General features: G+C 55.1%; 226 protein-coding genes, 3 tRNA genes, 1 rRNA gene, 1 pseudogene and 1 riboswitch (1 of these 232 cut by a window edge). Of the genes and pseudogenes, 54 read left to right on the top strand and 177 right to left on the bottom strand.

Going from position 1 to position 230686, the window contains the following annotated elements; all coding sequences use genetic code 11:
- The 4 genes in view from JJB07_RS18810 to carA are tightly spaced (at most 14 nt apart) and all read left to right on the top strand, a layout consistent with a single transcriptional unit that may run on beyond the window.
- Positions 1–4515 carry the 3' portion of a non-ribosomal peptide synthetase gene (locus JJB07_RS18810; RefSeq protein WP_201637615.1) on the top strand. It extends 1170 nt beyond the left edge of the window, so only the last 4515 of its 5685 coding nucleotides appear in the window; its start codon lies off the left edge, out of view; its stop codon occupies positions 4513–4515.
- Between the two features lie 14 nt (positions 4516–4529).
- The gene (locus JJB07_RS18805) at positions 4530–5561 is read left to right on the top strand and encodes an LLM class flavin-dependent oxidoreductase (protein WP_201637614.1); all 1032 of its coding nucleotides are present in this window, start codon (positions 4530–4532) and stop codon (positions 5559–5561) included.
- A 1-nt stretch (position 5562) separates the two neighbouring features.
- Positions 5563–6528 (top strand): ornithine carbamoyltransferase, encoded by a 966-nt coding sequence (gene argF / locus JJB07_RS18800; protein WP_201637613.1) that lies wholly within the window; start codon positions 5563–5565, stop codon positions 6526–6528.
- 4 nt (positions 6529–6532) lie between these two features.
- Positions 6533–7645 (top strand): glutamine-hydrolyzing carbamoyl-phosphate synthase small subunit, encoded by a 1113-nt coding sequence (carA, locus tag JJB07_RS18795; protein ID WP_201637612.1) that lies wholly within the window; start codon positions 6533–6535, stop codon positions 7643–7645.
- 43 nt (positions 7646–7688) lie between these two features.
- Here carA and JJB07_RS18790 read toward each other — a convergent pair whose 3' ends face one another.
- Positions 7689–7838, bottom strand: a complete 150-nt coding sequence (locus JJB07_RS18790; protein ID WP_201637611.1) for a hypothetical protein — start codon at positions 7836–7838, stop codon at positions 7689–7691.
- Between the two features lie 12 nt (positions 7839–7850).
- Positions 7851–7979 carry a hypothetical protein gene (locus JJB07_RS24310; protein WP_283809161.1) on the bottom strand — a complete coding sequence of 43 codons (129 nt, stop codon included), beginning with the start codon at positions 7977–7979 and terminating at the stop codon, positions 7851–7853.
- Positions 7980–8168: 189 nt separating this feature from the next.
- On the opposite strand from JJB07_RS24310, the gene aceB reads away from it, so the two are divergent.
- Together aceB and aceA are read left to right on the top strand one after the other, a co-directional pair.
- Complete coding sequence (gene aceB, locus JJB07_RS18785; RefSeq protein WP_201637610.1) at positions 8169–9737, top strand: malate synthase A; 1569 nt, start codon at positions 8169–8171, stop codon at positions 9735–9737.
- A 26-nt stretch (positions 9738–9763) separates the two neighbouring features.
- On the top strand, positions 9764–11047 hold the full coding sequence (gene aceA / locus JJB07_RS18780; RefSeq protein ID WP_201637609.1) for an isocitrate lyase: 1284 nt from the start codon (positions 9764–9766) through the stop codon (positions 11045–11047).
- A gap of 98 nt (positions 11048–11145) precedes the next feature.
- On the opposite strand, the gene JJB07_RS18775 is transcribed toward aceA, so the two are convergent.
- From JJB07_RS18775 to JJB07_RS18745, 7 genes are all read right to left on the bottom strand, one after another.
- A complete protein-coding gene (locus JJB07_RS18775; protein WP_201637608.1) occupies positions 11146–11694 on the bottom strand; it encodes a hypothetical protein in 549 nt (182 codons plus the stop codon).
- Between the two features lie 157 nt (positions 11695–11851).
- A complete protein-coding gene (locus tag JJB07_RS18770; RefSeq protein ID WP_236588223.1) occupies positions 11852–13219 on the bottom strand; it encodes a lanthionine synthetase C family protein in 1368 nt (455 codons plus the stop codon).
- A gap of 2 nt (positions 13220–13221) precedes the next feature.
- Positions 13222–16356 (bottom strand): thiopeptide-type bacteriocin biosynthesis protein, encoded by a 3135-nt coding sequence (locus JJB07_RS18765; protein WP_201637606.1) that lies wholly within the window; start codon positions 16354–16356, stop codon positions 13222–13224.
- 225 nt (positions 16357–16581) lie between these two features.
- Entirely contained in the window at positions 16582–16707 is a 126-nt protein-coding gene (locus JJB07_RS18760; RefSeq protein WP_201637605.1) for an FDLD family class I lanthipeptide, read from the bottom strand.
- Between the two features lie 89 nt (positions 16708–16796).
- Positions 16797–16916 (bottom strand): FDLD family class I lanthipeptide, encoded by a 120-nt coding sequence (locus tag JJB07_RS24540; RefSeq protein WP_201637604.1) that lies wholly within the window; start codon positions 16914–16916, stop codon positions 16797–16799.
- Between the two features lie 68 nt (positions 16917–16984).
- Positions 16985–17122 (bottom strand): FDLD family class I lanthipeptide, encoded by a 138-nt coding sequence (locus tag JJB07_RS18750; protein WP_201637603.1) that lies wholly within the window; start codon positions 17120–17122, stop codon positions 16985–16987.
- A 98-nt stretch (positions 17123–17220) separates the two neighbouring features.
- Positions 17221–17352: an FDLD family class I lanthipeptide gene (locus JJB07_RS18745; protein ID WP_201637602.1), complete on the bottom strand. Its 132-nt coding sequence runs from the start codon at positions 17350–17352 to the stop codon at positions 17221–17223.
- 558 nt (positions 17353–17910) lie between these two features.
- Between JJB07_RS18745 and JJB07_RS18740 the strand changes: the two genes are divergently transcribed.
- Both JJB07_RS18740 and JJB07_RS18735 read left to right on the top strand, forming a co-directional pair.
- On the top strand, positions 17911–18405 hold the full coding sequence (locus JJB07_RS18740; protein ID WP_201637601.1) for an RNA polymerase sigma factor: 495 nt from the start codon (positions 17911–17913) through the stop codon (positions 18403–18405).
- Positions 18402–19196, top strand: coding sequence for a DUF4309 domain-containing protein (locus JJB07_RS18735; RefSeq protein ID WP_201637600.1), 795 nt, complete (start codon positions 18402–18404; stop codon positions 19194–19196). The genes JJB07_RS18740 and JJB07_RS18735 overlap by 4 nt, the downstream gene beginning before the upstream one ends.
- Before the next feature lie 59 nt (positions 19197–19255).
- Here the strand turns inward: JJB07_RS18735 and JJB07_RS18730 are convergent, their stop codons facing one another.
- On the bottom strand, positions 19256–19396 hold the full coding sequence (locus JJB07_RS18730; protein ID WP_201637599.1) for an FDLD family class I lanthipeptide: 141 nt from the start codon (positions 19394–19396) through the stop codon (positions 19256–19258).
- Positions 19397–19697: 301 nt separating this feature from the next.
- On the opposite strand from JJB07_RS18730, the gene JJB07_RS18725 reads away from it, so the two are divergent.
- The gene (locus JJB07_RS18725; RefSeq protein ID WP_201637598.1) at positions 19698–19904 is read left to right on the top strand and encodes a DUF4309 domain-containing protein; all 207 of its coding nucleotides are present in this window, start codon (positions 19698–19700) and stop codon (positions 19902–19904) included.
- Positions 19905–19966: 62 nt separating this feature from the next.
- Here JJB07_RS18725 and JJB07_RS18720 read toward each other — a convergent pair whose 3' ends face one another.
- Entirely contained in the window at positions 19967–20107 is a 141-nt protein-coding gene (locus JJB07_RS18720; RefSeq protein ID WP_201637597.1) for an FDLD family class I lanthipeptide, read from the bottom strand.
- Between the two features lie 307 nt (positions 20108–20414).
- Between JJB07_RS18720 and JJB07_RS18715 the strand changes: the two genes are divergently transcribed.
- Genes JJB07_RS18715 through JJB07_RS18705 form a run of 3 tightly spaced genes read left to right on the top strand, consistent with a single transcriptional unit; the run spans position 20415 to position 24095 of the window.
- Complete coding sequence (locus tag JJB07_RS18715; RefSeq protein ID WP_201637596.1) at positions 20415–22016, top strand: CotS family spore coat protein; 1602 nt, start codon at positions 20415–20417, stop codon at positions 22014–22016.
- Between the two features lies 1 nt (position 22017).
- Positions 22018–23145, top strand: a complete 1128-nt coding sequence (locus JJB07_RS18710; RefSeq protein ID WP_201637595.1) for a glycosyltransferase family 4 protein — start codon at positions 22018–22020, stop codon at positions 23143–23145.
- Positions 23142–24095, top strand: coding sequence for an NAD-dependent epimerase/dehydratase family protein (locus JJB07_RS18705; RefSeq protein WP_201637594.1), 954 nt, complete (start codon positions 23142–23144; stop codon positions 24093–24095). Before JJB07_RS18710 ends, JJB07_RS18705 begins: the two co-directional genes overlap by 4 nt.
- Before the next feature lie 46 nt (positions 24096–24141).
- On the opposite strand, the gene JJB07_RS18700 is transcribed toward JJB07_RS18705, so the two are convergent.
- The 5 genes from JJB07_RS18700 to JJB07_RS18680 form a co-directional block, all read right to left on the bottom strand.
- Complete coding sequence (locus JJB07_RS18700) at positions 24142–25458, bottom strand: UDP-glucose dehydrogenase family protein (protein ID WP_201637593.1); 1317 nt, start codon at positions 25456–25458, stop codon at positions 24142–24144.
- Positions 25455–26462, bottom strand: coding sequence for a sugar phosphate nucleotidyltransferase (locus JJB07_RS18695; RefSeq protein WP_201637592.1), 1008 nt, complete (start codon positions 26460–26462; stop codon positions 25455–25457). The genes JJB07_RS18700 and JJB07_RS18695 overlap by 4 nt, the downstream gene beginning before the upstream one ends.
- 119 nt (positions 26463–26581) lie before the next feature.
- Positions 26582–27829 (bottom strand): MFS transporter, encoded by a 1248-nt coding sequence (locus JJB07_RS18690; protein ID WP_347338371.1) that lies wholly within the window; start codon positions 27827–27829, stop codon positions 26582–26584.
- Between the two features lie 156 nt (positions 27830–27985).
- A complete protein-coding gene (locus JJB07_RS18685) occupies positions 27986–28744 on the bottom strand; it encodes an SDR family NAD(P)-dependent oxidoreductase (RefSeq protein WP_201637591.1) in 759 nt (252 codons plus the stop codon).
- 31 nt (positions 28745–28775) lie between these two features.
- The gene (locus tag JJB07_RS18680) at positions 28776–29309 is read right to left on the bottom strand and encodes a hypothetical protein (RefSeq protein WP_201637590.1); all 534 of its coding nucleotides are present in this window, start codon (positions 29307–29309) and stop codon (positions 28776–28778) included.
- A 304-nt stretch (positions 29310–29613) separates the two neighbouring features.
- Between JJB07_RS18680 and JJB07_RS18675 the strand changes: the two genes are divergently transcribed.
- The 6 genes from JJB07_RS18675 to JJB07_RS18650 all read left to right on the top strand — a co-directional run bounded on the left by JJB07_RS18675 (position 29614) and on the right by JJB07_RS18650 (position 35604).
- Positions 29614–30966, top strand: a complete 1353-nt coding sequence (locus JJB07_RS18675) for an Nramp family divalent metal transporter (RefSeq protein ID WP_201637589.1) — start codon at positions 29614–29616, stop codon at positions 30964–30966.
- Positions 30967–31141: 175 nt separating this feature from the next.
- On the top strand, positions 31142–31654 hold the full coding sequence (locus JJB07_RS18670) for a DUF456 domain-containing protein (RefSeq protein WP_201637588.1): 513 nt from the start codon (positions 31142–31144) through the stop codon (positions 31652–31654).
- A 69-nt stretch (positions 31655–31723) separates the two neighbouring features.
- Positions 31724–31981, top strand: coding sequence for a hypothetical protein (locus tag JJB07_RS18665; protein ID WP_201637587.1), 258 nt, complete (start codon positions 31724–31726; stop codon positions 31979–31981).
- Positions 31982–32043: 62 nt separating this feature from the next.
- Entirely contained in the window at positions 32044–33414 is a 1371-nt protein-coding gene (gene murC / locus JJB07_RS18660) for a UDP-N-acetylmuramate--L-alanine ligase (protein WP_201637586.1), read from the top strand.
- A gap of 422 nt (positions 33415–33836) precedes the next feature.
- Entirely contained in the window at positions 33837–34799 is a 963-nt protein-coding gene (locus JJB07_RS18655; RefSeq protein WP_201637585.1) for a tyrosine-type recombinase/integrase, read from the top strand.
- A 55-nt stretch (positions 34800–34854) separates the two neighbouring features.
- Positions 34855–35604 (top strand): YqjF family protein, encoded by a 750-nt coding sequence (locus tag JJB07_RS18650; RefSeq protein WP_201637584.1) that lies wholly within the window; start codon positions 34855–34857, stop codon positions 35602–35604.
- 57 nt (positions 35605–35661) lie between these two features.
- Here the strand turns inward: JJB07_RS18650 and JJB07_RS18645 are convergent, their stop codons facing one another.
- Both JJB07_RS18645 and JJB07_RS18640 read right to left on the bottom strand, forming a co-directional pair.
- Positions 35662–36912 (bottom strand): glycosyl hydrolase family 18 protein, encoded by a 1251-nt coding sequence (locus JJB07_RS18645; RefSeq protein WP_201637583.1) that lies wholly within the window; start codon positions 36910–36912, stop codon positions 35662–35664.
- Between the two features lie 32 nt (positions 36913–36944).
- Entirely contained in the window at positions 36945–38120 is a 1176-nt protein-coding gene (locus JJB07_RS18640) for a LysM peptidoglycan-binding domain-containing protein (RefSeq protein ID WP_201637582.1), read from the bottom strand.
- A gap of 251 nt (positions 38121–38371) precedes the next feature.
- Here JJB07_RS18640 and lexA point away from each other — a divergent pair, with 251 nt between their 5' ends.
- Positions 38372–38998, top strand: coding sequence for a transcriptional repressor LexA (gene lexA, locus JJB07_RS18635; protein WP_201637581.1), 627 nt, complete (start codon positions 38372–38374; stop codon positions 38996–38998).
- Positions 38999–39131: 133 nt separating this feature from the next.
- On the opposite strand, the gene nagA is transcribed toward lexA, so the two are convergent.
- From nagA to JJB07_RS18545, 18 genes are all read right to left on the bottom strand, one after another.
- Positions 39132–40274: an N-acetylglucosamine-6-phosphate deacetylase gene (gene nagA, locus JJB07_RS18630; protein ID WP_201637580.1), complete on the bottom strand. Its 1143-nt coding sequence runs from the start codon at positions 40272–40274 to the stop codon at positions 39132–39134.
- On the bottom strand, positions 40274–41341 hold the full coding sequence (locus tag JJB07_RS18625; RefSeq protein WP_201637579.1) for a serine hydrolase domain-containing protein: 1068 nt from the start codon (positions 41339–41341) through the stop codon (positions 40274–40276). The genes nagA and JJB07_RS18625 overlap by 1 nt, the downstream gene beginning before the upstream one ends.
- On the bottom strand, positions 41338–42213 hold the full coding sequence (locus tag JJB07_RS18620; protein ID WP_201637578.1) for a carbohydrate ABC transporter permease: 876 nt from the start codon (positions 42211–42213) through the stop codon (positions 41338–41340). The genes JJB07_RS18625 and JJB07_RS18620 overlap by 4 nt, the downstream gene beginning before the upstream one ends.
- 13 nt (positions 42214–42226) lie before the next feature.
- On the bottom strand, positions 42227–43183 hold the full coding sequence (locus tag JJB07_RS18615; RefSeq protein ID WP_347338370.1) for a carbohydrate ABC transporter permease: 957 nt from the start codon (positions 43181–43183) through the stop codon (positions 42227–42229).
- A 12-nt stretch (positions 43184–43195) separates the two neighbouring features.
- Positions 43196–44524 carry a sugar ABC transporter substrate-binding protein gene (locus JJB07_RS18610; protein ID WP_201637577.1) on the bottom strand — a complete coding sequence of 443 codons (1329 nt, stop codon included), beginning with the start codon at positions 44522–44524 and terminating at the stop codon, positions 43196–43198.
- 26 nt (positions 44525–44550) lie between these two features.
- Entirely contained in the window at positions 44551–45711 is a 1161-nt protein-coding gene (locus JJB07_RS18605; RefSeq protein ID WP_201637576.1) for an anhydro-N-acetylmuramic acid kinase, read from the bottom strand.
- On the bottom strand, positions 45708–47345 hold the full coding sequence (gene nagZ, locus JJB07_RS18600) for a beta-N-acetylhexosaminidase (RefSeq protein WP_201637575.1): 1638 nt from the start codon (positions 47343–47345) through the stop codon (positions 45708–45710). Before nagZ ends, JJB07_RS18605 begins: the two co-directional genes overlap by 4 nt.
- The gene (murQ, locus tag JJB07_RS18595; RefSeq protein ID WP_201637574.1) at positions 47335–48246 is read right to left on the bottom strand and encodes an N-acetylmuramic acid 6-phosphate etherase; all 912 of its coding nucleotides are present in this window, start codon (positions 48244–48246) and stop codon (positions 47335–47337) included. The genes nagZ and murQ overlap by 11 nt, the downstream gene beginning before the upstream one ends.
- Before the next feature lie 23 nt (positions 48247–48269).
- Positions 48270–49184, bottom strand: coding sequence for an N-acetylglucosamine kinase (locus JJB07_RS18590; protein WP_201637573.1), 915 nt, complete (start codon positions 49182–49184; stop codon positions 48270–48272).
- Positions 49185–49196: 12 nt separating this feature from the next.
- The gene (locus JJB07_RS18585; RefSeq protein ID WP_201637572.1) at positions 49197–49931 is read right to left on the bottom strand and encodes a GntR family transcriptional regulator; all 735 of its coding nucleotides are present in this window, start codon (positions 49929–49931) and stop codon (positions 49197–49199) included.
- A 74-nt stretch (positions 49932–50005) separates the two neighbouring features.
- Complete coding sequence (locus tag JJB07_RS18580) at positions 50006–51475, bottom strand: protein O-GlcNAcase (protein WP_201637571.1); 1470 nt, start codon at positions 51473–51475, stop codon at positions 50006–50008.
- 70 nt (positions 51476–51545) lie between these two features.
- A complete protein-coding gene (locus JJB07_RS18575; protein ID WP_201637570.1) occupies positions 51546–53501 on the bottom strand; it encodes a SpoIID/LytB domain-containing protein in 1956 nt (651 codons plus the stop codon).
- 153 nt (positions 53502–53654) lie between these two features.
- The gene (gene glnA, locus JJB07_RS18570; RefSeq protein ID WP_201637569.1) at positions 53655–54995 is read right to left on the bottom strand and encodes a type I glutamate--ammonia ligase; all 1341 of its coding nucleotides are present in this window, start codon (positions 54993–54995) and stop codon (positions 53655–53657) included.
- A 68-nt stretch (positions 54996–55063) separates the two neighbouring features.
- Complete coding sequence (locus tag JJB07_RS18565) at positions 55064–55492, bottom strand: MerR family transcriptional regulator (RefSeq protein ID WP_201637568.1); 429 nt, start codon at positions 55490–55492, stop codon at positions 55064–55066.
- Between the two features lie 163 nt (positions 55493–55655).
- Positions 55656–56888 carry a methionine gamma-lyase family protein gene (locus tag JJB07_RS18560; protein ID WP_201637709.1) on the bottom strand — a complete coding sequence of 411 codons (1233 nt, stop codon included), beginning with the start codon at positions 56886–56888 and terminating at the stop codon, positions 55656–55658.
- Positions 56889–56936: 48 nt separating this feature from the next.
- The gene (locus JJB07_RS18555) at positions 56937–57746 is read right to left on the bottom strand and encodes a DUF817 domain-containing protein (protein WP_201637708.1); all 810 of its coding nucleotides are present in this window, start codon (positions 57744–57746) and stop codon (positions 56937–56939) included.
- 1 nt (position 57747) lies between these two features.
- The gene (gene hflX / locus JJB07_RS18550; RefSeq protein WP_201637707.1) at positions 57748–59127 is read right to left on the bottom strand and encodes a GTPase HflX; all 1380 of its coding nucleotides are present in this window, start codon (positions 59125–59127) and stop codon (positions 57748–57750) included.
- Between the two features lie 94 nt (positions 59128–59221).
- On the bottom strand, positions 59222–59365 hold the full coding sequence (locus tag JJB07_RS18545) for a hypothetical protein (RefSeq protein ID WP_201637567.1): 144 nt from the start codon (positions 59363–59365) through the stop codon (positions 59222–59224).
- Positions 59366–59598: 233 nt separating this feature from the next.
- Here JJB07_RS18545 and JJB07_RS18540 point away from each other — a divergent pair, with 233 nt between their 5' ends.
- The gene (locus JJB07_RS18540; RefSeq protein WP_201637566.1) at positions 59599–60369 is read left to right on the top strand and encodes a TatD family hydrolase; all 771 of its coding nucleotides are present in this window, start codon (positions 59599–59601) and stop codon (positions 60367–60369) included.
- Between the two features lie 56 nt (positions 60370–60425).
- Here JJB07_RS18540 and JJB07_RS18535 read toward each other — a convergent pair whose 3' ends face one another.
- On the bottom strand, positions 60426–60761 hold the full coding sequence (locus JJB07_RS18535; protein WP_236588194.1) for an Mpo1-like protein: 336 nt from the start codon (positions 60759–60761) through the stop codon (positions 60426–60428).
- Between the two features lie 29 nt (positions 60762–60790).
- Complete coding sequence (locus JJB07_RS18530) at positions 60791–61558, bottom strand: alpha/beta fold hydrolase (protein ID WP_201637564.1); 768 nt, start codon at positions 61556–61558, stop codon at positions 60791–60793.
- 162 nt (positions 61559–61720) lie between these two features.
- Here JJB07_RS18530 and JJB07_RS18525 point away from each other — a divergent pair, with 162 nt between their 5' ends.
- On the top strand, positions 61721–61858 hold the full coding sequence (locus JJB07_RS18525) for a hypothetical protein (protein ID WP_201637563.1): 138 nt from the start codon (positions 61721–61723) through the stop codon (positions 61856–61858).
- Positions 61859–61920: 62 nt separating this feature from the next.
- Here the strand turns inward: JJB07_RS18525 and JJB07_RS18520 are convergent, their stop codons facing one another.
- Together JJB07_RS18520 and JJB07_RS18515 are read right to left on the bottom strand one after the other, a co-directional pair.
- Complete coding sequence (locus tag JJB07_RS18520; RefSeq protein WP_236588193.1) at positions 61921–62838, bottom strand: ATP-dependent DNA ligase; 918 nt, start codon at positions 62836–62838, stop codon at positions 61921–61923.
- Positions 62839–63015: 177 nt separating this feature from the next.
- Positions 63016–63105: riboswitch (cyclic di-GMP riboswitch) on the top strand.
- A 227-nt stretch (positions 63106–63332) separates the two neighbouring features.
- A complete protein-coding gene (locus JJB07_RS18515; protein WP_201637562.1) occupies positions 63333–65564 on the bottom strand; it encodes an ATP-binding protein in 2232 nt (743 codons plus the stop codon).
- 328 nt (positions 65565–65892) lie between these two features.
- Between JJB07_RS18515 and JJB07_RS18510 the strand changes: the two genes are divergently transcribed.
- Positions 65893–67548: a peptide ABC transporter substrate-binding protein gene (locus JJB07_RS18510; RefSeq protein WP_201637561.1), complete on the top strand. Its 1656-nt coding sequence runs from the start codon at positions 65893–65895 to the stop codon at positions 67546–67548.
- 77 nt (positions 67549–67625) lie between these two features.
- Here the strand turns inward: JJB07_RS18510 and JJB07_RS18505 are convergent, their stop codons facing one another.
- The 4 genes from JJB07_RS18505 to JJB07_RS18490 form a co-directional block, all read right to left on the bottom strand.
- Positions 67626–68654 (bottom strand): stalk domain-containing protein, encoded by a 1029-nt coding sequence (locus tag JJB07_RS18505; protein ID WP_201637560.1) that lies wholly within the window; start codon positions 68652–68654, stop codon positions 67626–67628.
- A 138-nt stretch (positions 68655–68792) separates the two neighbouring features.
- Entirely contained in the window at positions 68793–70115 is a 1323-nt protein-coding gene (locus JJB07_RS18500; protein WP_201637559.1) for a stalk domain-containing protein, read from the bottom strand.
- A gap of 70 nt (positions 70116–70185) precedes the next feature.
- Complete coding sequence (locus tag JJB07_RS18495; RefSeq protein ID WP_201637558.1) at positions 70186–70374, bottom strand: hypothetical protein; 189 nt, start codon at positions 70372–70374, stop codon at positions 70186–70188.
- Between the two features lie 212 nt (positions 70375–70586).
- Positions 70587–70928: a hypothetical protein gene (locus JJB07_RS18490; RefSeq protein WP_201637557.1), complete on the bottom strand. Its 342-nt coding sequence runs from the start codon at positions 70926–70928 to the stop codon at positions 70587–70589.
- 156 nt (positions 70929–71084) lie between these two features.
- On the opposite strand from JJB07_RS18490, the gene JJB07_RS18485 reads away from it, so the two are divergent.
- Entirely contained in the window at positions 71085–71312 is a 228-nt protein-coding gene (locus tag JJB07_RS18485) for a hypothetical protein (RefSeq protein WP_201637556.1), read from the top strand.
- 52 nt (positions 71313–71364) lie between these two features.
- Here the strand turns inward: JJB07_RS18485 and JJB07_RS18480 are convergent, their stop codons facing one another.
- The 6 genes from JJB07_RS18480 to JJB07_RS18455 all read right to left on the bottom strand — a co-directional run bounded on the left by JJB07_RS18480 (position 71365) and on the right by JJB07_RS18455 (position 77621).
- Positions 71365–72126, bottom strand: a complete 762-nt coding sequence (locus JJB07_RS18480; protein ID WP_201637555.1) for a DnaD domain-containing protein — start codon at positions 72124–72126, stop codon at positions 71365–71367.
- 62 nt (positions 72127–72188) lie between these two features.
- Entirely contained in the window at positions 72189–72782 is a 594-nt protein-coding gene (locus JJB07_RS18475) for a hypothetical protein (protein WP_201637554.1), read from the bottom strand.
- Positions 72783–74114 carry a hypothetical protein gene (locus JJB07_RS18470; protein ID WP_201637553.1) on the bottom strand — a complete coding sequence of 444 codons (1332 nt, stop codon included), beginning with the start codon at positions 74112–74114 and terminating at the stop codon, positions 72783–72785. It abuts the gene before it with no gap.
- A gap of 68 nt (positions 74115–74182) precedes the next feature.
- Positions 74183–75481 carry an asparagine--tRNA ligase gene (gene asnS, locus JJB07_RS18465; RefSeq protein WP_201637552.1) on the bottom strand — a complete coding sequence of 433 codons (1299 nt, stop codon included), beginning with the start codon at positions 75479–75481 and terminating at the stop codon, positions 74183–74185.
- A gap of 47 nt (positions 75482–75528) precedes the next feature.
- On the bottom strand, positions 75529–76755 hold the full coding sequence (locus JJB07_RS18460; protein ID WP_201637551.1) for an acetate/propionate family kinase: 1227 nt from the start codon (positions 76753–76755) through the stop codon (positions 75529–75531).
- Entirely contained in the window at positions 76752–77621 is an 870-nt protein-coding gene (locus JJB07_RS18455; RefSeq protein WP_201637550.1) for a 3-hydroxyacyl-CoA dehydrogenase family protein, read from the bottom strand. The genes JJB07_RS18460 and JJB07_RS18455 overlap by 4 nt, the downstream gene beginning before the upstream one ends.
- A gap of 153 nt (positions 77622–77774) precedes the next feature.
- Here JJB07_RS18455 and JJB07_RS18450 point away from each other — a divergent pair, with 153 nt between their 5' ends.
- Positions 77775–78185 carry a hypothetical protein gene (locus JJB07_RS18450; protein ID WP_201637549.1) on the top strand — a complete coding sequence of 137 codons (411 nt, stop codon included), beginning with the start codon at positions 77775–77777 and terminating at the stop codon, positions 78183–78185.
- A gap of 44 nt (positions 78186–78229) precedes the next feature.
- Here the strand turns inward: JJB07_RS18450 and JJB07_RS18445 are convergent, their stop codons facing one another.
- The 6 genes from JJB07_RS18445 to surE all read right to left on the bottom strand — a co-directional run bounded on the left by JJB07_RS18445 (position 78230) and on the right by surE (position 82241).
- Positions 78230–78379 carry a hypothetical protein gene (locus JJB07_RS18445; protein ID WP_201637548.1) on the bottom strand — a complete coding sequence of 50 codons (150 nt, stop codon included), beginning with the start codon at positions 78377–78379 and terminating at the stop codon, positions 78230–78232.
- Positions 78380–78511: 132 nt separating this feature from the next.
- A complete protein-coding gene (locus JJB07_RS18440) occupies positions 78512–80020 on the bottom strand; it encodes an AAA family ATPase (RefSeq protein ID WP_347338369.1) in 1509 nt (502 codons plus the stop codon).
- Entirely contained in the window at positions 80017–80559 is a 543-nt protein-coding gene (locus tag JJB07_RS18435; protein ID WP_201637547.1) for a hypothetical protein, read from the bottom strand. The genes JJB07_RS18440 and JJB07_RS18435 overlap by 4 nt, the downstream gene beginning before the upstream one ends.
- Positions 80560–80698: 139 nt before the next feature.
- Positions 80699–81259 (bottom strand): hypothetical protein, encoded by a 561-nt coding sequence (locus JJB07_RS18430; protein ID WP_201637546.1) that lies wholly within the window; start codon positions 81257–81259, stop codon positions 80699–80701.
- Between the two features lie 17 nt (positions 81260–81276).
- Positions 81277–81456 (bottom strand): DUF4264 family protein, encoded by a 180-nt coding sequence (locus JJB07_RS18425; protein WP_201637545.1) that lies wholly within the window; start codon positions 81454–81456, stop codon positions 81277–81279.
- Positions 81457–81482: 26 nt separating this feature from the next.
- Positions 81483–82241 carry a 5'/3'-nucleotidase SurE gene (gene surE, locus JJB07_RS18420; protein WP_201637544.1) on the bottom strand — a complete coding sequence of 253 codons (759 nt, stop codon included), beginning with the start codon at positions 82239–82241 and terminating at the stop codon, positions 81483–81485.
- A 142-nt stretch (positions 82242–82383) separates the two neighbouring features.
- On the opposite strand from surE, the gene JJB07_RS18415 reads away from it, so the two are divergent.
- A complete protein-coding gene (locus JJB07_RS18415) occupies positions 82384–82593 on the top strand; it encodes a hypothetical protein (protein WP_201637543.1) in 210 nt (69 codons plus the stop codon).
- Positions 82594–82703: 110 nt separating this feature from the next.
- Here JJB07_RS18415 and JJB07_RS18410 read toward each other — a convergent pair whose 3' ends face one another.
- From JJB07_RS18410 to JJB07_RS18340, 15 genes are all read right to left on the bottom strand, one after another.
- Entirely contained in the window at positions 82704–84386 is a 1683-nt protein-coding gene (locus JJB07_RS18410) for an S-layer homology domain-containing protein (protein ID WP_201637542.1), read from the bottom strand.
- Positions 84387–84500: 114 nt separating this feature from the next.
- On the bottom strand, positions 84501–86228 hold the full coding sequence (locus JJB07_RS18405; RefSeq protein ID WP_201637541.1) for an alpha-amylase domain-containing protein: 1728 nt from the start codon (positions 86226–86228) through the stop codon (positions 84501–84503).
- Positions 86229–86399: 171 nt separating this feature from the next.
- Entirely contained in the window at positions 86400–87704 is a 1305-nt protein-coding gene (locus JJB07_RS18400) for an amidohydrolase (protein ID WP_201637540.1), read from the bottom strand.
- 3 nt (positions 87705–87707) lie between these two features.
- On the bottom strand, positions 87708–88373 hold the full coding sequence (locus tag JJB07_RS18395) for a class II aldolase/adducin family protein (RefSeq protein ID WP_201637539.1): 666 nt from the start codon (positions 88371–88373) through the stop codon (positions 87708–87710).
- Positions 88374–88391: 18 nt separating this feature from the next.
- A complete protein-coding gene (gene mtnA, locus JJB07_RS18390) occupies positions 88392–89426 on the bottom strand; it encodes an S-methyl-5-thioribose-1-phosphate isomerase (protein WP_201637538.1) in 1035 nt (344 codons plus the stop codon).
- A 31-nt stretch (positions 89427–89457) separates the two neighbouring features.
- Complete coding sequence (mtnP, locus tag JJB07_RS18385) at positions 89458–90249, bottom strand: S-methyl-5'-thioadenosine phosphorylase (protein ID WP_201637537.1); 792 nt, start codon at positions 90247–90249, stop codon at positions 89458–89460.
- A gap of 112 nt (positions 90250–90361) precedes the next feature.
- Positions 90362–91294: a non-homologous end-joining DNA ligase gene (ligD, locus tag JJB07_RS18380; protein ID WP_201637536.1), complete on the bottom strand. Its 933-nt coding sequence runs from the start codon at positions 91292–91294 to the stop codon at positions 90362–90364.
- A 14-nt stretch (positions 91295–91308) separates the two neighbouring features.
- The gene (locus JJB07_RS18375) at positions 91309–92256 is read right to left on the bottom strand and encodes an ATP-dependent DNA ligase (protein WP_201637535.1); all 948 of its coding nucleotides are present in this window, start codon (positions 92254–92256) and stop codon (positions 91309–91311) included.
- Entirely contained in the window at positions 92253–93209 is a 957-nt protein-coding gene (gene ku, locus JJB07_RS18370; RefSeq protein WP_201637534.1) for a non-homologous end joining protein Ku, read from the bottom strand. The genes JJB07_RS18375 and ku overlap by 4 nt, the downstream gene beginning before the upstream one ends.
- A gap of 93 nt (positions 93210–93302) precedes the next feature.
- Positions 93303–93923, bottom strand: coding sequence for a redox-sensing transcriptional repressor Rex (locus JJB07_RS18365; protein ID WP_201637533.1), 621 nt, complete (start codon positions 93921–93923; stop codon positions 93303–93305).
- A gap of 43 nt (positions 93924–93966) precedes the next feature.
- Positions 93967–94659, bottom strand: a complete 693-nt coding sequence (gene sigH, locus JJB07_RS18360; RefSeq protein ID WP_347338368.1) for an RNA polymerase sporulation sigma factor SigH — start codon at positions 94657–94659, stop codon at positions 93967–93969.
- 223 nt (positions 94660–94882) lie between these two features.
- Positions 94883–97765: an ATP-dependent DNA helicase DinG gene (gene dinG, locus JJB07_RS18355; protein WP_201637532.1), complete on the bottom strand. Its 2883-nt coding sequence runs from the start codon at positions 97763–97765 to the stop codon at positions 94883–94885.
- 229 nt (positions 97766–97994) lie between these two features.
- Positions 97995–98402, bottom strand: a complete 408-nt coding sequence (locus tag JJB07_RS18350; protein WP_201637531.1) for a hypothetical protein — start codon at positions 98400–98402, stop codon at positions 97995–97997.
- 167 nt (positions 98403–98569) lie between these two features.
- On the bottom strand, positions 98570–99112 hold the full coding sequence (locus JJB07_RS18345; protein ID WP_201637530.1) for a GNAT family N-acetyltransferase: 543 nt from the start codon (positions 99110–99112) through the stop codon (positions 98570–98572).
- 104 nt (positions 99113–99216) lie between these two features.
- Entirely contained in the window at positions 99217–100395 is a 1179-nt protein-coding gene (locus JJB07_RS18340) for a copper amine oxidase N-terminal domain-containing protein (protein ID WP_201637529.1), read from the bottom strand.
- A 438-nt stretch (positions 100396–100833) separates the two neighbouring features.
- On the opposite strand from JJB07_RS18340, the gene JJB07_RS18335 reads away from it, so the two are divergent.
- The 6 genes from JJB07_RS18335 to JJB07_RS18310 all read left to right on the top strand — a co-directional run bounded on the left by JJB07_RS18335 (position 100834) and on the right by JJB07_RS18310 (position 106729).
- Positions 100834–101487, top strand: coding sequence for a YHYH domain-containing protein (locus tag JJB07_RS18335; protein ID WP_236588192.1), 654 nt, complete (start codon positions 100834–100836; stop codon positions 101485–101487).
- An 849-nt stretch (positions 101488–102336) separates the two neighbouring features.
- The gene (locus JJB07_RS18330) at positions 102337–103143 is read left to right on the top strand and encodes a HipA family kinase (protein ID WP_201637528.1); all 807 of its coding nucleotides are present in this window, start codon (positions 102337–102339) and stop codon (positions 103141–103143) included.
- Positions 103140–104003: a DUF3037 domain-containing protein gene (locus JJB07_RS18325; RefSeq protein ID WP_201637527.1), complete on the top strand. Its 864-nt coding sequence runs from the start codon at positions 103140–103142 to the stop codon at positions 104001–104003. The genes JJB07_RS18330 and JJB07_RS18325 overlap by 4 nt, the downstream gene beginning before the upstream one ends.
- A gap of 1009 nt (positions 104004–105012) precedes the next feature.
- A complete protein-coding gene (locus tag JJB07_RS18320) occupies positions 105013–105360 on the top strand; it encodes a hypothetical protein (RefSeq protein WP_201637526.1) in 348 nt (115 codons plus the stop codon).
- A gap of 115 nt (positions 105361–105475) precedes the next feature.
- Positions 105476–106186, top strand: a complete 711-nt coding sequence (locus JJB07_RS18315; protein ID WP_201637525.1) for a hypothetical protein — start codon at positions 105476–105478, stop codon at positions 106184–106186.
- Positions 106187–106207: 21 nt separating this feature from the next.
- A complete protein-coding gene (locus JJB07_RS18310) occupies positions 106208–106729 on the top strand; it encodes a hypothetical protein (RefSeq protein ID WP_201637524.1) in 522 nt (173 codons plus the stop codon).
- Between the two features lie 180 nt (positions 106730–106909).
- Here JJB07_RS18310 and JJB07_RS18305 read toward each other — a convergent pair whose 3' ends face one another.
- The 11 genes from JJB07_RS18305 to JJB07_RS18255 all read right to left on the bottom strand — a co-directional run bounded on the left by JJB07_RS18305 (position 106910) and on the right by JJB07_RS18255 (position 117212).
- Positions 106910–107092, bottom strand: coding sequence for a hypothetical protein (locus tag JJB07_RS18305; RefSeq protein WP_201637523.1), 183 nt, complete (start codon positions 107090–107092; stop codon positions 106910–106912).
- Positions 107093–107189: 97 nt separating this feature from the next.
- On the bottom strand, positions 107190–108098 hold the full coding sequence (locus JJB07_RS18300) for a C1 family peptidase (protein ID WP_201637522.1): 909 nt from the start codon (positions 108096–108098) through the stop codon (positions 107190–107192).
- A gap of 218 nt (positions 108099–108316) precedes the next feature.
- A complete protein-coding gene (locus JJB07_RS18295) occupies positions 108317–109225 on the bottom strand; it encodes a C1 family peptidase (RefSeq protein ID WP_201637521.1) in 909 nt (302 codons plus the stop codon).
- 213 nt (positions 109226–109438) lie between these two features.
- Entirely contained in the window at positions 109439–110365 is a 927-nt protein-coding gene (locus JJB07_RS18290; RefSeq protein ID WP_201637520.1) for a protease complex subunit PrcB family protein, read from the bottom strand.
- A 100-nt stretch (positions 110366–110465) separates the two neighbouring features.
- A complete protein-coding gene (locus JJB07_RS18285; protein WP_201637519.1) occupies positions 110466–112034 on the bottom strand; it encodes an S-layer homology domain-containing protein in 1569 nt (522 codons plus the stop codon).
- Positions 112035–112151: 117 nt separating this feature from the next.
- The gene (locus JJB07_RS18280; protein WP_201637518.1) at positions 112152–113711 is read right to left on the bottom strand and encodes a tetratricopeptide repeat protein; all 1560 of its coding nucleotides are present in this window, start codon (positions 113709–113711) and stop codon (positions 112152–112154) included.
- Between the two features lie 83 nt (positions 113712–113794).
- Entirely contained in the window at positions 113795–114019 is a 225-nt protein-coding gene (locus JJB07_RS18275; protein ID WP_201637517.1) for a hypothetical protein, read from the bottom strand.
- A 75-nt stretch (positions 114020–114094) separates the two neighbouring features.
- Positions 114095–114475 (bottom strand): aspartate 1-decarboxylase, encoded by a 381-nt coding sequence (gene panD, locus JJB07_RS18270; RefSeq protein ID WP_201637516.1) that lies wholly within the window; start codon positions 114473–114475, stop codon positions 114095–114097.
- 45 nt (positions 114476–114520) lie between these two features.
- Complete coding sequence (gene panC / locus JJB07_RS18265; RefSeq protein ID WP_201637515.1) at positions 114521–115381, bottom strand: pantoate--beta-alanine ligase; 861 nt, start codon at positions 115379–115381, stop codon at positions 114521–114523.
- Positions 115378–116232 carry a 3-methyl-2-oxobutanoate hydroxymethyltransferase gene (gene panB, locus JJB07_RS18260; protein ID WP_201637514.1) on the bottom strand — a complete coding sequence of 285 codons (855 nt, stop codon included), beginning with the start codon at positions 116230–116232 and terminating at the stop codon, positions 115378–115380. The genes panC and panB overlap by 4 nt, the downstream gene beginning before the upstream one ends.
- 263 nt (positions 116233–116495) lie before the next feature.
- Positions 116496–117212: a polysaccharide deacetylase family protein gene (locus tag JJB07_RS18255; protein WP_201637513.1), complete on the bottom strand. Its 717-nt coding sequence runs from the start codon at positions 117210–117212 to the stop codon at positions 116496–116498.
- Between the two features lie 103 nt (positions 117213–117315).
- Here JJB07_RS18255 and JJB07_RS18250 point away from each other — a divergent pair, with 103 nt between their 5' ends.
- A complete protein-coding gene (locus JJB07_RS18250) occupies positions 117316–118038 on the top strand; it encodes a glycosyltransferase family 2 protein (protein ID WP_201637512.1) in 723 nt (240 codons plus the stop codon).
- A 49-nt stretch (positions 118039–118087) separates the two neighbouring features.
- On the opposite strand, the gene JJB07_RS18245 is transcribed toward JJB07_RS18250, so the two are convergent.
- The 9 genes from JJB07_RS18245 to JJB07_RS18205 form a co-directional block, all read right to left on the bottom strand.
- Entirely contained in the window at positions 118088–119062 is a 975-nt protein-coding gene (locus JJB07_RS18245; protein WP_201637511.1) for a biotin--[acetyl-CoA-carboxylase] ligase, read from the bottom strand.
- A gap of 92 nt (positions 119063–119154) precedes the next feature.
- Positions 119155–120465: a cation:dicarboxylate symporter family transporter gene (locus tag JJB07_RS18240; protein ID WP_201637510.1), complete on the bottom strand. Its 1311-nt coding sequence runs from the start codon at positions 120463–120465 to the stop codon at positions 119155–119157.
- A 181-nt stretch (positions 120466–120646) separates the two neighbouring features.
- Positions 120647–120919, bottom strand: coding sequence for a hypothetical protein (locus JJB07_RS18235; RefSeq protein ID WP_201637509.1), 273 nt, complete (start codon positions 120917–120919; stop codon positions 120647–120649).
- Between the two features lie 93 nt (positions 120920–121012).
- Positions 121013–122251 (bottom strand): CCA tRNA nucleotidyltransferase, encoded by a 1239-nt coding sequence (locus JJB07_RS18230; RefSeq protein ID WP_201637508.1) that lies wholly within the window; start codon positions 122249–122251, stop codon positions 121013–121015.
- Between the two features lie 28 nt (positions 122252–122279).
- Positions 122280–122681, bottom strand: a complete 402-nt coding sequence (mgsA, locus tag JJB07_RS18225) for a methylglyoxal synthase (RefSeq protein ID WP_201637507.1) — start codon at positions 122679–122681, stop codon at positions 122280–122282.
- Between the two features lie 36 nt (positions 122682–122717).
- Positions 122718–123524 carry a 4-hydroxy-tetrahydrodipicolinate reductase gene (gene dapB / locus JJB07_RS18220; RefSeq protein ID WP_201637506.1) on the bottom strand — a complete coding sequence of 269 codons (807 nt, stop codon included), beginning with the start codon at positions 123522–123524 and terminating at the stop codon, positions 122718–122720.
- Positions 123525–123561: 37 nt separating this feature from the next.
- Entirely contained in the window at positions 123562–123903 is a 342-nt protein-coding gene (locus JJB07_RS18215) for a nucleotide pyrophosphohydrolase (protein ID WP_201637505.1), read from the bottom strand.
- 104 nt (positions 123904–124007) lie between these two features.
- On the bottom strand, positions 124008–124961 hold the full coding sequence (locus tag JJB07_RS18210) for an aldo/keto reductase family protein (protein ID WP_201637702.1): 954 nt from the start codon (positions 124959–124961) through the stop codon (positions 124008–124010).
- Positions 124962–124971: 10 nt separating this feature from the next.
- A complete protein-coding gene (locus JJB07_RS18205) occupies positions 124972–125433 on the bottom strand; it encodes a hypothetical protein (RefSeq protein ID WP_201637504.1) in 462 nt (153 codons plus the stop codon).
- A 209-nt stretch (positions 125434–125642) separates the two neighbouring features.
- Between JJB07_RS18205 and JJB07_RS18200 the strand changes: the two genes are divergently transcribed.
- The 3 genes from JJB07_RS18200 (at position 125643) to JJB07_RS18190 (ending at position 127808) form a co-directional block, all read left to right on the top strand.
- Complete coding sequence (locus tag JJB07_RS18200) at positions 125643–126113, top strand: hypothetical protein (RefSeq protein ID WP_201637503.1); 471 nt, start codon at positions 125643–125645, stop codon at positions 126111–126113.
- A 103-nt stretch (positions 126114–126216) separates the two neighbouring features.
- Positions 126217–127203: an aromatic ring-hydroxylating dioxygenase subunit alpha gene (locus JJB07_RS18195; RefSeq protein ID WP_201637502.1), complete on the top strand. Its 987-nt coding sequence runs from the start codon at positions 126217–126219 to the stop codon at positions 127201–127203.
- Entirely contained in the window at positions 127200–127808 is a 609-nt protein-coding gene (locus JJB07_RS18190) for an O-methyltransferase (protein ID WP_201637501.1), read from the top strand. Before JJB07_RS18195 ends, JJB07_RS18190 begins: the two co-directional genes overlap by 4 nt.
- 43 nt (positions 127809–127851) lie before the next feature.
- On the opposite strand, the gene JJB07_RS18185 is transcribed toward JJB07_RS18190, so the two are convergent.
- Together JJB07_RS18185 and JJB07_RS18180 are read right to left on the bottom strand one after the other, a co-directional pair.
- Entirely contained in the window at positions 127852–129087 is a 1236-nt protein-coding gene (locus tag JJB07_RS18185; RefSeq protein WP_201637500.1) for an MFS transporter, read from the bottom strand.
- A gap of 19 nt (positions 129088–129106) precedes the next feature.
- Complete coding sequence (locus JJB07_RS18180; protein ID WP_201637499.1) at positions 129107–129580, bottom strand: ArsR/SmtB family transcription factor; 474 nt, start codon at positions 129578–129580, stop codon at positions 129107–129109.
- Positions 129581–129805: 225 nt separating this feature from the next.
- On the opposite strand from JJB07_RS18180, the gene JJB07_RS18175 reads away from it, so the two are divergent.
- Positions 129806–130030, top strand: coding sequence for a hypothetical protein (locus JJB07_RS18175; RefSeq protein WP_201637498.1), 225 nt, complete (start codon positions 129806–129808; stop codon positions 130028–130030).
- 126 nt (positions 130031–130156) lie between these two features.
- Positions 130157–131419, top strand: coding sequence for a sporulation integral membrane protein YlbJ (gene ylbJ / locus JJB07_RS18170; protein ID WP_236588211.1), 1263 nt, complete (start codon positions 130157–130159; stop codon positions 131417–131419).
- Between the two features lie 19 nt (positions 131420–131438).
- Here ylbJ and JJB07_RS18165 read toward each other — a convergent pair whose 3' ends face one another.
- Both JJB07_RS18165 and JJB07_RS18160 read right to left on the bottom strand, forming a co-directional pair.
- Positions 131439–131873 carry an SRPBCC family protein gene (locus tag JJB07_RS18165; RefSeq protein ID WP_236588191.1) on the bottom strand — a complete coding sequence of 145 codons (435 nt, stop codon included), beginning with the start codon at positions 131871–131873 and terminating at the stop codon, positions 131439–131441.
- Between the two features lie 50 nt (positions 131874–131923).
- Complete coding sequence (locus JJB07_RS18160; RefSeq protein WP_201637496.1) at positions 131924–132721, bottom strand: undecaprenyl-diphosphate phosphatase; 798 nt, start codon at positions 132719–132721, stop codon at positions 131924–131926.
- 129 nt (positions 132722–132850) lie between these two features.
- Here JJB07_RS18160 and JJB07_RS18155 point away from each other — a divergent pair, with 129 nt between their 5' ends.
- A complete protein-coding gene (locus JJB07_RS18155) occupies positions 132851–133900 on the top strand; it encodes a YkvI family membrane protein (RefSeq protein ID WP_201637495.1) in 1050 nt (349 codons plus the stop codon).
- Positions 133901–133959: 59 nt separating this feature from the next.
- Complete coding sequence (locus tag JJB07_RS18150; RefSeq protein WP_201637494.1) at positions 133960–134574, top strand: DedA family protein; 615 nt, start codon at positions 133960–133962, stop codon at positions 134572–134574.
- A 51-nt stretch (positions 134575–134625) separates the two neighbouring features.
- On the opposite strand, the gene JJB07_RS18145 is transcribed toward JJB07_RS18150, so the two are convergent.
- Entirely contained in the window at positions 134626–135588 is a 963-nt protein-coding gene (locus JJB07_RS18145; protein WP_201637493.1) for a CPBP family intramembrane glutamic endopeptidase, read from the bottom strand.
- Between the two features lie 83 nt (positions 135589–135671).
- Here JJB07_RS18145 and JJB07_RS18140 point away from each other — a divergent pair, with 83 nt between their 5' ends.
- On the top strand, positions 135672–136574 hold the full coding sequence (locus JJB07_RS18140; protein WP_201637492.1) for a YitT family protein: 903 nt from the start codon (positions 135672–135674) through the stop codon (positions 136572–136574).
- 16 nt (positions 136575–136590) lie between these two features.
- Here JJB07_RS18140 and JJB07_RS18135 read toward each other — a convergent pair whose 3' ends face one another.
- The 10 genes from JJB07_RS18135 to JJB07_RS18095 all read right to left on the bottom strand — a co-directional run bounded on the left by JJB07_RS18135 (position 136591) and on the right by JJB07_RS18095 (position 145638).
- The gene (locus JJB07_RS18135) at positions 136591–137391 is read right to left on the bottom strand and encodes a sporulation protein YpjB (protein ID WP_201637491.1); all 801 of its coding nucleotides are present in this window, start codon (positions 137389–137391) and stop codon (positions 136591–136593) included.
- Between the two features lie 53 nt (positions 137392–137444).
- A complete protein-coding gene (locus JJB07_RS18130) occupies positions 137445–138029 on the bottom strand; it encodes a DUF1405 domain-containing protein (protein WP_236588190.1) in 585 nt (194 codons plus the stop codon).
- 66 nt (positions 138030–138095) lie between these two features.
- Entirely contained in the window at positions 138096–138857 is a 762-nt protein-coding gene (locus JJB07_RS18125) for a menaquinol-cytochrome c reductase cytochrome b/c subunit (RefSeq protein WP_201637490.1), read from the bottom strand.
- 61 nt (positions 138858–138918) lie between these two features.
- Positions 138919–139590, bottom strand: a complete 672-nt coding sequence (gene qcrB, locus JJB07_RS18120; protein WP_201637489.1) for a menaquinol-cytochrome c reductase cytochrome b subunit — start codon at positions 139588–139590, stop codon at positions 138919–138921.
- 23 nt (positions 139591–139613) lie between these two features.
- Positions 139614–140153 carry a ubiquinol-cytochrome c reductase iron-sulfur subunit gene (locus JJB07_RS18115; protein WP_201637488.1) on the bottom strand — a complete coding sequence of 180 codons (540 nt, stop codon included), beginning with the start codon at positions 140151–140153 and terminating at the stop codon, positions 139614–139616.
- A 214-nt stretch (positions 140154–140367) separates the two neighbouring features.
- On the bottom strand, positions 140368–141081 hold the full coding sequence (locus tag JJB07_RS18110; protein WP_201637487.1) for a creatininase family protein: 714 nt from the start codon (positions 141079–141081) through the stop codon (positions 140368–140370).
- A gap of 204 nt (positions 141082–141285) precedes the next feature.
- Complete coding sequence (locus tag JJB07_RS24305) at positions 141286–141411, bottom strand: hypothetical protein (protein ID WP_283809157.1); 126 nt, start codon at positions 141409–141411, stop codon at positions 141286–141288.
- Positions 141412–141550: 139 nt separating this feature from the next.
- Positions 141551–142102: a ReoY family proteolytic degradation factor gene (locus tag JJB07_RS18105; RefSeq protein WP_201637486.1), complete on the bottom strand. Its 552-nt coding sequence runs from the start codon at positions 142100–142102 to the stop codon at positions 141551–141553.
- Between the two features lie 282 nt (positions 142103–142384).
- Positions 142385–143971 (bottom strand): helicase-associated domain-containing protein, encoded by a 1587-nt coding sequence (locus tag JJB07_RS18100; protein WP_201637485.1) that lies wholly within the window; start codon positions 143969–143971, stop codon positions 142385–142387.
- The gene (locus JJB07_RS18095; RefSeq protein WP_201637484.1) at positions 143968–145638 is read right to left on the bottom strand and encodes a DNA repair helicase XPB; all 1671 of its coding nucleotides are present in this window, start codon (positions 145636–145638) and stop codon (positions 143968–143970) included. The genes JJB07_RS18100 and JJB07_RS18095 overlap by 4 nt, the downstream gene beginning before the upstream one ends.
- A 114-nt stretch (positions 145639–145752) precedes the next feature.
- Between JJB07_RS18095 and JJB07_RS18090 the strand changes: the two genes are divergently transcribed.
- The 3 genes from JJB07_RS18090 (at position 145753) to JJB07_RS18080 (ending at position 149522) form a co-directional block, all read left to right on the top strand.
- Complete coding sequence (locus JJB07_RS18090; RefSeq protein WP_201637483.1) at positions 145753–146346, top strand: C39 family peptidase; 594 nt, start codon at positions 145753–145755, stop codon at positions 146344–146346.
- Positions 146347–146450: 104 nt separating this feature from the next.
- On the top strand, positions 146451–148964 hold the full coding sequence (locus tag JJB07_RS18085; protein WP_201637481.1) for a hypothetical protein: 2514 nt from the start codon (positions 146451–146453) through the stop codon (positions 148962–148964).
- Between the two features lie 12 nt (positions 148965–148976).
- Positions 148977–149522 (top strand): hypothetical protein, encoded by a 546-nt coding sequence (locus JJB07_RS18080; RefSeq protein ID WP_201637479.1) that lies wholly within the window; start codon positions 148977–148979, stop codon positions 149520–149522.
- A 59-nt stretch (positions 149523–149581) separates the two neighbouring features.
- Here the strand turns inward: JJB07_RS18080 and JJB07_RS18075 are convergent, their stop codons facing one another.
- Positions 149582–150142 (bottom strand): phospholipase D-like domain-containing protein, encoded by a 561-nt coding sequence (locus JJB07_RS18075; protein WP_236588189.1) that lies wholly within the window; start codon positions 150140–150142, stop codon positions 149582–149584.
- A 75-nt stretch (positions 150143–150217) separates the two neighbouring features.
- Between JJB07_RS18075 and JJB07_RS18070 the strand changes: the two genes are divergently transcribed.
- On the top strand, positions 150218–150367 hold the full coding sequence (locus tag JJB07_RS18070; RefSeq protein WP_201637478.1) for a hypothetical protein: 150 nt from the start codon (positions 150218–150220) through the stop codon (positions 150365–150367).
- On the opposite strand, the gene JJB07_RS18065 is transcribed toward JJB07_RS18070, so the two are convergent.
- The 7 genes from JJB07_RS18065 to JJB07_RS18035 form a co-directional block, all read right to left on the bottom strand.
- Positions 150364–150873: a GNAT family N-acetyltransferase gene (locus JJB07_RS18065; protein ID WP_201637476.1), complete on the bottom strand. Its 510-nt coding sequence runs from the start codon at positions 150871–150873 to the stop codon at positions 150364–150366. The genes JJB07_RS18070 and JJB07_RS18065 overlap by 4 nt on opposite strands.
- Positions 150830–151249, bottom strand: coding sequence for a DUF2243 domain-containing protein (locus JJB07_RS24075; protein WP_201637474.1), 420 nt, complete (start codon positions 151247–151249; stop codon positions 150830–150832). The genes JJB07_RS18065 and JJB07_RS24075 overlap by 44 nt, the downstream gene beginning before the upstream one ends.
- A gap of 656 nt (positions 151250–151905) precedes the next feature.
- The gene (locus JJB07_RS18055) at positions 151906–152577 is read right to left on the bottom strand and encodes a serine/threonine protein kinase (RefSeq protein ID WP_201637472.1); all 672 of its coding nucleotides are present in this window, start codon (positions 152575–152577) and stop codon (positions 151906–151908) included.
- 47 nt (positions 152578–152624) lie between these two features.
- The gene (locus tag JJB07_RS18050; RefSeq protein ID WP_201637718.1) at positions 152625–152834 is read right to left on the bottom strand and encodes a hypothetical protein; all 210 of its coding nucleotides are present in this window, start codon (positions 152832–152834) and stop codon (positions 152625–152627) included.
- A gap of 46 nt (positions 152835–152880) precedes the next feature.
- On the bottom strand, positions 152881–153255 hold the full coding sequence (locus tag JJB07_RS18045) for a hypothetical protein (protein ID WP_201637470.1): 375 nt from the start codon (positions 153253–153255) through the stop codon (positions 152881–152883).
- 151 nt (positions 153256–153406) lie between these two features.
- On the bottom strand, positions 153407–154249 hold the full coding sequence (asd, locus tag JJB07_RS18040; protein WP_201637468.1) for an archaetidylserine decarboxylase: 843 nt from the start codon (positions 154247–154249) through the stop codon (positions 153407–153409).
- A 96-nt stretch (positions 154250–154345) separates the two neighbouring features.
- The gene (locus tag JJB07_RS18035) at positions 154346–155254 is read right to left on the bottom strand and encodes a PhzF family phenazine biosynthesis protein (protein ID WP_201637466.1); all 909 of its coding nucleotides are present in this window, start codon (positions 155252–155254) and stop codon (positions 154346–154348) included.
- Between the two features lie 166 nt (positions 155255–155420).
- On the opposite strand from JJB07_RS18035, the gene JJB07_RS18030 reads away from it, so the two are divergent.
- Complete coding sequence (locus JJB07_RS18030; RefSeq protein WP_201637464.1) at positions 155421–155819, top strand: PilZ domain-containing protein; 399 nt, start codon at positions 155421–155423, stop codon at positions 155817–155819.
- A gap of 22 nt (positions 155820–155841) precedes the next feature.
- Here the strand turns inward: JJB07_RS18030 and JJB07_RS18025 are convergent, their stop codons facing one another.
- The 7 genes from JJB07_RS18025 to cotE all read right to left on the bottom strand — a co-directional run bounded on the left by JJB07_RS18025 (position 155842) and on the right by cotE (position 163745).
- On the bottom strand, positions 155842–156969 hold the full coding sequence (locus JJB07_RS18025; protein ID WP_201637462.1) for a YheC/YheD family endospore coat-associated protein: 1128 nt from the start codon (positions 156967–156969) through the stop codon (positions 155842–155844).
- Positions 156966–158333, bottom strand: a complete 1368-nt coding sequence (locus JJB07_RS24430) for a YheC/YheD family protein (RefSeq protein WP_201637460.1) — start codon at positions 158331–158333, stop codon at positions 156966–156968. The genes JJB07_RS18025 and JJB07_RS24430 overlap by 4 nt, the downstream gene beginning before the upstream one ends.
- Complete coding sequence (locus JJB07_RS18015; protein WP_201637458.1) at positions 158330–159868, bottom strand: putative amidoligase domain-containing protein; 1539 nt, start codon at positions 159866–159868, stop codon at positions 158330–158332. The genes JJB07_RS24430 and JJB07_RS18015 overlap by 4 nt, the downstream gene beginning before the upstream one ends.
- Before the next feature lie 26 nt (positions 159869–159894).
- A complete protein-coding gene (locus tag JJB07_RS18010; protein WP_201637456.1) occupies positions 159895–161286 on the bottom strand; it encodes a YheC/YheD family endospore coat-associated protein in 1392 nt (463 codons plus the stop codon).
- Positions 161287–161316: 30 nt separating this feature from the next.
- A complete protein-coding gene (locus JJB07_RS18005; protein WP_201637454.1) occupies positions 161317–162774 on the bottom strand; it encodes a YheC/YheD family protein in 1458 nt (485 codons plus the stop codon).
- 47 nt (positions 162775–162821) lie between these two features.
- Positions 162822–163112 carry a hypothetical protein gene (locus tag JJB07_RS18000; RefSeq protein WP_201637452.1) on the bottom strand — a complete coding sequence of 97 codons (291 nt, stop codon included), beginning with the start codon at positions 163110–163112 and terminating at the stop codon, positions 162822–162824.
- 99 nt (positions 163113–163211) lie between these two features.
- Positions 163212–163745, bottom strand: a complete 534-nt coding sequence (gene cotE / locus JJB07_RS17995; protein WP_201637450.1) for an outer spore coat protein CotE — start codon at positions 163743–163745, stop codon at positions 163212–163214.
- 359 nt (positions 163746–164104) lie between these two features.
- Here cotE and JJB07_RS17990 point away from each other — a divergent pair, with 359 nt between their 5' ends.
- The gene (locus JJB07_RS17990; protein WP_201637448.1) at positions 164105–164494 is read left to right on the top strand and encodes a copper amine oxidase N-terminal domain-containing protein; all 390 of its coding nucleotides are present in this window, start codon (positions 164105–164107) and stop codon (positions 164492–164494) included.
- Positions 164495–164713: 219 nt separating this feature from the next.
- Here the strand turns inward: JJB07_RS17990 and JJB07_RS17985 are convergent, their stop codons facing one another.
- The 5 genes from JJB07_RS17985 to JJB07_RS17965 form a co-directional block, all read right to left on the bottom strand.
- Complete coding sequence (locus JJB07_RS17985; protein WP_201637446.1) at positions 164714–165694, bottom strand: CBASS cGAMP-activated phospholipase; 981 nt, start codon at positions 165692–165694, stop codon at positions 164714–164716.
- A complete protein-coding gene (locus JJB07_RS17980; protein WP_201637444.1) occupies positions 165687–166133 on the bottom strand; it encodes a type II CBASS E2 protein in 447 nt (148 codons plus the stop codon). The genes JJB07_RS17985 and JJB07_RS17980 overlap by 8 nt, the downstream gene beginning before the upstream one ends.
- Positions 166120–167238 carry a nucleotidyltransferase domain-containing protein gene (locus tag JJB07_RS17975; RefSeq protein ID WP_201637442.1) on the bottom strand — a complete coding sequence of 373 codons (1119 nt, stop codon included), beginning with the start codon at positions 167236–167238 and terminating at the stop codon, positions 166120–166122. Before JJB07_RS17975 ends, JJB07_RS17980 begins: the two co-directional genes overlap by 14 nt.
- A 362-nt stretch (positions 167239–167600) precedes the next feature.
- Complete coding sequence (locus JJB07_RS17970; protein ID WP_201637440.1) at positions 167601–169094, bottom strand: hypothetical protein; 1494 nt, start codon at positions 169092–169094, stop codon at positions 167601–167603.
- A complete protein-coding gene (locus JJB07_RS17965) occupies positions 169094–170161 on the bottom strand; it encodes a nucleoid-associated protein (protein WP_201637438.1) in 1068 nt (355 codons plus the stop codon). The genes JJB07_RS17970 and JJB07_RS17965 overlap by 1 nt, the downstream gene beginning before the upstream one ends.
- Positions 170162–171094: 933 nt before the next feature.
- Between JJB07_RS17965 and JJB07_RS17960 the strand changes: the two genes are divergently transcribed.
- Positions 171095–172141 (top strand): CobW family GTP-binding protein, encoded by a 1047-nt coding sequence (locus JJB07_RS17960; protein ID WP_201637437.1) that lies wholly within the window; start codon positions 171095–171097, stop codon positions 172139–172141.
- 46 nt (positions 172142–172187) lie between these two features.
- Here JJB07_RS17960 and JJB07_RS17955 read toward each other — a convergent pair whose 3' ends face one another.
- The 7 genes from JJB07_RS17955 to JJB07_RS17925 form a co-directional block, all read right to left on the bottom strand.
- Positions 172188–172592, bottom strand: coding sequence for a sporulation protein (locus JJB07_RS17955; RefSeq protein WP_201637436.1), 405 nt, complete (start codon positions 172590–172592; stop codon positions 172188–172190).
- A gap of 125 nt (positions 172593–172717) precedes the next feature.
- Positions 172718–173341: an NUDIX hydrolase gene (locus JJB07_RS17950; RefSeq protein ID WP_201637435.1), complete on the bottom strand. Its 624-nt coding sequence runs from the start codon at positions 173339–173341 to the stop codon at positions 172718–172720.
- A gap of 101 nt (positions 173342–173442) precedes the next feature.
- Positions 173443–174669: an MFS transporter gene (locus JJB07_RS17945; protein WP_347338367.1), complete on the bottom strand. Its 1227-nt coding sequence runs from the start codon at positions 174667–174669 to the stop codon at positions 173443–173445.
- Positions 174670–174698: 29 nt separating this feature from the next.
- On the bottom strand, positions 174699–176699 hold the full coding sequence (locus tag JJB07_RS17940) for an IucA/IucC family protein (protein ID WP_201637434.1): 2001 nt from the start codon (positions 176697–176699) through the stop codon (positions 174699–174701).
- 48 nt (positions 176700–176747) lie between these two features.
- Positions 176748–178694 (bottom strand): IucA/IucC family protein, encoded by a 1947-nt coding sequence (locus JJB07_RS17935; protein ID WP_201637433.1) that lies wholly within the window; start codon positions 178692–178694, stop codon positions 176748–176750.
- A gap of 206 nt (positions 178695–178900) precedes the next feature.
- Positions 178901–179857, bottom strand: coding sequence for an ABC transporter substrate-binding protein (locus JJB07_RS17930; RefSeq protein ID WP_201637432.1), 957 nt, complete (start codon positions 179855–179857; stop codon positions 178901–178903).
- A gap of 132 nt (positions 179858–179989) precedes the next feature.
- Positions 179990–180847, bottom strand: a complete 858-nt coding sequence (locus tag JJB07_RS17925; protein WP_201637430.1) for a GNAT family N-acetyltransferase — start codon at positions 180845–180847, stop codon at positions 179990–179992.
- A 126-nt stretch (positions 180848–180973) separates the two neighbouring features.
- On the opposite strand from JJB07_RS17925, the gene JJB07_RS17920 reads away from it, so the two are divergent.
- A complete protein-coding gene (locus JJB07_RS17920; protein WP_201637428.1) occupies positions 180974–181162 on the top strand; it encodes a hypothetical protein in 189 nt (62 codons plus the stop codon).
- A 58-nt stretch (positions 181163–181220) separates the two neighbouring features.
- On the opposite strand, the gene JJB07_RS17915 is transcribed toward JJB07_RS17920, so the two are convergent.
- From JJB07_RS17915 to JJB07_RS17830, 18 genes and pseudogenes are all read right to left on the bottom strand, one after another.
- Entirely contained in the window at positions 181221–181964 is a 744-nt protein-coding gene (locus tag JJB07_RS17915; protein WP_201637426.1) for an MBL fold metallo-hydrolase, read from the bottom strand.
- Positions 181961–183040 (bottom strand): tRNA 2-selenouridine(34) synthase MnmH, encoded by a 1080-nt coding sequence (gene mnmH / locus JJB07_RS17910; RefSeq protein ID WP_201637424.1) that lies wholly within the window; start codon positions 183038–183040, stop codon positions 181961–181963. The genes JJB07_RS17915 and mnmH overlap by 4 nt, the downstream gene beginning before the upstream one ends.
- Before the next feature lie 117 nt (positions 183041–183157).
- Positions 183158–183718: pseudogene (pduL, locus tag JJB07_RS17905) on the bottom strand (phosphate propanoyltransferase); the annotation flags it as partial.
- Positions 183719–183822: 104 nt separating this feature from the next.
- Positions 183823–184671 carry a PHP domain-containing protein gene (locus JJB07_RS17900; RefSeq protein ID WP_201637420.1) on the bottom strand — a complete coding sequence of 283 codons (849 nt, stop codon included), beginning with the start codon at positions 184669–184671 and terminating at the stop codon, positions 183823–183825.
- A 6-nt stretch (positions 184672–184677) separates the two neighbouring features.
- A complete protein-coding gene (locus JJB07_RS17895; protein ID WP_201637418.1) occupies positions 184678–185619 on the bottom strand; it encodes a dipeptidase in 942 nt (313 codons plus the stop codon).
- Positions 185620–185734: 115 nt separating this feature from the next.
- A complete protein-coding gene (gene spoVS, locus JJB07_RS17890) occupies positions 185735–185995 on the bottom strand; it encodes a stage V sporulation protein SpoVS (RefSeq protein WP_015758542.1) in 261 nt (86 codons plus the stop codon).
- 148 nt (positions 185996–186143) lie between these two features.
- Positions 186144–186959: a TIGR00282 family metallophosphoesterase gene (locus tag JJB07_RS17885; protein ID WP_201637416.1), complete on the bottom strand. Its 816-nt coding sequence runs from the start codon at positions 186957–186959 to the stop codon at positions 186144–186146.
- An 18-nt stretch (positions 186960–186977) separates the two neighbouring features.
- A complete protein-coding gene (locus JJB07_RS17880; protein ID WP_201637414.1) occupies positions 186978–187484 on the bottom strand; it encodes a hypothetical protein in 507 nt (168 codons plus the stop codon).
- Positions 187485–187605: 121 nt separating this feature from the next.
- Positions 187606–189147 (bottom strand): ribonuclease Y, encoded by a 1542-nt coding sequence (rny, locus tag JJB07_RS17875; protein ID WP_201637412.1) that lies wholly within the window; start codon positions 189145–189147, stop codon positions 187606–187608.
- A 129-nt stretch (positions 189148–189276) separates the two neighbouring features.
- Entirely contained in the window at positions 189277–190098 is an 822-nt protein-coding gene (locus tag JJB07_RS17870) for a regulatory protein RecX (protein ID WP_201637410.1), read from the bottom strand.
- A gap of 31 nt (positions 190099–190129) precedes the next feature.
- Positions 190130–191200, bottom strand: coding sequence for a recombinase RecA (recA, locus tag JJB07_RS17865; protein ID WP_283809156.1), 1071 nt, complete (start codon positions 191198–191200; stop codon positions 190130–190132).
- Between the two features lie 162 nt (positions 191201–191362).
- On the bottom strand, positions 191363–192379 hold the full coding sequence (locus tag JJB07_RS17860) for a hypothetical protein (protein ID WP_201637408.1): 1017 nt from the start codon (positions 192377–192379) through the stop codon (positions 191363–191365).
- A 52-nt stretch (positions 192380–192431) separates the two neighbouring features.
- Positions 192432–193154, bottom strand: coding sequence for a metallophosphoesterase family protein (locus JJB07_RS17855; RefSeq protein ID WP_201637406.1), 723 nt, complete (start codon positions 193152–193154; stop codon positions 192432–192434).
- A gap of 98 nt (positions 193155–193252) precedes the next feature.
- Positions 193253–194836: a DEAD/DEAH box helicase gene (locus JJB07_RS17850; RefSeq protein ID WP_201637404.1), complete on the bottom strand. Its 1584-nt coding sequence runs from the start codon at positions 194834–194836 to the stop codon at positions 193253–193255.
- A gap of 10 nt (positions 194837–194846) precedes the next feature.
- Positions 194847–196100, bottom strand: a complete 1254-nt coding sequence (locus tag JJB07_RS17845; protein ID WP_236588188.1) for a competence/damage-inducible protein A — start codon at positions 196098–196100, stop codon at positions 194847–194849.
- Between the two features lie 67 nt (positions 196101–196167).
- Positions 196168–196749 carry a CDP-diacylglycerol--glycerol-3-phosphate 3-phosphatidyltransferase gene (pgsA, locus tag JJB07_RS17840; RefSeq protein WP_201637402.1) on the bottom strand — a complete coding sequence of 194 codons (582 nt, stop codon included), beginning with the start codon at positions 196747–196749 and terminating at the stop codon, positions 196168–196170.
- A gap of 1 nt (position 196750) precedes the next feature.
- On the bottom strand, positions 196751–198097 hold the full coding sequence (gene rimO, locus JJB07_RS17835) for a 30S ribosomal protein S12 methylthiotransferase RimO (RefSeq protein WP_201637400.1): 1347 nt from the start codon (positions 198095–198097) through the stop codon (positions 196751–196753).
- Between the two features lie 132 nt (positions 198098–198229).
- Entirely contained in the window at positions 198230–198721 is a 492-nt protein-coding gene (locus JJB07_RS17830) for a YajQ family cyclic di-GMP-binding protein (RefSeq protein WP_201637398.1), read from the bottom strand.
- Positions 198722–198911: 190 nt separating this feature from the next.
- Here JJB07_RS17830 and JJB07_RS17825 point away from each other — a divergent pair, with 190 nt between their 5' ends.
- A complete protein-coding gene (locus tag JJB07_RS17825; protein ID WP_201637396.1) occupies positions 198912–199268 on the top strand; it encodes a YhjD family protein in 357 nt (118 codons plus the stop codon).
- Positions 199265–199618, top strand: coding sequence for a hypothetical protein (locus JJB07_RS17820; protein WP_201637394.1), 354 nt, complete (start codon positions 199265–199267; stop codon positions 199616–199618). Before JJB07_RS17825 ends, JJB07_RS17820 begins: the two co-directional genes overlap by 4 nt.
- 53 nt (positions 199619–199671) lie before the next feature.
- Here the strand turns inward: JJB07_RS17820 and JJB07_RS17815 are convergent, their stop codons facing one another.
- The 3 genes from JJB07_RS17815 to JJB07_RS24065 are packed head-to-tail and all read right to left on the bottom strand — an operon-like array spanning position 199672 to position 202347.
- Positions 199672–200511, bottom strand: a complete 840-nt coding sequence (locus tag JJB07_RS17815; protein WP_201637392.1) for a RodZ domain-containing protein — start codon at positions 200509–200511, stop codon at positions 199672–199674.
- A gap of 37 nt (positions 200512–200548) precedes the next feature.
- The gene (locus JJB07_RS17810; RefSeq protein WP_236588187.1) at positions 200549–201322 is read right to left on the bottom strand and encodes a DUF3388 domain-containing protein; all 774 of its coding nucleotides are present in this window, start codon (positions 201320–201322) and stop codon (positions 200549–200551) included.
- A 23-nt stretch (positions 201323–201345) separates the two neighbouring features.
- Positions 201346–202347, bottom strand: coding sequence for a type 1 periplasmic-binding domain-containing protein (locus JJB07_RS24065; RefSeq protein WP_236588186.1), 1002 nt, complete (start codon positions 202345–202347; stop codon positions 201346–201348).
- A gap of 164 nt (positions 202348–202511) precedes the next feature.
- On the opposite strand from JJB07_RS24065, the gene JJB07_RS17805 reads away from it, so the two are divergent.
- Together JJB07_RS17805 and JJB07_RS17800 are read left to right on the top strand one after the other, a co-directional pair.
- A complete protein-coding gene (locus JJB07_RS17805) occupies positions 202512–203747 on the top strand; it encodes an MFS transporter (RefSeq protein ID WP_201637388.1) in 1236 nt (411 codons plus the stop codon).
- A 250-nt stretch (positions 203748–203997) separates the two neighbouring features.
- Positions 203998–204975, top strand: a complete 978-nt coding sequence (locus JJB07_RS17800) for a peptidylprolyl isomerase (protein ID WP_201637386.1) — start codon at positions 203998–204000, stop codon at positions 204973–204975.
- Between the two features lie 51 nt (positions 204976–205026).
- On the opposite strand, the gene JJB07_RS17795 is transcribed toward JJB07_RS17800, so the two are convergent.
- On the bottom strand, positions 205027–207228 hold the full coding sequence (locus tag JJB07_RS17795) for a protease pro-enzyme activation domain-containing protein (protein WP_201637384.1): 2202 nt from the start codon (positions 207226–207228) through the stop codon (positions 205027–205029).
- 498 nt (positions 207229–207726) lie between these two features.
- Between JJB07_RS17795 and JJB07_RS17790 the strand changes: the two genes are divergently transcribed.
- Positions 207727–208077, top strand: coding sequence for a hypothetical protein (locus JJB07_RS17790; protein ID WP_201637382.1), 351 nt, complete (start codon positions 207727–207729; stop codon positions 208075–208077).
- Between the two features lie 198 nt (positions 208078–208275).
- Here JJB07_RS17790 and JJB07_RS17785 read toward each other — a convergent pair whose 3' ends face one another.
- The 18 genes from JJB07_RS17785 to JJB07_RS17700 form a co-directional block, all read right to left on the bottom strand.
- On the bottom strand, positions 208276–208461 hold the full coding sequence (locus JJB07_RS17785) for a hypothetical protein (RefSeq protein WP_201637380.1): 186 nt from the start codon (positions 208459–208461) through the stop codon (positions 208276–208278).
- 80 nt (positions 208462–208541) lie between these two features.
- Positions 208542–208745, bottom strand: a complete 204-nt coding sequence (locus JJB07_RS17780) for a helix-turn-helix domain-containing protein (protein WP_201637378.1) — start codon at positions 208743–208745, stop codon at positions 208542–208544.
- A 63-nt stretch (positions 208746–208808) separates the two neighbouring features.
- Complete coding sequence (locus JJB07_RS17775) at positions 208809–209897, bottom strand: HD-GYP domain-containing protein (protein WP_201637376.1); 1089 nt, start codon at positions 209895–209897, stop codon at positions 208809–208811.
- A gap of 160 nt (positions 209898–210057) precedes the next feature.
- A complete protein-coding gene (locus tag JJB07_RS17770; RefSeq protein WP_201637374.1) occupies positions 210058–211026 on the bottom strand; it encodes an ABC transporter permease in 969 nt (322 codons plus the stop codon).
- A complete protein-coding gene (locus JJB07_RS17765; protein WP_201637695.1) occupies positions 211023–212081 on the bottom strand; it encodes an ABC transporter permease in 1059 nt (352 codons plus the stop codon). The genes JJB07_RS17770 and JJB07_RS17765 overlap by 4 nt, the downstream gene beginning before the upstream one ends.
- A 14-nt stretch (positions 212082–212095) precedes the next feature.
- Complete coding sequence (locus JJB07_RS17760) at positions 212096–213613, bottom strand: ATP-binding cassette domain-containing protein (protein ID WP_201637372.1); 1518 nt, start codon at positions 213611–213613, stop codon at positions 212096–212098.
- A gap of 80 nt (positions 213614–213693) precedes the next feature.
- Positions 213694–214752: a BMP family lipoprotein gene (locus JJB07_RS17755; protein WP_201637370.1), complete on the bottom strand. Its 1059-nt coding sequence runs from the start codon at positions 214750–214752 to the stop codon at positions 213694–213696.
- A gap of 83 nt (positions 214753–214835) precedes the next feature.
- On the bottom strand, positions 214836–215558 hold the full coding sequence (locus tag JJB07_RS17750) for a UTRA domain-containing protein (RefSeq protein ID WP_201637368.1): 723 nt from the start codon (positions 215556–215558) through the stop codon (positions 214836–214838).
- 157 nt (positions 215559–215715) lie between these two features.
- Complete coding sequence (locus JJB07_RS17745; protein ID WP_201637366.1) at positions 215716–218331, bottom strand: FtsK/SpoIIIE family DNA translocase; 2616 nt, start codon at positions 218329–218331, stop codon at positions 215716–215718.
- Between the two features lie 124 nt (positions 218332–218455).
- A complete protein-coding gene (locus tag JJB07_RS17740; protein ID WP_201637364.1) occupies positions 218456–218671 on the bottom strand; it encodes a hypothetical protein in 216 nt (71 codons plus the stop codon).
- Between the two features lie 29 nt (positions 218672–218700).
- Positions 218701–218919, bottom strand: a complete 219-nt coding sequence (locus tag JJB07_RS17735) for a YlzJ-like family protein (RefSeq protein ID WP_201637362.1) — start codon at positions 218917–218919, stop codon at positions 218701–218703.
- Positions 218919–219704, bottom strand: a complete 786-nt coding sequence (locus JJB07_RS17730) for a ClpP family protease (protein WP_430727235.1) — start codon at positions 219702–219704, stop codon at positions 218919–218921. The genes JJB07_RS17735 and JJB07_RS17730 overlap by 1 nt, the downstream gene beginning before the upstream one ends.
- Positions 219705–219822: 118 nt before the next feature.
- A complete protein-coding gene (locus JJB07_RS17725; protein ID WP_201637360.1) occupies positions 219823–221490 on the bottom strand; it encodes a ribonuclease J in 1668 nt (555 codons plus the stop codon).
- 129 nt (positions 221491–221619) lie between these two features.
- Positions 221620–223026, bottom strand: coding sequence for an amino acid permease (locus JJB07_RS17720; RefSeq protein ID WP_201637358.1), 1407 nt, complete (start codon positions 223024–223026; stop codon positions 221620–221622).
- 125 nt (positions 223027–223151) lie between these two features.
- On the bottom strand, positions 223152–225557 hold the full coding sequence (locus JJB07_RS17715; RefSeq protein WP_201637356.1) for a M4 family metallopeptidase: 2406 nt from the start codon (positions 225555–225557) through the stop codon (positions 223152–223154).
- 170 nt (positions 225558–225727) lie between these two features.
- The gene (locus JJB07_RS17710) at positions 225728–226780 is read right to left on the bottom strand and encodes an NAD(P)H-dependent flavin oxidoreductase (protein ID WP_201637354.1); all 1053 of its coding nucleotides are present in this window, start codon (positions 226778–226780) and stop codon (positions 225728–225730) included.
- Between the two features lie 21 nt (positions 226781–226801).
- A complete protein-coding gene (locus JJB07_RS17705) occupies positions 226802–227728 on the bottom strand; it encodes an ABC transporter permease subunit (protein WP_201637352.1) in 927 nt (308 codons plus the stop codon).
- Entirely contained in the window at positions 227725–229869 is a 2145-nt protein-coding gene (locus JJB07_RS17700; protein ID WP_201637351.1) for a YceI family protein, read from the bottom strand. The genes JJB07_RS17705 and JJB07_RS17700 overlap by 4 nt, the downstream gene beginning before the upstream one ends.
- Before the next feature lie 113 nt (positions 229870–229982).
- Between JJB07_RS17700 and JJB07_RS17695 the strand changes: the two genes are divergently transcribed.
- Positions 229983–230219 (top strand): hypothetical protein, encoded by a 237-nt coding sequence (locus tag JJB07_RS17695; protein WP_201637349.1) that lies wholly within the window; start codon positions 229983–229985, stop codon positions 230217–230219.
- A gap of 46 nt (positions 230220–230265) precedes the next feature.
- Here JJB07_RS17695 and JJB07_RS17690 read toward each other — a convergent pair.
- From JJB07_RS17690 to JJB07_RS17675, 4 genes are all read right to left on the bottom strand, one after another.
- Positions 230266–230342: transfer RNA gene (locus JJB07_RS17690), tRNA-Pro, on the bottom strand.
- Between the two features lie 9 nt (positions 230343–230351).
- A tRNA-Leu gene (locus tag JJB07_RS17685) sits at positions 230352–230433 on the bottom strand.
- 37 nt (positions 230434–230470) lie between these two features.
- A tRNA-Thr gene (locus tag JJB07_RS17680) sits at positions 230471–230546 on the bottom strand.
- A 45-nt stretch (positions 230547–230591) separates the two neighbouring features.
- A 23S ribosomal RNA gene (locus JJB07_RS17675) occupies positions 230592–230686 on the bottom strand; the annotation flags it as partial.

Here is a 230686-nt window from a genome sequence, read left to right as displayed (position 1 = left end):
ATCGACGATCCGACCTCCCTCGCGTACGTCATCTTCACATCGGGCTCGACGGGGAAACCGAAAGGCACGATGATCGAACACCGAAGCGTCGTGAACTTCATCTGGGGCATTTCGAAGGAAGTGTTCGGTCGATACGTTGCGCCGTCCCGCGTCGGCCTCGTCTCGCCGTTTGAGTTTGACGCACACGTGCAGAACATGCTCGGAGCGCTGTTGAATGGGCATTCCTTGTACGTCGTACCGGAGGAGGCCCGTGTGGATGGAGCGAAACTGCGCGACTTTTTCCGACGCCACCAGGTACAGATCTCCGACGGCACCCCGACACATCTGCGCTTGCTTGCAGAACATCTGGATGAGAACGCAGGAGTCGTGCTTCAACACGTGGTCATCGCGGGGGAAGCGTTGCCGCCGTTGCTTGCCAAGCATTTTCTAAGCCGGTTCGGTTCGCAACGTCCGATTCTGACGAACGCCTACGGCCCGACCGAGACGACAGTGGACTCCTCGTTGTATCACGTACACTATGACGAACTGGACAACCTCCCAAGCTTGCCGATCGGCCCTCCGCTAATGAACCAAAAAGCGTATATCGTCGGCCCGCGCAACCAATTACAACCGATTGGCGTGCCGGGAGAGCTCTGCCTCACAGGAGATGGACTCGCCCGCGGCTATTTAAACAGACCTGAACTGAACGCAGAGAAATTCCCGCCCAATCCGTTTGCCGAAGAAAACACGGGCATGAACGAACAGCGCATGTACCGAACAGGGGACCTCGCCAGATGGTTGCCGGACGGAAATTTGGACTACCTCGGTCGTCTCGATGACCAAGTCAAAATTCGCGGTCTGCGCATCGAACTGGGCGAGATCGAAAGCCGTCTGCTGTCATCTCCGAACATACGCGAAGCCGTTGTGCTTGCTCGGCGTGCCGGAGAGGGCGGAGATCCGTACTTGTGCGCGTACCTCGTTCCGGAGACCTCGTTAGACCTCGTGGAAGTGCGTCGTGCATTGGCTCAAGACCTTCCGGACTACATGGTTCCTGCTTATCTGATTGAAATCGAGCGCTTGCCGATCACACCCAATGGCAAGATTGACCGCAAAGCGCTGCCCGAACCGCTCTGGCAACAAGCGACCGCCGCGTATGTCGCTCCGAACACCTCGACCGAACGCGCGTTGGTTGACATCTGGAGCAACCTCCTGGGCGTGGAGAAGATCGGGGTCAACGACAGCTTCTTCGAATTGGGAGGCAACTCGTTGCAAATGACTTCCGTTGTGGCGCAGATTCAACGGGTGCTTGGCGTGGACGTTCCCTTGCGCGAACTGTTCCAAAAACCGACCATCGCCGAACTCGCGCCACTCCTCCAAGGACAAGAAGAGCGCACCTACCACAGCATCCCGAATCTGGCCCGTCAAGATCACTATCCTGTTTCCTCTGCACAGAAACGTCTGTACATTCTGAACCGCTTCGAAGGGCTCGGCACCACCTACAACATTCCGGGTGTCTTGCTTGTAGACGGCCCGCTCGATGTGGATCGTTTGGAAAAAGCAGTTCGGCAATTGGTGGAACGCCATGAAGCTCTGCGCACTTCCTTCCAGTTCATTGACTGCCAGCCGGTGCAGATCGTACACGAAGAGGTTGAATTGGCGGTGAAACACCTGCACGCTGCAAGCGACGTGGACGTGCAGCCCTTGATCCAATCGTTCATCCGTCCCTTCGACTTGAAACAGGCACCGTTGATGCGAATCGGTCTGATCTCGCTTCACGGGGATGCGACGCGACATTGGCTGTTGTTCGACTTGCACCACATCATCGCGGACGGCGTGTCACTGGCTCTGCTGGAACGTGAATGGATCGCACTCTACCAAGGGGAGGAACTTCGCCCGTTGTCCTTGCAGTACAAGGACTATGCCGCGTGGCAACGCAACCGTTCGAAGAGTGGCGAGATGCAGGAACAGGGGCAGTTTTGGCAGGAATACCTCAGTGGGGAACTTCCGATTCTGCAACTTCCCACGGACCGCCCGCGCCCGCTGAACCAAAGTTTTGCAGGGGACCGCTTCCAGATGAAGTTGCCGGCACACCTGTCCCAACGCCTCCAACTCTTCGCGGATGGGCAGGGTGTCACCCCTTATATGGTGTTGCTTGCAACCTACAACGTGCTTTTGCACCGCTACACACAGCAGGAAGACATCATCGTGGGCACCCCGATCGCCGGGCGCGTACACAGCGATCTCGATCCGATGATCGGCATGTTCGTGAACACGCTGGCGATGCGCAACCGACCGCAGGCGCATCGCACGTTCACCGACTTCCTCGCAGAAGTCAAGAGCAGTTCAATCAACGCGTTCCAGAACCAAGAGGTTCCGTTTGAAGAGGTGGTTGATCAGCTTCACTTGCAGCGTGACACCAGTCGCAACGCACTTTTCGACACGATGCTCGTCATGCAAAATAATACCCGGACGACGGTCGCTGCGGACGAACTGACCTTCACTCCGTACCCGTTTGCCCACCAAGCTTCCAAGGTGGACCTCACCCTCGAGTTCCACCAAGAAGAGAAGGGTTTGCTGATGGCAGTGGAATACGCGACCCAACTGTTTGAAAAAGCGACGATGCAACGATTCGCCGCTCACTTCCTAACCCTTCTGGAAAGCGCGATGGCGAATCCCAACCAAGAGTTGAAGGACATCGCATTGCTCCCTGACGAGGAGCGAAACACCGTGCTTCGGACGTTCAACGACACCCAAACGAACCTGTTGCACAAAGGGCTGTTGCATGAACTTCTCGAAACACAATCCGCCCAAACCCCGGACCGTATCGCCGTGATTGCGGAGGGAGTCGGATACACCTACGCAGAGATCAACGCACGAGCCAACCAAATCGCCCGCCGATTGCGCGAACTTGGCATTGGACGAGGCGAGAGAGTCGGCCTCCTGTTGACCCGTTCTGTGGAACTGGTCGTGGCGGTCTATGCAGTGTTGAAAGCCGGCGGGGCGTACGTGCCCATCGATCCGGAGTACCCGGAAGATCGCGTGGGCTATCTGTTGAAAGACAGCGCGGCTCTCGTGCTGTTGACAGAGACTGCCTATTTGGAAAAAACGACATTTGCCGGAGCGGTCGTGGATCTGAAACAACCCGAACTCTACCAAGGGGACTCGGTTGACCTCGACCTCCTGACCACTCCAAACGATCTGGCGTACATCCTGTATACCTCCGGCTCAACCGGCAAGCCGAAGGGTGTCATGGTTCAGCATGCAAGCATCGTGAATTACTTGTATGCGATGCAAGCGCAGTATCCGATGACGGCAGAGGACGCGTTCTTGCTCAAGACCCCGTACACCTTTGACGTATCGGTCAACGAATTGTACGGCTGGACGCTGACGGGTGGTCGCCTCGTCGTGCTGGAAGAGGGGGGACACCGCAGTCCGAAAGCAATCTTGCGCGCCGTCATCGACCATCAGATTCGTCTGCTGAACTTCGTTCCCTCCATGTTCAAAGTGTTCTTGAATGCAGTCGGGGACGAGGTGTCCGTGCTGAACATTCTGCGCTATCTGCTTCTCGCAGGGGAAGCTCTGCCCAAGGAATTGGTGGAACAGTTTGAGCGTTTGGGCTCGACCGCGCAGTTGCACAACTTGTACGGCCCGACGGAAGCGACCGTCATCACCACAACCTTCCCTTTGGAGCATCGCAAGGCGTATCACAACATCCCGATTGGAAAACCACTCCCCAATGTCCGTGTCTACATCCTGGACCCACACATGCACCCGACTCCAATCGGCGTCGTCGGCGAGCTGTACATTGCAGGGGCCGGCTTGGCGAGTGGCTATCTGAACAACGAATCGCTCACAGCGGAGAAATTCGTGGACGATCCGTTCGTCACCGGAGAGCGCATGTACCGCACGGGCGACCTCGTGCGATGGCTGTCTGACGGACACGTGGAATTCTTGGGTCGGATCGACCATCAAGTGAAGATTCGCGGCTATCGCATCGAACTTGGCGAGGTGGAAAGCATTTTGCTTGCACAACCTGCCATCAACGAAGCAGTCGTAGTCGATCGGGACGATGCCCTGGGCAACAAGCAGCTCGTCGCGTACTACGTCTCGAAGACAGACCTCGACCTTCACGAAATCAAAGCGCACCTTGGGCGCTTCCTGCCAAGCTTCATGGTGCCGTCGCTGTTCTGCCGTCTGGAAGCGATGCCTCTGACGACAAGCGGCAAGATTGACCGCAACGCGCTCCCCGTCGTCACACCGGCGGTTGAGGAAGAGCGGGTTGAACATGCAGGACCGCGCACCGATGTTGAACGAAAATTGGTCGACCTCTGGACGCAGTTGTTGGGAGTCAACGCAATCGGCATTGACGATGACTTTTTTGAGCTGGGAGGCAACTCTTTGCTGGCTGTCGAGCTCGACTTGGCGTTGGAGGAGGCAGACGTGCGCGCGGATGACCTCGTCGTGTACGAACACCGATCCATCCGCGCACTTGCCGCTCACATTGAAGAATTGCGCATCGCAACGGACGAAGCGTGAGGAGGAGACCTCGTATGGAATTTTGCTGGGGATTGCCCATTTACCCGACCTCGCAGCACCAAGAGTTGTTCAACGCCTACCTGGATCATTCGAAGAGAGCGGAAGCGAACTATTTTGATTCGGTTTTGCTCTCGGTCGCACCGACCGCTGTCGACCCGTTCGTGGCGGCGACGATGATCGGGATGAATACGAAACAGATCCGGGTGTTGATCGCGCAGAACACCAACCAAGTGATCCCGACACATACGGCCAAAGCGTTGAACACGCTGAATGCGCTGATCGGAGACCGCGCCGATATCAACATCGTCACGGGCAGTGCTTCCATGACGCTCGCCCGAGACGGCAAGCCAGAGAGTCATGACGTCCGCTATGCCCGCACACGGGAATACACCGATCTGTTGCAACGCTTACGCAAGGGTGTGACCACGTTCAAAGGCGAGTTCTTCTACGTCGAGAACTCGGACATCTACCCCAAGGAGAACCCCGAACATCGAGCGAGCTACTTTGTAGCGGGCTCCTCCGAATCGGCGATGGATGCTGCAGCTCGATATGGAGACGCGTACATTCTCTACGCATGCGATCGCCAAACGCTCGCCGCTCAGTATGAAAAAGTAAAGACGATGGCCAAAGCGCACGGGAGAGAGGGCCTGAAATACGCCGTCCTCGTGGACATCATCGCCCGTGAGACCACCGAAGAAGCGTGGAAAGCCGCCTACGAACTGCTTGAACGAACTCCGGCGGCGCTCAAGCGCATGACGAAGCTGTTTTTGAAAAATGCCGACTCCGTCGGATTAAGCCGCTACAAAGACTTGAGCGGTGGAGACGACTTCATGGTGGACAAACACCTCTGGGGCGGCTTGAGTCAAGTGAACCCGTCCAATTCCATCTCGATCGTAGGCAACTACGAGGAAGTCATCTCCACACTGCGAGACTTCCGCGATGCGGGGGCCGACTATTTTTTGATCACCGCTTTGGCGAGTGATGAACACGAAATCGAACGTATCGGCCAGCAGATCGTGCGGCCGTTAAAAGAGGAGGAAATTTAAAATGACCACCCAACACTTCCTGGATCTTCGAAACTTTAGCTCCCAGCAGCTGGAGCAACTTCTCACCTTGGCCGCCGATATGAAGAGCGGCAAAAATCGGGAGAAGTACCTGCAAGACAAGACCCTGGGGCTGTTGTTCAGCGTCGCTTCGACACGCACGCGCATCTCGTTCCAAGCGGCAGCCCGTCAACTCGGGGGTCATGCGGAGTTTTTGAGCGCGGCAGACCTGCAACTCTCCAATCACGAGAGTTTGCTTGACACCGCAAGCGTCATGGGGCGGTATCTCGATGCGATCATCATCCGGATGTATGACATGTCCCGCTATGGCGAAGGCCGCAAATCCTTGCAGTTGTTCGCAGAGCATGCCGGCGTGCCGATTGTCAACGCGCTTGATGATCAAGACCACCCCTGTCAAGTCATGGCAGACTTGTTGACGATGCAAGAAAAATTTGGCGCACAAGACTACAAGAAAAAGAAAGTCGTGTTCACCTGGGGCTTTTCGGAACGCCAGAAGTCGCTTGGGGTGCCGCATTCGCTGATGACGGCAGGCTCGTTGCTCGGCATGAACTTGACGTTCTGCTACCCGGAAGGTTGGGATCTCGATCCGCAGTATGTGGAGTTTGCCAAGGAGCAGATTGAAAAATCGGGCGGCACGCTCAACTTCTCGCACGATCTGATGGAAGCATCCCAAGGAGCGGATGTCATCTACATGAAGAATTGGAAGAGCCTGCGTTTCTCCAAGGACGAAGAACAGAAGATCAAGCAGGAAATTCGTGCAGATTGGTGCGTCTCCCCACGACATTTCGAAGTGGCGAACCCCGGTGCGGTCTACATGGACTGCTTGCCGACCGTGCGTGGGGAAGGGGTGGCGGCAGAAGTTCTCGATGGTCCGCAATCCATCGTCTATGACGAAGCAGAAAACCGTCTGCATGTTCAAAAAGCCATCCTCGCGACGCTGGTGAAATAACCCAATGCGTGCGCGTATGATTCTCCAAGATGGAAGTGTGTGGGAAGGTCTTGCGTTTGGTGCCGAGGGAGAAGCTTATGGCGATGTGGTGTTCAACACGGGGATGACCGGCTACCAAGAGATTCTGACCGACCCTTCCTATTGTGGGCAAATCGTCGCGATGACCTATCCCTTGATCGGCAACTATGGCATCAACGAGCAAGATCTTGAATCTCGACAGCCGCATTTGCGAGGTTTTATCGTGAAGGAATGGGCGGAGCACCCAAGCAACTGGCGCAGTGTGAGTAATCTTCATGCCTTTCTGTTGGAACGGGGCGTCGTCGGTCTGTCTGGAGCCGACACACGCTCTCTCGTTCGGCATTTGCGTGAGAGAGGGACGATGAAGGGCGTAATCACCACGTTGGAAATGCCCTTGTCCTACTATCTCGACCGCTTGCAGGAAGAGGACCTGCTGGCCCGCGATCTCGTGGCAGAGGTGACCACCGGCGAACCTTTTTCTGTCGGTGCCGGAACAAGACGTGTCGTCGCTCTCGACTGTGGGATCAAAGCGGGGATTCTCGACGAACTGACCGCACGAAGTTGTGAAGTTGTCGTAGTGGGTGCCCACACGTCGGCGGAGGAAATCTTCGCGTGGAAACCGGACGGCGTTTTTCTCTCCAACGGTCCGGGGGACCCGCAGGACGTACCGGAGATCGTAGAGACGGTGAAAGCGTTGATCGGGAAAGTTCCCCTGTTTGGCATCTGTCTCGGTCATCAATTGATTGCTCTCGCCTGCGGTGCCCGGATTGAGCGGATGAAGTACGGGCACCGGGGAACGAACCACCCGGTGAAAGAGCTGGCGACGGGACGATGTGCAATCACGTCACAAAACCACGGATTCGTCGTCAACGCCGCTTCGCTTGCCGATACAGAGTTGGAAATCACGCATCTCAACCTCAACGACGGGACAGTCGAAGGGCTGCGGCACCGAAACCACCCATGCTTCTCTGTGCAATTTCACCCAGAAGCACGACCCGGCCCGATCGATTCCAGAGGGCTGTTCGACTCCTTTGTTCAGTTGATCGACAAGCACAAGGAGGGACAACCCCTGCCTGAACTTCAACTTCGGTTCGATTGAAAAAAGCCAGACCCCGCACTTGCTGCGGGGTCTGGCTTTTTTTCTACGCGCGGGGGTCGTAGATGCGGTGGAGGTTCCACATCGTGTGCAGAGGGTCGTTAGGGTCGGAGAGCCAGAGATGGAGCGGGTAGTGTTTCACACGAGCGGGTTCTTGAGGTTGTGGTTGCGATTGAGGGATCGGTTTGTCGGTCATGCGCAAACCTCCTTATTCAGCGGATTGGTTCAGGCAGCGTTCGCATTCGTACACGGGATAGATTACGTGCAGATGCTCGCCGCACGTCATGCATTCGTGTACGGGCGCTTCTTGGTTGTTTTGTACTTGTAATTGTTCCATTCTCATCACCTCTTCGTTTTGTTGTATAACAAATTCTGTTTTCGAAATCTGTTGTATAACAATATGCGGAGTTTGACGTGTATGGTACTTTTTTTTGCGCAAAAAAGTCAGTGTCATTTTCTCGGGGCTCTGTTATAGAATAGTGGCAGGAAAAGAGTTCTGTTATATAGCAATGACGGGAGGTACAACATGGGACACAGAGCGGGCGTGCAAGGCTTGACGGTGGTCGGGCCCTTGGATGAGGGCTTTGACGAGGTGCTGACAGACGAGGCGTTGCAGTTTGTCGCGCTGTTGGTTCATGAGTTCGGCGGTCGACGTGAGGCGTTGTTGGCTCGGAGGCAGGAGCGGCAAGCGGCGTTCGACCGTGGAGAGAAGCCGGACTTTTTGCCGGAGACGGCGGGAATTCGTGCCGGGGACTGGAAGATTGCGCCGGTACCGAAGGACCTGCAAGACCGACGGGTGGAGATCACCGGCCCTGCCGGCGACCGCAAGATGGTGATCAACGCTCTGAATTCGGGGGCGCGAGTTTTTATGGCAGATTTGGAAGATGCGAACTCTCCGACGTGGGAGAATTCGATTCGCGGGCAGTTGAATTTGCGGGATGCGGTGTCGCGCACAATCTCGTTTGTGAATGAGAGCGGCAAGAGATACGCGTTGAAGGAACAGACCGCCACCCTGCTGGTTCGCCCGCGTGGGTGGCATATGGTCGAGAAGCATGTCCTGCTCGACGGCCGACCGATTTCGGCGTCGCTGTTCGATTTCGGGTTGTATCTGTTCCATAACAGAGCAGAATTGGCGCGACACGGGACGGGGCCGTACTTCTATCTCCCGAAGTTGGAGAGCCATCTGGAAGCACGGCTTTGGAACGATGTGTTCGTCCGTGCGCAAGAAGCGTTGGGGATGGAGCAGGGGACGATCAAGGCGACGGTGCTGATCGAGACGATTCTCGCGGCGTTTGAAACGGAAGAGATTCTCTATGAACTGCGCGACCATGCGGCGGGGTTGAATTGCGGGCGTTGGGATTACATTTTCAGCTATGTAAAAAAATTCCGCAACCAACCTGACGTGATCTTGCCAGATCGGGCGCAAGTGACGATGACGTCGCCGTTCATGCGTGCGTACTCGCTTTGGACAATTCACACCTGCCACAAGCGCGGGGCACATGCCATCGGCGGCATGGCCGCTCAGATTCCGGTGAAAGGTGATGCGGCGGCGAATGAAGCCGCTTTTGCCAACGTGCGGGGAGACAAGGAACGGGAAGCACGCGACGGTCATGATGGGACTTGGGTGGCGCATCCGGGGTTGGTGCCGGTGGCATTGGCGGTATTTAATGAAGCGATGCCGACGGCGAACCAAGTGCATCGGTTGCGCGAAGACGTCCAAGTGACGGCGGCCGATCTGTTGGAAGTGCCGAGCGGAACGATTACGGAAGAAGGCGTGCGCACAAATATTCGTGTGGGCGTGCAATATCTCACAGCTTGGCTTCAAGGCAGTGGCGCGGTGCCGCTGTATCATCTCATGGAAGACGCAGCGACCGCCGAGATTTCGCGTGCGCAGTTGTGGCAGTGGATTCGCCATCCGCAGGGTGTGTTGGACGATGGACGCCCCATTACGGCGGAGTGGGTGGAGCAATTGATCGGCGAGGAACTGGCAGAGCTGGACGGGGACTTCGAGGTGGCGGGGACTCTTTTTCGAGAGCTGGTGTTTCAAGAACAGTTCGAAGAGTTTCTGACCGGGCCGGGGTATGCAAAGCTGTAACACTTTCACATAGGGAGAGGATCGACATGGTACAAAACCAACAAAAACAAGAGCTGGAAACTCTTTGGAATGAAAAGCGTTTCGAAGGGATTGAGCGTCCGTATTCTGTGGACGATGTGTTGCGTCTGCGCGGTTCGGTGAAAATTGAGCATACGTTGGCGCAGTTGGGCGCAGAGCGTCTCTGGGAGCTGCTGAACACCGAGCATCATGTGCATGCATTGGGGGCACTGACGGGGAACCAAGCGATGCAACAGGTGAAGGCGGGGTTGAAAGCGATCTACCTAAGCGGCTGGCAGGTGGCGGCAGATGCCAACTTGGCGGGGCAGATGTATCCGGACCAGTCGTTGTACCCGGCGAACTCGGTGCCGCAGGTCGTGAAGCGAATCAACCAAGCGCTGCAACGGGCCGATCAGATTCAGACGGCGGAGGGCAAGGGGGATACGCATTGGTTTGCGCCGATCATCGCCGATGCGGAGGCCGGGTTTGGCGGGCCGTTGAACGTGTTCGAGCTGATGAAGTCGATGATCGAGGCCGGAGCGGCGGGTGTGCATTTTGAAGACCAACTCGCTTCGGAAAAAAAGTGTGGGCACATGGGCGGCAAAGTGCTGATCCCGACGCAGCAGGCAATTCGGAATTTGGTTGCGGCTCGCTTGGCGACGGATGTGATGGGGACGACGACGCTTGTGGTGGCGCGGACAGATGCGAATGGGGCGCATTTGATTACGAGTGATGTCGACCCGCGGGATCAGGAGTTTTTGACGGGGGAGCGGACGGCGGAAGGGTTTTTCCGGATGCGTGGGGGGCTGGATGCGGCGATTGCGCGGGGGCTTGCGTATGCGCCGTATGCAGACTTGATTTGGTGCGAGACGTCGGAGCCGTGCTTGGAGGAAGCGGAGCGTTTTGCGAAGGAAATTCACGCGAAGTATCCGGGGAAACTGTTGGCGTACAACTGTTCGCCTTCGTTTAACTGGAAGCGGAAGTTGGATGAGAAGACGATTGCCGAGTTCCAGCATCGTTTGGGCGAGATGGGGTATAAGTTCCAATTCGTGACGCTGGCGGGCTTCCATGCGCTCAATCACAGCATGTTCGAGTTGGCGCGTCAGTACCGCGATCTGGGGATGGCGGCGTACTCGGAGCTGCAACAGGCGGAGTTCGGCAGCGAGGAGCACGGGTACACGGCGACCCGTCACCAGCGAGAGGTGGGCACGGGGTACTTCGATGAAGTGTCGATGGTCATCTCGGGAGGGACATCGTCAACCACGGCGCTGAACGGGTCCACGGAGGAAGAGCAGTTCGAGGAAAAATTCTAATTGACATAATATTATTACGGGAAACTTGTGGTGCTGGCTCTTTTCATGGGTAATGTAAAAAAAGGCTCGTCGTGCGCGGAGGCGTTGACGGGCCTTTTTTATCGAATGTGATGCTTTTTGAAGGTATGGTACCTTTGAAAGCCCTTGGTCAGCCGGTGCAACTTCCGATTCAGGCTGTTCACCGAGTTTTGATCCAGGGGAGAAATGGCGTAGGCTGCACTGATGTACCGGTAGAGCAAGTCGTTCAGCCTGACGACGTAATACTGTCGGTCGGTCTGCACAAGTTCCTCCAAATCCTTGCTGAACAAGGCGGTTAAACGTCTCAAATCACGCGTTCCCAGCCAGTTTTCGATGTCCAGCTCGTGAGGTGTGGAGTCTTGGCGGTACGCTTTGCCGGGAACTTGTTCCCAAAACTCGTTCCAGTCGTACAACAGACCAGTCTCGTGAAAGATGAACAAGAGATATCCGCACAACCAAGAGGTACAACTCGTATTGCGAGACTGGCAACCAACGCCGTCGGCCAAGTGCTTGCAGCCGGAGCAGCACGAACCGCCATAGGAGATGCAAACGCTGCAGATCTCATCGGTGCCGATCTCGTTCATGAAGTGAAGACCCCAGTCCATGACTTCTTGACGTGTAGTTTTCATGGGGTAGATGATACGCCTGCTGTAAACCAATGTCAAATTCTATAGCGAAACTCTTCGTTGTTTTTAGTTAACATAATATATATTATCGGACGTTATAGAAAGACTGCCAATCCAGAGGTTTCCCTGTGATTGGCAGTCTTTCTTCACACTTCCACACTTAGGACAGCAAAAACACCGCATCCCATTCCGGAGCTTCCTCCGTGAGCAAACTGGTCAAGACGGTCAACGTCCCCGCCAAGCCTTCGAGCAAGCCCATGTCGCTCACCTTGGTCTTGGTGCCGTTGGGGTCATTCGGGTCTCGCGTGAGTTCAAAGACGTGGTACGGCAACTCTTCGTCAAACAGATCCAGCACCCGTTCCACGAGTCGATCCCGTGCCTCGGCAAATAATTCGTTGCCCGTCTCGGCGTACATGACTTGCGCCATATACGCGGTACCGGCGACGCCATGGCAGAAATTCGGGGAGCTCAGGCCCGTTTTTTCATTCCAGTTTTGCGTCCGTTTATAAGACGCGACAGCTACTTCCATGGCAAGTTCTTGCCAGGCAGTCTCCCCCAGCGCCATACCCGCAAACCACAGTTGGCGGGCGATGCTGGGACCCCCGTAGCACCAGGATTCATTCGGAGGAACCACTTTCCCCTCTTCCCATCCGTTCGAAACGACTTCCATCGGGATTCGGCCCGGCCAGTAGGGACCGTACTCATCTTCCAACTTCTGCTCCACCAACCACTCGGCGTAGCGGCGGATCGCCGTGTCCTGTCCCGTCGTCTCGACCCCGTGGAGCTTCGCCAAGGCGAGCACTCCCATCGGACCTGCGATGCCGTGGGAGAGACCTGCATTGCACATGCCTTGCTTGAAGAACTCGCGTTCGATGGCGAGGAATTGATTGTCGGAAGAGATGTGCCACATCGGAACCAATTGCCCCTCCACTTCTTTCTCGCCGCTTAACGCAATCAAATAGCGAATCACGCCCTCAAGCACCGGTTGCAATTGCGGCTCGTCCCGGAACGCGAGCAGGTATCTTCCCACCCCCGTCATCCCGCCCATCAAGTCATAGTCGGTCATCCGGAGATCATTTGCCAGGCGATCCGTCCGCGTCTCGATGAATTCCGGCAGTTGCTCCGTTGCAAATCGGTTCAAGGACTCCATCATTCCCGCATAGCGTGTGCCGCCTCGCGACAGAGATCGGACTCCCAACACGATACCGGCAAGCCCGCCCCAGAGGTCGAGTGAGGGAACGCCGTGCTCCTGGACAGCTTGTTGCACAGCGACCAACACCTGATGCCCCGCCATGTCCCATCCTGCTTCCGGCTCCAACCGATCCAGTTCGCCAAAGAGCAGACACAGGCCCGGGTAGCCGCTTCCCAGCGACAGTGGGGACCATCCCCGAATTTTGACGTCCCGCTCTAGTGCATGCTTTTTGATCGTTGATGGATCGCGCAGGAGTTCCACCGACGTTTTGATTCTTTCCTCGACAGCGTTTCGTAACTTTGCGTCGGCCAGCGGTTTCCAAGCGCGTTTTTTCATTTTCACAGCTCATCCCTCCTGAAGTGTTTCATGGCATTCAGGGCATGGCGGGTCAAGATCATGACTTTGTTCTCTTGGTTACGATCGACGCCGTACAGACGGTTCATGTGCAAGTGAATGACACTGAACACCAGATCGTCAAACGTGCCGTACAGTTCCCCGCGTTGCTCGGCGGCGCGCACCTCTTGCGCGTACTGTTTGATGAACGGGGCGCGCATGTTCAACATGCCGTGCAACAGGGCTCCGTTCGGATGTGCGCGCAGGCCGCTCCAATCCTCCCGCGGATTGGCAATGTCCAGAATCGTTTTGCGGTAGGTGCGGAACAAGTCGAGGTGTTCCTTGGTCTCATGAGATCGATCCATGATCTCGACCTGCTCGCGGAACGAGTAACCGAAGTGATTCAGATAGTCGAGAACGGACAACACGCCGACCAGATCGAACGGAAGTTGCAATTCACCGAAGCGGTGGGCTTTTACCCAATTCGCCACCACCAAAGAATCTGCATGGAAGAGTCTTTCCACGAGTTTCATCAACTCAGGACCCCCGTACCGCTCGATTTCCGGCTCGTACATGTCCAGCATGAACTTGGAAATCATCCCTTCTTGCACCAATTCGGATCCCCACTGATGAACCAGCGGCAGCACGCGGCTGGACAGCACGTCCGGTTGCCCGTGCAAACGCAAGCGAATATGTGGGTCCGGGTCTCTGTAGCGCATGAAATACGGCGTGTCTGCGACTCCTTGTTGCAAGACGGTCGACAGGAGTTCGATCACCTTCGTGGCGATCAGTTCCTCTTGCCTCGATTCTCCGTACAATTTCAAATACATCCATTCACTGCCCGGCAAATAGTTTCGCGGACCGTCGTACCCTGTGCGGATCGCTCTCCGCGACATCACGGGCGGACGCGCTTCGTTCTGCTCCCGTCTGACCAGCGAGAACACGAATTCGCTGGCATACGTGCCGTGGGGTCCCTGGACAATGCCGCGTTCTTCCAACCGTCCCGTTTCGACCAACGTAACAGTTCCGGTTTGCTTCAATTCCTTGCGAATCTCCTCCACATGTTGCAACTTGGTCAGATCGAGCAGCATGCGGTTGTCAAACTTCGTCAAGTAGACGAATTGCGGTGCTTTCCACGACTTGCGCCAGTCTTGCACCGCTTGGAAAAAAGCATCCTCCGACAGGGAGTCTGCGTACCACGCATCGCGTGTGCGCATCTTCCATTGAGCGGGCATCAATACCGTGCGGCCGAATCGGACGCGGGGATGATACGTTGCCGAATCAAGTCCTTCCCATCGGAACGGGGACCACTGGGAATGACGGGCGTTCCCGAGCTCACGCAGGAAGCGGTACACATTCGGTGACTTCATATAGTTAAGCATGTGAGTCGCGGTCGGGATGACTTCCCGATTCAAACGTCGTGATTTGAGATACAGATACCCGGATGTGGCGCCAACCACCAGATCTTCAAACGGAATCGTTTGCTCCGGTTCTGTCGCCGCATTGGTGCCCACGGGAATCTCGTAGGTTCGCGCATGGCGGGTCAACACGACGTTCGTCGATCGGCCGTAGCTCGGCAAAAAAGTAACCTCTGCCCAGATGGCTTCGGGTTCCAATGCTTCTTCGCGGGCTGCAGCCTCTTGCAACGGCCCCGCAAACCCGTCCTCAAACATGTCGACGAAACGGCCGAATGTTTTGTACGCACCCGATGATCCGGGATTTCCGCCGACATGCAACTCGAACTCTCCACGGTCCAAGTCGTCTTGCGAATCGGCGAGCACATGGAAGTACAATTCCAACGATGCGGGCGCTTCGTGCCAGCGCAGAGGTTCTTTGCCCTGCAACGCTTCAATATGTTTCGGGGTGAGCACCAGTTCCTCCCGACCCAGATGCAACGTCTCCGTGAACCATTCGGTCAGCAGATTTTGCCGATCCTGCTGCTTCGGCGAAGTGGACTGGTTCCGCTGGCGTCTGCTCGCGGGACTTTCGTAGCCGGCCGGTGCGCCCATTCCCAGATCTTCGTCCAGCAGTTCCAGCAAGGGAACTTCGCGATGGTAGCCGTATTTTTCGATGAACTCATCCCGGTACGTGTCCAGATGAGTAAGAGATCTTTGCGTTCTGGACATGCGCCAAAGCGTATCGGCCGCCTGCTCAACCTCTTGGCGAACCGATTCGGGCAACTGCACGATCTCGCTATGCAAACCCAAGTCGACCTGCAGCGGAGTTGACGCGTCGGCGAGCTCTTTCATCTCGGCGATCAGTTCGAGGAAAAGGGCCTCTCCCTCTCCGATCGGCAACGCATCGTACCCGGCCATTTTTTCACGAATGTGTTTCAGGCTCACGTACAGGTCGTCAACGCCTTGCAGCTTCGAAAGTTCGTCGAGGACACAGCCAAAGGGGTCTGTTGTGGTCGTCGGGGGGCGCAAGGTGGAGACGAGGAACTCTTGCTCGAACAGTTGCAGGAGGAATTTGCGCGCCATTTCTTCTGTCGCGCCGGGAAAAGCCGTGAGGATGTCTTGGATCAGTTGGTGGAACTGAATCGGCCTCTCTCTGGTTTGCAAACTGAACTCCACGACCGGCGAGTTTTTGATCGAGACGGTGTCATTGCCGCCGGCTCGTTGCCCGTAGCGGGTGACGTACGGCAGTTTCCAACGCGTTCCGTGGCGGAAGGCCAGCGGGTTGGTCGACACATGGAGTTGTTGGATGACATCGTGGTCCGATTCGAGGTGTTCGAGAATTTTGAGCAACCAATACATGTCGGGACGAGAGCGTTTGCGGTGCTTGGACAGTCCTGAAATTTGCAGAGCCGATGTGTCAGCGAAACGTCCGTGTGTGACACCGGAGAACAGGCCAAACGGAGTGGACCGCGTCGTCATGCGGATCATATAGCGAAGGAGTCCGTTGGCAGCCCCTTCCCGTTTGGACGGGGACGAGGAAGGATCCAGTTGGCGTAGCGATTCAAGAAGCGAGGTGCTGGCCACGGCAATCGCTTCGCGGACCATCGGATCTTGCGCATATATAGCAAGTCGGGAAGCCCCATCCTCGTGGCGCAGATCTTGATAGACCTGCAAAGGCAACACAGGGCTCCGCATCATATAAACGTCGAGAGCTTGGAACATAAGTTCTTGTTCAGGCAACACGAGGCTCACCCTCCATTATCAGTAAATAAAAGCCATCACCTATTCGAGACAGAACAGGTGATGGCAGGTTCTATCGGTTTATGTTCTAGCACACACAAGTGCCGCAGGTGATGGCGGTGTTCGGGCATTCAACGAGTTGGTCGGTAGCGTAACAGTGCTTCACGTGAACATCGAGATCGAACAGTTGTTCCATCGTTTTCCGCCTCCTCGCTTAGGATCAGACCGTTAAATGCTCGCGCAATTGATGGTGCCGCAGTTGCCGCAGGTAGCGACCGTCGGAATGATGGGCTCATCGCTTACCATATAGGAGCATTCCTTGATTTGAATATCGAGATCAAATTGTTGTTCCATCTTGTGTAACCACCTTTCAGGGAATCAGATACGCGATAGACGGATGGGTTTTCCAGCGGACCCATCCTCCATTGCGGGACTAGTCAAGGTTAGGGACACATGTACGTGCAAAAACACGATCCGGTATCCGCGACGAGATTCAAAGAATCCGTATCCTCGAGGTCGCTGCAGTACATGACTTGAACATCGAGATCAAACAGTTTTTCCATTGTGTTCAACCTCCTTATTCACCGTAGAGATACGTGCAAAAACACGATCCGGTTCGTGCGAAATGTACTTAGTACGTTCTCCAATCGCAACCGGAAATGGTGCAGAGACACGTGCAAGTGCCACCGCTACCGCTGCCGGTATCCTGCATCATCGTAGTGGGTTGGCTTTGCTTCACTTGAACGTCGAGTTCAAACATGTTTTCCATTTGGATCAACCTCCTACTTTTTTTAACAAAAGGATTAGGTCAGTTGTTAGGGACAGGCTGCCCAGGTCGACAAGCACAAGGCGGCCGTCAGTTCCAACTTACATGTCCTCTTGACGCGTGCAACTGGTGATCAGCGAGCAAAAACACGTGTACTCGGACCAACTTGCAGCGTCTACATTAGAGGCGACGGTGTGCTTGACTTGAACGTCGAGCTCGAACATTTTTTCCATTACGTTCCACCTCCTCCGTTTTTATCTGTTTTATTTGGTTTAGCAGCCGCTACACGACAATTGTCTCGAGAAGCAGCCCCATCCAGAGCACAAATCGGTTCCCGAGTCACCCGGGGATACATCTTCGACGTAAGACTTGTTGACGACGACGTCGAGTTCAAACATTTGCTCCATTCGAAACACCTCCTTTACATGAGAATCCTAGGATGTATGTCTCTGGAGTATTGTGAGTGACGTTTGATAAAGTCGTTTCAAATCTATCATTCACATCTTAATCATATCAAAATACAGCGTAAATTACAATGAGAAATGTAGCGCAATTGAAAATTATTAAAATGGATAGAAGCGGTTCCTCAGACGTGAAATGATCGGTTTGCGAAATACGAGACTTGAAAAAGAGACCTTGCCACTGTGGCAGGGTCTCTTTTTTTGGGTATTCCGTCGGCCAATCGCTACGTTTTGTTAGAATTGAGTAAGGACAATCCATTTTTAGTGTAACAAAAGGGCCGCCCCCTGCGTCCAATTCCCTACCTACTGCCCGAAGGATGATGATCCACCATGCAACAAACTACCGCCAAGGAGGGCATCCGTCTCCTCTTCGATGAGTTTGCCAACGAGATCTATCGGTACGCCCTCTTCACCCTGCATGATGACGCAGAGGCCAAGGACGTGGTGCAGGAAGTGTTTTTCCGGGCGTTTAAACAATGGGAGAGCTTTCGGCACGAATCCAGCTACAAAACCTGGCTCCTCAGCATCGCCCGCAACTACATGTACGACGTCCTGCGTCGGCGCAAGACCCGTGAGAAGTATCTTGACCAACTCCCCTCCCCTTCTGAGAATCTTCCCGGCGACTTCCAAGACGACATGATCGTCCTGCGCGAAAGCCTCGCTGCGTTGAAAGATTCCTATCGGCAGGTCATCGTGCTGCGGCACATCGAGGACTTGCCGGTCAACGAGGTGGCGGGAATTCTCGGTTGGACGGAGGGCAAGGTTCGCACCACCTTGCACCGCGCCTTGAAACGTCTGCGCGAATTCATGGAGGAGAGAGGGTGAAACGATTGACAAACCACAACGAACCATACGACGAAGAACTGCCGATCCCCGAACTGAGTCGCCTGCGCGAGATCCACTTGCGCGCGGAAGACCGCCACGAACTTTGGCAGTCTCTCGAATCCCGCATGAACCACGAAACCAAACAGCAACCTCGCCGCACTCGTCGTCGCTTCCTCTGGAGCGCCGCCACCGTCGCGGCCGCCGTGATCGGCTTGGTGGTCGCGTACGACTCCCTGCCTATTTTCCAAACTCACTCCCCCACTGCGCCGACCGCTGAGCAACCGGCGAAGCCGGCTCCGGTGGAGCAACAACCTTTGAGCGCTCAAGCCCAGCAAGACCTCGTGCGCGAAGTGATGAGTCTCGCGGGCCTTGGGAAGGTGCGGAATTGCCCGTTTGCCGCTGACCGGGACTTGATCGATTCAGTAAAACAAGCGTGGGGCGAGCCCGATCGCCAGGATGTCGTCGGCCACGGGCTGTATGCAACCTATGAGAAGCGCAACTACGCGTTTGGTTTCAACAAAGGCAACCAGATCTTCGACGTGCGGACGTACGCACCCGAGATCAAGCAGATCGAGCTTCAGTCGGTGACGAGCGTGCTTGGCAAGCCCGATCATATTAACACCTACAGCGACCCGACCACACCGGAGCAGGAGATCTACGTCTACCAAGCGGGCGAGTCGTTCGAGTTGCAGCTGGTGTTCCCAAAAGTGACCGAGCAACAACCGAACCCTCTTCTCGACCACATCTCCGTGTACTGCCCCAAGGACGCGCTCAACAACACGGCTCAATAGAACGCTACGAAAAAAAGAGACCCGCCTCTTCAGGCAGGGTCTCTTTTTCCGATAAGGCATTACATAGCGTCTTGCAAGGAGCAGCTGGCGATCGTGCAGAAGCACGAGCCGGAGCCGAAGGAAGTGCTGCTTTCCGCCATCATGGAAGTGGAAACTTGACTTTGGTTAACTTGTACGTCGAGATCGAACATTTGTTCCATTGTAATCATCCTCCTCAAGGTTTAGTTTGGGTACAAATCCTGGACGAAAAAGCAAAGGGTGCGAGTGTGATTCCTCAAGGGCGCTTGAGAACCTTTGCGATATTTTAATTATATCGAAATTCAACAGGATTTCAATGTGAATTATGTTATTTTCAATTATTTTATTGTAGATGAAAATAGTATTCAACCGGACAATGGGGGTCTGACTTTATTGGAACTGCGGGTCTACTCGTGTATTTGTCCGTTTCTGGAAAGGCTTTTTTACATATTGTACAGGAAATATCGCTGGGGCTTTCAGTCGGTGACGAGCGTGCTTAGCAAGCCCGATCATGTGAACACCTACAGCGACGCGACCACACCGGAGCAAGAGATCTACGTCTACCAAGCGGGGAAGTCGTTCGAGTTGCAGTTGGTGTTCCCAAAAGTGATCGTGGAACAACCGAATCCTCTTCTCGACCACCTCTCCCTGTGCTGCCCCAAGGACGCGCTCAACAACATGGCTCAATAGAACGCTATAAAAAAAAGAGACCCCGCCCTCTTCAGGCAGGGTCTCTTTTTTCCAATAAGGATTTAGCTCGCGTCTTGCACGGAGCAGCCGGAGATCGTACAGAAGCACGTGCCGGAGCCGAAGGAAGTGCTGATGTCTGCCATCATGGAAGTGGAAGCTTGACTTTGGTTAACTTGTACGTCGAGATCGAACATTTGTTCCATTTACATCATCCTCCTCAAAGTTTAGTTTGGGTACAAATTCTGAACGAAAAAGCAAAGGGTGCGAGTGTGATTCCTCAAGGGCACTTGAGAACCTTTGCGATACTTTAATTATATCGAAATTCAATATTATTTCAATATAAATTATTTTATCCTAAATTATTTTATTGAGTATAAATTTAGCATTCGACTGGACAATGGGGTCTGACTTTCTTGGAACTGCGGGTCTCCTAGTGAATTTGTCCGTTTCTGGAAAGGCTTTTTTCACATATAGTACAGGAAATATCGCTTGAGAAGGAAGTGTTGTCTCATGGAGGAGTTTGCGCTTATAGAGCCATGGGGCGAAGTAGAGGGTCCTGTGCCGGAAGTTCCGGCTTATCTGGACGACATCGCCCAACATGTCATGCGTCAATATGACATGCAAGTCAGCGAAATGCAACTCATCACAACCAAGCCTGACAAGGGCGGTGCCATCTGGCGCATCGTTACAGACAAAGGCCCGCGCAGCCTCAAGGTTCTCCACCGCACCCCGGCACGAAGTTTGTACAGCGTCGGCGCACAAGAATACCTCGTGAAGCAAGGGGCACGCGTCCCCGCTCTGATCCCCAACCTGCAGGGGCAACTTTACACAGAAACGGGTGGAAAACTCTGGATCGTCACAGATTGGATTGATTTGACCCCGGCATCCAAGGTCGATTTGGCAGGTGCGGAGGTGCTTTGCTATGGTCTGGGAGAGTTTCATCGCCACTCGATCGGCTATGTCCCGCCGCAGGGGGCCGAAACTGCATCCCGACTTTACAGCTACCCGAAACACTACCACAAGATCTGGAGCAAAATGACGTGGTTCCGCCATATCGCCGAAGCGTACCATGACATGCCGGCTGCCCCGCGGCTGCTCTCGATGATCGACCGGTACGAGAAACAAGCGCTCGCGGCGCTGTATCACCTCGAACACCATTCCCCGTATCGCGAATTGATTGCGCGTGGCGAGCCGGCTTGGGGGATTGTCCACCAAGACTACGGTTGGTCGAACGGTCAAGAAGGCCCCGGCGGGCTCTGGATCATCGACCTCGACGGCGTTTCGTATGACCTGCCGTTCCGCGATCTGCGCAAATTGATCTCGGGAACGATGGATGACATGGGCGTGTGGGATGTGACGTGGATCAGAGGCATGATCGACGCTTACCACCGGGCGAACCCCATTGAACCGGAACTCTACCAAATGATGCTGCTCGACTTTGCCGTACCCAACGAGTTCTACAAGAACGTCAAGGAAGTGGTCTTTGAGCCGCACATCTTCATGGATGAACAGTTCGACGCCCTTTTGCAGAAAATCGAACAGACGGAAGATTCGAAGTGGGCCGCGTTGCAAGAGCTCGGACTCGTGCTGCAAACGCCGCCTGCCGATTATGTCCCGAACCCCGTCTTTGTGGGAATGAACCGCCCGACGGCCCCGTTGCAACCGGGAATGGTCGCGGCGTTCAACTCGGCTTGGTACCAACCGCAAAGCCCCGTCACGCCTCCGGTTTCCACTGAACCCTCCTCCCCCGCTCCGAAGGTCGGGGAGATCGCGGACCGCAAACCCAAACAAAAGCCCGAGAAAAAGTCTGATAAAAAGCCCGACAAAAAATCGCAAAAAGAACCCTCCAAAAAACCCGATCCCAAGACCGCACCGTCGCCCGCTCCCAACGCGCTGCAAAAACTTGAGAAACTCAATTCCGAACAATTGTTCGCTTCGTTGAGTTCCCCGTCCAACTTGCTCTCCAAAGATGAAACCAAGCAAATTCTCGTCGACATGGGGATCATGCCGGAAACGGCGGAGCGTGCTCTGGCGAAGAAAAACTCGCTCGCCTCGACGATGATCAGTTTTTCCTTGCTCATGAAGGCGCTCAATGGAAAGGGGAAAAAGTAACATGAAAGTCCTGCTCATCGTCACGGAAAAACTCCCCGTACCGCCTGTGCGCGGCGGGGCGATTCAGACCTATATCGCAGGGGTCTCCCCGCAACTGGGACGCGCACATAACCTGACCATCCTCGGGCGCACCGACCCGCTTTTGCCCGACCATGAAATTCAGCACGGAATCCAATACGACCGTGTACCCGGCGGTCACTTCGAACTCTACCGTCAAGGCGTCGTCTCCTATCTCCAAGGCAAACACTTTGATCTGATCCACATCTTCAACCGCCCGCTGATGGTACACGCCGTCCGCCAAGCAGCCCCGAACGCCCGGATCGTCCTCAGCATGCACAACGACATGTTCCTGCCCAACAAGATCACACCGGAGGAAGCCACCCAAGCGATCCAAGACGTCGAGCGCATCGTGACGGTCAGCAACTATGTCGGCCGTGCGATTACAGACCTCTATCCGGAAGCCGCTCCCAAACTCAAAACGATCTACTCCGGCGTCGACCTTGCCCGCTACAGGGTCAACGCCCAAGCCCAACAAGCACGCAAAGAACTGCGCGAAGCTCACGGCCTGACCGGAAAAAAAGTCATCCTCTTCGTCGGACGACTCTCTCCGAAAAAAGGAGCGGACATTCTCCTCCGCTCCCTCCCCCACATCGCCGCCAAACATCCGGACGCCGCTCTCGTCATGGTCGGCAGCCGCTGGTACAGCGATGACAACATCTCCGACTATGTCGCCTACGTGCGTGCCCTCGCCGCTCGGTCTCCGATCCCTGTCGTCACAACCGGTTTCGTCTCTCCCGCAGAAGTTCACAAATGGTTCTGGGCCGGTGACGTGTTCGTCTGCCCTTCGCAATGGCAAGAGCCGCTCGCCCGCGTGCATTATGAAGCGATGGCGGCGGAATTGCCGATCGTCACGACGCTCCGAGGCGGCAACCCGGAAGTAATCGACGGTCGAAACGGGGTCGTCGTGGACCGTCCGGAAGACCCGGCCGCGTTTGCCACTGCGATTTCGTCTCTCTTGGCAGACCCTTCGAAACGCCAAGCGTTTGGCAAGCACGGCCGTTCACTCGCCGACCAGAACTATGGTTGGGAGCGCGTTGTGCGCGACATCTTGGGAGTCTGGTCAGGATGAGCACGAAGAGTGTCCTCGTCACCGGCTGTGCGGGATTCATCGGCTCGACCCTCTCGGAGCGTCTCTTGGCAGACGGATACGAGGTGATCGGAATCGACTGCTTCACCAACAACTACAGCCGTTGGATCAAGGAGCGCAACCTCCTGGGACTGCGGCTGCATCCCAGATTCACTTTTTTGGAACAACATCTGTTGCACACCGACAGGGACCTCCTGCTGGACAAGGTGAACTATGTCTTCCATCTCGCAGCACTTCCCGGCGTACGCACCTCCTGGGGCGCTCATTTTCAAGAATATGTGGACCACAACATTTTGGCGACGCAGGGCTTGCTTGAAGCCCTGCGTCGTCATACCCATGTGGAAAAAGTCGTCTACGCCTCCTCGTCTTCCGTCTACGGCGGCATGACCGGCCCTGCGGACGAATTCCGTGTCCCGACGCCGCTTTCCCCGTATGGCGTGACCAAACTTTCAGGCGAGCAGTTGTGTCTCCTGTACGGTCACCACTATGGCATCCCCATCGTCGCGATGCGCTACTTCACGGTGTTTGGCCCGAGGCAGCGGCCGGATATGGCGTTTCACATCTTCATCAAGCGCATCTTGGAAGGCCAGCCGCTCACAATCTTCGGAGACGGCGGGCAGACGCGGGACTTTACCTTCATTAAAGACTGTGTCGACGCGAACATCGCCGCCATGCTGTCTCCCGTTCAGGGTGAGGCGTTCAACATCGGCGGTGTCTCCCACCTGAGCGTCCTCGAAGTCGTGCGTCTGATCGAGAAAGCCACCGGGAAACAAGCGAACCTCCTCTGGTTGCCGGAAGTGCCGGGCGATCCGAAACACACGTTCGCCGATATCGGAAAAGCACAGGCTCTCTTGCACTACAATCCTCAGTTCGACGTTGAACATGGCCTGCGGTTGCAGATCGACGATGTGAAAAGGCTTTACAACCTCTGATGACAGCAAAAAAGACCTCAGGCTCCTGCGAGTCTGAGGTCTTTTTTTAGTGGCGGGCCACCCCGTAGTAGCTGTATCCCCATTGGTGCATGAGTTCGGCATTCAGCACGTTGCGCCCGTCGAATACGAACGGTTGGCGCAGCTCTTTGCAAGACGATGCCCAGTCATGGTCGACGACTTCCTTCCATTCGGTCAGCAACAACACAGCATCTGCATCACGCAGAGCTTCAGGCAGGTTTGACGCGTACAACACGCTCGGGAATCGCTGCTTCATCGCGGCCATGCCTTTGGGGTCATAGGCGGTGAGGTGCGCGCCTTGTTCCTCCAAATGCTTGAGGATCGGGATGGCCGGCGATTCGCGGATGTCGTCTGTTCCCGGCTTGAACGTCAGGCCGAGGACGGTGATCTGGAGTCCGTGGAGCGGTCCGAGGACGCTTTTGACTTTTTGCAGGAACCAACCCGGCTGGGAGCGGTTCACCGATTCGACCGCTTGCAAGATTTGCAGTGACAGTCCGGATTGCGAAGCCAACGCTTGGAGCGCTTGTACGTCCTTGGGGAAGCAAGACCCCCCGTAGCCGATGCCCGCTTGCAGGAAGTGCGGGTTGATGCGAGCATCCCAACCCATGCCGTGTGCAACTTGTTGGATGTTGGCTCCCACCCGCTCACAGAGACGGGCCAACTCGTTCATGAACGAGATTTTCGTCGCCAAAAACGCGTTGCTCGCGTACTTGATCATCTCGGCGTCTCGAATGGAGGTGACCAATTGCGGAGCACCGAGCGGGAGATAGACGCTTTCCATGAGCTGTGCCGCTCTTGGCGTGTCCGCTCCGATCACCACGCGGTCCGGGTGCAGAGCATCGTGCAGCGCGCGGCCTTCGCGCAGGAATTCCGGATTCGATGCCATTTCAAACGGGACGTGAACGCCGCGCAGAGTGAGTTCCTGCTGAATCCACCCCCGTACACGCGCACCCGTTCCGACGGGGACGGTGCTTTTGACGGCGACGATGGGTCCTGTTTGATTCGGATTTGGCTGGAAGAGTCGTCCGAGCTGTCGTGCAACGGCTTCCAGAGCGGTGAGATCGGCCGAACCGTCTGCGTCAGGCGGGGTGCCGACGGCAAGCAGGACGACGTCACTGTCGAGAATCACTTGCCCAAGGTCGCAGGTGAAAGTCAAGCGACCTCTTGCCAGTTCCTGACGCAACGCATCCTGCAACCCCTCCTCGAAGATCGGGAGGTGTCCGTTTTGTAACGCTTGAACTTTGACGGGGTCAACATCCACGCCGCAGACGGTGTGGCCCGACATGGCGAGGGCGACCGTGGTGGTGGTGCCGACATAACCGGTTCCGACGACGGTGATCTTCATCGCGGGTCACTCCCCTCTTGTCCCAGCACGAGCTTGGAGAAATCCCCGAGATAGCCGCGTGTGGCGGCGCTTTTTCCACCTGTACCGGAGATGTCGGCGTGGCGACCGAGGATGCTGTGGGTGAATTCCGCGTCGAGGAGGGTGACATGTTCGAGCAAGATGGAGTCGCGAACGGTGCATTTTTTGAGATGGGAGCCGTTTTGGATCGAGACGTTCGGGCCGATGACTGCGTCTTGGAGGACGCAATGGTCTCCGATCAACACGGGAGGCACGAGCGTGCAGCGATCCAGTTGAACGCCGTTGCCAAGTTGTACTTGTCCGGCGTTCTGTTGCAACAGATAGCGGTTGGCAGACAGCCACCGTTCAATCGTTCCGACGTCGAAGCACGGGTTGCCGGAGACGGCGTACCCGATGTCACGGCCTTGCTCGATCAACCATTGCATCGCGTCGGTGATCTCATATTCCCCGCGTGCGGAGGGTGAAATGGCCTGTACTGCTTGAAAAATCGAGGGATCGAACAAGTACGCCCCCACGACGGCGAGGTTCCCCTCCGGCACTCGCGGTTTCTCGACGAGTTTGACGAGACGACCGTTCACCAACTTGGCGATGCCGTAGTCTTGCGGGGTTTCCACTTCCTGGAGGAGCACAGCTCCGGACTTCCCATGAGCCGCTTGTACCAAGGAGTTCAGCGGTTCGAGGATCAGATTGTCACCGAGCAACAACACGAAGGAATCGGAGCCGACGAAGGTCGCGGCTTTTGAGACGGCGTTGGCGATGCCAAGCGGCTTTTCTTGGTACAGGATCTTCGCGTTCACATGCTCAAACTCAGCTTGTTGCGACGGGTTGATCACGATTGCGATCTCTTCGATGCCAATCGCTTGCAAGGCAATCATGGCATGCTCCAACAAGGGTCGATTGAGCACCGGCAACAGCGGCTTGGGAAGCGTAAGCGAAAAGGGGCGAATGCGCGATCCTGATCCTGCGCAGAGAATCACACCTTTCATAAGACTTCCACTCTCCATTAAACTGATCTATTTCTCTATGTATAATCAAATGCCGCCGTTTCTGGCAGGGCGGATCAAGGGGTCTTGCACACAAAATGTTAAAAAAAAGAAGAGACCCCTCAAACGGGTCTCTTCTTCGCGGTTTTCGTCGTGCGAATGGCGAGTGCCAAAAATGCCGCGAGCACCCCCGTGCCGCCGGCGACGAGGAACGCGACCACATAGTCGTTGAACAAGGTGTGCAACAGCCCCGCTCCGTACGCCGCCGTAGCAGCTCCGAGTTGGTGGGAAGCGGAAATCCAGCCGAAGACCATGCCGACGTTCTCTTTGCCGAAGATATCGGCAGTCAAGCGAACGGTGGGAGGAACGGTTGCGATCCAATCGAGGCCGTAGAACACCGAGAAGATCACCAGCGAAATTCCGTTGGCATCCAGCGCATACGGCAAGAACATCAGCGACAAGCCGCGCAGAGCGTAGTACCAGAACAACAACCAGCGATTGTCCCAGCGATCCGACAGCCAGCCGGAAAGCGTGGTGCCGACGAGGTCGAACACGCCCATGAACGCCAACATCCCGGCCGCTTGCACTTCGGGGATGCCGTGCTCAAGACAGGCAGAGATCATGTGCGTCCCAATCAACCCGTTCGTCGTGAACCCGCAAAAGAAAAACGTCCCGGCCAACAGCCAAAACGCCGGCCGTTTTGCCGCCGTCACCAGCACGCGAAGCGGAGCGAGCAGCAAATTGCCGGATGGACCGCCGGAAGCAGGAGTTGTAGCTACAGTGGACCCCTCCCCTTCAACGGACGCTCCATACGGGGTCAGACCGACATCGCGGGGATGATTGCGCATGAATAGCAAGACGATGGGAATCAACAGCAGAGCGCCGCATGCGACGGTCAGCACCGTAGAACGCCACCCGGCGGACACGGTGATATTTGCCAACAGGGGGAGGAACAACAATTGTCCGGTTGCGCCGCTGGCGGTCATCAACCCGACGACCAAGCCCCGACGTTCCACGAACCAACGATTTGCAACCATCGCGCCCAGAACGTTTGCCATCGAACCGGTGCCAAGACCGATCACGATCCCCCAGAGCAGGTTGAGCTGCCACGATTGTTGGATGAGGCTTGAGAGGGCCATCCCGGAAACCAAGAGGCACAGCGCGATCACCATGATGCGCCGAATGCCGTAGCGATCCATGATGGCGGCGACAAACGGACCTGTCAGTCCGTACAGAACCAAATTAATTGATAAGGCCACAGAGGTCGTCGTGCGATCCCAGCCAAACTCCGACTCCAACGGCATCAACAACACGCCGGGCGTCGAACGTACTCCGGCCGCGATCAACAGCGCCAAGAACGTAACCGCCACGACCACCCAGCCGTAATGAAGTTTTCGCAGAAAAAAAACCTCCTATTGCTACGATTATCGCGCATCGGGAGGGGTTCTGTCTGTAGTGGCTTTCACAAAATTGTCAAACAGGCACAAGGTTCCATAATATATGTTATGTAGATTTGCGGAAGTTGCCTAGTCTTCCAGATAGATCATCTTTCGCGTCATCCCGCCGTCCACGACCAAGTTGACGCCGGTGATGAAGTCATTGCGTTCATCGGTTAGGAACAGGCAGGCGCGCCCGATGTCTTCAGGTGTCCCGACACGTCCGGATGGGTGTTGGGTGTGGTCTTCGGGCCGCAATTGATCGTAGTCGGTGGTCTGAATCCAGCCCGGCGAGATGCAGTTGACGTGGATACGATCGGGGCCAAGTGAAACGGCCAATGCGTGCGTGAGCGCGAGCAGGCCGCCTTTTGACGCAGCGTACGCTTCGGTGTTCGGCTCCGATTGGAGAGCACGCGTCGAAGCCATGTTGATGATCTTGCCCCCGCTTCCCTGTTCCTTCATGAGACGGGCCGCTTCACGAGCGCAGAGAAACGAACTGCGCAAGTTGGTGTTCAGAACATCGTCCCACTCCTCCACTCTCAAGTCATAGGGCGACTTCCAGCGCGAAATCCCGGCGTTGTTGATCAACACATCGAGCCGTCCGTACCGTTCTCCGACCTGTTGAAAAAGGGCGGCGATCTCCTCCGGACGCCGCACATCGACTTGAGCAGCCATCGAGTTGGCGCCAACTTCGGGGTACGCCGCTTGAATTTCGGAAATTGTCTTCTCCGCCATCTCCCCCTCTACATCGACGACGACCACGGTGTACCCCGAGGCTGCGTAGGTATGTGCAACGCCGTGTCCGATCCCGCGTCCGGCTCCGGTGATGAGGGCTATTTTTGCTTGCATGAGAGGTTCGACCTTCTTTCTAGAGTAGACGTTAGACGTGTTCCCAGCGGTGTTGGACTTTCGTAAGTTTCGGATTCTCACCAACGCCGTAGCGCGGGTTGATCAACAGCCGTACTTTACGAATCAGTTCGTCAAACGACGCAAACCCGGCCATCGAATTGGCATAGGCGTCTGAAACGTACAGGAAAAACGGAGGACGGTACTTCTCTTCCAAGTAGCGCACGATCAGCTCCAAAGGGGTGTATTTCTTGCGCTTCTCTTCCCAGACGTCGATCCCGATCTTCACGGGCGTCGAAGGCAGGTCGTCTACGAGAGCATCCAGCGCTTTTACACGTTTATGAAAGGCGGGCACCTCGGGCCAGCCCATCGTTTTTAACGTTTTCTCATGGTGTGGGAACAGCACGATCTGCGCAAAACTGCGCACTTCCGCGAACTCCACGAGTTGGGTCAACTGCTCTTGCTTCCAGTCGGCAAAGGCATCGAGCACCACGATGGTTCCCTTACCCGGATCGGTCGCGATCTTCGGATCATATCCGAATTCGACGATGCGGTTGTCTTTCGCCATTCGCTCATCTCCTCCCCTCAAAACACCTACTTACTTCGGTTCTTTGGCAGGGCTTTCCTCTTAGTGTGCCACATCACTTGACGATTTTACCAAACTAAAGATATACTGTTTTCAGAAAGTTTCCTTCGGGCAAAAAACTTGTGTAGGGCTAAGAATGTGAGCGGGCAGAAAATATCTTCACCAAAACCAAAAGGCCGGCATACCCATGATAGCGAGCCAACGGTTTTTCTTTTTTGCCACAATGTTTCCCTAGGGCAAAAAAATTAGCTTGGGCTATCTTCTAAGAAAACGAGGTGTTTGTCTCATGAAAGACAGCGGCACTCCCGTCTCTCTCGTGACGGACTCCGGATGGCGCTCGGAGAAATCAAGCAACTCTTTGCAGGAAGTTCACCGTTCGATGCCGGTTCCCACGAAAGGCTCGTGGATTCGTAAGTTTATGGCGTTTCTCGGCCCCGGGTACTTGGTCGCGGTTGGGTATATGGACCCCGGAAACTGGGCGACCGACTTGGCGGGGGGATCGAAGTTCGGGTATACGCTTTTGTTTGTGATTATGATTTCCAATCTGATGGCGATTCTGCTGCAAGCGTTGGCCGGAAAGCTTGGCATCGTCACAGGTCGTGACTTGGCACAGGCGTGCCGGGATGCCTACTCCCGCCCCGTCTCGATGTGCCTCTGGTTTCTGTGCGAATTGGCGATTGCGGCTTGTGACCTCGCGGAGTTGATCGGTTCGGCGATTGCACTCAACTTGCTGTTCGGGTTGCCGCTGCTCTGGGGCATCGTGTTGACATCGGTTGACGTGCTGCTCGTCCTGCTGTTGCAGAACAAAGGCTTTCGCTACATTGAAGCGATGGTCATCGCGTTGATCGTGGTGATCGGAGGTTGCTTCGGAATTGAACTGTTCCTCTCCAAACCGGATCTGGGCGGTGTAGCCGCGGGCTTCCTGCCGACAGCGGAGATCGTCAGCAACCCGGCGATGCTCTACATTGCCATCGGAATCCTCGGGGCGACCGTTATGCCGCACAACCTCTACCTGCACTCGTCGATCGTGCAAACTCGCCGCTTTGAAGAGACGGCACTCGGCAAAAAAGAAGCGATCCGGTACAGCACATGGGACTCGACGATTGCCCTGCTGTTCGCCCTCTTCATCAACGCGGCGATTCTGATCCTCGCCGCCTCGAGCTTTCACACGACCGGCAACACCGACGTTGCGGAGATTCAGGACGCCTATCGCCTGCTCTCTCCATTGCTTGGCACGACGGCAGCCAGCATTTTGTTCGGTGTGGCGTTGCTTGCTTCCGGGCAGAACTCGACGTTGACGGGCACCCTGGCAGGCCAAATCGTCATGGAAGGTTTCTTGAACATACGGATCAAAGCTTGGTTGCGCCGCTTGATCACGCGAGTTGTCGCCATCGTCCCCGCGATCATCGTCACTGCGCTGTACGGGGAAAAAGGCACGGGCGAACTCCTGATCCTCAGTCAAGTGATCCTGTCGCTGCAACTCTCCTTCGCCGTCATTCCACTGGTGAAGTTCACAAGCGATCGGAAAAAAATGGGCGAGTTCGTCAACCCGCTCTGGTTGAAGATTCTCGCCTGGATCGTGGCCATCGTGATCGCCGGTCTCAATCTGTATCTCTTGTACGGAACCCTGTTTGGTTAACAGTTGATCGAAAAAGCGAGCGCTGTGCAAGAGTGCTCGCTTTTTCATATGTTTGGAAAACGGTTTCGATGACTGGCAGGCAGGACTTTCCAAGGACGGAAGCGAAAGAAAATGGGAACTTGTGAAACGGGGACTGGCTTTCTTCGTACTAAGTAGCAGAGAGGGGTGTTGGTTTTTGGATTACGCACTTTTTACCGGAGGACTTATCATTTCGTCGTTGTTGCTGTTTGCGGCGCTGTTCTTCACCGTGGTTCCGATCATTCCCGGGACCATTTTTACGATTCCGGCGTTTCTGATCTTCGGGTGGATGTCGGGATGGGATGACTTCTCCGTTGTGTTCTGGATCGGTCAGAGCGTGTTGATCGTCGTGAACTTCATTTCGGACAACGTGGCCCAGATCTTCGGGATCAAGAAGATGGGCGGCAGCAAGGCTGGGATGATCGGGGGGTCGCTTGGGATGTTTATCCTCCCGTTCGTGATCTCCCCGCTGGGGCCGCTGGCGGTGATCTTCGGGCCGTTGCTGGGTGCTGTCATCGGCGCGATGATCGGTGAGATGCTGATGCGCCGCAAGACCAATGAAGTGATGAAGGTAGGCTGGGGTTCGCTGTTGAGTTTCTTGGCCGGTACTGTCTTCAAGATTTTGCTCGTCGGCATTCAGATCGTCTGGTTCTACATTGCGATCTTCTAAAAAAAGTCTTCACCACGGTTGACCCTCCTGAGTATTGGGTATAGTACCAAGAAAAGGAGGGTTTTTGTTATGAACATGGACTTCTATCGCGATGCACTTGACCATCGCAACCTTTCCGAAGAACTCCATCGAACCCCGTGGTGGGATTCGTTGATGCATAACGACCGGTTCAAAAATGCCTTGGAGCGCAACTACCATGCGCGCCTGCAATTGGGCGAAACCTCCTATCTCAAAAAACTGCTGCGCTCGGAATCGGAACGGCAATCGTTTATCGAGCAGGTCTACCACCCTTCCCCCGACCAACTTGCAACTCCCGATGAGGACTGACACCATGATTGGGCGTGTTGCGTACACTGTTAACACCAATCCCATCTGAAAGGGTGCGAGCCATGAAGAAAATTCATTTTGTCGGGATCAAAGGGGCTGGAACGAGCGCGTTGGCGCAATTGTACGCTCGGATGGGGTACCAGGTATCCGGTTCGGATAGTCAGGAAGTGTTTTTCACCGACGAACTGCTCTCTCAAGCGGGCATCACATATATCGCATCACCCTCTCCGGAGAACGTTGAGAGCGTGGATCTCGTCTGTCATTCCCCTGCTTACAATGACCAGCACGTCGAGATCAAACGGGCCAAGGAACTGGGCATCCCCGTCTACAACTACCCGCAAATGCTCGGAAAATTGACGCAGGAACGTGCAAGCGTCTTGATCACCGGCACGCACGGCAAGACGACTACCACCTCGATGGTCGGCGCCCTGCTCACCTCCGCCGGACTGGATCCGATGGTGGTGATCGGCAGCAAAAACTACAACATCGGCAGCAACGCCCGCTATGGCGAAGGATTGTTGGTGGCCGAGGCTTGCGAATACAAACGGCACTTCCTGAACTACCAACCGCAACTGCTCGTCGTCAACAACATCGATTTCGATCACCCGGATTATTTCCAAGACATCGACGATGTGTTCCTTTGTTTCCAACAGCTCGTCGACAAGTTGCCGGAAGACGGCGTATTGGTCGCGTGTGGTGACGACCCTCGCTGCCGGCAATTAGAAACGGATGCAAAAATTGTGTATTTCGGTTTGGATTCCAGCAATGACCTCTACGCGACGAACATCAACGAATCGCGCGGGGTGTTGTGCTTCGACGTCTGGGAAGGCAGCACACCGCTTGGAAGCGTGCAGTTTCGCTCGCTCGGTCGCCACAACGTGCTGAACGCGCTGGCGACGATTGCGATCGCTCGCTACCTCAACTTGGATTTCCAAGATGTGCAGTCGTCGCTAAGTCAGTTCCAAGGCGTTTATCGCCGCTTTGATTACCTGGGGCGTCTCGGAGGCATGGAGGTGTATGACGATTACGCCCACCACCCGAGTGAAATCTCGACCACGCTCCGTGCTGTGAAAGCGTCGTTTCCGAATGACCCGCTGATCACCGTGTTCCAACCTCATACGGTCTCAAGGACACGGAAGTTTTTGACGGAGTTCGTGGATTCGCTCACGTTGTCGGATGAGGTGCTGTTGGTGAAGCTGTTCTCTTCGGCCCGGGAGCAGGAATCCGGCGATGCACTCACCGAACAGTTGGCCGATGCGATACGCCAGCGCGGGAAGTCGGTCACCTACGTGGATAATCTGGAAGAAGGAACTCGCTTTCTGCAACAGTATGCGACGACGAACCAAGGGATCGTATTGACCATGGGAGCCGGGAACGTGCGAGGGATCGGCGAAGACTCGCTGACGTTCTTGTTGGAGTCGAAATCGGAATAACGTACGGAATGCGGAACAGAAGCTACCCTCTTGCAGGGTGGCTTTTTTTAGGGCCCGATATTTCCGCAGAAATGAGAATAATCGGTGAGTTTCGCGCTTAAGCGTCGAAAGTGGTGGATATTTTGTCGCGAAAAGTAAGGTTATGCCTGTAGGGCTCTATAAGGCCCGTGGTGGAGAAGTTCTTGATAATGGTGTAATGGTATTCGAAGGAGAAGAGAAGGGCCTTAAAAGGGAATATAGAAGGTCGTTTTTCAGAAGGAAATGCAAGTTAGTTCACATAAAATGGCGACGAGGTGAGAGGTTGGGATCGCTTCCCTAACGACCGAAAATAATCGAAGGTCTTTCATGCAATACTATAGCGATAACTGGTTATTATCGCTATAATCATAGTATTGAGCTCTTTTGAAAGGAGTTTGGTAGTTATGACGATGGATTCCAACAATCAGCTCCCTATGACGATGGGAACAGGTGTTCCTTCTCTTGCAAATGAAATGGGGATCATGAATGATGAGCATTTGATTGCCCTCTTTCTGAATCGCCCGCGTCCGAAAAAGTGGTCCAAGATGACGGTCAAGGCCTATCATCGTGATCTCCAAACCTTTTTGAATTTCATCGACGGCACTCCACTCGCCAACGTTACATATGTACAGCTCGTGACCTACTTTAATACCTTGGAACATTATGCTCCTGCCACCCAGCAACGGATGATTATCATCATGAAGTCCCTATTCCTCTTCGCCCACCGTCTTGGGTATATCCATCGAAACCCGGCGATTCTCATTGCAGCTCCTCGAGTCCCGAATCGAGCTACTCATAAGCGGTCGCTCGCGGTAACCGAAGCGCAGAAGTTGCTGGAAGCGTCGAAAGGAAATGAACGCTCCTATGTAATCGTCGTCTTGCTGATGACAACCGGAGTTCGTGTTGAAGAACTTTGTCAGGCAAACTGGTGCGATCTCTATGAAGACATGCGGGGCAATATCGGGTGGATGGTCCGAGGCAAGGGGGACAAAGACCGCCCGGTGCTGATCCGTCCCGATGTGTGGGAGCTCTTGCAAAACTTCCGCCGCTCTTGCGGCAAGAACCCGAATCTCGATCCGGGCGATCGCACACCGTTGGTGATCACTCGTCGCTTCACACGCTATCGTCAGAACGGAGTTCGCGATATGATGTATCGCCTCTCGCGCTCGGCCGGTCTCTCTCGAATGATCTCACCGCACGTTCTGCGACATACCTGCGCAACGTTCGCACTGGAAGCGGAAGCCCCGTTGCTGCAGGTGCAACGTCAGATGGGCCATGAAAGTTTGCGCACGACAGAACGTTATCTCCATGACATTCGCGAACTCAGCGAGAGCGCCGGCGGGTACATCAACCAAGTCACGATCTAGGTTGTCTATAATAATGTTATGTCCCCTATCTGCTCCCTAAGGAGGGAACTCAGCGATGAAGATCACTCACCAAGTTGAGCATCGACCGTACCCAATCCCTACCAAACTATGGGTAATGACACAGACGTGGAACCGCCTGTTGTTCGCGCATTGGCCAATTCCGGTGTCCGCCATACGTGAACACATCCCGAAGGAACTAGAAGTCGATACCTACAATGGAGTGACGTACATAGGCGTTGTTCCCTTTGACATGAGTGACATCCGCGCTCGATTTTTCCCTCAGATTCCGTATACGAATAAGTTTCCGGAACTCAATGTTCGCGCCTACGTCACCCGTGACGGCAAGCCAGGTGTCTATTTTTTCAGCTTGGATGCCTCGAATCTCTTGGCGGTCTCTGTCGCTCGCGGAATGTTCTCTCTGCCTTATTTTCATGCTCAAATGTCCTCCATACAGAGACGAGACACCATTGAATATCAAAGTCAACGCATCCACAGCAACGCGCCTGCAGGGGAATTTGTCGCCGCGTATCGTCCGACCTCGGAGGTCTACTATGCGGAACCGGGCACGTTGGACCATTGGTTGACGGAGCGCTATTGCTTGTACACGATGCATGGAGGACACCTCTATCGCGGTGACATTCACCATGTTCCGTGGCCCCTGCGACAGGCAGGGGCAGAATTTGAGAAAAACACGATGCTGGACCGGCTGAACTTGCCGATTGACGATCCCCTCTCTCCTCCGATCCTCCACTACGTCGACTCCATCATGGCCCTGATCTGGCCGCTTGTGAAAGTAACTGGATAGACCTCGTCCACAACGTGACGGGAAAGCAAGCCATGCCGGAATCCTCGACATGGCTTTTTAGTTTCCATAATATATGTTACGGAAACGAGAACTCCCTTTCTTGATCTCTCCCCACCGATACCGCAGCAACGGCCATAAGCTGGGGTCCTCCATACCGAGCCGCCAAAGAGAAAGTCCCGCCAACCCATAGCGATTGAGGATCGTGACCTTCTGCGAAAGACTTGAGGTGTTCTCGAACCACACTTGATGGTCCACACCTTGGCTGTCTTGATAGACGTACATCGGCGTTTGACTAACCGGATCGAACTTCACGTGGACCCGATATTGGCGAGCGCGGTTCATCGCGCCCTCGAAGGAAAGGTATTCAGGGACTGTGCTGTTCTCCTTCCAATCGTAGGCGTATCCGGCGATGCCAAGCAAAATTTTATTCGCTGGAACGCCTGACGCCAACGCATGGCGCACCCCGGTCTCCGCCCAGGGAAGTGAACAGAGCGGCCCTGGCCCTGTCTGCAAGCGATGCTCTGTGTTCAGCAGCAACGCCACCAAGTCGGCCGCTCGCCCGATTCGCAACAAATCGTACGCTCCGGTATGGGGCACGCCGTGCGTTGTCGGCATCATCGGTACGTTGACGACCAATGTCCACCCGCGCAGCCGGCAGAGTCCGGCCAACTCCTCCACCCACTCCGCCAAGTGCTCCCGATCGCTCTCCTCCACGTCGACCCAATCGAGCCAGATGCCATCCAGCCCATATCGTGCATACGTGTACTCGACCGCTTCCAGCAAGTGTTTTCGATAGACGGTCATCGCTTGGTGAATGGTCTGTCGGGCATTGACATCGGAAGGATAGTAGAGGTTGGTCAGCGTCGCGATCACCTGCACCCCGCGCTCACGAGCTGTGCGCAACACCGATTCAATCTGTGCTTCTCCCGCGTAAGACTGCAACCGCCACGGTTCATCCGGCGCGACTTGGAACCAAAGTGGGAAGATTCCGCTCAAACCGTCTGCCCCGGTCTTGACCAAAGCCCGCTCACTTCCGGGATAGACACCCTCTGCCGCTGTATAGGCGGCAAACGCAAAGCGCGGGATGCGTGGCCGTTGAACTGGGGACGCTTTCACAGGCGGCTCGGCCACAGCTTTGGGCTTTGGCACTTGCAAGATTCGGCCGGGGGTCAGCACCGTGTCCAAGGACAGCTGATTCAGCCGGGCGATGGTCGCCGTCGTCGTTCGATAACGATTTGCGATAGATGACAGTGTGTCACCCTCCCGTACGATCACGTAGTGCAACTGCGTCGTGGATATGACCCCCACCTCCTCTTGATCTCCGTTCCACGTACGTGAATTTACTTTTGAATGGGAGACAACTTCGCGCGGATCGGACCCCATGACGCCGGGTCCTCCAATCCAAGTCGCCAGTGCAGGATACCGCCAAGGTGAAACCTGCGCACGAGGTCGAGCTTCAGCGACAGACTGCGAGCGTCCTCATACCAGACATGATGCAGTTCCCCACGCCCGTCTGTATAGTCGAAATGCGGCACGCGGTACGAGGGATGAAACTGAGCGGTCGCGTTGTGTTGACGGCGCAGACGTTGCACCGCTTCAAAAGACAGGGCCCGCGCGCCCGGACGATTGTCCGTCCAGTCATAGCCGTACGCCGCGATGCCTAACAAGATCTTGCGAGACGGGACACCCGTGTCGATCGCCAACCGCACCGTACGCTCCACCCAGGGAATCGATGCGACCGGGCCGGGTGTGCCTTGGTTGGCTTTGTGCTCGTCGTAGGTCATAATCCCGAGATAGTCGACGCTCGTCGCCAAACCCGGATAGTCGAAGTCCATCGAAAACGGCTGGTGATGCGCATCGCCCAACACACAGACGACGAGAAGTTTCCCCTGCTCATGCAGACGTGCCGCCAACTCGCGAACGAAGGACGTGTAATTCGCCGTATCCCCCGGTTTCAAACGTTCAAAGTCGAGGTTCACACCATCAAAACCATACTCTTCGACCGTGTGCAGGATGTTTCGGATCAAAATCGCCCGGTTGGCCGTGATGGCACTGTGCAAGACCTGCGTGCGCGACGCTCCGGGCCGCTTTTCGGTGTTGTGAAGGGACGCCAAGACCTTCACACCCCGCCCGTGTGCATCTCCGATCAACGTTCGGATCGTCGCCGGTGTCACGCGAGACTTGATTTGTCCGGCAGCGCCGAGGTTCAGATCAAACCAATACGGCGCAATCGCCGACAAGAGCCCGGCATGCTGATGAAACGAGTTCTGGCTGCCCGGTAAACTCACGCCCATCGGCCCTGCATGAAAGCCCAGCACAAACTGCTGACCGGCTTTCGGTTCTCGAGGGTCCCACGCTCTCGTCATGACTTTCACGACGTCGCCCTGCGCGAACCCTTGCATTCCGGGGTTGAGCCGGCGCAACTCCTCCGCCGTACATCCATAGCGCGCTGCAAGATCATCCAATGTCTCTCCTGCCTTGACGACGACAAAGGTGACCCGTGTTCCCTCCATCATCCGTACCCCCGTTCTTGGTGTTCTGTCGACACTATCCTATGCAGGCGATGGTCGATGTGAAAGCCGTCCAAGAACAAGAACATATGTTCTGTTTCTATCATAATGACGTCTATCTGTTCTTGTCAAGAAAAAACAAGAACTCATGTTTGTATCTAGTACCAGTGTGTGGTATAATTTCTGCTATAAACTAACATCGAACATATTTTCCCATTGATATACATCACGACTGGATATGAGGAGTTGTTCTGCCAATGCTGAAGCTGTCTAAGCGTCAACAGGAAATCATGGATTTCATCAAGAACGAAGTGCGGGCCAAGGGATATCCGCCGTCTGTCCGGGAGATCGGCGAAGCGGTCGGCTTGGCTTCGAGTTCTACTGTACACGGACATCTGGCTCGTCTGGAGCAGAAAGGCCTGATCCGCCGCGACCCCACCAAACCGCGCGCGATTGAAGTGCTCGATCTGGAAGCAGACACAGAGAGCGGCCGTTTCGAATACTCGACCGTCATGGCTCCGATCATCGGGAAAGTCACAGCGGGTCAGCCGATCACTGCGATTGAGAACGTTGAGGACTACTTCCCGCTGCCGACTTCGTTCGTCGGCGATTCGTCCGTGTTCCTGCTGAATGTCTCGGGAGATTCGATGATCGACGCCGGGATCTTCGACGGCGACCTCGTGATCGTCCGTCAACAGGCGACGGCAAACAACGGTGAAATCGTCGTCGCAATGACCGAAGACGATGAAGCGACCGTCAAACGCTTCTATAAGGAAGCCGATCACATCCGCCTCCAACCGGAGAACCCCTCGCTTCAACCGATGCGCTACAACAACGTCACCATCTTGGGCAAAGTCGTCGGCATCTTCCGCCACATCGACTAAGCACATCCTACGCCCGACTACCCTCTATACGTGAAAAAACGACCCTGTCGCCTTTGCCGACAGGGCCGTTCTTTTCCCGAGGTGCGTTCCTCTCCTCTACACCTCGTACAATCCCCTTTTCTGATGCTATTCTTTACGCCCGAAGTTCTCCTGCGATGTACGTCGCTCGAGCTTGCCGTGCCTCATCCAGCCACACAAAGTCCGCGTCGTATCCAACTGCGAGTGCCCCTTTGCGCCCTTGCAAACCAAGGACCGCCGCAGGCGTGGTGGAAGCCATCGCCACAGCTTTCTCCAGCGGAGCGTGCCCGAGTTCAACCATGTTGCGCACCGCACGATCGAGTGTCAACGTGCTGCCCGCCAATGTTCCGTCCACCAAGCGGGCTTCACCTCCGACCATGTACACATTCTGTCCGCCAAGGTCATATTCACCGTCCGCCATCCCGACGGCACGCATGCCGTCACTGACCAGCACGAGACGTTCTTGTCCTTTGACTTTGTAGAGAATGTTCATCACCGCCGGATGCACGTGTACCCCGTCCGCAATCAACTCTGTCGTCAAGTCATCATGGTACAGAGCGGCCCCGACCACGCCGGGCTCGCGATGATGCAAGCCGCGCATCGCATTGCAGCAGTGCGTCACATGTTGGAGTCCGTGTGCCATCGCACTTGTTACTTCATCGAACGTCGCATCGGAGTGTCCTACGGAGACCCGCACGCCTTGTTCGCTCAGGTACGCAATCACCTCAGCCGCCTCCGGATGTTCAGGCGCAAGAGTCACCAGTTTCAGCAACCCCTGCCCCGCTTCCACCAGCCGCTGTGCATCGCGCAACAACGGGCGAATGACATGCGATTCGTTTTGCGCGCCTTTGTAACGCAGGTTGATCCACGGCCCTTCCAAGTGAACCCCGAGCAAGGATGCCCCAACCGGTTCACGACGAGCAAATTCTGCACACGTGCGGAGCACGCTGAGGAGATGCTCCAAGTCCCCGGTCAAAGTCGTCGCGAGAAACCCGGTGACGCCATACGTCGCCAAGCCTCGCGAGATCGTCTCCAAAGCCTCCAAACTTCCATCCATCACGTCCGACCCATGCACCCCATGCACATGCAAGTCCAGATACCCCGGCACGAGAATCCCCGTCTCATACACGGCATCCGGCACGTCTCCGTCACGCAGCGGCCCGACATACGTGAATCGTCCGTCTTCGCAGACCAGCACTTGATCGTCGTGGAACTTCCCTTCGATCAGCGCTCGGCCTTGCAAGATGTGTTTCTTCATTAATAGTCCTCCTCAGAAAAAACGGCTGCATGCAGGTTCCGCCGCCAAACCGCGAGATCGGACGGAGTTGGATGCAAGCGATTGGTCAACGAGACAACCACCAGACCCGACACCGGATCTACCCAGACAGCCGTACCCGTAAACCCTGTATGACCGAAAACATGCGGCAAAAATGTCTCACCTGCCCAGACACCCATCTCCCAGCCAAGTCCTCTCGACAGCCCCAAACCTGCCGTGTGATTTGTCGTTGCCAACTGCACAAGCTCCGGCGTGAGGAACCCTCGCCCGCCTGCCGCCCACATTTGCGCGTAACGGGCCACGTCCGCCACCGTTGAGAACAACCCGGCGTGACCGCTGACTCCGCTCAGTCCATAGTGGCAATTGCCATCGTTCACCGCTCCGCAAATCGTCTGTGCCCGCCATGGGAACCGTTCGATCTCCGCGTCTGTCGCATAGTCTCGGCACATCGTCCGTTCGATGGCGTTCCCCACTTCAGTGGCAACGACATTTTTTCCCGCTGGATGATAGCCTGTGTCTACCATTCCCAGAACTCCAAACGCTTGTTCGCGAGCGATATCCTCGAGCGGTTTCTGCCAGATGTCCTCCAACACGAAGCCGAGCAAGATCATGCCGAGATCGGAGTAGAGGGCCCGAGTCCCTGGTTCGTACACCAAAGTCTCGGCCTCGATCCGCGTGCGATAGTCCGCTTTCCCCTGCCTCCATAAATAGAAGGGCTTCCATGCTGGAAGCCCCGAGGTGTGGGTGAGCAGATGATGTACAGATATTCCGTGCCCCGGCAACACCGGGCGGTCTACTTCCAACCGCCCCTCTTGCACGGAGCGCAACACGGCAGGAAGCGTCGCGATGACCTTGGTCAACGACGCGATGTCAAAAACGGCATCGACCGTCATCGGCCTCCGCCGTGGAGTGACCTCGGCATATCCGCGAGCCGCCTCCACGAGAACCTCGCAACCTTCTGAGGTTACGCGGCTGACATGTACGACGGCTCCTGCGAAGAGACTGTCTGCCAAGCCTTGCTCCACCACATCGAGAACGCGCGATCTCATTCCTTCACGCCGCCCAGTGTCAAGCCCTTGATGAAGTGACGTTGGAACGCGACGAACACGACGATCATCGGAACGGCCGCCACTGCCGCGCCGCTCATCAGCAGCTTGAAGATCGCCAGGTTCTGGTCTTGCAACGTCTTCAATCCGACCGGCAGCGTGTAGAGGTCCGCATCGTTGAGCACGATGATCGGCCAGAGGAACGAGTTCCAGACATTCATGAAGGTGAAGATGCCAAGCGTCGCCAGCGCCGGTTTGGCAAGCGGCACGACGATCGTCCAGAACGTTTTCCACTCCGAGGCGCCGTCGATCTTGGCGGCTTCGAGCAGATCAGACGGAATCGAGAGCATGTATTGGCGCATGAGGAACACGCCAAACACCATGCTGAGGTCGGGCAAGATCAGCGCCCAGTGCGTGTTCATCAGACCCAAGTTCTGAACCATGATAAACAGCGGAACCAGCGTGATCTGACCGGGAATCATCATCGTCCCGACGATCAACCAGAAAAACAGCTTGCGACCGGGGAATTCCTTTTTCGCCAGTGCATAACCAGCCATCGTGTCGAGCACGAGAATCCCCACCGTCACCACGACGGCGATGTACGCGGAGTTGAAGAACCACCGCCAGATGTTGGTGCTTTGGAACAATTGCTGGAACCCGGCAAACGTGTCATGGAGGATCAGACTGCGGTTCTCCGGATGCGTGAAAAACTCCACGATCCCCATCGGGATGAGCTTCGGTGGATCGGCTTCCACGTAGTTCGGCAATTGCAACGCCGTGGAGAACACCCAATACAGCGGAAGCAAGGAGATGATCGCCCAGACGAAGAGCACGAAGTACGTCAGCCATTTCATAGGTGAATGTTTGATCTGCATGTCGCTCCCCCTCCTAGTCTTCCGCTTTGCGGTACATCAGCCAGTATTGGGCGATGCCGAAGATCAACGTGATCACGAACAGCACAATCGCTTGTGCAGAAGCCAGTCCAAACTCCAGATCGCGGAACGCCGTCTTGTAAATCAACGACACCAACGTCTCTGTGGCATGTCCCGGGCCTCCGCCCGTCATGAGCAGAATCTGCGTGAACACTTGGAAGGAACCAATCAGGGACAACATGGTCAGATACAGCGTCGTCGGTTTGAGCAGCGGCACCGTAATTCGCCACCAGCGTTGTACTTCGCTTGCACCGTCGATCTTGGCCGCTTCATACAAGGAGTCCGGAATGGAGTCCATCGCCGCCAAGTACATGATGACGCCCACGCCCGGCGGGATCAGCACGCTCATGATGATCAGCGCCCAGAGTGCCGTGTTGGACTGGTTGAGCCAGTCTTGGGCAGGAACTCCGAGGAAGCCGAGCACATAGTTGAACAATCCATAGCGGTAGTTGTACACCCACCGCCAGACCATCGCGATAATAACCATCGAGGTGACCGTCGGCAGGTAGAACGCCCCGCGGAAAAAGCTCTGCGCCCGACGCCCGAGCGGGGAGATCAAGGTCGCCAACACCAAGGCGATCAACACTTGCAGCGGTACGGTGACCACCGTGTACTTCAAGGTGTTCCACAGTGCGGTTCGGAATGCCTCGCTGTCTGCGACAGACTTGAAGTTTTTGAACCCGACCCACTCGCTGCCGAACACGCCGTACTCTTGGAACGCAAGCACGAACGCCCAGATTACCGGGATGAGGACAAAGGCTGTGAACAAAATTCCTTTCGGTAACAGGAACAGATAAGCGGCTCGTTGTTTCCACATCTCGCGCAAAAGCGACTTCCGGCGGATGGCCGGAGGGGTCGCTTTTGCATCGAGTTGGGTCTTTGTTAACTCTTCAGTTGCTTGCGGGGAACTCACAGTTGTACCTCCCTATTTCGAGAGCAGTTCGTCGGCTGTCTTTTTCGCTTCCTTCATGGCATCCTCCGGAGATTTCTCCCCGTTGAGAACCAGTTGAAGCTGGGACTGGATCGCTTCGTCGATCTTCTTCCAATCAGCTTGTTTCGGCATCATCACCGCAGTTTCGGTGAGTTTTTGCGCTTGTTGCATTTGCGGGTTGTCGGCAAACGGGTTTTGGTCGGCCGCCGACTTGCGGGACGGGAAGACACTGTAGTTTTTCGCCGTAACGACTTGCTGTTCGGTCGAGGTCAGTTGCTTCATGAGGTCGGCGATGACTTTTTTCTTGCCTGCATCGTCTTGGTGGAACATCATCCAACCGCCGACGCCGCCGATCGTAACCGGCTTGCCGGAGCCCGTCGGGTACGCGGCCACCATGAAGTTTTTCATGTTGGCTTTTTGAGCCGCTTGGATCGCCCAAGTCGCCCACGGTTCAACTGCGACGTTTTTCTGTGCAGAGAACGCTTTCCAAGTTCCGCCGACGTCGCCGGAACCCATTTCCTTCGGTGCGACCGGGATGGTTTTCAGATCGGCGAGCTTTTTCATCGCGCCGGTTGCTTCTTTGGAATCGAAAGTGAACGTCTTCAAGTCGTCGGACACCGGGCGGCCGCCGTCCATGTAGAGGAACGGCCAAGATTCGTAGTATCCGTTTTTGACGTAGGTGGAGAGACCGTAGACATCCACTTTGCCGTCGCCGTCTTTGTCATAGGTAAGTTTCTTCATGTCGTCGACGAATTCATCCCATGTCCATTTGCCGTCTTTCGGCGGCTCGACGTTGCGTTCCTTGAAGATGTCGAGGTTCAGCAACATGCCGTGAACGGTCATCCCGCCCGGCAGACCGTAGAGCTTGCCGTCTTGGGTGTATGCATCGAGCGCGTTCGGGAGGAAGTCTTTTTTGTCATCGGCCGTTACGTACTCGTCGATCGGCTCCAACACTTTTTGCTTCAAGAACGCTGCGTTGACGCCGTTGCCGGAGATGTCGACCGGCGCGAGGTCCGGCCATGCTTTACCTGCGATAGAGACGCCGAGCTTGTCGTTCAATTCTGCCCACGGCACTTGTACGATCTCAACGGTGACACCCGGATGCGATGTTTCGAACGCTTTCTTCTGCGATTCGATCCACGCGTATTTGTTGCCGGCCTCTTCCCAACGCGGGCCGTCCCAGATCGTGATCTTGCCGGTCCAGTTGGCGGTTTCTTGCTTGGTGGTGCTTGCGGAGTCTTTGCTGCAACCGGTCACAGCGACGGTGAGCAGGGTTGCCGTAGCGAGCACTGCAAAAGCCTTGGAGTATTTCGTGTAGTTCATCTTCAAACTTCCTCCTCGATGTAAGTTCAGTCCCAAGTGATCTTGCCGAGCACGACCGGGCGCTTGGCACCGGTGGCTGACGGCAGATTGCCCGGTCTGCGATGGTAGGTTTCATAGCCGAGTACGGCAAAGGCGACCGCTTCTTTGGCATCGCTTGGGATGCCGGTCGCTTCGTTCTGGGTCAACACGTTCAACTGCGGCAGCTCTCGGCGAAGGCCGTCGAGCATCACCGGGTTGTAAGAGCCGCCCCCACCGACGATCAACTCGTCCATGACATGGTGCGGCAAGATAAACTCACGGATGGCACGAGCAAACGTCCGCACGGTGAAGGCGGTCGCCGTGGCGATTACGTCCTCTGCACGGAAGCCCCCCGCTTGGGCATCTCGCCACCAAGCGTCGACCATCTGCTCGCCGAAGAGTTCACGTCCGGTCGACTTCGGAGGTGCCTGTTGGAAAAAGGGCATCTGCAACCAAGGAGCCAAGAAGTCTTCCAACACTTGACCTCCCTGCGCCAGCCGTCCGTCCTCGTCATAGCGCTGACGGCCCTCGGTGAAGCGGTTGACCAAGCCATCGACAAGCATGTTGCCGGGTCCCGTATCGAACGCGACGGAATGTTCGGACGATGCACCGCGCGGCAAGACGGTCAGATTGGCAATCCCGCCGATGTTGGCGAGGATGCGCCCGCGATCAGGGGCTGCAAACAACAACGCATCCACAAACGGCACCAAGGGAGCTCCCTGCCCGCCCGCCGCCATGTCCCGCACGCGGAAATCGGCGACGACGGGTCGGCCCGTTTTTTCAGCGATCACAGAAGCCTCCCCGATCTGGAGCGTGGACGTCACCGCGTAGCCCGCGATCTCCTCGGCAACGGGGTGGTGATAGACGGTTTGACCATGCGACGCAATAAACATAATATTTGTTATGTCTACTCCGGCTCGTTCCACGACTTGCAGAACCGCGTCTGCAAACACATGACCGAGCAAAAAGTTCATCTGCGAGACTTCCGCTGCCGTTACACTCGGCTCAAACAATCGGAAGATCCGCGCACGAACTTCTGCGGAGAACGGCACCGTCTCGAAATGATCGAGTCGCACTTGCACATGCGGCGGTTCCCCTGAGATCGTGGTGATCGCGACATCCACACCGTCTACTGAGGTGCCCGACATCAGTCCAATGCATGTGATCATCGCGAGACCTCTAAGGAAATCGGCAGTCGTCCCATCAATTGGCGTTTGCCGAAAATCGCTTCGGCTGCCACGTCGATTCCCTCGGGCGTGAATTCGTAAACTGCGATGTGCGCATCAAACCCCTCGCAGACGGTACTGTCATACGGGGTCCGCATCGAGACGACCAAGCGAGGAATCGGCAAGTCGCGCAGATGGCGCAACAGCTCAACCTGACCTTCCGAGAGATGAGCGTTCAACGTTCCGACCACGACTGCCTGACAGGTGGACGCCGTCTTGACCGCCTCCGCGATCTCCTCCGCTGTCGGCGGGTTCGACAGTTCGATGCGTACGACATTCGAATGTTGACGCTCGATGGCCGTCGCCAGCGGGTTGATCAGATAACGGTCATCTTCAACGGGCGAGAGCGAAACGTTTCGCAAGTAGACTACCGCCACTCGGTCCTCCGCTTTCAATTGAAGCGGCAAAGCTCCGGGTCGAGTCGAGGTCAACGTCACCGCAGCTTCGTACACGTCGCGTGCCAGTTGGCGGTGCTCTGCACAACCGACGACAGAATCGGGAGTCAACTCCCCCTGCTCCAACTTCTCGAACAGCGGCAACCAATCATCCCAGCTCGTGTATTTCTCCTTCAAGGAGAGTACGCGCTGTACGGACGCTTCCAACCGCTCCTTTGTCAACTCGCCTTCTTCTACCCCGCGCAGGAAACGCTCGACAGCGCCTCTTTGCCAATCGTGGGTGTGCGAGATGAACGAGAGATCGACACCGGCGAGAAACGCACGGTACGTGCCTTCCACCGTGCCGATGGTCTTGGCGATGGCGTGCATCTCCATGCAATCGGTCGTAATGACGCCGTCAAAGCCCATTTCCTCCCGCAAAAGTCCTGTAATGACACGATGCGAAAGCGTTGCAGGCGTGTCGTCCGGCTCAAACTCAGGAAAGACCACATGCGCGATCATGATCGCATCCACTCCGGCTGAAATCGCTTTCAGGAACGGAGGCAGCTCCACGGCATGAAGTCGAGCCCGATCGTGTGGAATCAACGGCAAAGTCAAGTGCGAGTCAAGCGATGTGTCGCCATGTCCGGGGAAGTGTTTCCCGCAAGCAGCCAGCCCGGCCGCTTGGAGTCCCCGAATCGCCTCAACACCAAATTCCGACACTTGCCGGGGGTCTTCCCCATAAGCACGAACTCCGATGACCGGGTTGCGCGGGTTGTTGTTGACATCGAGCACCGGCGCGAGGTTGAAGTTGAACCCGAGCGCCCGCAGTTCACGTCCTGTGGCGTGCGCCACATCATGCGCCCAAGCCGAACGACCTGCCGCACCCAGCGCCATGTTGCCGGGAAAAAGCGTCGTGCCCGCCCCAAGGCGGCGCACGATGCCATTTTCCTGATCGACAGAGATGAGGAGCGGATGCGTGTGTCCGGCGTCGTAGGCTATTTTTTGCAAGGCGGTGTTCAAGCGCAGCACGTCTTGAGGACGACCGACGTTTCGAGCGAACAGGATGACGCCGCCGATGTGATGCTCACGAATCAAATGTTCGATCTCCGGCGACGGTTCGGAGCCGTGAAACCCGAACATCATCGTCTGGCCAACCTGTTGCGCAACGCTGAGTTGGGAGAGGTCAGAGTTACTCGGCATGAGTTCCCTCCTCGATAGCGAGTCGAGCGAACCCGTTCGCTACCTCCAACCGACGTTCTGCTTCTGCCACGTCACAGCCTGTTTTCAGCATCACCAACGCGACTTTCGCACGACGACCTGCCGATGTCAAAGCGGTTTCCGCTGTTGCGTGATCCACACCTGTCGCATTCATCAACATGCGACACGCGCGGTCCACCAACTTGATGTTGGTCGGCTTCACGTCGATCATCATGTTGCCATACGCTTTGCCAAGCCGTACCATAACGGCGGTCGAGATCATGTTCAGCACCATTTTCTGTGCGGTGCCGGCTTTCAGACGCGTGGAGCCCATCAGCACTTCAGGGCCGGTTGCCACTTCGATGGCGACATCAGCATTGCCACTGATCTCCGCTCCTTCGTTGCAGGACAAGGCTACCGTTCCGGCCCCCACGCTCTTGGCGAAGTTCAGCGCACCCGCCACATAAGGCGTGCGCCCGCTGGCACTGAGTCCGACGACGATGTCATGGGCGCCCAAGGCATGTTTGCGCAGGTCATAAGCCCCGGCATCTGCATCGTCTTCAGCCCCCTCCTGTGCTTCCACCAAAGCGTCAAGTCCGCCTGCGACGACACCGACGACCACGTCCGCTTCAATGCCAAACGTCGGCGGGCACTCCGATGCATCCAATACACCAAGACGTCCGCTGGTTCCCGCTCCTATGTAGAGCAAGCGTCCCCCGCGCCGAAGCCGTTCGACGATTCGATCTACCGCCTCTGCGATGCGCGGCAAAGCGGCACTCACAGAATCTGCGACCGTGCGGTCCTCGCGGTTCATCAACATCACGATCTCCAGCGCATTCATTTGATCCAAAGTGTCCGACTGCGCGTTGGTTTGTTCTGTAGCTAATTTTGCGATCGATTCCACGCTGTGAGACGCTCCTTTCGTTCCTAACGCCCCTCCTGTGCCAATCGAAGGGCACCAAATACGGGAGGCTGTCCCGGACGCACGTCCACCGTGTCGGGCAAGCGGGCTTCAAACAGCCCAATCAACGGACTGCCTGTTGAAAAAAGACCCCCCGCCAACACGACGGTCAAGCGTCGAGCCGTAACGTTCATTTTTTGCAAAAGCGCGACGACGAGCGCCGCAAGTTCATCTGCGGCTCCCTCCACCAGAGCTTGTGCCACAAGATCTCCGGCGGTTGCCGCGTCGAACACCAAACGAGCAGACTGTGCCACGTGCCCCCGCGAAGACGTTTCCCCGTAGACGAGGGGAAGCAAATCGGTTGGCTCCTGCACGCCATAGGCGTTCAGCACGAGCTCCGTCAGCGCCGTCTGCGGGTCGCGTCCGTCATAGGCGCGCAGAACGGAGGTGATCGCTCGGCGGCCGAGGTCGTAGCCACTGCCTTCATCGCCAAGCAAGTAACCCCATCCGCCGACGCGGGTCTCTTCTCCCGCCTCGTTGCGCCCGTACGCGACAGAGCCGGTACCGGCAATCAGTACGATGCCGACGCCCAGCTCTGCGTCCACAGGCAGTCCCGCTTCCAATGCGATGCGGGCATCATGGACGACACGCACGTTTGCAGTTGGCCAATGTGTCGCCGCCCACTCCTCCATTCGCACACGATCCGATTCGCGATCGATCCCGGCAAAACCGAGACAGAGCGAAGCGACTTGCGCGCCAAGAGGAACGTGCGTTCGCAAAAGGTTAAACAGTACAAAAAGCGACTCCTCCACCCCGGCCCAACCGTGATGATTCACGTTGGAGCCCGGCGTGGTCAGATCTGCGAGGATTGTACCCTGTTCCGTGACGGCGACTGACCGTGTCTTCGTTCCGCCGCCGTCGATGCCGATGTAGATGCGCATTCGCCTCACCTCCTAGCGATGCAATTCGGCGTAGAGCTTGTAGCGGTCGCCACGGTACACCGACTTCACGTACTCAATCGGCTCGTCGTCCGCGTCAAACGTGGTGCGTTCGATCTTGAGCACCGCCGAACCGGCCGGAATGCCGAGAATGTCAGACTCTGCCGGACGGGACAACCCGACTTCCATGGTTTGGCGGGCGTAGCGGATCACCAAGCCGTATTTCTCCTCCAAGAGGTTGTAGAGCGAAGTGGAGTGCAAAGACTCCTGCTCCAACTCCGGGAAGCGGTGCAACGGCAGATGTGAGATCTCGTACGCCATCGGCTTGTTGTCTGCGAGGCGCACACGCTCAAACACGATCACCTGCTGGTTGATGCCGACTGCCTCGAGACGAAGTTCAGCCGCTACGGCGGGAGTTGCGTCCTGCACGTAGATGGCGAGAATCTTCGAGTCGGGCTTCAAGCCACGGTTGCGCATGTCTTCGCTGAACGACGTCAGCTTGAGCAACCCTTGGTTGAACTTCGGCTCCGCGACAAATGTCCCCTTGCCCTGCTCGCGGACGAGCAGACCCTCTTTGACCATCTCCCCGAGCGCTTGGCGCACGGTCATGCGTGAGATGGAGTAATGGTCGGACAGTTCGCGCTCCGACGGCAACAAGGCCCCCGGCGGCAATTCACCCGACAGGATGGCTGCGGATAGTTTTTCTTTTAATTGATAGTAGAGCGGTATTGGGATGTGTTTGTTCAGCATCTGCTTCACCTAAGTTATAGAGGTCTATACCACTATATATTCTGACTATGCTTCTTATATCCTGCTGTGTAAGGTTATTTTTCGAGAGATTTCGCGAAGTCGATGATTTCGGGAGCGATTGTGTTCGGATCGTCTGCCAGCGTGCGGAGTTTGGTCGCCAGTTGTTGGCGCAGGTCGTTCCGCTGCGGGTCGGTCGGCGCTTTTTGGGCGAGGTCCAGCGCGAGCAGCCCGGCTTCTGCTTCTGAAGCAAGTTTTTTCAGCCATGGCTCGATTTCGGTGAGCAGTTCTTGATTGTTGACCGTCTCCGTTATTTTTTTCGGGAGATCGCGGAGATGATCCAATTCCGTACGCAACGGTAAGGAGTCGGCGTCATTCGCTTGATAGGCGGCGACTTTTTTTCCGAACTCGGGGTTGCTTGCGCTGTGTACGGGGCTTTTGCGGGCGTAGGAACTGAATGTCATCAACGGATCAGGGTCTGAAACACCCGGCAGTGCCTGGATCGCGGCAAGCCATGCTGTATCCGGATTGTAGGTCGTCGGGTGGTCGAGGTAATCGCCGAGGGTCGCGAGGGCGATCTTGGACGCTTCCGATTGCAGCATGGGGTTGGCGAGCCACCCCGCCGTATGTCGGTCGAGGTCGGTGTCACGGCCTTCGACGGGACCGAGGAAGAGCTGTGGTTTTTTCTGAATCGAGTAGGTGAAGTCGTTGACGGGGTAGTTGTCCCAGACCAACGGCTTGCGTCCCAACAAACGGGTGACCTCGTCCGCTTGTGACGAGGTGATGCGCGGCGAGAGAATTTTCTCCCCTGTCCAAATCACTTGAACTTGCTCGTGAAGGGCGGTGCGCAGGGTCTGCCAGTACGGATTGTCCTTCAGACCGTAGTAGGTGGTCGGAGCAAACCACAACTTGAACTGCGGGTCGCGCGCCTGTTCCGTTTGCAAAAGCCAATTCGCCAACTCCGCATGCGCTTTGGCGAGGTCCCCGTCGTATACGCTCAGGTCGGCGCTTTTCAACTTCTCCTGCACATCGTCGAACGACAGCATGATCGTATGGACGCCCAGCCCGCGCAATTGCTCAACTTTTGCCGCCAATTTCTCACGGTCGGCTTGTGACGAACAGGTGATGGCCGCTTGTTCCATCGCGGGTGTGGACATCTCCCCCGGCAGTGGAGCCGGTAAGCCAGGTGAAATCGAGTACACGAATTTGACGCCGCTGCTCTCCGCTTGTTTCGCGAGGGCTTTCATACGCGCCGCATCTTCTGCGGGATAGAGGTCTCCCCACTTCAGGCGTTGGTACGGATCGTCCTTCGGAGCGTAGACATAGGTGTTCATATGATGCTGCCCGAGAAACGACAGCATGTCGAGCCGCTGTTCTTGCGACCACGGCTTTCCATAAAAGCCCTCGATCACGCCGCGCACGGCGAACGAGGACGTACTTGGCGCAGGCGCGGTCTGCTTCTGCTCCGTCGAACTTGAACAGGCCGTACTCCCGACCACCCCTGCCAATACGAGGACTCCCAGCCCGAGTTTCGTCGTTTGCTTCAATGTGTTCCCCCCTGTGATGTTCCAGAAAAAAAACCACAGGTACGTGCCCCTGTGGTTTCTCTCTTCGAACTTACATCTCGTACACGTTCACCAATTCCATCCCGCTGTAGTACGCATTCAGAATTCGGTCGTACGACCAACCTTGCGCGCCGAGGCTCGAAGCCCCGTATTGGCTCATGCCGACGCCGTGTCCGTTGCCGCCGCCGTAGAACGTGACGGTGGTGAGGTTGCCGTCCGCATCGCGAGCAATGTCAAACGTAGCAAACGCCGACGGGAGAATCGTGTAGTTTTTCAAGACGAACGCCGGGTCGTACGCCGAAGAGCCGCCCTTGGCACGGGAGAGCAAGACGTCCGCGCCGCCGGTGTACGCTTTGTTCGGGCGAATCGTGAAGCGAATGTTGTACTCTTTCACGATTTTGTACGTGCCCGTGCTCCCTTCGATGACCAATTCCATCATGTTGCCGCCGGTGCCTCGCTTCGCAACGTAGAGGTTGTTCACGGTGCCGACGCCGCCCGCCGGAATCGGCTTGGAGACGTATTGACCGTTTGCGTCCAGCGTCAAGATCGCGTTCGGATCCGCTTTGTAACGGTCGGAGAGGTTGCTGTTGATCGTGTTTTGCAGTTCGGTTTTGGAGAAACCGACTTTCCAACGGAAGTAGTACGATTCGGAATCGTAACCGGTCAAGGACAAGTTCTTGTAGAACGAGTTGAGCGCCGCTTCATCCTGCGTGTTGAGGTTGAGCAGTTCACCCGGTTGAGCCGGATCGTACACGTAGCTTTTCGCATCCAGGTACGAAAGCGGCGTGCCCGGGAAGGAACCATTGCCGTCCGCCCAGACTTCGTGCTTCGCCGCGCCGTATCCACCGGACGTGGAGTAGTAACGAGCGTCGACCAGTGCGTCCCCGCTCTTCATGATCAAGCCCTTCGTTTCCTTGACCGCTTGCGAGGTCAGATCATTCTCGGCACTGTTGTTGTAGACTTGGCTCAGGGTCGAGTCGTCTACATGGAAGCCCTTCGTTGCATACCGGGTGCTCTCATAGTCGCCCAGTGCGTACGTACGTGCTGCCACGCTCTGTGCTTTGAGCGCTTCCAGACCGAACGAAGCCGGCATCTCGGACGGCACCACTTGGCGCAGGTAGTCTTCGATCTGCACTTCGTTGATCAGTTGCAACTTGCCTGCCGTCGTCGACGGCGTGATCTCGAAGTCGCCGTGGTACAGCGGATAGCCGTACGCACGCTTAAACGTCATGATCTGCACCGGAGTGCTCTCCACCGCCGGGTACACATAGAGACGGTTTGTTGAGACGTAGAGGTCTTGACCCGCAACCGATACGTGCGTGCCATCTGCGCCCGGCACCAGTGCGACGGCGGTGCTTGCCGCGATGTCGGTGGTCCAGTGGGATTTTTTGTCCTCCACTTTCAGCCCGCCCGCAGACGTGAAGTCCAGACGCGCATGGTCGAGCGAGGCAAATCCGTTGTTGTTGATGCCGACACGCATCGTGTTGACCGGAGTCTTGCCTTCGAGAAGCACGAGGTCGCCTTGACCTTGCTCATCATAGAAAACGCTTACATTCTCTGCCCCGACCGCGATGTCTTGAAAAGACTGCGGAATGACGTGCCCGTTCTCGACACGGAACACCGAATACGTATCCGCCAGTCTCAAAGCCCCGTGCAATTCCAAATCGAGCGTGTGTGTCGTCGTGGTTTTCGCCATGACTTTTTCATGGAAGTACGGTGCGGTTACCGCCGCTCCACGGAAGTCCACGATGCGGTCGTCCTTCGCTTTGAAAGACACATATTGCCCCGCTTGAGCCACAAAGGATTTGTTGTTCGTGTAGTACGACTTCGCTTGACCGTTTGCGATCACCGTGTAGTGATACTCCGATCCATCTGCGACGGCGCTCACGACAAACGCATGCTCGATGCTGTCCATGATCTTGTTGTCATCCCCTGCAAAGGCTCCGCTCGGGAACAAGAGTGTGGATACCATTGCTGCCATCGCCAGCATTCCCGTTCCTCTTGCCATTGTTTTCCCCTCCCCTGTTCGTTTGTTTGAAATCCAGCAGTGGTCTATACCACTACCCGACACTTTCTCCAACCTTTCTGAAAATTCCTGCCAACAGTCAAAAAAAAGAACCTCGCCCGCATGCGGACGAGGTTCTCTTTTTCCAAAAAAATCTTAGTAGGTGGTCAGGTATTGGTTGCGCTCCCACTCGTGGACGGTGGTGCGGAACATATCCCATTCGATTTGCTTCATTTCAACGAAGTGGGTAACAACGTGTTCGCCCAGTGCAGCAACGAGCAGTTCGTCAGCCATCAGTTCGTCGATCGCTTCTTTGAGGTTCGCCGGCAGCGAGAGGATGCCGTTCTCGAGGCGCTCTTCTTCGTTCATGACGTAGATGTTGCGGTTGACCGCATCTTGGAGCGGCAGTTCGCGGCGTACACCGTCAAGGCCGGATTGGAGCATCGCAGCCAGTGCGAGGTACGGGTTGCAAGCCGGGTCCGGGTTACGAACTTCGATGCGGGTACCCATGCCGCGGGAAGCCGGGATGCGGACGAGCGGGGAACGGTTTTTCGCAGACCATGCGATGTAGCACGGTGCTTCGTAGCCCGGTACCAGACGCTTGTAGGAGTTGACGGTCGGGTTGGTGATCGCTGCAAAGCCGCGAGCATGTGCGAGAATCCCTGCCAGGTAGTGCTTCGCGGTTTGGGACAGGCCGAGTTCGTCGGACTCATCGTAGAACGCGTTCTCGTTGCCTTTGAACAGAGATTGGTGGCAGTGCATGCCGGAGCCGTTGATGCCGAAGATCGGTTTCGGCATGAAAGTTGCGTGCAGGCCGTGCTTGCGAGCGATGGTCTTGACGACCAGTTTGAAAGTCATGATGCTGTCGGCCGAAGTGACGGCATCTTCGTATTTGAAGTCGATCTCATGCTGACCGACTGCAACTTCATGGTGAGAAGCTTCGATTTCAAAGCCCATTTCTTCGAGGGTCAGTACGATCTCACGGCGGCAGTTTTCGCCGAGGTCAACCGGTGCGAGGTCGAAGTATCCGCCTTGGTCGTTCACTTCGGTGGTCGGGTTGCCCTTCTCATCGAGTTTGAACAGGAAGAACTCCGGTTCCGGACCTACGTTGAAATCGGTGAAGCCCAGTGCGCGAGCGTCTTCCATTGCTTTTTTCAAGATGCCGCGCGGGTCGCCCGGGAACGGGGTGCCGTCCGGCATGTAGATGTCACAGATCAGACGAGCGACTTTCCAACCGTTTTCAGTTTCCCACGGGAAGACGAGCCACGTTGCGAGGTCCGGGTAGAGGTACATGTCGGATTCCTCGATGCGAACGAAACCGTCGATGGAGGAGCCGTCGAACATCATCTTGTTCTCAAGAGCTTTGTCGAGCTGAGAAACCGGAATTTCAACGTTCTTGATAACGCCCAGCAAGTCGGTGAACTGCAGGCGGATATAGCGTACGTTTTCTTCCTTCGCGAGACGTTTGATGTCTTCAGCTGTAAAATTGCGTTTCATGGTCTTCTGCTCCTCCTCGACCCCGTCCCTCTGTAGGTTTCATGGCAGGACGGTGGTTCTATGTGTGATTAGTGGAAAAACCGCGACAGGTCGCCGGCGTTGAACGTGTTGCTGTGGACACCGGTACGTCCTGGCTTGTGCAGAATTTCCTTTTTCAACAGATCGCGAAGTTCGCGGTCTGAGAGGTCCTTCTTGACCTCCTTGACCATCTTAGCCTGCTCCTTCTCGGTGAGTGGAAGCAGTTCGGACGACGTCTTCGCCGTCCCCAAGACCGTCTTGATCCCCGCGATGTTCAAACCCTGCTCGATGAGTCTCTTGATCTCCAGCAGCCGCTCTACATCGTTGAACGAGAACAGTCGTTGGTTCCCTTCCGTTCGCGCCGGGCACACGAGCATGTGCTGCTCATAGTACCGAATCTGGCGAGCGGTCAGGTCGGTCAGCTTCTGGACGATGCCGATTGGAAACAGGGCGAGGTTGCGGCGAATTTCATCATTCATGTTCACCAGCGCCTCTCTCTAAGATATCCCCATTATATGCATGTTAGAGATACCTGTCAACGCATGTGAGCTAATCTAACATGAGTTTTTTGAAAAAAAGACCAAGTGGCGAGTTCCCCCTTGGTCTTTTTCCCTGTGTCCTCCCACTCTATGCAGAATTCGCCTAGAGGTGCCCCGCCGCTTTCAAATTGGCGACGGCGGAGAGAACCGCGATCTTGGTATGTTGATACGTCAAGCCGCCTTGCATGTAGCCGATGAACGGTTCGCGAATCGGGCCGTCCGCCGAGAGCTCAATCGACGAGCCTTGGATGAACGCTCCGGCCGCCATGATCACTTCGTCCGCATAGCCCGGCATCGCCCACGGCTCCAAATTGACGTGCGAATCCACGGGTGCCGCCGATTGGATCGACTGGCAGAACCCGATCAGACGTTCACGAGTGCCCAGACGCACCGCTTGGATGATGTCGGTGCGCCTTTCATTCGCGGACGGATGAGTGACGAGACCGAGTTCTTCAAAAAGCGCGGAGGCAAACACCGCGCCTTTTAACGCTTCCCCAACGATGTGCGGCGCGAGGAAGAAACCTTGGAACAACGCTCGGTTGGTGCCGAGCATCGCGCCCTGCTCCGCCCCGATGCCGGGGGAGGTCAGACGGCAAGCGGCACGGTGTACGAGATCGGCACGGCCCACGACATAGCCGCCGGACGGCGCGAGGCCACCGCCGGGGTTTTTGATCAGAGAGCCGACGACGAGATCGGCACCGACTGCGGTAGGTTCCGTTTTTTCCGTAAATTCACCGTAGCAGTTGTCGACGAAGACGATGACGTCCGGCTTGATCTCCTTGACGAACTTCACCATTTCTCCAATCTCTTCGACGGGGAACGACGAACGCCACGAATATCCGGCCGAGCGTTGAATGCCGATCATCTTGGTGTTCGGTTTGATTTTGCGGGCGACTTCTTCGTAATTTACTTTGCCGCGCTCGGTGAGCGGTACGCAATCAAACGACACGCCGAACTCCCGCAGCGACCCCTCGCCCTCTTCCCCGCGCACGCCGATGACTTCCTCCAACGTGTCATAGGGCTTGCCCGTGATGTAGAGCAATTCGTCGCCCGGGCGCAAAACTCCATAGAGAGCCAGCGAGATCGCATGCGTGCCGGAGACGATGTGCGGGCGCACCAACGCTGCCTCGGCACCGAACGTTTTGGCGTAGACGACTTCCAACGTCTCCCGACCGGCGTCGTTGTGACCGTAGCCCGTCGAGGAAGCAAAGTGGAAGTCGGCGACTTTCTCCTCTTGGAACGCTTGCAGGACTTTGGCTTGGTTGTAGAGCGCAACCTCTTCGATATGGCGGAATTGGTCGGCGACGGTTCCTTCGATCTTGGCGGCAAGTGCCATCCAAACCGGATCGTTCAGTAGATTCAGTAATGACAAAGCAAGTCTCTCCTATTCCTTACTACTCTGTTTGACGAACTTGAGTTGCGCAACGAGGATGCCCTCGACGATGATCAGCATGAACCACGACGAGATCTTCTCCGGATGAACGAAGTGCCAGCCGTGCGCTTGGTCGGGGTACTGCCACGCGCCGTAAAAAGTTGCGATGTTCTCCGCGAAGTAAACGAACAGCCCCACGAGAAAGAATCCGAGCACGAGCGGCATCTTGCGCACACGCCCGCGCACGGTGTAGAGGATCTGCGTGCGCCAGAAGACGATCAGCACGAGCGCCAAAATCCACCATCTGTAGTCCCCAATATAATGATGGGTAAAAAAGTTCAAGTACCCCGCCGTCGCGACCGGCAGAGCCAGCCACCACTTGGGGTAATTTGCGAGATTCATGTCCAACCGTCGCCACGCTTGGCAGACATAGCTCGCGACACTTGCGTACATGAACCCGCTGTAAAGTGGTACGCCCGCGATCTTGGTGAGAGCCGGCTCCGGATACGCCCAAGAGCCCATGTGGACTTTGTAGAGTTCCAGCGCCAGTCCGAGCAAATGGAACACGCCGATGACTTTGACCTCGTCTCGGGTCTCCAGTCCTGTTTTGTACATGATGATCTGCATGACCAAACAGCCGAGCAGCAGGAAATCATAGCGGCCCAGTCCCGGGATGTGAACAGAGTGCGAGACAGCCAACAAGCCGAAGATGCAGACAGCGAACAGACAAGACATCGCCTCATGGTACGTGAAGTACGTCAAGTCCAGCAAGCCGTCCCGAAGCCGGGACGGCTTTTTCGGTTGAGCTGGAACTGCGTTCATGTTAGTGTACGACATCGTCCGACTCCGGCGTGGTGAAGTCGAAGTAGATTTTCTTGGTTTCTTTTTGCGGGACCACTTCTTCCGCTTCTTGCAGGAAGTACGCTTTCAACTCGTCCGCCAAGCGCTGCGGCACTTCGGCTTTGAGGTAGGTGCCGCCCTCGCGGTGCTCTTCTTCGAAGATGCGGCCTTCGCGGTGAACTTGCGATGTCAACGCCGCTTCCTTATAAGGAACTTCCACCGTCACCAACAGATGGCGAACGCCGGCGAGGTCGTTCGCTTTTTCCATCATCACGTCGAGCCCGTCGCCTAGCGTCGCCGACACGCGCACCGTCTCCGTGGAGTTCGGGTCGTTGCCAATCCAAGCGCCCGGCACGAGGTCGATTTTGTTAAAAACGGTGAGGATCGGGCGATCCAACACGTTCAGCTCTTGCAGCACGTCATACACCGTCGCCATCTGCACATCAAATCCCGGATGGCTGGCATCGACCACATGCACGATCAAGTCGGCCTCGGCCGTCTCTTCGAGCGTTGAGCGGAATGCGCGGATCAAGGAGTGCGGCAACTGCTGAATGAATCCAACCGTATCGGAAAAAATTGCCGTTTTCCCATCCGGCAATTGCACTTGGCGCGTCGTGGTGTCCAGCGTATCGAACAGACGGTTGCGCCCTTCCGCCACTTCGCGGTTGCCGGTGCCGTAGCGTTCGACGATCGCCTTCATCAACGTCGATTTCCCCGCGTTGGTGTAGCCGACGAATGCGATGACGGGAATTTCTTGCTTTTTGCGGCGTTTCTTGTGCAAATCGCGGTGTTTGCGAACCTCATCGAGTTGGCGCGAGAGTTCGAGGACGCGCCCGCGAATGTGTCGGCGGTCGGTCTCGAGCTTCGTCTCCCCCGGTCCCCGTGTCCCGATGCCGCCGCCCAGACGCGACATCGCAGCTCCTTGCCCGGCCAAGCGAGGCATGAGGTAGTGCAATTGGGCAAGTTCGACTTGCAGCTTGCCTTCGCGGGTTTTCGCCCGCATGGCGAAGATATCCAAGATCACCTGCGTGCGGTCCAAGACTCGGCACGGCAGAGCATTTTCCAAATTGCGAACGTGCTTCGGCGAGAGTTCCGAGTCGAACACGACCACGTCGATGTTCAGCTCCTCAATGACTGCGTTCAGTTCGGCGAGCTTCCCCTTGCCAATGTAGGTGGCGGGGTCCGGCTGGTCGCGGTTCTGCAGCAGTTCGGTGACGACTTCGGCTCCGGCGGTTTCCACGAGCCCTTTGAGCTCCGTGAACGCCATGGTCCAGATCTCGTCGTCATGGCGGGCGAGTTTGAGCCCGACCAGAACGGCGCGCTCGGTGCGCCCTTGGTTGTCATAAATGTCATGCATGTGCATCACCCTCAACTTTCCCCCCCATTCTACCACATCCGCCAGAACATGAAAAAAGGACGGCTTTTTTCCCGCCGTCCTCCCCCCTTGGTCCAGCCCCTTATCGTTTTGCGCGTCGGCGCATAAATGTCGGAATCGCGCCGACGATGGCTCCGATGATCGCAATCCAAACCAACGCCAACACCGAAAGCTTCAAGATCTTCCACAAAACCACCGCCACCAGCAGGCCGATGATGATGCCCATGCTCGCCACCTCCCTCAAGGATTGTGAGGGTAGTATTTCCAGCCTGCGTTTCGTCATGCATATCATTCCGAAATTCGTAAAACTATACTTTTGGCCAGTGTTCATTTTTTCTAGATTAGATAGAATCTAGATACGACCTTTTTTACCCTACACCTATTTATGTTGGCAGAGACAGTTCCATTGTCTCTGCTCTTTTTTTGTATACTGAAGGGAATGAGAGGAGGCGGGACGGAATGTTTGATGCGCACTTGCATCTGGAGATGTACCCGGATGAGGAGATCGGCAGACTCATCGACTTGTGGCGCGAAGGCGGTATCGAAGGCGTGGTGGCGGTGTCTACGGGGCTTGCGTCGGCGTATCGGACTTTGGACTTGCAGCAGAGATTCCCCGACTTCGTGCGGGCGGCGGTCGGAATTCACCCGGAGTATCCGGTGCCGCCTGAATCTGATGTGGCGGAACTGCTCGGGCTGATTCGACAGGAGCGGCACCGCCTCGTCGCAATCGGCGAAGTCGGGCTTCCTCATTATGAAGCGGCGAAACTCGGTACGGGTGCGTTGGAGGCTTGTCTGGAACTGCTGGGGGTCTTTGCAGAAACTTCGCGGGAACTTGATTTGCCGTTGGTGTTGCACGCTGTGCATGACAAAGCGCCGCTTGCCTACGAGACTTTGATGAGCCACGGAGTGAAGCGGGCTCACTTCCACTGGTTGAAAGCTGCGCCTGACGACCTGCAACGCATCGTCGAGGCCGGGTACTACGTCTCGCTCACACCGGACGTCTGCCACCGCGAGCGCGATCAACAACTGGCAAAGTCCGTTCCCCTCTCCCAACTCCTGCTCGAAACGGACGGACCGTGGGAGCATGAAGGCCCGATTTTCGGCGGTCGCCCGACGACGCCGCTTTTTCTGCGCGAGATGGTGGAGCCTGTCGCCCGTTTGAAAGGCGTGACACCGGAGGAATTGGTGCGACGGATTCGGGAGAATACGCAGACCTGCTATCGTTTGTAAAAAAAGAGCCACTCCCCGCGCGTGGGCGGAGATGGCTCTTTTTTCGTATTCCGGCACTAGTTTTGCCGAGCCAGCCAGGTCTCGGCTCGCTTGACTTCCCGTCCCATGCGACCTGTCAGCAAGAGTCTGTACATGCGAAAGTCTGCTCGCAACGACCAAAGCGGGTATGTGAACGTCGCCGGGCGGTTGCGCTCGATGAAGAAATGGCTGAACCACGCCGGGCCGTACCCGAAGATCGGAACCAACAACAGCCACCACCAAGCTTGTTGCCAGACGATCCCTACAAGCAGTACCAGAACGCCCGTCGTCCCGACTGCATGCCAGAATCGGGTGGAAGGCTTCAAATGTTCGCTGACATAATAGACCCAGAATTCCTCGTAGGTGCGATACATGAGCCGGCCTCCTCTTGCCTTTTTTCTACTTATCCAATCAATTTGCGCAAGGCTTCCACGATGGGCGGCCATGCTTCTGAAGTCGGGTCGATGACTTTGAAGTGTTCAACGCCCGACAATTCGATCAATTCAACCGAATCTCCCGCTGCTTGTGCTTTGGGGAGGTAGTCGGTGCTGAGCGCCACCGGGACGTGCTTGTCTTCCGTGCCGTGGACCAAAACTTGCGGGACCCCGAACGGCAAGAGCTGTGCCGGTGATGCTTGTGCATAGCGTTCCGGGAATTCAGCCGGCGTGCCGCCCAAGAGCGCGACGACCGGAGAATTCTCTTGACGAACTTCCCACATGTGGTGCAAGTCGTTTGCACCGGCGAGCGAGAGTACGCCTTTGAGGCGAAGCGGAGTCGTGACCGCCAGTTCACTGTCTACCGGAAGTTGATGGCGTCCTGCGAGCCAGAGCGCGAGATGACCGCCGGCCGAATGTCCGAGAGCAACGACGCGGGAGAGGTCGAGCGGATACGAGGCCGCTACTTCGTGGAGATGGTCTGCCGCAGCTCCGACATCGAGCAACGTGCCTGGATACGCCCCGCCCTCATGCCCGATGCGGCGGTATTCGATGTTCCAAGAAGCATAGCCCCGCGCCCGAAAGTCCTCCGCCATGATGTCCATCTGATCCAAACCGTACTGCGCGTACCAAAAACCGCCGTGAATGATCAAAACGACCGGATGCGGGCCTGCTCCCTCCGGCAGTCGCAGTTCTCCGAAATGCCATTCGTTGTCCCCGTATGCAATGCGTTTCACGCAAGTTCAACTCCCTTCAAGTACGTAAAGAATACCAGAAAAGGCGGGCAAGTAAAATAATTGTCGAGAAGAGTCGGTTCCCTCTTGCATTGTACTCATAATTTTTATATTATTCTGATAAAGGAACATACTCTACTTTCCACATCAGGAGGAGAAGAACAGATGCTCACTCATGACGATGTGCAACAGATTCTGCAAATGGTAGATAACTTGATCGCCTCAGAGACGGAAACAGAAGTGAATTCTTGGTACGAACAAGCCTTGCACGTCATGCAAACTCGTGGCGTAACAGCTATTTAACCTCACAAATACGCACTTGTAATGGACCGCAGCCCCGTGGCTTACGGTCCTTTTTACGTGGATCACGGGTTGTCGTGCCAGCGACAGTCCTCAGGACGCTTTTGAACAAGGAACCCGCGAAAGCTCGTCTGTCGCAGTTGGTGCATTTCGTTGATGTCCCGATATTCAACACGACAGCAGAGACGGGGTTCAACCCACTGCGTTTTCCCGTCGTTGCGGGTCTGGATGTCGCGAGCGATTTGGGTGAAGGCTGTTTGTTCTTCTATTGAAATCCCCTGATCAACAGTTCCGACCGGCTTGGCGGAAACCGTCGGGAAGTGCAGGCCCAGCACCAGGGCGAACGGCGGGCCGGGCCGATAGCCGAGGATCAGGCAGTCGATTTCGTGGGGAATTTTGATCTTGATCCAGTCCTTGGATCGTGAATCTGGGACATAGAGCGACCCTACCCGTTTGGCGACAATTCCTTCGAGTCCGCGTCGGACTGCCTCTGCGTAGAGAGTCTTTCCACTCCCCCGTACAAATGGAGACGAAATCAACTTCCCTGCTCCCGCCTCCCCGATCATGGCCTGCAATCGCTGTTTTCGCTCTTGCAAAGGAGTTTGAAACCATGCCCGCTCCCCGCTGACGAGCACATCGAGCGCGACGAAGGTCGCGGGGTGCGTGACCGCGGCCTGTTTTATCGAAACGGAGTTGGTGAGGCGCAAACGATGCAAGTACGAATCAAATCCCGGCCGACCGTCGCGAAGTACGATCCCCTCGCAATCGAGCACAGCCTTTTCTTCACGGATAGCCCCAGCCACGTCTTGCAACTCCGGAAACTGCTCGGTCACACAGCGCCCAAACCTCGTGTACGCCTCCACTCGACGTCCCTGCTTATGCACCAACAACCGCCGTCCCCATTTCACATCAAACAGAAACTCCTCGTCCTCGAACGCCTCGTTCCCAAAGCTTGCCAACATCGGCCGGATCGGTTGAAACAACCACTCCTCCACATCCTCACCTCTCTATTATTAATAGAAAACTCACACAATTGAAAGATTCACAGTTGTTATCTAATTTATTTAAAGTCACAAATCTCTCCATCCGAGAAAAATTAATAATACACTTAACAAACAATACGAGCATGTGTTATGATGTTATCAAGCAGTATGTTCCATCCACGATAAAGGCAAACCTGTACGAAAGTCAGGGACGCAAAGCCATGGGCCTATCGCGTGAGTTCACGCCACGGTTGCCAGGTTACCGAAAGGAGGATAAGTATGGACATGAGCTTTTTCCGAGGAGTTTTCTACGGGCTCATTCCCGCTGTGGCGATTTGGTTTTTGATCGCTGCCACCGTTGTTCGCGTCGTGACCCAATAGAGACCTCGTAGTCTATCGATTTCTTCCGCCTCTCTGACACCAGAGAGGCGATTTTCATGTTCGACACGTAAAAGAGACCGCACACGCCCTCGGCGTATGCGGTCTTTTTTCAATCAGGATGTATGCGTCGGCAGGTACACGTCCACCGTGGTCCCCTCGTTGACCCGGCTTCGCACGATCATCTTGCCTTTGTGCTCGCTGATAATCTTGTAGGAGATCATCAAGCCAAGACCTGTGCCTTTCTCCTTCGTGGTGTAGAACGGCTCGCCCAGTTTGGAGAGGCGTTCCTCCGGGATGCCCTGTCCCTCGTCGACGACGCGCACGCGCACTTGCCCGGTCGCCGCCAGATGGTCGACGGTGATGTGGATGACCCCTCCGCTCGGCATCGCTTCGATGGAGTTTTTGAGGATGTTGATGAAGACTTGCTTCAATTGGTTTTCTTCGCAATCGATCAACGGGATGTCCGACTCGGAAAGCAGCAGGACGATTTGGATGTTGTTCAGAATCGCTTGCGTCTCGACCAGCGCGATGATGCTCTGCAAGAGGGTCACGAGGTTTTTCTCTTGGAAATTCACCGCTTGCGGCTTGGCGAGGACGAGGAATTCATTGATGATCAATTCGATGCGGTCCAGCTCCGAGAGCATAATGTTGAAGTATTCCGGTTTGGCCCCTCGGGTGTCGCGAATCAATTGCACGAAGCCTTTGATCGCCGTCAGCGGATTGCGAATCTCATGGGCAACTCCCGCCGCAAGTTGACCGACGACGGAGAGTTTGTCCGATTTGCGCATCAGTTCCTCCGTGCGGCGGCTCTCGGTGATGTCCTTGCCGATGGAATAGATGCCGACCGTTTCGTCGGCGACCATGATCGGGAAGTGTCGGACGCCGAGTTCGAACACCTCGCCGTCCTGACGCACGAGGTGCATCTCGAAGCTCTGGAAGTGACCGTCCACCGATTGTTTGAAATGGTACTGCGCTTTCTCACGCTCCTCAGGCACCACGAGATCGCCAAACGGTCGGCCGCGCAGTTCCTCCGACGAGTAGCCGAGGATGGATTCGGCCACAGGATTGACGGAGAGCACTTCGCCCGCGAGGTTGAGGGAGAACAGCGCAGACGGGTTGTGTTCATACAACGAGCGCAATTGCTCCGTATAGACTTGCAAGTTCTTCGACATCGAGTTCACCCGATCTGCCAACTGCCCGAGCTCGTCCTTGGTCCGCAAGTGGATGCGCGCTTCGAAGTTGCCGCGCGCCATGTCGTTGACTTTGAGCAAGATCTTCTGGACCGGACGAACCGTAAGTCCTGCAATGACATACCCAAGCACGAACACCGCCGCCAGCGCCACCAGCGAAATCATCGCGTTGCGCCAAAGCTGTTGGTTCAAAACTTGCTGGATCACGTCATAGTCGGTGACGAGGCCCAGCACATACGGGTACTTGGCTTGCGAGATCGGGATGTAGTACTTGAGTACGATCTTGTCTCGCACGGTTGTTTGGTACGTGACGATCTTGCCGCTCGAATCGGCTTCCGCTACTTTTGCCGCATCTCGCGGGTCTTCATAAGAAGTACTGCCGAAAAACAACGGCCGGTTCTGCAATTGGATGTACTCGGCGTCGTTGATTTTCGTGAGAATCGGTTTCTTGCCAAACGCAAGCGGGTTAAAACCGGTCAACTCCAGCACCGAGGCGTTGTCTTGCAGCGTGCGGTCCACAATCGACTGCGCCCCGGTCAAGCTCTCGTACTGGCGGATGTAAGAGTCGCTCACGTACGGGTCGATGATGTAGTTGGTCGTTCCATCATAATAATAGCCCCATTTGTCGATCTGCGTGGGGTCGGCGGATGCGACGTCAATCGGGCCGGCCCAGTAGTGCGGGAGGGCTTGTCCCTCCGGGACGTGGACCTCCTCCCCGCGCAGCAGTTGCTCCATCGCGTCTTTGTAGACTCCCCAATCCATCGTGCTCAAGTTGATTTCCTTGGGATCGGATGACTTCAAGCCGACGATGTCGTCCCCCACTTTTTTAAAAAGCGTAATATGCGAGATGCCAAGTTGGCGACTCAAGTTCACCAATTGCTCATTGGTAACGTTGTCAATGTCAGGATCAAGCGACGCCTGGGCTGCGATGGCCGCAGAGCGCAACCGCTCGCCGAGCAAATCTTCTACATATTGAGAGCCCTGTTCGGAGTGCTCGATGGCAATTCCAATCTCACGGGAGAGACCCTCCATCTGCTGCCTCTGATCGTTGATCAACATCCCGCGCGTCGTATAGTAGAACAACGCGTTGTTGGCAATGAGGATCGATGACACGATCAGCGCGAAGAAGATCGCCAGTTTGCGTTTGATGGACAATCGAATATCCTCCTTTCCACAACTAGTTTCGACTCCATTCGACAGGTCGGGAATGCTCTCCTGTTTAAAGGGCAAAATAGTTTCATCCGTTACATTCAAGCCCGCTTCTTTATAAATCAGTCATCTCGACTCCCAAAAATCCCTCTTTGGTACGAACCGTTGCGAAAAAAAGAGTTTTTCTTCGAAAAAGCGAGACAACTCGCAATAGAAAAAAGAATCTCGAAAAGTGTAACGCTTCTCAATATTGAGTGTCTTATGGTATGCTACACCTCGTTGAACACAGAAAGATAAAGCGATGTAGTAACTCATACTTAGGGGGTATTCACAGATGCAAGCAAAGAAATGGTTTAGCATCGGCCTCGCAGTTACCATGCTCTCCAGCGTGGCACTCGTAGGCTGTGGCAGCAAAGACGACAGCAACACCGCCGATAACTCCGGCTCCACCAGCAAAGACGAGCAAGTGATCAACCTTGCCCTGTCCGATGAAATCCCGTCCCTTGACATTTCCAAAGCAACCGACAACATCGCGTTCCGCGTTCTCGGTCAAATCAACGAAGGTCTGACCCGCGTTGACAAAAACGGCAAAGCACAACCGGGCGTCGCAAAAGACTGGAAAGTCTCCGAAGACGGCCTTACCTACACCTTCAACCTCCGCGACGATGCAAAATGGTCCGACGGCACCCCGGTTACCGCTGGTGACTTCGAATACTCCTGGAAGCGCACCCTCGATCCAAAGACCGCTTCGCAATACGCGTTCATGGTCGCTTGGGTCAAAGGCGGCGAAGCATACAACTCCGGCAAAGGCACTGCTGACGAAGTCGGCGTAAAAGCGAAGGATGACAAGACTCTCGTCGTCACCCTCGACCACCCGGTTCCGTTCTTCGCAGAGCAAATGGCGTTCCCGCTCTTCTTCCCGCAGAAGAAAGACTTCGTCGAGAAGCAAGCGGACAAAAACGGCGCAGATGCAGACAAAGTTCTCACCGACGGTCCGTTCAAGATGACCGAATGGGTGCATGAGCAATCCGCAACCCTCGTCAAAAACGACAACTACTGGGACAAAGCGAACGTGAAACTGGAGAAAGTTAACTACCAAGTAGTTAAAGACTCCGGCGCACTCGAGAACCTGTACCAAGCAGGCCAACTCGACCGTATCGGCCTCGTTCGTGACCAAGTAGACCGTTACAAAGACACCCCGGAATACACCGTCATCCCGGAATTGACCAACGGTTACTTCCAATACAACGAGAAAAACAAACTCTTCACCAACGCAAAAGTCCGCAAAGCGCTGACCTATGCAGTGGACGGAGATCAATATGCTGACATCGTGTACCACAACGGTACCTCCGGTGCTACCGGCTTCGTTCCGACCGGTACCTCCAACGGTAACGGCGGCGACTTCCGCAAAGACCAAGGCGACCTGCTCAAGCGCAAGGAAAACGCTTCGAAAGCGAAAGACCTGCTCGCAGAAGGCCTGAAAGAACTGGGCATGTCCTCGTTCCCGGCAACCAAGTTGCTGTCTGACGATGGCGACGTCTCCAAAAAAGCGTCCGAGTTCATCAAAGAACAATGGCGTCAAAACCTCGGCATCGACGTCGAAGTCGAGAACGTTCCGTTCAAACTGCGCCTGAAGCGCACCACCGATCGTGACTACGATATCGTTGTTTCCCTGTGGGGCGCTGACTACAACGATCCGATGACCTTCCTCGACATGTGGATCACCGGCGGCGACTTCAACGAAAACGGCTACTCCAACCCGAAATACGATGACCTGATCCACTCTGCACAAAAAGAGCCGGATTCCAAGAAGCGTATGAGCTACCTGTACGACGCTGAGAAAATCCTCATGGAAGACATGCCGGTTGGCCCGATCTTCTTCCGCGCATCTTCCGGCGTTGCCCAGCAGTACATCAAAGGCTGGCAAAACAACATGTCCGCGCCGGACTACGACCTCAAAGGCGTGTACATCGAAGGCAAGAAAAAGTAAGTTCAAGCCTACAACGAAAAAAGACCCGGTCCTCGCGGACCGGGCCTTTTTTTTATGTACCCAAGGCGGAGGCCGGCTCACTGCCAGCGCTTGCCTTGGGCTTTCATCGTGTTGATCTTGTTGGCGACATCCTGGCGGAAGTCGTTCATCGTCTTGTGGAACTCGTTGAAATATTCGTCCGGATCGGTGTGGGTCGTGCCCCCGAACGTGTTGGTGATGTCATGGTGCGAGACGATGGTTTGCATCGGATCGCGATTCGCATCGAGGCACCACTTCGCCGCATAGGTCGTGGCCATCTCCCACTCCTTCGCGAAGTCGGATGCAGTCTTGACGTGGCAGAGTTCGATGTTGAAGGTGAACGCGTTGGCCGGCTTGCCGACCGACCACGCGATTTCATCCGGCGGCAGTGTCAGCAGCACTTCGTTCCAGTCGATGAACGCATGCGCGTTCGCATAGGCGGTCTGCGTGTTGAAGTAATTCAACTGAGCACGCGCAGTCGTCTTCGAAACCGTTTCGTGGATGACGAGGTAGCGCGTCTCCGTACGCTTCTCATAAGAGCGGTTCGCTTTGTTGGTGATGAGAGACGAGTTGATCGGATACGGAAACGGGATGAACTGCTGGGGTGTAGTCGGTTGACCGGGTTGTGGCGGATTGGGAGTCGCCGGATCAGGGGTACTCCCCTGCTCTTTCGTGGTGATCAGGACACGTTGGCTCTCCGAATCCCACACCACATCGACGCCGAGCGATTCGGCGACGAAGCGGACCGGGACCATCGTCCGGTCGTCGATCAGGCGCGGTTCGGCGTCCAGCGTATACGGTTGGCCGTTGCGATAGGCCGTGGTGGAATTGAGTTTCAGAGAGACGGTCGAACCGTCTCGAGTGGCTGTGACCGTCTCTGTAGTCCCGTCCCACAGGACTTTCGCTCCGAGCGTTTCAAAAATCCCGCGCATCGGCACAAAGGTGCGGTTCTGGTACAGCAGAGGGGGTCGGTCATATTGCTGAACTTGTCCGTCAATCACGACGGAAATGGGTGTTGACGCATGAGCATCAGCGCTCACTCCGATAAGAGCGAAAAGTGCGAAAACACCGGTTGCGAGTTTTTTCAAAGCTGTCTCCTCCGCATGCAGTTCTCTCTCATAAATGAGCACAGTAGACAAAATTCGCCCTCAATTGACAATCTCCTCCCTTTTTTCAAAAAAGAAATCTCCCTGTCATACAGGGAGATTGTAGAAGTTCAAATAAACCTACTTTTTGAGCGGCACGGTAAACTGGGCTTGCGGCACCCAGGTTTTTTTCGAGAAGTCGCGACCTCGCACGATCACTTTGTCCGAATGGACTTCAACGTACAGCCCTTCTGAACTGTCAGCGAGCACCGGTGCGCCACCCGCCGCTTCCGGTCCGATTTCGGCGGAGGAATTGAACATCGTGAAACTCTCGCGCACCATCGTTCGCGGCAAGTTCAACTGTGCATGCGTATGCCCGCTGAACAAGATGACTTCCGGATATCCCGCGAGAATCGATTTTAACGACTCCGCTTGCACCACCCCGCGGTCGGTTCCGTTCTGCCACCAGGAGCCCGATACGGTGTTCGTCAACGGTTGGTGCAAGAACACAAACACAGGCTTGTCCGACTGACGGTTCTCCGCCAATTTTTGTTTCAACCAATTCAGTTGCTCTTGCGACAGCCACGCATCGTCGCCGATGCTCATGTCCGACTGGCGGGACTTCTCCGCGCCGAGGAACAGGAAATGATAGCCCTTGATCCAGCGGTCATAATAGACCTTCGATTCCCCGGTCAGTTGCAGATAGCGGTTGATCGCCATGAATTCCGTCTCTCCGTTGGGGAACGTCTTGGGTGCGTATGTACCGTTGCGGTCGTACCATGCATTGTAGAATTCATGATTGCCGATGTTATACAGCAGAGTCGTCGGATGCGGGTTGCCCGCCAGAAGCGTCCGCAAGGTGTTGTAGTCCGCCTGTTTGCCGTTGCCCAAGTCTCCGTTGAGGACCAGCGCGTCGGCCGCAGGGTCGATGTCGTAGAGGTCTTGGAGCGTGGCTTTCAACTTGGTTTGCGAGCGAGGATCAGACGCCTGCACATGCACGTCGCTGATCACGGGAAAGCGCAACGTGCGGTCATCGGCCGCCGTGCGAATCTCAACGGTGTTGGTTGGCGGCACGAAACCGACGGACGCTTGAAACGTCTCTCCGATGAAGCGCACCGGAACGTAGGTGCGGTTGTTTTTTACATAAGCGGGAACCGGCAACGTGACTCGGCTGCCGTTGACGTAGGCAACGGGTGAATCGAAGGTGAGGCGGACGCGCTTGTCCCCTTTTTCCACGGTAAAAAAGTTCGTTCCTGAAAGCGAAACTTTGGCGCCCATCGACTCGGCGATGGCGCGGATCGGAACCATGGTTCGGTCGTTGACGATCTCCGGCTGTGCGTCGAATTGCACATGCTGCCCGTTGAAGACCACCTGCAACGGCAGTTCGGCATGAGCAGGCTCCGCATCGGGCGCGAACCACAAGAACGCGCCCGTGAGCACAATCGCCGCAGCGAATTTTTTCATCTCTTCCCGCTCTCCTCTCCGTTGGTCTTGGGATAGTATTCCTTGGATGAAGCTCCCTATGTGAACGCTGTTACGCCCGACGTCTTTTCGGACGCCAACGCACGATCCATCCGTCTTGCACCTCCTCCGGCTCGGCGCTTTCGTGCCCGAGGGCCCGGAGGATGCGTTTGTATTGCTTCGCTTGGTTCAACTTCGGAAGAGGCATGCTCACTTCCCACGCTTTGTCGTAGTTCAAAAGCTCTGCCGACTGACGGTTCATGTTGAATCCCTCCCCTTGTATTATAACGAGTCTGCGCCTCAACAGCTTGAAAATTTTGTATACGCTCTGTAAACTGCCGACGTTAGAGACTACGCAAACCAAGAGGGGGGTATGTAGGTGAGCAAGCCCAGAATCTTTCGCTATTTTTGCTAGGTTTTCGACAGGAGCAGATGACAAAAAAGCCGCCCGGACAGGTGCGGGCGGCTTTTTCATTAGACTCCTCTGTGCAGAAACAGCGTCACGATCGCCGCAACGGCGATCACCGGCGCCCAGATCTGCAACTTCAACCAGAAAAACGAATGATTGCGTTTGAAGTGGAACTGTTGGCCGGTCTCCGGGTCGATCAGCACCCGGCCCGGGTGCTTTTTGTCGAGATACTTCCCGATCGTCCAGAGCAATCCTGCCGCGACCCACAAGGCAAACGCCAGCGGCCACGCGTGTTCGTCAAAGTAGTGCGGACCGAGAATGCTGTCGACCAAGAGGTTCGTCAGCAAGGCCAGTCCAAACGGAAGCAACGGCACCAAAAAGCCGAAGCCGCTCCAGATGAGAATCATGTTGTACCACCCTTTTATCTAGATCATAAGTTCAATTTAAATCCTTTCGACATTTTGATTCGCATTTCCTTCTCAGCGTTGTCGAAAAATGGGCATAGGGCAAGCCGCGCAGGGCGTAAGGTAGATCATCCAAGGCTTCAGGAGGTGGTCTCATCTATGTCCCTCGTACTCATGGAAGACCTCAAACGCCCGCTTCCAAGGCGTCGGGTGACGGTGATCGCATCGTTTCGGATCTTCCGCCCCGTGTTGAAGATCGCCCGCTACACGTATCGCAGCAGTCGTTTCATCCTGCGCAAGACGATTTGGGTGTTCACGGGAGATCGTCAAGGGAAGCAAGCGCGACCGACGACCCCGGAAGTGGAAGTCCTCCCCGCTCAAGAGTGAAAAAAAGGCCCGAAGCCGCCATCGCGGACTCGGGCCTTTTTTGGTCTGGGGCTTACTCGCGTCCGTACATGCGGTAGAACGCGTCGTATTTGTTCTCCTGCCCGTCCGCTTCCGGAGCTTGGCCTTGAGGCTGGCGCTGCGGTTGCGGCGCGGTCTGCTGGCGGCTCGTTTGAGCTTGCCGTTGGCGGCTGCCGGGCATGCGGTTGCGGAACTGTTCTCGGTGAACGTTGAGTTCCTGCAGGGTGCGGATGTTGATTTTCTGCCATTCAAACAGAATGCGGTCAATGTATTTGAAGTTGAATTTGCCGGACAGGACGGCCTCGCGGAGAGCTTCGCGCACGAGGTCTTCGCGGTATCGGTCGTCGTCGACCCATTTGATAATCATCTCGCATTCGAGCGGAGACAGCGGGCGTCCAAACTCCTGCTCGAAGACGGAGAAGAGGTTCTGTTCTTTTTTCTCCAACAGGTCCAGAGAGGACGCTGCCGGTTTGGGTTTTGGCTGAATGAATTCCGCCAGTTTGCGGTACAGCGGGCGCAGGTCGATCTGCTCTTCGCCGATTTCAAGGAAACCTGCGCGTTGCAGGGTACCCAGCGTGGACAGGAGAAAGTCTCCGTGCAGCATCATGCGCTCCCCGATCTGATCCGGAGTCGGGAACTCCACACCCTCTTGTCGGAATTGCAACAAGTGCAGCACCAGCATCATCTCTTCGTCCGCCAAGCCCAGTTGCTTGTAGAACTTCAACAACAAGCTCGGTACAGCCAAAAACCCGGATGTCAGGAGAACCGTCGTCGCATCATCTTGTCTCTGAGTCATCCGTACTTCCCCCCGTTTCTCTTAACTGACTAAGTATACCGTAAGTGGAGGTGGGGTATCTACTAGTTTCTTTTGTCTATTGCCATCATCTCAAACTGAAACTCCTTCGCCACCACGTAGGAGGTAGCGAAAACCAGTACCTGATAGGGTTGGTGAGTCTTCCCTTTGGAGAGAAGAGACGTTGAAATACCGAAGGAGTTCAACACCGTTTGATAGACTTGCAACAAAGGAAGAGGCCCGCTCGCCAGCAATCCGTCTCCTCCCTTGATCAGCCATTCCAAGGGCCCGTTTAGAAAAGTCCCAAATGGAATCCACCCCTGGGTGACTTCCTGATGCTTGATGTAGAGCTCCCCTACCAGCTCGTTCGTATTTTGAGGGGTGCCTTTGAAAAACAATTGAGCTTGCTCCTGATTCGCTTTCCATAACAAGACATGATCTTGGTAGACGTTGAGGTCTTCTATATACTCGAAATTATGCTGATAGTCGATTGTTTCAGAACAGGTTACCTTCCACTCTTGTACGAGATCGGTAGTATCTACTAGGAACACTTGAAAGTGGATCAGCAAGGAATCTTGCTCTTCAAGTATTTTCGCAGGCACGAGGTACACGTCGTTCTCGAACGTCGCTTTTTTGAATTTCTCGATGAATTCCTTCATTTAGATACTGTCAAAATCAATTTCTTCTACTTCTTCTCCAGCATCCGTTGGCTCGACCATCTCTTGCGATGTGCTCTCTTTTTTAGCTGACTGCTCAAAAAACAGGGCGAGTTTTTTTTGTAATTCCGGGTTTTCAGAATCTAGCAGGAAGGGGTCCTCCGTCTTAAAATACGTTTCGGAATCCACTGCGGAGATGCTTTTCACGACATTGGCGATCGTATCTGCATTTCCTAAGTTCTCAAGCCAGTCGAGGTGAAAATACCCAACTTCGCTCTCATATGCAAAGTCCCGTGTCGAAGCGGTCGCGTGGCTGAGTTCATGAATGAACGTGTGCAACAGGTTGCTCGACTGACTTTCTTCCAATTGTGCAGCTTCCATACGAAGTCGGATGTCCCCTCCGAAATCTCGATTTTCCGTTAACCATTTCAACCAAGGTTCAAATTTGCTCCCCTCCAATTCCCAATTGTCTCGAATTGATTTGGGACCCGACTTGCCGAGCGTGGTGGGCTCCGTCATTCGCTCACTTCGATTCATCGTCGAGACCTCGAGAGTTGGTTGATTGAGACGGCCTAACATGAGCGACAAAATGGAATGCAGAATTCCGAGCGCCGCGTCTGCATTTTTGTCCTCCATTTTGATGATTCGTTTGAGTGCATTATAGAGGACGGTCGTGCCGGCATTTTCTATGGTTCGAGCTTTCATCAGGGTCTCTAAACTGCCTACGAGAGCCGTCAACTTACTCTTGGCGTCCGGTACCAACGTGGCCAATTTCGCTTTGCGTGCTCCACTTAACTTCTGATCCTCGGGGTCCGTTTGCAACTCATTCAATCGAACGGTTGGTCCCTCTTCGGTGGTCGCAATCACACTGCTCGCCGTTCTCGTCAAGATCAATTCCGGAAAATGACCGATGACCGCCTCATACGGTTGTTCCAAAAGCCCATCTCGTACGGCCAGCATAAACTCGCGCACTTTTTTCAGATACTGTTCGCTCGTATCCTCTACATTCACATGAAACGTGATCACTTTGGTGTCAAATAGTTTCACATACCCCGGTGTTTTCGAAACAGAATGGCCGTTCACTTTTTCGTATTCTTCGTCCCACTCTGCGTAGAACGAAAAACTCTCATCATTTTTCCCGGCGTTGTTGACATGCTCAAAGGAACCTTGTGCAACGGTGCCCTTTTTCCCCTGTTTCAGCCATTGCATGACGGCGCGGTTGCCGTATGCTTGTTGCAATTGCAGGAGTTGGTGCTGTTTGGCGGGAAGAGTCTTGTTCGGTTGGTTTGCGGCTTTCTGGAGTGCAGGCGACTTGCTCTTCCAGGTAGATTCCATCTCCTTCACCTCTTTCTGAAAAAAAGCCCTGCCAGATCAGTAGGATCTGGGCAGGGCTTCTTTTTGAATTACGGGTACAGTCTGTACAGCAAACGCGGCATCATGATCGTCTCGCGAACATGGTCGATTCCGCAAATCCACGCGATGGTGCGCTCGAGGCCGATCCCGAAGCCGGAGTGCGGCACGGTGCCGTACTGGCGGAGTTCGAGGTACCAGTTGTAGGACTCGCCGAGCCCGTGCTCGTCGTAGCGGGACTTCAGCAGGTCGTAGTCGTGGATACGCTGCGAACCGCCGATGATCTCGCCGTAGCCTTCCGGTGCGAGCAAGTCTGCGCCGAGCACGACGGACGGGTCTTCCGGGTCCGGTTGCATGTAGAATGCCTTGATATCCGCCGGCCACTTCTCAACGAAGACCGGGAGATCAAAGTGGTTGGTCAACTCGGTTTCATGCGGAGCGCCGAAGTCTTCGCCGTACGGGAAGTCATGGCCTTTATCCTGCAGAATTTGAACGGCTTCTTTGTACGTAATCACCGGGAACTTCTCGTTGACCACACGCCACAGCGCATCGGTGTCACGCTCCAAGGTCTTGAGTTCTTGCGGGCAACGCTCAAGCACCCACTTGATGATGTGCTTGACGAACGCTTCTTGGATTTGCATGTTCTCTGCATGCTCGACATACGCCATCTCCGGCTCGATCATCCAGAACTCGATCATGTGCTTGCGGGTTTTGGATTTCTCTGCACGGAAGGTCGGGCCGAACGAGTAGACTTTGCCCAGTGCCAGTGCAGCAGCTTCCATATAGAGCTGGCCGGATTGGGACAGGTACGCCGGTTCCCCGTTCACGTATTCGATTTCAAACAGGTTGGTCGTGCCTTCTGCCGAAGACGGGGTGAGGATCGGCGGGTCCACTTGGGTGAAGCCGCTGTTGTCGAGATAGTCGCGCATCGCACGGATGATCTCGGCGCGAATCTTCAAGATCGCACGTTGGCGCGGCGAACGAATCCACAGGTGACGGTTGTCCATGAGGAAGTCAACGCCGTGCTCCTTGGGGGTGATCGGGTAGTCGACGGTCGGTGCGACCACTTCGACGCCGGTAACGTTCAACTCGTAGCCGGATGCCGCACGCTCTTCGGCGCGGACCGTGCCGGTTACGCGAATCGAGGTTTCTTGGGTCAGGCCCTTCGCGGTGGCGAACAGCTCTTCCGGAACGTCTTGCTTCGCGATAACGCCTTGGATGAAGCCGGTGCCGTCACGCAGGTTCAGGAAGCCGATCTTCCCGCTGAAGCGCTTATTCCAAAGCCAGCCTTCGATCAGAACTTCCTGATCAACATACTGACCGATTGTTGCAATCGTGGCTTTCGTCGTCACAGTAATATCCCCTTCATCATTCTTATGTAATCATAATTATGATAGCATTATTTTCCCCAAGATTCCAGACCGGAGACGAGCAGTTGCGTATCGCGAGCGATCATTAACTCTTCATTGGTCGGAATCACGCACACCGTCACACGCGAAGCACTTGTGGAGATGATGCGCTCCCCTTTGCCCGTGTCGTTTGCCTGCACGTCGATTTCCAGACCCAGATACGTGAGATGGTCGCAAATCTTGCGGCGCAAAAGCGGAGAATTCTCCCCCACCCCCGCCGTGAACAACAGCACATCGACTCCGTTCATCGCCGCCACATACGCCCCGATGTATTTGCGAATGCGGTATTCGTACATATCAAACGCCAGTGCCGAGCGCGCACTTCCCTTGGCACGGGCCTCCGTAATTTTTCGCATGTCGCCCGACAGGCCCGAGATGCCAAACAACCCGCTGTGCTTGTTGAGCATCGACGCGAAGTCCTCTTGCGTCAACTCTTCCTTGGCCGTCACATATCCCTGAATGCTCGGGTCGATGTCCCCGCTCCGCGTGCCCATCATCACACCTTCCAACGGGGTCATGCCCATGGACGTGTCGATGGAGCGCCCGTTCTGAATCGCCGTCACACTGGCTCCGTTGCCGATGTGGCACGAAATCACTTTGAGATTCATGAGATCGCGATGCACGAGAAAAGGCACCCGCGACGAGACATAGCGGTGCGACGTGCCGTGAAATCCATAGCGTCGGACTTTGTGCCGCTTGTACAGCACGTAAGGAATCGGGTACAGGTAATGCTCCGGCGGCATCGATTGATGAAACGCCGTATCAAAAACCGCCACCTGCTTGACGCCCGGCAACACGTCCTCCATCGCCTCGATGCCCTGCAAATTCGCAGGGTTGTGCAACGGTGCCAGCTCGACATTGTCCCGAATGGCGTGTTTCACTTCGTCTGTCAAAAACGTCGAGAGCGCAAATTGCTCCCCGCCGTGGACGACGCGATGCCCGACCGCCGAAATTTCGTTCACGCTCTGCAAAACGCCCGACTCGCGGGTGACGACGTGGAGCACTTGGCGCAACGCTTCCCGATGATCGAGAATCTCCGACGTGGATGTGCCCTCGTGGCTTCCCTGTCCGTCTTGCCCTTCCGCTTTGTAGAAGTGCTGGGCGTCGTCGCTGCCGATTTTTTCAATGCCGCCCCGGATGAGCACCTTCTCTTCCGGCATGCGGAACAACTGGTACTTCAGCGAGGAACTCCCACAATTGAGCACGAGCACATTCACGCCCGTTCCCCCCATTCGTCGTACTGAAAAAAGCCTTTGCGCACTTTGGTGCCCAAGAGGCCGCCGCGCACCAGTTTGCGCAGATAAGCTGCCGGTCGGTAGCGCGGGTCGGTCGTTTCGTGAAACATCGCCTCCAACATGTCCACCACCGTGTCGAGACCGAACCGATCGGCCAACTCCAACGGCCCGATGTGGAACCCGAAGCCGTGCTTCATCGCTTTGTCGATGTCCTCCGCCGTCGCGACACCCTCGGCGTAGATCAACACCGCTTCGTTGATCAGCGGCAACATCAAACGGGTCGTGATAAAACCCGGTGACTCAAAGACCTGCACCGCTTTTTTGTCCAACGCTTCGAGAAAACGGTACGCGCTTTCCACCGTTCGTTCCGACGTTTTCAACCCCCGCACGACTTCCACCAATTCACGGCGATCAACCGGAAAGTGAAAATGCAACCCGATCACACGCTCCGGATGCGCCGTTTGCGCCGCCAGTTCGGTGATGGAAAGCGTCGATGTGTTCGTAGCGAGCAACGCCTCAGGCCCGACTTCCTTTTCAATGGCGAGGAGCAACTCGATTTTGTCTTCGAGGTTCTCCCAGATCGACTCGATGACCACTTCGCAGTCGCGCAGCAGGGACACGTTGGTGCCAAGGACGATCCGCGAGAGGATCGACTTTTTCTCCGCCTCGGTGATGCCCCACTTCGCCAACCGATGGTCGAGGGACAATTCCAGCCCGAGTTTGGCATGTTCCAGATCCTGCTCCGTCCGATCCAGCAAGATCACTTCCACGCCTTTGCCCGCCATCGCGGCCGCCAAGCCTTGCCCCATCGTCCCGGCTCCGACGATGCCGATCTTTTGTATCTTCATAAAAGCCTCCTTGCGCCTCTTCACATCATGCTTTTCATTAGGATGCCCAAAAGACTCACGTTTTGAACAAGGAGAGGTTTTTTTGAAAACTATGTAACTTTTTCCATATTTTTGCGTCTACTAGAGTAGATATAACATAAGGAGTGATTGATTATGAAAAAAGCAACCCTTCTCGTATCCGCACTGGCAGCAGCACTGTTCGTCTCCCAAGCTCCGTCGATGGCGATGGCGGCAGACAAGGCGCCGGCTCAAACGGTAACGGCCACCACCGATGACCAGTCCAACCTGCACACCGTCAAGATGACCTTTATCAACAAAAACACCGGGATCGTGGTCTATCCGAACGCCGTGACCCTCCTCAACGTGAACACAGGTGCGCTTACGACGCATAACGACCTGACCTACAAAGGAAACCAAGCCATCGTACGCGACGTGGCGGACGGCACCTACATGTTCTTCGTCTACGTGGAGGGTCAAACTTACTCGATCGCGAGCTCGAACCAATTCACCATGCAAGGCGAGGACATGTTCGTCCCCGTGCTGCTCGTCCCTTATCAAGGCTAAAAAACGCAAAAAAAAGACCTGCCGCGAACACGTCGGCAGGTCTTTTAATATACGATTAAGCGGTCTTCCGCTTTCTGTTTCTTCTTGCGTTTCATCGGTGCCCGATCTTGGATCTGGCGGTTCATGCGAGCGTAGAGGTAGAGCATCGAGGCAGCAACAACTACGATGAATAACCAGAGATTTAAATCTGTCATGTGGAGCGCTCCTCTCAGGTGTGAACCGAATGGTCAACAAATCATTAAAAAACATTTATCCCAAAAACAGAATACCACATCTATCACCCTATTGCCAGTATATTGTGTAAATGTTAAAAAAACTCTGACTGATTAAACAGCCAGAGCTTCTTCTGCTTTTTTATTTACACGGAGCCATTCGCGGAAGTCGTCCCCGGTCATGTTCTCCTCGCGCACGAGATCGACAGACAGGTTGCGAATGCCTTCTTCGTACGGAGCGAGCATGCGACGGGTCATCTCTTCCACATCGGCGAAGATGCGGCGGATTTCCTCGTCGAGGATGTTCTTCTGCAGGTTGTCGATGTCGACGATGCCGAGGCTCGACAGCCCGCAGGCGACGATGGTGCGTGCCATGTTGGTCGCTTGTTGGATATCGCCTTGCGCCCCGGTGGAGCGGTTGCCGTAGATCAGTTCTTCCGAGACCGTACCGCCGAGAGCGATGATGATCTGGTTGATCAACTGGTCCTTGGTGTACAGGTAGCCGTCCGATTCCGGCACTTGACGCACGAAACCGAGCGCGTTGCCGCGCGGGGCGATCGTGATGTGCGAAACGGAGTGGCTGCGAACGAGTTCTGCGGTGATCGCATGGCCCAATTCGTGGACCGAGACGCGCTCCAACTCTTCTTGGCGCGGGCGCTTGCCGGTGCGTTCCCCGAGCAAGACCTTGTCCACAGAATCGCGGAAGTGCAGTTGTTCCACGGACGCTTTCTCCTCACGCATCGCGAGAATCGCCGCCTCGTTGCACAGCGATTCCAGTTGCGCCCCGGAGAAACCGTAGGTTTCGCGGGCAACCTGTTCGAGGTTGACACCGTCAGCCAGCGGTTTGTTGCGGGTCTGGATCTCCAAGATCGCCAGACGGCCCGCTTTGTCCGGGAGATCGACTTTGATCTGACGGTCGAAACGGCCCGGACGGATCAGCGCCGGGTCGAGGATGTCGAGACGGTTGGTCGCCGCCACAACGAGGACGAACGGAGACGATGTGGTCCCCATGCCGTCCATCTCGGTCAAGAGCTGGTTCAGGGTCTGGTCATACTCTTGGTGACCCGAGTTCCCGCCGCGCTTGCCGCCGATGACGTCGATTTCGTCGATGAACACGATGGCGGAGTCTTTGCCTTCTTTTTTCGCGATCATGCGCGCTTTTTTGAACAGTTCGCGCACACGGGACGCCCCGACACCGACGTACATTTCCACAAACTCAGAACCGGACGCCGAGACGAACGCCGAATCGGTGTAGCTTGCGGCAGCTTTTGCCAGCAAGGTCTTGCCGGTGCCCGGAGGGCCCGTCAAGATGATGCCTTTGAGCGGACGGATGCCGAGTTCCTTGATTTTGTCACGGTGGCGCAGGAAGTCGAGCGCTTCCATCATCTCGCGCTTCGCCATGTCCTGACCGCCGATATGCTCAAATTCCACACGGTGCGACTTCGCGACTTCATGAGACGCGCCCGCTGCGGCCGATTTGTTTTTATCGAGAAGAATCGCAATGGTGAACAGAATCGCGACCAGCATCAAAACCGGCAGCACGTTAAAGCGAAATGTCAATCCGACGAAGGCCGTCACAGCAAGACCCACGCCCAAGATCAGCTCTTTGAAGTAGTTTTTCACAGCGACGTCACCCCCTGAAGGGTACCGAATGCGGTCACCTCATGATACGGCAGAACCTCGTAGAGGAAACGGCCGTCTTTTTGCAGAGAAACAAAAATATAGGTGTCGTTCATCGACACTTGCGCTTTCGTGCCATCCTTGGAGACCGTCTGCACGGCGTCTTGGATCATCTGCGGGAAATCGCCTTTGACCATGCCGCTGTAGAGAATCGGTTGGATGTCACGGTATTCCTTTTTCAACTCTTCGCCGCGGGTATCGACGAGCTCCAGTTTCACTTGGGAGCCGAGCGCCGTTTCCGCGATGTTTTGCAAGTTTTCATAGGTCGCTTGCAGATCGTCGACCGGTTTGACGGTGACTTTCAGCGAGCGGTCTGCGCCATCTACGACAGATTCCACTTGGGTCACAGCCGGATCAGCTTTCAGTTGTTCTTCGAGGGGGCGCACCAAGCCGAACTTTGCGTACATCTCCCAACCACCGAACAACAACGAAAAGGCGACCAACAAACTGACAATGACCGGTACGATGCGAATTCGAGACATCGATACATCCCTCCTCGTTGACTGTTAACATAATGTCATCATTATAGCACAGCCCTCCGAACTCAGGTTTAGGAGTCTACAGGAAAAAAGCACGCGTGCCGAACGTGCTCGGCCGCGTGCTTTTTTATGAAAAAATACCTTACTTCGGCTCCGTGAGCAAGACTTGCCAGAGCACTTCCCCGCTCTTGAAATCCAGATAGGTGTAGCCGGTATCGCCGTTGGCCATCTTGCCGTAGATTTCCCAGACAAATTTGCTGGGCGCCGTCTTGTACTCGGTTTCCACATCGGGCAGTACCGGTCCCGGTGTGGCGTGCAGGACATCGACGAGCGGTTGAAGCGCTTGGTTCTTGAGCTCGGCGCGGACGAGTTGCTTGCCCCAGACCGGTTTCTTGGCAGCCGCGACCGCTTGGTCCTTCGACAGCCCCTGGTCTGCGTAGACGGTGGCGAGCACTTTGCCCTGCGCACTCCAGACATACACCTGACGCCCTTGCTTGTCAGGCCCGGCAAACAAGAACCCGTTCATCCCCCCGGTGTACGGGGTGGCTTCCTTGACTTGGTTCAAAACGGTGTGATCCAGCGCCGCCTGTGCATCGACTTCCGCCCCGGTGAACTGGGCATACGTGACCTCACGCACGGCAAAGACGGCTCCCGCGATCAGAACCGTCAGCACCAACAAACTGATCCAAACATATCTCTTCATGGTTGTTTGACGCTCGGTTACTGTTTCCTCTCCTCGTACACGATCAGTTGCAGATCGCCTTGCTCCTCGCCTTTGCTGAGTCCGAACAGCAAATTCCAGTCCTTCAGCGTGTGGTTCAAGAAATCGACCACCTGATACAGTTCAACAGGGTTGGGCAGGTCAACGTTCGCAATCGTCACATGTTCGGTGGTTTCCATCGAGCGCTCCTCCTTGTTAAGTTGCGTTATTCAAGCGACCACGTCTTGAGGGAGTCGATCATCTGCCGGTACGAGAAGTCAAAGTGTACAGGCGAGACGGAGACGTAGCCCTCGCGAACGGCGCGAATGTCGGAGTCGGACTCCAGCGGCAGGTCTTTGAGCGGGCCGGCCAGCCAGTAGTACGGGACACCGCGCGGGTTGGTCCGCTTGTCGTAATGGTTGAGATAGCGTCGCTTGCCAACCGTCGTGATCCGGACGCCTTGCACCTGTTGAGGGTCACACGACGGGTAGTTGACGTTTAAGATCGTGTCCGGGTCGAGACCTTTTTGCATGACCTCTCGAATCAGACGCGATGTGAAGTGCGCCGCGCCCGCGTAGTCGTACGGTTCGCTTCCACATTGGGAGACGGCGATGGCCGGCATCCCTTGGATCGAGCCTTCGATGGCAGCGGAAACGGTGCCGGAGTAGATCACATCATTCCCTAGGTTGCTCCCCGCGTTGATTCCTGATACGACGAAATCGGGACGCGCGTCCTTCATCAGTTCGCTGACGCCAAACTTGATGCAGTCGGCAGGCGTTCCGCTCAGTCCGTAGGCGTGGACGCCGGGTCCCAAGTCATGCTCTTCCAAAAACAGTGGTTTATGTAAGGTGATGCCGTGACCGGCGGCGCTGCGCTGGCGATTCGGCGCCACGACAAACACGTCGCCGAGCTGCGTCAGTTCCTGAGCCAGTACGCGGATGCCGTCCGCTTGGATGCCATCGTCATTGCTGATCAAGATTCTCATTCGGTCACTGCTCCTTTCCTGTTCCCTGCCCATTGTACCACGGTGGGCAGGAATCGTCTGCCGTCCGAATGGTAAAAAGCACTCAACATAGCAAACGAGGCGTCGGCAATACTAACGTCACCACACCAAGGGGGTGAACCGGATGACAACTTCCACTGAGAGTACGGTCTCCGCCGAGGGCATCAAACGGTTTGCTGAGCTGATGGCGGAAGAATTGGGTTTGACCGACTTGCTCACGGCCGAGCGCTGGGGCAACCCGGGCATGATGAACCGGCCCTCGCCGGTTCAAGAAGTCAAATGCCGTCAAAACCAACTGCGCCTGACGACATCTGCTGGCAAAAAAGGAAATTGATTGTCCTCATCCCATCTGTACCTTACCCGCTCGGAAAAGTGACTATACATGCCCGTCGTTCTTGAAAAAAAAAGCCCGTCGCCGCAACTTTGCGGTCACGGGCTTTTTTCTTAGTGGTTTTCCTGCAGGTTCTTGATCCAGGCCTGCCATTCGGTGTCGAGTTGTTCGAGCGTTTTGCCGCCGAAGATTTTCGGCAGGGTTTCGTGCAGACGTTTCAGGCTTTCGGTGTCGTTCACGCTTGCCGTTCCCTCTTGGTACGGATAGGAGCCGAGCCTTTGGACCAGTTCGCGGACTTTGTCTTCGCCGTATTGTCTGGCGAGGAATTTCACGATGTGGCCTGAGGTGTTGTAATAGATGCTGACCTCTTGGTTGTCGGTCAAGGTTTCGAGGTTGATTTTCTCCAAGTCGGCGATCGACATGTACGGTTTGGTCAACAGCGGCCCGCCATCTTGCATCAAATCTGTGTAATACGTGGCGAGACCTTCGGCGAACCAGTAGGGAAGGTTGTTGTTCGATTGGCCGACGGTGAGTTCGTGTACCATCTCGTGCTCGATGGTGCGTTGGTAGTACTCCGTCGGTCCCCGTTGCGAACTGAGCTTGATCGATTCGCCGTACTCATACCAGCCGATGAACTGCCACGCAAACGAGAGCTTCACAGATTGTCGGAGGAATTCCGGGTCGTGATACAGTTTGATGCCCAGTTGCTTCCCCGCCGGCTCCTGATGCGGGTAGATCGCTTGCAAATCTGCATACGCGGCTTCTGCATCGTCGCGCACTTTTTCCGCCGTTGCTTTGTCCTCCGGCGCGTACTGGACGACAAAGTGTGAGGAGCGCAGTTCATCGAGCAGTTCTCCGGCGTCATACATCCCTTCTCCGTAGTAGTTGTAGTGTTCGTGGTAGGTCAGCTCATAAGGCTTCCCGTCCATCGTGTACGTTTGGTGCAGGGTGACGTCGAGCGTCATCGGCGGATTGACTTTGATGTCGAGAACTTCGACTTTGTAGTCGGCGATCGAACTGCCGATCAGGTCTTGGAACCAGTGGGTTTGCTCGACTTTGTAAGCACCTCTTGCTTGGTCCGGGTCGAGCGTGGTGAGGAACTTGTCGAGGTTCTTCTCATGAATCGCTTGCATCCGCAAATTCAACTTCTCCTGCACGCCTTGACGCATGAGATAGTTGAAGATCACCACCGCGACTTGCTGGCGTTCCGCCGTTGCTTGCGGGTTGAAGGTCGTCGGGGTGTCTCCATGCATCAAGCCCGTTTCCAGCGCGGCTTGCACCGCATCGCGGGCCCAGGTCGAGACGCTTGCTTGGTCGGCGACATTGAGATTTTTCCCACGTCCGGTCACGTCGAGTTTCATCGCCCGAATCAGCGTAGCGGCGAGTTCTTCACGCGTGATCGGTTGTTGCGGGTTGAAGTTCCCTTTTTCATCCCCGACCATGAGGCCGGCGTGCGCGACTCCTTGGACGTAGCCGAAGCTCCACCCGTTTGCAGGTACGTCAGAGAAAGTCGGAGTCGTGGAAGGAGCGTCCACAGGCGCGATCTGGAGCGTTTTTGCTAAAACGACCGCCATTTCTTCACGGGTGATCGACGCGCTTGGGTGAAAATTGTGCTCGCTGTCCCCTTGCAGGATACCTTTGCCGTTTAGATAAAGGACTCCTGTGGTTGCGTAGGATGCCATGTCACGGTCGTCGTTGAAGATTGAGACGCAACTGCAAGCTTCTGCTTTTGGCGGGATCATGCTCGTCGTGCAAAGAACGGCGGTCATCGCCAGCCAAACTTTCCATTTTTTCATAACAGGAACGATCTCCTTTTCGTATTGCCGTTTCCTGAATTTTACTAGTTTTGGGGATTTTCGTAAATAGGGAGAAAAAACCGCCGTCTCCGAGGAGATCGACGGTTTTTTTCGTTATTGCTGCGGAGCGGTGTAGGTGGTTTTCAGCCAGTATTTCGGTTTCGCGTTGGCGGCCGGCGTGCTGTTGCTGCGAATCTTGAACGTGTACCAACCGGTCGTGGTCGGCGTGTAGGTCAACGCCGTGCCTTGAGCCGTTGCGCTGGTGTACGTTTTCGACGTTGCGACGGCACCCGCTGTGTTGTCGAGTTCGAGGTAGATGTTCGTCGACGTCGTCCAAGATGCGATGTCGTAGTAGAGAGCCGCCGAGATCGGTTTGCCCGATTGCGCGTAGATGCGGCCGACTTGCACGAGTTGGGTGTTGTCCGCCGGTTTGATGTCGAGGTCTTTCGCCCCCGCGAATTCTTGGGTGACCGCTTTCTGAGCCGGGGAGAACGAGCCGGTGATGCCCGTCTTGGAGTACGCCACATAGGAGTTGGCCGGGATCGTGATCGTCGCTTGGCCGCTGCCGTTGGTCGTGACATCGCCGCTGTGGCCGGTGTAGTCATGAAGCGTGACGTTTGCGCCAAAGCCCGTTGCGACGGTGATCGTTTTGCTGGAAGAGCCGTTGTCGTTGAGCGCGGACAGCAAATGGTTGCCGCCCATGCGCTCGAAGGCGAACACGTCGGTGTCTTTCCAGCGCTGCGTCGTCGTGCCGGATGCGATTTTTTCATGAATCCAGATCAGGTTGTCGATCGTGGTCTTCATGCCGTAGTTGTAGTAGTCCTTGTAGAACACCGTCGGATAACCTTCGGAGGTGAGGATGTAGGCGTAAGCGAGATGTTTGTTTTTCGTGATCGCGCTGTCACGGTCGGTGTCGTGGTTCTCCACGAACGTAACCGCCGCTCCCGGATTGATGCCCGCAAGACCCGCATGGTCGAGTCGGGACATGTCGTAGAAGCCGCCGCCGTTGCTCATGCTCTTGAGTTCTTCGCGCAGAGAGAAGTCAAACGCCGACGCACGGCCTCCCGTCGCGGTCGAGCTCCACCAGTTGAGCGTGTCGCGGTTGGAATCGTAGTATTCGCCGACTGCGAACTTGCCCGCCATTGCGCCATAATTCAGATAGTCTTTGATAAACGTGTAGGAGTAGCCCTTGACATAGTCGAGGCGGTATCCTTGGATGTCGAGCGCTTTGGTCATCCAATCGCCCGCGTCTTTCAGACCGCTTGCTACGTACGCGCTGTCATGAGCGAGGTCGCGACCGAACGAGGAGTCGTCGTTGGGAACGTTTGCATCTTGGGCGCTGTAGCCCGGATGGAAGTCATACTGCCCCTTGCCGAATCGTCCGCCGCTTGCATTGCCGTATGCGTCCTTATACGAATAAATCCAGTTGCCGCTGTCCCCGTTGCGGTGGTTGTTGACGATGTCCACGTAGACATCGAGACCGTTGGAGCGCATCATCGCAACAGACTTTTGAAGTTCTTCACGGGTCCCCCAGTGGGTCGGGATGCTGCCCATCTGGTCTTTGCTTCCCAGGTCGTAGTCGTCGAACGGATCATACCCGTTCGAGTAACCGCCCGATGCGCCCTTGATGACCGGCGGAATCCAGACGGCGGTGAAGCCGGCGTTTTTCAATTCGTTGGCTTTGCTGCCGAGGTTGTTCCACCACGAAGTCCCGGACGCCGTTGCGTCCCAGTAAAAGCCTTGCATCAACACCCCTGCCGAAGCCGGTTGTGCCAACATCGAGCCGATCAGAACTGCAGGTGTCAACACGGCAAACGCTTTGGCCAATCGCTTGTTTTTCATAAGGATGCCTCCCCATCTTCTCTCTGTGCAAGCGTTTTCATCGCTTGCTGAGTATAGTATTAGATAGCGAAGATTAATTCCCTCCTGCCTCAATCAAAATATTTTTGAAAAAAAGACCCGGCCACTCCATGCGGAGGGCCGGGTCTCTTTTTCCAAGATGCCGTTGTTCGATTACTCTGCGTAGAGGCGTTCGCAGATGCGTTCGATCTCGGCGTAGATTTTCTTTTCATCGAGGGTCAGGACTTGACGGTCCTTCACGATGTGCTTGCCGTCGACGAACACGTCGGTCACGTCGCGCGAGTTGGACGAGTACGCGAGGTGGGCGATCATGTTGTGGCGTTGCGGGTAGTATTGCGGCTGCTCGATGTCGAGCAAGATGATGTCGGCGAGAGCTCCCGCTTGCAGCGTGCCGAGGGTGTCTTCGAGGAACAGAGCTTTCGCACCGCCGTTGGTTGCCAAGCGGACCGCTTGGAATGCGTTCACAGCCACCGGATCGAGGTTGACGCCTTTGTGGAGCATCGCCGCCATGCGCAATTCTTCGAACATGTCGAGATTGTTGTTCGAAGCCGCACCGTCCGTGCCGAGACCGACGGTCAAGCCCGCTTCAAGGAATTTCAGAACAGGTGCCACGCCGGAGCCGAGCTTGAGGTTGGAGTCCGGGTTGTGCGCGATGGTGACGTTGTGCTTTTTGAGGATCGCGATGTCTTCGTCGGTGACGTGAACCGCGTGCGCCACGAGGGTCGGGTTGTTGAACATCCCGACTTCTTCGAGCAGAGCGACCGGAGTCTTGCCGTAGCGTTCGATGCAATCTTGAACTTCCTTGACCGTTTCGGAGAGGTGAATTTGCACCGGACGTTTGTTCTCGGTTGCCACTTGCGCCGCTTGGGCGAGGTAGTCCTTGGGGCAGGTGTACTCTGCGTGCGGGCCAAACATCACGTTGATGCGACCGTCCGCTTTGCCGTGCCAATCCTGAACGAATTGAACCGCTTGGTCCTTGAGCTTCACGCCGTTCTCCGGGTCAAACCCGACCATGCCGCGCGACAGAACGGCACGGATGCCGGACTCCTCGGTCGCTTGCGCCACGCGATCCATGAAGTAGAACATGTCGGTGAACGTCGTCGTGCCGCCCTTGAGCATTTCAAGGATTGCGAGCTGCGCGCCCCAGTAGATGTCTTCGTCGGTCATCTTGGCTTCGATCGGCCAGCAGCGTTCTTCCAGCCATTGTTGCAGCGGGAGATCGTCTGCGTAACCGCGCAGCAAGGTCATCGAAGCATGCCCGTGCGTGTTGATCAGACCCGGCATGGCGAGCTTGCCTTTAGCGTCGATGACGGTGTCGAACCCGTCGAGGGAACCCGTGTAGGCACCGGCTCCCACTTCGGCGATGCGTTGGCCTTCGATGATGATGTAGCCTTCCTTGTGATACGAATCTTCCAAGACCGGTACGACGACCGCGCCGTGAATCAGAGTGCGTGCCATGATTTATCTCTCCTTTTGTTGTCCGTAAACCGTCGTGTATTTCTCTCTCAGCCAAGTCACGTCCTCATCGGAAAGCAAGACGGGCTCTCCGATCGATTTGGCGATGGCGCAGATTTGCGCGCCTTTTTCAACGATCTGGCAGACGCGCAGAGCTTCGGAAACCGTATTGCCCACGCCGACGACCCCATGGTTGGCCATGAGGACCGCGCCTTTGGTGCCCAAGGATTCCACGACATTGCGCCCGACGTCCTCACTTCCCGGCAACGCATAGTCCGCCACGGAGACCGGACCTCCGCAAACTTGCGCGAGGTCTTCGATCAACGGCGGAATTTCTTGACGTGCGCAGGAAAAAGCGCTCGCATACGTACTGTGCGTATGCATCACGCCAAACACATCGCCCCGAGCGCGGTAGACGGCGAGATGCAACGGCGACTCCGAGGAGGGTTTCAACGTGCCTTCGACCATCTGCCCGGTTCCCATGTCGAGAACGCAGAGCATCTCAAGCGTCAGCGTTTCGTACTCGACACCGCTTGGAGTAATCACGACCAGATCCGTGCCCGGCACTCTCGCGGAGACATTGCCCCAAACGGCCGCGACCAGTCCGGTGCGGATCATCTGTTTGGCCGCGTCCAGAACTTCTGATTTGGTTTGTTCGATGTGTTCGTTCATTTGAGAGGGCCTCCTCTGCTACAAGAGCTTCAACATGTTCTCCGTGTTCGGTTGCTCGACGTTGCCTTTGTCGGTGATGATCGCCGTAATCAGCTCATGCGGGGTCACGTCGAACGCCGGGTGCAACGCCGGTACGCCTTCCGGAACCATGCGCTTGCCGCCGATAAAAATCACTTCGTCCGCAGAGCGCTGCTCGATTTCAATCTCAGCTCCGGTCTCCATCTCGTAATCGAGCGTAGACATCGGGGCCGCGACGTAAAACGGAATGCCGTGGTGCTTGGCGAGAACGGCGAGCGAGTACGTCCCGATCTTGTTCGCAGCGTCGCCGTTGGCGGCGATCCGGTCCGCCCCGACGATGACGAGGTCGACCATTTTTTGTTGCATGAGATAGCCCGCCATCGAGTCGGTGACAACGGAGACCGGGATGTTGTCTCGGTGCAATTCGAAGGCGGTCAATCGGGCGCCTTGCAGATACGGACGGGTCTCGTCTGCAAAAACGTGCTCGACACGACCCTTTTCGTGCGCCGCGCGGATGACGCCGAGCGCCGTTCCGTAGTCGAACGTCGCCAGAGACCCCGTGTTGCAGTGCGTGAGGATGCGGGCGTTCTCCGGGATGAACGTCAAGCCGTTCTGTCCGATCGACTTGTTCAAGCGAACGTCTTCCTCTGCGATGAGGTTGGCTTCGCGGGTGATCAACTCCGCGAGTTCCTTGACGGAGAGGTCTTGGTTCGCTTCAATCAGACCGCGCATGCGCTTGATCGCCCAGAACAGGTTGACGGCGGTCGGGCGGGTTTTCGCCAGACGTTCGCAAACCGATTCGAGGTAGGTCAGGTACGGGCCTTTGTCGAGGTCGAGCGCTTCCGAAGCATTTGCTCCGATTGCGATGCCGTACGCGGCGGTTGCACCGATTGCGGGAGCACCGCGGACTTTCATTTTTTCAATCGCTTCAGCGACCAGTTCGTACGTGTCACAGTCGTCCCTAATTTCTTGCTCCGGCAAAAGCGTTTGGTCGAGGACCAGCAGGGACTTGCCATTCCATTTCAACGGTTGCATATGTGTCTCTCCCCTTTTCCCCTATGTACGTTTACAGTGAACCGAGTTCCGCCAAAGCCTGCGGGCAGGCGCACGTGCGCTCGCCAAAACCACGCTCGATGGCGTGGAAGAACAGTTCGCGGATTTTTTGCACGTTGTCGCGCATCGTCTCGACGACTTCTGCGTGCGTCAGCGGATGCTTCGAGATGCCGGTGCAATAGTTGGTGATCATCGCGACGGTCGCGTAGCACATCTCGGATTCCTTGGCGAGTACAACTTCCGGTACGGAGGTCATGCCGACGACCGAACCGCCCCATTGCGAGTACAGACGAATCTCCGCCGGAGTCTCAAAGCGAGGGCCCTCCGTGCAGACGTAGACGCCGCCATTAGAAATCGCGATGCCTTGAGCTTGAGCCGTTTCGAGCAAATGGTTGCGGGTCCGGCCGCAGTAGGCGTCCGAGAGGTCGATGTGGACGACGCCCTCCGGTGCGCCTTCGTAAAATGTGGTCGGGCGGGACTTCGTCATGTCGAGGAAATCATCAACGAGGAGCAAGTCGCCTGGTCTGTGTTCTTCCTTCAGAGAACCGACCGCGGCCGTCGCGAGGACGGTGTGGACGCCGATCTGTTTCAGTGCGCGAATGTTGGCACGGTAGTTGATTTTGTGCGGGGCCACGCTGTGCGTGTAGCCGTGGCGCGGCATAAAGGCGACGCGACGACCTGCATACGTGCCGATGGTCACGTGTGCTTTGCCGAACGGGGTGTCTATTTCATGGCGTTCCGCGTTCTCCAGCATGGCCGGATCGTAGACGCCGGTGCCGCCGATGATGGCGTAATCTGCTTGCATAATCAAAAAGCCTCCTTAGCAACATGAGGAAAAAAATCGAGAAGTTACCTCCATTTAAGCAGAGCCGTTCACGCCCGTCAAGGAGGAAACCACCAGAGTGGATACTAATGAGTTACAACTTGCCGGTCGGATGGTACTTAATGAAATGCAAGATGTCGCGAATCTCCACCCCGCGAGAGCTCATCGGGGCAAATAGGTCACCGACCTCCTCGATACGCTTGGGCATCGTGCGGATCGTGAACAAGTCGGGGGTGACGCCTTCGCGGAGTTCGTCCCAAGACAAGGGTGCCGAGACGGCGGCTGATGCGACGGCTCGAGGGGTGTAGGGACCGGAGAGCGTTTTGTTCTTCCAGTGTTGGAGGTAATCGAAATAGACTTTGTCGCCGCGGTCTTTTTTGAAACGCTCCAGGGTGCAGATGTCGGGCGCTTTTTGGGTGATGTACTGCGCGAGGAATTGGGTAATCAGCCGAGTATCTTCAAAAGTGTAGCCGGGTGCAATCGGGATGAAAATCTGCAAGCCGGTGGCACCTGATGTTTTCGGATAGGATGGCAGGCCGAGGTCGTCGAGAGCCGCTTTTAAAAGCAGCGCGACACGGGCTGCTTTTTTAAACCCTGCGATGTCCACGCCCTTGACGGTCGGGTCGAGGTCGAACGCGATGTTGGTCGGTTGGTCGAGGTTTTGAATCTTGGCGTAGGACGGGTGCAGTTCCATGGCGGCTTGGTTGGCAAGCCAGAGCAGAGTTGCCGTGTTGTTGGCGATGAGGTAGTCGATTTCACGGTGCGAGTCTTCGGAGTAGACGGGGTGCGTTTTCAGCCACTCGGGTGCGCCGTCGGGGATGTTTTTTTGGTAGAACGATTTGTCGTGGATGCCGTTTGGGAAGCGGATGACGGTCAGCAGGCGGTCGTTGTAGTGTGGGAGCATGTAGCGGCTCATGTGGATCATGTACTGAATGTACTCCGCTTTCGTTACGCCCGCTTCCGGCCAGAGCACTTTGTCGAGATTGGTGACTTTGACCGGGTATTCGGCCTGTAGGGTGTCGGACATGGGCGGGTTCCTCCTTAAAACGTGCAGCTCATGACTTGCTTCTCCAGAAACCCCAGCACCACCGGGGACCTGAGTGTCAAATCGGACGTCCATTCGAGGAACCTGACTTCCACTACTAGCTGTGGAGGGAACCAGACCAATTTTTCATAGGCGGTTTCGGTGTGGCGGGGCGGGTTTTGAAAAGGGGGTTTGACCGCGGGCAGAAGGTTTACGAATTGGGTGAGGGCTTGGATCATGGCGTTGTCGAGTCCGGTGCCGGCGCGGCCGATGAAGATCAGGTTGCCCTCGTCGTTGTAGAGGCCGAGCAAGAGCGAGTTTACGAGGCCGTTTTTGACACTGACACCGCCGACGACCGCGTGGAGGAAGCGGTAGTATTTGACTTTTTTCCACGTTGGGTTGTACTCGCCGAGGTGGTATTTCCCCGCTCGTTCCTTGGCGACGATGCCCTCCATCCCCTGCTCTTGCATGACGCGAAAAAGCGCCGTGCCCGACTCGTGGCTGTCCACCAGCTTCACGTTCGGGCCCGGCTCCAAGATGTCTGCGAGACGTTGCTGACGACGGGACAACGGCTCGTCCAACAACCACTTGCCGTCTGCGTACAGAATGTCCCAGACCATGTAGTACGCCGGACGGGTTCGGCTCAACGCCAACGCCTTGTCCGCGCTTTTGACCAAGTCCCGCTTGAGAGCGGCGGAAAAAGAAGGCTTGCCGTCCTCGCCGAACCCTACGATTTCTCCGTCCAGCACCACGGATTTCGAACGCACCTGCTCAGGAAGCACGGCTGTCAAATCCGGGTACTTCAATGTATGATCTCGCAACTTTCGATTCACGAGCCGCACGCCGCTCTCGTCCAGATAGGTGAGCATCCGCACGCCGTCCCACTTGATCTGGTACAGCCACTTGGGATCGTCGAACGGCTCGTCAACTTGCACCGGCTGCATCGGGACGACCGGCTCGATCATTCCTCCGCCGCCGCTTTGCGCCGACGACGTTTCGGTTTTTCTCCTCCGGCGGTGCCCGTCGTGGAACCCAAGACTGCGTGTAACACCGAGACGTTGTCTTGTTTCGAAGGAGTTGCTATTGCATCCACGGGGCCGGTGTCGTTGCCGCCGACGACCCTTTTTTCCGACTCTTCCGCAGATGTTGTGGGGCGCGAGGTGTTGAGGGATTGTTGCAGGGCTGCCATGAGGTCTTGAATTTGATCGCGTTGCGGCGCTTGGGCGGTGGTGATTTCTTGGCCCTCCACTTTCTGTTCGATCGCTTCCATCAACGCAACACGGTACTCATCGCGGTACTGCTCGGGATCGAACGTCGTCGCGAGGCTTTCGATCAACTGCTTGGCCACCCGCATCTCATTCTCATCCACCGTCCCGACAGCCGGGATCGCCGGCAATTGCGTCGTGGAGCGGACCTCCTCCGGGTAGTAGATCGACTCCATCACCAGCACGTTGTCGTACACCCGCAGCACCGCGAGCATCTGCGCCGAACGGATGATCACTTTCACCACCGCGATTCTCCCCGTATCCAACATCGCTTGGCGCAACAGGGCGTACGCTTTTCCACCCGTCTCTTCCGGCGCGAGATAGTAGCTTTTGTTAAAATAAATCGGGTCGATCTCCGTCAGCGAGACGAAGTTCAAAATGTCGATCGTCTTCGTGCGCTGAGGTGAGATTTTTTCCATGTCTTCCTCGCTCATGATCACGAACTGCCCCGACTGGTATTCGAAGCCTTTCACGACTTCCTTCCACTCGAGCTCTTCTTCACAGTGCGGGCAGGTCCGCACATTTTTGACCGGAGTTCCGCACTTTTCGTGGAGCATGCGGAATTTGATGTCTTTGTCCTCTGTTGCTGCGAACATCTTGATCGGGATGTTGACCAACCCGAAGGAGATCGAGCCTTTCCACATCGTGTGCATGTCGCCACTTCCTTTTCTCGCCGTGTCGATTTGCACGTAGTATGTGGAAAAAAAGAAAAAACCCCTCATGATTCCGCCATGAGGAGTTTTTTCCTAGTCAATATAATACGCAAGCGTCTGCAATTCGGTCGTCAAGTCGGCGTTGCGCACCGAGACGTGCGTCGGCACGCGCAACGACACCGGCGCGAAGTTGAGAATGCCCTTCACCCCGGCCTCCACCAGTCGGTCGGCGACTTTTTGCGCTTCGGTGGCCGGGACCGTGATGATTCCGATCAAAATGTCGCGCTCCCGCACCATCTGCTCCAACTCGTCCAACGGCTGGATGGTGAGGGTCCCCACCGACGTGCCGACTTTGTCCGGAGCGTTGTCAAAAATGGCGGCAATCGAGAGCTTCTCCTGCGTGAAACGGTTGTAGTTGGACAGCGCAATCCCCAAGTGACCCGCTCCGATCAACGCACAGTTCAGATGGCGGTCGATCTTGAGGATCTGCTTGATCTTCTCCACGAGGTAGTTGACTTCGTAGCCGATCCCCTTGCGTCCAAACTCACCGAAGTACGCGAGGTCCTTGCGGATCTGCGCCGGGTTCATGTCGAGTTTCTGACCCAGTTCGTAGGAGGAGACCGTGCGGATGTGCAACTCTTGCAGTTCCTGCAAATAACGGAGGTACACCGGCAGACGGCGTACGACCGCTTCGGATATTTTCGGCGTTTTCAACAGGTTCTCCCTCCCAACTTCCTCACAACTCCCGCACAATGTGTTACGAGGAGAGTTTGTTCAGATTCTTGGTCGAATAAAACGCCATCAATTTTCGCTTGACGCGGCACAGCGCGTTATCGACCGCTTTGGTCGTCGTGCCCATCTCGTCGGCGATTTCCTTGTAGGTGTTCTGGTTGACGTAGAGGGTCAGCACGTGGAACTCAAATTCCGACAGCGAGTCGGACAGTTCCTTGCGCAACTCTTTCACTTGTTCGCGCACGAGAAATACATATTCAGGATCGCTCGCCAGCGGACCCGGCAAGGTGTCCATGAGCGTACGGTCTGCATCTTCCTCATACATCGGTCGGTTGAGGGAGAGGTAATAGTTCAAAGGTTGGTGCTTCAAACGCATCGCCGTCTTGATCGCGGTGATCAACTGACGGGTGATGCAGATCTCCGCAAAGGCACGGAACGGAATTTGCCGTTCCAATTGGAAGTCGCGGATCGCTTTGTAGAGGCCGATCATGCCTTCTTGAATCAAATCTTCGTTGTCAGCGCCCGCCATAAAATACGAGCGTGCTTTCATTCGTACCATCGGGTAAAACTTCTGCAGGATTTCCTCCACCGCGTCCGAGTCGCCTGTCTGGGCACGCAGTACGGTATGTTCCACAGTATCCTCATCGCTCACTTTGGGGACGGACATCATCTTCTGGTTTTTTTCGATTGCCGTTAACACTGCGATCACCTCGGACACAAGCTTTTAAAAACTCCTATGCCCTCATCCTATCGTTTTTTCTGCAACCCCGTCAAACACCCAAATTCGCCAATTTGACGAAATTAGCTTCGTTTTCTACCCCTCGATACATCTCATTCGACATTGCTGAACATTCGATGAAAATTCCGAAAACAATGTCGATTTTTGTCGAATAATAGAAAAAGAGAGTGCGTAAAGCCCCTCTCTTTATAAGTTTCAAGATTCAATCTGTTAGCGGAGTCTTTAACCAGTTATAAACGGTCTTCAGCACTTCGCGTTCTGTCCCGTTGTATACCCAAGGCCCCGGCAACGAGCGGATAAAATGTCGTCCGTAGCGGGACTCGGTGATGCGGCGGTCGTACACGACGATGGCCCCGCGGTCTCGCTTGGTGCGGATCAGGCGGCCGAAGCCTTGTTTGAAGCGGATGATCGCTTGCGGGACGCTGTACTCCATGAAGGAATTGCGGCCTTCGCGCTCCATTTTCTCCGTGCGGGCTTCGACGACCGGCTGGTTCGGCGGCCAGAACGGGAGACGGGCAATCACCAGCAGAGACAAGTCTTCGCCGGGGATGTCCACCCCTTCCCAGAACGAGTTGGCACCGAACAGCACCGCTTTGGGATGGCGTTGGAATTCCTGCACCAAGCGATGTCGCGAAGTGGAATCGACACCGTGAGCGAGGACGGTGATGCCGTGTTCGGCCAGCATCGGTTTGACTTTGTGATAGGTTTCGCGCAACATGCGATGCGACGTAAACAGCACGAGCGCACGCCCTTGCGACACGCGGGCGAGGTTTGTCAGCGACTCGGCGAACGATGTCGTGAACACGTCCTCGGCGACCCCTTTCACCGGCAAACAATCGGTGGGGACGCAGAGCAGCGCTTGTTTTTTATAAAGGAAGGGCGAGTCGACTTGCAACGAGAGCAGTCTCCCCTGTTCCTGTGATTCGTAGAGGCCGAGTTGGTGGATCGCATACTTGAAATCTTGGTTGATCGTAAGCGTTGCCGATGCGAGGACGACGCTTTCCTTTTTGGAAAAAAGGTGTGCGTTCAAAAGCGGCCCCACGTCGATCGGTGCCGAGTAGAGGAACACAACCGGTCGCATCGATTTGTCGTCCGCTTCCATCCAGAGCACAGACGATTCGCTGCCGACGGAGCGCAGGAAGTACGCGAGGTCTTGCCAGCCTTGGTCGAGTTCCTTGACTTGGCCGCTGATGTCGGTGAAAGTCCCTGCGAACATCTCGTCTTTCATCAGTTCTTCGCTCAACTCCTCCATCCGACCGACCAGTTTGCGCATGGCGCGGACTGCGGATTGGAGGTTCTCGCTGGCGGACGCGATGCCTTCCCAAGCGGTTTGCAAGGTTTCATCGTCAAACGTGTCCGGCTTCAACCGCATCGTCTGGCGTCCGGCATCGGTACCGTTGGCATGGTTGAGGATGAAATTGTGCAACTGACGAAACACATCTTCGTTGGCGTCGCGCAGGTCGTCCACTTGCTCCATCGTTTTTTCAAGCGTGGCGCGCAAGTCTTCGTAGGCGGAAGAGTCGCCGCCTTGCAGGATGTCCACTTTTTGCAAGAGCTGGAACAGCAAACCGCGGTTCTTGTCACGCTGGAGACGGTTGAGAGCGCCCGACATCTGGAAGTACGAGACTTCCGTGCCGAGATGCTTGGTCGCTTCATCCTCCATGTGGTGCGCCTCGTCGATGACGAGGTATTGGTAGCCCGGCAGCACGTTGTGGTCGGTCTTGACGTCTGTCAGCACCAGCGAGTGGTTGGTGATCAGGACGTCTGCCTGCTGAGCACGGGCACGGGCGCGGTGGTAGTAGCAATTTCGGAACCACGGGCAGGCTTTCATGATGCAGGAGTCGGCGCCGGAAGCCACTTTGTTCCAGTGGTCCGCTTGCTCGCCGTTCAAACTCAATTCTTCGCGGTCGCCGCCGTCCGTTTCGATCAGCCACGCGACCATGCGGACAAAAAATGTCGTCTCGGCGTGGTCGGTGATCAGTCCCGGATTGTTGACACTGGTCGCGACTTTGCGCATGCAGACATAGTTGGCGCGGCCTTTGAAGACTTCGATGTCGAAGTCAAACGGGATGACCTGTTGCAGCAGCGGGATGTCGCGCTCTCGGAGTTGTTCTTGCAAGTTGATCGTATGCGTGGCGACGACGACGCGCTCGCCCTTGGCGATGCTGTAGTAGACGGACGGGATCAAGTACGCGAGCGACTTCCCCGTGCCGGTGCCGGCTTCCACGATCAAGTGTTTCTGCTCTTGGAACGCTTCGGCGACTTGGCGCATCATGTCAATCTGTTGCGGGCGTTCTTCGTAGCCCGGCATGAGGTCCGACATCGGGCCGCCTTTTTCAAGAACGTGGACGACATCGGAGACGTTGAATTCAGAGAGAGCTCCGCCGGGCGGGCCGTCTTTTACCTCGATTTGAACGGGGCGGTGCATGAGTTGGTCAATGGTCATACAGCCTTCGGGTTCATCGAATTGCATGATCGACGTGTTGCCCTCCGCCAAGCGACGGAAAAAGTGGCGCAGCGGCCAGTCGGTGTATTCGGTGAGGCCGGTGATCTGTTGAAGGAGCAAGAACGGCAGCTTGTGCGCGCGTTCCAGTAATTGAAGGAACAACTCCCCCGTGACTTGTGCATCGGACAGCGCTTGGTGCGGCTGGTCGTGTGCGAGGTCTCGGGAGACGGCCAGCGCTTCCAAGGAATAGCTGGATTCGCGGGGCCAGAGAATTTGTGCAAGTTGCACAGTGTCGATGACTTCGCCCGCGTATTCGAGATAGCCGCTCTCATCGAGGGCGGCGTTGAGGAACTTCATGTCGAAGTCGGCGTTATGCGCGACGAGGATGGCGTCGCTGTAAAAAGGGAGAAACTCCGGCATCACTTCTTCAATAGAAGGTTCGTCTTCTACCAGTTCGTCGGTGAGGCCGGTGAGTTCCGATATAAAGGGCGGAATCTTGATGCCCGGATTGACACGTCGGTGAAACGTCTCCACCACGCGGCCGCCTTGGATCTTGACCGCGCCGATTTCGATGATGCGGTCCTTGTAGGCGGCGAAACCGGTGGTTTCGAAGTCGAGTACTACATAGGTTTCTTCCAATGGAGTGTCCTCCGCTTTCTACGTACATTCGTTCCCCCATTCTCTCATAGAAGGACAGAGGTGACAACTGTCAATCGCTTCATAGACAGCCCGTCTGATTGGTGCGGGCTAAGCAGGCCGTCCGGCAGCGCGCTGCTGTATCCAGTGATGAAAAAAAACCTTCAAGTAGATAGTAGGGAGCTTTCTTCCTACTGTCTGCTTGAAGGGGGTTCCTATTTGTTATTTATTTTTACTGATAGATGTTACCCGCAGTATAGGCCGGATCAGATCCAATGTTCCAGATCTGAACTTTATAATTACCGGGACCCACGAACCATTTATGAGTGAACGGAGGCGGGTAGCTACCACCATGTGCACCGGAAGAATCGATAGAACCATACGAAACACCGCCAGCATCATACAGTGTGTATCGAATGTTCACATTCACACCGTTACCGGATGCGTAATTCCATTGGTCTGCAGAGATCGAAAATCCATTGTTGAATGCAGGTGCCAGGTCGGAATAGATTTTCTGTCCTACAACAATTTTTTGTGCAGCCCATCCATACGTGGTTGCAGATGCAGATTGTGCACCAACCGTAGTGGCGATCGCGGCAACTGCAAGAGTTGCTACAAGAGTTCTCATTTTTGTTTTCATTTTAAATACCTCCGTTTTTGTAATTTGCTGCTGCTCCTTAATAATAGTACCGTTCGTTAAAATGTACTCTTCGATATTTGCTGACCTTATTGAGCAATTTTTGCAGACAGAGACTTCATCATCTTGAAGGAATAAAAAAAAGCCGTTCAGCGAACGGCTCTATCTCTTCATGACTCGTAGTCGCCAACGACCTCCATCGAATAAAAGCAGTCATTGACCATTCGGCCCTCGATTTCGGTGTTGTCCGGCACGAGCTCGTCCAGCGTCATGCCTACCTTTTCCAACACTCGTTGAGACGCAATATGCTCTTCGGAGCAGACGGCCATGAATTTCTCAAAGCGGAACGTATCCACCGCGAATTTCATCACGCGCTTCAAGGCTTCGGTGGCGTATCCTTTGCCTGCGGACGTTTCCAGCAGGATGAACCCCACTTCCGCGGTCCGTTTTTCTCCATTGTGAGTATGGATGCAGATGACACCCACCTGTTGATTCGATGCCTTTTCACGAATCGTCCATGTCAACCAATGTGGGGATGTGATGTCCCACGGGGCGAGTTCCTTTTCGAAATTGTTTCGAATCGCTGCTTCGCTTTGCAAGGTGCTGATGTGTTGCAGTAGTTTTGGATTGGTATAGATCGATCTGATCAACTCCCAATCGCTTGGGACCAGTTTGGCGTACGTCAACCTCTCACTTGCTATATCGAATGTCATATTGGTCCTCCTTAGGAAGGAAAAAAGGACGCACAGCCTAAGTCGTCTGTGCGCCCGTTCGTCTGTCATTTTTGAAAAGAGCAGAGCTCTCTTCCGGTTGCTGCTTACCAATAGGATTTGGCGTTTTTCAACACGTCGCTCGGGATGGTGATCGTCGGGACTTTGTCCCAGTTCCCTACCTTGCCTTCTGCATGAACTTTCGACGGCACCATGTGGTTCGGATTCGAATTGTCGTAGTAGACGTCTCCCGTATAGCCGGTCGCAAGACTGGTCGCTTTGTCAATTTGCAGGGTGAGATCAAATGCTTTCATGTCTTGGTCCAGATGCGTCCCCTTGAGCAACTTCACGATTCCGTTTGCATCGAAATGGTAGAAGAGCGTGTACGTGGCCGCCTCTTCCTTCAACGAGGCATACGGAGCTAACTCCTCGAACTGTTGCAGTTGATCTGCACTCATCGAGACTCCGTTCAGAGCGTCTCGGAGCCCTTCCCAAACGCCCTCATCCCCTGCTGTATTCGAGATCTTCGACCACTCGTTCTCCGAATACGGATTGAGCACATAAAATACCTCGCCCTGTCGGTACAATTCCACGTCCGTGATGTTTTTTACATGGCCCGTTGTGGTGGTCAAATTGGCATTTCCGTGCTGGAGCTTGGTTTGTACTTGCGTGTCGAGCGTCAAATGAGCGCTGTATTTTGTCGTGAGTGCGCCCTCCCTTTCATAGGGGTCCTTCGGGAAATCCATACTCAGATCGACATCGGTCGAGTAACTTGTCTTCGCCTGTAACGCTTGGCTCGTCCCGGCAAGTACAGCTTGAATGTTCTTGCGTTCGTCCAGTCGAGCTTGCGTCGGGAGAACGGTGACCGTTTGCGTGGCATCGTCGTACGAAACGGTATTGCCAAATGCCTCGGAGATGAAACGAACCGGCACCATCGCCCGGTCGTTCACCAAACGCGGGCTTTCCTCCAGAGTGAGTACGACACCGTTTTTCCACACTTGTCCGCTTTTGAAGTCGAGCTTCAGAGTGATGTCGTTCCGTGTGATCGTAGCTGAATCGGTCTGCGAATCGTAAGTGACTGTCGCACCGAGAGATTCAGACAGGGCTCGTACAGGCACGAAGATGCGGTCATGAACCAGAAGAGGCGCGGTATCGGTCGAGATTGATTTGTCATCGACCACCAGTTGGATCGAATCGACCGCCCCGGCAATCGATGTATGTACAGAACTCAAACCTGCGAAGAGGCCAAGCGAAGCCAACAGAGCCAGCGTGCGTTTTTTCATCATCCGGTTCCTCCAAAAAACTTGATAGATTCGTAGTTTTGATTCTCTCACAAAATTTCTGTTTTGGGAATAACAGGTTTTTTGGACCCCATGAAAAAACCCCTTGCTCCACATCTCTGTGGTCAAGGGGCTTTTCGGGTTCTCGAAACCGATTAGTACGCGCCGCCGCCAACACCCGGAACGAACAGGAAGAACAGCACGAAGATGATCAGGAACACGATTGCCCAATGCGTATATCCACCGAATACACCGTACATGATCTCACCCCCTGTTCCGTTTCTTACTCCCATACTATGAGGCTTGGTCGGAATGGGGCACGGCGATGACCCATATTTAAAAATGGCACGCAAAACATCGACTAACAATAATTCGTTTTTGTTATTTATACCAAAATTGTTATCCGTTATAATAGACTCGAACCTATTTTTGGAGGGATATCGAATGAAACGAGTTTCTGTTATCGCAATGATTACAACGGCTTCGTTGCTGCTCTCTGCCACGGCAGCGTACGCGCACCCCGGAAGAACTGATAAATACGGGGGTCATACCTGTCGAACAAACTGCGCACAATGGGGTCTTCAGGATGGCCAATACCACTATCACAACGGAGGTTCCTCCAGCAACAGCAGCAGCGGAAGTTCCTACTCTTCGGGCAGTTCGCTCAACTTGCCCGTCGAGGAGTCTCATGAACACTTCAATGTCTTCCAAAATGGCAAACTGATCACCGTCTTGCACAGCAAAACAGACGCCATCAACTACGCCAAGCAATACAGCCATGCAATCGTTCAAGACGCCAACACGTATGAAGTTTTGTGGGACAACATTCACACGCAAGTCTTCCAGTACGGCAAGTATGTAAATGACTTCGAAAGCCAAATCGGTGCCGTCAACTATGCAAAAGGTCATGAATACTCCTCGGTCCTTGATGCAGAAACAAACTCTGTTTTGTGGCACAACTACCCGTACCACGTGTACCAAGGAGATCACTACCTTGATTGGTTCCATAAAAAAGAGGACGCCGTTGCCTATGCCAAGCAGTGGGCAAATTCGAAGGTACTAGATGGTTTGACGTATGAGGTTGTTTGGAAGTACTAACTACATATTGCTCGCCAAATGATACGTGCTCTACCTAAAGCGACATGTAAAAAGCCCCTTGGCCACATCTCTGTGGTCAAGGGGCTTTTTTGGGTTCTCGAAACCGATTAGTACGCGCCGCCGCCAACGCCCGGAACGAACAGGAAGAACAGCACGAAGATGATCAGGAACACGATTGCCCAATGCGTATAGCCACAGAATGTACTCATCTCATTTTCTGTTTCATTGTCCCATATTATTATGTCGGTACAAGTACTGGCATGACCTAACTAACAGTTTAGTCTTGATCAAATAAGTTAATAACTTGAGGTAAGGCGTTCCAATAAAGGTCAATCAAGTCAAAGGCACTTTGCATTTTGTTTCACCATGAGGAGGGCTTTTGACTTATACAATTTGTGCCTCATTAGGCGTTGTTCATTATCATTATTTTCTACAGGTAGGGCCTACCTAATTACGATGCTTTAGACGTAGAAATGAGAAATGTCCTAATAAAAACGTGAATACAAAGACGTAGTGTCAATAATAAAACTCCAATTTTTTAAAAACTACATTTCTGACATCTAGTCATGGAGATCACTCCGACCTATATATTTTCTTTCTTACACCCACAATCATGAAAAATAAAACATTATTTCAACAACCCCCAAAAAGAACGTACGTTCTGCTATAATAATAGGGAGTCCTTAGATCATATCTGAATTAATTTAGAACACACGTTTTCTAGACCTTTTAGCAGAAGTATGCTATAAACTAACGTATATTTGCATAAAGCTACCTAACTCTGGTGTGTAAATAGGTTGCACTTGAACCATACTGGTAAGTTGTTGGTTGCTTCTTGGGGGTGAAAACGTGTTACCTATAGTTGATGCCAGAAGATTAGTGCGTTTTGTAAAAAATGGTTGCACAGGCCCTCATGTAATTACCTGTTCTGACGGGCACAATTACTACGTGAAGTTTGCTCAAAACGAACAAGGGATTCGAAGTCTCGTTAATGAATTTGTTTGCGGACAATTGGCTATATTAGTGGATCTACCGGTATCGCCTATTGCAATCGTTAACATAGATCAAACTTTCTATAATACCTTTGAAAGCGCATTTGAAACCCCTTCCGGTATAGGTCTGCATTTTGGGTCTCGTGAGGTCAAAAAAACAATCAACGTAACAAACGGTCAGATTATTGGTCAAGCTTCGAATGCGGATATCTTACCTACTCTGTTATTATTCGATCACTGGATTCATAATAAAGATCGTGACTCGAATAAAGGGAATCTACTTTTTGATTTAGATACTAAAAAACTAGTAGTTATTGACCACACTCACGCGTTAGACCTAGGGCCAATTTGGACAGGAACACAGCTCTTTGGACGAAAAGACGATCCAATTGAAGCATTGGATTTAGGTGGGTATGTATACAGGAGAATTGTTCCGCATATTAGTGGTAATAACCCATTTGCATCTGCTTTGGACAAGTTTAATAGTATCACCGAACAAAGTGTTCGCGATATAATAAGTGGAATACCGTTTGAATGGGAATGTCCTGATGAAGAGAAGGAAATGCTGTTTCAGTATTTAATGGAACGGCATAAGCTAATTCCAACCGTACCGCAACTTTTACAAAATCGTTTGCCCAATTGGAGAGGAGGTGCATCAAATTGAGCGGAACAGCTAATTTTACAATATTGCGCTATGTTCCAAACATCGAACGTGAAGAATTCGTTAATATGGGGGTACTACTCCACTGTCCTGAACAGAAATTCCTCCGCTTAAAAACAACAGATACACTCACTCGCATACGGGCATTCGACGATGAATTAGATATCGAAATGTTTAAGATGATCTTGAGTGGTATATCCGAAGAGTTTGATAAAAGTTCCTTCAAAGAGCAATATCTCTCAAACACAATGTTGATATCGGAAATAACTAGTCATTACGTAAATCAGTTGCAATTTAGTGATATTCGAACATTACTTGTTCCAGATACTTCAGATTTTGCCTTAGAAGAAGAATTGGACCTAATATTTAAAACTTTTGTCTATTATGAAGTATCTAAGTCAACGCGAGTTACAGATAAACAAGTACAAAGTTTGATGTCACGTACTTTTAAGGACCACAAAATAATTAGTTATCTCAACAAGAAACCTACTGTGAAAGGTAGCTATGAGGAAGTTGAGTTCGATTACGGTCTGAATGACATGGAATATATTAAAGCCCTATCATTTGATTACAGCCCGAAACAAGCCTCAAGAGCTCCTGAGTTAGCTAGAAACTGGGCTTTTATTTTTAGAGAGATTAAGGAAAAAACACAATTAGAAAAACAGACCAATCCTGAGTTTATAACTGTGATCCATGTATCAGATAAAATTAAGAATAAGCATCTAACCACTGCCTTAGACATCATTGATAGTGAGTCTAAGATTTATTATTCCAATGAAATGACAAAACTAGCTGAACATGTAAGAAAACAAATAATTAATAACCACAATTCCAATCAACTGCGCCTAGATATTCAAAATTAATAACACTCTGTTGGACCAAGAAGCATCTATGAAACCATAGTCCAGTTTTCTACCAGACTATGGTTTTTAGTTTGATCTGGTATCGTCTTATCTAAAACATTTTTCAAGGTCTGTATTGGTCTTGAATGCTCTAGATCCAGATAGTCCGATTTGAAATAGTTAAAGAAACTTTCTGCGCATGCGTTTTCTAAGCAATTGCCATTTCTAGTCACACTTGCAGTGATCTTCGAATCCCTAAGTAGTGTGTAGTATTGACGAGAGGTATATTGGTGCCCTTGGTCTATTATGGTCAAGGCCCATTAGTAGACAGAGAAAAAGCACCTTAGTCTAGGCAGTAGGCTGACGTCTGTACTTTACAGACGTCAGCTTGGTTTATTTTTGTTGCATATGTTTTTCGTTGTAGAACCGGATAAACTGTATAATTCTTTGATGATAATTCGATCAACGACGTGAAAATGTTCACATCACCTTTGATGGACATCGTGAAGGCAAGGTAATGGATTATTAATTCAATTACAACCCGAGTACATGACGTCGAGACAGGAACTTCGGAGTGCCCGGTAGACTTACTGAATAACAACAACAAGCCATCACTTGGGCATGTGCATTTCGTCCAGTAGCAGTCGCACAGCCCACTCCACAAGACTCGGTCAACACAGATGACTTCCCGATCCTAAGCAGTAAACCAATGAAGAAGAAAAAGTAAAAGGGAACACAAAAAGCGTCCATCGATTTCGATGGACGCTTTTTGTGTTCCCTTGATTTAGTACGCGCCGCCGCCAACGCCCGGAACGAACAGGAAGAACAGCACGAAGATGATCAGGAACACGATTGCCCAATGCGTATATCCACCGAATACACCGTACATGATCTCACCCCCTGTCCCGTTTCCTAGTGCTATACTATGGGACTGGGTCGAGATGGGACACGGCGATTGCCTAATTGACCGCACTTTTTGCTTGCCTTACAATAAATGCAAAGCAAAACAAAGGTTCACTGGGAGGTTTTCATGAAGATACGCAAGTTCTGGAAGAGGATTCTCTTGACGCTTCTCGTCGTCCTCGTTGCCACCGATCTGACGCTGTGGTGGAACGCGAAAGTTCCATTGTCCGACCGTCTGTATCGGGTGGTCTCCGGCGCTCCGGAGATTCATTTGGACGGAGCGCTCCTGTATTACGAGGGCCGACTGGACAACAGCGCCGTTGTGGAATATCGACCAAGCGACGAAGGCTTGTACTTATACAAATCGTTCGACATCCCGGACGGTCAAGTTCCTCCGTACTACTATAAACTCGGAATGGACAACTTCGTCGGATTCAAGTATTCGAAAATGCACCGCCCCTTCGGCATGCAATAAGAATTCAAAAAAGGCACTCCGCATCATGCGGATGTGCCTTTTTAAATATATCTTTCTTATTTCTCTATTTTCAGCTATTATAATGTGAGTGTTAAATTAACAGGAGGAAATTACTATGAAACGCATGATCGCCTTTGCCGGTTTTACTGTGGGCTTGTCCATCATCCTCACGTCCCCTGCTCACGCGACGATTACGCAAAAGTATAATACTGTTGCCATCAACAATCCAGGTCACTATGACGGTGTCTATTGCTCGTTGTTGATTCCGAATATGACTCCCTTTTGGTCAACAGGATCCGGCAATAAAATCAATACAGAACTTTGGTTGAATACCAACTCGACCGACTCGTGGGTTGAAGTCGGTTACCACGACGGATACAACTGGAAATCCGATGGTTCAATTGCAAGCACGAGTTACAAAGGGTTGTTCACAGCCTACGCAAATGGAAGCGTCTGGTCTGTCCAATCCTTTCCAAGCAAGAACTGGGCTTCGGGACAATCCCATACGATCGGAGCTTTGCTCGGGTATTCGTCTGGATCGTATTATGCGGATATGCGTGTAGACGGGTCCGTTCTCTTGTCCTACACCAATGCTGCTATTGGTTCCGTAGGTGAGACTGATGTAGGTGTGGAATGGAACACGACGAACGGTCTCTCCCCCAGCGCTTCCGTTACCTCCTCTACCTTCACAGATCTGAACTTGCATAATTCTCTAGGATGGAGCAAATGGTCCTCACACTCAGCTGATTTCTTGTATCCAAACAACACATACCCCGGATATACCGCGAATTTTGACCAAACAAACAATCGCATTATTTGGAACTAAGCCATCAAGGAGGAACCTTTTATGAAAAAAACTTTGGTACTTGGAGCCCTAACTCTGATCGTAACCGCAATCGTCACTGCACAAGGATCAGCAGTACCGGCAACAAAGTATGACTCGATCTTGCAATCTGTCGGTACTTCTCAAAAAGTCGACGATCCAAACGGCAAACCCGTACATGCAACGGAACAGCAATACAAAGCAAACAACTCCAAAAAAACCTTGAAAAAAGTAGAAGAGCTTCCGGGCTATGTCGATGACCAAGAGATCGAAGGAAAATCCGGTAAAAACCTGAAAAAAAGCCTCATGACCTACAAGGAATACATCAACCTCGGAATCGATCCGGCCTTCCGTCATGACATCGATGCAGATCGTATGGTATGGGTACTCCAAACCAAGTTCACCAAAACGACCAACATCAACGGTGTAGACATCGTGAACCCCCTCGTGACCACGGTATATGATGCAGAGACGGGTGATCAGATCGCAATGACGGTTTCGACTGATGCGCCGAACGGTCTCGCGAATGTAAAACACGCTAAGTAACACGAGTATGGAAATAAAAACGATGCGGCTTCCCTCGTATTGCAAATGATTCAGTCAGCGCGATACTTGGGGGAACGTGTGCACCCCTGAATACGATTAGATGAGGATTACCACTAAAAAACCTTGGCTCTGACAGCCAAGGTTTTTCCGTGTTTCTATGAGTTCTGCTCTTGCCAAGCACTACTCCACATGCACTTTGCACTCGGCCGTTCGCTCCAAGCCTTCCACTCCGTTGACAGTATGCCAAGTCTCTTCAATCTTGATCTTGTCCCCGACTTGCGGGACTTGGCAGAGCGGGATCTCGGCGATGCGGTGTTCGGTTCCCCCTTCTGTTTTGAGATAGATGGCGGCAACACGCTCCATGTGGTTCCGACCTCCTTTCGACACTCAGGGCTAGTATACGCAAAAAAAGAGCGCAGCCCCGAGGGGTCTGCACTCTTTTTTGCGAAGGGTTCAAGAATTAGTTGTTGGTGTTCATGTACCAAGCTTCTTGAACTTCTTTGGAGAACATGTCGTAGGAGATCCAGGTGTAACCTTTGTTACCCCAGGAAGTGCCCCATTGGTTGATAACTTTGAACGCGCCGGTGAAGCCGTTGTAAACTTTGGTGTCGTCGTAGCCAACGATGGTGACCATGTGGCCGCCACGGGAACGCTCGCCGTTTTTGTGAGCGTCGACAACGTAGGTGTCATTCGCTTGAGCGTTGTCCCACTCCGGGTAAACCGGGATTGCGATACCAACCAGACGTTGGTCGCCGGAGGTGCCTACGAGAGCGTTTTTAACCGCTTGTTGAGCGGTAGCGTTGCCTCTGCCAGCGCCTTGGAAGATGTTGGTGGAACCGAGGTTTTTGTGCAGAGCTGCATCAGCCAGCTGGGTGGAGTTCGGCTGGGTGGTGTAGTCGTATTGGTTGTACGCCATTTTGGACAGCGTGGTGTCACCTTTGGAGACGAGCAGGCTGTATGCATCGGACGGGTACAGGCCGCCGTCTACGCCACCGTTAAGTTGGTTGTACACGAATGCCGGAGAGAATTCGTTCGTGGTGGAGTAGGAAGAGGTCAGGCCATGACCGTAAGATTTTTGGTAGTAAGCGGTCGACCATGCTACGCAAGAACCTTGTTGACCTTGGTCACCTACCGGCGGCAGGTTGGTCAGAACGAAGGAAGCCGGAGTAGCAGTTACCGGCTTGGAAGCCAGTGCTTGAGATTGAGCGTCCATTTTCGGAACGTTAGCGCCAAGCGGAGTGAATTTCAGACCCAGCGGATGCAGGGTTGCTTGGGATTGAGCGGTGGTTTTGGTGTCTGCTGCGTGTGCGGAAACGGACAGCAGGAGTGCCGGGATAACTGCGAGTACTGCAAGTGCTTGCTTTTTCATGTGGATGGTCCCCTTTCTAATTTAACATCGGAACTCTTACGAGTGCCGAAGATTGTGAATTGTGTGAAACCTTTTGTTACTCATATACTAGCACGTTAAGTATACGTTGTAAAGGGCGCATTTTATGTTTATTTTTTCTTTGGTTTTTCTAAAAATTTACCTTAAAAAAGAGTGCAAGCCGTGAGGGCCTGCACTCTTTTTTCTTGACCGACAGATGATCAACCGTTGGTGTTCATGTACCAAGCTTCTTGAACTTCTTTTTGGAACATGTCGTAGGAGATCCAGGAGTAACCTGCGTTCCCCCAGCCGGTGCCCCATTGGTTGATGATCTTGAACGCGCCGGTGTAGCCGTTGTAGACTTTGTTGTCGTCGTAGCCAACGATGGTGATCATGTGGCCGCCACGGGAAGTTTCGCCCGATTTGTGAGCGTCGATGACGTAGGTGGTGTTGTTTTGAGCGTTGTCGAATTCCGGGTAAACCGGGATTGCGATCCCCACGAGTTTGTGGTCGCCGGAGGTGCCGTACAGCGCGTTTTTCACTGCGGTACGAACGGTAGCGGAGCCGCCGCCAGCGCCTTGGAAGATGTTGGTGGACGAGATGTTTTTGTGCAGAGCTGCATCAGCCAACTGGGTGGAGTTCGGCTTGGTGGTGTAGTCGTATTGGTTGTACGGCATTTTGGACAGCGTGGTGTCGCCTTTGGAGACGAGCAGGTTGTATGCATCGGACGGGTACAGGCCGCCGTCTACCCCACCGTTGAGTTGGTTGTACACGAAGGACGGAGAGAATTCGTTCGTGGAGGAGTAGGAAGAGGTCAGGCCGTGACCGTAAGATTTTTGGTAGTACGCGGTCGACCATGCTACGCAGGAACCTTGTTGACCTTGGTCCCCTACCGGCGGCAGGTTGGTCAAGGTGTAGGCAGCCGGAGCAGCGGTAACCGGTTGGGAAGCTGCTGCGAGTTCAGTTGCGCTCATTTTCGGAACAGAAGCGCCAAGCGGAGTGAATTTCAGACCCAGCGGATGCAGGGTTGCTTGGGATTGAGCGGTGGTTTTGGTGTCGGCCGCGTGTGCGGAGACTGCGAGAAGCAGTGCCGGGATTACTGCGAGTGCTGCCAAAGCTTGCTTTTTCATGTGGATGGTCCCCTTTCTATTTGTGAACCTTGACACCGTTTCGGTGCCTGAGCTCAATATAACACTATAAAAAATCATTGTAAAGACATCTTATTTTATTTATTTTTTGTATGTATATCCTAAATATTTCACTAAAAAGTACCCATTAAAGATTATATTAAAAAGAGAGACACCCGCGTCGGGGTGTCTCTCTTCTTGTTATGCTACGCTCCATTACTGAGCGAGGTATGCGTTTTTCTCCGAGTTTTTCACTTTCAAAACGACGGTCGGGTACGTGACCATCTGCGGAACCATCATGGTCGGGTCCGGATGAACCAGCGATGCGTCTACGAACAGACCTGCTGCCGTTTCCGAGATGCCGTCGATGTTGACGGAGTATCCGCCGGTCGGCGCTTGCCCGCCGGTGACAACCAGGTAGCGCACGTCGTTGTCCACAACGCTGTAAACGCCCGGCTCCGTGCGGTTTTCATTTGCTACGGTTTGCACCGTTTGCGGAAGGTTGTCGCTGACAGCTTCGAAGTCCACTTTGGTTGCGACGGTCATCGAACGGGTAACCGCTTGGTCGAGCAGAACGGCTGCTTCGCCGCGGGTCAAGATTGCCTGCGGGTTGAAGTGGCCAGCGCCGTCGCCCACCATGATGCCGAGTTTGTAGAGCGTGTTCAGAGCGTCGCGCTCCGAAGCGGAAACTCCCTTGATATCGGTATACGGAGCGGTGAGGTTCGCGCCGTTGATGCCGGTGTTCATCGCCGGAAGCGACGTTGCGATCCACGTTGCGACTTCTACGCGGGAGACGTCCCCGGTGGAGTTGGAATCCGCGATCTCCTTGCCCAGTGCGTTTTTGATCCACGTTCTCAGCTCGACACGGTCTGCCTTGGAGTTCGGGTCGAAGGAAGCAGCCGGGCCGCCGATTTTGCCGCCGGAGATCATGTGGTAGTTCGACAGGCGCTCCACCGAGTCTGCGGAGAAGTGGCCGTTGGTGTCGTTGTATTTCGGTGCGGTCGTGTGCAGTTTGGAAACTTCGCCGCCACCAAGATGCGGAGCGATGATCTTGCCACCGTTGTCGTCTGCTGCGAATACTGCCGATGCGGACGTCAGGGTCAGCGCGGTTACCATGAGAGCAGTGAACGTCTTTTTCATCATTTGAGTGTTCCTCCCTTATCTCTTATACCGTTAGTTTTTTTGAATCTACACGTAATGACGGTAACTTTGAGGCAAAAGTTTCATCCTGCGCCAAAATAATTTATTTTTCTGTGAGCGTCGTGTTCGGAACGGCTTCCGTCTTGTAGGAATCTACGACGAAGCTTCCGTTGATGTATTTGTAAGTCGGCACGAGGTAGAACACGCTCGCGAGTTGGTGACTGACCCACGAATAATGGCGGGTCGTCAGTTTGCCGTTCACGACCGACACCGCATACGGGCTGTCAACGCTCACTTGGTACGGCTTCGGGAAAATCGAAGGATCGAAGCCGTCCCATTGCGGCCCCACCAACTTGACGTTCCACGAGCGGTTGTCGGACGTCGACTTGATGTTCCAAGCCAACGCCTTCGCGTCGTACGTCACAGAATTGAATTTCGCCGCCCAATCCGGGGTCTGCACATTCGCCTGCGTGAAGGTCCCGTTCGTTCCTTGCGTGAACACGCGCAGGCCGTGCGCCCCCATCCCGCCGTTTCCGTGCAGGTCAGATTCGATGAGGAGGTCGTTTTTCCCATCTCCGGTCACATCGGTGACGAGCAGTTGGACCGGGTCCATGACCAGTACGTACTCGAGGTTGAAACGGGTTTTGAGGTTGCCGTTTTTGTCAAACAAACCGAGGTAGCCTCCTTGGTTGTTCGAATTGATCACGGCGGCGGTCTCCTCTGCTTTGCCGTCGTTGTTGAGATCAACGCGGTCCTTGCGCAGGGCTACGCTGTCGTTGGCTCCGATTTTCAAGAGGTCCCCCGCTTTTGCTTGGTTGAGTTGATAGACTTTGCCCGGTTCCGGCTTCATCTGGAGAATCACGTAGGGTTTGCCTTGGCCCGGGTCGACTTTCTCCGTCGTGGTCTTCACGAAGAACGCCGCTTGGCCTTTGAGCAGCGCGTCGACGTGAATCGAGGTGTTGTTCGAAGCGGTCGCACCTGCGGAGATCAACACGTATCGGGAGGACTGCATCGGCAAGTTGTGTACGCCTGCCGTGTTTTTCGATTCCTCAACCGCGGTGCGCACGTCGGCCGGCAGTTTGCTCTCCTCCGTGACGACGTTGAAATCAACCGGATTGCTGCGCTTGACGTCCAACAGCGCGTTCAGCATCACCGCCGCTTCCCCGCGTGTCAACTTCCAATCCGGGCGGTAGAATCCATATCCTTCCCCGACGACGACACCGCGTTTGTAGAGACGACCGACCGCTGTGCGTGCTTGTTCTTGAATTTGGGCATGGTCGACGAACATGTTGGCGCTGGCGCTTTCGTTGCCCCCCATGACGCCGACGCGGGCTTTGTCTACGAGCAGAGCCGCTTCCCAGCGCGGGATCTCGTTCCCGTGGGTCAACGCCGTCGAGTTGGTGCCGACGGCGTTTTTCAGCCACCGGTCGAAGTCGGCACGGTTGATCGGCTGGTCGGGGTTGAACGATTGGACATCGCTCGCTTGGAGCACCCCGAGTGAGACGAGGTTCTGCACCGCCGCTTCCGAGTAATGCCCTTTCAAATCGGAGTACACAGGGTTTCCGGCATGTGCCGCGGTCGGCACCAACGCATTCGTTACAAGCGGTACGCCGGCGAGCATCAGCCCGACGGTCAGCAACGCGGTGGTTTTCTGGAACGCTTTTTTCTTCATGTTGTATTTCCTCCCTTGGCACTTGAGTTCTATCCCGTAAGACGTCGATTTCCTGAATTTGGTTTCGATTCACGAAAAAAAAAGATCAGCCCCTTAATGATCAGGGCTGATCTCCACTCAAGACTTGCATTTCGCAAAGCACTGTTGCGCCCGTTCCAACTCGCCGAGCGCGTAGTGCGCCACGCCTTTGTAGAACAGCGATTCCACACACTCGCGGTCGTATACCAAAGCGGCGTTGAAGTAGCGAAGTGCTTGTGTATACGACTCCTCCTCCATCGCGAGACGGCCGAGGTGGTAGAGGCCGAGTTTTTTCTCGCCAGACCCCTCCATCGCGACGAGGCGCAAGAGTTGTTCCTTGGCCTCGCCGCGTTTTTGCGTCATGCTCCAGACGCGGGCAAGCCCTGCGATGGCGAACGAATCGCGGGAATTCAAGCGCAGCAGCAGGGAGAAGCAACGTTCGGCACGCTCGAAATCACGGGACTGGTACGACCCCCAGCCGAGGTTGAACAAGCCTTGGCGATCGTTCGGCGAACAGGACAGTTGCTTTTTAAAAAGCGAGATCGCCGTCGCAACGTCGCCCTCGCGCAGTTTGATCCAGCCGAGTCCCCCCAACGCGGCGGTGGAATTCGGGTGGTAGCGGAGCGCTTTTTTGTAGAGCGCGCGGGCTTGGTCGGTTTGGCCTTGCTGTTCCGAGAGATGGGCGAAGTCGAGAATGACTTGCTCGTGTGCGCCGTTGAGGTCGTAGGAGCGCGCCATGTGGCGGTAGGCGCGGTCGCGGTGACCCATTTGCTCCCAGATCAGCCCGCACAGGCGATGCGCTTCCCAGTCTTCCGGATCGCGGATCAGGGCGCGTTGGAAGTGCGTCAGTGCTTCGCGCAGACGACCGCGGTTGTAGTGGCAACAGGCGATGTTAAATTCAATGTCGCGGAACTCGGGCAAGAGTTTCGCCGCCATCTCGAATTCGACCAGTGCCGATTCGTACTCTTCTTGCGCGACGAAGATGTGTCCATATGTGCTGTGGATCGTCGCTTGCAGGAATTCGTCTTCCTCGCGTCCGGTGATCAGATTGAGGTGCGTGCTCGCTCGTTCATACTCCCCTTGTGAGAGGCAGCCGAACGCGAGGTACAATCGGGCGACGAGGAAGTCTCCGTCAAGTTCCAGGACGCGTTCGAATTCCTCCATCGCTTCGGGGAACATCAACAGGTCGAAATAGCCGACGCCTCGGCGGAACGAACGGACCATCAGTTCATCGCGCGGGCGCAGCGATTGTCCGTCGCCAACTTGGTACGTAAGCGTAGTGCCTTTTTTGCCGGGGAGTTTGGAGTTCGGTGGGACGGCGCTCGCGGAGGCGGCGCTTTTTTCCTCTTCGGGCTCTGTCGGTTCGCCCTCGATCACGGCGAATGGCGTCTCGCCGTTTTGGAGCGCGGCGAGTTTTTCTTGGATGGCGTGCAATTCGGGACTTGGCAACGTACCGTCGAGTTCGAGGTTGTACTCCTCGGACAACTCCGAGACGCGCTCTTCAAAGGACAGCCATTGCTCCACATATTTGTCGCACGCGTTGCGCAGGGCGACGAGTTCTTCGCCCAAGATGCGTCGTTGTTCGCTGTCGGCCTCTTGCAGTTGGACCTCAATGCGGTCGACGGCGCGGTTTAGGAGTGAAAACGGCTTTTCGAACATTGAAAAAAACCCCCCGTCCAGAGTACAAACTCATGTAAGAGTTAGTCTGTGGCATGGGGGGGTTTTTTATCCAACAAAGGGTCTTAGAGATGTCTGCGCTCGTATTCGGCCTTGCCTTTGTCCGTGATCTCAATCGCTTCATAAGCGCTCGTGCCGGCAAAATAGTACGTTTCAACCAAGCCTTCCGTCAGCAATTTGTGTACGCGATTTTCTTCGAAGCTCGCGGACGGCCACGGTTCATCAGATTTTGCCACGAACGGTTTTTGAATGCTTTCCAAGATATCCATCAGGCCTTTGCCGATTCTCATAGGGATTGCCTCCTCAGATTGGTTGGGTAGGTACGACAACACCCCCAAGGGGGTCCCTTGGGGGTGTGGAAGAGGTTAGACGATGGTCGCTTCCTTCTCGGTGATCAGGTCGACGATTTTGTTGTCCTTATCCATCAGCGCAACGATCGGTTTGTGGAGACGGGCTTCTTCGTTGCTCATCATCGCATAGGAGATAATGATCACAGTGTCGCCCGGTTGCACGAGACGGGCTGCTGCACCGTTCAGGCAAATGACGCCGGAACCGCGCTGACCGGAGATGACATACGTTTCCAGACGGGCCCCGTTGTTGTTGTTGACGATCTGGACTTTCTCATCCGCCCAGATATCGGTGGCGTCGAGAATGTCTTGGTCGATGGTGATCGAGCCGACGTAGTTCAGATTCGCTTCCGTTACGGTTGCGCGGTGGATTTTGGATTTCATCATCGTTCGGAACATGTCTGGAATTCCCCTTTTTCTCTGGGTTTAGAAGATCGAATGTATTTATCGCTGGATGTCGAGGACGATGTTGTCGATCAAGCGGGTTTTGCCGAATTTCACGGCGAGTGCGAGCAACGCAGGTTGATCAAGCGTTTGCAGCGGCGTCAGATCGCGGAGCGAGACCGCCTGCACATAGTCGATGTTCGCGAGCGGTTGCTCTTCGATCATCGCGCGCACAGCAGAGATCAGAGCCTCTGCATCGCGTTCGCCCTGCTGCACGCGTTCAACCGCCATGGACAGCGAACGGCTCAGCACCATCGCTTGCACGCGTTGGTCGTCGCTCAAGTACACGTTGCGCGAACTCATCGCGAGTCCATCCGGCTCGCGGACGATCGGGCACGGCACCACTTCGACCGGCGTGTTCAGGTCGCGGACCATCTGCTGGATGACGACGACCTGCTGGGCGTCTTTGAGACCGAAAAATGCTTTGTCCGGCATCACGATGTTGAACAGTTTCGTCACGACGGTCGCCACGCCTCGGAAATGACCCGGACGGTTGGCGCCGCAGAGCGTATCGGTCACCGCTTCGACGTCCACATGGGTGAGCGACTTGCCGTTGCCCGACGGATACATCTCGTCAACGCTCGGAGCGAAGATGACGTCGATTCCGGCAGACTCCGCCAGCGCCGCATCGCGTTGGAGGTCGCGCGGGTAGGAGTCAAAGTCTTCGTTCGGCCCGAATTGCAGCGGGTTGACGAAAATGCTCATCACCGCGACGTCGCAGTGCTCCTTCGCTTGGCGCACCAAGGAGAGATGTCCTTCGTGCAGATAGCCCATCGTCGGCACGAGGCCGACCGTTTTCGCCCCCATCCGCTGTTCTTGTACATAGCGTCGAATTTCTGCGATGGTGTGCAAAATGATCATGAGAGCCCTGTCTCCTCTACGAGTCTTTCCAAAACGTCTTCTGACATTTTGAAGCCGTGGTGCGCTTCCGGGAACGCCCCGTCACGCACTTCTTGCGCGTACTGCGCGACGGCCGCCTTCATGTCTTCGGCCAGTTCGCTGTACTTTTTCGCAAATTTCGGCAAGTATTTGTCCGTGATGCCGAGCATGTCGTGGACGACGAGCACTTGCCCGTCGCAACCGTCCCCCGCGCCGATGCCGATCGTCGGGATCGACAGGCGTTCGGAAATGAGCGCTGCAAGCGATGTCGGGACGCATTCGAGCACGAGCGCGAAGCAACCGGCTTCTTGCAGGAGCAGAGCGTCTTCGAGGATTTTTTTCGCGCCGTCGAAGTCTTTGCCTTGCACTTTGTACCCGCCGAGTTGGTTGACCATCTGCGGTTGGAGGCCGATGTGCCCGCAAACCGGGATGCCCGCTCGGACGATCGCTTGCACTTGTTCAATCACTTCGCGTCCACCTTCGAGCTTCACGGCGTCTGCACCGCCCTCTTGGATCAAGCGTCCGGCGTTGCGGACCGCCTCCGGGGTCGAGATGTGGTACGACAGAAACGGCAGGTCGGTGACGATCATCGTCTGTTTCGATCCGCGCGTAACCGCTTTCGTGTGGTGAATCATGTCTTCCATAGTCACAGGAAGCGTAGAGTCGTACCCTAGGACAACCATTCCGAGCGAATCGCCGACGAGAATCACATCGATTCCGCCCTGTTCGGCGGTGCGTGCGGTCGGGTAATCATAGGCGGTCAGCATGACGATCTTCTGACGGTCGCGTTTCATCTCTTGCAGTTTGACCGTGGTGGCCTTGCTCGTGCTCATGTAGGACTCCTCCTTGGTGGTCTGCCGGGAGCCGATATAGAAGTAGTAGACAAAAAAAGACCCTGCGAGCCTGGTAAATGGGCACGAAGAGTCTGTCCTTGGTCAAGAGTCTCAGTTCCCTGTCTCGGTCCGAATCGGCTCAGAGCAGATTGTAAAGTTAAGAAAACGTGGTCATGGTCTAGCACAACGGGAGTACAGTTCGGATGCGATACCGTCTCCAACACGTCAAGTATACCCCATTGTTTTGAAGAGTGCTAGACGTATTAGTGAGAATTTGTGGGAGCATTTCGAACTTGAAGCAACTCCGAGACGGTAACGAACGTGTATCCTTGCTTTTTCAGTGCAGGCAAGATCTGTTCCAACGCTTCCGTCGTCTGGGGTTCACGGTCATGGAACAGCACGATGGAGCCGTTGCGGACATTTTTCAGCACGCATTGGACGATTTTGTAGACGCCGGGGCGTGTCCAGTCTTTCGTGTCGAGGTTGGGCGACCACATGACGACCGTGCAGTGATCGGCGGCGGCGGTCGAGACGATCATTTCGTTGTAATAGCCGCCCGGCGGGCGAAACAGCACCGGTTTGACTTGTGCGACTTTTTCCATCGTGTCGGAGGCGTGGACGATCTCTTCGTGCAGTTTCTCCGGCGAAATTCTGCGCATCGACGGGTGGTTGAACGTATGATTCGCCAGTTCATGGCCCTCGGCCGCTTCTCGGCGGATCGTATCGGGCAGCCACTCCACCCGCTTGCCGATGGAGAAAAACGTCGCTTTCGCATCGTACTTTTTCAATGTATCGAGGATGTGCGGTGTATTTGGATAAGGGCCGTCATCAAACGTGAGGGCGACCACTTTTTGACTTGTCGCCACTTCGCGAACGACATCGTGGTGGGGCGTTTGCAGGGCCTGTACGTCCCCGGGTCCGGGGATCAGGACGGTCAGCAAGAAAACGCAACCCACGAACAGGCGTTTCAAACCTTTCATCTGACTCTCCTCCCTTTGGGGTTAACATGCCCAAATGAGGGACGAACTCCTCTCTCCTCTCATAAGATAATCAAGCAGTATCAAATGAGGGAGAGTTTGCTCGATGGGTTCAAAAGTAACCGTCCTGTTGGCTACCTATAACAACGCTGCGTACCTGCGAACCTGTATCGACTCTGTTCTCACCCAGTCCTACCGCAACTTCGAGTTTGTGATCGTCAACGATGCTTCGACAGACCGGACGGAAGCGATTGTGAGATCCTACAGAGACCCGCGGATTCGGTACGTGCGTTTGCCCCGCAATCTGGGGAAAGGAAAAGCCATGAATATCGGCCTCGCCAAAGCGCGGGGAGCTTATTTGTTGGAGATTGATGGAGACGACTGGCTGGAGAGAGACGCGATTCGGAGACTGGTCGCCGTGATGGACAGGCAGTCAAGTTCTGTGGCCGTCGTGTATGGAGACCGAAGGTGTTGGGAGTGGCGCAAGGGAGTTTGGGTACCGACGAGGTTGTACAAGGGACAACCTTTTGTAAGTCGTGAAAAATGGGCCCGCTACTACCGCACGTTCGGGCCGCGTTTTTATCGAGTGTCCGCGTTGCGCCGGATCAAGGGCTGGCCGACGAACGACCCGTCCAAGGGACGGCTCTTCGAAGATTACGCCTTGATGCTTCGTTTGCTGGATCATTACAGATTCCACTACACGCCACAAGTTTTGTACCATGTTCGGGTCCGGTGGAACTCGGTCTCCCGGAGTCACTTGGGAATTTGGAAACGATCTGTACAAGCGATGGCCTCCCTCGCGTTTCGACGTTGGGGGAAGCGGAAATAAAAAAAACGCCTCAGCCGATTTACTCCGGCTTGAGGCGTTTTTCGATCGATCAAGTGAAAACGGTGATGTCGGCGGAGTAGATCTTCTCTCGCTCGCCGTTGTCTTTCTCCAGCAGCAGAACGCCGAATTCGTCGATGTCCAGCGCTTTGCCCTCGATGTCACCGCGCGCCGTGTGGGCGACGATGCGGTTGCCAAGGGTGATGTTGTTGGCTTTCCAAGCGTCGCGCAGAGTGCCGAAGCCGCCGTTGGCGACGTATTGGCGGTACAGGGGTTCGAATTCCTCAAGCACCGTCCGTACCACTTGGGCACGGGGCAAGCGTTCGCCACGGATCGCTTGCAGCGAAGTCGCGATGTCTTGGAGCTCGTCCGGGAAGTCCTCCTGCGGGACGTTGACGTTGATGCCGATCCCGACGACGAGATGGTGAATCTGGTCAAATTCGGCGTGCATCTCGGTGAGAATGCCACAGCACTTTTTCCCGTCAAAAAGAATGTCGTTGGGCCACTTGATGCCCGCTTTGACTCCCGTGGCGCGGGACAATGCCTGACAGAGCGCAACGGCTGCGACGAGCGTGATCTGGGCGGCGTGGGCCAACGGCAATTCGGGACGCAAGATCAGCGACATCCAGATGCCCGAGTGCGGAGGTGAAAACCATTGACGGCCCCGACGTCCGCGACCGCTGGTTTGCTCGTCGGCGATGACCACCGTGCCTTCGGGCGCGCCGTTCAGCGCCAATTGCTGCGCCAGCGTGTTCGTGGAGTCGATCGTATCGCGGTAGACGATGCTCTGCCCGATCAACGTGGTTTGCAGACCTTCGCGAATTTCTGCCGCCGTCACGAGGTCCGGCGATACAACCAAGCGGTAGCCTTTGTTGCGCACGGCTTCAATCTCGTAGCCGGCGTCTTGCAGTTCCTTGATATGTTTCCAAATCGACGTGCGCGACACGCCGCACGCTTGGCACATCGCTTCGCCGGACACGAACCCGCCCGGTGCCTCGCGCAACATATGTAAAATGGTTTCTTGCATGCATTAAACCTCCCGACTACGTGAAAAAGGAGCCTCCCATCAACAGACAGGAGGCTCCTTTCAGCATAGCATATCTGACTCAGAATCACTAGTTACGCAGAAAACCCGTTGTTGCTTCCACTCTGGTTGTTGTTGAGGGATTTCAGGTATTCCTTGGACTTGTCTTCGTCGAACTGACGCTCCCACTTCGACATCACCACAGCCGCCAGCGAGTTGCCGACGACGTTGACGACGGTGCGTGCCATGTCAAGCAAACGGTCGATCCCGGCGATGAAGGCAAGACCTTCCAGCGGAATGCCGACAGAACCGAGGGTGGCGAGCAGGACGACGAACGAGACGCCCGGTACGCCGGCGATGCCTTTGGACGTGACCATGAGCACCAGCATCAGCGAAATCTGTGTCGAGATCGGCATGTCGATGCCGTACATCTGCGCGATGAAGATCGCCGCCAACGCTTGGTACAGCGTCGAACCGTCCAAGTTGAACGAATAGCCGGTCGGGACGACGAACGAAGTGATGTACTTCGGACAGCCGAAAGCTTCCATTTTTTCCATAATGCGCGGAAGAACGGACTCCGACGAAGCGGTGGTGTAGGCGAGGATGATCTCGTCTTTGAGAATCTTGAGCAGGGTGAAGATCGAGATCTTCGACAGGTACGCAATCGCGCCGAACACCACGAGGATGAAGAACGCCATCGCGCCGTACACGGTGAGCACGAGTTTGCCCAGCGGCAGCAGAGAGGCGACGCCGAATTTGGAGACGGTGACGCCGATCAACGCGAAGACGCCGAACGGTGCAAATTTCATCACTTGGTTGGTCACCCAGAACATCGTGTCGGCCGTCGCTTGGAAGAAGTTCTGCAGCGGCTTGCCACGCTCTCCGAGTGCCGCGACCCCGAGGCCGAAGAACACGGAGAAGAAAATGATCGCCAGCATGTCGCCTTTGACAATCGAGTCAAAGATGTTGGTCGGCACGATGGCGACCAAGGTGTCGAGCAAGGAGTGCGCCTTCATGCCGTCGCTTGTCGCGACATACTTGGTGATGTCCGTTTTGGCGAGATGCGCCATGTCCACACCGGAACCCGGGTGAAGCAAGTTCGCAGCCAAGAGACCGATGACGATCGCGACGGTGGTGACGATTTCGAAGTAGAGAATCGTCTTGCCGCCCAGTTTGCCGAGCTTTTTGACGTCGCCGACGCCCGCGACCCCGACGATGAGCGTCGAGATGACGATCGGAACGACGATCATCTTGATCAGGTGCATGAAGATGTCCCCGATCGGTTGCAGGACTTTCGCCACGTTCGCGTTGCCGTAGAAGATCGCACCCACAGCAATACCTAAGATCAGACCGATGGCAATTTGGATCGCCAGGCCGAATTTTTTCTTTTTCGGTTGTTGTTGCATGTGTTCTCACCACTTTCTAAGTGAACATTGAGTTCGTAGAAACCGTTTTCTTCACAGATGTGTCATAGATGTATTCTACATGAATCTATTAGTAGTTTCAATAGTGTACTATAAATCACATTACATTCAGAAAGTTGTTGTTTGTCGGAATAAAAAGACCTCTGCCCCGAAAGGCACAGGTCTAAAACTGATCAGGCAGAAATGTAGTCATAAACTGAAGCAAGGAAAACGCCGCGAGGGCGATGAGGTTCCCGAACAGCGCGATCCACCGCGTCGGGCCCTTTTCCCCGCGAAACGCCAGAATCAGGCCGATCAAGGGCGCACCGAGCATCACGAGCACCGCCGTTCTCCCGAAATACGGGATCGGACCTCCCGCCAGCACGAGGATCAAAAACGCCATGATGGAAAAAACGAATAAGATGACGGACACCGGGTTGTTGTTGTTTCGGTTCATGAAGTCAAACTCCTCTCCTACAGAACACTATCGAACTACCGAACTACCGAACGAGAAGAGACGATGCCGCCGTGCGTGGCACCGTCTCTTTTTTCACAGCTCTTGTACTTTTTGCAACAGGTCCTCGCGGGTGTTGGCTTCTGGATTTTGAAGCACCCATTGGACGAGGCGTTGGTTGACGCGGCCGATCTCCGGGCCTTCGGGGATGCCGGCGGCGAGGAGGTCTTGTCCGTTGACGGCGAGGTCTTGGAGGGACCAGATCGGTTGGCGGGCGGCACGGGTTGCGACTTCGGTCTCCCACTCGGCGCGATGCTCGGGGTCGTGGAGGATCGCGTAGAGCAGACAAGCTCGTCGGACGGCGTCTTGCCCGTGTTGGTAGAACGTCTGCCGCCAAAACGTGTCGCGCCAGTCCGCAGGGTTGCCCAGTTTTACAACGCGCAACGTTCTGCGAATGTCCGATTTCAAAGCGCCTGAGAGTTTGAGATCGCTCAGGACTTTGTCGATGCGGGCTTCCTCCAAACACAAGGCCGTCAACACAATTCCATAGCGCAACGGCAGGTCGGCCGGAGCTTGGTCGGCCCACTCCCCTGCCAGTTGCCACGGATCGACGCCGCGTCCCCACGGGTCGTTGACTTGCAGATCGAAACTCGGCGGACGCGAGATAACGTAGCGCAACGTCTCCGTTCGACGCAAGAGGTCGAGGGCGACGCTTGGGGTGCTGAGGAGCATCTTGTGCCATTCTTCGCGGACGCGTTCGCGGGCGATTTTGCCGAGTTCTTGAGCTTCGTAGAGGATCGCGGAGAACGTTTTTTCCTCGATGGTGAATTTCAGTTGGGTCGCGAACCGAATCCCGCGCAAGATGCGAAGCGCGTCTTCCTCAAACCGCTTGAGAGGATCGCCGACAGCGCAGATGACGCCGTCCTGCAAATCTCGCAATCCGCTGAACGGGTCGTGCAGGCGGCCGTCGCGAGAGAGCGCCATCGCGTTGATCGTGAAATCACGACGAGCCAAGTCCTCCGTGAGCGAACGGACAAAAATGACGCTGGCCGGCCGCCGTCCGTCTTCGTACTCGCCGTCTGTGCGAAAGGTGGTGACTTCGTACTGGCCTTCGCCCATCAACACCGTCACCGTACCGTGCTTGATCCCCGTCGGAACCGTCTGCGGAAACAGGGCGATCACTTCGTCCGGGAGCGCTGACGTCGTGATGTCGTAGTCATAGACAGGTCGTTGAAGATGCCGGTCGCGCACGCAACCGCCAACCAAGTACGCTTCGTACCCGGCACTCTCCAACGTCTCCACCACTTTCCAGGCTTCCCGTTCGAATGAATCCACGCTCCTGCCTCCTCGGTCTTGAGAGATGTCAGTCGTTTTTCAAAGCTTCACGCCATTGCAGGCCGCCTGCTTCCAGCGAACGAAGCAACACTTCTGCCGTCGCCATGTTGGTCGCAACCGGGATGTTGTGCACATCGCACAAACGCAAAAGCGCGAGGATGTCCGGCTCATGCGGTTGTGCCGCCAGCGGGTCTCGGAAAAAAATCACCAAGTCCATGGCATTCTCCGCAATCATCGCGCCAATCTGCTGGTCGCCGCCGAGCGGGCCGGACAAAAACCGATGGACGGTGAGTCCGGTCGCTTCGTGGATGCGCAGGCCCGTGGTGCCGGTGGCGTACAGCGCGGCTTTTGCAAAGATATGTTGGTAGGCAACCGCGAAATTGACCATCGTTTCTTTCTTGCGATCATGTGCGATCAAGGCGATGTTCATACATGCGCTCCCCTTTTTCTTCTATTTAGACAGAGGTTAGTCCAGCAGGTTTTCCAATCCGTAGATGAGGCCCTCGTACTTCATGACTTGTTTGCAAGACATGACGACGCCCGGCATGAACGACTCGCGGTTGATGGAGTCGTGGCGAATCGTCAGCGTCTGCCCCAACCCGCCGAAGATGACTTGTTGGTGCGCGACATAGCCCGGCAAGCGAACGGAGTGGACGCGCATGCCTTCGTATTCGCCGCCGCGAGAGCCCGCGATGGTTTCGTGTTCGTCTGGGTTGCCTTGTTGCACGGCTTGACGTTCTTGATTGATCAGTTCGAGCGTTTTGATCGCGGTGCCGGACGGCGCGTCCAGTTTTTGGTCGTGGTGCATCTCGATGATTTCGACGTGCGGGAGGTAGCGGGACGCTTGTTGGGCGAAACGCATCATCAGAATCGCGCCGATGGCGAAGTTCGGAGCAATCAGGCCGCCGATGCCGCGGTCTTTGCAGAGTTGGTCCCAGTTCGCGATCTCTTCGGGGGTCATGCCGGTGGTGCCGACGACGGGGCGAATGCCGAGTTCGATCGCTTTGTCGATGTTCGCTTTCATCGTGGTCGGCGTGGTGAAGTCGACCATGACGTCCGCTTTGGAATCGATGAGGGTCTTGAGCAGGTCGTTGCTGAATTTCACGCCGTTTGCTTCGTGTCCGAGAATCGCGGAGACGGCGACGTCGTTGAGAGTGCGGTCGACGCAGCCGACCAGTTCGAGTTCCGGATCGTGGAGAACCGCTTTGACGGTTTCACGTCCCATGCGTCCCTTGGCGCCGACGATGACGACGCGAATTTTGGTATCTGCCATGATGTAGTTCATCTCCCCTGTTGTGTCTGTGTGTCGTCTAGTTGTTGTCCGTCTCTTCGATGCGGGTCCAGCGATTGGCGTCGCGGGTGTTGAATTTGTGCATGACCGCTTTGTGAGCTTCTTCGAGGTCGATGCCCAGCGAATTGGCCATGCAGGTGATCACGAACATCAGGTCGCCGAGTTCGAGGGCGATGGAACCTTCGGCTTCGTCCTTTTTCTTCGGCTTCTCTCCGTATGTATGGTTAACTTCCCGCGACAGTTCGCCCAGTTCCTCCGTCAGCCGCGCGATGAGGGTCAGCGGCTGGAAGTACCCTTCCTTGAACTGCGAGATGTAGTCGTCAACGTCTTTTTGCATGCCTTTGAGGGTTAGGTTTTCCATGAACAGCCTCCTGTGGATCGAGTTGCTATTCTTCATTATAACAAAGTCTCTTGTCATAAAAAAACTCCCCCGTCGGTCTGCGCCGAAACGGGGGAGTTTTTTGCTTATTCCGCAGACAGGATGCTTTCGATCTCGGTCAGGTCGGCGTCCGACAGATTGACGCGCAGAGCGCCTACATTGTCGTTGATCTGATCCGGGCGGGAAGCGCCGATGATCGCGGACGAGACGTTCGGTTGGCGCAGAATCCATGCCAGCGCGAGTTGGGCAATCGAGCAGTCGTGGCGGGACGCAACGGCGGTGAGCTTTTCGACTTTGTTCAGGTTCGACTCGGTCAGGAAGCGCTCCACAAATTGCGAAGTCGACGGGTCGGTCGCACGAGAGCCCTGCGGGAGAGCTTGGCCGTGCTTGTATTTGCCGGTCAGGACGCCTTGGGCCAGCGGGGAGAACACCACTTGGCCGATCCCCTCGCGTTCGCAGAGCGGGAGGATGTCCTTTTCAATGTAGCGGTTGAGCATGTTGTAGACCGGTTGGTTGGAGACGATGCGGTCGAGCAGGTACTTGTCTGCGAGGTGCAGCGCGTCTTGAATCTGCACCGCCGTCCATTCGGAGACGCCCGCGTAGAGGATCTTGCCCTGTGTGACGAGGTCGTCGATCGCACGCAGCGTTTCGTCCAGCGGAGTTTCCGGGTCGTAGCGGTGGCACTGCCAGAGGTCGATGTAGTCGACGTTCAGGCGTTTGAGCGAGGCATGGACTTGCTCGAAGATGTGCTTGCGGGACAGACCGCGATCGTTCGGTCCCTCCCCCATCTGGCCGAAGCCTTTGGTGGCGAGGACGAAGGAATCGCGCGGGTACTTGGCGAGGGCTTTGCCCACGACTTTTTCCGCTTCGCCGCGGCGGTAGACGTTCGCGGTGTCAAAAAAGTTGATGCCAAGTGAATACGCGCGGTCGATGCAGTCGATGGCGGTTTGGTCTTCGACAGAGCCGCCGTAGGTCAGCCAAGAGCCCAGCGAGATGGCACTGACTTTGAGGCCGGAGCGGCCGAGGTTGCGGTACTTCATATCGGTCATGTTAGAGGACACCTCCGTTGATTTGCGTCGCGTGTTTGACGGCGACGAACGCGAAGCCGGGTTCGGCGCTTTTTTCCAGATCGAGGACGCGGAAGTTCTTGGAGAGCGTGGATTTGAGCCAAGCCACCCCGTCTAAGGTTAACAAGATGTCTTCGAGAGATTCGTCAGAGTCCGGATAGTCACGGCCTGCGACGAGGTTGTAGCGGGCGGCGAGCAGGTTTTTGATGCCGAAGATCGAGATGAACGTGAGCTCGTAGCCATCGGTGAGCGCTTTTTCAAAGTCATCGGGGTTGGCGCGCAAGAAGTCGAGGATCGAGGTGAAATCAACGTCCTCGCCGAGGGCGTTTTGAAAAGCGGTGAGGTCCTCGGCTTTGAGTTTCGCCAAGATGTCCTCGTCGGAGAAGCCCTTGGCGCGGATTTGTTCAAGGCGCAAGGCGGTCGGTTGGTTGAGTTTGATGGTCATGGTGTGCCTCCTATGCTTTCAAAGTTTTACGCGTCGTCCACACTTGCATGACGAAAGGAAAGTGTCATGGCGATCTCTCAATTCTACCAATAAATAGAGAGTACCAGTATAGCGAATTGTACGAGAAGATAAATCCCTTGATCCCACCCGACATTTCATTATACAATGTAAGAACAAACGTTCTGCATTCTCGCTTGGAAGGTGCTACCATGGAGCTGAAAGATCTCGCCGAATTGCTCGGGATTGGAAAACCGACGATTCGCCAATACATCGAACTGCTAAGCAAAGAGGATCTCTATATACCGAAGGATGTCAAAGGCCTGATCATCTACGAAGACGTTGCCAAGGAAATTTGTCAGATGCGCTGGCTCCTCCTGCAAGGAGTCAATCGAACCGACGCCGCAAAAATTGTTGCCGGGCGACTCCAATCCTCGCTGAAACTGCCCGAGGACATTTTTTCTGCATTCAAAGCGACGCCCAAGACTACCCCCGACACCAAAAGCAGTCCCAAAAAGGAAAAAAAGTCACGTCCCCTCGATGAACTATGGGACCTGTTTGCCGCGCAACTAACGGATGACGACAAACTCAAGCTCATGAGAACGGCGAAACTCAAAAACGAATCCGAATTTCGGAACCGACTTCTAGACTACCTCATCGCCAAAAAAGACCCCGGCTCGTAGGAGGGGGTCTTTTTTTTGCAGTCATCCAACCCCCTCCATACGCAAAAAAAGTCCCCTCTGCATACTCTGCATTGTCACATCGCACAGAATTCGAGGTGATTTCATGAAAAATGTTTGGTACATCGCCGCGACTTGCGAGGAGTTGACGGAGGATGAACCTCTCTCTTGCACGATCTGGGAGCAGGAATTGGTGCTCTACCGCGACAGAACAGGCACCGCCCACGCGCTCCAAGACCAATGCCCCCACCGCGGAGCCCGCTTATCGGATGGAAAAGTCTCGGGCGACTGCCTCGCCTGCCCGTTTCACGGATGGCAGTACGACGGCGACGGTCAATGCACGTACATTCCTTCGAACGGCCCCGAATCTCGCATTCCACGCGGGGCCCATGTCCGCAGCTACCCTCTCCAAGAAGCCGCCGGCCACATCTGGGTCTATCTCGGTGACGCCAGCCCTGTACCTCCACTCAAACTCCCCGTCGAACTCACAGATTCCACGTGGCGTGCCGTCCCTTTTACGGCCCGTTGGGAAGCGCACCTCTCCCGCGTCGTCGAAAGCATCCTCGACGTCTCCCACTTGCCCTTCGTCCACCCGATTACGACGGGCGACGTCGATCCGCGAGTGGAGGGCCCCGACTTCACCGCGACAGACGACGAAATCTGCGTCATCGCCAAACCCTTCCACCCCCTGCTCCAAACTCCGCTGAATGTGGAAGACCACCGCGAAGCTTCCACAATTACACTCTACTTCCCCAACCAAATCATCTTGCGTACGAACATGGCACAGGAAAACCAGATGGCCACCTACCTCGCCCTCACGCCCACTCGTGAATCGGGCACCGATGAAACGATCATCTACGGCATCTCGCTCCGTAATTTCCTGCAAGACGTCGAACTGATCGACGACGTGCATTACGAGCATAACGTCACCGTGCTCGACGAAGACCGTCCGGTCATCGAAGGGCTTCGACCCAAGATCATCCCGCCGGACATCTCCTCCGAACTTCATGTCCGCTCGGACGCCCAGCAAGTCCGCTACCGAATGATGCTGAAAAAAGCGCTCCACGAGGAGTCACAGGAGGCCAAAGAATGAGAGACGAGCGCATCTTGCAAACGCTCAAAGAATTGGAAGACCTGGAGAACCAACCGGATTTGGAAGAAGGTCTGTGGCGCATTTCATTTGAAACGGGCATGCTGTTCAACGTGCTCTTGCGCCACAGCGGGGCCACTCGCATCTTGGAAATCGGCACGTCGAGCGGCTACTCCACGCTGTTTCTCGCCGAAGCGGCGCGGGCGAACGGCGGCAAGGTCACGACGTGTGAAATGAGCGAGTTCAAAATCAAGCTGGCCCGCGACGTTTTTGCCAAAGCGGGTTTGGCGGAGCACATCGAATTGATGGAAGGCAACGCGTTGGAAAAAATCGAAGAACTCGAAGGCCCGTGGGATTTCGTGTTCCTCGACGGGATGAAGGATGAGTACGCCTTTTACCTCGCCTCGCTTTGGCCGAAAGTCCGTCCCGGCGGCTTGGTCGTCGCCGACAACATGCTCTCTCACAAGGGCTACATGGGCATCGAAGCCTACAAATTCACTGTGGACCTCCTCGACGACGCCACCTCTGTAACGGTGCCGATCGGGTCTGGGGACCACTTCACCTGCAAGTTGGAGGAGCAAGTGGAGGAAGAGGAAGACGGAGAATGAAAAAAAAAATCCGCCGTCACGGGCGGATTTTTTCTTGTCGAGCTTAGGCGGCGGTTGTTTCACCTTTTTGTTCCACATGTTCTGCATCTCGTGGCATGAAGAAGATCGTTACAACTCCGGCAACGGTCATCAACGCACCTCCGCAGAGGATGAGGGTCCCGATGTCATACGTGTGGGAGAGGACGGCGACCAGAGCTCCGGCGAGCGGCATGAACATCGTGGAAATGCTGGTGCCGACGCTAAAAACGGTCGCTTGCTGGTGGGACGGCACCACCGATTGGATGATGACCATCTCGGGGACGTTGATCGCCGTCATACATGCTCCGATCACGAAACTCGCGATGAGAATGGTAGACAGCCCGGTGAAGTGCCCGACTGTCATCAACATAACCCCCTGCAGAACGCCCGCCATCGCGAACATCAACCCGTTGCGCTTGATGGTGACGCGGGCCAGCAAGACTCCGACGAGGAATGCGCCGACCATGCTGCCGGAGCGAAGCATCGTCAGCTGGAAAGCAGTAAGATGTAAGGAATCGTGTACATAGGCGGGCAAGAGAGCTTCGTAAGGTTGATAGCCCGCGTTGAGGAAGATGCAGTAGACATTGAGGACGAGCAAAATTCGATAGCGTCTGAAGATTTGAAAGCCCTCGCGGATTTGGGTCCAGTACGGGGTTTTTTCGCGTTTTTTTACTTCTACGGTCTGCTCGTCGGGCAGTCGGATCGCCAGCACGAGCAACGCGGAGAGCAGGAACAGCCCGACGGTGATGGCGAGCGTCGTGGAAGCGGAGAACCAGGTGATCATCGCGCCCGCTCCGGCGAGGGAGACGAGGCGGCTGACTTGGTTGGAGGATTCCATGACGGCGTTTGCTTTTTGCAGGAGGTCTTTGCCGACCACTTGCGGCAAGAGCGCGACGGAGGCCGGGTTGTAGACGGAGCCGCAGACCGATTGGATGAAAGCGACGGCGTAAAACTGCCAGATCGGCAAGATGCCGAGCGCATGGCAGACCGGTATGGTGAGGACGATCAATGCCCGCAGCGCATCCGACTCAAACATGCGACGCGTGAGTTTCCCCCGCGTGAGCATCGGCCCGACGAAGAGCCCGAGCACCATCATCGGCACCAGAGACGCCAGATTGAGGACGGAGGAAGACACGGCACCTCCGCCGAGATCGAGCATCAGCCAGATCAGAGCCGTCCAGGTGAAGTTGTCTGCCAAGACCTTCAACAACTTGGAAGCAAACAACAAGCGAAAATTCCGAGACCATAGCGTTTGTTGCAAACCCCTCACTCCCCTTCGCCTACTCCTCGTCTTCTTTGAGTCGCCCGATGAACATGTTGATGACGTATTCGTCGCCTGATACGTCGCGCATGTCGTATTTGTTGAGCAGTTGGTGGAACTCCGCCAGAAATTCCTTGGCTTCCCCATCGGAAAGTTTGAGGCGGGCCGCGACGCGCTTGCGGTCTTCCAGCACCTGCTCGCTGTACGGAAACGCGTCCTCCGCCAACGTCTGGGCTTCAAAAAGCGTCCCCCGCGATCGGTAATACTTCTCCACCACGCCCCCCACCGTGCGGGTGTCCACCAACTCCAAGAGGTCCGCGTCAAACAACCGCTGCATGTGATAATGAATGTTGCCCGGCGTCTTTTTCAATAAATCCGCCACCTGCTTCGCCGTGCGCGGCGTCTCTGCGATCAAATTCATGATTTGCATCCGCAACGCACTCGCCAACAGCTTGGATTGCTCCAGCGTGACGGGGATCGATTTTCTCTCCATCTTCGTTCCTCCATCCATTCTGGAACTTCCAGTTCATTCTGGAAATCCAGATCGGTTTGTAAATCCAGATTATGCGAACAGTCTGAATTTGTCAACCTTGAATTCCATACGAGGAATCCCTACCAATTCTTGCATCCATCGTCTATAATGTAATGGCTACAAGTATGAAACGCCCTGTTTTGTCACAATCTAAGAAAATGACAAGGATTAGGAGGATAGATTCGTATGGAACGCAAAAAAGAAATCCTTCAACGCATCGTCACGGTACACGGTGACCGCACCGCGGCCCTGCTCGACCAACGCATCGAAGAAAACCGAGTGGTACTGGAAAACCTGCGCTCAGTCGGCGCTTCTCTTAACGTTCTCACCGACGTGGAGAAACAATACGCAGACTCGGTCGCTTTGAAAGAAGCATTCGAGACTCTCAAAGACCAACTCGTCTTCAGCTAAAAACAAAACCTGCCGGGTTGTCGGCAGGTTTTTTTTCTCGTCATGTCCCAAGAACCGCCACCATAAGCATGGTACAAGGGTCTCCCGCAGTTTGTCTGAAAAAAGGAGCTGAGGCAACTCGTGTCCATGGTACCCAAGCGTGCGGCCAAGAAATATTCGACAACGCTTCTCGCTCTGGTGGTGGTCTGTTTGACGGTGGCCTTGGTTCTCTATCCGGAAGAGGGATATCGAGCCGGGCTGTCGGGGATGAAATTGTTCTGGGAAGCGGTGTTTCCTTCGCTGTTGCCGTTTCTGATTCTCGCGGAGTTGCTGCTGGGAATGGGCGTTGTGCATGGGGTCGGGGTTTTGCTTGAGCCCTTGATGCGCCTGTTGTTCGGGGTGCCGGGCGTGGGTGCGTTCTCGCTCTCGCTTGGCGTGGCGGCGGGCTACCCGATGAACGCGGTGGTGACGGGCAAGTTTCGAAAAAACAAGCTGGTCTCTCGGGTTGAGGGAGAGCGTCTGCTCGCGGTCTCCAATGCCGCAGATCCACTTTTTTTGATCGGAGCGATTGCAGTGGGGATGTTCCATTCGCCGCAATTGGGGTTTTTGATTGCGTTGGCTCATTATGGAGCGGCCCTGCTGGTTGGGATGCTGTTCAAGTACCACGGGGTCAAGGAAGAGAGAGACTTCCCCCGCGCTGAGCGAGAGAACGTGAACATCTTGCGCAGAGCGTACCGCGAGATGGTGCGGGCTCGACAGAAGGATAACCGTCCACTCGGCAAGTTGCTGGGGGATGCGGTGAATGACTCGATCAAGACATCGTTGATGATTCTTGGGTTTATCATGTTTTTTGCCGTTCTGCTCAAACTGCTGACCAACGTCGGGGTGATCGCCCTGCTTGGAGTGCCGTTGCAAGGGCTGTTCTCGGTGCTCGGTTTCGACGCATCGCTTGTGCAGCCGTTCCTCTCCGGATTGTTTGAAGTCGATCTCGGCACGGCACAGACGGCCGCCGTACATGCACCGCTGCTTGCGAAAGTCATCCTCGTGTCGTTCCTCGTCGGCTGGGCGGGGCTCTCCGTCCACGCACAGGTGGCGTCCCTGCTCGTCGGCACCGACCTCCGGATGGGGCCGTACATGGTCTCCCGCATCCTCCACGCCGTGTTCGCCGCTATACTCGCACTTCTTTTCTGGAACATGGGCTGGGGCCAACAAGCCGCTCCTGCGATGGCGAACTTGATGCCGGTGTTGAATACGGCAGCAAGTTCGGGACAGCATTGGGGGTTGGCGGCTGTGCTTTTGAAAAATTGGTTCTTGCTGTTTGGCGGGGTTATTTTTATCTCGCTGGCCGTCCACTTTTTCCGATCCGTGAGACTGGTTGCTTGGAAGGCGAAGAAAAAGCCTCGGTTCTGATGAGAACCGGGGCTTTTTTTCACTTCACGAGTCCTGCGCGTAATTTCGAAACGCCAAACTCCACATACCCTTTCAAACAGGTGAGCATGTAGACCCAACCTTCTTTGTTATCCAACAAATGGTGGATCAACGCAGGGTCGTTTTCATCGAAGCCGGCTTCTTGCACCTCGATAACTGTAGTCGTGGGGTCCAGTTCGTGCAGGGAAATCGTGACCACATTTCCTTCCCCGTTTGCACCCCATTGGAACACAATTTTCTTGCTTTCCTCGACTTCGACGACTTGAATCTCCACTTGTGCGTTGTATTCCTCATATCTCCAAGTGATCGTCTTGCCCGGCTCCAATCTCCCGGAACCGGACGAGAACCAATAATTGGACATCTTCACAGGGTCTACAATCGCTTCAAACACTTCGCCAATCGGCTTTGCCACTTTCATTTTCGTGATGTTCTCCAACCTAGATCGACTCCATTTCGTAGGTGTTTCCTCTATGTTATCATGCTGTCCTAAAAATGGAAGTACACCTTCGTCACAATCTGATCAAACAGAATCAACCCACCAAGCACCCACACATACCACGCGAACATGCGCATGCCTTTTTTCACAATCAAACGAATCATGTACTTGATCGCAAAGTACCCCGCAACGGCCGCAGCCAACGTCCCGAGGAGCTCGTTCATCCCGAACGTCCCTGCATTTGCGACTTCTCCCGTCACGATGTCCTTGATCTCCATCAGATTCGCGCCGAGGATGACCGGGATCGACACCAGAAACGAATACTTCGCCGCAAACTCACGATCCAGCCCGCGGAACAACGCCCCCATGATCGTGAGCCCGGAGCGGGAAATCGCCGGCAGAATCGCAGCCCCTTGCAACGTCCCGATCAGCATCGCATCGCCATAGCCCATCTCGCGCACGCCCTTGCTCCCCCGCCGTGCCGAATCTGCCCACCATATAATGACGCCGGTAATCACAAACTCCGCTCCCAGCGTCGCTCCTGAAGCGAACAACTCATCGAATAAGTCCTTGAACAAAAGCCCAATCGCCGCCGTCGGAATCGCCCCCACCAAAATCAGACGGGCCATTTTCCCAAACGGGTTCTTCACAATCTCCACGATATCGCGCCAATACACCGCGAACACGGCGATGAGCGTCCCGAAATGCAGCAGCACGTCGAACGTCAGCGCCCCTTCCTCCAACCCGAACAAGCGCTGGAACAGCACCAAGTGCCCGGAACTTGAAATCGGTAAAAATTCGGTCAACCCTTGTACGACCCCGAGAAAAATCGCCTCAAGCAGAGACATCTGCAACCCCTCCTCCATGTACATGCCATCGCTAGGAGTATACGTCTCGCAACCTTTCGAATAGTACCGCGTTTTCGGACATGTTTGGCCTGTCTCTTTCATATGGTTCATCTGAGGGAGGGAATGGCTATGTCACGAACCGAATTGCGCTTGTCGTTGCAGATCGCCTTCACCTACATCGGTACGGTGGTCGGCGCCGGGTTTGCCTCCGGGCAAGAAATTCTGCAATTTTTCACTCTGCTGGGGCCGTATGCGTATGCGGGGATTCTCCTCGCGACGTTCATGTTCGGGTGGGTCGGCATCAAAATTCTCCTGCTCGGGCGCAAGCTCGAAGCGGGTTCCTATCGCGAACTCACCGCCTACTTGTTCGGGCCCAAAATCGCCGGAGCGATTGACACGTTTATGATGTTGATGTTGTTTTTCGTCACGGTCGCGATGCTGGCGGGCGTCGGGGCGCTGTTTGAAGAGCAGTTGAAGATCTCCTTCCAAATCGGCGTACTCGTGACGATGGTGCTGACGTTCCTCACGATTCTGCGCGGGATGAAAGGCATCATGATCGCCAACACGATCATCGTCCCGATCATGCTCGTCGTGGTGCTGACGATCTTCACCAAGAGCTTCCTCCAAACCGACCATCTGCCGAACCTGCATGCAATCAAAGACGTGGAGCCTTGGCGCTGGATCACCTCCGGCATCTCCTACGCCGCGCTCAACCTCGGACTTGCCGTGTCCGTCCTCGTCCCGCTGGGCGGCGAGATCAAGAGCACACGAGCGCTGAAACTCGGCGGACTGCTCGGCTCGATCGGCCTCGGGGTGATGCTGCTTGGCGCCCAATACGCGATGTCCACACGGATGCCGGGCATCTTGGAGTTTGAAGTGCCGATGGGCTTCCTGTCCTCGACGTTCAACCCGCTGATGAAAGCTTTGTTCACCGTCGCGCTGTTTGGCGAAATCTACTCCACCCTGATCGCCAACGTCTACGGTCTCGGCTCGCAGTTGGCGTCTCCACGACGTCCGGTACAAGGGTACCTGATTACGGTGCTGATCTTGACAGCGGCGTTTTTCGTAGCGCAAGTGGGCTTCTCCAACATCGTGCAATACCTCTACCCGGTCTTCGGCAACTTGAGCTTCCTGCTGTTGCTCGTCTTGCTCTGGCCGCGCGCAAAGTTGAAAAACTAGCTCTGGCGAACTGGATATGATATCCTATTTGTGCATGGCTTGGGTTTGAGGGGGATTGGATGGTAAAGGACGCGGTCTTAGACTTTGTAACGAACTACGGATACTACGGACTCTTCATCTCGCTCGTACTCGGCATTGTCGGACTTCCGATACCGGATGAAATCCTCATGACCTATTGCGGCTATCTCGTTTCCCAGTCGGTGCTGAACTACTGGATCACGCTCTTGACCGCTCTGGCCGGCAGCGTGTCCGGGATTTCGATCTCGTACCTCATGGGGCGGCGGTTCGGCTCCCCCTTGGTGGAGAAGTACGGCCGCCGACTCGGCGTCACCGAAGCGCGGCTCGGGACCGTCAACTCCTGGTACGCCCGCTTCGGCAAAATCGTGCTGATGGTCGGCTATTTCATCCCCGGCATCCGTCACGTGACGGCGTTCGCAGCCGGGCTCAGCCGGATGAGCTACCCGCCCTTTGCGCTGTTTGCGTACTTGGGCGCTTTTATCTGGACGTTCACGTTCATCACGCTTGGCAAGACACTCGGGGTTCACTGGACCAAAGTCTCGGAGATGACGCACAACTTCGTGCTCTGGGTCGTGGTGCTCGCGGTCGTCGGCGGTGTGATCTACGTCCTCTACCGGTGGCGCAAGCGCAAAAGCAAGCTGCCACCCCAAAAGTAAGCCAATCAAAAAAGACCTTCGGCCTCGGCGGCGAAGGTCTTCTTTTTGCTCTCAAAGCAGGTCCATCAGGCTTGCATAAAAATTGTTCAGCGCATGCAACCAGATCGGAGCCCAGAGAGAACCCGAAACCCGTCTCAGCACCCCGAACAGCAACCCCATCGCGAAGATCGGGAGAAACAACACCACATCTGCATGAACCAGCGCAAACAGCAGTGCCGAGATGAAAATCCCCGCCATGTTGCCCCACTTCACCGTCACCGTCGATTGCAGGACCCCGCGGAACAACAACTCCTCCCCCACCGGCGCGATGATCGACGTCGCCAGCATCGGCAGCAGTTTGACCAAGAGCACCCCTTGCCCCCATGCGTTGTTCAGTTCGCTTGAGATGCGCTGTTCCCGATACGAATCGGTGTTGATGCCAAACCACGAACCAAGCGACCCGGTCACGAGCGAAATGGCATACAACGTGAGAAAAAACATCCCCACATAACCCGCAATCCGCCAAGACAACACCGGACGCTTCAACCCGATCTCGTGCAGATGGCGGCGGTAGTAGTACGGAACGATCACAATCGCCGCGATTTGCATCGACACGCTGCCAAGTGACGCAAGACCTGCATTGTGCCGCCATCCGGACGGCACCAGCGTGAACAGACCGAAGTAATACGCGTACATCCCGCCGAAAAACAACAACCCCACCCAGCCGATCGCCAGGCAGAGATGCCGCCACCCGAGGCGGCTGCTTTCAACGATCGCGGCCGTTTGCCGCCCGAACCGCCTGACGAGGTATCCGACGGCAAACGTCATCAAACCCGCCAGCACGAGAAAAAACGAAAGCAGCGACCAATAGCGGGAGACGCTGGACGGATCGGAGAGGATCTGCCACGTGCCTTGGGCATCGCGGCGAATCGAGAGCGATTGGAGTGTCATCAGCACATCTTGCAGGTAGCCCCCGCACAACAGCACCGCGCCGGTCAACTGCACCCGGCGCGCCAAACTCCCTTTTCCGCTCATCAAAAAGGGTTCACCCCTCTCCCCCTTGCATTTGTCGAAAATTCTAAGGTACACTACAGGTAAAACATAGAAGGGAACGACCTATGCTTCTACAACGCGACAACCGCACCCAAAGAGCCATCATCTCTGTCATCGGCATCCTCGCCGGTTGTTTTCTGTTTACGTTTGGCTTGAACAACTTCATCATCGCCAACCGACTCGCAGAGGGCGGGTTCGTCGGCATCTCCCTGCTGGGGATCTACCTGTACAACATCCCGCTTTCCCTGTCGTTCATCGTGCTGAACATCCCGTTGCTGTTCATCGGCTGGTACCGCTTCGGCCGCGTGTTCATCTTCAAGACGATCATCGGGGTCGTCGGCGTGTCGGTGATGTCCGAATTCACAGTCGACCTGTTCCACATGGGCGTGCAAGACAAGCTGCTGGCCGCTCTCTACGGCGGCGTGTTCTCCGGGATCGGCCTCGGCATCATCTTCCGCTTTGGCGGCACAACCGGCGGTGCAGACATCATCGCACGGTTGGTCAACCAGACGCTGGGGTGGAGCATGGGCCGCACGATGTTTGCCATCGACGTGATCGTCATCACGTCCACCGCGTTCATCGTCGGCAAGGACGCTGCAATGTACTCGCTGGTCGCTCTGTTCGTGGCAGCCCGCGTCATCGACGTGGTCAACGAGGGCGTCTCGAACTCGCGGGCGATGTTCATCATCTCCGACGAGACGCAGGAGATCGCCACCCAGATTCAATCGGAGCTGGAGCGCGGCACGACGCTTCTGCACGGCGTCGGCGGCTACACGGGCCGTGACAAGCAAGTGCTCTACGTCGTCGTCTCCCGCGATGAGATTTCTCGTGTGCAAGAGATTTGCCGCGACATCGACCCGCTGGCGTTCCTCGTCGTCAACGAAGTTCACGACGTGCTCGGCGAAGGGTTCAACCCCTTGAAGAAACCGGCGAAACCCAAGCCTCAACTCGAAAAAGCGAAAAACTAGGAGCCCGTCGGGTATCCTAGTTTTTCTTTTTTCTCCACACACGCCAACCGGCGAAGCAGAGCGTTGCCCCGCAGACGGTGCCGTACGTGCCGGGGCCGACCGTCATATGGAAGACCGGCCACAGCCGTGTGTCGCCGCCGACTTTGATCTCGGAGGTCAACTTGCCAAGCGAGCCCTTGTAGTGACCGAGCGCATCCAGCACGCCCTGCTTGTCGGAGATGGTCTCTCCTTGCAGTTGGCCTTCGATGAAGCGGAACGCGGATTGTTGGACGTTCAACTCAGACGGATTGCCGTGCAGAGCGAGCGCCAGCGAGATCTGGTCACGCTCATTGCGAAACTTCTGGAACGTCGATTTCGCCAGCTTGACGTCCCCCTTCGCCACGCTCTCGATCATTTTGTCGAGGTTGTTCTCCATCGAGCGGGCGACCGGCAACCACGTCGGCGAATTCGGGTACGCCAAGGAGTCGAACGCGACCACGATGCGGTGGATGCGATACTCCGCCACCGCTTGCTCCGGCCCTTTGACCGCGGCGTACATCATTTTCAGCGCGATGAGTTCGTTCGTGACCGCTTGGATGCCTTCGACTTTTTGCGAGATGTCGCTGGGGTCGAGACGGGTGTACATGTCAGACAGCGAATCGAGCGCCGGGATCACGGCCGATTGGTTTTCGCCGCTTCGAATCAGGTTCTCGACTTTGACTCCCTCTTGGTAGAGCGTAATCGGGTGTACCAATGCCGTTTCCGCTCCCGCACGCGGAGCCGCGAGACTCACAACCAACAGGAACAAGCAAATTGCCCAAGTGATCTGTCGCATCATAAAAAAATCGCCTCCACCATCAAACTATGGGTGGAAGCGATCATTTAGACATGCTATTTCGAACGAGCCGTCGCCGGGCGCAACACCGCCACGAACACCAACACGAGCAAGCTCAACACCGGGGTCCAGAACTGGATGTACGCCGTGAAGCGCTCGTCTTGCAACCACGGATGGATGTCGTACACGTAGTCCACGAAGTCGTTGAACAACAACCAGCAAGCGCCGATCCACAGCACGCTGCGATCGAACTTGTAGTTGAAGTTGTACAGCACCACTTCGACGGCCATCGCGCCGTGGGAGAGCATCAACATCAAGTCGGTGCCATCGACGATGCCGTTGGCGTTCCAGTACGTGATGATCACCCCACAGGCCCAGATGCCGTACTTGAGGTTGGTCACCATCGAGAGCATTTCCAACCAACGCGAACGACGTCCGAGCAACCAGAGCAACACGACGATCGTGAACAACGTACTCGATGTCGGAGAATCGGGGACGAACAAATTCCAGTACCACTCCGTGTCCGCCATCTGGTTGCCGTACCAGTAGAACCCGTAGATCGAGCCAAGCAGGTTAAAGACGAACAACAGCCACAAAAACGGCCGGTTCATCAACATCGTTTTGAGCAAAGACCAAGTCAAAAGCGGAAACCTCCACTTCCCCAGTATGTATAAAAACCGACCTCGGGCGAGGTCGGTTGGTCTTGCTTATTTTTGCTTTTGCTTTGCGAGCCAAGCGGCAACTTGCTTGACTTGGTCGTCGCTCGGCAGACCGCCTTTGGGCGGCATGTTCGGCGGGAAGCCTTTGGTGATGGTGTCGACGAGTTTTGCTTCGTCGTACTTGTTACCAACACCGATGAGGAACGGACCGACGACACCTTTCAGGTCGGCGCCGTGGCAACCTGCGCAAGAAGTTGCGAAGATCTTCGCGCCGGGGTCTGCTGAATCGACGAGCGTCGTGTCAGCCGGCATCGCAGACGTATCCACTTTCTTCGGTTGGGAAGCCAGATGCTCCTCATGTTGTACGTGTGCTTCGTAGGTCATCCAGATCATGAGCAGGAGCGACAGCATCATAGCGGAAGTCGCTACCGGGCGCTTGAACGGATGACGAACTTTGGAGTTGTCGAGCCACGGTGCCATGATCAGCAGCGTAGCTGCGATCCCCGGCAGAATGACGGACCCGAGCCAGATTACACTACCCGGGAAGTACTTCAGGAGCTGATACAGGAAGAGGAAGTACCAGTCCGGCATCGGGGTGTAGCTGGAGTCGGACGGGTTCGCCACGTCGGTCAGCTCGACCGGGTTGAAGACGATCCACAGCATGAATGCGACCAGGAACAGTGCACCGACAATCCATTCCTTCAGAAGGAAGTTCGGGAAGAACGGTTCGGTTCCGATCGGCTTGTTTTTATCTTTTTCCTTGAAACGCGGGGTCCCAGGAATACGGTCGCGAAAATGATCGTGTGCCATTCTCTAGGCTACCTCCTTCTCTAGCAATGTTGAGCTTCCGAACACAACAACATCGAAGATCTTACAACGGACCTGCGATACCTTGTTTCCGGATCATGATGAAGTGCAAGCCCAACAGGCCGAGAAGACCAGCCGGCAGGAAGAACACATGAATCGCAAAGAAGCGAGTCAGCGTCAGTGCGCCGAGCATGTCGCCGCCGATGAGCACGGTTCTGATGTACTTCCCGATCCACGGAACCGACTCTGCGATTTGCGCGCCGACCGCGGTCGCCCAGTATGCTTTTTGGTCCCACGGCAACAAGTAGCCCGTGAAGCCGAAGCCCATGACGACGAAGAAGATCAAAACGCCGACAACCCAGTTCATCTCGCGCGGTGCCTTGTAGGAACCGGTGAAGAAGACCCGGAGCATATGGAGGAACATCATGATAATGACCAAACTTGCTCCCCAGAAGTGCATGCCGCGGACGATTTGTCCGAGCAAGACTTCGTCGGTGATGTACTGAACAGAACGATATGCGTTTACGATATCCGGTACATAATACATCGCCAAGAACATCCCGGAAAGGATCTGGGTGACGATGATCAGGAAGGTCAGGCCGCCGAAGCAGTAGACGAACGCGGACATCTTGTTCGCAGGGTTGACGTGTGCAGGAACGTCGTGGTCTGCGATGTCACGCCAGATCGGCGTGATACCAAGCCTTTCGTCGATCCAGTCATACGTTTTCTTGAACATTGGTTAGTCTCACCTACTTCCTATTACGCTTTGCGTTGCGAGATTGCGCCGAGCATTACTTTGCCGCCCTCGACCTTGACTTCGTACAAGTCAAGCGGACGTTGCGGCGGTTTGGCTTTGTCGTTGATCCCGTAAATGGTGTAACGACCGCCGTGGCACGGGCAGTGGAACCACCACTCGCCGTCCTCGGACGGCTTGCCTTTGCCGCCTTCATCAACAGTACCCGCAACTTGGCAACCCAAGTGGGTGCAGATCGGGGACATCGCCATGATCTTGCCGGATTTGTCCTTGATCAACCATGCGCGCATCTTGACGTTTTCTTCAATCCACCCGTCCTTACGGTGGACCTTGAAGTCAACCATCGTCGGGAAGTCGTCCTTAATATCACTTTCCTTCAGACCGCTGTCTGCAAAGCCCCCACCGGAGGTGCGGGTAAGCGGGTCAATAGCAAACGGTACCAGCGGAGCCGCGATGGTCGCTGCCATGAACGCGCCAGTGCCACCAAGTGCGTAGGAAAGGAACTGACGGCGGGAGAGCCCCTGTTTGCCATTCTTGTCACTCATTGTCCATCTAACCTCCCTACCTAAGAAAAAATCGTACCGGCCAAATTTCGACATACCGAAAACGAGATATCCGTGTCATTTCCTGCAAATTCGACAGATATAATGGTATGTAAAACGTGACCCGTGCATCTCGATTCAATCTTACAGTCTGCCTATTATAGTGTCAAGCAAGCGCATGTGCTATTTTTCTCATATCGACAAATGTCACAAAAAGTTACGAGTTGTGACTCCACAGCGCTGTGATTTCGTGGACGAGACGGGTGCCGACGAGTTCAAACAACCGCTCTCCTTTTTCCGCAGATGCCGATTTCGGATCTCCGGAGTATGCGTTCGGGTACATCTCCCGGCCCATGTTCGGGAATCGGACACGGGTACTCTCCAAGTCGTGCACAGCTCCCGCAAGAGCCAGATCGACCGAAGTTTGATCAACCGCCATCATCAGCGACGTTTCGTCTTCGCCGGCATGACCGACGCCCGGTGTGACAGCTTTGATCTCTTCGCGGTAGTCGACCCAGTAATTGCTGACCAAGACGCGCAACCCCTCCTCGACCAAACGGGTCGCCACCTCGTTCAGCGCGGTGATATTGCCGCCGTGCCCGTTCAGGAGCACGACGTTTTTGATGCCCCAGCGCGCAAACGACGAGACGACCGCATGTACATAGTCGCCGAAGATCCGATTCGGTACATCGATGGAGCCCGGGAAGTCCCGCAGGTGCCACGTGTTGCCGTACGGAATCTCCGGAGCGGTCCAGATTCGCCCGCTCAGCTGTCGTTCGAGATACTCGGCCAGCTTCTTGGGAATCAGCACATCGGTGCCAAGCGGCGCGTGCGGCCCGTGTGCTTCAATCGTCCCGATCGGCAACACCAGCGTATCGATGTAGGGCGAGTATTCCTCAAACTTGTTCATATGTACGTGAGTGAGACGCATGTTTCTCCCCTCCTTTCCAGTATGCTTATTGTGCCTACCTAGTATGAGCCACTATGCACCATGATTCTACTCCTTTGGAAACTTCACTTCCAGTGCGCAACCTGTCCGGAAAACGGCAAATTTTTGAACGTTGCCGAAAAAAAAAGCCCCCCGCCTCCACAGGGGAGAACGAGGGGGACTCAAGGGTTTGGGAGAGAACTTGACTTAATTGCCGCGTGCCATGTACTTGGACGGACCGTCGTCGTACGTTGCAGCCGATGCGGCGGTTGCAAACGAAGCTCCGAAAACGAGGACGCCAAGTGCTGCCAGAAGTGCGAATTTGGTTTTCATGCTGTTGCCTCCTTGAAGCGGGATTGTGTTGCGTCTTCCGTGATTTCATCTTACCTCCCCCACCCGCTCGCCGCTTTGCGATTGTTGCGCTCGAAGCAGCGCAATTTTTGCAGAGTCGGCAAAAAAGAAACCGGACGCCTCAGGCATCCGGTTCCAGTACGGTTTTCAGTTCGGTTGTCAGTTCGAGGAATCCCGCTTGGTCGCCCACCGCCAGCGCGTGGTCGATGCGCTCGTAGAGCGAGTTCAGACGGAATTGCTTGAACGCGTGGTCGAGGATGAGTTCCGCTTGCAGCGAAACCAGCGCGTCGATCGTTTCCTTGGTGTCGTCCATCGGGTTGCGCTCCAAAACGGCGGCATATTCCGGGGAGACGGTGCGTTCTTTGAAGAAGAGGCCGATATATATGTCTTCGTTGGGGTTGTTGTGGATGTCGAGGAAAGCTTTTTCTACATCGGACGTGACACGCTTGTTCTTGTAGAACTTGAACGGCGTCATCTGAACGCACTTGGTCGAGATCAGGATCGTTTTCGGCAAGTTGCGGAAGTTGTCGATGAAGTGGACTCGTTCGAGCAGTTGATCCGAGGATGCAATATATTGGAGGAGCCATTCCGCCTCACGGTTTTGCAGGTCATATTTGTCGAGGAACCACTTGATGAACGTCTTCTTCTCAGCAATTGTAATTACTTCTCCCATTTGCGTTCCCTCCTTCACTTCTCCCTCGGTAGTTGTTTCGTGTGAATGTTTCGAATATTCCTGACTTACTACATCCTATTCGGCAACCCGGACCGTTTTTCCTCTAGTTCTATATTTTTTATAAAATTGGACGATTGCCTGGATGACAAGTCTCCGATTCGGGTGAGATGTATTCCTATTGTATACACCTTGCTGGTTGTCTGTGAAGGGGGAATTTGAGGGAACAAAAAGGACGATCCGTTTGGGTGGGATCGTCCTTTTTGACGAAGATCTGTACAGGCTCTAGTGCAGGTCGGCTTGGTAGCCCATACGGCGCAGAATCTCTTGCAGCGGGCGTGTCCCGCGCTCGGTGATCAGGAATTCCGTGTCGCTGAGGTCTGCACGGTAGTAAGGCGCGATCTCCGGCATGACTTTGAGGTCGGCGGCGATGGAGGAGTCCAGGCAGGACACCAGGACCGTGCGATGCAATTGCACGCGCTTGAACTCCGATTCCCACTGTTGAATCATCCTCTCCACGTTGCCCGGCACCATGTCGGCCGTTTCTTCGCGCAGGAAGTCCAGAATCGTCTCCGCCGTCCAGCCGTTGTCCAAACAGCGGGCGATGCTCGATTTCGTAATTCGATGCACGCGCAACGTATCGACGCGAATCAGATCGGTGACCTCCTCCAGTTCCCACGCGATACGCTCCGCCCCCTCGATGGGCACGAGCAGGTCGAAGTTCGGCTGGAGGATCAACGGCACGCGAACGGCTTCCTCGACGGCGCTCTCCGACTCCTCGACGTGGGCTTCTTCTTGCAAGAGCAGTTCTCGTCCGAGATTCGTCACTTTGAGCACGGCAGACCCGTCGGCGAGTTGACCGTGCGCGAGGAGTCCGAGGTGAACGAGCATGTTGTAGATGCGCAGTTCTTTGATGGCAGGAGCCTTGTCATAATAGTAGTCTTTGACATGGGGCGCGATCAGGTCGCTGATCGAGGACGCATAGACCCACTCGTCTCGGGCGGCGCTGGCGAGCAAATTGACGCACAGACGAAGTTGCGGGATCGGGCGGCGGTAGAGCAAACGCCAATAGCGGAACAGGTCGGCCGCTCGCTCCTTCTCCCCACTCTCTTGCCACGCGGCGGCATTCGGTCCGAGCACGAGGGCTCCGTCTGCCGTTTCTTCTATCAAATGGCGGGCATAGCAGTAGTCGTACAGCAGGGCGAACCGATCCGGGTATTCATGAAAACGCCGCCCGAAGCCAAACCGCCACGAGACTTTGCCGAGAGCTTCTTCCTTAATTTCAAGCAAGGAGAAGATCTCTTGCTGTTGGCGTTTGAGGATCGATCCGTCCTTCGTAACCCGCACCTCATGCCGACTTAGATAGTGGAGAAAAACGCCCGTGTCCCGCACGAGCGCCAAATTCTCATCGCGGTAGACGATCGGCGTTTGCTCCGCCACGTGCACCTGCTGCTTCAAAGAGTGCGACAGGCAGTCGCGGATCGTACGGCGCAGGTCTTCGGGGATGAAATAAAACTGACGCCCCCCTTTGGAATTCAAGCGAAACAGCCAGCCCTCCGCGAGCAGGCGGTTCATCCACTTGAGGTCGTGGCCTTCCTTTTTCGGCTGAATCGTGCGGCGGACGGTGGCGAGGATCTCTTCGCGGGAGAACTCCACTCGGCTGTCGAGCATAAGCTGGGCGACCGCTTCCCGATACGCGCCTTCCTTGAGTCCGTCGAGAGCTTGAGCGATGAAAGTGCGGTTTTGGAAATGGGTGATGATTTCTTGCATCAGGGCGTTTTTGGAGCTTTTCGAGCAGTCGAACGAGTAGGCGTTGGCGATGTTGCGCAGGGTTTCGATATCGGATGAGTTCAAGCATTCGCTCAGTCTCATACGGGATGCACCTCCGGGGGCTTGTCCAAGTCTTCGGCGTTGAGCACGCGATAGGCGTACCCTTGCTCCGTCAAAAACAGTTGTCGATGATTCGCCATCTCGCGGTCAACCGTATCGCGCGTCACCACCGTGTAAAAGTGCGACTCTCCCCCATCCTGTTTCGGCCGAAGCAGACGACCGATGCGTTGGGCTTCCTCCTGTCGCGAACCAAACGCGCCGGAGATCTGGATGGCGACATTGGCATCCGGCAAGTCGATGGCGACATTCGCCACTTTGGAGACGACCAACACGCGCACGTCACCGCGTCGAAAGAGATCATACAGCCGTTCGCGTTCGGACGTCGGGGTCTTCCCCGTCAGGATGGGGGCTTGGAAGCGCTCTCCGACCTCCTGAAGCTGGTCAAGGTATTGACCGATGATCAACACGCGGTCGTCTTGGTGGCGTTGCAGGAGGGCTTCCAGAGCGTCCAACTTGCACGGGTTCTCGCTGGCGATGCGGTACTTTTGACGGATGCCGGCTTCTACATACTTCACGCGCCAGTCATGAGACATCGGCACGCCGACTTCGTAGCAGGTGGTCGGCGCGATGAATCCGTTTCGCTCCATCTCCTTCCACGGCACGTCGTATTTTTTCGGACCGATGAGGGAAAAAACGTCGCTCTCCGCGCCGTCCTCTCGAACCAGCGTCGCCGTAAGCCCGAGTCGGCGCGTGGATTGCACGTCGGCGGTCAGGCGGAAGATCGGGGCCGGCAGCAAATGGACTTCATCGTAGACGATCAGCCCCCACGGTTCTTGGTTGAGGCGGTCGAAGTGCGGGTACGTTTTTTTGTTGTGGTAGGTCATCATCTGGTACGTGGTGATGGTGACGGGCTTCACTTCTTTTTGCTCGGCGGTGTATTCTCCGACGAGGGTTTCGTCGAGATGAGTTTTGTCGAGCAGTTCACGTCGCCATTGGCGGGCGGCGACGATGTTTGGCGTGAGCACCAGCGTGTGCGTTTTTGCTTGCGCCATCGCCGCGATGCCGACGACCGTCTTGCCTGCGCCGCACGGGAGCACGACGACCCCGCTGCCTTCTGAGTAAAAGGCGTGAACGGATTCCTCTTGGTACGGGCGCAAAAGCAAAGCGCGGCCTTCGCGGGTTTTGGTGCGCAAGTTGATGTCGAGCGGCCGGCCTTCGCGAAAGCCGATGAGGTCTTGCACAGGATAGCCGTGCTTGGCGAGCAAGCGTTTCAACGGGCCGCGCGCTTTTTCCCGAACTTCGAGGACGATGCGCTTGCGGCCTTGGAGGAATTCCTTGACGCCGGGGATTTCGCGGATTTCTTCGAGCAAGGCACGGTCGCCCGTGAGCACGTGACAGCCCTCGCCGGCGACGAGTTTCAGGGAGCCGTACTTGTTCATTTCGGCGAGCACGAGTTGTTGCAAATGCAGAGGAAGCGGATAGCGGCTGTGGGCATGCAGGAGGGTCAGGACTTCCTCCGGTGTCTGTCCGTTGGCAGCTGCGTTCCAAAGCGAGATGGAGCTGAGGCGGTACGTATGAAAATGGTCGGGGCTTTTCAAGAGTTCAGCAAACCGAACCAATTGATCGCGCAGCTCCGCATAGTCCGGGTGCGCGGCTTCCACGAGCAGGGTGCCGTCCGACTGAACGATCAAGGCCTTGGGAATCGACATGGCAATCCCCCTTTCCATTCACCTTTTTTCTTAGTATGGGTGGAAGGTACTGGGCGGTATACGCGTCGAATGAAGAAGGCAACATATTGAATTGGAGAGCGAGGGACTTTTTTTATGAGCAAGATCGTTTCAAATGTGGAGGTCATTGGACAATATCCGGTGCTTCCGACCGGCTGTGAAGCGACAGCGCTGACCATGCTGTTGCGTTGGGCGGGCGTCGAGGTTGAAAAAGAGACCGTGGCCGACGCGCTGGTGAAAGAGCCGAATCCGTTTGAGCAAGAGGGAAAGCTCCTGGGCGGCAATCCGTATCGGGCGTTTATCGGGGACCCGTATGATAAAGAAAGCTACGGTACGTTCCACGGGCCGATTGCACAGACGTTGGAGAAGTTTCTGCCGGGGCGGGCGCTCGATTTGACGGGGTTGAGTTTCGAGGAGTTGCTGTTGGAGATCGACCGAGAGCGTCCGGTGGTCGTGTGGGCGACGATTGAATTGAAGGAACCGCGCAAAACGACGCTCTGGGAAGACATCGACGGTTCGGGGACGATGATTCAATGGCAGTCGCCTGAGCATTGCATGACGCTGGTCGGGTATTCGGAGGAGTTTGTCATCATCAACGACCCGCACACAGGCAACCAAGAACACTATCCCCGCGATCTCTTCCGCCTGCGGTGGGAGCAGTTGGGCCAGCAGGCAGTGACGGTGAAATAAGAAAAAAAGCCTCCTGTCCACAGTTCTGTGGGCAGGAGGCTTTTTAATCGTCCACGAAGAAGTAAACAACTTATTCGCCAATACTAAAGGAGGCTCAACTGCTCATGAGCAGCCGAGTTCCACAAAACGTAAACAAAAGTGTCCCACGCCGCGACCCGCAAACCCCGGTGTCACAGGCGTCTCGTCCTACAACACCCTCTCACGGTCTGAATCCGGCCTCCCTCATGGCGTTGCAACGCTCAATTGGCAACGCCAAAGTCAGCCAACTGTTGCGCGGGCACGTCGCGTCCACACAAGGAGTTGTCCAACGCAGCGAAGAGGTCGAACAAAAATTAATCGGGCTCCATGTCCCAAACGGTGATGCCAAAACGTTGGCAGACGGTTTCACCCAAGAGTATGAGGAGAGCAGTTTGTCCCAGATCGCAGAAGCGGTTGTGACACATAAACGGACAGCGCAGGAAACGCTTGATCTCTTGGCGGCTTTGCCGACTCCCGACGACATGTTGATTCTCGCCGCAGTGACCACTTGCACGGTTCCATCCCTCCTAAAAGTCGCGCCCGCTGTGAAAAACGGGCGTTCCTCCGCCGACGCGGCGCACGTTCTCACGAATTGTCCGGATCTTGATGCTGCTGACGTAGAATGGATGTTGCGCTTGCCTTCCACAACGTCGGCCGCTCACATCACGTCCCTGTCCAACGACCTCTGCCCTGCCGGCCAGATCACCGGCGAGAAAGCCAGTTCCATGATAAAAGCCTTGCAAACCAAATGTACAGATGACGACATCACCGCGTTTGTCCACGGAGTTCGCGCCACCGGGCTGGCCGCTGCTTTGCTTGAAACGCTGGCGGGCGGTGCCGGATTCGCTGAAATCCTTTCCAAAGCCCTTAGCTCGGGTTGGAATACCGCAAGTTTCGGGTCGTTCATCGGAACTGCCCTGAAAGCTACCGCACAAGCCGCAGGTTTGCAAACGCTGTTGGAAAATGACTTCGTTGCCGATCTGTACAACATGATCACAGCAGGGTGGACGGCTTCTCAACTCGGTGCTTTCTTGGGTACGGCCGTGGAAAGCGGCATGGCGGCAGATGCCTTGCAAAAGCTTGTGAAAAACGCCGGTTTTCCCGCATCCAGTTTGGAAATGCTGAATGCAACTTGGGCTCCCGATTCGTTCGGAACGTTCGTAGCCGCCTTGCACGCAGCCACTCTGAATCCCGATCAGATCCAAGAATTACTGAGTACAAATGGAATACCGGCGTCTAGCGCAAGTCTGATCGGTACAGGCTTGTCCCCCGTTCAAGTCGCGCAATTTCTGGCAGCCGTACGACTTGCGGGAGTTACGGCATCCAACGTGCAAGCGATGCTCGCGACAGGCGGGATGATCGCGACCCTCGGAGGAGTCATCACCGGTGGCTGGGCTGCCGTTTCGTTTGGTACCTTCATCGGACATGCGTTGAATGCGGGCGTTCTCCCGGGAACTTTGCAAACGTTCCTCGCACTCCCCGGGCTGCCGGCTTTGGTGCAAGCGATGTTGGTGGCTTCGTGGACAGCTAATAATCTGGGCTTGTTCCTTGGAGAAGTGTTGAATTCAGGAATCGCAGGCAATCAAGTCAAAACCCTGCTCTCGCAAGGAAACTTCCCCGCCGCAAGTTACGCGATGCTCACGGCCGGATGGTCTGCCTCTGAACTGGCCAAATTTGCAGCATCTGCGAGTGCAAGCGGTTTGGCACCGGCCAACCTTGGCGGGTTGATCAATACCCCCGGATTCAACGCTTCCAGTTATGCCCTGATCACCGCGGGCCTGACCCCGCTTCAGGTGGGGCAATTGTCAGCAAGTGCCCGCGCAGCCGGCATGACAGCGGCCAACCTGCAAGGTTTCCTCAGCACGCCGAACGCGGCAACCGCATGTATGAATCTGATCGCAACCTGGGGGGCCGCTCAAATCGGTCAAACCATCGCCCACGTTCGTGCACAGGCGGGTGCTCCTACGGATGCCGAGACGGTCGACCTCCTCGACCTGTCTCATACACACAATTGGGCAGCCGCAAGTGTGCGCAGCGCTTCGGGGTCCAGTGCGGTCGGCGGGACTCTCAGTTGGGCGGCAGTTATTGGACATGCTCCTACCTTCGTGGGTCAACCGGGTCCTCGTGGTCATGGGGGGACCGGCGGCGCCACCTTGAATTCGGTGACGTTTACGAGAGCTCCCGGTGGTGGCGTCGCGCCCTATAATGTCAGGTTGAATATTCGGCAAGAGCGGGTCTTCCACGTTGAAAACGGGCACACATTTGAACATTTCGAATTCACGTACGCCAACTGTACACGGGATGTTCGGTCTTCGTTGTACCCGGCGGGAACCGATGTGGAAGCGATGATGATTCCTTTGCCTGCAAATCCGGCGGCGCAAAACATTGCAGACCAAGCGGCATGGGCCGGCGTGTTCCAAGGTCTCGTTGGCACAGACCGAGTCGGCGTGCAACAGTTCGGGGCCACCTTCATCGGTGGCGGGGGCCGCACGACGTACCCCACCTATATCAACCAGATGTATCCGACCGGCGGAGGCATGACGCAAATCTACGCAGCCGAACTGGTCGCGATCGGTCGACTGCTTGGTCATGCTATTTAAGGAGGCTGTCTTGTGAACAGACTACAACTGGCTCTCTATCGCGGAATCACAAGCGACTTGCTGACTTTGGAGGACTGTTTGAACTTGCCTCCCTCCCAGCAAGGGGACGTCAATCTCCAACACTGCACATGGAGCCTGCTCGAAGACGGTCAGGAGCGATTGGCCCACCGCTTGAGTTTTGGGCCGTTGGAGGAGATGGTGGCACAGTTGGATCATGTCCGCACGCGCTTGATGAACTTCCAACCGGCGCTCCTGCGCAGTGGGGTGTTCTCTTCGGAACGCGGCAATTACTTGCTGTTTGAACCGGATGAAAAGCTTCAAGTTGTTCGACTCTCCCTTCTGATGTTGGAAGAGTCGCCCTACTCCTTCCTACTTCCGAACGGGGGGCGCGGTGAGGAGTTGTACGATTATGTCCGTAAAAACCGCGACGAACGACTGGCCCGCACACAAGAAATTTTCGCGTCCGTCATCCCGCAGGAAGTCCCGTTGGAACTCAAGCCTCTCCTGAAATCGCTGCTTCACGATGCGAAACGAGGGCGTACCCTCACAAACCGATAACTTACCAGGTAGAAAAAACTCTCGTGCCACTTGAGCGGCACGAGAGTTTTTTTGTTGACTTATTTGTAGTCGGTGAACCCCTTCTTGTCATCCCACATGCGTTGAAACTGGTCTTCGAAAGCTTGAGTGGCCTTGGCGTCCTTGACGACGAGCAGAACTTCGTCGTTGGAGGTGGAGGCTTGGTTGCTGTAATTGAAAGAACCGGTCGTGCATTCGACTCCGTCGATGATCGTGACTTTGAGATGCATGAGGCCGGAGTGGGTGTTGTATTTGATCGGGATGCCGGATTTTTTCAGAAGTTTGAGCTTTTCCGTTTGGGTTTTGTTGCCCATCTGTTGCTTGTCGGTGATGATGCGGACGGTGACGCCGCGTTTTTTCGCGTCGAGGATGCCCTGGACGATGCCGTCCTCGGTCAGCGAGTAGATGGCGATGTCGAGGGTCTTGGTTGCTTTGCCGATCTGTTCCGTTAAGACCTTGTCCGGATGCTGATCTGCTTGTGTGAACGCCCATTGGACGGCGCCGTCCGGCAGAGTTGAGGTGTTCGTTTGCGATACAGGTGAACAGGCGGTTAGAGTACCTGCTGCGAGCAGGACGACGAAGATAGAAAGTACCTTGGTCAAGCGAAGAACCTCCTTCCTGTGTAACTTCTTTCGAGGTGAATCCGACTAAATAGAAGAAAAGGTGGTGCGCCCTTGATGAATGACCGACATGAAGCAAGACGTGAGCGGATCAAAGCAATCGTGATGGTCCTGATCTTGCTCTCCATTGCCCTGTTCTCGCTCCCGGTCGGCTTGTCTATTCGGAAGTTGCTTCATCTCCACAGCTGTTGCGGTGCCGGGAGTTAAAAATGCTTGTAATAAAAAACCGTCTCGTCCAAGTTCCCGTCCGCAGACCGGGCGTAGTTCGGGATTCGTCCGGCTTCGATGAAACCGAGGGATTGGTACAGCGAATTGGACGGGTCGCCTGCTCGGGTGTCCAAGACGAGCAGCGTGCGCCCTTGGTCGCGTGCGCTTTTTTCGGCGACGTTCATCAGGGCGCGGGCGATTCCACGGCCTCTGCAATCGGAGTGGACCATCAGTTTGGCGATCTCCGCGCGGTGCTTGCCGTTCTGGCTGTGCGCTTCGTGCAATTGAACCGTTCCGATGAGGGTCCCCTCTAGAGATACACTCCACACCGTAACGCCGGGAGCCCACACGCCTTTCCAATAGGTACGAGCGTCCGCTTCACCCAACGGTGGCAAAAACCCCACAGACGCACCATCCGCCACGACATCGATCAGCAAGTTCGAGAGCTGCTCCAAGTCCTTCTCACTCGGCTCCACGAGTTGCTTGACTTCCCATTGGTTTGACAAGTAGAACCCTCCCTCTCAACAACTCTCTTCGCAATCCATAAAAAACAGCCAATGACCCAAACACGACAAAGATCGGCTCCAACCAATTCGCTTCCGGGCCGTTCGTCAATCGGTGCAACTGGAAGATCCAATGAAACACCACAATATCAAAACTCAGAAACAACCCGCAAGCCACGACAAACCCATTGAAAAAGGCCGCCGCAAAAAAGCGACGAATGACCAGCATCAGAACGAACAGGATCAAAACGCCCAAAAAAACAGCCCCGATCCTCGAAGCCATCGTCGTCGCTTGCAAGCTCATAGCGAATGCATCATCGATATGCAAACTCATCTCAGCCGCTGTAGCACCCGCCAGAATTCCAAAAAAGCGTTTCACTGCCTGCCGACAGCCCCTTCATCCTCGATTCTGTTTTTCACTGTATTTCCATACTTCTGTACCTATGTACCACTTCCTGCAAGGACAGGCAACCAAAACAAATTCACTCCTGCTGAATATACTAGTTATGGGTGATGTACTGGTGAAATTCGATACCTTTCTCAAACTGACACAACATGCAGCGAAAATCGTCCAACATGATTCCTTTCATGAGATGTCCAGGATGATTCATCGCGGTGTGAAACGGCGGATTGGCGCTCCTCCTCAACCCCTTGGACAAACCCCCCCGAAACCCAACCAACCCAAAACGTTCAAAGACTACCTGACACCGGAAAACTACAACACGGTCCGACAAGTGGTCAAAGGCCTCGCCAATCTCTCCAAAAAGCAAAAACCATAGCGCAAAGCCCGTCCTCAACAGGGACGGGCTTTTGCCGGTACTAGCATCTCGAAAAAAACATCAACAACTACGAGTTGCAAGCCGTCCTCGCCGAATATGTACTGAAATAAAAAAAAGCCCCGCCAATTCCTCAATTAGCGGGGTCTCAACCAGATTGTCGTTGTTCGAGTTAGAAGTGCTACATCTGGAGTATAGCACGATTCGTGACGAAAAATCTCAGGTAATTTTATGTTGGGATGCTAGATTGTCTGCATTTTCAAAAAAACATCCGGATAATCCGCTCCGCAAACGTCCCGATGTTCGAGGAGCCGCCCTCGGGGGACTTATACCACTTGCGGATCGTTTCCAGCACCCAGGAGGGCACCGTGAGTCCCGGTCGGTACAGGTTGCGGTAGTAATCGTAATACGCGGACTTCAGGTCCGGCCAACGCTTACAGTCGCCTAGTTCGCGATAATCGGAGACATCGACGAGATGGCCTCGTCCGTTGTGGACGAGGACATTTTTTACATGAATGTCGGAGGGGTTCAACCCTCTGCTTTGCGCATACGCAATCGCCGTGTCCACGTCATGAATCGCTTGCTCCGGAATTTCGACGCCCTGCACGAGGCAGTCGTAGAGGTTCTTGCCCGGTCGGTACTCGATCACGAGGAAGCCCTCTCCACGCCCGTAATACCGCGGGAAAAACTCATTGTCCCCCAACTGTTCGTAGATGCCCGCTTCGGTGGCACACACATCCTCAAACTCGGGGGCGTAGATCTTAATCGCCAACTCTGGATGGTCCTTCGGTTGAAACACCGCCGCCGAGTTGCCGACGCCGACACAGCGCCAGGAGTCCGGATGCGTGCGCACATGCACCGGGTCGCGCGGGTTGACAGAGCGGACACGGACGTCCGCTGCCAGTACACGAATATCTTCGATCAGTGACATAAGCAGGAATCCCCTCTCCGCCCTCGTCGCCCGCTCTCTCCAGGTCCTTACTTTTTGCGCAAGTGGCACGGAACGCCAAAGCCGACGGCCCCGGGCGTTTTCATATTCTCCATATACTGCGAGCCACGCGGGCAGACGCTCGGGCATTTATGGCAGACATCGACCGTGACGATTTGCATTTGCGGTTGGCGGACGTTGTCGCTCAGGACTTTTTTCTTCGTGTTCTTGGAAGCCGGTTTCTTCGGTGCTGCAGCCATGATGGATTCCCCCAGACAGTAATCTATAGGTCTGGGTTATCGTATGTCAGATCGCCTGCAGCAGTTCCACCAGTTGTTCACTGAATCCGTTCGACAAGTTGGCGTACAGGGTCGAAGCGCCGCGTTCATGAACGCCGCTGCGGTTGTAGACGCGCATCTTGTGGACGACTATTTTATACGTGTTCGCGCCGTTGCTCATGTTCGCTGTGACGCGGATATCTCCGACGATGTGGTTGTGGACTTGCGTGTCTTCCTCATCACGGGAGATCAGACCGAGGATGTCCTCCAACAAGATGTGGTACGAAATGTCTTCGCGAAGCAAGATCATCTCCTTGTTGGTCAATCGATAGCCCATCCCCCGACGAATTTCTGTGCGTTTCAGTTCTCCAGACAACGTCTTGACGTTAATGAATCGGTTCATACTGGTCATCTCCTCTCCGTACGGGACTCAAGTTTTGTTTGTTATGGGTACGCGGGTACCTTGACGTATATTCGTTCTATTATACCTCATGTTTCAAGGAAAAGAGAGTCTGAAAAAAAGAGCCGACCCCCTCGCGGAGTCGGCTCTTTTTTTATCGCAACACGTTCCCGATCGCTTCGCCAAGCAGAACGCGGCGCTCCGGATGGAGGTCTCCGTTCAACTCAACCGCTCCCGGTTCAAACAACAGAATGATCGTCGAGCCAAACTCAAACCGCCCGACTTCTTCGCCCTTGGCATAGCACGGGCCGTCGGTGACCGACTTTTTCTCAAGACGTCCGCCACGGATGTTCGTACCCGCTTTCACATCGTAGAGTACTTTCACAGACCCGACGATCGTCGCGCCTACCTTGACCAGCGCCACTTCACCCGCCGTCGTGTCAAAGTACGTGATCAGCCGTTCATTTTTCGCAAACAGCCCCGCCACCGCCCGCACGCCAAACGGATTGACCGGAAAAAGCGTGCCCGGTACATACGTGTACCCGGTCACTTTTCCCGCAAGCGGTGTGTGGATGCGATGATAGTCGGTCGGACTGAGGTACACGGTGATAAACGTCCCGCCCTCATAGCGCTTCGCCCGTTCCTTGTCTCCGCCCAGCAACTCCTCGACGGTGTACGTCACACCCTTCGCCTGCACCACGCGACCACCGTCAATGAGGCCGTACTGCGAGACTTTGCCGTCAACCGGCGAAACCACCACATCGTCGCCCTCGGCAAGCGGACGCAAGTGCGGCTTCAAGCGACGCACGAAGAACTGCACCAAGCTCGGGTATTCCTCCAAGGGATGCTCCGCTTCATCCAAGTTGATGTTGAACTTGCGGGCATACAGCGGGATGAACATGCGACTGAACCCGGAGGCCGCAAATTTGCCGACCATGCGGGAGATCGTGTTCTTGGGAATCAAATTCATGAGAATCAGTTGCAAACGATCGTTCATGGAACTCCTCCATGTGTTGGAAAGATTCTTATGTACTAGGGTATCAGTTCCACGAAATTTTAAGCGGTCGACTCCCACTCTGTCAACTACAAGATCTTAAAATCGCATCGTCCCTTGCAAAATCGGCACCGCCGTCCCGCCGACTCGCACCGTGCGCGGACTGCGCGGCTCCCCGTCCACTTCGACATGCAAGTAGCTTGGACGGTTGATTTCAAAGCCCTGCTCCACCAACAACCGCACGTTCTCCCGCTCCGGTTGGAAGATCCCGTGATGAAGCAAGAACGCGCCGAGCGCCCCGTTTGCAGTCCCCGTCGCCGGGTCTTCCGGAATGCCGACAGCCGGTGAGAAATCTCGCGTATGGAGGTGCGCTTGCGGCGTCGAGGTCGAAAGCGAATAGCAATGCGTGCTCGCCACGCCGAGCGATTTGTTCAACGTCGTAATTGCGGCGAGGTCCGGCTGCATGCGCTCGAACGGCTCCACACCCACAATCGGCACGAACAGATCCCAAAGCCCCGTATACGCGAGCCCAATCGGCAGGTTCGGGTCGATATCGTCAACCGCAAGACCCAGCAATTTCGCAGCGTCCTCACGGTTTAGATCACAAGACGCAAACGCCGGAGCAGCCTGCGTCATGAACGCTTGGATGCGGCCCTCGCCGTCGCGTGAGATCATCACGGGCAACAGACCGACATTGGTCTCCTGCACCACCGTCAACGGCAACTTCGACCCGAAGCGCTCCTCCAGGCCCAAGACGACAAACGTCGAGATCGTGGCATGCCCGCAGAGATCAATCTCTTCCGTCGGGGTGAAAAATCGCACGCGCACGTCGGCGCCCGGACGCTCCGATTTGCAAACAAACGCCGTCTCCGAAACGTTCATCTCGCGCGCAATCTGCTGCATCTCCTCGTCTGTCAAACCGTCTGCATCCGGTACGACACCGGCCGGATTGCCGCCAAACGGGATGTGTGTGAATGCGTCCATCTGGTAGATTCGAACCTCTTTCATCGAGCTCATCCTCTCTTCCCTACGCTTCTCCTTTACTTTGTTCTGCATGGAGGGAAAACTTCCCTTCCAAGGAGGATGGACTTTGACAAACGGAGTAGACGCAACGTATTATAATTTGTAAAGAGTCAATTCATTTCAGAAAACAACGAGGAGCCCCGTACCCGTCATGAACGGACAAACGAACGCGCGTCAGTACCATCGCATCAGCGTACGGGCCGCTTGCCGATTCCGGCTTCGGACGCTGGGGAACAAGACATTTCGCACCGGGGAGATGCTCGACGGATTCGTGGAGAACATCTCGGGAGGCGGTTTGAGCTTCATGTCCAGAAGAGACCTGCCGGACAGCGAGTTGTTGGCTTGGCAGTTTCTGATCGAATTGAACGGCGAAGAACACAACCTCCTCGGGCGCATCGTCTGGAAGCGCCAAGGAGTCGAAGGCACCTACTTCTACGGAGTGCAATTCCTGTTCATCCGCGAAGCAGACCAACATCATCTCGTTCGGATGCTGAACCGCTTCCAGATTCTCCGCCGCATTCAGGAACGCATCACCGTGGACCCGTCTTGATAAAAAAGAGCCCCTGCGCGTCTCAGACGCCAGGGGCTTTTTTACGTGTGCGGCAGAGGTGTTCACAGTAGCGAAGCAATCGCATCAGCGACATCGCCCGGATGCGCGGCTCGTCGAACTTCATCGGTTTGGCGTTCGCTTCGAAGAACCACAAGTTTCCGGAGGTATCGACGCCGACATCCAACGAGATCTCGCCCAGCAACCCGCCCTCGCGACGGACGCATTGCTCCAACGTCCGTGCAAACACAACGGCCGTCTCGCGGGCTTTCGAGAGAATCTCGTCGCCCCGCTCGTTGCCAAACGCCGTCTGCAACGTCGTGCGGGCCGGCGCGATTTCGCCGCCGTTTGGCACATGCGTCGTGATGCCGTCCGCATCGGCGACTCGTGCGCCGACTCCGGTGACTTTCCACGTCCCGTGTTGGTTTTTCTGCACCAGCATGCGCAAATCGAACTTGCGCCGCCGACACGTTGCCAAGTCGATGCCCTGCTGAATCAGGAACGCGCGACCTCGCACGCGGTTCCACACCGCATGTGCCGCTTCGCTCTGCGTCGCATAGAGCGTTCGCGTGCGCCGCCCGTTTTGCTGAGCGACCACCTGCCAGCCGCCTGTGCCGTTTCGCAGACGTTGCACTTGCAAAATACCGTCCCCTGCTTTGCCGTCCACAGGTTTCACATAGAGCAACGGACTTCGTCCGAACCAGGAGTCCAGTTGAGCTGCGTCGGTAATCTCCTCCGTCTCCGGCAGATACCCCGCCGTCTCCTTTGCTCCCGCCAGCCACTCCGACAACTGCCGCTTGTCAAAAAAGCTGTGGTTGAACATCGGGATGCCGCGCTCCGCCAGCTTTTTTTTGGCGCGTTGCACAGCGGGGAGGACTTCCGCTTTGCGATCGGGCACGCGGTTGTAGACGACCGACGGGTACGGGAGGGTCGTCTTTTTCCAAACGCGTTTGCCCGCCACACGGCGTTGGAGATAGGCTTCGATGCGTTCCTCCGAACCCAGCATCCCTTCTGCAAGATAGACGGCGACGTTCAATCCCAGCCGCCGTCCCATCTCACAGATGTCGTGGAAGTTTTCGTGATTGCCCCGAAATGATTTCGACCCCGGACGACGCACGCTCAAGATGCCGATCCATCGATTCTGCTCGCTCATTCGGACCCCCCTCCCCGAGAGACGGGAAAGCGGGCGAGATGCGCCGCATATTCAATGAGGAAACGGGCAGAGCGCCGTCCCGCTTCTTGGAGATCCGGATGGTCAAAAATCGCCCGCCCCGGCTTGGCGTTCGCTTCAAACACCCAGATCCGACGGCTCTCGTCGATCCCGACATCGAGCCCCCATTCGCCGACCGGGCCTTCCAGCATGCCTTCCATCGTCTGCGCCACACGAACCGCCACTTCTGTCACCCGTTCTCGCATCAACTCTGCTTCCGGACCGTACCAATCGCGGAACACTTCGTCGCCGGAAAGCACGTGCCCGCCGTTATGAACGTGGGTCGTCACGGCCCCCTTGCCCGCGATCTTGGCTCCGATGCCTGCGACCTGCCAGTGGCCGGAGCCGTTTTTGTGCATGTGTACGCGAAAATCGGTCGGGTTGCCCTCGTGTTGCATGAGGTGGATGCCCTCTTGCATCATATAGATGCGATCGGGGTTGTAGCGTTTCACGAACGAGTAGAGAGAGCGAGCTTCGCGAAACTTCGCCGTCCGGTGCCGACCTTGCTTGCGATATCTCGTGACAAAATGGTCGGCTCGGCGTTTCACGGCGAGGATGCCCATGCCGAGGCTGCCACCGATCGGTTTGAGATACACGTAGGGATGCGTGCGACAGAATCGCTCCAAGCCGTCCGGATTTCGCATGCGATCGGTGCGCGGGATCAGTTCTTTGGTCTGCTCTTGCCCCAGCATATACGCGTACATCTCCCGCTTGTTGACAAAGCGTTCGTTAAAAAGCGGAATGTCCCGCTCGCGGAATTCCTTTTTCGCACGCATGACGACGGCGGAGACTTCTCCGTTGCGATGCGGGATGCGGTTGTAGACGACATCGGGCAATGGGAACGTGCGCATCCGCCAAGTCGGGCCGGTCTTGCCGGAAACCAGCGTCACTCCCTTGACGAGACCGCGCGACCAATCGACGTCTGAGGCGTTGAACAGGAAGCAGAGCGCATTCAATTCGCGGGCCGCCCGCACGAAGTCGCCGAGCAGTTTGGTGCGTCCACCGACCGGGCGCTTGAGATCGTCTTTGACTCCAAGCGTCATGACCCCGATCACCGGGCCGATTCGCACGCCGTCTTTTTGATTGAACGTCAAGGAGCCGGACAGACCAGTACGGCCCCACTCGAGCTGAGCCCCCGCAAAGTGCAAACTCGCTCCGCCGTCTTCGGCGCGATCCAGCCTGCGCACCACCGCCTGACCACGGAGGGAGCCAAACTGAACTCCCACCGTGCGACCGTTTTGCAAGCCCCACTCTTCCATGTTCTTGCGGGGGATGGAGAGAACGAGAGATGATCGGAGTTGGTTCACGAGTTCCTCCCCCTCTTTTTCGCGTTGCGTTTTGAAACGGGCACGACCGCGCGCGGCTCGGGCGCTTTTTCTACGGGCAGTCCCCAACTTCGGCGGATGTCGACCGCTTCATCCCACGAGATGCCTTGGCGGACCATCTCCGGGAAGATGCGCAGCGCGCCTTGATAACGACGATACGTGGAGGTTGACTCAATCTGCTGCCAGATGCGTTGGAAGTCGGCATTCAATTCGCGCTTGTCGGCGAGGTAGAACTGCCGTTGTTTGCGCGGCGAGACGAACAGGTCCTCTCGCAAATCGCGGTGATGAACCGCGACGACGTACGCCAACGCGCTGACGGCAAGCGCAATCTCCGGCGAAACCAGCCAAGAGCCCGGCGTCCGGTATTCAAAGCCTCCGTGGGACTTGAAGCGCACGTCGCCGAGGAAGCCGTACTTCGGTCTGCGTTTGGCGGCGGTCGTGTTCGCTTCAATCATCATCACGGGCAGCCCGAGGTAGGTATCGAACACTTTGACCAACCTGGAGGAGAACGGCAGGTCGGAAAAGTGGATATGCCCGCCAAGCGGGAAGTTTTTAAACGGCATAGAGCCGGCCAGCCATTGGATGTTGCGCGGGCGGATCAGTTTCTGGGCGTCGGTCAGCGTCTCCCGAATGTTGGTGATCAACTCTTCGGGGTTGGTTGCCGGATCGGGTCGCACTTCTGCAAGCGGGAAACGTTCGCCGTCTTGGGCGAGGCTGCGATCATCACAGCCAACCCGGCCGCTGCGCGGCAGAAACTTCGAAGCCATCACCATCCGACCCTGTGCCGAACGCAACATGAATTCGAGGTCGGTGCCCATCTTCAACACGCGGCCGTAGCGGCCGTTGCGCTCCCAGTCGATCTGTTCGGAGCTGTCACGTGTGATGAAGGCGTTGATGGCTTCCTCGAATTGCTCCAGCATGCGTCCGTGCAAGATCGGAGCCGGGTTGACGTTCAAACAGATCGTGCGATCGCGCGCCGTGATGGCGAGCGTCACGAGGCCGAAGTCCAGTCCGAGGGCGTGCAAGGCACGAAGGGCAAGCCGCACCGCGCGCGTGGCGTACACGTCCTCATCGAACGGCACTTCTTGGAAACGGTCCTTGGTCTGGCTCACTCGCGATTCCAGCCATACGTCCTTGCTGTCCGCCCGATACACACCGATCGGCTGCAAGTCGAAGATCGGCACCCGGTAGTACCGAATCAGCTTGACGCGGTTGCCGTTCTCCAAGACCACGTCGCTTGGCAACTCCGCCCCCCCTTCCATATTGACAGAAGGGGTGTACACGCCGTTTTGCTTCAAGATCCGCAGCATTTTTTTGCGCGGCGCTGTATTTAGAATCGCTTGGCGAGGGTTCAGCGTCCAAGCCGCCCGGTTGTCGTCCCCGTTTGTGTTCCCGAAGCGAATAACAACATCATGACTGGCCACCGGGTTTAGGTCTTCCACGCCGGTGCACTCTACCACGCGTCTCAGCAAACGCTTGGCGGACGGTTGACCCGAATGCAACAGCAGGTACCCCATAGCCATGTCTCCTTTCTGCGTGTGGATTAGCGGTCGCGGGTCGTTTGGCACAGATATTTCGCGAACTGTACGGGCCGCGCAAACGCGAGCAATGACAACTCGCGCCATTCGCCGTCTTCGATGTTCGGTTTCTTCCACGGTTTGGAGTTGATTTCAATGACCCAGATCTTGCCGTTCTCATCGAGTCCGAGGTCGAGCCCCAACTCGCCGAGCGTGCCCTCCACCGTCGCTTCCAGCACGGCGGGCACGTCTTCGGCGATCTGACTCAGCTCTCGCATCACGCGGTTGACCGCCTTGTCACCGGGCAAGATGTCTTTGAGCACCGCTTTGACTGCAAGTGCGTCCCCGCCCGTGGAGAGGTTGCTTGTGATATCACCGTCTTGGGCGATGCGGCAGAACGTCTTGGTGCGATTCCACTTGCCCGTGCCGTCCTTTTGCAGGAGCAGGCGGATGTCGAACGGCCTTCCTTGCCAGGTTTTCAGCCGCAGCGTTTCTTGGATGAGATACGGGCCTTTGCGCAGGCGCGGTGCGAACTTTTTCAAGAATTCGGAGATCGACCCGGCCGTGCCTTGCACGAGGGCGCCGCCTTTTTTCTTCATCTGGTACTGCACCTGGCCTTCCGGTCGGCGTTTCAACCGCAAGATGCCAATGCCGAGAGAGCCGTGGATCGGCTTCATATAGACATCGGAATGTCGGTAGAGAAATTGGCTGGCTTGCGTACTGGTTTTAAACGTGATCGCGTCCGGCACCAAGTTTTTGGTGCGCGGGGCGCCCGACAACCACGTATGAACTTGTGATTTGTCAAAAAAGTCCGGGTTGAATCCCCGCGGACGTACCATCTTCAACAAGCGCTCCCGTTGCTCGGCGACGTCGTCGCGCTTCTGAAAAACCCGCGAGACGATCTGGTCGTACACGACATCGGGCATCGGCATCCGGCGTCTTCGCCATACGCGATGGCTGCTGTCCCAAGCATAGCCGGTGACGAAGTCCTGCTCCCACTCGATGTCGAGCGGAGAGAACACGTAGCCGGTCATCCCCTCTTCCTCTGCTGCGTTCAAGAGATGTTTGAACACCGGCACCTGCTGGCCGACGAGCGTCTCGCTCTCCGTTTTGAGTTGGGCGATGATGCCCAGCACATATCCGAAGCGCAGCCCACCGGTGCTTTGCAAGAGATCTACGCGAGCGCTGTCCGGCATCAACAACTCACGCCGCACGTCCTCTGCGAGCTGGGCGCGGCCTTGTTCAGCCTTGGCCGGAAGTTCGCGCACCTGTACCCGCGTTTCCCTCCCGCCGTACGCGACTCGGCACATGCTGCCATTGGCCAGTTGCAGACTTTTCATCGCCAATTTCGGTAACAACAACACCCCGCCCTGCAACGAGGAAACGGTGTCGATGCGAATGCGGGTGGGGTTCGCCATCTCCCGTCCCTCCTCTTGTGCTTGTCACTTTCAGGGCTGATACCCTGTAGTGCTCTTAGCATATTCAAGGTTGCGGAGAAGTGACAATCGCCGCAGGTCGGGCGATGTGTCGAGCAACATCTGCCGTCCGGGACGGGGGTTGACTTCGATCAGATAGACTTCCCCAAGCTTTGAAATGCCGAAATCGAGCCCGAGTTCGCCGATGCGACCGGTGTTTGTTTCAAGCGTTTGGCAGATCGCAAGGGCGGCGTCGTCGAGGTCTTGGAGCAGACGGCGGCGGGACTTGAGGTCCGGCCAGCCGTTTTTTTGCAAAAGCGTCTCTGCCAGTACCGCAGCGCCGCCGGTGTGCAAGTTGGTCGTCAAGCGATTCGCCGCACCGACGCGGGCGACGCGGGCCGTGACTCTCCACGTATCGGTGCCGTCTTTTTGCATCAGCCACCGGAAGTCGACCGGGCGACCTCCGCGCAACGTAAGCAGAGGCAGGGTCTGCTGGACGAGAAACGTGCGCTTGGCGAGGAAGTGTTTTTTGAGGAACGTGCGCAGGGCGGGGCTTGCGAAGTGGAAGCGACGGTGCAGGGATTTGGATTTCGAGCGGTGTTGGACGAGGACGTGATTGCCTGCGGGAGGCCGCTCGACCGAACGGGCAGTCGTTTGCGAAGGAGTTGATTTCGCTTGCGCCGGATCTTCGCTTTTGAGCAGATCCAGTTTGTAGATCATCATCCCTTGCGTGCCGAAAGCGGGTTTGATGTAGACGGAGCCGTGGCGCAAGAGCATCGCTTCCACATCTCCCGGCTGTGTGATGCGATGCGTCTCCGGGAGCCAACGCGTCACGGCGGGGTTTTTTTCAAGCTGTTGATGCACCGTCCATTTGTTGCCCGTCGCATCGTTGAACGTGCCGTGCGTGACGAGATGGTGGAACTGCTTGGTGTCATGCAGGACTTCTTCTCGCCAAGCGGGCGGTGTGCCGAGAATTTTCGGCAGCACGAGGTCGGGCAGCGGGCGTTTGACTTTTTGCCACTGCTTCGTCTGCCGGTTGTAGATGGAAGCGTTCACCCACCCTTCCTTCCAACGCGCATCGCCCGGTGTGAACACGTAGAGCGACACGCCGAGCTCGTCGGCGAGCGGCATCATGTCGCGAAACAGCGACGTAAGCCCCCCGAACGGCTTCCCCGGATGCTCCGACGGCGCACAATACAGCCCGACAAACGGTCCGAAGTGCAAGACACCGTCGAGCGCTTTCACCGCGATCTTGCCTTTGGGCAACAAAAGCTCCACCCGCAAAGCGTCCGTCGCTTGCACGTCCTCCTCGTCGGTGAACACCACTTCCGCCACCGTTTCGCGGTTTCCACAGCGGATGGTGATTTCATCGCGACGGTTTTGTGTATGCAACTTCAAGTGTTCATGCCACTCCCCCGGCAGGCTCAAGAGTTTTTCCTGCGTACCGGGCCACGCCTGAATGCACGTCATACCAAGTGGTCTCTGGGACACGAGAATCCCCTCCGGAAAGAAAAAACCCGATGCAGAGATCGGGTCGATTAGTATTGCAAACGCTCTTCCAAGCGTTCGACCTCGCGTTTGATCTGGTTGAGGTCGTAGTCTGTGATCGTGCGGCGAAGCTTGCGTCCTGTGAGAACACGGCTGACCAAAAGATACAGCAGCAGTTGGTCCGGATCGGTCAGGTCGAAGTGGACAGATGCGCGTTTGAGGTCTGGAGAGAGTGTGGGGGTAGGTAACGGCGTAGGCGCTTGCAAGGAGGCTTGCGAAGGGCCGCGCCGTTTTTTCGCGCTCTGTTTCGAACGTCGTTGTTCGGGAACAAACGGGTTCATGCGTCTCCTCCTTCCCTATCCGTTGCCATTAGGGTATGAGGCAGACGGTTGTCCCTGTTCCGAGCAAAAAAATAAGACGACGCGCAAGGCGTCGCCCGATCAGTCTTCGAAATCGTCTTCTTCGTACACATCGTCTTCGCCGTCGTCTTCCACGTCTTTGAAGTTCGGCGCATCAACGGTGAGTACCCAAACTTTCGTTTGGCCGATGATTTCGACGTACAGTTCTTTCTCTACGCGGACCAAGATCTCGCTGCCGTTGTCAACGACGTTGGCGTCGAGGCAGTTCGGTTGTTGAACCGCTTTTGCGCTCACACGCAGTCCGTCGCGGGTGCAGTGCGGGTCGAGGTCACGCAGCGGGATCGATTCGCTGTAGGAAACGGTGTCCTTGGCGATTGCCGTCTCGCTGTTGCCGTCGTACGAGTACCAAACGTTGATATCAAAGTTGCCGACCACTTCGACGGCGTCCCCCACCAGCTGAGCCTCAAAGGTATGGTTCATCACCCAGCAGCCACCAATGGTGGTAGGACGGTTCCCCGGAAAGATTGTGAAGGTGGTCTGGGAGTATTTGCTGCCTTTGCCGCAGACCGCGTTGGTAATGATCTCCCGGGCGCGATAGTCTTTCTCAGTGCTCATCTCGCTACCTCCTCTTAGGTTAACAGAACGTGCAGGCCATTCGGGTGATTCTGTCACGTTGCGACGTCGTGTGAAATAGGCCGATGCCGCAAGTAGTACCATCACTATGCGGGGCATTCGCCTTGTGTGCGTAGAACTCTCACATAGGCTTCCGACGTCTGCACGACCCTGTTTGATTGTGTAAGGTAAATGGGTCATCTGTCCCTATATCCTATGCGCATGCCCTGGTATGGTGACGCCCGCACAAGAGATTCGCCCGCCCAATTTCGGGCTGATGCCCGTGGAACGGCAGTATTATATGTATGTGGAGGTTGAGGTGAAATTCCGACGAATACTCCTTTTTACGTGGAGGTGCGAAGATGAAAAAAAGATGGATGGCTGTTCTCGTCGCTTCGGTGTTCGTCGTCGGGGCAGCGCAGCCTGTAGGAGCAAGTGAAGGGAACATCGCCGTGACGCTTGAGGGCAAAGCAGTCGTGTTCGACCCACAACCGGAGGTGATCCACGACCGGACGATGGTACCAGTGCGCGCGATCTTCGAAGCGTTGGGCGGGCAGGTTCAATGGAAGGAAGCGACGCAAACCGTAACGGCCGTACAGGGCGATACGACGATTCAATTGAAGGTCGGCTCCTCCATCGGCAAAGTCAATGACGAGTATTACGACCTCGATGCGGCACCCCTTCAGAAAAACGACCGCATCCTCGTGCCGTTGCGTTTCATCGCCGAAGCGTTGTATCAGATGGTTCTCTGAACTCGCATTAGATCAAGGATAGATGTCAGAAAATACGAGACATGCTTTCACTATATATGAGACAATACGAACGATCCTCCACAATTTTATTGATATGTAAACATTTGTTTTGAAGTCTGAAACAAGACGATTCAACTGCATTCGATAAAACTAAAAGATCGCTTTGAATCAAAGCGATCTTTTTACATCAGCATACCGTATTGTTGTTGCTGGATGCACTTACCTACGAATGAGTCCGATCAGGTCGGTAATTGTTTCGTCGGTTTGAAGAGAATAAAGCGGCTCGAACGGTTCCGCCTTGCTTTGGAAGAATGTACCACTTAACAGAGGAAATTGCTCGCGGGCTTCCGATACACCCAACGCCTTCAACTCTTGTATTCCCTCGACGCCATCAAGTTTAAACTTGTCCTTGGGAACGGTTGGAGAAATGCGGACTACATTATCTCTCCCTGCAAGCAACATCGCGGTCCCCAAAGAATGGAAAGATTGCGCTGTCATGAAAGTGTTGATTATGGCGATATTGTTGACCCACGTTGTTAAACCAGAACTTTTGTAATCGACAACAAAAGGTTCTGAGGTGCATCCTAGGCTAAGGACGCGTAAGTCAGATGCATCCCACCCCAAGACACCAATCGCCTCGACAACCGCCAAACCAACAGGATTGTTTGCGCCAAGACCTCCATCGACCATGGGTACTCCAGTTTCTGACACATGAGCCGGGAAAAAGAGTGGCGCAGCAGTAGTTGCCATAGCTGCAGTAACCACTTTTTCCTTGTAATCAGTAACAAATCGCTTATGATGAGCTGTCTTGTAAATGTGAATTTTACCATCGATCAGATTCTGAGATGGTACCACGACTCGAGTTTTGCACTCACCCAACAGCTGGTCACCGAAGCTTTCGATCAGCGCATTTTGCAATGCCTGCGGATCATATTTGGATTTCTTTGCGCGACTAAGCCAACCTCGACGAGTTTCTTTGCTAAAAATTCCAGGACCCTTTTGCTCGTAAAACGTCAAGAGTTCCTGAGCTGACATACCGAGTCCAAGCCCTAATGCGATGATACCGCCAGTTGAGGTACCAACGATCAGGTCAAAGTAGTCTCCGATGTTCTGACCAATTTTCTCTTCGAGTGATGCGAGAAAGGAGGCGGGAAACACCCCTTTGATCCCGCCGCCATCAATTGCCAAAATCTTACGCATCTGATTTTTCCCCTCCTTCATGGTGGACGCCGCCACCAAGCCATTGCCCGGTGGCGTGCCACATTTCGTAGTAGTACAACCAAAGACTCGTCCAAGGAACGAACGTTTCTGCGATGAGTTGATCTCGCGACCACTCACCAGTTCGTGGGAGGTATAGGCATAGTCGCTTCCCAGGATACGTGTGAGGGATTTTATCATCTCCACGGCTACGCAGTTGAGGTGACACAACCCACACCTTGGGCGCATATTCTTTTTGTGAATATTCAATCTTCACTCGATATATTTCGCTTATATCTGTGGGTTGGATTTCACCCTCCCAGGTGATGAGTTGATGGCTACGTTGTACGACCTTGAACGAAGCAAAACGTGCCCTCAACACCATATCTTGAAGAGCCAAAGAGATGAACTTCGCACGAGGAAATTTTTTACTCTTCCCCATAGAAAGAATTCCCCTTGATGAATGTGGAACCCGCTCCAATAGTGGTGATACCACCAGTTATATTAGATACCTTGAGCAAATTGCTCTTACGTGCCTTTTCAAAGTAAGCTGCCTGTTCCAACAAGGCACCTTCAGTCACAGATTCCCCAAACATAGCCTTGAGTCTGTCTGTGATGTTAGAGATTCCCTGCTGCGCATTGAGCTGAGCCCACGTATCCTCGAAGTGATCGATGAATCGGATAAAGTGTTGATATTTCTCCGGTTCAGCGTCCCAACGCTCGCTCAAATCTTCCCGTTCATTTTTCGGATTAAGTACAATCAAACGCTTACCATTCTTGGGAATGCTTGCTTTGATTTCCTTCAGAATGGACATGATCGTGCCATAAACCGATGAATCACCCTTATAATGACGCGCTGCAAGGGTTGTCAAAACGATGGAGATCGGGGCGTTTTCGGAGTCGCTCTCAAAGTGTACGTCACGATAGCGCTTGATCAATTGGACCGCGCGTTTCAACGGAGGTTTGAAATCGAACGTCTCATCATCCGGAAAAGGCTCAATTTCAGCCGATTTCTCCATGAAAACTTGGAGAATTCGCTCTGCTTCCTTCTCGAACCAATCGGCGTAGCCTTTCGGATTAGAGTCTTTCCAATCCTTCAACTTGCGGTCTGGGACCTTTAAGCAACCGTTGCCGCTGTCATCTGCCGGAACTGCAGGCAAAATATCCATGTGAAAATCGTTCGCGTAATTCAAACGAACGCAACGCTTCATCACTTGGACCATCGGTGCGTAAGTCTTGTTCATACGAAGTCGATGTTCAACAGCACGAAGAAGTTCGATGGAATCTTTTCCGCGCCATTTTGCATCAAACTCACAGACAATGTCGAGATCGAACTCTTGCCCCGATATCGGCTTCACCGTGGTACCGATTCTCAAAGAGCCTTGTGCGTAGATTTGCATATCCGCACCAGAGTAGAGATTCTCGTCTGCTGCGAGCCACCGCCCAACCGCTTCATAGTGGCCTTTCGCTAAATCGCGTTGAGTGTCGGATATTTGTAACTTTCCGCCGATCCGGTGAAGCAGGTTGTCAAACACATCACGTTTCAAGGCTTTGTTCCCCCCATTCAGTTTGGTTTACCGAAACTGTTTGAATCTTAACACGCGTTTAAGCACTTTGGATACGCGCAAACTTTGGTTTGGTTGGGCGATTATGGGAGGATGCCAAAGCAATCAAAAACTCTATTTTCACTTATGTATCAATATGGGGAATTTACAAATCGGTAAGTATTATTAATTAGTTTACCACGCGATTGTTGTCACACTTTTGCAGTCACTTGTTAGATGTAGCACTCCTACGCGCTTAATACCGATTGAATATATATTTTAACAGGTAGCAATTCGGTTAGTGTGGTAATTCGTATTTCATGGTGAGAACAAAAAAAGAGCCCTAAAATTAATCGGCTCTTTTCTCATACAGTAATTCGAACGAATTCGATTCCATTTTGTTTATTTTTTGACCCATCATCTTTTTTGAAGAAACTTGCAGGAGCCAAAATCGTCAATAATACCAACACTGACATTATCCCCACAAGAATTAACGTTATTGACTTATATCTATCTTGAATAGTGCTGAGGGCATCAACTGCTGGAGAGTAATATATATCTTTAATTTTATCCCATTCTTCATCACTGATACTAACGAATTCAGCTTTATAAGAATTGAAAGTACGGTCAATATCATTTTTTCTACGTTGAGTTTGATTGCTATTAAAGTAATAAGATGTGCTTAGATACACAAGATGAAGTATGAAGGCAACGATCAGAACCCAACGATCATATTTACCGATCAGAGCAATAGCACCTGTAAAAACAGTGGTAAGTAGACTAAGCATTGAGGTATTGATGCTAGTGGTAACCTTGTCAGCTTCGCCTCTTATATCACCCGCATATTTGTGAGCTTCTTTGATTTCATTTTTCGTTTCATCCAGGAATTTTTTTATTGTGTCGTTGATGTATAGTGTGAAATGCCTCTCAACATCTTGTCGCACCTTCGTGAGAATCGAATCAAGCTTTTCTGCCGAATTATCATACAAATAGAGTGAGAGAACGTTTCTTACAATTTGTACTTTTTCAAATGTGTGCTTATCTTTAAGACCATATGTATACTCGAAGATGTGGTGAATCACCTTGGAATTTTTCGGTGAAAACTCTTCGATGATATTGATCTCAATAGACTTGCTCCCTTTGATTTGAAATGAACGACCATCTACTTTGTTCGACAAGTGGGTAAGGACTGCAATAAAAAGGTTTCGATTAAACACTTTCTGTATTTCTTCATCATTCAATTCGATAACAAACAGGTCTGGAATCGGGTAGCTTTTACCTATTCGGGTTAGTTCTTCGCGTTGCTTTAGGATTCTTTGCCGTGCATCGTTGGCTTCGTCAGAACATCCGACTGTATTAGGCAAGAATTCTTTCAATGGAGCAAGAGTTAGATATTCATTCATTACATGCTCGTTGATTGATAAAAACACTCGGATTTTCTTAGTGAAGTCACAACTTGAAATAAACTGCTCAAAAATAGACTGATCAACAGCAAATGCTTTACTAAAAGAACTTGGGCGAAAAAACAAGACATCATTATTGTCTATGCCGATTTCTGATGTTTTGTTGATCGAAGAAATTATTTCGACTTCTTCACTCTCACGGATTTGCTCCGTTCTGAGTAGTTCTGCGAATTGTTCATAACCCAAATTACGAGAACTACGCTCTAAAAGTTGAACCTCTAACCGTATCTGACTTATCAGTTCTTTGTAAATTTCTTTACTTGCTATGGCAGAGAAACTTGCAGCACTACTTTTATAGCGGAATCGGAGAGCCTCAAAAGTTTCTACCCACCTAACCTCCTCCAAATCCTTCGATAGATCACTCAAAAACCTTTGTATGGTTTCAAGGGGAAGCATTATACCTCAACACCTTTTCGAGATATCCTTTGGCTTTCCTTAAGGTCCGCATTATATACTTTAATGACGGTAACAGGTTCACCATGTTCGTCTACGGTATTGATTTTGATGTCACCACCCTTAAGATGTTCTGGAAATTCAAACTTGATCCCTCTGTTCTTATCAGAAAGAACAAAAATCATGTTTGTTTTCTCAACAGTAAATTCAAACTGTACCGTCTCTTCCTTATTTCTTAGTTCACTCTTCATGATCTCAACAAGGTTGTTTCGATCGCCTTCACCAGGGAAGTATTCAATGAGAAGTTCATCTACTTTCGTATCAAAGTTGAATACCGAATTGTTGACCATGAGTCGATCCACTTTTTCACGGAACTTTATCGTATCAATATCTCCGAATAGACCTTGGTCTGCATTATCAATCAAAATTCGTTCAACCAGTTCTGTAGACTGTTTATTGTTCACCAACTCTTTAGACTGTAAAAAAGCTGTCATAAAGAACTTTGTAGGCGTGTCAGTTTTCTTTTGCTTATCCAGTACATATAGGTGAAGTTTTTCACTCCAAAGACCATCTACGAGTTTTATGAAGGCGCTCTTATGCAAACGTTCTCTCGAACTTGGTAGCATTTTAGCACGAAGAGTGAAAACACGCGTTTCCGGATGATACTGTATTCCATTACTTGGATCCATTTTTAAGATCGATAAAAAATCCATATCCCGCTCAGTATCAAAGTAATGGATGAAAACCACAGTACCAGAACTTTTACTACTCGAAGCTTCCATTGCACTATATAAATTGTGGGTCATACTTTGCGTCATGTACAAGAATGCTTCTTCATCACTAAGATCCTTAACGAAGTCATCCACTTGACGTAATACGGTTGCCATGTCTTGAAGAAATACGCAGGACTTGATTTTGTTATCAATCACACCCGTGTTGATATGTTCAATAAAAAACTTCAAAATCTCTTCGGAAAGATTTGAAACATCGACTAACTCATCACTTGTGTATACATCGGATCTATCTAAATCAATTTCGTGAGCAATCATTTTTTTGATTTGAACAGTCATGGTTGATGAGTCGCCTCCTCGGAGTACACTAAGCTAGTACTATAAATAGTATCACAAACATACCTAACAGCAAGAACCAATTTTCGTATACACCACTAATATATCAATAATTTCTAGTTTACTTCTAGTATCCACACACTGTTGCATTCTAATAGAACCTGCAAAGTAACACTCGTGTGTATCAACGTACATTCTTAAGAAAACAAGAACCAAGCCATTTTTGGCTTGGTTTTATCTCTTATTACCACTGAATACCAATTCATTGCTGTAGGTACTACGCTATTTATGTCTTTTCCAAAATTTTCGTGCTTGAGCTTAAAGCGATTTATGAGGTACTTCCAGTTCCGTAATAGATCTTGGGTCATCTATATAATGCTGAATACGCATGTCTCAAAGTTGTTGATAACAAGGTCCCTCATTTCCACTTTTGACACAGATTACTCAATTAAATTCAAAATGAAAAGACTATCCCATATCTGGATAGCCTCACATCTCTCACTCGAACAACACTAATATATAAAGTCAGGATGCGTTGGATGACGATGCTTTGTATATCCCAAACACATAATGGGTGTATTGTCTCCTCCAACATTTTGATCACCTTATGATTACGGTGGTAACACCTTCGTATTGATTAACTACATCTCATATTTAGTGACGTTGGATGTAGCTATATCAAAAAAAGAGACCTTGGCGTCTCAAGAATTATGACGTATATCTCATACATTTCGACGGACTACATCGACCAAATAAAACAAAAAGACGTTGTACGGCGATGTCCATACGTGCCATCAGTTTCACATGCGACACTGTCTATTCCAACGTCATCGAAGCGGGTGCCAAGTAGATCGCGGCAAAAAAGACCCCACCTTTCAGCGGGGTCTTTTTTTCGTGTATAGTAGGAGGTGGAATGTTCGAAAGGAGTTTTGCGGCATGATCCCCGTGTACATACTGACCGGCTTCTTAGGGGCCGGCAAGACGACTTTATTGAAGAACCTCTTGGACTATGTAAAAAAAGACGGCCTGCGTCCCGCGGTCGTCATGAATGAATTTGGCATGGAGAGCGTCGACACCCTCTCTCTGCAAGGTGCGCAAGTGCCTGTGATGGACATGCTGGAAGGCTGCGTCTGCTGCACGGTCAAAGGCGGTCTGGCGTCGGCGATGCTGCAGTTGATCGACATGGCGAAACCCCATGTGATCTTCCTCGAAGCGACAGGCGTGGCGAATCCGGTGGATATCGTGGATGCCTTACTCGAACCGGAATTGCATGAAGTCGTGAGTCTCGGCGGCGTGTTCACGCTGGTCGGAGCAACGCGTTTCCCGCTTGCAGTCCCCCCTGAATTTACCCAGACGCAATTGCAGCGCACCCAGTTTGATCAGGTGCGGTACGCGGACGTGGTGATGATTTCCAAAACGGATGTCGCCGATTTCGAGCGGAAGTACGCCGTCGAGAGCGTCGTGCGCGAGTTGAACGGCAAAGCGCCGATCCTCACCGTCGTAAACGGCAACGTGGATGTGAAGCAGTTGCTCGACATACGTAGTCAGTACGGCGACCCAGACGCGGACATCCCCCATCCGACAGCTCTCACAACTCCTTCAGAAAAAACGGCCCCGCTGCCCAAGGGCATCATGCGCCGTGTCCGGGAGCGCACCGAAGCCCCGGCGGAGAAAGTCAAACCGACCTCCCGCCCCGCCACGAGCTTTGGCAACTTGCAAACCCTGCACTACGAATTCACCCGCCCGGTCGTCGCCGAGCGGATGTACCGCTTCCTCTACAACCTCCCCGAAGGCGTCCTCCGCGCCAAAGGGTTCTACGTAGACAGCGAAACCCACACCCTCCACGAATTCCAATACGTCCCCCCAACCCCGCTCGTCACCGAATGGCCGGACGTCGAAGGCGTGCGGGCGTTTGCGGTGATCATCGGCGAGGAGTTGGAGCAAGACGAATTGCGGAACCACTTGCAAGCCTGCGAAGAATAAAAAAAGCAACCTGCCCCAATGGGACAGGTTGCTTTTTTTCATACACTTACAGAGCCGGCAGAACCGTGATGCGGTCGTTGTCCGTCGGGTCGACTGCGTTGTCGATATCCAGACCGGTGTGAACCCAGACGATGCGGCCGTTGCCGGTGATCGGGGTGGTTTCCGGGAGGATGAAGGAGAACGGGATCTCCTTTTCTTGGTTCTCAAGCACTTTAAAGGATTCAGTCAAACGAACGCGTGCGATTTCTTTGTCCGCTTGCTCTTGGCCGCCGGTGTGGGTGGTCAAGAGGTAGAGGTAGATTTCGTCGATTTCTTGCTCGACGTTGCCGCCTTGGATGTGGACGACGCCGCGCACTTCGTCACCGATGCGATATTGGCTGTATTCGAGGTGGGTGTTTACTTTCGCATTACCGACACCGAAACTAGCAAAAACTTTACCCAACAAAGACATAGAACAAGCTCCTTTCGAGATAAACAGACAAATTTAGTCAACTTGATTATACTACCTCTACAAATCCCCTTCAAGAAGACCTGAGTAAGAATTTATTTTTATAGAGCTTAAACAAAAACCTAAAATCAATCGAAGTCCACAGGTCTCGACGGGTCCTCGTGATGGGCAAACATCAGCCGAATCTGGCTCTCCGTGATCCGACTCGTCGAAAGCTCCGGCAGCTCGTCCAAGTCGAAAAACGCAACACCCGACGTCTCCAACGTTTCCTGCAGGGCTTCTCCTCCCACCAATTCACAGAGGAAAAACAAACGGTAGATATGGTTCGGATGCGGCGGTTGCGGCTGCTTTCTGTTATCTAATACGCAGATCACACGCAAGGGTTTCACTTCATACCCCGTCTCCTGCTTCACTTCGAGCACCGCCGCTTCACTCGGCGAGATTCCCACGTCCGCCCAACCGCCGGGCACGGTCCACAGGCCGTCCGCTTTCTCTCGCGACATCAGGATCCGTCCGTCACGAAACACCGCCGCCCGCACGTCCACTTTGGGCGTCGCATATCCGTCGTCATGAGCAAATAACTGCTCGATGCGCTCCATCGGCCCGTTCGTATACGTCTCCACGATCTCACAACTCAACCGTCGAATTTCTTCATACCGCTCGCGGTCGTATACATCCTGCACATACGTTAGCCCCGTCTGCGCAATTGCCTGCAATTGTTGCGCCCACGTCAGCCATTTGGGTTCTTGCATGAAATCTCCACTCCCTAAATTTTCCGTTTCCTAGCATTCTAGCACACATCCAATAAAAAAAGCAGTGCCGGGGCCACGCCCCTGCACTGCTCTTTTTCACACTAGACATGCCAGAGCTGTCGTCGCACCGCCAAGATCAGCAGTGTGACGGCGATACAACCCGCCCCCATCATCAACCCTGCGGTCAACGTGGTCGTCTGCTCCGCCATGACGCCGATCAGCAAAGCGCCGAGCGGTATGAAACCACGGTCCATGAGCACGAGGCTCATCACCCGCCCGCGCAGATGATCGGGCACTTGCGTCTGCACCGTAATGCGGCTCATCGTGCGATACGTTTGGGACGTCAGCCCGACGAAAAACATCATCCCCGCTGCCGTCCAAACGTCCTCGACCAGCATGAACAAACCCAACGACAACCCGAACCCGAGCAGAGACAAAATCAACCATCTGCCCGGATGCTTCCGTTCACCGCCCATCGTCAGCCACAGCGACCCTGCCAACGCCCCGACTGCCGAAGCGGACAACAACGCTCCGAATCCGTCCGGCCCAAGTGCAAACAAGTCGCGGGCAAACAAAGGCATCAGCGACGAGTACGGAAAACCAAACACCATCGGCACGACGGCCAGCAACAAAAGCGATTGCACATCGGGCGCTCGCTTGAGGAAGCGCAAGGCTTCGCGGAGCGGGGCTTTGTGCTTTTTCGCGGCCGTCGCGGCGGTTTCCTGTCCGTACATCGGACGCACCCGCGAGAGCACCAACGCTTCACAAGCGAATCCTGACGCTGACAGCCAGAATAAGGTATTCGGCTCCAATAGGGTCAGAAGCGCCCCGGCAATCGCAGGGCCGATAATCCTCGACAAGTTCGCGACCGATACGTTCAGCGCAATCGCACTCGTCAACTGCTCAGGCGGGGCGAGATTTGGCAACAGGGAATTGCGAATCGGCGGGTCCATCGCAGACAGTCCCGCCCGAATCGTCACCACGGCGGCGAACATCCAGAACGGAAACCCTTCGCGCATCAACCACCCGAGCACGAGCGTCAACAGCGTCATCGAGGTCTGCACGGCGATCAAAAGTTTCCGCCGATCCATTCGATCCGCCAACATCCCGGCGGGTACGCTTAACAAAAACACGGGCACCAAGCGGCACGCATTGATCACGCCCAACGCAATCGGCGAATGCGTGCCTTGCAACACCGCCCAGTTCATCGCCACGACGTCCATCCACTCTCCTATATAGGAAACCAGATTGCCGTACGAATACGTGCGAAACGGGCGGGAATGCAGGGCGACTTTGCTGCTTTTTTTGTTCACTACGAGTTGTGTCACGAAACAGGACTCCTTGTACGTCTAACTTCTTATCGAGAGAGCGGGTTGGCGACGGTTGCGTAGGAGTATCCTTTTTCCTCGGAAGATAAACGCATGGTGGTCAACGCTTTGTGCTCGACTTCTGCACGGTACAGCGCCTCAAGGTCAACGCGTGCCGAATCGGCCGTCTGCGGGTTCTTCAGCAAGTCTTCAAACACGGCGTCGGAGATCCGACGAATCTCCCGCCACAATGCGGTTTCCGACAATCCGAAGTGCTTGCTCAGTTGCAAGATCATTTCGGCGAGATGGTTTTGGTAGACGGTGTAGAACACTTTGTTCTGCATCTCCCGCACATCGTCTGTCAAAACGACCGAGCCCGGCATCAAGTCCAAGTGCAACCCTTGACCTTCCAAGCGCTCACGAGAAATGCGCACGCCGCCCCAATCGCGGAACAGCATCCGCTGCGGGCGTCCGGCACGGAATACGCCGACGCTGTTTTGCAAGTGCCCTTCCAACCCGATGCCATACTTGACCATCAAGGTCAAAAATCCCGGCACCGCAATCTCCGCATATTCAACCATAAAATGATGTGCCGCCATCTGCAAATTGTCAACCCCGACCGTCTGCGCGTACGCCTCCACCAATTCCTCCAACACGGTTCGTCCGCTGACCGGCGATTCTGCATAATACGCGATGCCCGCAATCGCCAACTCGTCGCCTCCGACATGCTGCGAGACGTCTTCCCGCCAAACGGCTGTGAGGTTGCGGCTTTTCAACTTGCCAAGCTCTCCGTCGCTCTCGTTCGCACCCGGTTGGAAGTAGAATCCTGCAATTTCGTTCACCGGCACAAACGTCTCCGCCAACTTCGGCTCACGGCTCATCACGTCGCGAATCAACGTCGTGAAGCGCGGTCCGTTGAACGCCGTGTTGCGCGAGATCGAGCGCACCGTGGAAGTCATCTGCGAGTTGACGGCGACTTTGACCGCCAAACGGCGGGCTTTTTTCCCCAATTGGTCGGAGATGACCGTGCGAAACGAGGACGTCGCACCTGCCGCTGTCACAACGCCCGGCAGAGGAACCACCAAGCCGGCCGTCAACTCTCGACGATAGAGATCGCGCAAGACATGCTCATACTGCCACGGATGCACAGGCACCGCCAGATACGCGTGCTCCGACAACCCCAACCGCTCCATTTCCATGCGCACACCTACCGCCACTCCCGGCCACTCGGTAAAAAGCGCCGCGTTCGGCTCCGCCTCCCCTTGCGCCGCATACGACCATCCCGCCCATTCGCGGCGAATCGCCACCCAGCGCAAACGCGGTCGCCCGTGAAACTCCGGCGCGTAGGCGAGGACGTCACGCGGTTCCATGCCCATCTTGGTTTTGGCTCCTGGATGCAAGTTGTGCCCTTCGACGCACATCTGCTCGAAGAACAGCCCCGCATCGAAATCGTCGCGCATCGCCTGCAATCGCTCGGCCAAGGCAATCGACGTATGTACGCCCACTTGAGCGGAGATCGTCTGCCAATGCTTGCGTTGTTCCGCGTCGTAGGCCAATGCGAGTGCGAGATTGGCACAGCCGTTTTGCAACTCACGTGCCAATTGCATCCAGTCACGGCTCGAACGACCTTCCTCCACTTGCTCTTTGCGCTCCAAGCAACCCAGCAGTTCGACAGGGTGTGTCAAAGGTCTGACCTTTTCAACATGGAGATGTCGAATCTCACCCTCCACCTCGATTCGACGAAATGCGTAGGTGCGCCCGATGGGGATCATCAGCCACTCGTCGTGCGACGGATCAATCGGAACTTGCAACCACGTCCGCTCTCCGTCATCCACTTCGATGCCGCCCGTTGCGAGTTCCATGACATCTTCGCGCAGCAACGATTCGACCAAGCGGCGCAAGATCGACGCCCGCGCCTTGGGAACCTGCGCCCGAAACGACGTCACCATCTCCGGGTGCTCCGAGAGCAGAAAGACCATCACCCGCTCTTCTTCTTCATCTAATACTCCATCACCAAGGCGCTCACAAAGCACGTATAATTCTTCTGTCATCCATCTAGCTGTCATCCTAGGTGTCATCTTAGGTGTCCTTTCTTGCTCTTAGTAAAAATCTGCCATCGGGTTTGGCACAGAAGCAAATGTGTACGTCGTCACATCGCCCAAGATCCGCATCGTCGCCATCGCTTTCAAATCCAAGGTCGGTGCGAACAGCGCCGCTTCGTCGTCGGCCGCCTGTTGCCCGATGCTTCCCGACTCTTGCTTCATCTCGTGGAACACACGACGGCACACGGCAGCCACCGACTGCCAGAGCCGCTTTTCCTCCACTCCCACCGCTCGGACGACGCTTAAAATCAGCTCGCCGAAGTGGTTTTGAAACACCGGGTAGTAGATTTTATTGCGCATGTCTTCCACATCGTCGATCACCGTAGCCGAACCGGGGTAAAATTCTGCGTGCAACTCCTGACGAGCGATCCGTTCTCGCAAGATACGCACTCCGCCAAAGTCGCGGACGATCATCCGAACCGGCACCCCTTCGTGGAAGACGGCGACGCTGTTCTGCAAATGCCCTTCCAAGGAGATGCCGTACCGGCTCATCACCGTCAAAAAACCGGGCAGCGCAACCTCTGCGTACTCCTGCATCCAAGCTGCCGCCGCTTCCTGCAAGTCGGTGTACCCGCGCTTGGACGCAAACGCTTCGATCAATTCGCCCACGATCAGCTTCCCGCTGACCGGAGACACGGCGAGCTGTGCCGAACCCGGCATCGCGAGTTCGCTTTCCCCCACGTGGTTCTCCGGGTTCTCGCGCAAGATCGAGGCGAGGTTTTTGCCAAGCAGGGCGTCTTCAACCCCCGAGGGACGGTAGTAGACGCCGACTTCCTCTGTCAGAATCCTAAAGCGTCCGCCGAAGGATTGCTCGCGATCTTGGACAATTCGCAAAATTCGAGAAAGCAACGGCCCGTTCTGGGCGGAGTTCGGCGAGACGGTGCGTACCGCTCCCGTGGTCTGAATGTTGACCGCCGTTTTGATATGGTGCTTGCCCGACCCGCGCGTCTGAAACGGTGCGAGCGAACGGAACGACATCAAAGCATGTGTGCGAATGCGAAACTCGGGGAGCGGAACAACCTCACCCGACTCCAAAGCCTTCCGATACAGAGCGGGCAACGTGTGGTCGTACTGCCACGGATGCATCGGGATCAGTTCGTAGTCGTCCGGATTCAGACCTTTTTCCGTCAACTTGGCTGTCATCAAGCCCTCCAAGCCCGGATGCTCCGCCAAAAGTATGTCGCCGGGGCTCTTGTCTGCAAAGGAGATGTATCGGCAGGCGTCCTTGCGTACGGCGATCGGCACAACGCCCGGCGTGGCCCCCCATTCCGGTGAGTAGCGCAAAACGTCGGCAACGTCGAGGCCCATCTTGATCTTGGCACCCGGATGCAGAGGATGACCCTCCACCACCCATTGTTCGAAAAAGGCCAGCGGTGAGAACGTGCCGTCCACCGCTTTCCAATACGCCGCGTACTCAAGCGCCGTGTTGCTTCCGACCACCTTGGCTTCTCGAACGACCTCTTGCTTTCGAAACTTCGCACCGGCCAGCGCCAAAGCGAGGTTGGCTGCGCTGTTCTGCATCTCTTCGCGGAACCGCACGAGACTTCCCGAGGGCAGGCCCTCATTTTCCAGCAAATCGATGACGTGGGCGGGATGGTCGATTCGATGAACCTCTCCACTCGCGGAAGTCACCTGCACGTCTCCCTCGCCCAGATCGAATCGACCCAGTGTATGTCGGCCCGCGACCGGGACCTCCAACTTCGCTCCTGCGGCAAGTTGGATCACCAGGCGGGAATCTTGCTCTCGCCAAGTGCTGCGCCCTCCAAGCCCGGCGATGTTCTCACGGACAATCGCTTGCACCAAGCGGTGCAGAATGCCTCTCCGTCCCGCCGGAATCAACTTCAGAAACTCATGGGCGACCTCGGGCCGCGCGACTCGCAGATGCTGCCAGATTCGATCTTCTTCGGCATCCATCCGTTCCTTTATCACAACTGCATCCGTCATTTCTGCCTCACCTCGTTTGTCTGTTAACCCACGGATACCTGCAATCTAACTCACAATCAACGCATCAACTTCATGCACATTTGCATAATCTTACATCATTGTAACGGGTTCCTAATGTAAAATCAAACGTTTAAGGCAAAAATAAATAAGAGGTCGAGAAGCATTTCTCACCCTCTTATTTTGTTTTAAGCGAAAGTTACACACTCCTACTTCGAAGTTAGCAACGGCAAGGCTTCATCGAGGATTTTTCCCGCCGCAATCGGACCCCGACCACGAGACCACAGGTTGCGATCCACTTCGAGCAAGTGGTGATTTTTGACCGATTTGAGGTTCTGGTAGAGCGGGTCGTCCCGGTAGAGCAACGATTCACCGTAGAAGAACAGATAGTCCGGGTCCATTTGCGCCAATTGCTCCATCGTCAAAACGGAGACATCGTTGCCGCCCAGATTGTCGATTTTCTGACCGGGCATCTCGTAGGTCAGACCGACGTCCTTCAACAGCGAGCCGACAAAAGAATTGGACAGCCACACGGTGAGATCGTCTCCGAAACCGCCGACCACCAACACGGTCGGATTGCCTTCGACTTTCGACTTGACGGAGGAGATCTTCGTCAAAAGTTCTTGCTTGGCTTTCTCCGCTTGCTCCTTGCGGTCGAGCACGTCGCCGAGCACGATCAAGTTCTCAATCATTTCTTGGTACGAAGAGTCGTTGAGCGCGAGAGTCGGCGCGATCGATTGAAGCGGAGCCTTGACGTTCTTGCTACGGTCGGGGTCGGCGAGGATGAGGTCCGGCTTGATCGAACGAATCAGATCCAAATTCGGATCGTTGCGCTCGCCCACGTAGGTAAAGCCTTGGATTCTATCTTGGATGTATTCGGGGACCTGCGTCTGCCCGGTACCGGCGACTCCGGTCGGTTGCACGCCCAATGCCGTCAACGCGTCCGTCAACGAGAAATCAAGCGAAACCACACGCTTGGGTGTCCCGGTAATCGAAGTGTCCTCCCACAAGTTGTGTACCGTCTTCTCCACGGCTTGAGGTTGATCGCCCGGGTTCTCAACATCTTTGGAAGCGGCACGATGTGCCGAGCAACCGCTTAGCATCGTCGTCATGAGAAGTACGGTCGCAAGCAACAGCGACCCTGTTTGTTTCTGTCGGGTGATCATCTGAAGTTCCTCCTGGTTTTCGCGACTGATAATGATTATCATTCGCAAGATTATTATAAACAGATCCACCGCTGCCTGACAATCCCTTTTTTTAATTAACAAAAAAAAGCCCCAATACAAACATAGGGCTTCTCACGGTGTTTTAAATGTCATCCGGCTAATCTCAGAGGTCTGCACGCGTTGGAAACCCAAGCTTTCGTACATGTCATAGGCGTTGGTGTTGGTGGTTACGACGGACAGCGTGACGGGGTTGGCTCCGCGTTCGAGCATGCGGTTGACGGCAAACTGGGTGATCTTGCGCCCCAAGCCTTGGCCTTGGAACGTCGGAGCGACGAACAGATCGTCGATCTCCGCGGGGCCTTTCACCGCAAACGAACCGATGATCTCCTCCCCGAGTGTGAACACATAGAGAGACTCCCGGTGTTGTTCCAACAAGGACCGGGACTGGTTCGTCACCGAATCGACCAGTGCGAACGGGTGGCAGTCGTTTTCTTGCCGCAAGTTGTAAAACGCATCGCTCAAGAGCTGTACATATTGATCAAAATCACAGTCTTGGTACTGGCGGGCTTGCAGATTCGGCTCCGGGAACTTCTCGCCCCGATAGTGCATCTGATGCAACGTCAACCAGCGTTCAAACCCCCGCTTTTGAAAAAAGTCGCGGGTGTCGCCCTCATCGAGTCGGTATTGCACGGTGACTGTGTCTGGATCGGAGGCAAGGACGGACGGCCATATTTTCTCCCACAGTGTACGACCGATGCCGCGCTTACGGGCTGCAGGAGCCGTCAGGAGATACAGTTCACACGTCTTGCCGAGCACCGTGCGCTCCATTGCGTTGACGACTGCAACGCCTACTAGAGAGCCCTTCTGCTCGCACAGGTAGACCGTGTCTCCGTCCAGTACGCTTTGAATGTCATGCGGGTGCATGTGGTCGCAAGATGTGACCAGTTGAACGACCGCTTGACGGTCGCGCGCCCGGTATTTTCGAATCATAGCTGACTTCCCTCCAAAAAAACTCCATACCTTAACGTTAGCATAATTTTCTTCGCATGTCTCCTGCGTTTTATGGATACTCTACCTAGCGAGTACAGACCAATCCGGTGAAAGGTGGGAGAGCACATGCCGAACCACAAGGACATCTTCCGTAACAAAGTCGACTTTGCTCACGAAGAGTTCGCCACCGAACTGTACAAGCCCGCGGGGAGACCGCGTCCGCGCGAGTACAAATCGCAGACCGGTCAACAGCCGAAGCACAGCTTGACCCACAAATCGAGGAAGCGCAACTTCCACGACAAAATCGGGCTGTAACTTCCGCCCCACAAGGCGAACCCCGCGTCTCCAACGAGACGCGGGGTTTTTTTCGCGGTTAAATTTCGTAGACGTCGCCTTTGGTTGCGATCAGAACTTCACGACCGAATTCTTCGGCGGCTTCCGCTTGAAGCAGCGTGCGATCGTAATCCGGATAGAAATGCGTCAGGCAGAGTCGTTTCACGTTGCGGCGCTTGCCGATCTGACCGACTTCCTTGGAAGTCAGGTGTCCGATGAAGTCCGGGCCTTTGTCCTTGTGCAACCACGACGCTTCACAGAGGAAAAAGTCGGCGCCCTCCGCGAGCTTCTCCAAGTTCTCAGAAAGCCCTGAGTCGGCGGAGAACACGAAGCGCTTGCCCTGATACTCGGCGGACACGGCCAAGCACGGGACGGCGTGTACGGTGTTGGTGAACGTAAACTTGATGCCGCACAGCGTCACTTCCGACTGCGCATCGAGCGGGATGGCGCTGACGTGGTCTTCAAGCGGCATTGTCGCGAAGTCGGCCGCCGGTTCCTTGTTGGCGTAGATCGGCAAAGGCTCGGTACGGTGCCCGTGCAGGCGGTGAATCATCACGGCGTAGCGCAACACCGGGATGTCGACCGTGTGGTCCGCGTGGTGGTGCGTGACGATCAGCGCGTCGATGTCTTTGACCTCGACATGCTTCAGCAGTTCCGACACGACCCCGCTCCCGCAGTCGATCAAGACGTTGCCCTCCTCCGTAGACAGCAACAGACCGGTCGTCGCACCGCCCGGAGCCGGGAACGGCCCCGTTTCACCCAAGATTCGCAGTTTCATCGTCATGACAGTATCTCTCCCTTGATTCGATCGCGCATCACCTGATCGGACAACACTTCCAGACGCAAAACCGCCCGGTCGAGATCGTCCGCGTCCACAGTGAGCATTTCGGACTGGTAGGTTTTCAATTTGTGCTCGTACTTCGGATCGTAATACCCTTCCAAAAGTTGCCCTGTGAAACGGGCATACTCCTGCTGTTCCAGCATCGCCCGCAGCTCCAGAAGGAGATCGCGCGGCATGCGTTTTTGGATGGAGGTCAACGCGTCGTTGAGCCCTTTTTTCAAAACCTCTTGGTCGCCTTGCGCCAAGTAGTCGTCCATCAGTCGCTCGACACGAGATCCAAGCGACGCTTCGATCAGCACGTGTTGGCCGTGGATCTTGTCCTGTTCCAGCCATTCCGGCATCACCGAATGCCCGATGCGGCGGCTCTCCGCTTCCATGAAGATCGGCTTCTCGGGATTCAATTCGCGAATCGATTCCCAGAGCATGGAGTCGAAGATTTTTTGGCTGTGCGGTTTCCCAAGCCCGATGGCGCCAAACACCGACCCGCGGTGGTTCGCCATGCCTTCCAGATCGAGCACTTGGTGCCCGCGCTCTTTGAGCATCAGCAAGAGTCGAGTCTTGCCCACACCCGTCATCCCGTGCAGGACGATCGGCGGGCTCGGCAGCCCATCGTAGACCGCAAGACCTTCCAAAACCAGTTGGCGATACGCACGGTAGCCGCCGCGCAGACGCTTCACGTCATATTTCAACAGAGACATGAACGTGCAAGCCGCAAAACTGCGCATGCCGCCCCGCCAGCAGAAGATCACCAACTCGCCCTGCTTCATCAGCTCTTCCATCTGTTCCACCAACTGCGGAATCTTGGGCGAAACGGTGAGCATCGCGAGTCTGCGCGCCGCAGCCGGACTCTCCTGCTTGTACACCGTCCCGATCATCGCCCGTTCGTCATTGGTAAAAAGCGGCACGTTCACAGCGCCCGGAATCGTGCCTTCTGCAAATTCGCCGGGTGAGCGAACATCGATCAACACTCGCCCCGACACGTCATAAAGTTCTTTGGCGTCCAATTCATGAAATCCCATGCGTTTTATTCTCCATTACCTGACAAATTCCGTCGGTTTTTCAATTTTAGGACTCGAATTCACACGAACAATCTCATTTCCGTGGAAATGCTCTTGCTCGTGCAAGCCGTCCAGTTCAATCACTTCCGCCTCATCTCCGGTCTGCACACCGGCGGCATTCGCTTCGTCGGTGTCGAGGTGGAAGTCCAACTTGTATTTGGGCGACACACGCGCCGACACATGTTCAAAAATCAACCCGCGCTCCCCCGACGTGCGGAGCGTCAGGAATTGCCCGTCGCGCACACCGTACCTCCGAGCCTCGTCCGGGGAAAAGTGAACGTGTCGCTTCGCGACGATCACGCCTTTTTCCAATTGCACCTGTCCCTGCGGCCCGATGATCGTGAGACCGGGCGAACCTTCGATCTGACCCGATTCCCGTACCGGTGCTTGCATGCCCAGTTTGAGCAGATCGGTCTTGGAAACTTCCAACTGCGTCTCCGGGCGCACAGGGCCCAGCACACGCACGCGTTCGATCTTGCCGCGCGGGCCTTGGAGATCGACCGTTTCTTCGGAAGCATACTGCCCCGGTTGTGACAGAGCTTTTTTCGGGTGCAACTGAGCGCCGGCACCAAACAGCGCGGTGAGGTGCTCTTGGCTCAGGTGGATATGCCTTGCCGATACACCGACCGGAATTTGCATCCAGTTCTCCCCCTCACATTATAGCGAAGTCAACTCTTTCTTGGCAGTAGTTTTCCTCAAAAACAAAAAAGACCACCTGTTAGAAACAGGCGGTCGCGGCAGAATTACCCTTTGGCGTTGTTGTTTTGCGATTGGAAATACGCGGACTTCGCTTGCAACTGGCGAACGACGTCCAGCGGGACGTTGACAGAACCCAGCTCTCCGCGATGCTCGGCACCGCCGCCGTGGAAGTCGGAGCCTCCGGTGGCGAGCAAGCCGTGATGGGCAGCGAGCGTTTTGTAATGCTGCCTTTTTTCCTCATCGTGGTCGGGGTGAGACGCTTCCAGTCCGATCAGACCATGCGGCACGAGTTCGTCGAACAGATAGTCTTTGCCGATGAGACCCGGATGGGCGACAACCGGCACGCCGCCCGCTGCGAGAACCACTTCGACCGCTTGCACCGGAGTGACCTTCATGCGGGAGACATAACCCGGCTTCCCGTAACCTAAGTATTTTTCGAAAGCTTCGGGCATGGTGCTGACATAGCCTTTTTTCATCAACACGCGGGCGAAGTGCGGGCGGCCGATCGCTCCCGCCGCTTCTGCTTGGATTTCTTCGCGGGTGATGTCGATGCCCGCTTCTTGCAGTTTGACGACCATTTTCTCCATGCGGTTGACACGGTCTTCGCGCATTTGGGTCGTCAACTCGACCAACGCCGGATGGGTCGGATCGTAGTAGTAGCCGAGGACATGGACTTCCTTGCCCTCAAACACGGTGCTCAGTTCAATCCCCGGCACGATCTCAACACCGAACTCCGCGCCTGCAGCTTGTGCTTCGGGAAGTCCGCCCATCGTGTCGTGGTCGGTGACCGCAAGCGCTGCGAGGCCATTTTGGTGAGCCCGCTCCACCAGTTCACGCGGCGTAAACGTGCCGTCGCTCGCCGTGGTGTGGGCATGCAAATCTGCAATCGCCATGTGCACCTACTCCTTCAGAATGCTTTCCAACACGCGCTTGAAGTTGCCTCCACATATCTTGCGCGTCACGTCGTCGCCGTATGCTTTGTTCACCGCTTCGATCAAGCGGTGGTAATGCTCGCCGTGCTCCAAGTCGGTCATCGTGGTTTCGATGCCGTCGAAGTCCGAGCCGAAACCGAGGTGGTTCTCTCCGCCAAGCGAGAGGATGTGGTCGATGTGGCGCATGAGATGCGAGATCGACGCCGGACCGTTGCAGATGAACGCCGGCACGTAGGTGACGCCGACCAGTCCGTTGGTTTTGAACAACGCTTTCAGTTGATCGTCCGTCAAATTGCGACGGTGGTCATGAATGGCGCTGGCGTTGGCGTGAGAAGCGATGACCGGCGCTTGGGAGAGTTCCATCACGTCCCAGAAGCCGCGCGGAGCCAGATGCGCTACGTCGACGACCATGCCCAGAGAGTTCATCTCTTGCACCACTTGTCGGCCAAAGGCAGTCAAGCCGCGGTCTTCCACTTCGCCTACACCGTCGGCGATGCAGTTGCCGTTGTTCCACGTCAGCCCCATCGCACGCACGCCCATTCGATACATCATGCGCAGGATGCGGATGTCTCCTTGCAGGAGGTCGCCGCCTTCGATCGAGAGCAGGCCGGAACGGACGCCCAACTCGAGATTTTTTTGCAGATCAACACGCGAGAGCACCGGACGGATGCCGTGCTTGCAGACCACTTCATAGAAGGTGTCGATATAGCCGAGGGTCATCGTCAATTGCTCTTCCGGGGTGTACGGAGGTCCGGAGAACAGCACAAAGAACTGCAGATCGATGCCGGCCTTCGCCAGTCGATCATAACCCAAGTGCAATCCGGAATTCGGGTTGTGGAAATCGAGGCCTTCCTTCTCCATTCGATACAGGATATCGGCGTGGCCGTCAATCAAGTACATCTTCTCCATCTGTCATCTCCCCTTTACTACCTAAAACCTTTCGCTCTGCGGAATAAAAAAACCTGCTTATCTAAGGATAAACAGGCTTCGCTCACTGAAAATGAGGTTATGAGTGCCGTATCGGTTAACGGGGTTCGACGATCAATTTGATGGCCGTACGCTCTTCCCCGTCGATCATGATATCGGTAAAAGCCGGGATGCAGATCAGGTCAACACCGCTCGGTGCAACGAACCCTCGTGCAATCGCTACTGCTTTTACAGCTTGGTTCAGTGCGCCCGCCCCGATCGCCTGGATCTCAGCATTCCCTCGCTCACGAAGGACTCCCGCAAGTGCGCCGGCTACAGAATTAGGATTGGATTTTGCTGAAACTTTTAATACATCCATTTGTTCGTACCTCCTTAAAAGGGTCTGGATCGATAGGACACTATATCTATATTCGCCCTATTCAAAATTATTCCTTCTCTAAAGAAGCTAATTTTCTCAAAATTCGACCATATAGACATTTAAGGTTGGGTACTGTGTTATGGAATTTTTAAAGAGTGAAAAGCGGAGTTGAGTTCTCAAACGGACGGTCAGGCGTGATCGAGATCCGTTCAATCTTGGTTGCGCGACCTCCATCGTTCAAGTCGATCACGACGCCATGCAACTGCCCCGCCCCTTGCGCGACTTCAAAACGGGTCGGCATCTGGGTAAGGAAGCGTTGGAGGACGAGGTCCTTCTGGAATCCGATGATCGAATCGTACGGACCGCACATGCCGACATCGGTCAGATACGCAGTGCCGCCCGGCAAGATGCGGTCATCTGCCGTTTGCACATGGGTATGCGTCCCGACGACAGCGGAAACGCGGCCGGCGAGGTAATTGCCCAGCGCGTACTTCTCCGATGTGGCTTCGGCGTGTACATCGACAAAGATATGCTTCGTCTGCGTCCCGATTTCCTCCAGAATCCGATCCATCGTACGGAACGGGTCGTCGTAGTCGCCCATGAAAGCGCGGCCGAGAACGTTGATGATGGCAACTTGCTCCTTGCCGACTTTGCACAAGGTGTACGGCTGGCCCGGTGTGCCAACCGGATAGTTTGCCGGTCGGACGATCCGGCGGTCGCCGTCGATGTACGACACCGAGTCTTTCTGATCCCACACATGGTTCCCCATGGTCAAGATGTCCACTTGCACATCAAAAAGCGCCTCTGCGAGACGCGGCGTGATCCCGCGACCGTTGGGCGCGATGTTCTCCGCGTTGGCGATGACGAGGTCAGGCTCATAGTGATCGAACAATTTCGGCATCCATGTTTCCACCATTTGCTTACCAGGATGTCCGACGATATCTCCTAAAAACAAAATCCGCACGTAGTGTGTTCCTCCGAACTATTTATTGTAGACAAACACGCGGCCGCCCTCACGGTACGCGACAATCGACTTCTCCCCACGCCACGTTTCTTTCTGGCCGAGGATCGATTCGATGATCTCTTCTTGGGCGTAGAGCTCCTCATCTTGCAACGGGAGCGCATCCGCGCCGATCAGATCACCATAAAACTCGACAAACAATTGCATGAGCAGTCGGACTTCCACGATGCTGAGTACGTCCACCGGTTGTTCATAGACCAACACGGTAATGCCCATCTGCATCGAGAATTCGACCCGTCCCAGAGCGGGAAACTTCGGGTCAACCATCTGACATGCTTCATAATACCCATTCAGAAAATCTACAAACTCCGTTTGGCGCGCTGCGTCCACTTGGTCTTTGATCAAGACGGTAAACGACAACGTCTGAGACGCTTGGTTGTAACGCAGAGATGCCAATTCCGGGTATCGAATCAAGAACGAGATCAGCAGATTCGTGCCCGGAGATTCCTTCAAGCGAAGTTTTGCCACAGAATCAACACCTTTAAGAAAAAAATCGATCTTGACACCTATTCGCCTCTTGACAGATGAAATCCTGCAGGTAAATGTAGGCGATCTCCTGCCAAAAAAATAAAGCAGCCAGATGGCTACTTTATTTTGCGTATTCGACGGCTCGGGTCTCCCGGATGACCGTAACTTTGATTTGTCCAGGGTAATCGAGTTCACTCTCGATCTTCTTGGATATTTCGCGTGCTACGCGTACCGATTCTGCGTCATCGATTTGCTCAGGCTTCACGATGATACGTACTTCACGGCCTGCCTGAATGGCATATGACTTGTCCACGCCGTCAAACGACTCGGCGATTTCTTCCAGCTTCTCCAAACGCTTGATGTAGATGTCAAGCGTTTCACGACGCGCACCCGGACGAGCTGCGGACAATGCGTCTGCGGCTGCGACCAGCATCGAGATCGGCGACGTAAATTCGATGTCGCCATGATGCGCACCAATCGCGTTTATGACAATCGGGTGTTCCTTGTACTTCTTCGCGAGGTCTACCCCGATCTCCACATGCGAACCTTCAACTTCGTGAGTGATCGCCTTGCCGATGTCATGCAGCAAACCTGCACGCTTGGCAAGTTGCACGTCCAGTCCCAGTTCGGCTGCCATGAGGCCTGCCAGATGCGAGACTTCGATCGAATGCTTGAGGACGTTCTGTCCGTAGGAAGTACGGTACTTGAGGCGCCCCAACACTTTGATCAGGTCGGGGTGAATGCCATGAACCCCGGTCTCGAAAGTTGCCTGCTCGCCTTCTTCGCGGATGCGGTCGTCGATTTCGCGACGAGCTTTCTCCACCATTTCCTCGATGCGGGCGGGGTGAATACGGCCGTCGGCAACCAATTTCTCGAGTGCCACACGCGCGATTTCGCGGCGAACCGGGTCAAACCCGGAGAGGATAACCGCTTCCGGCGTGTCGTCAATGATCAGGTCAATGCCTGTCAAGGTTTCAAGCGCACGGATGTTGCGGCCTTCGCGACCGATGATACGACCCTTCATCTCGTCGTTCGGCAGGGCCACGACGGAGACGGTGGTCTCGGCGACATGGTCGGCTGCACAACGCTGAATGGCCGTGGCGATGATTTCCTTCGCCTTTTTCTCAGCTTCGTCTTTCGCTTGATTCTCGATCTCCTTCATCATGATCGCTGCTTCATGACGGCACTCGTTCTCGACGTTGGTCAGGATCAACTGACGCGCGTCATCACGACTGAGGCCGGAGATACGTTCAAGTTCAGCCACTTGTTCACGAAGGAGCGACTCAGCGCGTTCCTTCATCTCTTCGATAGTACGTTCTTTATTCGTGAGGGTTTCTCCGCGTTTCTCAATCGCTTCGGTCTTGCGGTCGAGAGTCTCCTCTTTTTGGAGCAGACGGCGCTCGAGGCGCTGGACTTCGTTGCGACGTTCGCGGATATCCTTTTCAGCTTCGGAACGTAAACGGTGAACTTCTTCTTTCGCTTCGAGTACTGCTTCTTTTTTCTTGGCCTCGGCTTCCTTCGCGGCGTTCTCCACGATCTGCACCGCTTGGGCTTCTGCCGTCGCGATCTTGCCTTCTGCGATGTTGCGGCGCACCAGATACCCGATAAATCCACCGACGAACAAGAAAATAAGAGACAATAGGATCATTACCAAATAATCCATAGAGGGTGACGCCTCCTAGCCAGTCTATTATGATCTGAGCAAGCGACGCACGTCCTCGGTATGCGAAAGTTACAGTAGGGTGAGACCGAATCAAGCTGTTTATACGCAGTTATAATTGTATATGTTGTGTCAATCATTGTCAAGATTGGCGTGCTGACGGAAACGGCGAATCGCCTCAGCGGTCACAGAGCCGGAAAAGCCCCGTCGCGCCAAGTGTTGCGCGAGTTTTTGCCTTTCCTGATAGGAGAATTCAATCGTTTTGCGACCGACTTTCTTTTGCAAAAGTTGCACGGCTGCTTCGATTTCGACGTCGCCTTCAAATTCCGTCGAAATCGCTTCGTCGATGTCGTCACGCGTGACGCCCTTCTGCTGCAATTCCCAGCGCAGCATCGCCTTGCCCCGCGGGCGAAAACGTGTGCGGTTCTCCACCCACTGCCGGGCATACTCTCCGTCATCCAGGTAGCCGTAGCCTGCCAGCCACTCGATGGTGCGCTCGGCGACAGTTTCGTCATACTCCTTGCCCAGCAGGTAGTCGCGCATCTGCTTGCGCGTGCGCGGCTTCATGCCGAGGTACTTCACCGCCAGATCACGGGCGCGGAAGCCCTCTTCGTCACGCCAGACTTCACGAAGGAAGTCTGCGGTGACGTCGAGGCCCTTTTTCAGACCGTGTTGGTAGGCAACTTCCCGTCGGATGCCCATCAGGAATTTCTCGTCCAAGAACAGGCTCAGACGATCCGGATTGCCCTTCTGCGTGGTGAGAGAGGTGAGTTGACCGTCGCGAAAGTTTGGAATGCGGCGTTCCGAGCTGGAATCCGAACTGTGTTCAGATTCGTCGTCCTCGTCGTGACGCTCCTCCTCGACAAAATCGTCAGAGCTCCTGGATGTACCCCAGGAGCCCTTCGGTGAGCGGTTTTTGCCGCGTGCGTTGCGTTGGTTGTTAAAACGGTTCATGCGTCGTCTGCGTGATCAGCGCTCTGTTGGACTAGAACTCCAACAGTTCGCCGTCCGCCTCTTGGTCGGCCAGTTCTTCCGCCGTTGCTTTGAACGTTTCAGCGGATGCTTTGCCGACATTGTGGAATTCGCGGATCTTGGATTCGATCTTGAAGGCGATCTGCGGGTGGTCCTTGAGGAACTGCTTGGCGTTCTCACGGCCTTGGCCGAGGCGCTCGTCTTCGAAGGAGTACCAAGCACCGGACTTGTTCACGATGTCCAGCTCGGTGCCCATGTCAACGAGGGTACCTTCACGGGAGATCCCTTCGCCGAACACGATGTCAACTTCCGCTTGACGGAACGGCGGAGCGACTTTGTTCTTGACGACTTTGATACGAGTACGGTTCCCGACGGTGTCGTTGCCTTGCTTGATCGCTTCGGCACGACGAACGTCAAGACGCACGGTGGAGTAGAACTTCAGCGCACGACCACCGGTCGTGGTCTCCGGGTTCCCGAACATGACGCCGACTTTTTCACGAATCTGGTTGATGAAGATCGCGATGGTCTTGGACTTGTTGATCGCGCCGGCGAGCTTACGCAGCGCCTGCGACATGAGACGAGCTTGCAGACCCACGTGGGTGTCCCCCATCTCGCCTTCGATCTCTGCCTTCGGAACCAGTGCTGCAACGGAGTCGACGACGATCATGTCGACAGCGCCCGAGCGAACGAGTGCTTCTGCGATTTCCAGCGCTTGCTCCCCGGTGTCCGGTTGTGCAATCAGAAGGTCGTCGATGTTGACGCCAAGTTTCGCTGCATACGTCGGGTCGAGCGCGTGCTCTGCATCGATGAACGCTGCCTGACCGCCCGCGCGTTGCACTTCTGCAATCGCATGGAGGGTGACAGTGGTCTTACCGGAAGATTCCGGGCCGTACACTTCGATGATTCGCCCACGCGGGTACCCGCCGACGCCAAGCGCAATATCCAACGCCAAGGAACCGGACGAAGTTACCTCGATGTTCATCGAAGTCGCCGCCTCGCCAAGTTTCATGACGGAACCTTTCCCAAATTGCTTTTCGATCTGGCGTAGAGCCATGTCCAGCGCCGCTTTACGATCGTTTGCCAATGGTTACACTCCCCTTTATCAAAAACTCCGAAAGCACTAGCCATTCCCAGTCTAGTATTTCGAGTTCGTATCTCCAATCCCTGCACCCATTATATAATGATTCAAAATAAAAAGCAAACGTTTGTTCGCAAAAAAAGTCCCGGTGTATTCACCGGGACTTTTTTATCGTTGAAGCAGGTATTGGTTGAGCACACCGTCCTCGCGTTTCCACACGACGCTCGGTGCCTTGGTCTTGAAATCGTAGTGATAGAGCGCGCGAGGACGAGTCTGGTAGCCGTGCTTGTCGGTGTGGAAGGGCTCATCGAGCCTTGCCGCCGTGAAGTAAAACCCGCGACCGTCCGGCGCGTATTGCGGTTGTTTGAGTTCCGTGAGACCTCCACCCTGTTCCGTCAAGACGGACTGTGTGTTGCCCGTCGTCAAGTCGACATGTTGGATGAAGTAGCGCATGCGCTCTTCGTGCGGCCACTGCACGGCGGCATAAAGCGCATGTTGACCGTCCGATGACAGTGAGACATCGAGTACTTGCTTGTCCGATTCGCTGACGGTCTGCCCTTGGGTTGCGTCGCCTGCTTTGTAGAGTGTTAGTTTGTAAGGCGGCGAATCAACCGGCATCTCCATCTGGTGCGCTTCGTCGACTTTGACCTGTTCTTCCCGCAACGAGTAGCTCCACGCCAGCAAGTCGCCCGTTTTCGGGTTGACGTCAAAGCTCTGGACGCTTACATCACGCTCGTCGGGGCTCCAAACCTCCACCTTTGCTTCATTGAGGTCGTAGGCGGCAATTTGGGCGTTCTGTCGATCACGCTGAACGACACGCAGGTAGAGTTTGCCGTGCTTTTTGTCAAGGCGCAAGTTGTCGATTCGGGCGAATTGTTTGATGACTTGGCGGCGCGACTTGTTGCCGAGGTCCACTTCCGCCACGAGCAGTTGCTGGTCGGCGTCGCGATCTGCTTCGTACAGCCGTTTGCCGTCCGCTGTCAGCACCGCCACTTGTCCACCACCCTGCACAACCCGGTCCAACTCGCTGTCAGATTGGGCCTCAGGTTGAAATTGGTAGTGATGCACAGCTTCGTTTCCATCGGTGAAGGCGATCAACATCGTGAGTTCGGGGTCCCCAAAACCGCTACAAAGGAGCGCCCCAAGCAACATCCCCGCCACTTGCAGCCCAGTACGTTTGCGCATCGTTGTGTCTCCTTGCCATGTCTTTTCCTGTAAGGTAACACAACGATGGACATTACATACCCATGCGTGGCACGACGTACGTTTTCAGCCCGTCGGGACTGATCTCCAAGCAGTTCAATTGATTCCCGAACACACAGCCGCCGTCGACGCCGATGATCTTCTCGCCAAACCAGACGTCGCCGCAAGATTCGTTTCCATGCAGGCGGGTCGTCGGTGTGTGCCCGAACACCACGACGCCCGATGCTTGATGCGGCGTGAAGTGGAATTCGTCACGAATCCAGCGAAACGAACTCTTGTCCGTTTGCTTCCAATCCGCTTGCTTCGGGTCGATGCCTGCGTGGACGAAGATGTAGCCTTCCTCCTCATGGAAGTCCAGCAACTTGTCCATAAATTCCACTTGCTCGGCGTACTTCTCCTGGATCAATTGACGGGCTTCCCGTTCATAGCCGGAGACTCCATACGGCTTGCAATAGCTGTCGATCGTCTCGCGCCCGCCGACGACCTCACGCAGATAAAACGCGCTGCGCTCCCCTGCCGCCAGCCACTCCAAGAACAACTCCTCATGATTGCCTCCCAGCGCCACCGCGCCGTACTCGCGCACGAAGCCCATCACGCGCTCCACGACACCGCGAGAATCCGGCCCCCGGTCCACATAATCGCCCAGCAAGATCAGCTTCTCACGGTCCGGGTTGTAGTTGGAAAGCCGCAACAACTCCACAAATTCTTCGTCGCATCCATGTATATCACTGATCACTTTGAAGGTGCTCGTTGTCATGACTACAACTCCTTACAATTTTCAACAAATTCCGTTCAACAAAAGAGCTGTTGACGTATAAACTAGTGTCAACAGCCCTCGGGTATTGTCAAAATGTGTTACTTGCGAATGGCGCGTTCGCGCGGGCGTGCCGGTTCGAGGTTGACGCGCGCCCCGTTCATACGGGATTTGCGAAGCGCTTCGTACACGAACGGTGCCGACTCTTCCTGCACCTCGACAAACGTAAACTTTTCGAAGATGTCGATCTTGCCGACCGCGGTCCCCGGAATTCCCGCTTCTTCGGAGATGAAGCGAACGAGGTCGGACGGTCCGACCTTCGCTGAACGGCCGATGTTGACAAAGAAGCGCACCATGCCCGGTGCACCGCCCGTCTCCCCAAAGTTGTAGTCCGGCTCCGGTTGCTCGAAATCTTCGCCGCTGGCAATCTTGAGCGCTGCAGACGCGAGGTCGATCGGATCGAACTCGTCAACAAGACCTGCGAGAATGGCGCGGTAGGTCGCCAATTTCCCGTCCTGTACGGTGCGCACGAGACGGTCACGCCAGATCTCGGCTTGGCGCTCGGCGACGTCGGCCAGAGACGGCACCTCGCGAGCGACCAACTTGCCCTTGGTTTCCTTCTCGATCAATTTGAGCATCTTGAACTCCGGCGGCGTAACCAAAGTGAGGGCGAGGCCCTTTTTCCCGGCGCGACCGGTCCGTCCGATGCGGTGAACGTAGGATTCCGGGTCTTGCGGGACGTCGTAGTTGATAACATGAGTGACGTTCTCAACGTCGATCCCGCGTGCCGCAACGTCGGTTGCGATCAGCAGTTGGATGTCGTTCGTGCGGAACTTGCGCATGACGCGGTCGCGCTGCGCTTGCGAGAGGTCGCCGTGCAAGCCGTCTGCGAGGTAGCCGCGAGACATCAGCGCATCGCTCAACTCGTCAACACCGCGCTTGGTGCGGCAGAAGATGATGCCAAGTTCCACCTCTTCGCTGTCGACGATCCGGCACAAACTTTCCAACTTCGTGCGTTCCAGCACTTTGTAATACACTTGTTCGATCAACGGGACAGTCACCTCGCCACGGTTGATCGTGACGTTGACCGGGTCCTTCATATAGCGAGCAGACAGACGCTTGACTTCCGGCGGCATCGTAGCCGAGAACAGCAATGTCTGACGGTCGGACGGCGTCTCGCGGAGGATCGATTCGATGTCCTCGATGAAGCCCATGTCGAGCATTTCATCTGCTTCATCCAACACCGCGACGCGCAGTTTGTCGAGCTTGAGCGTGCCGCGGCGCAAGTGGTCAAGCACACGGCCCGGCGTCCCGATGACGACTTGCACGCCCTGTTGCAGAGCGCGGATCTGCGAACCGATGGACTGGCCGCCGTAGATCGGCAAGGTTTTCACGCGTTTGTATTTGGCGATTTTGCGCATCTCGCCTGCAACTTGGATCGCCAATTCGCGGGTCGGTGTCAAAATCAGCGCTTGTACAGGCTTGGTGGTTGTGACCATCTCGACCAGCGGAATCCCGAAGGCGGCCGTCTTGCCGGTACCGGTCTGCGCTTGCCCGATGACGTCGATGCCTTCGAGCACTTTCGGGATGCATTGGACTTGGATCGGCGACGGTTCTTCGAACCCCATGTCGCTGATGGCTTGGTAGACCTTTTTGTTCAGATTCAATTCAGAGAAAGTCGTCATATAGAGGAAATCACCCTTCGTTTTGAATGCGTTCGATCAAGCTGTGCAGAGCGGTTCGTGCTGCGCGCAGGCGCACTTGCGTGCGGTCTCCGAACAAGCGGTGTTCGCCCACCGTCGTACCGCCGGGTCCTGCCACGCCGATGTAGACGAGGCCGACCGGTTTCTCAGGCGTTCCCCCACCGGGTCCCGCGATGCCGGTCACCGAAATCGCCCACTCCACGCCCATCAGTTTGCGCGCACCTTCCGCCATCTGCTTGGCAGTCTCTTCACTGACCGCGCCGTGCTCACGGAGCACTTGCGGATCAACGCCGAGCACCCGTTCCTTGATCGTGTTGTCATAGGCGACGACGCTGCCGTAAAAATAATCGGAGCACCCCGACACATCTGTCAACATCTGCCCGATCATTCCTCCGGTACAGCTTTCCGCCGTCACCACGCGTTGGCCTTTTTCCCGAAGCAACAGCCCCGGTTTCACCGGCAACGTCTCGTCATCAATCCCGTACACATAGTGGCCGATCCGCTCACGGATCGCTTTTTCCACCGGGGTAATCAACGCTCGAGCTTCGTCTTCGGTCGCGGCGCTTGCCGTCAGACGAATGGTGCATCCGGCCTCCGAAGCGTAGGGCGCCACGGTCGGGTTGGACTGCGACTCGATGATGTCTTTGATCTTCAATTCCAAAGACGATTCCCCGATATTGAACGTATGCAGGTAGCGCGACGCAAACACTTGCTTCGCCGCTCCCTGCACGTGACGCAGGATCGGCAAGACCTGTTCTTGATACATGCCCTTGAGCTCAGCCGGAGGTCCTGGCAACAGGAAGTAGTGCACGCCGTCCGCTTCGATGTACTGCCCCGGAGCTGTGCCGCGCGGGTTGTCGAGCACAGTGGCTCCCTCGATCACCAACGCTTGTTGCTTGTTGTTCTCAGGCATCTCTCTGCCACGATATGTATAAAAGCTCCGAATATGTTCAACAATCTCGTCTGACAAATTCAGGGTTTTTCCGAGAAAGGATGCGACAACTTGGCGGGTTAAGTCGTCTTCCGTCGGACCGAGGCCCCCGCAGAGAATGATCACATTGGCTCCTCGTTGCTTGGCAATTCCCAGAGCTTTTTGAGCTCTCTCCAAATTGTCGCCCACGACGGCATGGTGGTATACCGCAATGCCGATCTCGGCCATCCGTTGTGAGAGGTATTGCGCGTTGGTGTTGGCGATCTGTCCCATGAGCAACTCCGTGCCGACGGCGATCAATTCCGCATTCATCATTCGACTCTCCTCCTTATGAAAAAGAGTAGCCAGTCGGAGTGAATCCGCCGGCTACTGATTGCTGTCATTAGGCTTCTTGAATCGCTGCTTTGTTTTTCACAAAATAGTCAACACCCGACCACGCTGTGATGATCACCATTGCATACACCATCACCAAGTCGAATCGGAAATTGAAGATGTAAAACGGAAAATTGTCGAGGATCAGTGTGACCACCGCAATGATCTGCAACGTGGTTTTCCACTTCGCCAGGTTGGAAGCGGCGATGACCGTACCGTTTGCTGCTGCAACGAGACGAAGGCCCGTAACAGCGAATTCGCGGGAGATGATCACGATCGCAATCCATGCATCAAGGCGCCCCATCTCGACGAGCGAGATCAAGACAGCCGAGATCAACAATTTATCAGCCAATGGGTCCAGGAACTTCCCGAAGTTGGTCACCATTTTCCGACTGCGCGCGATATAGCCGTCGAGACCGTCGGTGACCGCCGCGATGATGAAGATCAACGCGGCGACCAGATCGGTCACGGACGTCAGATGCCCGAAGAAAGTGAACTTCCCGAGATCCAAGCGCACCAACAAGAAAAACATCACGATGGGTACCAAGGAGATCCTGGCTAAAGTAATTCGATTAGCCAGATTGAACTTCACCCTAGACAGCCTCCCCCGAGAGGTCAAAATCGAACGCGTGCGTGACGCGAACTTTGATCATATCCCCGACTTTGGCGTCGGAATTTGCCACGAAGACGAGACCGTCGATGTCGCGGGCGTCAAATTGAGTACGGCCGACGCGGACGGAAGGGTCTTCCTCGTCAAACTTCTCAATCAACACGTCGAGCACTTCGCCGACATGGCGAGCTTGACGGCTTGCAGCCACTTCGCGCGCTACTTCCATCAAAATATTCGAGCGGCGCTCTTTGATTTCGTCCGGGACTTGAGCCGCAAATTCTGCAGACGGCGTCCCTTCCTCCGGCGAGTAGGTGAACACACCGATGTGATCAAATTCCAGTTCGCGAACAAAGTTGCAGAGGTTCTCAAAGTCTTCATCGGTCTCGCCCGGGAACCCGACGATAATCGACGTGCGCAGCGCAACATTCGGCACGCGCTCACGGATTTTTTTGACCAATTTGCGCACGCCCGCTTGGTGGCCCGGACGTTGCATCGACTTCAAGATGTGGTCTTCGGAATGTTGCAACGGCATGTCGATGTACTTCGCCACACGATCGTAAGAAGCGATGGCATCGATGACTTCATCGGTGAAGAAGCCCGGGTATGCGTAGTGCAGGCGAACCCAGTGCAGACCTTCGACATTGTTCAACGCTTCCAGCAGATCAGCCAGACGGCGTTGTTTGTAGATGTCGATGCCGTAGTCGGTGGTGTCTTGCGCGATCAAGATGATTTCCTTGACGCCTTGCGCAACCAGTTGTTCTGCTTCGGAGACGATCGATTCAATCGGGCGCGAACGCAATTTGCCGCGCATCGTCGGGATGATGCAGAACGTGCAAGCATGGTTGCAACCTTCCGCAATCTTGATGTACGCCGAAATGTTGCCCGACGTATGAACGCGCGGGGTGTTCTCGTCATAGAGGTAGATCGGGTTGCCCGCAGAGAAGAACTGCGGACGGGAACCGGTCAACGATTCCTCGATCAAATCGGTGATCTGAATGAAGTCTTGCGTGCCGACGATGCCGTCGATCTCCGGAATTTCCGTCATCAACTCGTCTTTGTAGCGCTGCGCCATGCAACCTGCTACGAGAACGGATTTGACGTTGGCGGTTTCTTTGAGGTTCGCCATTTGCAAGATCGTTTCAACCGACTCCGCCTTCGCATCGTCGATAAAACCACAGGTGTTGACGACCACGACGTCTGCGTCTTCTGCGTTTTCAACAATCGTGTAGTCCTGACCTTGGACAATCCCCATCATGACTTCAGAGTCTACGAGATTTTTTTCACAACCAAGAGTTACAAAGTGGATCTTTTGTACAGTTTTTTGCGTCACAGTGCTGTATCCTCCATCTATCGCCTACTGGCGCTGACCTATTAAGACATGCTGTCAATAGTATAAACCATGTAAGAATGGGTGTCAAAAAACAAACAGGGTCCCCCGTCGACGGGGCCCTGTTTGTGTTGCTCAGCGATAGTTGGTGAATTGCAGATCAATCGGCAAGTCGCTGTTTCGAACCAGTTGGATCACAGCTTGCAGATCGTCGCGGCTCTTGCCGGTGACGCGCACTTGATCGCCTTGAACGGACGCTTGGACTTTGAGTTTGGAGTCCTTGATGAGTTTGATGATCTTCTTGGCGTTGTCTTGGTCGAGGCCCTGCTTGAGTTTCGCCACTTGGCGCACGGTACCGCCCGACGCCGGTTCGATTTTCCCGAAGTCGAGCGACTTCAAGGAGATGCCGCGCTTGATCATCTTGGTTTCCAAGATGTCGATCACCGACTTCAATTTGAAGTCGTCGTCGCTTGCGATTGTGATGTCTTTCTCGCCCAGCTCAATGGAACTCTTGCTGTTTTTAAAATCAAAGCGGCCGATCATTTCCTTGACCGCTTGGTTCACCGCGTTGTCCATTTCTTGCATGTTGATCTCGCTGACGATATCAAAGGACGGGTCCTTCGCCATCGATATCTCCTCCTGTCTGTTGTTGCTTATGTATTGTCACTCATTATACCAGTGCCACGTGTTTCCTGCAAAATAGCTCTTTACACGAATACACGTTCGGGTTTAGAATACGAACAAATGTACTGGGGAACAATTGTTCTGAGAACGTTCGTTCCCACTTGCAAAGAGTCTGAATTTGGAGGGAAGCGGGATGGCGGAATCATTCCCATCACTTGGCGTCGTCAAGACCGTTCTGATCATGCACCTGTTGCGTCAGCAGATCGAGGCTGATCTAGCCCTGTTGGCGTCCGCTCCCCTGGGGTTGTCATCTTGTTTGATCGAACGACTGCAAAATTTGCACGGTCTGCTACTCACACGAATCGCCGAACACAAGCGTCTCTTGCGCCGCCACAGTGTTCGCGTCATTGAACAACAAAAAAACAGCGTGGACTTCACGATTGCCTATATGGAACGCGGCTATCGGGTCCAGCACTGTTTCTTACTTGCAACATTGCACGCCGAATCTGAAATTCTCTTCAAAACCCTTCTCGAAGGAGGCAGAGCATGAACGGCAAACGCGAACTTCGGCTCGCACGGGCCCTCTATCAATTGACAATGTACTTCGAATCGCTTCGCCAACCCTTAGACCTTGGAGAGTTGTACCGCCTGACGTATGGCGAACTGTGGCAAGATGCACCGGGAGCACTCTGGCTGGAGCATCTGGCACAGGATGATTATGTCGTCGTCGGGATGGAGGAGTTCCATACGTTGGAAACGATCTTCAAGACCATGGACAAGTCAGGTCTTGGCTTGCTTCTCGATACGATTGCGGAAGAGACCGCTTCTTTGGGAATTCATTGGGGAGTTCGGTACTTTGGCACCTTACGACGTCCCGATGACCCCAAATCGGATGCATGAAAAAAGGCCCCGGCCTCGAGACGAGCCCGAGGCCTGACCTTCGTGTGTTGCGCTTATTTTTTCTGAAACTCGTAGGTGTAGCCGCGCAATTGCGGTTCGAATGAGACGGGCAGGTCGTTCATCTTGAGCGTGATGAACTTCGACTTGCCGGTGAGGACGGCGATATCCTTCGTCGCGGTCCACGTACGGCTCTCCCCCACTTTGACGATGCCGGTCTCCACCACTTTGCCGTCAGCCGTCACCTGTATCCAACAATTGTCTTGCGCGGTCAGCACGAGAGACAAGTTGTCAGTATTGCCCACCGCATAGAGCGTGCGGTTGCTTTCCTTGGCAGACTGCGTTACGGTCGCCTGCGGTTTCGGTGGTTCGGGCTGCGGTTGAGGCGCCGGGGTCGGTGCGGGAGTCGGAGTCGGAGTGGCTTGCGTCGTGGGGGTAACGTCTTGCGCATTCGCCGTCGCTTGGGTTTGCGCTTGCCCGGTGTCTTTCGGGCTTTCGTTTTTCACGAGCAACACATACGCCGCCACCAACACGGCCAGCACGCCCACGCCTGCCACGATCTGCGGCAACAGACGCGAATTGCCAATCGACGACTTCGACACTTCGACCGTCGACGATTTCTTGGCCGCACGTCGCAAGGATTCGACGGGGGCTGTCTCGGACGACGTTTGAATGAGGTTATGACGCTCGAGAAGCTCCTGTCCGTTCATCCCCAAGTATTCGGCATAGCTCTTGATGAATCCGCGAGCATAGACGAGGCCCGGCAGGGCCGACAGGTCTCCCTGCTCAATCGCTTCCAGATAGCGGGTGCGAATTTTGGTGTCCTGTTGCACCTGTTCAAGCGTCAAGCCCTTCTGCTCACGCGCCTGTTTGATTTCTGTTCCGAGTTCCTGCACGTTGCACTACCTCCTTCGAGAGTCTCTGCTGTCGGTTTTAACTGATATCGAAGGATGAGAATCCGGTTTGAATCATCTGGTACGAGATCTCCTCGTCGGGGGTATTGCGCAATTCGATGATGCGGTCGAAGTGCTCCCAGCCAAACTCCGTCTCACGGACGAAGATATCCGGGTGTTCGATCACCTTCGGCGCTTCCAAGCGCATGATCTCCCGGACGAGAGAGCGATGCTGATCGTTGGCCCGATGCGTGGACACGATGCCATCCAACAGGAAGACCATGTTGTCAGCAAACATCTCGTCTTCGTCCAGACGTGTACGGATCGTCTGGCGCAACAGGGTCGACGAAACGAATGACCACCGCTTGTTCGCGTAGACAGACGCGGCGACAATCGACTCCGTTTTCCCCACGCGCGGCATCCCTCGGATTCCGATAACCTGATTGCCTTCCTTTTTTAGTAATTCCCCCAAAAAATCGACAAGAATTCCAAGTTGATCCCTCGTAAATTTATACGTCTTGGTATTCTCCGATGATTCGCGTTGGATGAACACACCATGACGCAGGGCCAATCGGTCCAACAACGTCGGTTGGCGCAACGCCGTCACCGTAATGTTCTCGACTTTGCGAAGCATAGAACGCAACGCGGAGATCTTCTGCCGGTCGTTTGTTGTCAAGAGGAAGCCGCGGTTGAATTCATCGACCCCGCTGACGGTGAGGATGTTGATCGAGAGCATCCCGAGCAACGATGCGATGTCACCGAGCAGACCTGGACGGTCTTTGTGAATGTGATATTCCAGATACCATTGTTCCAACGTAGACAACCCCTTTTCTCTCTCTACCAGGTCCCCGGTTTCAACGCACCAGAGGCGAGCTGGTCGTTGATCAACTCCAAGCGAGTGGCAAGCGATTTGTCGAGGAACAGCCCCGGTTGCGTCAATTGGTAGATCTGTTTGGCGGGTACTTCCACCGCTTGCCCCGCCGACCATTTCCCCTCTTGCAACAATTGGCTCTCCTCTTTGACCGCCTCCTGCAACAGAGAGGACGGTTGCGCCACACTATTGGATTGATATGCCAGTCCCTTCGTACTTTGATCTGTACGAATAATTTTCATACCTCGATCTTGAATCTTCGCCCAAACTTCATCGGGCATCTCATCCATGAGCAACAACGAACGCCCGGTCAGGGTCGCTTTCTGAACAGAAGTACCCGTCTTGCCTGTGTTCGTGGTCGGTGGAAGGATCGCGTCCTTGGGCACCTGTACGGGCGCGTCTTTGCGTCCGGCAAACCGTACTCCTGCGAGCACCAACTGCCAATCGGAGTCGGTGGTCGGACGAACTTTGTCCACATAGACGCTAAACGGAGCGCTTGATTCCTTGTTCGCTTCGGCTGCGAGGAATCCCGCGAGGAACATCATGCGGTTGTGATCATGACGCATCGTCCGTACATTTGACAACTGAGGAACGTTCTCATCGCCCAATACAGCGAAGCGCTTCTCGGGATGCTTTTGCGCCACAGCTTGCAAGTTATCTGACGCCGTGTTTAGCAACACGAGATCCACACCGGGAGTCCCTGCAGCCTTGTCCAACGCCGCTGCGGCCTCTTCGGGCTTCGCAAGCCAAGTCACGTTCGTGGCCATTGCGAGAGTTCCGGCGAGTTGGCTCGTCATCTCTTGGATGGCGGCTTTCTGTTCATCGTTGTCAGCGACGGCAATCACCGACATCGCCCACTTCACTTGATTCGGTTTCAATTGATCATATTCCGGTTGACAACCGGAGACGAGGACTGCCGATACAGCGACTGCGGCAACAAAAGCCGCGAAACGTCGATTAAATGTCATAGGAAATGTCGTACACTCCTGCCTGTAAAATTGCCATTCAATTAAAAATACGCACTCTAAATTAGTATAGCACACTCTGTCTCAGGGATGAGAATTTTTCCAGACGTAACCGGATGACGAGACGGGAACGCTTAGTAGTATCTATCCCATATGAGGAGGAGTTCATGATTCGCAACGCAGAGACACCGCATGAAGCCCTGCCGCCAAGCGGCCGTTGGTTGCTCGCGGTCAACGCCCTTTTTGCGGGTGCGAGCGCCCTGTCGAACACGTTTTTGAACATCTATCTCTGGAAACTGGTGCAGGGACTGGAGCAGATCGCCCTGTACAACTTCTTGATCTTTCTCTTCACCGCACTGGGTTACGGAGGAGCCGGTTGGCTCGCCAAACGGACAGACCGTCTCTATACGTTACGTTTGGGTGTCTCGTTTCTGGCGGTCTTCTATGTACTGATCTTGATCCTGGGTCCGCGCGTTGCCCAAAACTATGCATGGCTTGGCTGCTTGCAAGGGGCCGGAGCGGGCTTCTACTGGCTCTCGATGCAAGTGCTGGTCTTCGAGGTCACAGAGCCTGAAACACGGGATTCCTTCAACGGCGCGAACGGTTTCCTGTTCGCAGTGGCAAGCGGTGTGGCCCCGTTGCTCGCAGGCAAGTTGCTGACTGCGATGCCGGATCGCGGCTACCACATTTTGTTTATGATTTCCTTGGCCCTGTTTCTCGCATCCGTCCTCTGTACGTGGCGATTGGAGCATCGGTCTTCCCCTCCGGAGTACAACTTGCGACTCGGCTACAATCCACCGTCTTACGGTCCGATGTGGCGACGCAAACTGCTGATTTCGTTCTTCCTCGGGTTCCGTGAAGGGGTCCTGGTCTTTCTGCCTTTCTTGCTCGTGTTCTTGGTAACCAAAAACGAGCTGACCGCTTCCCGCTACTTGCTTATGACCTCGGTTGCCTCCTTGATCGCCTATTACATCGTCAAACGCTTCCTCACGTTTGAGCGGCGGCTTCTGTTTGTCACAGTATCCGCACTGATGTTAGCCCTGTCTGTCTTGCTGTTGCTTTGGCACGTGAACACATTCTCGCTGTTTGTCTTCGGGTTGCTCAACTCTCTGTTTAGCCCGTTGCTGCTCATTCCCTATTCCTGCTTTTCCTATGACATGATGGGCAAGTTGCCGGATGCCGTCCACCGCAAAGTCGAATACCTCGTCATCCGCGAAGTGGCGATCAATTCCGGCAGATGCTTGGCACTTGGCGTGCTGATCGCATGCGAGTTCTGGTTGCCCAATGTACTTTCCAACCGCATCGCGTTCCTGATCGTCGGTCTCTCTCCCCTGGTTGGTTTGCTCTATTTCCGCCGCTCCTCGAAGGAATTCATTTCCACTTTCTTGAAATCCAAATGTTAAAAAAGGAACTTCGATTATCGAAGTTCCTTATCTCTCCTGCATCTTTTTCTCTTTTCGTTTCTTCCTATTCGACATGACCGCCGCAAGTGTAAAAGCGATCACCATCACCGTAACGAACATGAGAGCCATGAAAAATTCCATACCCATGCTAAGCAATTCCTCCTTCTCGTACAATCGCTCCTATTGTACCACTTTTCCTCCTCCCCGAAACCGTCTATTATTTAGTAGTAGTAGAAGGGAGGAAATCCACTTGTCCACCAAAACCACCTCGATGTTCCTGTCCGGGATCCTGCTTGCCGGGTCTCTGATCGCACCTGCCGCTCAGAAAGCGGAAGCCGCTTCCAATATCACGGTCACGCTGGATGGAAATGTTCAACTCTTCGACCAGCCTCCTGTCACGGTGCAAGACCGCACCCTCGTCCCGTTGCGCAAGATCTTCGAAGCCCTCGGTGCTACGGTCAATTGGGACGAAGACACCCAGACGGTCACCGCCGTCAAGGACCGCAACACGATCAAACTGCAAATCGGCTCAAACACTGCGCATAAAAATGACCAGTCCCTGACGCTCGACGTCCCGGCTCAGGTCCAGAACGACCGCACCTTGGTCCCCGTACGCTTCGTGAGCGAGGCGCTCGGTGCCTATGTCTACTGGCACGAAGATACGCAGACGGTCGACATCCGCACACCCGGTGTGGCCAAGCACTATGCGAACCCGCCTGTGATGAGCCTTGATACTTCCAAGGACTACAGCGCCGTCGTTGATACGAACAAAGGCACGTTCAAGATCCACCTCGACTTCTCCGATGCTCCGCTTACCGTCAATAACTTTGTGTTCCTCGCACGCGATCATTATTACGATCATGTCAAGTTTCATCGCATCGTCGAGAGCTTCATGATCCAGGCCGGCGACCCGACCGCCACCGGCTCAGGCGGCCCCGGTTACACGTTCCAAGACGAACTTTCCCCGACCAAGCACTACGTCCCCGGTACCGTCGCGATGGCAAACGCCGGCCCGAACACCAACGGCAGCCAGTTTTTCATCGGAACGGGCGATGATGTGAAGAACTTGGATCGCTACCCGAACTACACGGTGTTTGGCGAAGTGACGGACGGCATGGACGTTGTCCACGCCATCGCCGCAACGCCGGTCACCGAATCCCGATACGGCGAGGTCTCGCAGCCGATCGAAGATGTCGTGATCAACACCGTAACAATCGAAGAGAAGTAAAAAAAGAACCGGGCCCCGAGGGGTCCGGTTCTTTTTTTGGTAACGCAAGGATTAGTTGTACTGCAGGGAAACATCATCCACGTAGAACGACGTCGTGTTCGAGGAGTCGTTCGTGCCGAGCAGGTACACGCGGACGGTTTGGCCTTTGTAGCTGGAGACGTCAAACGTTTGCTTCACCCAGCCGGTTGCCGTAGCATCGGATTGCGTTTGCAGCGTCGACAGTACGGTGTTGCTGGAGTTGCGCAGTTGGACTTTCAGGTAGTCGTACGAGTGAGAGGTTTCCGTGGTGGAAACGTAGGTCCACAGGGACAGCGTAGCGCTGGTTGCGGTGGACGGGATGGTAACGGTTTGGTAAGCGGAGTCGGTGCAGTTGTTGTACCCGCAGAGGTAAAGACCTTTGGTGCCTGCATGCGGCTTCGAGGTGTCAACGAGTTCGTAACCGCCGGAGGAAGATTCGGTCCAGTTCGTGGAGCCGGATTCAAAACCACCGTTTACGATCAACTCGCCACCCGGCGGCGGCGGCGGCGGGGTGGTGCCGCTGTTGATGTCGCGGATCAAGTTCCATGCATCCGGAGTCCCGATGCCGGTTGCGAGGTCGTAACCGGAAGTTGCCGGGTAGTACAGGTTCGTACCGGTCGTAACGTCATGGTATGCATTGTAGGTTTGCGTCGTGTTGAACATTTTGTACAGGGTCGGGTTTGCTTGACCCAGTTTGGATTTGCCGTTCGATGCAGCGTAGTTGTTGTTCAGTGCTGCGATCCCAGCCCACAGCGGAGCGGCGCAAGAAGTACCGCCATAGACAACCCAAGAGCCAGCCGAGTAGATCGAGTAGCCGGTTGCCGGGTCAGCTACTGCGGAGACGTCCGGAACTTGGCGCTTGCCGTTGGAGTAGGAGTTCGAAACGCCCGGGCCGGTCTGCCAAGACGGTTGTGCATAGACGGTGGACAGACCGCCGCCGCCGCCCGATTTGTTCGAAGAGTTGCCCCATACTTTTTCGGAGCCGTAGGAGGTTCCGGACAGGGTCATGTAGGTGCCGCCTACGCCGGTGACGTAGGTGTCGTCTGCCGGGTTGTCAACCGACAGCTTGGTATCGCCGCAGTCATATGCACCGTCGTCGCCTGCTGCTGCGAATACGGATTGACCTTGGGTCGCCATTTGTTGGAACACGGTGTGCAAAGAGCTCATCGAGGAAGCGGTGTTGTTCGGTTCGCACAGACCCCACGAGATGGAGACGACTTGCGCCGTGTTGTCGTTTGCGATTTTTTTGTAGGTGTCGAGTACGCCTGCGTCGGTGTTCGGGCCTTCGTAGACGATCGTGTTCGCTTTCGGAGCGATTGCGTTCACGACTTCGATGTCGAGTTCAACTTCGCCTTGGCCGCTGCCCGCAGCACCGTTGTAGCCGTCAACCAGCACTTTGGACGGGGTCGGAGAGCCGAGGCCGTAGTTGTTCACGTACGTGGTGATGTTCGATTGCACGTAGCCGTCCAGTTCGAACAGAGCGACCGTTTGACCTGTCCCGTTGTAACCTGCGGAGATGACCGGGGAGATGTCATACGCGTTGCGCAGTTCAGTCGGGGTGTAGCCGCCCGTCGGGCCGGAGCCTACGTTCGGTTGCAAGAGGTTCGGTTTGCCCGCGACGTACGGAGCGTTCGAAGTGGTCGGTTTTTGCGTTGCGTTGCGGTGAGCAACCGCTTCGCTGGACAGACCGTGTACGCCCAGCAGTGCGTTCGCGATCGCCGACGGAACCACCGGAGCATCGCTGTTTGCGAAGTAGGTTTCACCCTTCGCGTTCTTGTAGTTGTTCAAGGTTACGCCGAAAGCGGATTCGATTTGCGAAGCCTTGCCTTCAACGGTGATGAACTGTTGGTCTTTGGACATGTCGGAAACCGTCAGTCCGTTGGATTTCACGTAGGAAACCACGCTGTCAACATCCGATTGTGCCGGGCCGAATTTGCTTGCCCATTGATCAGATGTGAGGAATTTCTTGTAGTTCGGAGATGCCGGATCGTACAGATCCGCGATGAATCCGTCGATTTGATCCGCGTGTTGCAACTTCAGAGACAGTGTGATCGAGACTTTCTCATTGCCTGCTTTGTGACCGAGCAGGGTGCCGTGTTTGGCGGAGTTCGCCTCTTGCCCGTTCATCTTGACTTTGACAGGAGCTTGCGCCATTGCGCCTTGAACAGGTGCGAATGCAAGGCTCAGCACAGCCAATGCAGTCGGGATCAGAGCTTTTTGAAAACGTTTTGCCATTGGTTTGAGTCCTCCCTTTCTCTGTGTAGGTACCTAAGACTTAAGTCCCGGTCGTGAATCCAACCCGTGAACACAACGCCACTATAGGTAATTCACGTTTAACACCGGGTTGTGAATTTATTGTATATAGGAACAAATACTCTCACAATGCGATTTTTTTGAAGCCTGACCGTAAAATTTTACAGGTTATTACATATACAGTTCACGAAAGGTACTTTATCGCATGTAAAGAGGAAATCGACACAATTTAGAGTATTCTTTATTTTGAAAGAACTAAAACGACGCCTAAATCATAAATTTTACGATTCGCGTGACGCGAGCAGCACCAAACCCGGGCTCCCTGACCTCTATTACTTTTGTCCTATCCTTCCTTGAAGTTCTACCCGGCGACCTGCAGGAGTTTTTCAAGAAAAAGCGAAGATGGAAATAGACGCAAGTGTGCCGCCATCTTTGAATATGTATATCTAGAATCGCTGGCCATGAAGGGAGTGTAGTCGAATGGCTCAGAACCATCGAAAACGTTACGAATACACGCCGGATCAAGCCTTGTATCAGTTGGACTTCTATTTAAAAGCCTTGGAGGTCCCCTTCACGGTCAAAGACCTGTACCGCAAAGCGTACCAAGAGCGACTCGGCCCGCACTACAGTGACGAATGGCTGGAGGATTTGGAGCATGACCCGGATGTCCAAGAGAGCATGAGCGAATCGTTTACAACCCAGACGATCATCGAGACGTTGATGCGCGGCGGACATGAGCCGATCGTGCGCGCGCTGCTTCGTGAGACCCGCGAGTATGGCATCGGGTACTACCAAGCGATGATTGGCCGGATCAACAAGCGCAAGCCGTGACCGCTATGTGAAAAAAGCCACCGAGATTTCTCGGTGGCTTTTTCCTTGCGCTTTTCGGTTCCCTTCGCTCTCCTACTTCTGCTTCTGCCTACGGTACATCACCAGATACGCGATCATCCCGACGGCAGCCACAATCGTGGCAATCCAGATCCAATGCGCCAAAAACCACAGTGCAGGCGGCACAACGGACCCCCCTTTCTATGATTCCAAATGTCGGGCCAATTCCTCGACGAATCGTTTGATCGTCGATTCTGTACCAGGACCGAAGTCGGCGTCGAGTTGCTCGTATTCCTTCAAGTCGTTCGTCAGCACGTCAACCAACTGCTTGACTTCAGAGACGGGAAGTTCGTACAGGTTGATCATCTTTTGACTGTCCGACCTCACCCCAACACCTCCTTCGGTGGATGGCAATTGTGGTTAGCATGAGCGGGAGCAGGGGTTTTTACGCAAGAAATAAATTGAAATTACTTCGCGGTCTTCGGCCAAATCTGATCGACCGAGACGTTCAGCACCTTGGCCACTTTTTGTGCGACGTGGGGTTTGGGCTGCGTATTGTTCTCGACCATGTATTCAAGGGCGAGCGAAGAGACGCCGGTCAGTTCGGAAACTTTTTGTACCGTTAACTTCTGTTCCTTGAACAGGCGCTCCAGCGCGTTTTGCGATGCCATTGGGATGTTGTCCTCCTATCGTTGCCATTCTCCACCAGTATATCATAAAAAAAGAGAGCGACTCTAGATCGCTCTCACTTCTTCGATATACAAGTTGGATTGTTGCAGCAGGTCAATAAACCCGTTCTCCGTGCGCAACAGGGGCCGTGTAGGGCGGTCCGGGGGCACGAGCACGACGGTTCCTACCGTTCCGTCGTTGAGGACGACTTCGTTGCCGACGAAGAACGAGGTCATTTTTCGTACGAACAGTTGGACGATTTGCGGGTCGAGGGCCCCGAATGCGTCCTGTTGAACCTCGTCGAGCACGCGGTAGTAGCTCAGAGCGTCCTTGTACACACGGCGCGACGTCATCGCGTTGAATACGTCAGCCACGGCGACGATGCGCGCGATCGGAGCGATCTGGTCATGGCTCAAACCGCGGGGATACCCGCTCCCGTCGCTTCGTTCATGATGCTCATGCGCCGCCGCTGCGATGCGCACGTTCACGCCGGAGTTGCGGAGGATCTCGTAGCCATAAAAGGCGTGGTGTTTGACAATCTCGTACTCCTCCTCCGTCAAACGGGACGGTTTCTGCAGAATCGCGGGGTCGATGCGGCACTTCCCAATGTCATGCACCGTGCCCGCGAGCAGGAGTTCTTCACACTCACTCTCGCTTAGGCCCATCCACTCCCCGATCTGTTTGCTTAATAAGCCGACCCCGACCGAATGTTGGAACGTGTACTCGTCCAAGGTGCGCAAGTTGATCACCAAATGCAAAAAATTCGTCTCCTGCGCCATGCTGTCCGCCAAGTTGCGCAGTAAGTTCTTGGTGTTGTCCAAGTTGACCCGCCCGTAGATCTGCGCTTCTTGGAACAGGGTTTCCATGCAGCCGATCATGCTGTTGTAACAATCCATCAGTGTGGGTTTGGGCTGTGTGCTGACGTGCGTCGGAGCCGCCGGAATCTGCGACTCAAGCGGTGCCGCCGGGCCCACCATATACTCCACCACCCAAACTTCAATCGTCGCCATCTGCTTCAACCGCACGATCTGCGACGTGGTCAGCTCCGTTCCACTCGGCAGAACAAGTTGCCCTCGGTCGTTGTACACATCCCGTGACAAGACAGCTCCCGACTGCAAGCGAGTGACATATACTTTTCGTTCTTGAATGATCATACGCTTCCCCTCCCCCAAAACCAATCGGAGTCCTCAGATGACAAGCTGTCAGTGAAAATTATACCATCGAGACTAAAAGGTGTATAGGGAGAACTTAATGACGGTTAATAAAAAAGAGCCCCGAAAACGGGACTCTTTTACTTTTTCAAGACTTGTGGAATTAACGGCTGCCCTTTTCATAAGGCTTGCCCGAGGCTGCCGGTGCTTCGGCACGGCCGACGACACCCGCGAGTGCGAGTATGGTCAACAGGTACGGAAGTGCGTTCAAGAACTCACTGGGTACATACGCGGTGAGGCCGAGAACTTGCCCGGAGACCGCAAGTGCGGTCGCAAGGCCAAAGAACAGCGCTGCGCCCATCGCGCCGGCCGGATGCCACTTGCCGAAGATCATCGCCGCCAGCGCCATGAAGCCGTGACCGGAAACGGTCGAGTGCTGGAAGTTCGACGAGATCGCAATCGACAGCGTCCCGCCGCCGATGCCCGCTAGACCGCCGGACAGGATCACGGCAAGGTAACGGACTTTGCGCACGTTGACCCCGACGGTATCCGCTGCACGCGGATGTTCGCCGACCGCTCGCAGACGCAGACCGAACGGCGTCTTGTAGAGCATCCAGTACGCGAGACCGACGAGGATAAACGCAAGATACGAGGTCGGGTAGATCTTGAGAAGACCCGGCCCGATGACCGGGATGTCGCTCAGGAACGGGATGTTGACTTTCGTGAACACGTTCTGAACCGTCGTGGTCTGACCGGCTCCTTCGAAGAGCTTTTTGACCATGAAGAGAGCAAAACCGGCTGCGAAGAAGTTCAACGCGACACCCGAGACGACTTGGTCAGCTTTCAAGTCAATAGAAGCAACGGCGTGCGGGACGGCGAAAACCATCCCGGCGATCATCGCGGCGATAATGCCTAAGTACGGAGCCATCCAGCCCGGCAGACCCAAGGTCTCGCCTGTCCAGATCGTAACGACCGCTGCGGCGAACGCCCCGATGGTCATCAGACCCTCTAAGCCGATGTTGACGATGCCGGCACGCTCGTTGATGACGCCGCCGAGCGCCGCCAGGATCAACGGCGTGGAAAAAATGATCGTGCCGTTGAGTATGGTGATCAGCATATCGGTGAAATTCATTTCTGCGATACCCCCTGACGACGACGGAGCTTGCCGAGGAACCAATTGACGATGGTCGCTGCGGCGACGAAGTAGATGACGATCGAGATGACGATCTGGATCGATTCCGTCGGGATTCCTTCTACCCGTTGCATGTTGTCAGCCCCGAACGAGAGGCCGCCGAACAGCAACGCGCCGAAGATGACACCGAACGGGTTGTTGTTGCCGATCAACGCCACCGCGATCCCGTCAAACCCGATGCCGGTGAATCCGGCCGAGATCGCCATGTTGCCGTTGACGCCCAACACGTCGGTCGCGCCGCCAATGCCGGCCAGTACACCCGAGATGAGCATCGCACGGAAGATGTTTTTCGAGACGTTCATCCCCGCATACTCCGATGCGTGCGGGTTGAAGCCCACGGCGCGCAGTTCATAACCGGTCGTGGTCTTCATGAGCAACCAATAGCAAATCAGCGAGAACGCCAGCGCCAGCAACAGACCCCAGTTGATCCGTGCGCCTTCAAACAGGTCGGACAACCACTGGGCTTGCAACGACGCCGAGGGCAGGATGTCTTTGGAACGCTCCGACGCACCGATCAAGTACGTGCGAATCGTCCAGTTTGCCCCGAACAGCGCGATGTAGTTCAACATAATCGTCGTAATGACTTCATGAACGCCAAGTCTTGCTTTGAGCCAGCCGGCGATCCCGGCATAGAGGCCTGCTGCGATCATGGCGACGAGAATCGCCACGGCTGCATGCAAACCTGTGGGCAGGGTCCAAAATGCTCCGACCCACGCTGCCGCCAATTGACCGACGATGAATTGGCCTTCGACCCCGATGTTGAACAGGCCGGTACGGAACGCAAACGCGACCGCAAGACCTGCAAAGATCAGCGGGGTTACGGCGCGCAAGGTCTCGCCGATGAAATACATGTTGCCAAAAATCCCTTGGAAGACAGAGCCGAAGCCGACAATCGGGTTATACCCCATGAGCAGCATCAGCAACCCGCCCACGATAAGGCCTAGGATGACCGCCAATACCGGGACGAGGATCGCGTTCCAACGCGAAGTTTGCATCGAGGAGATCATGGTTACTTCCCTCCTTTGCCGCCGCCGGCCATGAGGAGGCCGAGCTGGTCATGGTCGGTCTCTTCCGGTTGGACGATCCCGACGATTTGGCCTTCATAGATAACGGCGATGCGGTCACTGACATTGAGGATCTCGTCTAATTCCAGCGAGATCAGCAACACCGCTTTGCCCGCGTCGCGCTGCTCGACCAGTTTTTTGTGAATGAACTCGATGGCACCGACGTCCAAACCGCGAGTCGGTTGCGCTGCGATCAGCAGGTCCGGGTTGCGATCGACCTCGCGGGCGATGATCCCCTTCTGCTGGTTCCCGCCGGACAGTGCACGAGCCGGTGTAAATTCACTCGGGGTGCGCACGTCAAACTGTCTGATCAGTTTGCGGGCATACTCGTAGATCGCGTTGTACCGCAACACGCCGCGCTTGGCGAACGGCGACTTGTAGTAGGTTTGCAACACCATGTTCTCGCCGATCGAATAGTCGAGGACGAGACCGTGCTTGTGGCGGTCTTCCGGGATGTGACCGACGCCTGATTCGACGATCTGGCGCGGTTTTTTGTTCTGCATCGGCTTGCCGTTGAGCAGAATCGAACCGGACTTGGATTTGCGCAAGCCGGTGATCGCTTCGATCAGTTCGGATTGGCCGTTGCCTTCGATCCCGGCGATGCCGAGAATCTCGCCCGCCTTGACTTCGAGGTTCAAGTTGCGCACCGCATCTGCACCGCGGCTGCCTTCGACGACGAGGTCTTGAATCTGCAACACCGGGCCTTGAGGTTGCGCCGGTGTTTTGTCCACTTCGAAGGTGACATGACGACCGACCATCTTGGAGGCGAGGTCATCGACGCTGGTGTCTTCAATCGAGACGGCATCGATGTATTGCCCCTTGCGGATGATCGTGCAACGGTCGCAGATCGCCATGATTTCCTTGAGTTTGTGGGTGATGAAAATGATCGTCTTGCCCTCGGAGACGAGGTTTTTCATGATCTGCATCAATTCGCCGATCTCTTGCGGTGTGAGGACCGCCGTCGGCTCGTCGAAGATCAAGATCTCGGCCCCTCTGTACAGGGTCTTGAGAATTTCAACCCGCTGTTGCATCCCGACCGAGATGTCGCGGATCTTCGCTTTCGGGTCGACACGCAGGCCGTAGCGGTCCGACAGTTCCTGTACATGGCGCTCCGCTTTGCGAATGTCGATCTTGGCGCCGACTTTGGGCTCCATGCCCAAGATGATGTTCTCCGTGACGGTAAACGGCTCGACCAACATGAAGTGCTGATGCACCATGCCGATTCCGAGTCGGTTCGCCATGTTCGGGTCGGTGATCTTCACCCGCTCTCCCCGGATGCGAATCTCGCCCTCATCCGGTTGATAGAGCCCGAACAACGTATTCATGAGCGTGGATTTCCCAGCCCCGTTCTCTCCGAGCAGTGCGTGAATTTCACCTTTTTGTACGATCAAGTTGATGTTGTCATTTGCTGTAAAACCATTGAATCGCTTGGTGATCCCCAGCATTTCGACGACAGCCGGCACAGCATTCCCTCCCTGCATTCCGGGTCTCTTACCCAAAAACAAGGCTAGTGGTTTGCTCACTAGCCTTGTTTCGTTGGAACTTACTTGAAGTTTTTGAACTCATCGGCGGTTGCCGGAACTTTGATCTTGCCGTCGATGATTTGCTTCTTGTAATCGTCCATCAAGGTGATAACGTCTTGCGGAGTGTTGTTCTTGGTGGTCGGAGCGTAGTCAACGCCGCCGTCCTTCAGTGCGAAGGTGGTGACTTTGCCGCCTTCGAACTTGCCGTCTTTGAGGTCTTTCGCGACGGTGTAGACTGCGTTGTCTACGCGCTTAACCATCGAAGACAGGGTGTTTTTCGGAGCGAGGTCGTATTGGTCACGGTCAACCCCGATAACCCAGTAGCCTGCACCGCGTTCCTTTGCTTCTGCAAAGACACCGTCGCCGGTTGCGCCGGACGCGTGGAAGATGATGTCATCGCCTTGTTGGTAGAGTTGGGAAGCGAGCAGTTTCCCTTTGTCCGGCTTGTCGAACGCGTCTGCGTAGACAGCGGTGACTTCTGCGGTCGGGTCAACCGTTTTAACGCCTGCTTTGAAGCCATATTCAAACTTCTCGATCAGAGCGAACTTCACGCCGCCGACGAACCCGACTTTGTGGGTCTTGGACATCTTCGCAGCGAGAACGCCCATGAGGAAGGAGCCTTCGTTTTCATTGAAGGTGACGGACTCAACGTTTTTCGGGATGTCGCCGCCGAGGTCGGAGTCGATGATCGCCAGTTTTGCGTTCGGATTGGCTTGTGCGACTTTTTTGATGTCGTCCGCCATCAGGAAGCCGATCCCCCACGTCAGGTCGACGTTGCCGCCCTTAACAAACGAGTTCAGGTTCGGGGTGTAGTCTTCCGCACGCTTGGATTCTGCCACTTTTTTGGTGATCCCGAGATCCTTCACCGCTTTGTCCAAACCTTCGTTCGCCGATTGGTTGAAGGAGTTGTCATGGATCCCGCCGATGTCGGTAACCATCGCAACGGTCAGTTTCTTGCCGGTGTCGGTACCGCCTTGGGCGTTGTCTTTCGTGTCGTTGCTGGAAGTTCCACAACCCGCTACCAGAGAAGCGGCCATAACAGAGGTAACCGCGAGACCCATTACTTTTTTCGCATTCATCCTATTTGTCCCTCACTTTTGGTTGTTTTGGTCAGAGCATCTCTTCGAAACCGATGCAAGGTATGTACTGAATGTAGGTTTCCCTACGGACGACGGCGCAACACGTGAAAATGAAAAGTATCCGTGCGGAAATAGTTGGACGACAGCAACACGGGTTGGTCGTTCGTGTCGAAATGCAACTGCTCCAACAAGAGCAGAGCTTCTCCCGGACGAACTCCGAGCGCCGCGAAAACGCTGTCATGGTGCGCAACCGGCTTGATTTCGGTCTGTGCATACGAAATCACGGAGCCTGACGCTTCCAACAACTCGAACAGGGAACCGTTGAATCCCTTCCAACCGTGCCGAAGCATACGGGCCGGGATGCGGTCTTCGCAATAGACGACAGGATCGCCGTCAGCGGTGCGGATGCGCGTCATGAAGTAGATCTGTTCGCGTTCGCTGAGGCTCAGCCGGTCGCGATCCTCCTCCGAGGGCAGCATCTCCCCGACCTGCTTCTCGATAGTCCCCGGGACACGGTTGGCCCGTTCGATCCACTCGGTCACACTGAACAGTTGCTCGATGCCAGCCCGTACGACAGAACGGTCTGCCAGGAACGTTCCGACGCCGTGACGTCGCACGACCACACCTTCCTCCTCTAACACGCGCAACGCTTCTCGCAACGTAGCCCGCGAGACGCCAAAGAGTTTGGCGAGTTCGAATTCGGAGGGCAAGCGGGTGCCGGGAGACCATTCTCCTTGGCTCATAAGTTCCTTCACGCGATCGATTACCAGCATGTACAGAGGACGAGTGTCCGGACGAATATTCACAGTAGCCTCCTTGGTCAGATGTCTGACACCATACCTATTCTACAAGTTTCGACTCATTCGCGCCAGATATTTTTTGGCATCTTTACAAAATCTCAAAGTTCTAAAAACAAATCTTTACCACGCTCTGTATATTCTCGCAAAAAAAGCGACTTCCGATTCATTCGGAAGTCGCCCCATTTTGTTGCATCATCGCCCACTGGTCACGGGTGACGCGTACTTCGCGCGGTTTGCTGCCTTCAAAAGGTCCGACAAATCCGCGGTCTTCCATCTGATCGACCAGCCGCGCAGCGCGGGCATAGCCGACTTTGAGCTTGCGTTGCAGCAGAGAAACGGATGCTTGCTGAGTTTCTGCAATCAAAGTGACCGCATCGTAGAACAGATCGTCGAGGTCGTCCTCGCCCGTCCCTTTGTCTTCGTCGGCGGACGGGCCGGAGAGATCGACGGTGTAGTTCGCCTCTCCTTGGGATTTCGAATAGGTGACGACCCGTTCGACTTCCGCATCGGAGAGGAACGCCCCTTGCACACGAACGGGCTTGGAAGCACCGACCGGCAGATAGAGCATATCGCCTCGACCGAGCAATTTTTCCGCTCCTGAACCATCGAGGATCGTGCGCGAGTCCACTTGCGACGAAACGGCAAACGCGATCCGCGACGGGATGTTCGCTTTGATGACGCCGGTAATGACGTCAACAGACGGACGTTGCGTTGCGATAATCATGTGAATCCCCGCCGCACGCGCCATTTGCGCCAACCGGCAGATCGCATCTTCGACGTCGCCCGGTGCGACCATCATCAGGTCTGCCAACTCGTCCACGATGACGACGATGTACGGGAGCGGTTGGGCTCCTTTTTCCACCATCATCGCGTTGTAGCCGTCCATGTTGCGCATGCCGGTCTTGGAGAACAGCTCGTAGCGGTGCTCCATCTCCGCGACGACTTTTTTCAGCGCATACGCAGCACGGCGCGGGTCGGTGACGACGGGAGCCATGAGGTGCGGGATGCCGTTGTAGACGTTGAGCTCGACCATTTTCGGGTCGACCATGATGAATTTGACTTCGGACGGTTTGGCTTTGTAGAGAATCGACGTGATGATCCCGTTGACGCAAACCGACTTCCCTGAACCTGTGGCACCCGCGACGAGAACGTGCGGCATCTTGGCGAGGTTGCCGACGATCGGCTGGCCGGAGATGTCGCGACCGAGCACGACGCTCAATTTGTTGTCACTCTGCAGGAACTCCGAGGTTTCCAACACTTCGCGCAGGGTGACGATGGCGACTTCTGCGTTCGGCACTTCGATGCCCACCGCCGACTTGCCGGGGATCGGGGCTTCGATTCGAATGTCCTTCGCTGCCAACGCGAGCGCGATGTCATCTGCGAGGTTGACGATCTTGGAAACTTTGACGCCGACGGCCGGCTGCACTTCGTATTGCGTGACGGTCGGTCCGATCTGGGCATTGACGACCTTCACTTGCACGCCGAAGCTCTCAAACGTTTGCTCCAATTTGCGGGCGTTCGCTTTCACGGCGTTGATCCCGACGCGGGCGGGGCCGTTATTCGGCAAGTCGAGCAGTGACATCGGCGGAATTTCGTAGTGATCTTCGACGGCCGGTGTGAAGTCGATCTTCAACGGCTCGACAGGTTCCACCTCGCCCGGCACCCCCTTGACCGGCATCGTCGGTGCAGAGGACGGCGGTTTGGGAGGTTCCTTGGCTTTGGTGAACGGTTCGCTTGGGAACTGCACTTTGATTTGCGGCGAGTCCTTGGCTTGGACGAAGCGCGGCAGTTCGATCGAAAGTGCGTCCTCCGCCCCTTCGCCCTCAGAAGGCTCGGTGTCCCATTGCTGTTCGCGGACCAATTGATCTGCGAAACTGCGGACGGTGAACTCCATGTCGCTCTCTCCCTCTTCGGGACGGGTGACCGGAATCGAGACGGGGCTTCTAGGGGGGCTGCTCACTTCTGCGACGACCGCATGCTCGTCCTCGTCATCCCAAGGAGGTGAGTCGTCGTAAAGCGAGACGACGTTGTCTTTCTTGGAAGCTGCGGCTGCGGCACGCTCCGCTTTTTCCTCGCGGCGGGCTTCTTTTTTCTCCCGCAGGAGGCCGGGCCATTCGCGCAGGGCTTCCCACGTGCCAGACATCCGTTTGGCGGCACGGTTCTTACCACTGCCGAGCGTCGCCACAAGCGAGCGCTTCGTGAACAGCAAGATCGAGATCAAACCGCCCACCAACAGGACGAAAAGGGTCCCTGCCGTATCAAACAGGTAATGGGTGGACATGAAGACCACGTATCCGGTGAGACCGCCGCCGGCGGATGGTTTCTGTTTGACCACTCCGGCTTTGGAGACGGGGACGCTGGTGTTGTAGTCCGCCTGCGCGGAGATCCGATCAATCGTGGCGCTCCACATGTTCGGAGGTTCTTTGAAATGAGCTTTGTTCAAGTCGTCGAACAAATTCAAATGCGACCATGTGAGGATCACGACCAAAAACAGCCCGATCCCCCACTGTCTGGCGTTCATCTTCAATCGTTGACGGTACACCATCAGATAAAGCGCGTAGTAGATCAAATACCATTCGAGCAACCAATCCAAGTTGCCGCCCAGCAGGATGAACAGATAGTCGATCGTCCGTCCCACCCAACCGGAAGCAGCCAACCCCAAAATCGCCGCTGCAATCAACGAGAGCCCGATGATTTCGAATTTGAGGAAGTTCTTGGCGAGGTCGATCTTGCTCGCGCCTTGATCCTTCGGTTTGGATTTAGGTTTTGCTCGTGCCATAGGTTCGCTCCGTTCCCTTCAAGAATTACTTTTACCAATTCTCCTGCACCTCCCCATTTTCCTCCAAAATCACGCGAAATAAAAAGCCGCCTGCTCGTGGCAGACGGCTTTTTCCCAACTCTCACTATTCGATGGTCATGATGCGAGACACCGGCACAGGAACCGGCGCACCGTCGAGCGGTTGCACTTGTACGACGTCCGGGGAGTTCGTGGAGACGAGACGGCCCGTGACGGTCTGGAGACCTTCGCGCTCCGAGAGGTGCGGTTTGTTGTTGGAGAGCGTGACGTTGACGGTCTGTCCGCTGTCCAGCACTTCGCGCAGTTTGGATTGAGTCGACATGTTGCCTACCTCCTTCTCAAATCAGATTCCTAAATCAGATTGACGGTCATCCCCGGTTGGTACGCCGGGTTTAGATAGGACTCTGGTTTCGGGCAGAGCAAACGGATGATTCGGCCCGTGCCGGGTTTCTCCGAGCTCGGCTCGACGACCATCTTCACGCCTTGAACTTCCGTTTCGATCCAGTTGTACGTCGTGTTCTCCATGCCTTCGAAAACGAACTCCTCCGGCACTGTGGACCACATCAGCATTACTGGATCACCTCTTTTTTGTACGTTCCTTCGCGGTATTGTCCGATCAATTCGTTGAGTTTCTTCAACGCCGGCCCGATGCCGCCAATCTCGTTGATCAGCCCGTACTTCACCGCATCGCGTCCCACGACCGTCGTGCCGATGTCGCGAGCCAATTCGCCGGTTGTCAGCATCAGTTCGCGGAATTTGTCTTCGGTGACATTCGAATGGGTGGTGACGAAGCGAATGACGCGCTCTTGCATTTTTTCCAGATACTCAAAGGACTGCGGCACGCCGATGACCAGACCGGTGAGGCGAATCGGGTGAATCGTCATCGTTGCGGTATCGGCAATAAACGAGAAGTCGGACGCCGTCGCAATCGGCACCCCAATGGAATGCCCGCCGCCAAGCACCAGCGTCACGGTCGGTTTGCTGAGCGACGAAATCATCTCCGACAGCGCCAGACCTGCCTCGACGTCACCGCCGACCGTGTTCAAGATGATCAGGACGCCTTCGATTTTTTTATCTTGTTCCGCAGCGACCAGTTGCGGAATGACGTGTTCGTACTTGGTGGTTTTGTTTTGCGGCGGGAGGACGACATGTCCCTCCACCTGCCCGATGACCGAAATGCAATAGATGTTCGAAGCTCCTGTGTCCGGAACGGACGGAGTGCCGAGTGCTTCGATGTTATCTGCCGGGCCTTTGCCGATCGGAAGGTCCATCGGCGGCATGCCCGGAGGGGTCTGCGGGACAACTGGCGGCATGCCCGGGGGCATATCCATCTTGCCATTCAACCAATCTTGCATGTGACCACTCTCCTCATCGTTCTCCTCCGTAGTATGACCACCTCGCCCCTCTTCATGCAAAAAAGTCCTGAACCTCCCAAGGGAGGATCAGGACTCTTTTTCAAAAAGGTGGTAGGGCTTACACTTCCATGATGATCGGGAGGATCATCGGACGGCGGCGAGTCTGCTCGTAGAGGAAGCGGCTGAGCGCATCGCGCACGCCGGTCTTGAGCGAAGACCACTCGCTGACGTTCTCCGCCACCATGCGCTGCAGGGTGCCGGTGACGATTTTGTTCGCTTCTTCCAGCAATTGCTCAGACTCACGAACGTAGACGAAGCCACGCGAGATGATGTCCGGACCGGAGAGAATCGTGCCGTCTTGCTTGGAAAGCGTCACGACGACGACGAGGATGCCGTCTTGCGAGAGCAGTTTGCGGTCGCGCAGGACGATGTTGCCCACGTCGCCGACGCCGAGACCGTCGATGAGGACGGTGCCGGACGGAACTTTCGCTCCGATGCGCGCTTTGCCGTTCTGCAGTTCGATCTGGTCGCCGATGTCAACGATGAAGCAGTTGTCCGGGTCAACCCCCGTGCCGACAGCGAGTTCGATGTGCTTCTTGAGCATACGATATTCGCCGTGAACCGGAACGAAGTACTTCGGACGCACCAGCGAGAGCATCAGTTTGAGCTCTTCTTGGGAAGCGTGACCGGAGACGTGAACGCCGGAAACGGATTGGTAGATGACTTTCGCGCCGATGCGGAACAGTTGGTCGATCGTGCGCGAGACGTATTTTTCGTTACCCGGGATCGGGGAAGACGCGATGATGACGGTGTCGCCCGGCATGATCTCGACTTTGCGGTGGGTTGCACGCGCCATGCGAGTCAGAGCGGACATCGCCTCGCCTTGCGAACCGGTCGAGAGGATGACGACTTTGTCAGCCGGGAGTTTGTTGATGTCGTCTGCGTCGATCAACGTGCCCTTGACAACGTGCAGGTAGCCGAGATCGATGGCGACGTTGATGTTGTTGACCATGGAACGGCCAACGACTGCGACTTTGCGACCGAACTTCTCGGCGGATTCGAAGACTTGTTGAATCCGGTGCAGGTTGGATGCGAAGGTCGCGAGGATGATGCGGCGGTCCGCTTGGCGGAACGCATCGTCGATCGTTTGACCTACAACGCGCTCGGACATCGTGAAGCCCGGACGCTCTGCGTTGGTGGAGTCGGACAGCATCGCGAGGACGCCCTTCTCCCCCAGTGCTGCCAGCATGTACATGTCTGCATGCTGACCGTCAACCGGCGTGAAGTCGAACTTGAAGTCGCCGGTGTGGACGATGATCCCCTCCGGCGTGTCGATCGCGAACCCGACCGTGTCCGGAATGGAGTGGTTGTTCAGGAACGGAGTGACGGTGAAAACGCCCGCCTTGATTCCCACGCGCGGGGAGATCGTAATGAGCTTGGTGACATCCAAGAGATTGTGTTCACGAAGTTTGCCCTCGACCAGACCCAAGGTCAGTCGGGTGCCGTACACCGGAACGTTGATGTGCTTCAAGAAGTACGGGAGTCCGCCGATGTGGTCTTCGTGACCGTGCGTCAGGAAAACCCCGCGGATTTTGTTCTTGTTCTCGATCAGATAGGTGATGTCCGGAATGACGATGTCAATACCGAGCATTTCCTCTTCCGGAAACTTGAGACCCGTGTCCACCACAATGATGTCATTGCCAAATACATACGCTGTCATATTCTTGCCGATTTCCCCAACGCCGCCCAACGGGATAATCGACAATTTGTTGTTCGTCTTGCTCAAATCTACACCTCCGTTATAAAAAAAGCCGTATTGGAAACCTTGTCCTAGTTCGTGTCACCAGAAACCCGTACCAGTCACTTGGTAAATATTATACATGAACACCCCAGTCGTTACAAGAGAACCTTGAACCTAGTATTTCCGCGAGTGACGCGCCTTACTACTCCATCCAAGGTAGGACAAACAGACGACCGCGATGATGGCGGCTGCATAATACGCCCCCATTCGAAAGTCAGGAACCCGCAACGACATCACGGCCAGCACGACGATGGCGACAAGGGTCACGACCGCGCCGGGTCGTCCGAAGATCAACTTGGATTGGAATGTCTCCTGCGGAGAGCGTTTTTTCCACCACACAAGGAATGTTACGAGGTTCAAACTCCAGTTCAAGAACGTGAAGTACGACGATGCCGATACCAAATAATTGAAGAGATTGGACGGCATGACGTACGACACGCCCACGACCAGCAAACACGCTCCCCCGACGACCATCCAGGCGTTGCGATAGAGACCGCTCGGTTGGCGACGCAAGAACGTATGCGGCGCTTTTTTCCCCTCGGCGAGCGAGACGAGCATCGTCATCGTGGAGTAATACGTCGCCGCCATCACGGAGAACGCTGCGACCAAGATCACGGCGTTCATCACATCGGCCGCCAAACCGTGCCCGCCTGCGGTCAACGCTTGCACAAAGGGAGACTTGTCCGTATAGACCGTGCTCCAGTTTGTCAAGCTCACCAACACGAGCATCGACAAGGCGTACAGCGCCAGGATGCCAAACGTCAAGTAAACGGCTGCACGCGGGATGTCGCGCTTGGGTTTCTCCGCTTCAGACGAAGCCATCGCGATTGCACCGATGCCGGAGTAGCAGAAGATCACGACCAGCATCGACTGCAACAACCCCCTCCCCCCGGTTGGGAAAAAAGCCCGCGGCCCCGCAAACGGCGCGGGCGACACCAGAGCTCCTTGGCGGACGATCGCATACGCGCCGATTCCGATGAAGCCGAGCAACGCCAGCACTTTGACGGCACCAAGCACCGTCTCAATTCGCCCGAAGTTCTGTACGCCCAGCGCGTTTAGACCGACGACGGCGAGTGTGAACACCGTGGCGAGGATTGGAGTCGGGATGTGCGGCAACCACAGATGAGCGAACACCCCCATCGCCAACGCTTCCGATCCCAATCCGAGGACGCCTGATGAAAAGACCACCCATCCGATCAAGAACCCGTAAAACGGACCCAGCATCTGCTCGGCGTAGACGCGAAATGATCCATGCGCCAACCGGTTGACGTTGACGCTCGTCATCGCCCCCAGAACCTGCATCATAATCAGGCCACCGAGCAGAAATGCCAACACGACCGCCGGACCTGCTTGGTGTACCGCCAAGCCTGAGCCGAGGAAAAACCCTGCTCCGATAATACCTCCGATGCCGATTCCGGCGAGGCTTACCGCGTGTAAGCCTTTGACGGCGGCTGCCCCCTTGACATTGGCACCGCTTCCGTCGAGAGGGGCCTTGACGGGCGGTTTACGTGTTTTTTGCATCCCATTCCCCCTTGCGTCGTGATGTTGTTTGATATACTATGTCCGACAAAGTGCGTATTTATATAGAAAAAAGCCGTCCTCAGCTCCGAAACGGATGCGTAGGACGGCTTTTTTTTGAAAAAAGATTACTTGCCTTGGATCGGGTACACCGGAGATACGTTTTCGGTCGCCAGCGGAGTCGCGGAGAAGTATGCAACTTGGTCGATCGAGTAGCCCCATGCGGTGACGGAATAGTCGGACGTGAGCTGCGAAGAGACGGTGTCGCCGTCTACGTAGACCCAGAACGCTGCTTGCGTGCCGCTGTAGGTGTTTTTCACGGTGCCGGTTTTGTCTTTGATTTTTACGAAGTCGTAGCCGGACTCGGTTTCAAAGCGCGAGAAGTGCAGACCTACTTTGGTTGCGCCCGCTTTGGTGTAGGAGTGAACAGCACCGGTGTACGAGTTGGTGTACGGGTGCGGGGTATCGAATGCTTTGGTTTCGTAGTACCAGTTGCCTACCGGAGCGGAGGTCGGGTACGTTGCGGTCAGGGAGTACGACGAAGCGCTGGTTGCGCCGTTGTAGCCGATGACTTTCGCGTAGAAGGTGCCTGCTGCTGCTGCGGTGTACGAGATCGATTCGGCGGTGGTGCTGCCGTTGATCGATTTGCCGAGCTGCGTGCCTGCTGCATCGTAGAAGTACAGGTCGTAGTCTTTCGGCAGGTTGGAGAGGGACAGCGAGATCGAGCCGGATGCTGCGGTGGTGAACTTGAACCAGTCAACGTCAGATGCGGACGAGATCGTACCGGAGTACGCCGTGCCGGACGTGATCGGACCGTATGCAGACGATTGGGAATCGTTCGGCTCGTATTGGTCGCCCGGAGTCGGAACGGACGGAACGACGCCGACGTTGGTCCATGCGTTGGTGACTGCGGTCACTTCGGTGGAACCTGCACCGAACAGGTCGGTCGCAGCTTGGATGGTTGCGTTGCGCGCATCGATGAACTGCGAGGAAGCCGTCATGTATTGAGTCAGCGCACGGTACCAGACTTTACCTGCGTTGTCGCGGGTAACGCCGGCCGTTGTGACGAAGTTGTAGAACGCTTTGTTCGGAATCCCGGAGTTGGTGTGAACGCCGCCGTTGTCAGACGAAGTGTTCACGTATTGGGACATGTTTTCCGGGTCGCCGTACGCGGACGGAGAGGACATCGAACGCAGAGCGTCGCCTGCAGTGCCCGGGGTGTAGATGTCTTCGCCGACGAGCCAGTTGTTGTCCGCTTTGTTCTCGATCAGGTTGCCCATGACATCGGACCAGGACTCGTTGAGTGCGCCGGATTGGTAGGAGTAGGTCAGATTCGCGGTGCGCTCGGTGACGCCGTGGGAGATCTCGTGGCCGACAACGTCAAGGCCGCCGGAGAATGCGATGAAGGTCGAGCCGTCGCCATCGCCGTATACCATCTGGGTGCCGTCCCAGAATGCGTTGTTGTAGTTGGTGCTGTAGTGAACGGTTTGTTTCATCGTGCCGCCCGCGTTGTCAAACGAGTTGCGGCCCAGTTTGTTGTAGTAGTAATCGTAGACAACCCCTGCGTAGACGTGAGCGTCAACGGCAGCCGGATCGGTCCAGACGTTGTCGGTGTCGGTCAACAGCGTGCCCGGCGTCGTGGAGCCGTTTTTCGCCGTGTAGGTTTCGATCTTGCCGCCGGTGGAGTACATCGGCTTGGTGATGTCGCGCAGGTTGTAGGTGCCGGTGACCGACTCGGTGTTGATCGACTTGGTGTCGCCGAGGACGCCTTTACCGGAACCGACTGCTGCTGCGAATTCGACTTTGTCGATTTTGTTCAGGACGGAACCGTCATGTGCATCGACGAAGACATCCCAGTACGCCGGAGCGTTGTTCTCAAGCGTCGAGAGTTCGACGAGGTATGCCAGGTGGTAGGCGCTGTCCTGCGTTTGGTAGATGTAGAGATCGGATTTCTCAATGTTGAAGTTCTTCACATTGGTCAGGCCGGTGTCTTTTTTCGCTGCTTTCAGCGCGTCTGCGGAGGAAACTTTCGCTTTGGTGTTCAGGCCTTTTGCTTTCACTTCCGGGTCGAAGTACCCGTTGATGGAAGAAGCATCGCCGTTTTTATCTGCGTGGAGGATCAGTTCATTGCCAAAGACCGGGACGCCGTTGAAGGTTTGTTGGAACTTGAACATCTTGGTGTTCAAGTTGTCGGTCGATTGCACGGACAGTTTCAGTTCGTCCGCAGCAGAGGACATGTCGAACAGGTCTTTGTTCTCTTCGAGAATTGCCACTGCATCGCTTGCGTTGTTGAGTTTCTTCGCCGAAACTTTACCAGATACGAAGTTCGGGACGCCTTTTTTCTCGTTCCAAGAGATTTTCTCATTGCCTTTGGAGTCAGCGGCAATCTTGCCGGCAACTGCCCCCTGCTTAAGTTTTTTGTCAATCGCTTTGTCCTTGCCAACCCCTGCAGCCGTAGCCGAGGAACCGGTGGTCGCTACCGCAAAAACGAGTGCGGAAACGACTGCCAACGCAGTCCAACGTTTCTTGTTCATGAATGATCCTCCCTTTTGTTTAGCTTTCTTTTTAACAACTTAGATCGATTGGTTATAAATATATGACACCTAAAGTAACTTGTAAAGTATTTTCGGAAAATTTTTATTCTTATTTCGGAACTCGTCAAAAAAGCACCCTCTCACGTGTTTACGCGAAAGGGTGCTTTTACTTAAAATCCCAGTTTAACGAGGTCTTGCGCGATGCGGCGGAGAAGTTCCCCTGCCGGTTCTCGTCGGGCAAGGCGTGTACCCTGTCCTGCCCACATGGACATAAATTCCGTGCGGTTGAGACGGGCCGCTCCTTGGCGTATGTCGCGGGTAAGCGCGTTTTGGATCGGGTACGGCGAGAGGAGGTCTGCACAGGGCTTCATCTCTTGGTGGAACGTGTTGGTCAGGCCGCGTGCCGCTTTGCCTGAGAACTCGCAAATCGTCGTGATCTGCTCCTCCGTGCTTTCCAAGATCGCTTGTTGGTAGTGCGGGTGCGCCCCGCTTTCGTCGCAGGTAAGAAACGCGGTACCCAGTTGCGCCGCTTCTGCACCGAGCAGGAGTGAAGCCGCCACTCCGCGGGCGTCCATAATTCCTCCGGCCGCGATGACCGGGATGGCGACGGCGTCCACGATTTGCGGAATCAACGCCATCGTTCCGATCATCGCTTCCTGCCAAGGTCCGGCAAACGTCCCCCGGTGACCGCCCGCCTCACTCCCCTGCCCGACGATCAGGTCAACGCCGCTTTTTTCAAGTATTATGGCTTCGCGGACTGTGGTTGCGGTTCCGCAGAGGAGGATGCCTTGTTTTTTACAAGCTTGCATCCATCGGGGTGGCAGAAGTCCAAAGGTGAAGGAGAAAACCGGGATGTTCTCTTCCAAAACGACCGCCATCTGCTCGTCGAACGACTCGGCAAACTTGCTGAGCGGGACCGGGTCCGGGAGGCCGAGTTCGGTGCGGAACGGCTTCATTTTTTCCTGAATGGCGGCAATTTGATCGGCGTCGGGAGTTACGGGCTCCGTCAGCAAGAGGTTGACGGCGAACGGACGTGATGTCAGTGCGCGAATCTCACGGATGGCGCTTCTCATCTGGTCGGGCGTCATATACCCTGCCCCAAGCGTTCCCAGTCCGCCTGCGTTGGACACTGCTGCGACCAACTGCGGGGTGGTCGAACCGCCGGCCATCCCGGCTTGGATCAGTGGGAGTTCAATTCCCAAGGCTTCCGTCACTCTCGTCATGCTTGCAACACTCTCCTCAGCTTAACGTCTCAGCAGCGGGTTCACCCAGAGGCGAAGCAACTGCGTAAGGATTTTGATACCGAAAAAGTAGATGGCTAGGACCATCAACAACGTGGCCAGCAACTTTGCCATTACGGGGGCAAAGGCGGACACCCCTTGGAAATACCACGTCACGCCCGGGAGGTTGAACAGCTTCTCGACCACGACCAGCCCGGAAGCTGCGAACGCCGCCATTTTGGGCAAGACGGAGAGCACAGAGTCGGCGGCGGGACGCAGAACGTGTTTGAGGAACACGTACCGGAACGGGAGTCCCTTGCCGCGCAACGTTCGGATGTAGTCTTGGTGCAGCGCTTCTCGGCAGGCGTTGACGGTGTAGAGGAACAGGTACGCCGAGATCGGCAGCGCAATGGTGGTGATCGGCAGGAAGTTGACGGGCTTGTTGTAGACTTCCACGACTCCGATGACGTAGGAGCCCGTCCATTGGTCGATTTTGATCGCCGCCATTTGGAGCAGCAAGATCAAGAGCAGATCCGGAATGGACGTCAGGACGTTGTGCCAGCCGATCACGAGTCGGCGGAGTTTTTCCGGTAAAAAGAAGGTCAGGCAGCCGAAGAACATCCCGACCACCGTTCCGATCAGAAGTCCCGGCACTAACACTTTCGCCGAACGCCCTGTCATGTCGGCGATCAGTTTGAGAATTTCGGTGCTTGAGTTCGCTCCTCTGACGCGCACGGAGAGCGACCCGAGGTCACCGCGTGCGAGGTCGTGGAGATAGCTTTTTACGTTCGCTGTGTAGGTATCGGAGGAAAAACGGATGTGGTCCGGTTCGACTTGCAGATACACGCTCTGGATGTCTACATGGTTCCCCCGATACCAATCGAAGAGCAGAAACCCGAGCAACAACAAGGCAAACAACGTGGAAACTGCGATGATTCGTCTCTTGGTCATGGACGCTTCCCTCCTTGCTGTGGCGTAAACTCGGCAACGCCTCCGTGCAGCCACGTTTCAAAATACGTGCGTACGCCGGGGCCGAGTTCCTGTTCAAACAGGGAGATCAAATCTTCGCCGTGTGCGTTTTTGTAGCGGTAGGTTTCAAAGTATTGCTGCAACACGCGGTCCATCGTTTCCTGCCCCACCGCTTGGTCGAGATGGTAGAACATCAGGGAGCCTTTTTGGTAGGCGAGGCCGCCGTAGGAGGACCAGCCGGAGAACATGTCGAGAGAGTTGGCCATGAGCTCGCCGTTTTTTTCATATGTTTGGATGGTTTGTAGGTTTTTCTCGCGGGCTTCGATCATGCCTTTGCCCGTCATGTGGTCGTTCTCCAGGAGGTAGCGCATGTTGGTGTAATCGTTCAGTCCTTCGTCCAGCCAGGACTCGCGGATCTGGTCGCTGCCGACAGCGCTGTACCACCATTGGTGCCCTGTTTCGTGGAGCACGGTGAACATGCCTTTTGGGTCGGGGGTGTTGAAATAGTCGCCATTGATGAAGACGAGACCGGGGTATTCCATTCCGCTGGTGAAGCCTACCGGGACGACATCGTACTCCGGGAACGGGTATTGCCCGTAGTGTTGGTTGAAATAGGCAATCGATTTCGTCGCGGTGTCATGGAGTTGTTGGACAGAATAGGCATTGTCCGCTTTGCGGTACCAGGTTTTGACTTGCACGCCGCCGACGTTCTCTTGTGACGACACGTAGGTGTCGTCGAGGGCCACCATGGCGAACTCGCGCACTTGTGGGGCTGAGATCTTGTACCGACGTTGCTTGCCGTCGTCGCTGATTTCGAGATCGGAGCCGGTGCTCGCGATGCGGTAGGTGTTCGGGACGGTGGCATTGACTTCGTAGTTGGCTGCTTCGCTGTAGAACGGGTCGCCGATCGCGTAGTAGGGATCGAGTCGCCAGGCCGATTTTTCAAAAACGGCGCGGATCGGCAGCCAGTTGCCCAGCCAGATTTCGTGTTCGTTGTAGGCGATGCGTCCCTGGTTGCGCGGGATGATCAGGTGGAAGTCGAGTTTGACCGTTGCGTCGGCACCCGGTTGCCAAGATGGGAGCGGGACTTGAAGTAAGGTTTTCTGGACTTGGACAGGGACTTCCTGCCCGTTAACTTCCACGCGGGAGATGTCAATCCAGCCGGGAAGGTTGTATTGAGTGCCGAGAAGCTTTTGCCAGACAGGGGTCTGGAGTTCTTCGGTGTGTTCGAATTGGTTCGGATAGAGATGGAAGTAGAGCGAATTTTGAACGGTTTGGGTATCGTTTTTGGTGTGAATTTCGACGGTGCCGTTGACCGTTTGATCGGCCGGATTGAGGTTGACGTTCGCTTTGTACGTTGTGGTCATGTCCGCTTTCGGATTCGGTGTGGCGAGAGTGGCGACGTCCACGTTCGACACCTTTTTTTCCGGCGAGAGGCCGCCGTGATCTTCCAAGATCAGTTGCAGTTGGATTTGACCGTCCGGTTCGGCACTCAGCCACCCGCCGTCTGCGATTGGGAGGCCGAAGTCCGGCATGTGGATGGTTGATTTGGATTGCAAGAAAAGGCGACCGTCGAGGTACTTGGCTTCGGTGTCGAGTTCAACAGGTTTGGTGACGCCGTGGAGCGTAAGGTTTCCTTTGAGGATGAAGCGCTGCGCTTTTTTCGGTTGCCATTGCTTGGGCCAGGAGCCGATGGATTTGAGTTCGAATTGGGCTTGTGGGTATTGGTCGGCGTTTAAGTAGTTCTCGCCTCTTGCCGAATGGTCGCGCATGGCATTGCCGGAATCGAGGGATGCGATGTCGACGGTGGCGACGGCTTTCATCGTTTCCGGCTTGTTGACGTCGAGGTCCCAATAGCCTGTGACATGCGGAAATTTGAAATTGACCGACTCTCCACCGCTCTTGATCGTCATGTACGCGGCCGATTCGTCGCTGATCGTCCATTCCTTGTCGAGTTGGATGACTTGCATTCTCTCCCCACCGCTGTTGGCGTTGGCAGGTTCCGGCATGCGAATCGAGAAGGCAGTTGGCAGAAAGGCGATGAGGATGATAAACACGATCATCACCGCAAGTCCGGCGAGATTGCGTGTGAGAATGCTAAAAATGCGTTTGAAAATAGCCATAGGTCATACGGTCCTCCTTTCCCTTGCCCTGTCTTAGACACAAATTTACAGTTTTGGTTTCACGATAGACAGAATCTTTGGTATACTGCGTTTATGAGGGGGTGGGTCGCTTGATGAACAGCCGTCGGAAGTTGCATGAAACCGAGCTCTATGTGGAGCCATTGCCTGAGGAAGAGAGTCGTCGGCCTTTTAACAGCGTGCTCCGTCATGCCGACACCATCGCCGGTTTTCGAACGGCGAAGCACGGCGGGCAAGTCAAGAAATGGTATCGGGTGTACGCGTGGATTTCGTTCCTCTTGTTCGCAGGCACGATGATTTGGAACGCCGTGAAGTTTTTGCGGCAGATGTAAAAAAAAGCTCGATCTCCGAAGAGATCGAGCTTTTTTGTAGCAAAGTTGGTCGGAATGCAGGGATTCGAACCCTGGACCTCACGCTCCCGAAGCGTGCGCGCTACCAAGCTGCGCTACATTCCGATACAGAAATGGTGCCGGAGAAGGGACTCGAACCCCCACGGTTTCCCGTTCGATTTTGAGTCGAATGCGTCTGCCATTCCGCCACTCCGGCCTATGTGATTTCTGTAGGTGTTGCAAGGGTGAAGCAGTGGTGCCGCTTACCGGAATCGAACCGATGACCTATTCATTACGAGTGAATCGCTCTACCAACTGAGCTAAAGCGGCAGGATGAAACTGGATGGAGCAAACTTTGTGTGTGATTCAAGAACTTAGGATAAGCCCTCGACCGATTAGTACTGGTCAGCTGAATGCCTCGCGGCACGTACACCTCCAGCCTATCAACCCTGTCGTCTACAGGGGGTCTT

Source organism: Tumebacillus amylolyticus (assembly GCF_016722965.1).
GTDB lineage: Bacteria > Bacillota > Bacilli > Tumebacillales > Tumebacillaceae > Tumebacillus > Tumebacillus amylolyticus.
The sequence above is the reverse complement of the archived record's forward strand: the minus strand, read 5'-3'. Positions and strand labels throughout refer to the sequence as shown.

Coding starts and splice junctions, on each gene's coding strand:
- JJB07_RS18250 (WP_201637512.1), top strand. CDS start 117,316: ATGGGTTCAAAAGTAACCGTCCTGTTGGCTACCTATAACAACGCTGCG.
- JJB07_RS17700 (WP_201637351.1), bottom strand. CDS start 229,869: ATGGCTATTTTCAAACGCATTTTTAGCATTCTCACACGCAATCTCGCC.
- ku (WP_201637534.1), bottom strand. CDS start 93,209: ATGCACACGATGTGGAAAGGCTCGATCTCCTTCGGGTTGGTCAACATC.
- JJB07_RS18510 (WP_201637561.1), top strand. CDS start 65,893: ATGCAAGCAAAGAAATGGTTTAGCATCGGCCTCGCAGTTACCATGCTC.
- JJB07_RS18760 (WP_201637605.1), bottom strand. CDS start 16,707: ATGGAACAACAATTTGATCTCGATATTCAAATCAAGGAATGCTCCTAT.
- JJB07_RS18095 (WP_201637484.1), bottom strand. CDS start 145,638: ATGTCGATTCCCAAGGCCTTGATCGTTCAGTCGGACGGCACCCTGCTC.
- JJB07_RS17820 (WP_201637394.1), top strand. CDS start 199,265: ATGAACGGCAAACGCGAACTTCGGCTCGCACGGGCCCTCTATCAATTG.
- JJB07_RS18445 (WP_201637548.1), bottom strand. CDS start 78,379: ATGACAGATTTAAATCTCTGGTTATTCATCGTAGTTGTTGCTGCCTCG.
- JJB07_RS17940 (WP_201637434.1), bottom strand. CDS start 176,699: ATGACAGAAGAATTATACGTGCTTTGTGAGCGCCTTGGTGATGGAGTA.
- JJB07_RS18105 (WP_201637486.1), bottom strand. CDS start 142,102: ATGGGAGAAGTAATTACAATTGCTGAGAAGAAGACGTTCATCAAGTGG.
- JJB07_RS18495 (WP_201637558.1), bottom strand. CDS start 70,374: ATGAACCGTCAGTCGGCAGAGCTTTTGAACTACGACAAAGCGTGGGAA.
- JJB07_RS18210 (WP_201637702.1), bottom strand. CDS start 124,961: ATGAAGTACCGCAACCTCGGCCGCTCCGGCCTCAAAGTCAGTGCCATC.
- JJB07_RS18715 (WP_201637596.1), top strand. CDS start 20,415: ATGGAGGAGTTTGCGCTTATAGAGCCATGGGGCGAAGTAGAGGGTCCT.
- JJB07_RS18110 (WP_201637487.1), bottom strand. CDS start 141,081: ATGCGTCTCACTCACGTACATATGAACAAGTTTGAGGAATACTCGCCC.
- JJB07_RS18475 (WP_201637554.1), bottom strand. CDS start 72,782: ATGAAGGAATTCATCGAGAAATTCAAAAAAGCGACGTTCGAGAACGAC.
- cotE (WP_201637450.1), bottom strand. CDS start 163,745: ATGAGCACTGAGAAAGACTATCGCGCCCGGGAGATCATTACCAACGCG.
- JJB07_RS18545 (WP_201637567.1), bottom strand. CDS start 59,365: ATGGGCATCATCATCGGCCTGCTGGTGGCGGTGGTTTTGTGGAAGATC.
- JJB07_RS18620 (WP_201637578.1), bottom strand. CDS start 42,213: ATGCAGATCAAACATTCACCTATGAAATGGCTGACGTACTTCGTGCTC.
- JJB07_RS18400 (WP_201637540.1), bottom strand. CDS start 87,704: ATGGCACGCACTCTGATTCACGGCGCGGTCGTCGTACCGGTCTTGGAA.
- JJB07_RS18415 (WP_201637543.1), top strand. CDS start 82,384: ATGACAACTTCCACTGAGAGTACGGTCTCCGCCGAGGGCATCAAACGG.
- mtnA (WP_201637538.1), bottom strand. CDS start 89,426: ATGCAACCGTTGAAATGGAATGGCAAGTCCCTGCTGGTCCTCGACCAA.
- JJB07_RS18395 (WP_201637539.1), bottom strand. CDS start 88,373: ATGAACGAACACATCGAACAAACCAAATCAGAAGTTCTGGACGCGGCC.
- JJB07_RS17980 (WP_201637444.1), bottom strand. CDS start 166,133: ATGGGGAAGAGTAAAAAATTTCCTCGTGCGAAGTTCATCTCTTTGGCT.
- JJB07_RS17695 (WP_201637349.1), top strand. CDS start 229,983: ATGAACAGCCGTCGGAAGTTGCATGAAACCGAGCTCTATGTGGAGCCA.
- JJB07_RS18300 (WP_201637522.1), bottom strand. CDS start 108,098: ATGAAAAAGCAAGCACTTGCAGTACTCGCAGTTATCCCGGCACTCCTG.
- JJB07_RS17915 (WP_201637426.1), bottom strand. CDS start 181,964: ATGACGATGAAACTGCGAATCTTGGGTGAAACGGGGCCGTTCCCGGCT.
- JJB07_RS18245 (WP_201637511.1), bottom strand. CDS start 119,062: ATGCAAGAAACCATTTTACATATGTTGCGCGAGGCACCGGGCGGGTTC.
- JJB07_RS18090 (WP_201637483.1), top strand. CDS start 145,753: ATGAGCAAGATCGTTTCAAATGTGGAGGTCATTGGACAATATCCGGTG.
- JJB07_RS18135 (WP_201637491.1), bottom strand. CDS start 137,391: ATGATGCGACAGATCACTTGGGCAATTTGCTTGTTCCTGTTGGTTGTG.
- JJB07_RS17790 (WP_201637382.1), top strand. CDS start 207,727: ATGGCTCAGAACCATCGAAAACGTTACGAATACACGCCGGATCAAGCC.
- JJB07_RS18015 (WP_201637458.1), bottom strand. CDS start 159,868: ATGGGGTACCTGCTGTTGCATTCGGGTCAACCGTCCGCCAAGCGTTTG.
- JJB07_RS18205 (WP_201637504.1), bottom strand. CDS start 125,433: ATGACCATCAAACTCAACCAACCGACCGCCTTGCGCCTTGAACAAATC.
- glnA (WP_201637569.1), bottom strand. CDS start 54,995: ATGAAACGCAATTTTACAGCTGAAGACATCAAACGTCTCGCGAAGGAA.
- JJB07_RS18025 (WP_201637462.1), bottom strand. CDS start 156,969: ATGAGCGAGCAGAATCGATGGATCGGCATCTTGAGCGTGCGTCGTCCG.
- JJB07_RS17735 (WP_201637362.1), bottom strand. CDS start 218,919: ATGCTGATGTGGTCCACAGTGCCGGAGGAGTTCGTTTTCGAAGGCATG.
- JJB07_RS24305 (WP_283809157.1), bottom strand. CDS start 141,411: ATGAAAACCAAATTCGCACTTCTGGCAGCACTTGGCGTCCTCGTTTTC.
- JJB07_RS18195 (WP_201637502.1), top strand. CDS start 126,217: ATGAAAAATGTTTGGTACATCGCCGCGACTTGCGAGGAGTTGACGGAG.
- JJB07_RS18790 (WP_201637611.1), bottom strand. CDS start 7,838: ATGACCGACAAACCGATCCCTCAATCGCAACCACAACCTCAAGAACCC.
- JJB07_RS18100 (WP_201637485.1), bottom strand. CDS start 143,971: ATGAGACTGAGCGAATGCTTGAACTCATCCGATATCGAAACCCTGCGC.
- JJB07_RS18140 (WP_201637492.1), top strand. CDS start 135,672: ATGCTTCTACAACGCGACAACCGCACCCAAAGAGCCATCATCTCTGTC.
- JJB07_RS18180 (WP_201637499.1), bottom strand. CDS start 129,580: ATGGAGAGAAAATCGATCCCCGTCACGCTGGAGCAATCCAAGCTGTTG.
- JJB07_RS18685 (WP_201637591.1), bottom strand. CDS start 28,744: ATGCAAGCAAAAATAGCCCTCATCACCGGAGCCGGACGCGGGATCGGA.
- JJB07_RS18085 (WP_201637481.1), top strand. CDS start 146,451: ATGAGCAGCCGAGTTCCACAAAACGTAAACAAAAGTGTCCCACGCCGC.
- JJB07_RS18190 (WP_201637501.1), top strand. CDS start 127,200: ATGAGAGACGAGCGCATCTTGCAAACGCTCAAAGAATTGGAAGACCTG.
- JJB07_RS18055 (WP_201637472.1), bottom strand. CDS start 152,577: ATGTCACTGATCGAAGATATTCGTGTACTGGCAGCGGACGTCCGTGTC.
- JJB07_RS17920 (WP_201637428.1), top strand. CDS start 180,974: ATGCCGAACCACAAGGACATCTTCCGTAACAAAGTCGACTTTGCTCAC.
- JJB07_RS18555 (WP_201637708.1), bottom strand. CDS start 57,746: ATGAACGCAGTTCCAGCTCAACCGAAAAAGCCGTCCCGGCTTCGGGAC.
- spoVS (WP_015758542.1), bottom strand. CDS start 185,995: ATGGATGTATTAAAAGTTTCAGCAAAATCCAATCCTAATTCTGTAGCC.
- mgsA (WP_201637507.1), bottom strand. CDS start 122,681: ATGAACATCGCCTTGATCGCACATGATCGCAAGAAAGAAACGATGGTC.
- JJB07_RS18275 (WP_201637517.1), bottom strand. CDS start 114,019: ATGAGAATCGGCAAAGGCCTGATGGATATCTTGGAAAGCATTCAAAAA.
- JJB07_RS18455 (WP_201637550.1), bottom strand. CDS start 77,621: ATGAAGATACAAAAGATCGGCATCGTCGGAGCCGGGACGATGGGGCAA.
- JJB07_RS17765 (WP_201637695.1), bottom strand. CDS start 212,081: ATGCAAACTTCGCGTTGGAACGCGATCCTCGTCCCGGTATTGGCGGTC.
- JJB07_RS17870 (WP_201637410.1), bottom strand. CDS start 190,098: ATGAACCGTTTTAACAACCAACGCAACGCACGCGGCAAAAACCGCTCA.
- JJB07_RS17715 (WP_201637356.1), bottom strand. CDS start 225,557: ATGAACAAGAAACGTTGGACTGCGTTGGCAGTCGTTTCCGCACTCGTT.
- nagA (WP_201637580.1), bottom strand. CDS start 40,274: ATGAAGAAACACATCTTGCAAGGCCGAGCGCTGATCGAAGGGAAGTTC.
- JJB07_RS18285 (WP_201637519.1), bottom strand. CDS start 112,034: ATGAAGAAAAAAGCGTTCCAGAAAACCACCGCGTTGCTGACCGTCGGG.
- JJB07_RS18610 (WP_201637577.1), bottom strand. CDS start 44,524: ATGAACTACACGAAATACTCCAAGGCTTTTGCAGTGCTCGCTACGGCA.
- JJB07_RS18175 (WP_201637498.1), top strand. CDS start 129,806: ATGGAACGCAAAAAAGAAATCCTTCAACGCATCGTCACGGTACACGGT.
- JJB07_RS17935 (WP_201637433.1), bottom strand. CDS start 178,694: ATGACGGATGCAGTTGTGATAAAGGAACGGATGGATGCCGAAGAAGAT.
- JJB07_RS18650 (WP_201637584.1), top strand. CDS start 34,855: ATGAAGATCACTCACCAAGTTGAGCATCGACCGTACCCAATCCCTACC.
- aceA (WP_201637609.1), top strand. CDS start 9,764: ATGGTACAAAACCAACAAAAACAAGAGCTGGAAACTCTTTGGAATGAA.
- JJB07_RS18430 (WP_201637546.1), bottom strand. CDS start 81,259: ATGAAGAGATATGTTTGGATCAGTTTGTTGGTGCTGACGGTTCTGATC.
- aceB (WP_201637610.1), top strand. CDS start 8,169: ATGGGACACAGAGCGGGCGTGCAAGGCTTGACGGTGGTCGGGCCCTTG.
- JJB07_RS17955 (WP_201637436.1), bottom strand. CDS start 172,592: ATGTCTTTGTTGGGTAAAGTTTTTGCTAGTTTCGGTGTCGGTAATGCG.
- JJB07_RS18540 (WP_201637566.1), top strand. CDS start 59,599: ATGTTTGATGCGCACTTGCATCTGGAGATGTACCCGGATGAGGAGATC.
- JJB07_RS18125 (WP_201637490.1), bottom strand. CDS start 138,857: ATGGCACACGATCATTTTCGCGACCGTATTCCTGGGACCCCGCGTTTC.
- JJB07_RS18070 (WP_201637478.1), top strand. CDS start 150,218: ATGAATGACCGACATGAAGCAAGACGTGAGCGGATCAAAGCAATCGTG.
- JJB07_RS18315 (WP_201637525.1), top strand. CDS start 105,476: ATGAAACGCATGATCGCCTTTGCCGGTTTTACTGTGGGCTTGTCCATC.
- JJB07_RS17930 (WP_201637432.1), bottom strand. CDS start 179,857: ATGATCACCCGACAGAAACAAACAGGGTCGCTGTTGCTTGCGACCGTA.
- JJB07_RS18375 (WP_201637535.1), bottom strand. CDS start 92,256: ATGATCGAGCCGGTCGTCCCGATGCAGCCGGTGCAAGTTGACGAGCCG.
- JJB07_RS18575 (WP_201637570.1), bottom strand. CDS start 53,501: ATGGCAAGAGGAACGGGAATGCTGGCGATGGCAGCAATGGTATCCACA.
- JJB07_RS18000 (WP_201637452.1), bottom strand. CDS start 163,112: ATGAACCCGTTTGTTCCCGAACAACGACGTTCGAAACAGAGCGCGAAA.
- panC (WP_201637515.1), bottom strand. CDS start 115,381: ATGATCATTTTGCACACCATCGCAGAAATTCGACGCTATGTACAAGAA.
- surE (WP_201637544.1), bottom strand. CDS start 82,241: ATGAGAATCTTGATCAGCAATGACGATGGCATCCAAGCGGACGGCATC.
- lexA (WP_201637581.1), top strand. CDS start 38,372: ATGCTGAAGCTGTCTAAGCGTCAACAGGAAATCATGGATTTCATCAAG.
- asd (WP_201637468.1), bottom strand. CDS start 154,249: ATGAACGATCGTTTGCAACTGATTCTCATGAATTTGATTCCCAAGAAC.
- JJB07_RS17740 (WP_201637364.1), bottom strand. CDS start 218,671: ATGTCGACTCAATCCAAACTGCGCGAAGTGCTGGACAGCGGACAGACC.
- JJB07_RS18470 (WP_201637553.1), bottom strand. CDS start 74,114: ATGGAATCTACCTGGAAGAGCAAGTCGCCTGCACTCCAGAAAGCCGCA.
- JJB07_RS17795 (WP_201637384.1), bottom strand. CDS start 207,228: ATGGCAAAACGTTTTCAAAAAGCTCTGATCCCGACTGCATTGGCTGTG.
- ylbJ (WP_236588211.1), top strand. CDS start 130,157: ATGGTACCCAAGCGTGCGGCCAAGAAATATTCGACAACGCTTCTCGCT.
- JJB07_RS18305 (WP_201637523.1), bottom strand. CDS start 107,092: ATGGAGCGTGTTGCCGCCATCTATCTCAAAACAGAAGGGGGAACCGAA.
- JJB07_RS18770 (WP_236588223.1), bottom strand. CDS start 13,219: ATGAAAAAACGCGCTTGGAAACCGCTGGCCGACGCAAAGTTACGAAAC.
- JJB07_RS17965 (WP_201637438.1), bottom strand. CDS start 170,161: ATGACTGTTCAAATCAAAAAAATGATTGCTCACGAAATTGATTTAGAT.
- JJB07_RS18255 (WP_201637513.1), bottom strand. CDS start 117,212: ATGAAAGGTTTGAAACGCCTGTTCGTGGGTTGCGTTTTCTTGCTGACC.
- JJB07_RS18310 (WP_201637524.1), top strand. CDS start 106,208: ATGAAAAAAACTTTGGTACTTGGAGCCCTAACTCTGATCGTAACCGCA.
- JJB07_RS18525 (WP_201637563.1), top strand. CDS start 61,721: ATGCTCACTCATGACGATGTGCAACAGATTCTGCAAATGGTAGATAAC.
- mnmH (WP_201637424.1), bottom strand. CDS start 183,040: ATGGGATTTCATGAATTGGACGCCAAAGAACTTTATGACGTGTCGGGG.
- JJB07_RS24065 (WP_236588186.1), bottom strand. CDS start 202,347: ATGACATTTAATCGACGTTTCGCGGCTTTTGTTGCCGCAGTCGCTGTA.
- JJB07_RS18485 (WP_201637556.1), top strand. CDS start 71,085: ATGTCCCTCGTACTCATGGAAGACCTCAAACGCCCGCTTCCAAGGCGT.
- JJB07_RS17825 (WP_201637396.1), top strand. CDS start 198,912: ATGGCGGAATCATTCCCATCACTTGGCGTCGTCAAGACCGTTCTGATC.
- JJB07_RS18665 (WP_201637587.1), top strand. CDS start 31,724: ATGAACATGGACTTCTATCGCGATGCACTTGACCATCGCAACCTTTCC.
- panB (WP_201637514.1), bottom strand. CDS start 116,232: ATGAGCACGAGCAAGGCCACCACGGTCAAACTGCAAGAGATGAAACGC.
- rny (WP_201637412.1), bottom strand. CDS start 189,147: ATGGATTATTTGGTAATGATCCTATTGTCTCTTATTTTCTTGTTCGTC.
- JJB07_RS18500 (WP_201637559.1), bottom strand. CDS start 70,115: ATGAAAAAATTCGCTGCGGCGATTGTGCTCACGGGCGCGTTCTTGTGG.
- JJB07_RS18150 (WP_201637494.1), top strand. CDS start 133,960: ATGGTAAAGGACGCGGTCTTAGACTTTGTAACGAACTACGGATACTAC.
- ligD (WP_201637536.1), bottom strand. CDS start 91,294: ATGTCCGACACCCTACAGGCCGAATACCCGGTCAAAGTCACCAATCTC.
- JJB07_RS18295 (WP_201637521.1), bottom strand. CDS start 109,225: ATGAAAAAGCAAGCTTTGGCAGCACTCGCAGTAATCCCGGCACTGCTT.
- JJB07_RS18535 (WP_236588194.1), bottom strand. CDS start 60,761: ATGTATCGCACCTACGAGGAATTCTGGGTCTATTATGTCAGCGAACAT.
- JJB07_RS17775 (WP_201637376.1), bottom strand. CDS start 209,897: ATGATCATTCAAGAACGAAAAGTATATGTCACTCGCTTGCAGTCGGGA.
- JJB07_RS24540 (WP_201637604.1), bottom strand. CDS start 16,916: ATGGAAAAACTGTTTGATCTCGATGTTCAAGTCATGTACTGCAGCGAC.
- JJB07_RS18340 (WP_201637529.1), bottom strand. CDS start 100,395: ATGATGAAAAAACGCACGCTGGCTCTGTTGGCTTCGCTTGGCCTCTTC.
- JJB07_RS18700 (WP_201637593.1), bottom strand. CDS start 25,458: ATGAAGATCACCGTCGTCGGAACCGGTTATGTCGGCACCACCACCACG.
- JJB07_RS18450 (WP_201637549.1), top strand. CDS start 77,775: ATGAAAAAAGCAACCCTTCTCGTATCCGCACTGGCAGCAGCACTGTTC.
- JJB07_RS18585 (WP_201637572.1), bottom strand. CDS start 49,931: ATGCTGAACAAACACATCCCAATACCGCTCTACTATCAATTAAAAGAA.
- JJB07_RS18410 (WP_201637542.1), bottom strand. CDS start 84,386: ATGAAAAAATGGAAAGTTTGGCTGGCGATGACCGCCGTTCTTTGCACG.
- JJB07_RS17925 (WP_201637430.1), bottom strand. CDS start 180,847: ATGATTCGAAAATACCGGGCGCGCGACCGTCAAGCGGTCGTTCAACTG.
- qcrB (WP_201637489.1), bottom strand. CDS start 139,590: ATGTTCAAGAAAACGTATGACTGGATCGACGAAAGGCTTGGTATCACG.
- JJB07_RS18675 (WP_201637589.1), top strand. CDS start 29,614: ATGAAAGACAGCGGCACTCCCGTCTCTCTCGTGACGGACTCCGGATGG.
- JJB07_RS17770 (WP_201637374.1), bottom strand. CDS start 211,026: ATGAATTTCACCGATATGCTGATCACCATACTCAACGGCACGATCATT.
- JJB07_RS18730 (WP_201637599.1), bottom strand. CDS start 19,396: ATGGAACAAATGTTCGATCTCGACGTACAAGTTAACCAAAGTCAAGTT.
- JJB07_RS17705 (WP_201637352.1), bottom strand. CDS start 227,728: ATGACCAAGAGACGAATCATCGCAGTTTCCACGTTGTTTGCCTTGTTG.
- panD (WP_201637516.1), bottom strand. CDS start 114,475: ATGTTCCGAACGATGATGAAATCCAAAATCCACCGCGCAACCGTAACG.
- JJB07_RS18405 (WP_201637541.1), bottom strand. CDS start 86,228: ATGAAAAACAAGCGATTGGCCAAAGCGTTTGCCGTGTTGACACCTGCA.
- JJB07_RS17730 (WP_430727235.1), bottom strand. CDS start 219,704: ATGCAAGATTGGTTGAATGGCAAGATGGATATGCCCCCGGGCATGCCG.
- JJB07_RS17950 (WP_201637435.1), bottom strand. CDS start 173,341: ATGCAAGAACCCAAATGGCTGACGTGGGCGCAACAATTGCAGGCAATT.
- JJB07_RS17845 (WP_236588188.1), bottom strand. CDS start 196,100: ATGATGAATGCGGAATTGATCGCCGTCGGCACGGAGTTGCTCATGGGA.
- JJB07_RS17830 (WP_201637398.1), bottom strand. CDS start 198,721: ATGGCGAAGGACCCGTCCTTTGATATCGTCAGCGAGATCAACATGCAA.
- JJB07_RS17755 (WP_201637370.1), bottom strand. CDS start 214,752: ATGAATGCGAAAAAAGTAATGGGTCTCGCGGTTACCTCTGTTATGGCC.
- JJB07_RS18280 (WP_201637518.1), bottom strand. CDS start 113,711: ATGTTCGAAAAGCCGTTTTCACTCCTAAACCGCGCCGTCGACCGCATT.
- JJB07_RS17780 (WP_201637378.1), bottom strand. CDS start 208,745: ATGGCATCGCAAAACGCGCTGGAGCGCCTGTTCAAGGAACAGAAGTTA.
- JJB07_RS18750 (WP_201637603.1), bottom strand. CDS start 17,122: ATGGAAAACATGTTTGAACTCGACGTTCAAGTGAAGCAAAGCCAACCC.
- JJB07_RS18480 (WP_201637555.1), bottom strand. CDS start 72,126: ATGACTCAGAGACAAGATGATGCGACGACGGTTCTCCTGACATCCGGG.
- JJB07_RS18680 (WP_201637590.1), bottom strand. CDS start 29,309: ATGGCGAAAGACAACCGCATCGTCGAATTCGGATATGATCCGAAGATC.
- JJB07_RS17850 (WP_201637404.1), bottom strand. CDS start 194,836: ATGACGACTTTCTCTGAATTGAATCTGAACAAAAAGGTCTACCAAGCC.
- JJB07_RS18775 (WP_201637608.1), bottom strand. CDS start 11,694: ATGAAAACTACACGTCAAGAAGTCATGGACTGGGGTCTTCACTTCATG.
- JJB07_RS18590 (WP_201637573.1), bottom strand. CDS start 49,184: ATGCGCATCTACATCGGCATCGACGGCGGCGGAACGAAGACACGGTCA.
- JJB07_RS18655 (WP_201637585.1), top strand. CDS start 33,837: ATGACGATGGATTCCAACAATCAGCTCCCTATGACGATGGGAACAGGT.
- JJB07_RS17990 (WP_201637448.1), top strand. CDS start 164,105: ATGAAAAAAAGATGGATGGCTGTTCTCGTCGCTTCGGTGTTCGTCGTC.
- JJB07_RS18335 (WP_236588192.1), top strand. CDS start 100,834: ATGAAACGAGTTTCTGTTATCGCAATGATTACAACGGCTTCGTTGCTG.
- JJB07_RS18560 (WP_201637709.1), bottom strand. CDS start 56,888: ATGGCACTTGCCGCCAAGATCGAAGGAACCGTCGCCGACCAATTCCGC.
- JJB07_RS18605 (WP_201637576.1), bottom strand. CDS start 45,711: ATGATCACATGCATTGGACTGATGTCGGGCACCTCAGTAGACGGTGTG.
- JJB07_RS18290 (WP_201637520.1), bottom strand. CDS start 110,365: ATGATGAAAAAGACGTTCACTGCTCTCATGGTAACCGCGCTGACCCTG.
- JJB07_RS17900 (WP_201637420.1), bottom strand. CDS start 184,671: ATGGCGATTGCAGATTTGCATGCCCACACCACGGCGAGCGACGGCACG.
- JJB07_RS18345 (WP_201637530.1), bottom strand. CDS start 99,112: ATGACATTCGATATAGCAAGTGAGAGGTTGACGTACGCCAAACTGGTC.
- JJB07_RS18115 (WP_201637488.1), bottom strand. CDS start 140,153: ATGAGTGACAAGAATGGCAAACAGGGGCTCTCCCGCCGTCAGTTCCTT.
- JJB07_RS18435 (WP_201637547.1), bottom strand. CDS start 80,559: ATGTCTCGAATTCGCATCGTACCGGTCATTGTCAGTTTGTTGGTCGCC.
- JJB07_RS18695 (WP_201637592.1), bottom strand. CDS start 26,462: ATGAAAGGTGTGATTCTCTGCGCAGGATCAGGATCGCGCATTCGCCCC.
- JJB07_RS18215 (WP_201637505.1), bottom strand. CDS start 123,903: ATGGAAAACCTAACCCTCAAAGGCATGCAAAAAGACGTTGACGACTAC.
- nagZ (WP_201637575.1), bottom strand. CDS start 47,345: ATGCCGAGTAACTCTGACCTCTCCCAACTCAGCGTTGCGCAACAGGTT.
- JJB07_RS18045 (WP_201637470.1), bottom strand. CDS start 153,255: ATGAACCGATTCATTAACGTCAAGACGTTGTCTGGAGAACTGAAACGC.
- JJB07_RS18625 (WP_201637579.1), bottom strand. CDS start 41,341: ATGAGATCGCGCGTTCTCGATGTGGTGGAGCAAGGCTTGGCAGACAGT.
- JJB07_RS18745 (WP_201637602.1), bottom strand. CDS start 17,352: ATGGAAAAAATGTTCGAGCTCGACGTTCAAGTCAAGCACACCGTCGCC.
- JJB07_RS18035 (WP_201637466.1), bottom strand. CDS start 155,254: ATGAAAGAGGTTCGAATCTACCAGATGGACGCATTCACACACATCCCG.
- JJB07_RS17710 (WP_201637354.1), bottom strand. CDS start 226,780: ATGACGAGAGTGACGGAAGCCTTGGGAATTGAACTCCCACTGATCCAA.
- argF (WP_201637613.1), top strand. CDS start 5,563: ATGACCACCCAACACTTCCTGGATCTTCGAAACTTTAGCTCCCAGCAG.
- JJB07_RS18350 (WP_201637531.1), bottom strand. CDS start 98,402: ATGAAAACAAAAATGAGAACTCTTGTAGCAACTCTTGCAGTTGCCGCG.
- JJB07_RS17745 (WP_201637366.1), bottom strand. CDS start 218,331: ATGGCACGAGCAAAACCTAAATCCAAACCGAAGGATCAAGGCGCGAGC.
- JJB07_RS18050 (WP_201637718.1), bottom strand. CDS start 152,834: ATGGCTGCAGCACCGAAGAAACCGGCTTCCAAGAACACGAAGAAAAAA.
- JJB07_RS18155 (WP_201637495.1), top strand. CDS start 132,851: ATGTCACGAACCGAATTGCGCTTGTCGTTGCAGATCGCCTTCACCTAC.
- JJB07_RS18320 (WP_201637526.1), top strand. CDS start 105,013: ATGAAGATACGCAAGTTCTGGAAGAGGATTCTCTTGACGCTTCTCGTC.
- JJB07_RS18740 (WP_201637601.1), top strand. CDS start 17,911: ATGCAACAAACTACCGCCAAGGAGGGCATCCGTCTCCTCTTCGATGAG.
- JJB07_RS18145 (WP_201637493.1), bottom strand. CDS start 135,588: ATGAGCGGAAAAGGGAGTTTGGCGCGCCGGGTGCAGTTGACCGGCGCG.
- JJB07_RS18425 (WP_201637545.1), bottom strand. CDS start 81,456: ATGGAAACCACCGAACATGTGACGATTGCGAACGTTGACCTGCCCAAC.
- JJB07_RS17985 (WP_201637446.1), bottom strand. CDS start 165,694: ATGCGTAAGATTTTGGCAATTGATGGCGGCGGGATCAAAGGGGTGTTT.
- JJB07_RS17720 (WP_201637358.1), bottom strand. CDS start 223,026: ATGCAAAAAACACGTAAACCGCCCGTCAAGGCCCCTCTCGACGGAAGC.
- JJB07_RS18240 (WP_201637510.1), bottom strand. CDS start 120,465: ATGCAACAACAACCGAAAAAGAAAAAATTCGGCCTGGCGATCCAAATT.
- mtnP (WP_201637537.1), bottom strand. CDS start 90,249: ATGCAAGCAGATTACGCCATCATCGGCGGCACCGGCGTCTACGATCCG.
- JJB07_RS18160 (WP_201637496.1), bottom strand. CDS start 132,721: ATGTCTCTGCTTGAGGCGATTTTTCTCGGGGTCGTACAAGGGTTGACC.
- JJB07_RS17855 (WP_201637406.1), bottom strand. CDS start 193,154: ATGACAACGAGCACCTTCAAAGTGATCAGTGATATACATGGATGCGAC.
- JJB07_RS18010 (WP_201637456.1), bottom strand. CDS start 161,286: ATGGCGAACCCCACCCGCATTCGCATCGACACCGTTTCCTCGTTGCAG.
- JJB07_RS18235 (WP_201637509.1), bottom strand. CDS start 120,919: ATGAACCGAAACAACAACAACCCGGTGTCCGTCATCTTATTCGTTTTT.
- JJB07_RS17970 (WP_201637440.1), bottom strand. CDS start 169,094: ATGCTTCCCCTTGAAACCATACAAAGGTTTTTGAGTGATCTATCGAAG.
- dapB (WP_201637506.1), bottom strand. CDS start 123,524: ATGGCAGATACCAAAATTCGCGTCGTCATCGTCGGCGCCAAGGGACGC.
- JJB07_RS18710 (WP_201637595.1), top strand. CDS start 22,018: ATGAAAGTCCTGCTCATCGTCACGGAAAAACTCCCCGTACCGCCTGTG.
- carA (WP_201637612.1), top strand. CDS start 6,533: ATGCGTGCGCGTATGATTCTCCAAGATGGAAGTGTGTGGGAAGGTCTT.
- hflX (WP_201637707.1), bottom strand. CDS start 59,127: ATGCACATGCATGACATTTATGACAACCAAGGGCGCACCGAGCGCGCC.
- JJB07_RS18200 (WP_201637503.1), top strand. CDS start 125,643: ATGGAGCTGAAAGATCTCGCCGAATTGCTCGGGATTGGAAAACCGACG.
- JJB07_RS18565 (WP_201637568.1), bottom strand. CDS start 55,492: ATGAATGATGAAATTCGCCGCAACCTCGCCCTGTTTCCAATCGGCATC.
- JJB07_RS18805 (WP_201637614.1), top strand. CDS start 4,530: ATGGAATTTTGCTGGGGATTGCCCATTTACCCGACCTCGCAGCACCAA.
- JJB07_RS18640 (WP_201637582.1), bottom strand. CDS start 38,120: ATGATGGAGGGAACACGGGTCACCTTTGTCGTCGTCAAGGCAGGAGAG.
- JJB07_RS17805 (WP_201637388.1), top strand. CDS start 202,512: ATGATTCGCAACGCAGAGACACCGCATGAAGCCCTGCCGCCAAGCGGC.
- JJB07_RS17860 (WP_201637408.1), bottom strand. CDS start 192,379: ATGCGCAAACGTACTGGGCTGCAAGTGGCGGGGATGTTGCTTGGGGCG.
- JJB07_RS18705 (WP_201637594.1), top strand. CDS start 23,142: ATGAGCACGAAGAGTGTCCTCGTCACCGGCTGTGCGGGATTCATCGGC.
- JJB07_RS24310 (WP_283809161.1), bottom strand. CDS start 7,979: ATGGAACAATTACAAGTACAAAACAACCAAGAAGCGCCCGTACACGAA.
- JJB07_RS18030 (WP_201637464.1), top strand. CDS start 155,421: ATGAACGGACAAACGAACGCGCGTCAGTACCATCGCATCAGCGTACGG.
- JJB07_RS17895 (WP_201637418.1), bottom strand. CDS start 185,619: ATGGAGAAGATGTACTTGATTGACGGCCACGCCGATATCCTGTATCGA.
- murC (WP_201637586.1), top strand. CDS start 32,044: ATGAAGAAAATTCATTTTGTCGGGATCAAAGGGGCTGGAACGAGCGCG.
- JJB07_RS17960 (WP_201637437.1), top strand. CDS start 171,095: ATGATCCCCGTGTACATACTGACCGGCTTCTTAGGGGCCGGCAAGACG.
- JJB07_RS18720 (WP_201637597.1), bottom strand. CDS start 20,107: ATGGAACAAATGTTCGATCTCGACGTACAAGTTAACCAAAGTCAAGCT.
- JJB07_RS18490 (WP_201637557.1), bottom strand. CDS start 70,928: ATGATTCTCATCTGGAGCGGCTTCGGCTTTTTGGTGCCGTTGCTTCCG.